This is a genomic window from Sediminibacillus terrae (genome assembly GCF_009602435.1).
Classification (GTDB): domain Bacteria; phylum Bacillota; class Bacilli; order Bacillales; family Amphibacillaceae; genus Sediminibacillus; species Sediminibacillus terrae.
Map to the genome: position 1 here is coordinate 230,686 of NZ_VZDQ01000024.1, position 230,686 is coordinate 461,371.

At 45.4% G+C, this 230,686-nt stretch carries 202 protein-coding genes, 6 pseudogenes, 3 riboswitches and 2 other annotated features (1 of these 213 cut by a window edge); of the genes and pseudogenes, 76 read left to right on the forward strand and 132 right to left on the reverse strand.

What is annotated here, in order from left to right; all coding sequences use genetic code 11:
• Both F6X55_RS12325 and F6X55_RS12330 read right to left on the reverse strand, forming a co-directional pair.
• Positions 1-190 carry the 5' end (the start) of a type 1 glutamine amidotransferase domain-containing protein gene (locus tag F6X55_RS12325; RefSeq protein WP_026570861.1) on the reverse strand. It extends 467 nt beyond the left edge of the window, so the window shows 190 of its 657 coding nt (coding positions 1-190); its start codon is at positions 188-190; the stop codon falls past the left edge of the window.
• Positions 191-501: 311 nt separating this feature from the next.
• Positions 502-1,320, reverse strand: coding sequence for a VOC family protein (locus F6X55_RS12330; RefSeq protein WP_051382151.1), 819 nt, complete (start codon positions 1,318-1,320; stop codon positions 502-504).
• Between the two features lie 291 nt (positions 1,321-1,611).
• On the opposite strand from F6X55_RS12330, the gene F6X55_RS12335 reads away from it, so the two are divergent.
• From F6X55_RS12335 to F6X55_RS12345, 3 genes are all read left to right on the forward strand, one after another.
• A complete protein-coding gene (locus F6X55_RS12335) occupies positions 1,612-1,938 on the forward strand; it encodes a winged helix-turn-helix transcriptional regulator (protein WP_272914945.1) in 327 nt (108 codons plus the stop codon).
• A 109-nt stretch (positions 1,939-2,047) separates the two neighbouring features.
• The gene (locus F6X55_RS12340; RefSeq protein ID WP_161993082.1) at positions 2,048-3,646 is read left to right on the forward strand and encodes an HsdM family class I SAM-dependent methyltransferase; all 1,599 of its coding nucleotides are present in this window, start codon (positions 2,048-2,050) and stop codon (positions 3,644-3,646) included.
• 219 nt (positions 3,647-3,865) lie between these two features.
• A complete protein-coding gene (locus F6X55_RS12345) occupies positions 3,866-4,894 on the forward strand; it encodes a serine hydrolase domain-containing protein (protein ID WP_153463645.1) in 1,029 nt (342 codons plus the stop codon).
• 167 nt (positions 4,895-5,061) lie between these two features.
• Here F6X55_RS12345 and F6X55_RS12350 read toward each other — a convergent pair whose 3' ends face one another.
• Positions 5,062-5,595 (reverse strand): acyl-CoA thioesterase, encoded by a 534-nt coding sequence (locus F6X55_RS12350; protein ID WP_153463648.1) that lies wholly within the window; start codon positions 5,593-5,595, stop codon positions 5,062-5,064.
• A gap of 26 nt (positions 5,596-5,621) precedes the next feature.
• Positions 5,622-7,064 (reverse strand): cardiolipin synthase, encoded by a 1,443-nt coding sequence (gene cls / locus F6X55_RS12355; RefSeq protein ID WP_153464049.1) that lies wholly within the window; start codon positions 7,062-7,064, stop codon positions 5,622-5,624.
• A gap of 301 nt (positions 7,065-7,365) precedes the next feature.
• Between cls and rarD the strand changes: the two genes are divergently transcribed.
• From rarD to F6X55_RS12400, 9 genes are all read left to right on the forward strand, one after another.
• Positions 7,366-8,283 (forward strand): EamA family transporter RarD, encoded by a 918-nt coding sequence (gene rarD / locus F6X55_RS12360; RefSeq protein WP_026570868.1) that lies wholly within the window; start codon positions 7,366-7,368, stop codon positions 8,281-8,283.
• 154 nt (positions 8,284-8,437) lie between these two features.
• Positions 8,438-8,944, forward strand: coding sequence for a DUF3231 family protein (locus F6X55_RS12365; protein WP_026570869.1), 507 nt, complete (start codon positions 8,438-8,440; stop codon positions 8,942-8,944).
• 409 nt (positions 8,945-9,353) lie between these two features.
• The gene (locus tag F6X55_RS12370) at positions 9,354-10,199 is read left to right on the forward strand and encodes a CAP domain-containing protein (protein ID WP_026570870.1); all 846 of its coding nucleotides are present in this window, start codon (positions 9,354-9,356) and stop codon (positions 10,197-10,199) included.
• A gap of 90 nt (positions 10,200-10,289) precedes the next feature.
• Positions 10,290-10,934 carry an RNA polymerase sigma factor gene (locus F6X55_RS12375; protein ID WP_161993083.1) on the forward strand — a complete coding sequence of 215 codons (645 nt, stop codon included), beginning with the start codon at positions 10,290-10,292 and terminating at the stop codon, positions 10,932-10,934.
• Positions 10,935-11,375 (forward strand): anti-sigma factor family protein, encoded by a 441-nt coding sequence (locus F6X55_RS12380; RefSeq protein ID WP_153463654.1) that lies wholly within the window; start codon positions 10,935-10,937, stop codon positions 11,373-11,375.
• Entirely contained in the window at positions 11,372-12,481 is a 1,110-nt protein-coding gene (locus tag F6X55_RS12385) for a hypothetical protein (protein ID WP_153463657.1), read from the forward strand. Before F6X55_RS12380 ends, F6X55_RS12385 begins: the two co-directional genes overlap by 4 nt.
• Positions 12,478-13,317: a hypothetical protein gene (locus tag F6X55_RS12390; protein ID WP_153463659.1), complete on the forward strand. Its 840-nt coding sequence runs from the start codon at positions 12,478-12,480 to the stop codon at positions 13,315-13,317. Before F6X55_RS12385 ends, F6X55_RS12390 begins: the two co-directional genes overlap by 4 nt.
• Positions 13,318-13,470: 153 nt before the next feature.
• Positions 13,471-13,581, forward strand: a riboswitch (SAM riboswitch).
• Between the two features lie 140 nt (positions 13,582-13,721).
• Positions 13,722-15,488, forward strand: coding sequence for a PLP-dependent aspartate aminotransferase family protein (locus tag F6X55_RS12395; RefSeq protein ID WP_153463662.1), 1,767 nt, complete (start codon positions 13,722-13,724; stop codon positions 15,486-15,488).
• A 141-nt stretch (positions 15,489-15,629) separates the two neighbouring features.
• Entirely contained in the window at positions 15,630-15,932 is a 303-nt protein-coding gene (locus F6X55_RS12400) for a hypothetical protein (RefSeq protein WP_153463665.1), read from the forward strand.
• Positions 15,933-15,948: 16 nt separating this feature from the next.
• Here the strand turns inward: F6X55_RS12400 and F6X55_RS12405 are convergent, their stop codons facing one another.
• From F6X55_RS12405 to F6X55_RS12445, 9 genes and pseudogenes are all read right to left on the reverse strand, one after another.
• Positions 15,949-16,113 carry a coiled-coil domain-containing protein gene (locus F6X55_RS12405; RefSeq protein ID WP_153463668.1) on the reverse strand — a complete coding sequence of 55 codons (165 nt, stop codon included), beginning with the start codon at positions 16,111-16,113 and terminating at the stop codon, positions 15,949-15,951.
• A 49-nt stretch (positions 16,114-16,162) separates the two neighbouring features.
• Positions 16,163-17,075: pseudogene (locus tag F6X55_RS12410) on the reverse strand (TIGR01777 family oxidoreductase).
• Positions 17,076-17,360: 285 nt separating this feature from the next.
• Positions 17,361-18,140 (reverse strand): annotated as a pseudogene (locus tag F6X55_RS12415) (class I SAM-dependent methyltransferase).
• 332 nt (positions 18,141-18,472) lie between these two features.
• Positions 18,473-18,670 carry a DUF2188 domain-containing protein gene (locus F6X55_RS12420; RefSeq protein WP_026570880.1) on the reverse strand — a complete coding sequence of 66 codons (198 nt, stop codon included), beginning with the start codon at positions 18,668-18,670 and terminating at the stop codon, positions 18,473-18,475.
• 97 nt (positions 18,671-18,767) lie between these two features.
• Positions 18,768-19,838: a Gfo/Idh/MocA family protein gene (locus F6X55_RS12425; protein WP_153463671.1), complete on the reverse strand. Its 1,071-nt coding sequence runs from the start codon at positions 19,836-19,838 to the stop codon at positions 18,768-18,770.
• A 10-nt stretch (positions 19,839-19,848) separates the two neighbouring features.
• Entirely contained in the window at positions 19,849-20,823 is a 975-nt protein-coding gene (locus tag F6X55_RS12430) for an ABC transporter permease (RefSeq protein WP_026570882.1), read from the reverse strand.
• Complete coding sequence (locus F6X55_RS12435) at positions 20,816-22,330, reverse strand: sugar ABC transporter ATP-binding protein (RefSeq protein ID WP_153463674.1); 1,515 nt, start codon at positions 22,328-22,330, stop codon at positions 20,816-20,818. Before F6X55_RS12435 ends, F6X55_RS12430 begins: the two co-directional genes overlap by 8 nt.
• Before the next feature lie 87 nt (positions 22,331-22,417).
• Positions 22,418-23,389 carry a substrate-binding domain-containing protein gene (locus tag F6X55_RS12440; RefSeq protein ID WP_026570884.1) on the reverse strand — a complete coding sequence of 324 codons (972 nt, stop codon included), beginning with the start codon at positions 23,387-23,389 and terminating at the stop codon, positions 22,418-22,420.
• A 115-nt stretch (positions 23,390-23,504) separates the two neighbouring features.
• Positions 23,505-24,494, reverse strand: a complete 990-nt coding sequence (locus F6X55_RS12445) for a LacI family DNA-binding transcriptional regulator (protein ID WP_026570885.1) — start codon at positions 24,492-24,494, stop codon at positions 23,505-23,507.
• Between the two features lie 176 nt (positions 24,495-24,670).
• Between F6X55_RS12445 and F6X55_RS12450 the strand changes: the two genes are divergently transcribed.
• From F6X55_RS12450 to F6X55_RS12460, 3 genes are all read left to right on the forward strand, one after another.
• Entirely contained in the window at positions 24,671-25,639 is a 969-nt protein-coding gene (locus F6X55_RS12450; protein ID WP_153463677.1) for a sugar phosphate isomerase/epimerase family protein, read from the forward strand.
• Between the two features lie 447 nt (positions 25,640-26,086).
• Positions 26,087-27,022 carry an SGNH/GDSL hydrolase family protein gene (locus tag F6X55_RS12455; RefSeq protein ID WP_153463679.1) on the forward strand — a complete coding sequence of 312 codons (936 nt, stop codon included), beginning with the start codon at positions 26,087-26,089 and terminating at the stop codon, positions 27,020-27,022.
• 25 nt (positions 27,023-27,047) lie between these two features.
• Positions 27,048-27,662 carry a YpmS family protein gene (locus F6X55_RS12460; RefSeq protein ID WP_026570888.1) on the forward strand — a complete coding sequence of 205 codons (615 nt, stop codon included), beginning with the start codon at positions 27,048-27,050 and terminating at the stop codon, positions 27,660-27,662.
• Between the two features lie 36 nt (positions 27,663-27,698).
• Here the strand turns inward: F6X55_RS12460 and F6X55_RS12465 are convergent, their stop codons facing one another.
• From F6X55_RS12465 to F6X55_RS12485, 6 genes are all read right to left on the reverse strand, one after another.
• Positions 27,699-28,334, reverse strand: coding sequence for a response regulator (locus F6X55_RS12465; protein ID WP_026570889.1), 636 nt, complete (start codon positions 28,332-28,334; stop codon positions 27,699-27,701).
• Positions 28,327-29,367, reverse strand: a complete 1,041-nt coding sequence (locus tag F6X55_RS12470; RefSeq protein ID WP_026771930.1) for a sensor histidine kinase — start codon at positions 29,365-29,367, stop codon at positions 28,327-28,329. The genes F6X55_RS12465 and F6X55_RS12470 overlap by 8 nt, the downstream gene beginning before the upstream one ends.
• Positions 29,364-30,089 (reverse strand): cell wall-active antibiotics response protein LiaF, encoded by a 726-nt coding sequence (liaF, locus tag F6X55_RS12475; RefSeq protein ID WP_153463681.1) that lies wholly within the window; start codon positions 30,087-30,089, stop codon positions 29,364-29,366. Before liaF ends, F6X55_RS12470 begins: the two co-directional genes overlap by 4 nt.
• A 22-nt stretch (positions 30,090-30,111) precedes the next feature.
• Positions 30,112-30,237 carry a hypothetical protein gene (locus F6X55_RS20325; protein ID WP_272914946.1) on the reverse strand — a complete coding sequence of 42 codons (126 nt, stop codon included), beginning with the start codon at positions 30,235-30,237 and terminating at the stop codon, positions 30,112-30,114.
• A 152-nt stretch (positions 30,238-30,389) separates the two neighbouring features.
• Entirely contained in the window at positions 30,390-31,013 is a 624-nt protein-coding gene (locus tag F6X55_RS12480; protein ID WP_153463684.1) for a PspA/IM30 family protein, read from the reverse strand.
• Positions 31,014-31,044: 31 nt separating this feature from the next.
• Positions 31,045-31,377, reverse strand: a complete 333-nt coding sequence (locus F6X55_RS12485) for a lmo0954 family membrane protein (protein ID WP_051382153.1) — start codon at positions 31,375-31,377, stop codon at positions 31,045-31,047.
• A gap of 224 nt (positions 31,378-31,601) precedes the next feature.
• On the opposite strand from F6X55_RS12485, the gene F6X55_RS12490 reads away from it, so the two are divergent.
• Positions 31,602-32,582, forward strand: a complete 981-nt coding sequence (locus tag F6X55_RS12490; RefSeq protein ID WP_026570893.1) for a cation diffusion facilitator family transporter — start codon at positions 31,602-31,604, stop codon at positions 32,580-32,582.
• Positions 32,583-33,035: 453 nt separating this feature from the next.
• Positions 33,036-33,707 (forward strand): DUF421 domain-containing protein, encoded by a 672-nt coding sequence (locus tag F6X55_RS12495; protein ID WP_153463687.1) that lies wholly within the window; start codon positions 33,036-33,038, stop codon positions 33,705-33,707.
• A gap of 105 nt (positions 33,708-33,812) precedes the next feature.
• Here F6X55_RS12495 and F6X55_RS12500 read toward each other — a convergent pair whose 3' ends face one another.
• The 7 genes from F6X55_RS12500 to F6X55_RS12530 form a co-directional block, all read right to left on the reverse strand.
• Positions 33,813-35,462: a DUF2339 domain-containing protein gene (locus F6X55_RS12500; RefSeq protein ID WP_153463690.1), complete on the reverse strand. Its 1,650-nt coding sequence runs from the start codon at positions 35,460-35,462 to the stop codon at positions 33,813-33,815.
• 400 nt (positions 35,463-35,862) lie between these two features.
• The gene (locus F6X55_RS12505) at positions 35,863-36,438 is read right to left on the reverse strand and encodes a hypothetical protein (protein ID WP_026771932.1); all 576 of its coding nucleotides are present in this window, start codon (positions 36,436-36,438) and stop codon (positions 35,863-35,865) included.
• 182 nt (positions 36,439-36,620) lie between these two features.
• Complete coding sequence (locus tag F6X55_RS12510; protein ID WP_153463693.1) at positions 36,621-38,798, reverse strand: DNA topoisomerase III; 2,178 nt, start codon at positions 38,796-38,798, stop codon at positions 36,621-36,623.
• Between the two features lie 303 nt (positions 38,799-39,101).
• Positions 39,102-39,521 carry an arsenate reductase (thioredoxin) gene (gene arsC / locus F6X55_RS12515; RefSeq protein WP_153463696.1) on the reverse strand — a complete coding sequence of 140 codons (420 nt, stop codon included), beginning with the start codon at positions 39,519-39,521 and terminating at the stop codon, positions 39,102-39,104.
• Positions 39,522-39,539: 18 nt separating this feature from the next.
• The gene (locus F6X55_RS12520) at positions 39,540-40,838 is read right to left on the reverse strand and encodes an arsenic transporter (RefSeq protein WP_026568687.1); all 1,299 of its coding nucleotides are present in this window, start codon (positions 40,836-40,838) and stop codon (positions 39,540-39,542) included.
• A 16-nt stretch (positions 40,839-40,854) separates the two neighbouring features.
• Positions 40,855-41,199 carry an ArsR/SmtB family transcription factor gene (locus tag F6X55_RS12525; RefSeq protein WP_026568688.1) on the reverse strand — a complete coding sequence of 115 codons (345 nt, stop codon included), beginning with the start codon at positions 41,197-41,199 and terminating at the stop codon, positions 40,855-40,857.
• Positions 41,200-41,883: 684 nt separating this feature from the next.
• Positions 41,884-43,446, reverse strand: a complete 1,563-nt coding sequence (locus F6X55_RS12530; RefSeq protein ID WP_153463699.1) for a bifunctional metallophosphatase/5'-nucleotidase — start codon at positions 43,444-43,446, stop codon at positions 41,884-41,886.
• Positions 43,447-43,629: 183 nt separating this feature from the next.
• Here F6X55_RS12530 and F6X55_RS12535 point away from each other — a divergent pair, with 183 nt between their 5' ends.
• From F6X55_RS12535 to F6X55_RS20080, 7 genes are all read left to right on the forward strand, one after another.
• On the forward strand, positions 43,630-44,571 hold the full coding sequence (locus F6X55_RS12535; RefSeq protein ID WP_152525558.1) for a phosphate/phosphite/phosphonate ABC transporter substrate-binding protein: 942 nt from the start codon (positions 43,630-43,632) through the stop codon (positions 44,569-44,571).
• A gap of 148 nt (positions 44,572-44,719) precedes the next feature.
• Entirely contained in the window at positions 44,720-45,517 is a 798-nt protein-coding gene (gene phnC / locus F6X55_RS12540) for a phosphonate ABC transporter ATP-binding protein (RefSeq protein ID WP_026568690.1), read from the forward strand.
• Entirely contained in the window at positions 45,501-46,292 is a 792-nt protein-coding gene (gene phnE / locus F6X55_RS12545) for a phosphonate ABC transporter, permease protein PhnE (protein WP_026568691.1), read from the forward strand. Before phnC ends, phnE (F6X55_RS12545) begins: the two co-directional genes overlap by 17 nt.
• Positions 46,289-47,089 carry a phosphonate ABC transporter, permease protein PhnE gene (gene phnE, locus F6X55_RS12550; RefSeq protein ID WP_026568692.1) on the forward strand — a complete coding sequence of 267 codons (801 nt, stop codon included), beginning with the start codon at positions 46,289-46,291 and terminating at the stop codon, positions 47,087-47,089. Before phnE (F6X55_RS12545) ends, phnE (F6X55_RS12550) begins: the two co-directional genes overlap by 4 nt.
• A 406-nt stretch (positions 47,090-47,495) precedes the next feature.
• Positions 47,496-49,118 (forward strand): ABC-F family ATP-binding cassette domain-containing protein, encoded by a 1,623-nt coding sequence (locus F6X55_RS12555; RefSeq protein ID WP_153463702.1) that lies wholly within the window; start codon positions 47,496-47,498, stop codon positions 49,116-49,118.
• Between the two features lie 361 nt (positions 49,119-49,479).
• Positions 49,480-50,865 carry an FAD-dependent oxidoreductase gene (locus F6X55_RS12560; protein ID WP_153463705.1) on the forward strand — a complete coding sequence of 462 codons (1,386 nt, stop codon included), beginning with the start codon at positions 49,480-49,482 and terminating at the stop codon, positions 50,863-50,865.
• A 196-nt stretch (positions 50,866-51,061) separates the two neighbouring features.
• Positions 51,062-51,268 (forward strand): hypothetical protein, encoded by a 207-nt coding sequence (locus F6X55_RS20080; RefSeq protein WP_153463708.1) that lies wholly within the window; start codon positions 51,062-51,064, stop codon positions 51,266-51,268.
• A 572-nt stretch (positions 51,269-51,840) separates the two neighbouring features.
• Here F6X55_RS20080 and trpA read toward each other — a convergent pair.
• From trpA to F6X55_RS12605, 9 genes are all read right to left on the reverse strand, one after another.
• Complete coding sequence (gene trpA, locus F6X55_RS12570) at positions 51,841-52,638, reverse strand: tryptophan synthase subunit alpha (protein ID WP_153463710.1); 798 nt, start codon at positions 52,636-52,638, stop codon at positions 51,841-51,843.
• Complete coding sequence (trpB, locus tag F6X55_RS12575) at positions 52,631-53,836, reverse strand: tryptophan synthase subunit beta (protein ID WP_153463713.1); 1,206 nt, start codon at positions 53,834-53,836, stop codon at positions 52,631-52,633. The genes trpA and trpB overlap by 8 nt, the downstream gene beginning before the upstream one ends.
• Before the next feature lies 1 nt (position 53,837).
• Positions 53,838-54,455, reverse strand: a complete 618-nt coding sequence (locus F6X55_RS20235; protein WP_237648660.1) for a phosphoribosylanthranilate isomerase — start codon at positions 54,453-54,455, stop codon at positions 53,838-53,840.
• A gap of 12 nt (positions 54,456-54,467) precedes the next feature.
• On the reverse strand, positions 54,468-55,244 hold the full coding sequence (gene trpC, locus F6X55_RS20240; RefSeq protein WP_237648661.1) for an indole-3-glycerol phosphate synthase TrpC: 777 nt from the start codon (positions 55,242-55,244) through the stop codon (positions 54,468-54,470).
• Positions 55,244-56,272, reverse strand: a complete 1,029-nt coding sequence (trpD, locus tag F6X55_RS12585) for an anthranilate phosphoribosyltransferase (RefSeq protein WP_153463715.1) — start codon at positions 56,270-56,272, stop codon at positions 55,244-55,246. The genes trpC and trpD overlap by 1 nt, the downstream gene beginning before the upstream one ends.
• On the reverse strand, positions 56,253-56,855 hold the full coding sequence (locus F6X55_RS12590; protein WP_153463718.1) for an anthranilate synthase component II: 603 nt from the start codon (positions 56,853-56,855) through the stop codon (positions 56,253-56,255). Before F6X55_RS12590 ends, trpD begins: the two co-directional genes overlap by 20 nt.
• Entirely contained in the window at positions 56,836-58,248 is a 1,413-nt protein-coding gene (trpE, locus tag F6X55_RS12595; protein WP_153463721.1) for an anthranilate synthase component I, read from the reverse strand. The genes F6X55_RS12590 and trpE overlap by 20 nt, the downstream gene beginning before the upstream one ends.
• A gap of 71 nt (positions 58,249-58,319) precedes the next feature.
• Positions 58,320-58,569, reverse strand: a binding site (T-box leader).
• 50 nt (positions 58,570-58,619) lie between these two features.
• Positions 58,620-58,864: a binding site (T-box leader), on the reverse strand.
• Between the two features lie 118 nt (positions 58,865-58,982).
• Positions 58,983-59,531, reverse strand: coding sequence for a hypothetical protein (locus F6X55_RS12600; protein ID WP_153463724.1), 549 nt, complete (start codon positions 59,529-59,531; stop codon positions 58,983-58,985).
• Between the two features lie 22 nt (positions 59,532-59,553).
• Entirely contained in the window at positions 59,554-60,663 is a 1,110-nt protein-coding gene (locus F6X55_RS12605) for a DEAD/DEAH box helicase (RefSeq protein ID WP_051382155.1), read from the reverse strand.
• A gap of 222 nt (positions 60,664-60,885) precedes the next feature.
• Here F6X55_RS12605 and F6X55_RS20330 point away from each other — a divergent pair, with 222 nt between their 5' ends.
• Complete coding sequence (locus F6X55_RS20330; protein ID WP_268744596.1) at positions 60,886-61,017, forward strand: hypothetical protein; 132 nt, start codon at positions 60,886-60,888, stop codon at positions 61,015-61,017.
• A gap of 252 nt (positions 61,018-61,269) precedes the next feature.
• On the opposite strand, the gene F6X55_RS12610 is transcribed toward F6X55_RS20330, so the two are convergent.
• Entirely contained in the window at positions 61,270-62,046 is a 777-nt protein-coding gene (locus tag F6X55_RS12610; protein WP_026568704.1) for a 3D domain-containing protein, read from the reverse strand.
• Between the two features lie 765 nt (positions 62,047-62,811).
• The gene (locus F6X55_RS12615) at positions 62,812-63,369 is read right to left on the reverse strand and encodes a nitroreductase family protein (protein WP_026568714.1); all 558 of its coding nucleotides are present in this window, start codon (positions 63,367-63,369) and stop codon (positions 62,812-62,814) included.
• A gap of 368 nt (positions 63,370-63,737) precedes the next feature.
• Between F6X55_RS12615 and F6X55_RS12620 the strand changes: the two genes are divergently transcribed.
• The 6 genes from F6X55_RS12620 to F6X55_RS12645 all read left to right on the forward strand — a co-directional run bounded on the left by F6X55_RS12620 (position 63,738) and on the right by F6X55_RS12645 (position 70,598).
• Positions 63,738-64,904 carry a galactokinase gene (locus F6X55_RS12620; protein ID WP_026568715.1) on the forward strand — a complete coding sequence of 389 codons (1,167 nt, stop codon included), beginning with the start codon at positions 63,738-63,740 and terminating at the stop codon, positions 64,902-64,904.
• A 28-nt stretch (positions 64,905-64,932) separates the two neighbouring features.
• Positions 64,933-65,934, forward strand: a complete 1,002-nt coding sequence (gene galE, locus F6X55_RS12625) for a UDP-glucose 4-epimerase GalE (RefSeq protein ID WP_026568716.1) — start codon at positions 64,933-64,935, stop codon at positions 65,932-65,934.
• A complete protein-coding gene (gene galT, locus F6X55_RS12630) occupies positions 65,934-67,427 on the forward strand; it encodes a UDP-glucose--hexose-1-phosphate uridylyltransferase (RefSeq protein WP_153463727.1) in 1,494 nt (497 codons plus the stop codon). Before galE ends, galT begins: the two co-directional genes overlap by 1 nt.
• Positions 67,428-67,442: 15 nt before the next feature.
• A complete protein-coding gene (locus F6X55_RS12635) occupies positions 67,443-68,486 on the forward strand; it encodes an aldose epimerase family protein (RefSeq protein WP_153463731.1) in 1,044 nt (347 codons plus the stop codon).
• 173 nt (positions 68,487-68,659) lie between these two features.
• A complete protein-coding gene (locus F6X55_RS12640; protein WP_153463734.1) occupies positions 68,660-69,202 on the forward strand; it encodes a sigma-70 family RNA polymerase sigma factor in 543 nt (180 codons plus the stop codon).
• The gene (locus F6X55_RS12645; RefSeq protein WP_153463736.1) at positions 69,180-70,598 is read left to right on the forward strand and encodes a DUF4179 domain-containing protein; all 1,419 of its coding nucleotides are present in this window, start codon (positions 69,180-69,182) and stop codon (positions 70,596-70,598) included. The genes F6X55_RS12640 and F6X55_RS12645 overlap by 23 nt, the downstream gene beginning before the upstream one ends.
• A gap of 284 nt (positions 70,599-70,882) precedes the next feature.
• Here the strand turns inward: F6X55_RS12645 and F6X55_RS12650 are convergent, their stop codons facing one another.
• The 4 genes from F6X55_RS12650 to F6X55_RS12665 form a co-directional block, all read right to left on the reverse strand.
• On the reverse strand, positions 70,883-71,692 hold the full coding sequence (locus F6X55_RS12650; RefSeq protein WP_153463740.1) for a pentapeptide repeat-containing protein: 810 nt from the start codon (positions 71,690-71,692) through the stop codon (positions 70,883-70,885).
• A 38-nt stretch (positions 71,693-71,730) separates the two neighbouring features.
• Positions 71,731-72,948, reverse strand: coding sequence for an ROK family transcriptional regulator (locus tag F6X55_RS12655; RefSeq protein ID WP_153463743.1), 1,218 nt, complete (start codon positions 72,946-72,948; stop codon positions 71,731-71,733).
• A 278-nt stretch (positions 72,949-73,226) separates the two neighbouring features.
• Positions 73,227-74,210, reverse strand: a complete 984-nt coding sequence (locus F6X55_RS12660; RefSeq protein ID WP_153463746.1) for an aldo/keto reductase — start codon at positions 74,208-74,210, stop codon at positions 73,227-73,229.
• A gap of 668 nt (positions 74,211-74,878) precedes the next feature.
• Positions 74,879-75,733, reverse strand: a complete 855-nt coding sequence (locus F6X55_RS12665) for an HAD family hydrolase (protein ID WP_153463749.1) — start codon at positions 75,731-75,733, stop codon at positions 74,879-74,881.
• Between the two features lie 257 nt (positions 75,734-75,990).
• On the opposite strand from F6X55_RS12665, the gene F6X55_RS12670 reads away from it, so the two are divergent.
• From F6X55_RS12670 to F6X55_RS12680, 3 genes are all read left to right on the forward strand, one after another.
• Complete coding sequence (locus F6X55_RS12670; protein WP_153463752.1) at positions 75,991-76,161, forward strand: hypothetical protein; 171 nt, start codon at positions 75,991-75,993, stop codon at positions 76,159-76,161.
• A gap of 174 nt (positions 76,162-76,335) precedes the next feature.
• The gene (locus F6X55_RS12675; protein ID WP_153463754.1) at positions 76,336-77,082 is read left to right on the forward strand and encodes an SDR family NAD(P)-dependent oxidoreductase; all 747 of its coding nucleotides are present in this window, start codon (positions 76,336-76,338) and stop codon (positions 77,080-77,082) included.
• Positions 77,083-77,427: 345 nt separating this feature from the next.
• The gene (locus F6X55_RS12680) at positions 77,428-78,351 is read left to right on the forward strand and encodes a glycine betaine ABC transporter substrate-binding protein (RefSeq protein ID WP_153463756.1); all 924 of its coding nucleotides are present in this window, start codon (positions 77,428-77,430) and stop codon (positions 78,349-78,351) included.
• Between the two features lie 229 nt (positions 78,352-78,580).
• On the opposite strand, the gene F6X55_RS12685 is transcribed toward F6X55_RS12680, so the two are convergent.
• Both F6X55_RS12685 and F6X55_RS12690 read right to left on the reverse strand, forming a co-directional pair.
• Positions 78,581-79,552, reverse strand: a complete 972-nt coding sequence (locus tag F6X55_RS12685; RefSeq protein WP_153463759.1) for a ring-cleaving dioxygenase — start codon at positions 79,550-79,552, stop codon at positions 78,581-78,583.
• 94 nt (positions 79,553-79,646) lie between these two features.
• A complete protein-coding gene (locus F6X55_RS12690; protein WP_026568727.1) occupies positions 79,647-80,438 on the reverse strand; it encodes an SDR family oxidoreductase in 792 nt (263 codons plus the stop codon).
• 168 nt (positions 80,439-80,606) lie between these two features.
• Between F6X55_RS12690 and F6X55_RS12695 the strand changes: the two genes are divergently transcribed.
• Positions 80,607-82,397, forward strand: a complete 1,791-nt coding sequence (locus F6X55_RS12695; RefSeq protein ID WP_153463762.1) for a solute:sodium symporter family transporter — start codon at positions 80,607-80,609, stop codon at positions 82,395-82,397.
• 602 nt (positions 82,398-82,999) lie between these two features.
• Here F6X55_RS12695 and F6X55_RS12700 read toward each other — a convergent pair.
• Positions 83,000-83,467, reverse strand: a complete 468-nt coding sequence (locus tag F6X55_RS12700) for an NUDIX hydrolase (RefSeq protein ID WP_026568728.1) — start codon at positions 83,465-83,467, stop codon at positions 83,000-83,002.
• Positions 83,468-83,536: 69 nt separating this feature from the next.
• Positions 83,537-83,776: an indolepyruvate ferredoxin oxidoreductase subunit alpha gene (locus F6X55_RS12705; protein WP_026568729.1), complete on the reverse strand. Its 240-nt coding sequence runs from the start codon at positions 83,774-83,776 to the stop codon at positions 83,537-83,539.
• Positions 83,777-84,025: 249 nt separating this feature from the next.
• Here F6X55_RS12705 and F6X55_RS12710 point away from each other — a divergent pair, with 249 nt between their 5' ends.
• On the forward strand, positions 84,026-84,235 hold the full coding sequence (locus F6X55_RS12710; protein ID WP_026568730.1) for a hypothetical protein: 210 nt from the start codon (positions 84,026-84,028) through the stop codon (positions 84,233-84,235).
• A 17-nt stretch (positions 84,236-84,252) separates the two neighbouring features.
• Here the strand turns inward: F6X55_RS12710 and hmpA are convergent, their stop codons facing one another.
• Positions 84,253-85,476 carry an NO-inducible flavohemoprotein gene (gene hmpA, locus F6X55_RS12715; protein ID WP_153463765.1) on the reverse strand — a complete coding sequence of 408 codons (1,224 nt, stop codon included), beginning with the start codon at positions 85,474-85,476 and terminating at the stop codon, positions 84,253-84,255.
• Between the two features lie 213 nt (positions 85,477-85,689).
• On the opposite strand from hmpA, the gene F6X55_RS12720 reads away from it, so the two are divergent.
• Positions 85,690-86,133 (forward strand): RrF2 family transcriptional regulator, encoded by a 444-nt coding sequence (locus F6X55_RS12720; RefSeq protein ID WP_026568732.1) that lies wholly within the window; start codon positions 85,690-85,692, stop codon positions 86,131-86,133.
• A 135-nt stretch (positions 86,134-86,268) separates the two neighbouring features.
• Here F6X55_RS12720 and F6X55_RS12725 read toward each other — a convergent pair whose 3' ends face one another.
• The 7 genes from F6X55_RS12725 to F6X55_RS12755 form a co-directional block, all read right to left on the reverse strand.
• The gene (locus tag F6X55_RS12725) at positions 86,269-87,864 is read right to left on the reverse strand and encodes a BCCT family transporter (RefSeq protein ID WP_272914947.1); all 1,596 of its coding nucleotides are present in this window, start codon (positions 87,862-87,864) and stop codon (positions 86,269-86,271) included.
• Positions 87,865-88,449: 585 nt separating this feature from the next.
• The gene (locus F6X55_RS12730; RefSeq protein ID WP_153463768.1) at positions 88,450-89,415 is read right to left on the reverse strand and encodes an ATP-grasp domain-containing protein; all 966 of its coding nucleotides are present in this window, start codon (positions 89,413-89,415) and stop codon (positions 88,450-88,452) included.
• Between the two features lie 33 nt (positions 89,416-89,448).
• On the reverse strand, positions 89,449-90,498 hold the full coding sequence (locus F6X55_RS12735; protein ID WP_153463771.1) for an LLM class flavin-dependent oxidoreductase: 1,050 nt from the start codon (positions 90,496-90,498) through the stop codon (positions 89,449-89,451).
• A gap of 119 nt (positions 90,499-90,617) precedes the next feature.
• Positions 90,618-90,725, reverse strand: a riboswitch (SAM riboswitch).
• A gap of 775 nt (positions 90,726-91,500) precedes the next feature.
• A complete protein-coding gene (helD, locus tag F6X55_RS12740; RefSeq protein WP_026771959.1) occupies positions 91,501-93,822 on the reverse strand; it encodes an RNA polymerase recycling motor HelD in 2,322 nt (773 codons plus the stop codon).
• 62 nt (positions 93,823-93,884) lie between these two features.
• A complete protein-coding gene (locus F6X55_RS12745) occupies positions 93,885-94,883 on the reverse strand; it encodes an LLM class flavin-dependent oxidoreductase (protein ID WP_026771960.1) in 999 nt (332 codons plus the stop codon).
• A gap of 142 nt (positions 94,884-95,025) precedes the next feature.
• Positions 95,026-96,855, reverse strand: a complete 1,830-nt coding sequence (locus tag F6X55_RS12750) for an ABC transporter ATP-binding protein (RefSeq protein ID WP_153463774.1) — start codon at positions 96,853-96,855, stop codon at positions 95,026-95,028.
• Positions 96,836-98,575 carry an ABC transporter ATP-binding protein gene (locus F6X55_RS12755; RefSeq protein WP_153463777.1) on the reverse strand — a complete coding sequence of 580 codons (1,740 nt, stop codon included), beginning with the start codon at positions 98,573-98,575 and terminating at the stop codon, positions 96,836-96,838. Before F6X55_RS12755 ends, F6X55_RS12750 begins: the two co-directional genes overlap by 20 nt.
• Before the next feature lie 249 nt (positions 98,576-98,824).
• Between F6X55_RS12755 and F6X55_RS12760 the strand changes: the two genes are divergently transcribed.
• Positions 98,825-100,012 carry an MFS transporter gene (locus F6X55_RS12760; protein WP_153463780.1) on the forward strand — a complete coding sequence of 396 codons (1,188 nt, stop codon included), beginning with the start codon at positions 98,825-98,827 and terminating at the stop codon, positions 100,010-100,012.
• Positions 100,013-100,281: 269 nt separating this feature from the next.
• Here F6X55_RS12760 and F6X55_RS12765 read toward each other — a convergent pair whose 3' ends face one another.
• From F6X55_RS12765 to F6X55_RS12780, 4 genes are all read right to left on the reverse strand, one after another.
• Positions 100,282-101,589, reverse strand: a complete 1,308-nt coding sequence (locus F6X55_RS12765) for a lysine N(6)-hydroxylase/L-ornithine N(5)-oxygenase family protein (RefSeq protein WP_153463782.1) — start codon at positions 101,587-101,589, stop codon at positions 100,282-100,284.
• 63 nt (positions 101,590-101,652) lie between these two features.
• Entirely contained in the window at positions 101,653-102,966 is a 1,314-nt protein-coding gene (locus tag F6X55_RS12770; protein ID WP_026568742.1) for a purine/pyrimidine permease, read from the reverse strand.
• 100 nt (positions 102,967-103,066) lie between these two features.
• The gene (locus F6X55_RS12775) at positions 103,067-103,984 is read right to left on the reverse strand and encodes a DUF1002 domain-containing protein (RefSeq protein ID WP_026771964.1); all 918 of its coding nucleotides are present in this window, start codon (positions 103,982-103,984) and stop codon (positions 103,067-103,069) included.
• A 637-nt stretch (positions 103,985-104,621) separates the two neighbouring features.
• Positions 104,622-105,002, reverse strand: a complete 381-nt coding sequence (locus tag F6X55_RS12780) for a RidA family protein (protein WP_026568744.1) — start codon at positions 105,000-105,002, stop codon at positions 104,622-104,624.
• Between the two features lie 131 nt (positions 105,003-105,133).
• On the opposite strand from F6X55_RS12780, the gene F6X55_RS12785 reads away from it, so the two are divergent.
• Positions 105,134-106,177 carry an oxidoreductase gene (locus tag F6X55_RS12785; RefSeq protein WP_026568745.1) on the forward strand — a complete coding sequence of 348 codons (1,044 nt, stop codon included), beginning with the start codon at positions 105,134-105,136 and terminating at the stop codon, positions 106,175-106,177.
• 356 nt (positions 106,178-106,533) lie between these two features.
• Positions 106,534-106,935, forward strand: a complete 402-nt coding sequence (locus tag F6X55_RS12790; protein WP_153463785.1) for a secondary thiamine-phosphate synthase enzyme YjbQ — start codon at positions 106,534-106,536, stop codon at positions 106,933-106,935.
• Between the two features lie 39 nt (positions 106,936-106,974).
• Here F6X55_RS12790 and F6X55_RS12795 read toward each other — a convergent pair whose 3' ends face one another.
• From F6X55_RS12795 to argC, 17 genes are all read right to left on the reverse strand, one after another.
• On the reverse strand, positions 106,975-107,712 hold the full coding sequence (locus F6X55_RS12795) for an NAD-dependent protein deacylase (protein ID WP_153463788.1): 738 nt from the start codon (positions 107,710-107,712) through the stop codon (positions 106,975-106,977).
• A gap of 81 nt (positions 107,713-107,793) precedes the next feature.
• Positions 107,794-108,957, reverse strand: coding sequence for a multiple monosaccharide ABC transporter permease (gene mmsB, locus F6X55_RS12800; RefSeq protein ID WP_153463791.1), 1,164 nt, complete (start codon positions 108,955-108,957; stop codon positions 107,794-107,796).
• Between the two features lie 2 nt (positions 108,958-108,959).
• Positions 108,960-110,489: a multiple monosaccharide ABC transporter ATP-binding protein gene (gene mmsA / locus F6X55_RS12805; RefSeq protein ID WP_035426381.1), complete on the reverse strand. Its 1,530-nt coding sequence runs from the start codon at positions 110,487-110,489 to the stop codon at positions 108,960-108,962.
• Between the two features lie 69 nt (positions 110,490-110,558).
• Positions 110,559-111,641 carry a multiple monosaccharide ABC transporter substrate-binding protein gene (chvE, locus tag F6X55_RS12810; protein ID WP_026568749.1) on the reverse strand — a complete coding sequence of 361 codons (1,083 nt, stop codon included), beginning with the start codon at positions 111,639-111,641 and terminating at the stop codon, positions 110,559-110,561.
• Positions 111,642-111,935: 294 nt separating this feature from the next.
• Complete coding sequence (locus F6X55_RS12815) at positions 111,936-113,054, reverse strand: GntR family transcriptional regulator (RefSeq protein WP_026568750.1); 1,119 nt, start codon at positions 113,052-113,054, stop codon at positions 111,936-111,938.
• A gap of 178 nt (positions 113,055-113,232) precedes the next feature.
• Positions 113,233-114,705, reverse strand: coding sequence for an L-arabinose isomerase (araA, locus tag F6X55_RS12820; protein WP_026568751.1), 1,473 nt, complete (start codon positions 114,703-114,705; stop codon positions 113,233-113,235).
• Between the two features lie 37 nt (positions 114,706-114,742).
• Positions 114,743-116,431, reverse strand: a complete 1,689-nt coding sequence (locus F6X55_RS12825; protein ID WP_153463795.1) for a ribulokinase — start codon at positions 116,429-116,431, stop codon at positions 114,743-114,745.
• A 19-nt stretch (positions 116,432-116,450) separates the two neighbouring features.
• Positions 116,451-117,140 carry an L-ribulose-5-phosphate 4-epimerase gene (gene araD, locus F6X55_RS12830; RefSeq protein WP_026568753.1) on the reverse strand — a complete coding sequence of 230 codons (690 nt, stop codon included), beginning with the start codon at positions 117,138-117,140 and terminating at the stop codon, positions 116,451-116,453.
• Positions 117,141-117,410: 270 nt separating this feature from the next.
• On the reverse strand, positions 117,411-117,749 hold the full coding sequence (locus F6X55_RS12835; RefSeq protein ID WP_153463798.1) for a YckD family protein: 339 nt from the start codon (positions 117,747-117,749) through the stop codon (positions 117,411-117,413).
• A 281-nt stretch (positions 117,750-118,030) separates the two neighbouring features.
• On the reverse strand, positions 118,031-119,029 hold the full coding sequence (locus F6X55_RS12840; protein WP_026568755.1) for an NADPH:quinone oxidoreductase family protein: 999 nt from the start codon (positions 119,027-119,029) through the stop codon (positions 118,031-118,033).
• Between the two features lie 145 nt (positions 119,030-119,174).
• Positions 119,175-119,936, reverse strand: coding sequence for a C40 family peptidase (locus tag F6X55_RS12845; RefSeq protein WP_153463801.1), 762 nt, complete (start codon positions 119,934-119,936; stop codon positions 119,175-119,177).
• A 49-nt stretch (positions 119,937-119,985) separates the two neighbouring features.
• Complete coding sequence (locus F6X55_RS12850) at positions 119,986-120,633, reverse strand: hypothetical protein (RefSeq protein WP_153463803.1); 648 nt, start codon at positions 120,631-120,633, stop codon at positions 119,986-119,988.
• Between the two features lie 311 nt (positions 120,634-120,944).
• On the reverse strand, positions 120,945-121,844 hold the full coding sequence (gene purU / locus F6X55_RS12855) for a formyltetrahydrofolate deformylase (RefSeq protein ID WP_026568758.1): 900 nt from the start codon (positions 121,842-121,844) through the stop codon (positions 120,945-120,947).
• Positions 121,845-122,068: 224 nt separating this feature from the next.
• Positions 122,069-123,256 carry an acetylornithine transaminase gene (locus F6X55_RS12860; RefSeq protein ID WP_153463806.1) on the reverse strand — a complete coding sequence of 396 codons (1,188 nt, stop codon included), beginning with the start codon at positions 123,254-123,256 and terminating at the stop codon, positions 122,069-122,071.
• On the reverse strand, positions 123,249-124,049 hold the full coding sequence (gene argB, locus F6X55_RS12865) for an acetylglutamate kinase (protein ID WP_202616140.1): 801 nt from the start codon (positions 124,047-124,049) through the stop codon (positions 123,249-123,251). The genes F6X55_RS12860 and argB overlap by 8 nt, the downstream gene beginning before the upstream one ends.
• Before the next feature lie 13 nt (positions 124,050-124,062).
• Complete coding sequence (gene argJ / locus F6X55_RS12870) at positions 124,063-125,295, reverse strand: bifunctional ornithine acetyltransferase/N-acetylglutamate synthase (protein WP_153463812.1); 1,233 nt, start codon at positions 125,293-125,295, stop codon at positions 124,063-124,065.
• A gap of 15 nt (positions 125,296-125,310) precedes the next feature.
• The gene (argC, locus tag F6X55_RS12875) at positions 125,311-126,348 is read right to left on the reverse strand and encodes an N-acetyl-gamma-glutamyl-phosphate reductase (RefSeq protein ID WP_153463815.1); all 1,038 of its coding nucleotides are present in this window, start codon (positions 126,346-126,348) and stop codon (positions 125,311-125,313) included.
• A gap of 215 nt (positions 126,349-126,563) precedes the next feature.
• Here argC and F6X55_RS12880 point away from each other — a divergent pair, with 215 nt between their 5' ends.
• A complete protein-coding gene (locus F6X55_RS12880) occupies positions 126,564-127,571 on the forward strand; it encodes an NADP-dependent oxidoreductase (protein ID WP_153463818.1) in 1,008 nt (335 codons plus the stop codon).
• A 563-nt stretch (positions 127,572-128,134) separates the two neighbouring features.
• The gene (locus F6X55_RS12885; RefSeq protein ID WP_081704625.1) at positions 128,135-128,881 is read left to right on the forward strand and encodes a C39 family peptidase; all 747 of its coding nucleotides are present in this window, start codon (positions 128,135-128,137) and stop codon (positions 128,879-128,881) included.
• Positions 128,882-129,168: 287 nt separating this feature from the next.
• On the opposite strand, the gene F6X55_RS12890 is transcribed toward F6X55_RS12885, so the two are convergent.
• From F6X55_RS12890 to F6X55_RS12920, 7 genes are all read right to left on the reverse strand, one after another.
• A complete protein-coding gene (locus F6X55_RS12890) occupies positions 129,169-130,095 on the reverse strand; it encodes a fumarylacetoacetate hydrolase family protein (protein ID WP_153463821.1) in 927 nt (308 codons plus the stop codon).
• A 335-nt stretch (positions 130,096-130,430) separates the two neighbouring features.
• A complete protein-coding gene (locus tag F6X55_RS12895) occupies positions 130,431-132,353 on the reverse strand; it encodes a BglG family transcription antiterminator (RefSeq protein WP_026771980.1) in 1,923 nt (640 codons plus the stop codon).
• A gap of 131 nt (positions 132,354-132,484) precedes the next feature.
• On the reverse strand, positions 132,485-133,804 hold the full coding sequence (locus F6X55_RS12900; RefSeq protein ID WP_153463824.1) for a 6-phospho-beta-glucosidase: 1,320 nt from the start codon (positions 133,802-133,804) through the stop codon (positions 132,485-132,487).
• Between the two features lie 135 nt (positions 133,805-133,939).
• Complete coding sequence (locus tag F6X55_RS12905) at positions 133,940-135,328, reverse strand: glycoside hydrolase family 1 protein (RefSeq protein ID WP_026568766.1); 1,389 nt, start codon at positions 135,326-135,328, stop codon at positions 133,940-133,942.
• Positions 135,329-135,343: 15 nt separating this feature from the next.
• Positions 135,344-135,649 carry a PTS sugar transporter subunit IIA gene (locus F6X55_RS12910; protein ID WP_026568767.1) on the reverse strand — a complete coding sequence of 102 codons (306 nt, stop codon included), beginning with the start codon at positions 135,647-135,649 and terminating at the stop codon, positions 135,344-135,346.
• Between the two features lie 30 nt (positions 135,650-135,679).
• Complete coding sequence (gene celB / locus F6X55_RS12915; protein ID WP_153463831.1) at positions 135,680-137,014, reverse strand: PTS cellobiose transporter subunit IIC; 1,335 nt, start codon at positions 137,012-137,014, stop codon at positions 135,680-135,682.
• A 92-nt stretch (positions 137,015-137,106) separates the two neighbouring features.
• Entirely contained in the window at positions 137,107-137,415 is a 309-nt protein-coding gene (locus F6X55_RS12920) for a PTS sugar transporter subunit IIB (protein ID WP_026568769.1), read from the reverse strand.
• 266 nt (positions 137,416-137,681) lie between these two features.
• On the opposite strand from F6X55_RS12920, the gene F6X55_RS20460 reads away from it, so the two are divergent.
• Together F6X55_RS20460 and ytxJ are read left to right on the forward strand one after the other, a co-directional pair.
• Positions 137,682-137,840, forward strand: a complete 159-nt coding sequence (locus F6X55_RS20460) for a glycine zipper domain-containing protein (protein WP_474103978.1) — start codon at positions 137,682-137,684, stop codon at positions 137,838-137,840.
• 35 nt (positions 137,841-137,875) lie between these two features.
• Entirely contained in the window at positions 137,876-138,217 is a 342-nt protein-coding gene (gene ytxJ, locus F6X55_RS12925) for a bacillithiol system redox-active protein YtxJ (protein WP_237648662.1), read from the forward strand.
• A gap of 146 nt (positions 138,218-138,363) precedes the next feature.
• On the opposite strand, the gene F6X55_RS12930 is transcribed toward ytxJ, so the two are convergent.
• The 5 genes from F6X55_RS12930 to F6X55_RS12950 form a co-directional block, all read right to left on the reverse strand.
• Entirely contained in the window at positions 138,364-139,260 is an 897-nt protein-coding gene (locus F6X55_RS12930) for an NAD(P)/FAD-dependent oxidoreductase (RefSeq protein ID WP_153463837.1), read from the reverse strand.
• 103 nt (positions 139,261-139,363) lie between these two features.
• Positions 139,364-140,266 (reverse strand): AEC family transporter, encoded by a 903-nt coding sequence (locus F6X55_RS12935; protein ID WP_153463840.1) that lies wholly within the window; start codon positions 140,264-140,266, stop codon positions 139,364-139,366.
• A 52-nt stretch (positions 140,267-140,318) separates the two neighbouring features.
• Positions 140,319-141,767: a glycoside hydrolase family 1 protein gene (locus F6X55_RS12940; protein WP_153463843.1), complete on the reverse strand. Its 1,449-nt coding sequence runs from the start codon at positions 141,765-141,767 to the stop codon at positions 140,319-140,321.
• A gap of 33 nt (positions 141,768-141,800) precedes the next feature.
• The gene (locus tag F6X55_RS12945) at positions 141,801-142,241 is read right to left on the reverse strand and encodes a threonine/serine exporter family protein (RefSeq protein WP_153463846.1); all 441 of its coding nucleotides are present in this window, start codon (positions 142,239-142,241) and stop codon (positions 141,801-141,803) included.
• A gap of 18 nt (positions 142,242-142,259) precedes the next feature.
• The gene (locus F6X55_RS12950) at positions 142,260-143,012 is read right to left on the reverse strand and encodes a threonine/serine exporter family protein (RefSeq protein WP_026568775.1); all 753 of its coding nucleotides are present in this window, start codon (positions 143,010-143,012) and stop codon (positions 142,260-142,262) included.
• A gap of 319 nt (positions 143,013-143,331) precedes the next feature.
• Here F6X55_RS12950 and F6X55_RS12955 point away from each other — a divergent pair, with 319 nt between their 5' ends.
• Entirely contained in the window at positions 143,332-143,583 is a 252-nt protein-coding gene (locus F6X55_RS12955; protein WP_026568776.1) for an AbrB/MazE/SpoVT family DNA-binding domain-containing protein, read from the forward strand.
• On the forward strand, positions 143,580-143,981 hold the full coding sequence (locus F6X55_RS12960) for a type II toxin-antitoxin system death-on-curing family toxin (protein ID WP_153463848.1): 402 nt from the start codon (positions 143,580-143,582) through the stop codon (positions 143,979-143,981). The genes F6X55_RS12955 and F6X55_RS12960 overlap by 4 nt, the downstream gene beginning before the upstream one ends.
• Before the next feature lie 143 nt (positions 143,982-144,124).
• Here the strand turns inward: F6X55_RS12960 and F6X55_RS12965 are convergent, their stop codons facing one another.
• Complete coding sequence (locus F6X55_RS12965; protein WP_026568778.1) at positions 144,125-144,577, reverse strand: NUDIX hydrolase; 453 nt, start codon at positions 144,575-144,577, stop codon at positions 144,125-144,127.
• Positions 144,578-144,744: 167 nt separating this feature from the next.
• On the opposite strand from F6X55_RS12965, the pseudogene F6X55_RS20085 reads away from it, so the two are divergent.
• Both F6X55_RS20085 and F6X55_RS12970 read left to right on the forward strand, forming a co-directional pair.
• Positions 144,745-144,855, forward strand: a pseudogene (locus F6X55_RS20085) (IS1595 family transposase); the annotation flags it as partial.
• Positions 144,856-145,100: 245 nt separating this feature from the next.
• Positions 145,101-145,844, forward strand: coding sequence for a MerR family transcriptional regulator (locus F6X55_RS12970; RefSeq protein ID WP_153463851.1), 744 nt, complete (start codon positions 145,101-145,103; stop codon positions 145,842-145,844).
• A 93-nt stretch (positions 145,845-145,937) separates the two neighbouring features.
• Here F6X55_RS12970 and F6X55_RS12975 read toward each other — a convergent pair whose 3' ends face one another.
• Positions 145,938-146,555, reverse strand: a complete 618-nt coding sequence (locus tag F6X55_RS12975) for a flavin reductase family protein (RefSeq protein ID WP_153463854.1) — start codon at positions 146,553-146,555, stop codon at positions 145,938-145,940.
• Positions 146,545-147,923, reverse strand: a pseudogene (locus tag F6X55_RS12980) (MATE family efflux transporter). Before F6X55_RS12980 ends, F6X55_RS12975 begins: the two are co-directional and overlap by 11 nt.
• 201 nt (positions 147,924-148,124) lie before the next feature.
• Here F6X55_RS12980 and F6X55_RS12985 point away from each other — a divergent pair.
• Both F6X55_RS12985 and F6X55_RS20090 read left to right on the forward strand, forming a co-directional pair.
• A complete protein-coding gene (locus F6X55_RS12985; RefSeq protein ID WP_035426385.1) occupies positions 148,125-148,340 on the forward strand; it encodes a Fur-regulated basic protein FbpA in 216 nt (71 codons plus the stop codon).
• Positions 148,333-148,470 (forward strand): hypothetical protein, encoded by a 138-nt coding sequence (locus F6X55_RS20090; RefSeq protein ID WP_162832893.1) that lies wholly within the window; start codon positions 148,333-148,335, stop codon positions 148,468-148,470. Before F6X55_RS12985 ends, F6X55_RS20090 begins: the two co-directional genes overlap by 8 nt.
• A 208-nt stretch (positions 148,471-148,678) precedes the next feature.
• Here the strand turns inward: F6X55_RS20090 and F6X55_RS12990 are convergent, their stop codons facing one another.
• The 7 genes from F6X55_RS12990 to F6X55_RS13020 form a co-directional block, all read right to left on the reverse strand.
• Positions 148,679-149,884, reverse strand: coding sequence for a M20 metallopeptidase family protein (locus F6X55_RS12990; protein WP_153463856.1), 1,206 nt, complete (start codon positions 149,882-149,884; stop codon positions 148,679-148,681).
• 17 nt (positions 149,885-149,901) lie between these two features.
• Complete coding sequence (locus F6X55_RS12995; RefSeq protein ID WP_153463859.1) at positions 149,902-151,101, reverse strand: cystathionine gamma-synthase family protein; 1,200 nt, start codon at positions 151,099-151,101, stop codon at positions 149,902-149,904.
• Between the two features lie 29 nt (positions 151,102-151,130).
• A complete protein-coding gene (locus tag F6X55_RS13000; RefSeq protein WP_051382175.1) occupies positions 151,131-152,300 on the reverse strand; it encodes a M24 family metallopeptidase in 1,170 nt (389 codons plus the stop codon).
• Between the two features lie 340 nt (positions 152,301-152,640).
• Entirely contained in the window at positions 152,641-154,308 is a 1,668-nt protein-coding gene (locus F6X55_RS13005) for a PucR family transcriptional regulator (protein WP_153463862.1), read from the reverse strand.
• A 101-nt stretch (positions 154,309-154,409) separates the two neighbouring features.
• On the reverse strand, positions 154,410-154,739 hold the full coding sequence (locus F6X55_RS13010; RefSeq protein WP_026568785.1) for a MerR family transcriptional regulator: 330 nt from the start codon (positions 154,737-154,739) through the stop codon (positions 154,410-154,412).
• A 623-nt stretch (positions 154,740-155,362) separates the two neighbouring features.
• On the reverse strand, positions 155,363-157,069 hold the full coding sequence (locus F6X55_RS13015) for an ABC transporter ATP-binding protein (RefSeq protein ID WP_026568786.1): 1,707 nt from the start codon (positions 157,067-157,069) through the stop codon (positions 155,363-155,365).
• Positions 157,070-157,205: 136 nt separating this feature from the next.
• A complete protein-coding gene (locus F6X55_RS13020; protein WP_153463865.1) occupies positions 157,206-157,739 on the reverse strand; it encodes a hypothetical protein in 534 nt (177 codons plus the stop codon).
• A 277-nt stretch (positions 157,740-158,016) separates the two neighbouring features.
• On the opposite strand from F6X55_RS13020, the gene F6X55_RS13025 reads away from it, so the two are divergent.
• Positions 158,017-160,374, forward strand: a complete 2,358-nt coding sequence (locus tag F6X55_RS13025) for an immune inhibitor A domain-containing protein (protein ID WP_153463868.1) — start codon at positions 158,017-158,019, stop codon at positions 160,372-160,374.
• Positions 160,375-160,493: 119 nt separating this feature from the next.
• Positions 160,494-160,808: a HesB/YadR/YfhF family protein gene (locus F6X55_RS13030; RefSeq protein WP_153463872.1), complete on the forward strand. Its 315-nt coding sequence runs from the start codon at positions 160,494-160,496 to the stop codon at positions 160,806-160,808.
• A gap of 327 nt (positions 160,809-161,135) precedes the next feature.
• Here F6X55_RS13030 and F6X55_RS13035 read toward each other — a convergent pair whose 3' ends face one another.
• On the reverse strand, positions 161,136-162,623 hold the full coding sequence (locus F6X55_RS13035; protein WP_153463875.1) for an amidase: 1,488 nt from the start codon (positions 162,621-162,623) through the stop codon (positions 161,136-161,138).
• A 149-nt stretch (positions 162,624-162,772) separates the two neighbouring features.
• Here F6X55_RS13035 and F6X55_RS13040 point away from each other — a divergent pair, with 149 nt between their 5' ends.
• Positions 162,773-163,498, forward strand: coding sequence for a DUF421 domain-containing protein (locus tag F6X55_RS13040; RefSeq protein WP_153463878.1), 726 nt, complete (start codon positions 162,773-162,775; stop codon positions 163,496-163,498).
• On the opposite strand, the gene F6X55_RS13045 is transcribed toward F6X55_RS13040, so the two are convergent.
• Positions 163,488-164,408, reverse strand: coding sequence for a DMT family transporter (locus F6X55_RS13045; protein ID WP_337189838.1), 921 nt, complete (start codon positions 164,406-164,408; stop codon positions 163,488-163,490). The two genes, F6X55_RS13040 and F6X55_RS13045, sit on opposite strands and share 11 nt — an antisense overlap.
• 167 nt (positions 164,409-164,575) lie before the next feature.
• On the opposite strand from F6X55_RS13045, the gene F6X55_RS13050 reads away from it, so the two are divergent.
• Positions 164,576-166,597 (forward strand): methyl-accepting chemotaxis protein, encoded by a 2,022-nt coding sequence (locus F6X55_RS13050; protein ID WP_153463881.1) that lies wholly within the window; start codon positions 164,576-164,578, stop codon positions 166,595-166,597.
• Between the two features lie 217 nt (positions 166,598-166,814).
• Positions 166,815-167,207, forward strand: a complete 393-nt coding sequence (locus F6X55_RS13055; RefSeq protein WP_153463884.1) for a VOC family protein — start codon at positions 166,815-166,817, stop codon at positions 167,205-167,207.
• A gap of 111 nt (positions 167,208-167,318) precedes the next feature.
• Here F6X55_RS13055 and F6X55_RS13060 read toward each other — a convergent pair whose 3' ends face one another.
• From F6X55_RS13060 to F6X55_RS13070, 3 genes are all read right to left on the reverse strand, one after another.
• Positions 167,319-169,304, reverse strand: a complete 1,986-nt coding sequence (locus F6X55_RS13060; RefSeq protein ID WP_153463887.1) for a PTS fructose transporter subunit IIABC — start codon at positions 169,302-169,304, stop codon at positions 167,319-167,321.
• A 347-nt stretch (positions 169,305-169,651) separates the two neighbouring features.
• Positions 169,652-171,610 carry a BglG family transcription antiterminator gene (locus tag F6X55_RS13065; protein WP_026568794.1) on the reverse strand — a complete coding sequence of 653 codons (1,959 nt, stop codon included), beginning with the start codon at positions 171,608-171,610 and terminating at the stop codon, positions 169,652-169,654.
• A 44-nt stretch (positions 171,611-171,654) separates the two neighbouring features.
• Positions 171,655-172,203 (reverse strand): 3-dehydroquinate synthase II, encoded by a 549-nt coding sequence (locus F6X55_RS13070; RefSeq protein WP_237648663.1) that lies wholly within the window; start codon positions 172,201-172,203, stop codon positions 171,655-171,657.
• A 215-nt stretch (positions 172,204-172,418) separates the two neighbouring features.
• Between F6X55_RS13070 and F6X55_RS13075 the strand changes: the two genes are divergently transcribed.
• Positions 172,419-173,372: a DMT family transporter gene (locus F6X55_RS13075; RefSeq protein WP_026568796.1), complete on the forward strand. Its 954-nt coding sequence runs from the start codon at positions 172,419-172,421 to the stop codon at positions 173,370-173,372.
• A gap of 44 nt (positions 173,373-173,416) precedes the next feature.
• On the opposite strand, the gene F6X55_RS13080 is transcribed toward F6X55_RS13075, so the two are convergent.
• Positions 173,417-175,450 carry a catalase gene (locus F6X55_RS13080; protein ID WP_153463890.1) on the reverse strand — a complete coding sequence of 678 codons (2,034 nt, stop codon included), beginning with the start codon at positions 175,448-175,450 and terminating at the stop codon, positions 173,417-173,419.
• A gap of 379 nt (positions 175,451-175,829) precedes the next feature.
• Between F6X55_RS13080 and F6X55_RS13085 the strand changes: the two genes are divergently transcribed.
• The 3 genes and pseudogenes from F6X55_RS13085 to F6X55_RS20245 form a co-directional block, all read left to right on the forward strand.
• Positions 175,830-175,997 carry a hypothetical protein gene (locus F6X55_RS13085; protein WP_153463893.1) on the forward strand — a complete coding sequence of 56 codons (168 nt, stop codon included), beginning with the start codon at positions 175,830-175,832 and terminating at the stop codon, positions 175,995-175,997.
• 38 nt (positions 175,998-176,035) lie between these two features.
• Positions 176,036-176,302 (forward strand): hypothetical protein, encoded by a 267-nt coding sequence (locus F6X55_RS13090; RefSeq protein WP_153463896.1) that lies wholly within the window; start codon positions 176,036-176,038, stop codon positions 176,300-176,302.
• Positions 176,303-176,410: 108 nt separating this feature from the next.
• Positions 176,411-176,569, forward strand: a pseudogene (locus F6X55_RS20245) (IS5/IS1182 family transposase); the annotation flags it as partial.
• Positions 176,570-176,694: 125 nt separating this feature from the next.
• Here F6X55_RS20245 and rlmN read toward each other — a convergent pair.
• From rlmN to F6X55_RS13115, 5 genes are all read right to left on the reverse strand, one after another.
• Positions 176,695-177,771, reverse strand: coding sequence for a dual-specificity RNA methyltransferase RlmN (rlmN, locus tag F6X55_RS13095; protein ID WP_026568798.1), 1,077 nt, complete (start codon positions 177,769-177,771; stop codon positions 176,695-176,697).
• Positions 177,772-177,968: 197 nt separating this feature from the next.
• On the reverse strand, positions 177,969-178,850 hold the full coding sequence (locus tag F6X55_RS13100) for a metal ABC transporter permease (protein ID WP_026568799.1): 882 nt from the start codon (positions 178,848-178,850) through the stop codon (positions 177,969-177,971).
• Positions 178,847-179,719 (reverse strand): metal ABC transporter permease, encoded by an 873-nt coding sequence (locus F6X55_RS13105; RefSeq protein ID WP_026568800.1) that lies wholly within the window; start codon positions 179,717-179,719, stop codon positions 178,847-178,849. The genes F6X55_RS13100 and F6X55_RS13105 overlap by 4 nt, the downstream gene beginning before the upstream one ends.
• On the reverse strand, positions 179,716-180,465 hold the full coding sequence (locus F6X55_RS13110; protein ID WP_026568801.1) for a metal ABC transporter ATP-binding protein: 750 nt from the start codon (positions 180,463-180,465) through the stop codon (positions 179,716-179,718). The genes F6X55_RS13105 and F6X55_RS13110 overlap by 4 nt, the downstream gene beginning before the upstream one ends.
• A gap of 10 nt (positions 180,466-180,475) precedes the next feature.
• On the reverse strand, positions 180,476-181,402 hold the full coding sequence (locus tag F6X55_RS13115) for a metal ABC transporter solute-binding protein, Zn/Mn family (RefSeq protein WP_237648664.1): 927 nt from the start codon (positions 181,400-181,402) through the stop codon (positions 180,476-180,478).
• A 281-nt stretch (positions 181,403-181,683) separates the two neighbouring features.
• Between F6X55_RS13115 and F6X55_RS13120 the strand changes: the two genes are divergently transcribed.
• Together F6X55_RS13120 and F6X55_RS13125 are read left to right on the forward strand one after the other, a co-directional pair.
• The gene (locus tag F6X55_RS13120; protein WP_026568803.1) at positions 181,684-182,919 is read left to right on the forward strand and encodes a dicarboxylate/amino acid:cation symporter; all 1,236 of its coding nucleotides are present in this window, start codon (positions 181,684-181,686) and stop codon (positions 182,917-182,919) included.
• Positions 182,920-183,117: 198 nt separating this feature from the next.
• The gene (locus F6X55_RS13125; protein ID WP_026568804.1) at positions 183,118-184,167 is read left to right on the forward strand and encodes an NAD(P)H-dependent flavin oxidoreductase; all 1,050 of its coding nucleotides are present in this window, start codon (positions 183,118-183,120) and stop codon (positions 184,165-184,167) included.
• 23 nt (positions 184,168-184,190) lie between these two features.
• On the opposite strand, the gene F6X55_RS13130 is transcribed toward F6X55_RS13125, so the two are convergent.
• Complete coding sequence (locus F6X55_RS13130) at positions 184,191-185,033, reverse strand: aldo/keto reductase (protein ID WP_153463903.1); 843 nt, start codon at positions 185,031-185,033, stop codon at positions 184,191-184,193.
• A gap of 41 nt (positions 185,034-185,074) precedes the next feature.
• Positions 185,075-186,286, reverse strand: a complete 1,212-nt coding sequence (locus F6X55_RS13135; RefSeq protein WP_153463905.1) for an MFS transporter — start codon at positions 186,284-186,286, stop codon at positions 185,075-185,077.
• Positions 186,287-186,449: 163 nt separating this feature from the next.
• On the opposite strand from F6X55_RS13135, the gene F6X55_RS13140 reads away from it, so the two are divergent.
• Together F6X55_RS13140 and F6X55_RS13145 are read left to right on the forward strand one after the other, a co-directional pair.
• Positions 186,450-186,812: a winged helix-turn-helix transcriptional regulator gene (locus F6X55_RS13140; RefSeq protein WP_026772011.1), complete on the forward strand. Its 363-nt coding sequence runs from the start codon at positions 186,450-186,452 to the stop codon at positions 186,810-186,812.
• 366 nt (positions 186,813-187,178) lie between these two features.
• The gene (locus F6X55_RS13145; protein WP_026568808.1) at positions 187,179-187,493 is read left to right on the forward strand and encodes a hypothetical protein; all 315 of its coding nucleotides are present in this window, start codon (positions 187,179-187,181) and stop codon (positions 187,491-187,493) included.
• A gap of 136 nt (positions 187,494-187,629) precedes the next feature.
• Here F6X55_RS13145 and F6X55_RS20420 read toward each other — a convergent pair whose 3' ends face one another.
• The 3 genes from F6X55_RS20420 to F6X55_RS13160 all read right to left on the reverse strand — a co-directional run bounded on the left by F6X55_RS20420 (position 187,630) and on the right by F6X55_RS13160 (position 190,344).
• Positions 187,630-187,818 (reverse strand): anti-repressor SinI family protein, encoded by a 189-nt coding sequence (locus F6X55_RS20420; RefSeq protein WP_037329282.1) that lies wholly within the window; start codon positions 187,816-187,818, stop codon positions 187,630-187,632.
• A 30-nt stretch (positions 187,819-187,848) separates the two neighbouring features.
• A riboswitch (cyclic di-GMP riboswitch) is annotated at positions 187,849-187,935 on the reverse strand.
• A gap of 213 nt (positions 187,936-188,148) precedes the next feature.
• Positions 188,149-189,699 (reverse strand): alpha/beta hydrolase, encoded by a 1,551-nt coding sequence (locus tag F6X55_RS13155; protein ID WP_161993084.1) that lies wholly within the window; start codon positions 189,697-189,699, stop codon positions 188,149-188,151.
• 297 nt (positions 189,700-189,996) lie between these two features.
• Positions 189,997-190,344, reverse strand: coding sequence for a MerR family transcriptional regulator (locus F6X55_RS13160; protein WP_026568810.1), 348 nt, complete (start codon positions 190,342-190,344; stop codon positions 189,997-189,999).
• A gap of 96 nt (positions 190,345-190,440) precedes the next feature.
• Here F6X55_RS13160 and F6X55_RS13165 point away from each other — a divergent pair, with 96 nt between their 5' ends.
• On the forward strand, positions 190,441-190,782 hold the full coding sequence (locus tag F6X55_RS13165) for a hypothetical protein (protein WP_153463910.1): 342 nt from the start codon (positions 190,441-190,443) through the stop codon (positions 190,780-190,782).
• A gap of 67 nt (positions 190,783-190,849) precedes the next feature.
• Here the strand turns inward: F6X55_RS13165 and F6X55_RS13170 are convergent, their stop codons facing one another.
• From F6X55_RS13170 to F6X55_RS13180, 3 genes are all read right to left on the reverse strand, one after another.
• Positions 190,850-192,286, reverse strand: coding sequence for a carbon starvation CstA family protein (locus F6X55_RS13170; RefSeq protein ID WP_026568812.1), 1,437 nt, complete (start codon positions 192,284-192,286; stop codon positions 190,850-190,852).
• A gap of 536 nt (positions 192,287-192,822) precedes the next feature.
• Complete coding sequence (locus tag F6X55_RS13175; RefSeq protein ID WP_237648665.1) at positions 192,823-193,458, reverse strand: TasA family protein; 636 nt, start codon at positions 193,456-193,458, stop codon at positions 192,823-192,825.
• 146 nt (positions 193,459-193,604) lie between these two features.
• Positions 193,605-194,078 carry a hypothetical protein gene (locus tag F6X55_RS13180; RefSeq protein WP_153463913.1) on the reverse strand — a complete coding sequence of 158 codons (474 nt, stop codon included), beginning with the start codon at positions 194,076-194,078 and terminating at the stop codon, positions 193,605-193,607.
• Positions 194,079-194,212: 134 nt separating this feature from the next.
• Between F6X55_RS13180 and F6X55_RS13185 the strand changes: the two genes are divergently transcribed.
• From F6X55_RS13185 to F6X55_RS13205, 5 genes are all read left to right on the forward strand, one after another.
• Positions 194,213-194,902 (forward strand): response regulator transcription factor, encoded by a 690-nt coding sequence (locus F6X55_RS13185; RefSeq protein ID WP_026568815.1) that lies wholly within the window; start codon positions 194,213-194,215, stop codon positions 194,900-194,902.
• Positions 194,899-195,906, forward strand: a complete 1,008-nt coding sequence (locus F6X55_RS13190; RefSeq protein WP_153463916.1) for a sensor histidine kinase — start codon at positions 194,899-194,901, stop codon at positions 195,904-195,906. Before F6X55_RS13185 ends, F6X55_RS13190 begins: the two co-directional genes overlap by 4 nt.
• A gap of 102 nt (positions 195,907-196,008) precedes the next feature.
• Positions 196,009-196,770 (forward strand): ABC transporter ATP-binding protein, encoded by a 762-nt coding sequence (locus F6X55_RS13195; RefSeq protein WP_026568817.1) that lies wholly within the window; start codon positions 196,009-196,011, stop codon positions 196,768-196,770.
• Complete coding sequence (locus tag F6X55_RS13200) at positions 196,760-198,706, forward strand: ABC transporter permease (RefSeq protein ID WP_153463919.1); 1,947 nt, start codon at positions 196,760-196,762, stop codon at positions 198,704-198,706. Before F6X55_RS13195 ends, F6X55_RS13200 begins: the two co-directional genes overlap by 11 nt.
• 839 nt (positions 198,707-199,545) lie before the next feature.
• Entirely contained in the window at positions 199,546-199,998 is a 453-nt protein-coding gene (locus F6X55_RS13205; protein ID WP_153463922.1) for a staygreen family protein, read from the forward strand.
• On the opposite strand, the gene F6X55_RS13210 is transcribed toward F6X55_RS13205, so the two are convergent.
• The 10 genes and pseudogenes from F6X55_RS13210 to F6X55_RS13255 form a co-directional block, all read right to left on the reverse strand.
• Positions 199,986-201,380 (reverse strand): amino acid permease, encoded by a 1,395-nt coding sequence (locus tag F6X55_RS13210; protein WP_153463926.1) that lies wholly within the window; start codon positions 201,378-201,380, stop codon positions 199,986-199,988. The genes F6X55_RS13205 and F6X55_RS13210 overlap by 13 nt on opposite strands.
• A gap of 263 nt (positions 201,381-201,643) precedes the next feature.
• Positions 201,644-203,218 carry an L-lactate permease gene (locus F6X55_RS13215; protein ID WP_153463929.1) on the reverse strand — a complete coding sequence of 525 codons (1,575 nt, stop codon included), beginning with the start codon at positions 203,216-203,218 and terminating at the stop codon, positions 201,644-201,646.
• 36 nt (positions 203,219-203,254) lie between these two features.
• Entirely contained in the window at positions 203,255-204,190 is a 936-nt protein-coding gene (locus F6X55_RS13220; RefSeq protein WP_153463932.1) for an L-lactate dehydrogenase, read from the reverse strand.
• Between the two features lie 425 nt (positions 204,191-204,615).
• Positions 204,616-205,605, reverse strand: a complete 990-nt coding sequence (locus F6X55_RS13225; RefSeq protein ID WP_153463935.1) for an oxidoreductase — start codon at positions 205,603-205,605, stop codon at positions 204,616-204,618.
• Positions 205,606-205,740: 135 nt separating this feature from the next.
• Positions 205,741-207,096: a hypothetical protein gene (locus tag F6X55_RS13230; RefSeq protein WP_153463938.1), complete on the reverse strand. Its 1,356-nt coding sequence runs from the start codon at positions 207,094-207,096 to the stop codon at positions 205,741-205,743.
• 90 nt (positions 207,097-207,186) lie between these two features.
• Positions 207,187-208,272: a hypothetical protein gene (locus F6X55_RS13235; RefSeq protein WP_153463941.1), complete on the reverse strand. Its 1,086-nt coding sequence runs from the start codon at positions 208,270-208,272 to the stop codon at positions 207,187-207,189.
• 214 nt (positions 208,273-208,486) lie between these two features.
• Positions 208,487-210,055: a histidine kinase N-terminal 7TM domain-containing diguanylate cyclase gene (locus tag F6X55_RS13240; RefSeq protein WP_153463944.1), complete on the reverse strand. Its 1,569-nt coding sequence runs from the start codon at positions 210,053-210,055 to the stop codon at positions 208,487-208,489.
• Between the two features lie 150 nt (positions 210,056-210,205).
• The gene (locus tag F6X55_RS13245; RefSeq protein ID WP_153463947.1) at positions 210,206-210,355 is read right to left on the reverse strand and encodes a hypothetical protein; all 150 of its coding nucleotides are present in this window, start codon (positions 210,353-210,355) and stop codon (positions 210,206-210,208) included.
• 76 nt (positions 210,356-210,431) lie between these two features.
• Positions 210,432-211,964 (reverse strand): annotated as a pseudogene (locus F6X55_RS13250) (malate:quinone oxidoreductase); the annotation flags it as partial.
• Positions 211,965-212,877: 913 nt separating this feature from the next.
• Positions 212,878-213,870 (reverse strand): aldo/keto reductase, encoded by a 993-nt coding sequence (locus F6X55_RS13255; RefSeq protein WP_153463953.1) that lies wholly within the window; start codon positions 213,868-213,870, stop codon positions 212,878-212,880.
• 285 nt (positions 213,871-214,155) lie between these two features.
• Between F6X55_RS13255 and F6X55_RS13260 the strand changes: the two genes are divergently transcribed.
• Positions 214,156-214,698 (forward strand): hypothetical protein, encoded by a 543-nt coding sequence (locus F6X55_RS13260; RefSeq protein ID WP_153463956.1) that lies wholly within the window; start codon positions 214,156-214,158, stop codon positions 214,696-214,698.
• Positions 214,699-214,819: 121 nt separating this feature from the next.
• Here the strand turns inward: F6X55_RS13260 and F6X55_RS13265 are convergent, their stop codons facing one another.
• Positions 214,820-216,751, reverse strand: coding sequence for a fructose-1,6-bisphosphatase (locus F6X55_RS13265; protein WP_153463959.1), 1,932 nt, complete (start codon positions 216,749-216,751; stop codon positions 214,820-214,822).
• 454 nt (positions 216,752-217,205) lie between these two features.
• Here F6X55_RS13265 and bla point away from each other — a divergent pair, with 454 nt between their 5' ends.
• The 4 genes from bla (at position 217,206) to F6X55_RS13285 (ending at position 222,179) form a co-directional block, all read left to right on the forward strand.
• Positions 217,206-218,135 carry a class A beta-lactamase gene (bla, locus tag F6X55_RS13270; protein WP_153463962.1) on the forward strand — a complete coding sequence of 310 codons (930 nt, stop codon included), beginning with the start codon at positions 217,206-217,208 and terminating at the stop codon, positions 218,133-218,135.
• Positions 218,136-218,336: 201 nt separating this feature from the next.
• Positions 218,337-220,109, forward strand: a complete 1,773-nt coding sequence (locus F6X55_RS13275) for a BlaR1 family beta-lactam sensor/signal transducer (protein WP_153463965.1) — start codon at positions 218,337-218,339, stop codon at positions 220,107-220,109.
• 22 nt (positions 220,110-220,131) lie between these two features.
• Entirely contained in the window at positions 220,132-220,515 is a 384-nt protein-coding gene (gene blaI, locus F6X55_RS13280; protein WP_153463968.1) for a penicillinase repressor BlaI, read from the forward strand.
• 200 nt (positions 220,516-220,715) lie between these two features.
• Complete coding sequence (locus F6X55_RS13285; RefSeq protein ID WP_161993085.1) at positions 220,716-222,179, forward strand: methyl-accepting chemotaxis protein; 1,464 nt, start codon at positions 220,716-220,718, stop codon at positions 222,177-222,179.
• A gap of 78 nt (positions 222,180-222,257) precedes the next feature.
• On the opposite strand, the gene F6X55_RS13290 is transcribed toward F6X55_RS13285, so the two are convergent.
• From F6X55_RS13290 to F6X55_RS13310, 5 genes are all read right to left on the reverse strand, one after another.
• Positions 222,258-222,710, reverse strand: a complete 453-nt coding sequence (locus F6X55_RS13290) for a helix-turn-helix domain-containing protein (protein ID WP_026568831.1) — start codon at positions 222,708-222,710, stop codon at positions 222,258-222,260.
• A 225-nt stretch (positions 222,711-222,935) separates the two neighbouring features.
• A complete protein-coding gene (locus F6X55_RS13295) occupies positions 222,936-223,376 on the reverse strand; it encodes a hypothetical protein (RefSeq protein ID WP_235162490.1) in 441 nt (146 codons plus the stop codon).
• Positions 223,377-223,406: 30 nt separating this feature from the next.
• Positions 223,407-225,116 carry a sodium:solute symporter family protein gene (locus F6X55_RS13300; protein WP_026568833.1) on the reverse strand — a complete coding sequence of 570 codons (1,710 nt, stop codon included), beginning with the start codon at positions 225,114-225,116 and terminating at the stop codon, positions 223,407-223,409.
• A gap of 30 nt (positions 225,117-225,146) precedes the next feature.
• Positions 225,147-225,431, reverse strand: a complete 285-nt coding sequence (locus tag F6X55_RS13305; RefSeq protein ID WP_026568834.1) for a DUF4212 domain-containing protein — start codon at positions 225,429-225,431, stop codon at positions 225,147-225,149.
• Between the two features lie 1,407 nt (positions 225,432-226,838).
• Entirely contained in the window at positions 226,839-227,510 is a 672-nt protein-coding gene (locus F6X55_RS13310) for a hypothetical protein (RefSeq protein ID WP_153463975.1), read from the reverse strand.
• 602 nt (positions 227,511-228,112) lie between these two features.
• Here F6X55_RS13310 and F6X55_RS13315 point away from each other — a divergent pair.
• Together F6X55_RS13315 and F6X55_RS13320 are read left to right on the forward strand one after the other, a co-directional pair.
• Entirely contained in the window at positions 228,113-228,778 is a 666-nt protein-coding gene (locus F6X55_RS13315; protein ID WP_026772028.1) for a hypothetical protein, read from the forward strand.
• 132 nt (positions 228,779-228,910) lie between these two features.
• Positions 228,911-229,276 (forward strand): hypothetical protein, encoded by a 366-nt coding sequence (locus tag F6X55_RS13320; protein WP_153463978.1) that lies wholly within the window; start codon positions 228,911-228,913, stop codon positions 229,274-229,276.
• A 607-nt stretch (positions 229,277-229,883) separates the two neighbouring features.
• Here the strand turns inward: F6X55_RS13320 and F6X55_RS13325 are convergent.
• A complete protein-coding gene (locus tag F6X55_RS13325; RefSeq protein WP_237648666.1) occupies positions 229,884-230,354 on the reverse strand; it encodes a LysM peptidoglycan-binding domain-containing protein in 471 nt (156 codons plus the stop codon).
• Between the last annotated feature and the right edge of the window lie 332 nt (positions 230,355-230,686).

Here is a 230,686-nt window from a genome sequence, read left to right on the forward strand (position 1 = left end):
CCGGTGCTTCCTCATCATAGCTGTTCGGATCGAGTGGAACATTGCCGCCACTTGGACTAGCAACCGTAATGTCGAATCCATTCTTTTCAAAAATGCTATATGGCTCTCCATACTCGGACAACCAAAGTCCTGTTTGGTGATCTCCCATCTGTTGGGAAGAGGTTACCACCATCAATACTTTTTTACCCATGTTTGACGCCTCCTTCGATAAGGCTTATTCACTTGTGCTATTCCATCTTCCACACAATGTTAAACATCGGGTACTCATGAAGAGCAAGAAGCCAAAAATGATTGTAAAAGAAAAAAAGGGGCAATCACCGTATTCAGATCGAGAGGTTTAGGGTTACGTTCTTTGCCAAGAGAAAGATCGACTTAACACCCCAAGGGCAGGCGGTGGAAGTGGACGAAGCTGTTCCTGCCGATAACGATACACGGCTATTTCATTTTATAGTTTCCCGGACAAAATAAGCTGTCGCTTTACGATTCGCGACAGCCAAAGGATTAAGTTCGGAAGCGATAAAGCACACCAAATGGATCAATAACGCTTCCGTCTGTCCCGATCGAACCCTGGCGGAGGAAGCGGTCAAAATCATTCTGTGCCACTTTTGCTCTTACTGAACGTAAGCCGATCATTCCATACTCTGGAAGAGCCGCCCCTTCTCCATGCCAAGTATTTAAGCCAATGTGATGATGATAACCTTCAGCAGCAATAAACAACACTTGTGTACCAAGCGAGATAGTTGGAGAAAACCCCAGCTGCCCCACATAAAACTGATGCGCTTTTGGTATAGAGGAGACATGGAAGTGCAAATGGCCGATTGTGGTCCCCTTCGGAAGCCCGTGCCATTTTTCTGCGGAATGGAGCAGGTTCTGGACTTTTAGCGGATCAGCTGCGACAGGAAGTTCGCCGCCCAGACCACGCCATTCACGCTTGTCCCGATCGGCATATACTTCAATACCGATTCCGTCAGGGTCCTCCAAATAGATTGCCTCGCTAAACCCGTGATCCGAGGCACCGACAAGTGGGTAGCGCTTCTCTACTATGTGCTGTAAAAAGGAGGCCAGGGAGCTGCGATCGGGGACAAGAATAGCAAAATGATATAGTCCGGCCATGTTCTTCGACGGCTTGGCCGCATTACTGTCTGCATGTAAACGCAGTAAAACCGTGCTATCCGGTGTTCCGAGAACAGCGGTGTTTCCGTTTGTTTCAAGAACGGCAAAACCTAGTGCGTGCTGATAGAATTCGAGAGAACGGACTAGACTGTTTACCGTCAATTCAACTTCTTCCCATTGAAAGGATTGCAAATTATCCTGGTTCATATTTACTATACCTTCTTTTTATGTTATTCTTAATACAGTTACTTTTAGTAAGTAAGTGTATATTAGTAATATGTTCCCGTCAATCTTTTTTTAAAGGATGAAACCCCGCAGAGCGGAGCTAAAGAAGGATTACCAGCCACCCGCGAAAAAGTGCAGGACTAAGCATCCCTTGGCACTTGTATGGGCAGGGGGCTCCATGAACGGTGATCCGTTTATTTTCAGACTTCTTATACTCCCTTTTCTACTGGTGAATAATAAGATATATTAGTAAGTAAGGCAGGGGTGATATCGATGCAAGAGTTATGTCCTCGTTTCGAAAAGGCCATGCAGCTGTTCGGCAAACGCTGGGTGGGACTCATCTTGTTTGAGCTTCTCGATGGGGAAAAACGCTTTTCCGAAATGGAAGCGGAACTGCCAATCAGTGGCAGACTGCTATCCGACCGTTTAAAAATGCTGGAACAGGAACAAATCGTGGAACGCAATGTGTACTCGGAATTTCCTGTCAGGATTGAATACAGGCTTACGGAAAAAGGAAAAGCCATGGAGCCGGTCATAAAGGAAATTAAAACCTGGTCCGAAAACTGGGTGGCTGCAGACGAAGTCAACGAAACATTATAATAGATGCCATTCAGCCGCTTCCTTAGGAGCGGCTTTTTTCTCCGTATATTTGTTCCGGCGCAATGCGCTTTTTCTTAATTTTATACACTCTAAAGATGGGGGAACAGACGTGAGCGATCACAGTCAAGAAATTACTAACCAATATTGTCGGCAGATAGATGCCGAGACCCGAAAAAAATTCGGTCAGTATTTTACGCCGAGCAGTATTGCCGATGTCATGAAGGCGTGGGTCCTCGGCAACCCCGACTGCAAACAAGTTGTAGATCCTGCGGTAGGTCTCGGAGAGCTGGTCACCGGTCTGCCCGAAAAGCTGGCTGTCACAGGATATGATATCGACCAGCAGGTTCTTACCTTTGCCCGCCAGCGTCTGCAGGCGGCTAAAGTGGATGCTGCTCTTTTGGAGCAGGACTTTTTAAAACGGGACTGGAATGAAACCTATCAAGGTATTATATGTAATCCGCCATATATCCGTTTTAAACACTATTCCGAAAAACAAGGCTATTTGCAATTATTCAAAGAAAAACTCGGCTTAAAGTTGTCCGGTTTCACCAATATATATGCATTGTTTTTGCTGAAAGCCATCCATCAATTAGCCCAAGATGGCCGTGCCGCCTTCATCATCCCATCTGATTTTTTAAATGCAGACTATGGCGCGCCGATCAAACAATACTTGCTTCAACAGCAAAACCTTCATGTTGTCGCTGTCACTAACTTTAAGCAGAACTGGTTCGACCAAGCGGCCACGACGTCCGCTCTCTTCTTTTTCGATAACAGAAGGCAGACTTCGACTCTCGAATTCATTCAACTCGACGACCAGGAAGGACTGGCGCAGCTGAATGAATACATAACCGCTTTTGGTGAACGGCCGCCCGTCGGCCGTATATGTAAATATAAAGAGTTGGATTCCCAAGTAAAATGGCGCACGTACTATCAGCCCTCTAGTAAAAGGCAGTACCGCCATGTGAAACCGATTGCTGAATTTGCCAGGGTGACCCGAGGTATTGCGACAGGTGATAACAAATTTTTTTGTGTATCAGAAACAACCCGCCGGGAATGGCAGCTGGAAAAAGAACACTTCCTTCCGTGCCTTTCCAAAGCCAACCAAGTGACAGGAAACTTCTTTTTTCCGGAAGACTATGAAGCACTTGTCGGTTCCGGTGCTCCGGTACTCTTGTTGAATATCCAGGAAAGCGAACCTTCAAGCAAGCAAGCCCGTGCCTATTTGGCACATGGTGAGGCTTCCGGAAGCAGCAAAAGATATCTAACAAAACGCCGGCGTCCATGGCACAAGAATGAAACAAGGCTGCCCCCGGATATTTTCATATCCACCTTCAGCCGGAATAAAGTGAAATTTATCCGCAACAAAACCGGTGTCAGGAGTTTGACCTGCTTCCATGGTTTATATATGCATCCGGACTATCGGGGAAAACTGGATTTGTTGATGGCTTATTTCATGACCGGAATTTCACAGGACATACTGGAGGAATGCCAGCGTCAGTATGGGAAGGGCCTGAAAAAGCTGGAACCGAATGATATCAATCAGGCCATGGCCGTTGACCTTGATGTAATTACGGAAGCTGAGGCCGCCGAAATCCAAGCGATTTACCAAAGGATACAGACGGAGCAGCTGCAAAATCCAGAAAGTATGCCTCAAAAGGAGATACAAGAGCTGGAAGAGATTTTCGAAAGGATTTTGCAAAAACCTTGAACATCCACAAGACTTCTTCCACTCTCTTCCATCCTTTTCCCGGCTGGAAAGTGGCCGAAAAAACATGGCCACCAAAGCAAAACGGAACGAATTCGAACTGCCAACCGAATTCGTTCCGTTTCTTACCTAATAGTCTTTTAAGGCAACGCTTAACCACATACAATGGAAAGGAAGCTTTACCAGTTAAAATCAGCAAAGCATTATGGAGGGAAAAGAAATATGAAAAGAGATACTGAATTAAACGACCTCATTGCCGAAACCTGTAATAAGATGGACTTTTCAGGGGTTGTGTATGTAAAACAAAACGAGCATATATTATCGGACTCGTCCTTCGGCTATGCCGACAGAGCCGAAAAACGCCGAAACACTTCGGACACCCGCTTTGGAACAGCATCTGGCTGCAAGCTATTTACTGCTATCGGAATTTGCCAACTAGTTGAAAAAGGTTTGTTGAGTTTCGACACTCGTTTAGTCGACTGCTTGAATATCGATTTCCCACATTTTGATAAAGAGATTACCATCCACCAGCTCTTAACCCACACTTCAGGCATTCCTGACTACTTTGATGAAGAGAAAATGAATGATTATGAAGAATTGTGGAAGAACTACCCTGTTTATCAAATCCAATCTCTTAAAGACTTTTTGCCTCTCTTTCAATCTGAAAAAATGAAGTTTGAACCTGGACACAGATTCCATTATAACAATGCAGGCTACATTCTTTTAGGCCTTATCATTGAAGAACAAACAGGAATGCCATTTACAGAATACATAGAATCAGAAGTTTTTCACAGGTCCAATATGATCGACTCCGGATATTTTGCATTGGACCAGCTCCCCGAAAATACTGCAGCAGGGTACATCGACAGTGACGAGGATAACACTTGGAGAACCAATATTTACTCTATTCCCAAAAAAGGAGGCTCGGATGGAGGCGCATTTGTTACAGCTCCCGATATGATTAAATTATGGGAGTCATTGTTGGACTCTACCCTCCTAAAAGAAGAAACTACAAAGGTATTGCTCAGTCCCCACATTAAAGTGAACGGGGAAATACATTATGGATACGGTATTTGGCTGAACCAAAAGAATGATCAAGTCTACAAATATCACGTAATGGGGTTCGATCCGGGAGTCCGTTTCAGATCCTCCGTATATCCAGATTCTGACTTGAAGGTCGCAATACCTTCCAATATAGAATCTGACCCTTTTGATATCACTAAAGCAATTGAAGATGCATTGGTGAAATAGTATCGATTTGGACAATGGTTTGAATTGGATTTCCGTCTATAGGGGGCTTATTCCGGGAATAAGCCTCTTTTTTATGATGGCAATGCTGTTCATGTCCGGTTTCCATGCAATGTAAAAAAAGCTGCCGCAAACCTGAGCAAAGGTTGGCAGCAGCTGTACATCAGCACTTATTTTTCATGTCTCGTATTTTCATTCCAAGGAAAACGAGTACCGAATGTACGGGCCATTTCTTTGGAATTGCTTCTCCTTTGTTTACGGAGCTCGGCCCGTTTCGGGGCCTCTTCATGTAAAAATTTCTCTTCTTTCGATTCCGGATAGACCGGCGGCACTGTAACCGGACGGTTATCCGGCCCAATTGCCACCATGGTGACAAATGCTGTTGTGCATACTTTCCGCTCGCCGGTATTCAAGTCCTCTGTTACTGCTTTGATAAATACTTCCATCGATGTTTTGTGCGTCCAGGTTACGAAGGCTTCCAAACAAATGGTGTCTCCTTCTTTTACCGGCGCCAGAAAGTCAACTGAGTCGGTGGACGCCGTGACAACCGGCTTGCGGGCATGCCTCCTGGCAGCAATTGCTGCCACGTCATCGATATGCGCCATCAGCCTGCCTCCGAACAATGTACCATGGCTGTTTGTATCTGGTGGTAAAACATGCGAATTTTTCACTGTCAATGAAGCGACACAAGGTTTTGCTTCCATCGTGATTCCTCACTTTTCTGTTTAATTTATAGGATTGGCGAAAGAAGTCGGGCAATCGCCTCTTTGATTCGAATCCAAATGGACCGCTGTAAATAAAGCTTATAGGACAACTGACTGGAATGCAAAATATCCTCTTTGAACTTTTCTGCTAACTCACCTGCAACTTGGCGGTCATAAAGGAACGCATTGACCTCAAAGTTTAATTTAAAGCTACGCACATCGATGTTGGCCGTCCCGATCGAGGCTATTTTTTCATCCACCACAATTGTTTTAGCATGAAGAAAGCCATTCTGATAAATGTAAACATCTGCACCTGCTTTTAACAAGTCACCGATGTTGGAATAAGTAGCCCAATAGACAAACGGATGGTCCGGTTTATTCGGTATCATGATCCGCACATCGACGCCCGAAAGCACCGCGATTTTCAAGGCGTCTGCCAGGCTGTCGTCAGGAATGAAATAGGGAGTTTGGATATAGATATATTCCTTGGCAGACATGATCATTTTGATATAGCCGTTTTTAATTTGTTCCCATTCCGAATCCGGACCACTGGAAACAATTTGAATTCCCACTTCTCCGGTCGGTTCGGCCGCATAGTACCGTTCTTCATACATAATATCGTGCCTGGATGCTTGATTCCAGTCCAGAATGAAACGGGTCTGCATGTTCCTGACCGCGTCACCGACGATTTTGAGATGGGTGTCACGCCAATAGCCGAATTTTTTGTTGTACCCCAAATACTCGTCGCCGATGTTGAACCCGCCAATATACCCGATTTTGCCGTCAATGATGGCGAGCTTCCGGTGGTTACGGTAGTTGATTTTTAAATTGACCTTGGGAATCAACGGTGGAAAAAAGGCCTCGACCTCTGCTCCTGCTGCCTGTATTTTGCGGATATATTTCCTGCTTAATTCCCTTGAGCCCATGTCATCATAAAGAATCCGCACCTGGACGCCTTGTTTGGCCTTTTTGATCAATGCATCGGCCAACAATTCTCCAAGCCGGTCTGCCCGGAGGATATAATACAACAGATGAATATGGTCCTCTGCTTCTTCGATGTCCTGAAGCAGGGAGTGGAATTTTTTCTGGCCGTCCGTAAAAATCTCGACACGGTTATCCTGAGTAAGGATGGCATCATCATTGCGTAAATGTAAGTAAAATAAGTCCTTATAAGGGATAAGACTCTCATCCTTAAATTGAAAGCTCCCCTCTTCCAACGCTCGCATTTGTGCCTGGACGGCCGTTTTGACACCAAGTCTGCTTTTGGTATCCCAAGTGAAGATTTTCTTATTGCTAAGCTTGCGGCCAAAGATTAAATAAAGAATGAAACCGGCAATCGGTATAAACAACAGCACCATCAGCCATGCCCAGGTAGAAGAAGCATCCCTTCGTTCTAAAAAGACAATAGCCAGTGCGAGCAGTATGTTGAAAACCAAAATCGATCCAATGATATAAGGAAACACGATCATGATATCGATCATCATGTTTCTCCCCCCCTCCGCCATTATGTAGAAAGCCCGGTGTGAAAGAACGATTCGCCAGTCGATAAGGGCATCAGCAGTGTAATTATACTCTTCTCTCCGTATTTTTCCAAAAACTATTTTTTAAAAAGCCAGGTCCCCACTGCACAGAACTTTGATCAATCTAAAATAATTGATTTTTTGACTCAAGGATTCTAAACTTACTCTATTCACTTTGCTTCTGATTCCCTATAGCTGAGTAAAACAAGAAAGGAATCAACAGAAATTTAAAGAAAAAGAGGTTGACGCAATGGAAAATAACGAATTCAAAGCAGGCGTCCTTTTTACGGCCGCTGCTTATATCTTATGGGGCTTCCTGCCGATATACTGGAAACTCGTGCAAAATGTCCCTGCCGGCGAAATTCTTGCCCACCGGATTGTTTGGTCCTTTGTCTTCATGGCCTTGTTATTATCCTTATTAAAAAAATGGAGACCGTTCATCCGGGAATGCAGACAAATAATCCGGGATAAGCAAAGGCTGATCGGAATTACGCTAGCCTCTATTGTCATCAGCATCAATTGGCTGGTGTTCATCTGGGCCGTCAACAGTGACCATGTTGTACAGGCAAGTCTCGGGTACTATATTAATCCGTTGATAAGCATTATTCTCGGGATGGTTGTGCTCAAAGAAAAACTGACGAAGTGGCAGCTGATTTCCTTTTTACTGGCAGCGGCGGGTGTCGTGAACTTGACGATCAGCTTTGGTGTTTTTCCGTGGGTTTCCATCCTGCTGGCTCTGTCCTTCGGATTGTATGGTTTGTTGAAAAAAACCGTCGCTATCAGTGCGATGTTCGGACTGGCGATCGAGACACTGATCGTCACACCGATCGCTCTGATTTATTTGCTCAGCCGACAAACTGATGGCGGAGCCGCCCCGGAAATTTTCACTTCCACCACTGGACTGCTTATATTAAGCGGCGTAGCGACAGCTGTGCCATTGTTGTTGTTCGCTAGTGGCGCGCAGCGGATTCCCCTTTCCATGGTTGGTTTCCTGCAATACTTCGCTCCGACGCTGATGCTGTTTATCGGTGTATTTCTATACGGGGAAACCTTTACCCATGCACACCTGGTCTCTTTCACATGTATCTGGGCAGCCCTTGCTATATATACTGTCTCCCGGACCAAATGGTTTCATCATTTGGAGTCCAGATTCTCGCGAAGTTATTAGGACTCCTTATCAGGCTTTCCCTAAACTGGTTCCTTTTACCCTTTTTTCTAGTAGGAGCGGATAGCCGGTCTGCCAAAAGTGGAATTGGCCAGTATAGTTTTCCTGCCATTCGCAAAATATATCCTTGCATGATTATATAGCAAGGAGTGAAAAGATGGGTATTCTAAGTGGAAATCCAAAAAACCAGCCGATGCATTATGGCGAAGTCTTTGGAATTTGGAGCAGTCTTGCCGGCAGCAAGGGCATGATTGCCGGTTATCAAACCATGGCGAACCATACCGGCGACCGCGACCTGAAAAAATTGATTGAAGACATGATCCGGACAATGAAACAAGAAAACGAAGAAATTGAAGAGCTTTTGAAAAACAATGGAATAGCTCTTCCTCCATCGCCACCGGAACGGGCGAAAGCTGCTTTGGAACAAATCCCTTCCGGAGCCAAATTCAACGATCCGGAAATAAGCGCCGCTATTTCCCGGGACATCGGGCAGGGACTTGTAGCTTGCAGTCAAATCATCGCTCAATGCATCAGGGAAGATATCGCCATGATGTATGGGCAAATCCATATGAGCAAGGCACAATTCGGCGCCAGGCTGCTGCGGTTGAATAAAGAAAAAGGCTGGCTCGTTCCGCCGCCGCTTCACAACCAAAACTTCGAATAAGCATTTCGGCGGGGGGGCAGCCCTTCCCATCGTTTGACGAGGGAAGGGACTGTCCCCCCTTTTTTATCTCGCTTCGTTTACAAGATAACAATACATTTACAAGCATGGCTTGATTTGTAATATAAGAGGGCGCTTTTGAAGGCTGTCAACACGGTTTTTTATGTAAAATTAACCAGTTTGACGCCTTTTTTGCATGCAACGCAATAAAGAGCATAGCATTCTCACTTCACCTAAGGGGCCGGAGGATCTAGTAATAGAACAGGGAAGGAGGATAATGGCGAGAATTACATAGCGAAAGAACAAGCACCCGTTCGATTGTAAATGGTAAATAGCACCTCAAATATTACAAAAAAGCCATGCTATGATGTAACAGTAAAACAAAACACAGCGAAGAGGAGAGTGTAAAGAAATGTTCAAGAAAGCAAGCATTGTAACAGGAATTTCAGCGGCACTGCTTTTCGGAGGAGCTTTTTCTTCTTCAGTAGATGCGCAGGCAAATAACGCAAACGACCAACAAGGAAAGTCATACCAAGTCTATTACTCTGTGAATAGCTACAAAGGTAACCTTTCACAAGAGGATATTCAAAGTGTTATAGATAAATACTTCAGCAATCACAAGTGGAACTGGAAGCAGCAGGCTCCAGCAGAACAAAAACAGGCTCAGGAGCAGCCACAAAAAGCAGAAGAGAACAAACAGCAAGAGCAGACAAATGAACAGCCTGCAGAACAAAAAGAACAGGAATCTGCAGAACAGAAGCAGCAAACAGAAGCTCCAAGTAACGAGCAAGCTGAACAGGCCCAAGCGCCTCAACAAAACAACAATGAAGCAACTGCAGAGGAGTCCAAGCAAGAACAGACTGAAAATGCAGGACAAGAGCTAAACGAATTTGAACAAGAAGTAGTGGAATTGACCAACCAGGAGAGAGCAAAGCAAGGTCTTGATCCTTTGGAAATCGATACAGAACTAAGCAAAGTCGCACGTGAAAAATCAGCGGATATGGCTCGTAACGGTTACTTCGACCATAACAGCCCGACTTACGGTTCTCCGTTCGATATGATGAAACAATTCGGCATCTCCTACAACACTGCAGGGGAAAACATTGCCAAAGGACAGCGTACTCCGGAAGAAGTAGTCAACGCCTGGATGAACAGTGAAGGCCACCGCAAAAACATTCTTAACGGCAACTTCACCCATATCGGTGTCGGCTATGTCGAAAATGGAAACGTATGGACACAACAATTCATCGGAAAATAATAGACAAGTAGATTTATGGACAGGGGCTGTCCCATTCGCCGGAAAACGGCTTATGGGACAGCCTTTTTGCGCGATTGGGGTCAGTCCCCGGTGACGATACCGGGGACTGACCCCAAAAAAATTTATTTTTTTGTAGGGTTTGGGGGTGGATGGTTCGTCTATAAAGTGAAATGGTCAGAGAGAGGGGGAGCGTCCATTCAAGATGAACTGCTAATCAAAAAAATAAAATCGGGCAACCAGCAAGCCCTTCGGCTGTTGATCGAGCGTCATAAGCAGCAGGTCTTCAAAGTGACGATGAGCGTCCTGCATGATGAAAAGGCAGCTGAAGATGCGGCTCAGGAGACGTTTATCAAAATGGTAGATGCTCTTCCCTCTTACCAGCATCAAGGGTTTAAAACCTGGCTTAGTAGAATCGCTTTCCATAAAGCAATCGACGCCCGCCGGAAACGGCAGCGAATGAGAGAAGATTTCAGCAGCGACGGACAGGAATATCACAAGGGCCAAGTTGACAGCGCGGAGGAGCAGGCGATGCTGCGGGAAAGAAGACAACGTATCCGTGAGCAAATCGATCAGCTTCCAGATAAACTGCAGTTTACAGTACGCTGCTATTACTTAGAAGGCATGTCCTATGCCGAAATCGCAGACCGGCTCGGTTTAGCCGAAAAGACCATTGAAGTACGGCTGTACCGAGCACGAAAATGGATGAAAGCACATTGGAAGGAGGATGATTTTTAAATGATACATATTGAAGAGGAGTTGTGGCCCTACATAGAGGAAACGGTGGATGACCAGAAACAGCAGCAAATCGAAGCCCATTTGGAGACCTGCGCGCAATGTTTCGACCGTTATCTTGCATTACTTGACCAATGGGAGGCACCTGGGCATCTCGCTGACTCCTTTACCGAAGCAACCATCGACAAACTTAACGTCCAACAAGTCTTGCCGCAAAAAGACGGACAGAAAACATCCTCCTCCATATCCAGGGAGGTCAAAACGATCAGCCACTATTTACTGGCTGCAGGACTAACCATTTTATTAATGGCAAGTGGTATCTTCCAGGGCGTCCTTCACGTAACCGATAAAACGAATATACACAGCCGGCCGTCCATGGCAGATAGCCTGATGCAAAAAACAGACAGCTGGCTGACGCAACTAATAAAGGGGGAAGATCAATGAATAAATCATCCATACTGGCTTTCTTTTTAGCGCTCATCCCCGGTTTTGGCCATATGTACCTTGGTCAAAAACGCAAAGGGGTGCTCTATCCGTTGCTTTTCTTTGGCACAATAAGCTTTGGAACGTTTGCTTACATCATCTCTGCACCTAGTGAGTTGATCCCCTTAACATTGCTTATGGCATTTCTGATTTGGGCGGTCAATGTAATCGACATGATTGTCACCTTGCTGATAGGCGGCAACAAGATACAACCCATCGAACAGTCTGCCGAAGCGAAACTTGCTGCCGGGGATGCGACCAATTCCCAACAGACCCATTACAATGAACGGTTCACGACAATCTTGTTATCATTCGTTCCGGGTGTCGGCCACTTCCAACTGGGTCTGAACCAGAGAGGATTGACGTTTTTGGCCGGTTTTTTCGGAGTGGCTTCCATGATTTTCTTTGTTGCTTTTGTCAGCAATCAAGGCGGCTTTCTTATTTTTCTGCTGGCCATGCCGATCATCTGGATTTACAGCTTTTTTGATGCGATTCAACTATTGAACAAGAAACAAAACGGAGAAACCCTTGAGGACCGGACAATCATCGAGGATTTGGATCGTTACCGGGAAGAGGGGAAAAAGAGCAAGATGCTTGCCACCATCTTGGCCATTTTTCCCGGTGCGGGGCATATGTATTTAGGGTTGCAGCGAAGAGGGCTGCAATTAATGGCTGCCTTTCTGCTAGCCATCTATGTGCTGGACGTTCTGCACCTTTCCATCTTCTTGTTTTTGATTCCGATCATCTGGTTTTTCAGCTTTTTCGACGCCTTGCAGCATTCCAGCAAGGCCGAACAGGGAGAAGTTCAGGACGTGCCGATTGTAAAGTATTTGGCAAACCATCAAAAATGGCTGGGCATCGCCCTTTTACTGCTTGGGATTTTCTATATTGCCGATTCCATTTTGCTTCCAGTCATAGCTGAACAAGTGCGTGCAGCGTTTCAAATCGATCTTTGGTATTATTACCGCCAGTATTTTCAAGTATCGCTTGTCTGTTTGCTTTTGATAGCTGGGGGAATTCGTTTGATCATCGGGGTGAAACCGGATAAAGGAGGAAACAATCAATGAAGAAATGGCGGGTAGGATCTGTCTCCATGGGGGCAGCCCTCATTTTACTAGGTACGGTCATCATGCTCTCTCAATTTTTCGATTGGGATGCAACAACGGTTTTATTGGCCTGGTTTCCATTGATCCTGATTGTTTTAGGAGTGGAAATCATCCTTTACGTCTACATGTCCCGGCAAGAACAACCTGTGGTGAAATATGACATTTTATCCATCGTATTCATCACTTTCTTAGGGGGGATTGCGCTCATCCTTTTTATCGGGGCCACTACTGGATTGCTGGATAAGATTAAAACCACTGTCCAAGCTGAGGAGGTGGAAGCAACCTTGCCGCCAATCGAAAAAAATATCGGTGACAAGGTGAAAAAGATTGTCTTGGAGTCCGCGGAGGGAACAAGGCTGGAGACAAACAACACAGGCGCTATTCATATATTCGGCACCTTCCACTCTAGTACGGCAAATAAAAAAGACATCAAGCCAGAGGAAGTCGCCTCTTTTCACCAGGTCGGTGACACCTTGTATGTGGAAATGCTTGAAGCACCCACGAGCCGATTCGAATATGAAGACAGCCGGTTTACTGCAACGGTGTCGATTCCGGGAAACATGGAAACCGAGGTCCGCTCCTGGCTGGATGAAGCGCGCCTGAACCTGGCAGCTATCAAAAGTAATTGGTCGTTGACCGAGGTGGATGAGGTGTATCTGACCAATCCGGATAAGGCCGATGTCCAACTACATACTGAAAACATTTGGCAAGAAGAATCCAGTGACCAAACAGATACATTCGGAAAAGGCACCCACCAACTCGAAATCGAAGCAGTCAATCAACTGCATACCAAGTAAATTCTTTATCCTGATAGAGCAATGGGGGACAGTCCCTCCGGCGGGGACTGTCCCCTTCTTTTTTCAAATTTTTTCTTTAAGGGTTGACTGGATTGACAGAGTGATTTATAATTCTTTCAAAGATTGAAATTTCAAACAAATTGAATAACAAGACTCTTATCCAGAGCGGCGGAGGGACTAGGCCCGATGATGCCCGGCAACCTTCAAGCGACAATGCTTGAAAAGGTGCCAATTCCTACAGGTCCATGATCTGAAAGATAAGAGGAGGACTCCGACTACACGCCCTCTTCTTAGGAAGAGGGCTTTTCTATTCCCCCTCTTCCAACACAACAATCTTGTTACCTGCTTTTCACGGCCTTAGGTACTATTTTTCCCTAGAATTATCCCGCTTAGGAGGAATTAACATGACAAACCCATTCCATTTGCAAGGCACCGAAACACAACTTCTTCACGGAGGACAGACACCAGATCCGGCGACAGGCTCCAGGGCAGTCCCGATTTATCAAACGACATCCTATGTATTCCGTGATACCGAGCACGCCCAGAATCTTTTTGCCCTGGCTGAACCTGGCAATATTTATTCGCGCATCATGAATCCGACTGTGGATGCTTTTGAACAACGGATCGCTCTGTTGGAAGACGGCGTAGCGGCAGTTGCCACCTCTTCCGGCATGGCTGCCATTACTCTGTCGATTCTGAACTTGGCAGGGAGCGGCGATGAAATCGTAGCCGACAGCAATCTTTACGGCGGCACTTATAACCTGTTTGTCAAAACACTGCCTCGCTACGGAATCAATGTCACCTTTGTGGATGCTTCGGATCCGGAAAACGTCCGTGCAGCTATCACCGACAAAACCAAAGCGGTCTTTGGCGAAATCATCACCAATCCAAGCCTGAATGTGTTTGACGTGGAAACAATCGCTGCGATTGCACATGAACACGATATCCCGTTGATTATCGATAATACATTTGCCACTCCGTATGTAACCAAACCGATTACCTGGGGAGCGGACATCGTTGTACACTCTGCTACCAAGTGGATCGGCGGACACGGTACGACAATCGGAGGGGTAGTCGTCGATGGCGGACGTTTTGATTGGAACAATGAAAAATTCCCTGAATTCATTCAGCCTGATGAAAGCTATCACGGCATCAGGTATGCCATCGACACTGCACCGGCAGCCTTTGCTACGAAGCTACGCGTACAGCTGTTGCGCGACATCGGCGCCTGCCTGAGCCCGCAGAACGCATTTTTGCTGTTGCAGGGTCTGGAAACATTGCATCTGCGTGTAGAAAAGCATAACCAAAACGCCCAGCAGGTCGCCGGTTACCTAAGCGACCATCCAGCAGTGGAATGGGTTGCATATCCAGGATTGGAAAACCATCCTTCACACCAACTTGCAGAAAAATACTTGAACGGAAAGGCAGGTTCCATTATTACTTTCGGTATCAAAGGCGGACGCGATGCAGGACGGCAGTTGATCGACAACATCACCCTTTGGTCGCATGTAGCCAATGTCGGGGATGCCAAATCACTGATTATCCATCCCGCTTCCACCACCCACCAGCAGCTTGATGCAGATGGATTGAAGGAAAGTGGTGTTACGGAAGAATTGATTCGTCTTTCGATCGGTATTGAAACCGCAGAGGACTTGATTCAGGATCTCGATCAGGCAATCGCACAAGCTACCGGTACAAAGCCCACCATTACTGCCACAAATGAAAAGGCAGTACAATGGGCGCTTCACTCACCATTCGACCGGACAAACGGGCTCCGGCAAAAAACGATAGCCGTTCTTGGATTAGAGCCGGATGAAAATTTGCCGGTGTATCGAACAGCTGCGAAGTTGCAAAATCTCGGATTTAAAGTCATTCCGGTCCACAATGGAAATGAGCCAATTCTAGGTGAGACGCCAGTGGCGAATGTGGCAGCAATAGAGGAAGAAATCGATGTCGTTTATACACAGGACACACTCGCTGCAGAGGCTTTACTGGCAAATGACGGCCAGGTTGAAACAAAAATACTGTGGCTCGATTCCCAGAGTACTAGCCTGGATGTCACCGATCAGGCGCGCGTGCAAGGGATTACCGTTGTCGAAAGTCTCTGCCCATACCAAGAAGCGGTGAGACTGAGAAGCGGAGATACAAGAAAGCAGCCGGTCCACGCCTAAGCAGGCAAGAATCGGTATGAAAATAGAATATTTCCCTCAACAAAAGCCGCTTGAAAATTCCCAAGCGGCTTTTGTATGTACAAAGACTTGCATAAATTCGTTAAATCCTTTCATACTATCTTTGAAAAGGAGGAGACATGGATGGATTTTCCGACGATACATACAAACTTTTGGGACGCTGTAATAGCAGTACCAGCCGTCATGATTGTCACTCAATTGATAAAAGTATTGTTCCGCGTTCCAAAAAAATTCGTGCCGACACTGGCACTTGTGATTGGGTTGGCAATATCTGTTTTCATTAGTCACCGCGGCAGTTTGATTGCCGGGATTTTTATGGGATGGTTTTATGGCTATGCCGCCATCGGTTCTTATGCATCATTAAAAACCACGATCATCACTTTTTTACATAAACGAAAGGCAAAGCGTCTGACATCTCTCGGCTGATCTGACCAATTTGCAATTATTTGTTTTTCAGCTCCCGCACCTCTTCCTCCAGCTGTTCCACCCTTTTCTGAAGTTCCCTTTTCGGCTCAGACACTCTTTTGTTGATCATGCCAAAGAAGCCGAACAGAGCTACGATTCCACCGGCGATTGCCATGACAAACAATAAACCTATTTCCGCCACCGTTATCCCTCCTGTGTCACTGGTAATTTTGCTAGTGTCTCCTGATTTTTTATCCAAATACGCCAGCACTCTTGTTCTGCTGAAGAATATCTTTAATTGTCTTATCAAGCGTATTGAACCTGAATTGGAAGCCCTCCTGTTCAAGCCGATCCGGAATCACCCAGCGGCTTTTTAGCACAAGTTCCGTCTCTGTCCGGATCAATATCGAACCCATTTCCAGCATCCATTTCGGTGCAGGCAGGCCAACAGGCATGTTTAGCTCTGTTCTTAAAATCTTCATCAATTCCCGGTTATGTACAGGGGTGGGTGCTGCACAATTAAAGACACCGCTCAAATCATCCCTCTCCTGTAAAAACAGCACGATTTGAAACAGGTCTTCAACATGAATCCAGCTGAACATTTGCTTTCCGGATCCCTGTGCCCCGCCGAGACCGAATTTCACCAAGTTTAAATAAGGGGTCATCACCCCTCCTCCCGGGCCTAAAACGATAGCGGTTCGCAGAGCAGCTTGTCTTGTTTCTGGTAAATCAAAAGAAAAGAATGCTTCTTCCCATTTTTCTGCCACGTCCACAGAAAATCCCGTTCCTATTTCTCCGTTTATTTCCGTCATCGGCCGATCTTCGGCATGTCGATAAATCGTGGCGGTGCTGGAGTTGAGCCAAATCGGCGGCGGGCTTATCACATGTCTTGATAACTTCGCCGAGAATAGTCGTCGTTTCGATTCTTGAATGCAGGATTTCCCGCTTGTTTTTGTCATGGTAACGGCAATTTACCGACTTGCCAGCAAGGTTGACGAGCAAATCCGCCCCTTCCAAAGCTTCCTTGATGCCATCCCTGTCGTCCCATGATAGGTAAGAGGGCTGTCTCGATATGATTCCTACATTATATCCCTTCTCTTCGAACCTCCGTTTGAAATAATTCCCGATAAATCCTGTTCCCCCTGCGAGGATAACCTTTTTCATCGTCAAAACCCCAATCTGAATTTTTATCTGAATTGGTTGCCTCTTGATGTTTTGGGTTCATTTTAACATATTAACGGAGTGCCCATGACAGGTTCCCCTTCGAAGGTATTTTTCTCTACGCATTTCCGGCTTACACCTCCATAGGGGTGTTTAAGCCGCTAATCGTGAATAATTATCAACTTTACGCCAAAACGTCACATTATCAGCAGCATTGGTTGGCAAAGAAGTGATTACGGCATGAAATAAGTCAGCTCATATAAGGATGAGCTGTCGCTTTTTATAGGGTCACAAAACCACTTTTACTGCCTTTGTCGCGATAAACGTTTTGATGTATTGATCTAAAATCCGGGTTCCTCCGAAATCATCTTCATAAAAGCCCGTTATTGCAAAACCAGCGTCGATTTGTCCCTGTATTTGGTCTTCCATGGTATGGGCATATTCAATGGTTTGGTTGGAGCGAATGTGATCCTCCACTTCTTCTTCAGGCAACTGATCCAAAGTTGAAGAGGGAATGGGATGCTTCACATCAAGAATCCCTTTTTGTTCCTGCTGGTCATCAAAAATAAACAACAGCGGGTTCGTAAATCCGGCTATCAATGTTCCTTTCTTTTTTAACACCCTTGCCGTTTCTTTCCACACCGGGCGGATGTTATCCACGAACAAATTGGAAACAGGGTGGATGATCATATCGAAAGTTTCGTCTTCAAAGACACTTAAATCACGCATATCCCCTTGCACAGTGTGCAACGACAGCCCGTCCCGTTCTGCAACCAACCTGTCTTTTTCCAACTGCTTTCGTGATATGTCGGTGACGGTTACCTGGGCACCGGCAGCTGCCAGAACAGGAGCCTGCTGCCCTCCACCTTACGCAAGGCAAAGGACCTTCAATCCTTCTAATTGGCGCGGGAACCAGCTGCGCGGTACCGGCTTTTCAGTAGTGACAGTGATATTCCATTCGCCTGCTTTACCTTTTTCAACCGTTTCGCTGCTGACCGATTTTGTATAACGAGAGCCTTCTTCCACTTTCTGATCCCAGGCATTACTATTTTGCTTTGTCGTATCCATCTCTGTCTCCTCCCTATTCCCAGTCTTTTTTATATGTTTTTACCAGCGTATCATAAATAGGCCAAGACGGGGGTCAAGACGGGGGTCAGTCCCTCCTTCCGAATTTTGCTCTTGGGGTCATGCTCTTGGGGTCAGTCCCCATCAAGCCGATTCTTTCATTGATTCAGGTTGATTTTTCGCAGGAATCCTTATCTGCCAAGGATTTCTGCAATTTTGGGGACTGACCCCTCCAAGGGGATTTTGCACCATCATGAGCCGGAGAGGGACTGACCCCTTACCTTAAAAAAGCCAGCTCGTGGTGAGCTGGCTTTTTGGTGTTATATGCTTTTGTCTTAGTATTTTTTCTCTTCGACGATTTCGTGGTTTTCGTCTAAAATCATCAAGCGACTTGGTGTATCGTTGGATGCCAACTTTTCAGCTTCTGCGATTGCATCGTCTTTTTTGCTGTATAAATCAGTCGGAGCTACGTCTTCGATTTTTACATACCAGCCTTCTGCATTTTTGTTTGGTGTTACGCTATATTCTTTCATGTCTATCGCTCCCTTTCAGAAATTGCTTTATTCTTTGTGTACAAAACAATTCCCGACTGCTCTGCGAACCAAACCTATACTATCTGAGCCGCTGCACCTATACGTTCTTGGTTTCTAATTTTGCAGTGCTTTGGTTGACCTGAACGACCGTAGCTGTTTCTGCCGCTTTCACGATACCCAGGAGGACTTTTAACGACACAAGCGCATCTTCCCCTGTCACGGCCGGCTTCTTATTATGAAGGACACTATCCACAAATGAATCGATTACACCGCTGTTCGTTTGGTCATCATTGGTCTGGATGGTTTCCAATTGATACTTGGCTATGGAACCATCCTTTTCTATGACAAGCAGAGGATAGTCCTTGTCATGATATATTTTTATGATTCCACCCGTCAGATAAATAATCGTGCTGTTATCCTCTTCACCATAATAAGTCCAGGAAAAGGAAGCCGTCCCAATGCGCCCGCCGGCTGTTTTCAAGGTGCATACAAGATTGTCGCACACTTCTATCGGTTCCCCGGTAATGCCGGTTTTATCTAAAGATCCTTGAAAGGCACTTACCTGGTTTATTCCATCATTCAACAGATAATGAAGCAAATCGATTTTGTGAATCCCTAAATCACCGGCGACTCCCAACCCGGATCGCTCCTTGGAGAAAAACCAGGTGGATTTCGTTTTATTTATCCCCCATCGTTCAGGACCTGCATGGCCGAAGCTTGTTTTAAAGGTGAGGACTTCTCCGAGTTCTTTATTCTCTATTAACTGTCTTGCTTTTTGATGGGCCCTAGTAAAACGCTGGTTATGATCGATCATCAGTTTCTTGCTTGAGGTTTTCTGGGCCTGGACAATTTGTTCTGCACCTTCGATGGTCAATGCGATCGGCTTTTCACAAAGTACATGCTTCCCGGCTAGTAACGCTTTTACAGAATTGATGGGATGAAATTCGTTCGAGGAGCAATCGCTGATGATATCAATCGTCGGATCTGTTATTAAATCGTCCAGAGATGCTGCAACCGATCCGGCAAATTGGTCGGCCAGTATTTCCGCTCTTTCCGGATTTCGGTCATAAAAAACGATTTCATCGATATACGGATTTGCTTTGTATTCGGGTGCATGGCGAAACTTGGCAATCGATCCACAGCCGATAATACCTGCCTTCAACTTCATAAACATCCTCCTATTCCCGCTTCTGGAAAACTACTGCCACGATGATGATCAAGCCCTTTACAAACCCTTGTAAATGGGGCGAAACATTCATCAAGTTCATCATGTTGTTCAAAATGCCGAGTATCAGAACGCCGAAAAACGTTCCGAGGACCTTTCCTCTCCCACCAGTCATCCTCGTCCCGCCAATGATGACCGCGGCGATTGCATCCAGCTCGTAGGCCTGGCCGGAGCTAGAGGAAGATATCGAGTTCAGTCTCGAGGTTTCAATGATTGCGGCAACACTTACCAAGAGGCCCGCCAGGCTGTAAACACCTATTTTGACACGGTCGACACGTATAGTGGATAACAAAGCCGCCTTCTCATTGCTTCCAATCGCGTAGACATACCTGCCGAATCGTGTTTTTTGCATCAATACATAAACAAGACTTGTCATTACTAAAAAAATGATAATGGGATAATCGATGATCCACAGTTCACTGTTTGCTATCGCTGTGAAGCTGGTTACCTCTCCAGAGATACTGCCTCCGTCAGCAATGTAGAGGGCAATCGACCTTGCTCCCGCCATCATTCCCAATGTGGCGATGAAGGACGCAATTCTCCCCTTTGCAACCATCAGTCCATTCAAAAGCCCGGCAAACGCTCCGACAGAAAATGCTGTCAATATCGCCAACAGGATACTTCCGGTCGCATTCAGGGACAAAATCGAGACAACACCGACAAGTGCCAGGACAGAGCCGACCGACAAATCGATTCCGCCTGAAAGCATGACGATGGTCATTCCCAGGGCGACAATACCGATGATCGAGACCTGCATCAAAATATTCAATTGATTATTGACGTCCAAAAATCGGGGATTTAACAAGGATGCCAAGACAAATATGACCACAAAAGCAATGATTACACTATATTCGGACCAGAGCCAGGACAGGTGCCTGTTTTTGTCCGGGGGTTGTGTACTTTCTTGTTTGATTGCTGGACTAGCCAATGTGTTCCACCTCCCTTTTTGAGCCAGTGGCATATTTCATGATTTCATCCTCGTTAGCTTGGTCCCGTTTCAATTTTGCCGTTATCTCCCCTTGATACATCACATGAATAGTGTGGCAGACTTTGAGAATTTCCGGCACTTCGGAAGAAAGAATGATGATCGCTTTACCCTGTTCGGCCAACTGGACGATCAATTGATAGATCTCCCTTTTGGCGCCGATATCGATCCCCTGGGTCGGGTTGTCAAAAACGAGAATGGGGGTATCGACCTCCAGCCATTTTGCCAGGACGACTTTTTGCTGATTGCCTCCGGAAAGCTTATCGATCGTCACCTTTGGATCGTGCACCTTTATATTCAAAGCTTCTTTAAAATGATGAAACCGGGATTTTTCTTGATTCGGTTGAAGAAAACCCATCCGTTCAAAGTGGGAAAGAGCAGAAATACTCATGTTGTGGTAGACACTTAAGTCTTTGATGATTGCATTCTCTTTTCGGTCTTTTGGGACAAAACCTATACCAGCCTGCAACGCCTGTTTAGGATGGTTGATTGGGACAGAACGCCCCTCTACCTCGATGCTGCCGGAAGACGTCTTGTTAAATCCAAATATGCTTTCAAACAATTCTGTACGACCATCACCGGCCAACCCGGTAAAACCGAGAATCTCTCCGGCATGCAGCGTAAAGTTTATGTCCCGGAAACGACCAGCGCTTGTCAATCCGGTTACATGGAGCATTTTCCTTCCAGCTGCATGGTTGTGAACAAAACGTTCTTCCGACACAGATTTTCCGACCATCATTTTTGTAATGGCCGTCACGTTTTGATCAGCCACCCGGCCTGAGCCGACTATTTTTCCATCCCGCAGGACGGTATAACGATCACAAATTTCCTGGATTTCTTTCAGCTTATGGGAAATATAAATAATCGAAACATTGGCCGCTTTTAAATTTTTCATCAAGGTAAACAACCGGTGCACTTCATGCTCTGTCAGAGCTGTAGTCGGTTCATCCATGATGATGATTTTGGAATCCTGAAGCAGTGCCTTGGCAATCTCGATCAATTGCTTGTAGGAGGCATCCAACTGGCGCACATAAGCTTTGGGGTCGATTTCCACTCCTAGTCCGGCAAGTACCTCGCTCGTCTTCCGGCACATTTCTTCTACTTTCAGCAGTCCTAACCGGTTTCTTCTTTCCCTCCCTAAAAACATGTTTTCATAAACCTTCAAATCTGCGACGACGTTTAATTCTTGGTGAATGAAACTGATGCCGAGCTGCTGAGAGGTGCGCGGGTCGATCATTTCCACTTGCTTACCATTCACCTTGATCGTTCCTTTGTCGGCAGGAAAAATGCCACCCAAAATATTCATCAATGTAGATTTCCCAGCTCCGTTTTCCCCCAGCAAAGCATGTATTTCTCCTTCTTCCAAACAGAGACTGGCCTGTTTGAGTACAGGAACGCGATTAAACGATTTATCGATATTTTCCATTTCCAATACATAATTACCGCTCACTTTACATCACTCCCTATCAGAAAAAGGGATACAATATTTATCGATTGTATGCCCTTTTTCCGCGCCTTTCCTTACCCTTCTGTCAGCTCAATATTTGGAGTCTTCATTATAGAATTGATCCACATTCTCTTTGGTTACCTGGGTTGCCTCCTTGACCACCATTTCTTCTTCCGGCTCTTCCCCTTTTGCAAGGTCTGCTGCAATGGACACAGCATCCCGGACCATGGTCGGCGAATAGAGGAAGGTCGCCTTTATCAATCCATCCTCCTGCATATTCTCGAATACGGTTTTATTGCCGCCGGCTCCTGTGATAAATTGGATATCGTCCCGGCCCGCTTCCTTGATCGCCTGGAGAACACCTAACGCCATTTCATCGTCCTGGGTAAATACAGCATCTATTTGTGAATGCGCTTGCAAAATATTCTGCATGACTTCCAATGACGCTTCTTTCGAAAAGTCTCCATTTTGCGAAGCGATCACCTCTATGCCGTCTTCCCCATCCATCGCTTCCTGGAATCCGCTGCCTCGTTGATTTGTGACAGAACTCGGAGGACCGGTAATTTCGACCACTTTTCCATTCCCGTCCAATTGTTCTATAAAGTATTTTCCTGCATTGACCCCTATTCCTTCATTGTCGCCTTTCACCACGACAGTCGCAGCATCATTTTCAAGCTCCCTGTCAACGATCACCAACGGAATGCCTGCATCCTTCACTTTTTGACCGACAGGTGATAGTGCTGCAGATTCAATCGGCAGCATGACAATGACGTCCACTTCCTGGGAAATCAAATCTTCTACATCATTCGCCTGTTTGTTGGGATCCGCTGCATTGGTCATTACGTAGTCGATTCCTTCTGCTTCCTTTATTTCCTGTGCTTGTTTTTCCGCGTTGTCGATCAATGCTCCCATCCAGCCGTGTGTTGCCGATGGCAAGGATATACCAATTGTAAGATCGCCATCTTCTCCCGAAGCTTCTCCACCGCTTTCCTCACCGCTTCCACATGCTGCAAGTCCGCCTAAAACCAACATAGACAAAAACAAAACAAGTAGTTTTCTCACTTCTCCACCCCTTTTTTGTTATTGGAAGCTCGCTTTAATGTAATCGTTTACATATAAGGCCAGCACTCTGCTATCAAAATGGATTTGATACCACAGTGCCGGTCTTAGTTGCTGATTAACCTAGCGTAGACTCCCGAATGACTAATTCATGATCCAAAATGAGACTTTCCACTTCTTTTCCCTGGATTTTCTTGACCAGCATGTCCGCAGCAGCTTTCCCCATTGCATACATCGGCTGCGAAATCGTTGTCAGGGCAGGATAGGTCATATTGGAAAAAGCGATCTTGTCAAACCCAATGATAGCGATGTCCTCGGGTACTTTCAGTCCTTGGTTGTGGATTTCCTTCAACGCACCGATTGCAAGTAAATCAGATACAGCAAAAATCGCTGTCGGACGTTCCTCCTGCGCAAGGATTTTTTTCATTGCCTGCTGGCCATAAGAAAAGTCCAACCCTTGTGTATGGACAATCAAACTGTCCTCTAGTTCCATCTTGTTTTCTTCTAATGCTTTCTGGTAACCAAGCTGACGCTGGCGGGCATAAAGGTATTTTTCGTCCGAATTTATCAAAGCGATGCGCTGATGTCCGATTCTTATCAAATGTTTCACCGCACGATAGGCTGCCTCAGCATTGTCTATGGTCACATATGGGATGCCACTGTCGACAGCATACTCGCTGCACTGGATGATCGCATGATTTTCGGCGAGCTGGATAAGAGTGTCGATGTTAACGGCAGGATCCATGGAGATGATGCCATCGGCCATTTTTTTTCGGACCAGGTCAAAATAGATGTTCTCCCGTTCCACATTTGTATCGGTTTCACACAAAAGGATATTATAACCTAACTCAATCGCCGTGTTTTCAATGCCGTTGATGATTTCCGAGTAAAAAGGATTCGAGATATTCGGGATCAGGACAAGCAGCAGCCTGCTTTCTGAATTTCTCAAATTCCGGCCGAGAAGGCTGGGTTCATAGTTTAATTTTTTGATTGCATCTTCTACTTTTATTCTCGTCTTTGCCGTGACAGAATTTTGTCCATTTAAAACTCTGGAAACAGTCGCGACCGAGACTCCCGCTTGTTTGGCCACTTGGTGGATTGTTGCCATCTTTCCGAGTCCTTCTTTCTGCATTGCGTAATTTTTTGTAATCGTTTACAATACAAATAGTACTGTACGATTTCATTGCTGTCAACCGTTTCTTGGTAAATATCCCTATGGTTTATGTTATGGATGTAATGGATTACAATCTGTATTTTCTAATAATGATAGAGGAGGGAAAGATGATGAAGTTAGGTGTTTTTACTGTTTTATGCGCTGACAAACCATTTGATGACATGCTTAACTATGTTTCTTCCAAGGGGCTGGAAGCAATTGAGCTAGGAACCGGAGGGTACCCCGGAAATGATCATTGTCCTATCGAGGAATTGATCGATCAGCACTCAGCCCAACAGGAAATGCTGAAAAAATTGACCGATAAAGGGATAATGATCAGTGCATTAAGCTGTCACTCCAACCCCCTGCATCCACAAGAAAAAGTTTCGGTGCCCGCTGACATATTACTGCGGAAAACCATTAAATTAGCCTCACAGTTAGGCGTGCAGGTTGTGAACACATTTTCCGGCTGTCCCGGAGATCACGAGGGTGCACTTTACCCTAATTGGCCGGTGGCAGCATGGCCGCACGACTATCAAGAAGTATTGGAATGGCAATGGCATGAAAAACTGATTCCTTACTGGAAAGAAATAAACGATTATGCAGCCGCCTATGGCGTGAAAATCGGATTGGAATTGCATGGCGGGTTCTCCGTACATACGCCCGCCACCATGTTGAGGCTGCGTGAAGCCTGCGGTCCAGCAATCGGAGCAAATTTAGATCCAAGTCATATGTGGTGGCAGGGGATAGATCCTGTGGAAGCCATCAAAATACTCGGAGATGCTGGGGCCCTGCATCACTTTCATGCGAAAGATACCATCATTGATCAGCAGAATACGAACATGCATGGTTTGACCGACATGACTCCTTATTCAGAATTGCGGAGCAGAGCCTGGTATTTTCGCACGGTCGGCTATGGGCATGGACGTAAAGTCTGGTCCGATATTGTCAGCACCCTGCGGCTCGTCGACTATGATTACGCGGTCAGTATCGAACATGAAGACGGACTGATGTCCATTGATGAAGGGTTCAGCAAAGCCATCGAGAACCTTCGGCCCATCATGCTGAAAGAACCTGTAGGGAACATGTGGTGGGCTTGAAACGCGCCTGCCAGACCGTTCACTTTTACATAAACCGGACACCAGCTTGTGGTCCGGTTTATGCTTCCCCCCTCCCTCGTTTTCCAATGATTCCCCATGAAAATAATTATCGCTGGTAACGCAAGACATGTTATCATATTGTATACTAATACTAACGATACATCGGCCTATGCCGTGGTTTTTCCGGTGACAGATGGAAGGCCGGAATCCCTCTGCCCAAGTTTTTGAAATCAAGCTAAAGGGAATATTCTTTTAGTGCGTGTTCACAATGGAAGGTGAGAAGGACCTAGAAGTTCAGGGCCGCGTGGACTTGTGCATCGGAACGTACACAATCGATACGTGCGAAGCGGAAAAGCAAGCCAACGAATAAATTTCAAGTATCCATTTCACCGGATATTAGACCCATTTCTTTTCATACGGATTTTCTATCAATTTCTATTAGGTGTGATGACGTTGCGTAATAAATACTCCAAGACTATCATCGGTGCCGTTTTATTGATTTTGCTACTGGCTATTGTCACCTTTCAGGCAATCCAGACATCTGAAAGCGACAATGCCGAAAAAAATTTCAGTCCTGAAACACAGGAAAAAGATCTGGAAGTGACTGAAGAAATACCAGATGATACAAAACTGCAAAAAGCCGAAGAGACAGAAGAAGAAGAACAGCCCTTGGCAGAAGATATCAAAGATAAGGTCAGCCAGGTGATCGAGAGCGCCCTCGGGTTATTTGTCAAAAAGGATCTGGACATTGTCGCAATCGGGGATTCGCTTACACAAGGGGTAGGTGATACTTCTCATAATGGCGGTTATGTTGGAATTCTGGGGAACACCTTGAACGATGACGGCCAACAAAAAGTGGACATCGTCAATTACGGTAAACGGGGAAACCGTTCCGACCAGCTGTTGAAACGGTTGGACCAGACTGAAATAAAGAATTCCATCGAAGAAGCCGATATCGTACTCGTCACCATCGGTGCGAATGATATCATGAAAGTAGTGAAAAACAACTTCACCAACCTGGAATACGAACCATTTGTGAAAGAACAGGCAAATTACATGGTGCGGCTTCGAAAAATATTTGATAAGATGTTGGAATTAAATCCTGATGCCACCATCTATTTAATCGGATTTTATAATCCATTCGAAAACTACTTCAGCGATGTCGAACAATTAGGGCAGATTATCGACGATTGGAACGGTACAGGAAGTACAGTGGCTCTGGAATATGAACAAGTCAACTATATTCCAACCAAGGATTTGTTTGCAAGTACAGATCAAGATTTGCTTTACGAAGATAATTTCCATCCAAATAACACCGGATATAAATTAATAGCTGAACGGGTTCTTGAATATATCAGGCCGGAAATAGAACGTTCAGAATAAGCTTTAACAAGAGGGGAATAGAACAATGAGTGAAGAAAAATCGCAGAAACAGAGGAACTGGAAACGTTGGTTTCTTGTACTTGCAGGAATAAATATAGCTGTTATCCTGCTCCTTCTGTTTCTGATATTCATCCCTTCCTGGTCAAACCCGTCACTTGATTGGGAAGAGCTGGAACAAACACCGGGAGCTGAATTCACAGTCACTTCCAGCAAGCAAAACTTAAGTGAGCTGGTCAACGCTTATGTTGATCAAATGTTCAACGATACTACCGGAAAATATGAGGTATCCATGGAAGATGATGTGGAGTTTACCGGATCACTCAAAGCCTTCAGTGCAGAAATCCCTTTTTCCATCCGGTTGGAGCCGATTGTCCAGGAAAACGGGGACCTCGTCCTCAAACAAAAAGACATTTCCCTGGGATTGCTGTATTTGCCCAAAAGAAAAGTGCTGGAATATCTGAATAAAAGCTACCCGACCCCTGATTGGGTGGTCGTCAATCCAGAAGAGGAAACGATTTACATTGCCATCACCCAAATGGAAATGAAGAGTAACTTCAAAGTCAAAGCGGAAAAATTTGATTTGGAGAATGATGATATTTCCTTCCGCATCAAGGTGCCTAATGAAACGCTGGGGCTTTGATGCCGCCTGCGGCAACCTTGTAAGGTTGGCCGCTTTTTATTCGGGAACAAGTCCCTGACGATAGGCATACACCGCAGCTTGGGTGCGATCCTGTACCTCCAGCTTGCTTAAAATGTTACTGACGTGCACTTTTGCTGTTTTCAGGGCGATGAACAATTCGTCAGCAATTTCCTGATTGGTCTTTCCTTGTGCGACCAGTAACAGCACCTCCATCTCCCGAGCCGTCAAGCTTTCATGCGGAAGAGTCGTCCTTCTGTTTCTCATTTTTGCCATCACCTTATTGGTGACTTCTGGCTCGAATACCGCTTCTCCTTGGTATGTGGAACGGATTGCCTGTGCTATTTCACTGGCTTTAGATGTTTTTAACAAGTAACTGGAAGCACCCGCTTCTAGAGCAGGATACACTTTTTCATCGTCAATGAAACTGGTCACGACAATGATTTTCGCTTCCGGCCAGGCTTGGACAATCTTTTCTGTCGCTTCGATTCCATCCATCCCCTCCATGACCAGATCCATCAGAATAATATCCGGACGCAGCTCCAGCGCCAATTCAATCGCTTTTTTTCCATTATCGGCTTCGGCGATCACTTCGATATCCGGCTGGGTAGTCAAATAAGCACTTACCCCGATCCGGACCATTTCATGATCGTCGACAAACAATACCTTAATCATGTCCATCACCCTCTGACTTTATTACCGGCACTCTTACTTCCAATCTCGTCCCTCTATCCGGCAAACTAATGATTTTGATGGCAGCCCCCACTTCGGCCGCCCGTTCTTTCATATTCTGCAGCCCATAAGATCCGGACTGGCTTTTTTCCACATGGAACCCCACCCCATCATCGATCACCCGTAAAATGACCTGGTCTCCGTTTTCAATGAGCAGAATATCCAGTGCGTGGGCTTTAGCATGGCGCAATGTATTGGACACTGACTCCTGCAAAATGCGAAAAAGATGATCTTCAATCCCTCTTTCAAGTTGTACGTCGTCCATTTTCCAGGAAATATCTATCGGGACCTTTTGTTTCAGCTCTCCCAGCAGCTGTTCGATTCCTTCCTGAAGAGATTTCCCTTTCAATGCAGCAGGCCGCAAGTGCAAGAGCAGCGCCCGCATTTCCAGCTGGGACTGCTGAACCATCGCTTCGATTTGTTCCAACTGCAAAGAGACTGCTTCATCGTTATTCAGTTCATTGAGCGCAGAAATCAACATCGAAGCAGCAAACAGCTCCTGACTGACGGAATCGTGCAGCTCTCTGGCCAATCGGTTTCTTTCCTCCGATATGACACGCTCGATTTCCTTCTCTTGGCTCTCCACCCGCTCGGTTGCCATTTTTTGAGCAAGTTTTGTCTGGTCGTAAATATAGGTTTGGAGTTTTGCAGCTTTCTCCTGTATGGCACGCACTTCAGCCAACGAAGCAGATTCCTCAAGAGTTCGCTTATAGTCCTGGTTTCTATCCAGCACCGTTTCCAATAAGCTTAATTGTTTTTTCCAAAAAAGTCCTTCCGCAATTCCGAAGCTGCCCCCTGCCGCCAATGTTATCACGATGATAAATACGGCAAACGGCAATTCCCATACTTTTCGTTGCCAAAGAGCCCCCCAGTCATCGAACGGAAAACCAATCCAGAATACGACCGAGAATACCACCAGCAAAACCAAAGCCGTCAACAAACCGACGACAAGCGAGCGTTGCACGACGTTTTTCATATGCGCTTCACCTCTATTTTGCCGGCCAGCATCGAAGTGACGATTTTCACCTTTTGTTTCGCCTGGTGGTAATTTTCGGTTTCGAGATGGATAACCTTGTTCCACATGTGATCTTCTGCGTAATCAAGAATCTCGGCGGTTCCCAACAAGGTGGAATGGCTGATGCTTATTTCTATTTCATAAGGGACAAGTATCTCGATGTTGCCGAAGAGATTGCGGATTAAAACGACCGACTCCCCTTTTGGCAGCACCGTATTATTCATATCGATAATCGAATCGCCGATACCTGTCTGAATATTGATATCCTGCCATTCGTATGCCCCTGTGCTGGTTTTTTGGCGGCCGAACCATTTATTGGTGAACATCGCCGGACGCTGGACAGTCTCTCCATTCGTGCCATTCTCCCCAAATTGCGGCTGATAGTACACCGGTTGTTTTTTGGAATGATACCATTTGAGCACAAAATAAGCGACGATGGTTAATAGTAAGAATTTGAAGGCGACCGTGTTGAGAATCATGATGATCAGTCCGACCAAGCCTGCCCAAAACACGAGTCTTCCCCAAGATTTGTCAATCCGCTTCCGACCATAGTAAATGGCCGCACTGTAAAGGAAAATAAAGAAGAGAAGCCAAGGTCCATCAAAAAGCAATTCAAACACAAAAATGACGACCGTAATTAGCAAGATCATATCGATGAGGTCTGTATTTTTACGATTAAACATAAGGCTGCTCCTCTTTTTCTAATTAGCTGTCCCAATAGACGGCGATCCCGTTACGGAGATGCTCCTCGCTCATTCGCTGACTGCTATCTCCAAAAGCTGCGCATACAACTTGTTTGCGCAGCTTTTGGAAATTCATTAAAAACGCCATGTATTCCCTTCATCAGCTAAACGATGGGGCACTTCGATCATACAGCCAATTCCCAAAACATGAAGGCGTACGACTAGTACGCCATCCAGTTTTTATCAGCTAGTACGTTCCCTTCTAGATTACCAGAACTCATATGCGAGGAGAAGCGCTAATTATTCCGCTCTTTTTTCTAATTCAGCGATGCGGGCGTCCAGTGTATAGCTTCGGTATTCAGCGTTCACCTGGTTTTCCAGACGCTCGATGTAATCTTCCATTTCAGCAAAGGTTGCATTGCTTTGATCGGCAAAACGATCAGTGTGGAGCACATTATTCATCCCTTTGTGAGCTTGCGCTGCGTTCTCCCGTCCCTTCAACTCCATCCTTTTTACATAGAGATCCTTCAGCTTATGCTTCATCTCTACATATTTGCTTTCCAGGGATTCCAGTTCCTTGATGGCGTTTCGTTTGATGGATTCCAGCTTATCCGCCCGTTCCTCAAAATACACCTGATCCTTATGGGCTTGTTCATGCAGTTCCTGTTCATTTGCCTTCAAGGCAATTTCAGCCTGTCGCTTACGCTTGTCCGCCATAGCGGCGGCCTGATGGAATTCTCTGGTGAACTCCTGCTTGAGGGCATATTGCTTTTCCATGTGGCCCCTGATTTTCTTCACTTCCTGTTCACAGCGGCGTACATATTGATTGATTTGTGCGATCGGATTTTTTCGCTCCTTTTGATCAAGCATCTCATTAAAATCGGCTGAAATCGTGTCCTTAATTCTCGTAAATAAATTACTCATTTTTCATCCAACTCCTCTTCTATGTTTTGTTCTACCAGGATCCTTTTGCGTTTTCGTTAAAGAGACCATCATCCAGAGAACTGGTTTCGTGTCTGTCTTTTTTCCACACTTTATAGGTATAGTACAAAACGACGAAAGCAGCTACTCCAATCAATGCAGGGAGGTTTGCCAAGGAAATCGAAAGACCGATCAGAATGGCGATTGCCCAAAGCGCCTTCTGGCCGATTGTATCCGCAAGAACGAACTTTTTCACTGCATAGTAAGAAACAACCAGACTGACAGCCAGTAAAATCATCGGTCCAAGATTGGCCAGGACGAGGATGACTGCTGTCACACCAAGTAATAGCAACAGGAATGTTTTCATGTCGATATCCTCCTTTCTTGTCTCTATCTTAAAGGGAATCATGAGTGAATATAACGACCTGGAGCTATAACTTTCACTAAGCCTGAAGGCTTATCCCAGGCAATTGATTTAAAAAATCGTGAACAAGGCGTTTCGTTTCCACCAAACAGAGGCAATATAAAAAAGCGTACTTATTTATCGATGCTATATAATTACCTGCAAGCTACGGGAAGGAAGGATAACAAATGAAAGAATTGTGGAGCCTGCTCAAACAAGGAACGAAATCTTCTTTGTGGGCGGCGACAATCAACATTGTCGTCGGAATTATCAAAACTATCGCCTACTTCATCACAGGGAACGTAGCCATGTTTGCGGAAATGATGCACAGTTATGCAGATGCGGCCAACCAATTGTTCGTATTCACCGGTTCGGCATTAAGTAAAAAATCGCCGACAGACCGGTTTCCGAATGGATTCGGTCGTCTGGTGAACCTAGTCCTTCTCGGAGCCGTTTTGATTGTCGGGATTCTCGCTTATGAGACGATAAAAGAGGGGATCCATCATATTTTTCAACCTGAAGGACATGAAGGCTGGTTTTGGCTCAACATAGGTGTACTGGGAGTATCATTTCTTCTGGAAGGATTTGTCCTGACGAAAGCAATGAAGGAAATAACCGAGCATGTTGCCGATGAGGAAAAGAAAGGGTTGAAGCTAGTTACGCAAAGCTTTAAACATGCCAAGGAGGCAAACCCAGCGACAAAACTTGTATTTTTAGAGGACCTGGTTGCGACACTGGGTGCACTGATTGCCATGATTGCCATCGCTCTTTCCAGCTATACGCCTTTTCACAGTGCCACTGGCTATGCTTCTGTCATTATCGGCCTGTTATTGTTTATCGTGGTCGGAAGGATTTTCCTCGATAACGCCGCAGGGGCGCTGGGAATCACTGTACCTGAAATGGAAAACGCGATTGGCAACCTGGCTATAAAGGAAGCGATGGTCAAAGACATCAAACGCCTTCATGTCATCAAAGAAGGCGACCAGCGCCACGTCGAGTTGAAAATTGAAGTAGACCCCAAAGTGACCATAGCCGAAGCTGATGACATGCGGGATCGTCTCGAAAAAAATATCATGTCCCAAAAAGGGGTCACAGACGTAATTATCGAATTTGATGAAGACGACCAGGTTCCGAGCTGGTCCAGAACATCTGAAAAAGAAAACGAATAATCCAGGATATGGCACAAAATCACTTTTAAATTCTTAGGAAAGACTTCCTTTTATGCTGTTGTCGAGTGCTTCGCATGCCACGGCAAGAAATTGCGCTTTTCACGGACATGGGATTCAACTTGCCCGGGAAAAGCGAAGCCCCTTGCCGCAGCGGTTGCAAACGCAGTCAAAATGAGAAGAAATGAAAGGTAGTCCATTTAAAAATAATTCCCCTTTTCTTTCATGGCTTATCCAACCGACCCTACAGTAGTTCCTTTCATACCAGCTAACCCGCTGTTTTCCGTTTGTTTTTTTCCGTTCCTCGTTTCCTGTAAAAGAAGGCTAACAAAGTTTGAAATAAAAGTATGAGGGAAAAAGGAAACAATTACGGTAATAATAACAAGAATTCTGTAAGCGTTTTCTAACCTAGGGACTGGCCAATGGATATCTAAAGAATAGAAAGGGGGGAGTCTAATGTTTTTATCAATTATTTTTAAACTGTTGATCGGTTTGATTGGCATTGTAGCAATCACCAGATTTTTAGGGAAAAAGGAATTGTCGCAAGTTACCCCACTAGATTTTGTATATGTTTTGATTTTAGGCGGAATCATCGAGGAAGCAATTTATGATCAAAACACTAAATTTTATCACGTGCTATTTGCTTTATTCCTTTGGGGATTCTTAATATGGGGAGTTGAAAAAATAACGCAAAAATTCGAAACCCTGCGTACGATCATGAAAGGAAAAAATGTTGTACTCATTGAAGATGGAAAAGTGAATGTAAAAACGATCAAAGAAAACAAATTAGAAATTGAAGAAATCCGCACCTTATTGCGTATGAAAGGTATCTTTTCTATTAATCAAGTTCAATTTGCCATTTTGGAAACCAGCGGCATGATTAGTGTAATAGAGCAAGCAAAAAATGAACCAGTTACAAAAAAAGAGTTACTCGAGGACTATACAGAAAACGCTCCTTCTTATTTGTTGATCGAGGAAAAAGAAATCAAGGAAGACAATCTAAAGAAAATGGGTAAAGAGAAAGATTGGATTTTGAGCGAACTCAAAAAGAAGGGGTATCAATTAAACGATATTTATTTTGCTGAATGGAATAAAAAAGAGGGGCTTTTCATCCAAGTGTACCAATAGGAGATGAATCAAAAGCATAATAACAGATAAAAGGTAACAAACACCTCTTTGGAACAGCATTTGCTACCTCTTGCCTGTTACTTAACTTTCTATGGAAAATCCCGTTCATTTGCGTTTTTCTTGATTATTGTAAAAAATCTTCGATATAAACAAACCAATGACACCGAGCGTGATGAACAAAACCGCCCGCCAAACGATATCGATCGTCGTTAGGTCATAGAGGATGATTTTCGCCAGGGTAACCAGCAGGAACGTTAACCCCAGATACTGCCAGTGCTTTTCCTTAAAAAAACTGTATGCGCCATACATCAGCGCAACGAATATCATCCAGGAAATCGACAGTGCAATATCAAAATCCAGCGCCTTGCGGAATGTCAGCAAATCGGCTATTTCACCAAAAAAGTAGAGAAGCAAACCAGCAATGACGTATGGCGCCGCTATGCCCACCAATGACGGCTTTAACACGACCGCTTTCTCCTTGAAGCAATAAATCACGAGGAAAAAGCCGATCAGCAGCAGCCAGCAAAGAACTTCGGTTGTCGACAGGTCCCTTCCCGGGTAAAAAGTCAATTGGCTGAGCACCGGAAATAAAAGGAATAAGCTTGCGAGAGTTCCCAATAAGCTATCCCTCTTTTGAGAAAGATAATAGACTATAGCTGCCTGGATGATATAAACAAGTATCTGCACATACACGGTTTCTCCCAAGGCTTTGTCGATGATCAAAAACAGATAGAACATCGAGAAGACGAAGAACGTATTTTTCAATACAGCGTGGGATTCACTTTTCATGACGCTCAATCCACCGTATAGGACCGCCGTAACGATATAAAAGCTGTATAGCTGATAGTCATGTTGTCCGAACACATCCCACCCTATCAAGTAAAGGATTAAAGCTCCTGCAGAAATCGCCGGAATATACATTTCCTTGCTTGCTGTGTGATGAATCCGGAAGGTCAGATAAATGATCAACAGTTGCTGGACAACCAGTGCAGAAAAAGTGACAATGGTTGTCGTCCCCATCCCGGCAAAAGCAAAAAACACCACGGCAAACAAAAATGCATAGTTGGCAATGTTCCAAGTTACCTTATATTGCTTATAAATCGATTCCAATACCAAGCCGGCAAAAATCACCGTCTCATACAAGTAAAACACCGTTTCTGTTCCCCTGTCGCCAGCAAATAAAAAGGGATAAAGGTAAGCACCCAGACCGATGATGGCAAGCAGACTTTGAGAAGCAAATTTCCTCGACATCCAAACCCCTGCCATCATTCCTGCTGTCAATAGAATCAAGGTGATTGCGTAAGGAATGAGCTGGTACAAAACATTCCCGGCAAACACCGAAGCAATGTACACAACGATACTGCCGCCAAGCAGGACGATACTGAGTGCGCTTGGGTTTTTGCGAAACTGCATGTGTCCCGATCCATACAGCAATCCAGAGACAACAAATCCAGCCAATACCCGGATCGGCGGGCTGAGAATTCCTCTGTCCATTGCAGCAATGAAAGCCCAGATGATGCCGAGAACGAATACCAAAATGAATACACGCGGCAGCCAATCACTGATGATTTGCTCCAAGGTTTTCGGCTCTTTTTCCGTGACTGACGGGTGCTTCTCTGCCATGGCGGGTTGCTTTTCGATTAGGCCTGTATCGACTTCTCCTTGTTTCAAACTCCTTAATTCTTTTTTCACTTCCACTAACTCCGCCTCGATACGACGGACTTTTTCTTCAAGTTGATAAGCACGGTCATTCATGTTATTTCTCCTTTTCCATCCAATAAATGGGTTCCACTCTTATAATTCAGGATATGCAGCGAAATTCCTTCCTATCTTTAAATAATGTGCTCTCCCTGCTGAACCTCTGCAGTTCGCCTGAATCATTTTAAGCTCCATCGGCCAGATAAAGGAGTGCTCCTCATCGTTACAGCAATATACTTCGCTTCTTTGCTGAATGGAAAGCGTGCTGTCTTTCCGGGGTGGTGTTTTTCTACCTTTTTATGAAAAGGGCAGAACGGTTTATCATCCGTCAATCCCGTTTACATGCAAAAAAACCGAGCAGGTTCGACTGCCTTGGCAACGAACCTTCGTCCGGTTTTCAGATGTGTCATGCTTTGAAGACGTTCTATGCTTCAAAAAATTAGTAGGGACAGTTTTTTTATGCAGTACTCTTTTTCGTCCCCATCTGTTTCTGCTTCGTTTCCTCGATATAGAAAGGGTAATCGGTTAATTTCCCTCTGAAGATTAACTGAAGTTCATGCCATGAGCGGATATCCTGCGGTTTGGTGAGACATGGCGGTTTTTCATGCAGATAGCATCCGCACTCGGAAAGCAGTGTTGCTACGAACTGTGAACAAAAGAAGGCATTTTTTCGCTGCAATTCCCGTTTCAACGGCACAAGGAACAAACCGATAAAATTGTATCGATAGTTTGCTTTGTCTTCTTCCATGGCTCTTATCCGTTCCTTCATTTGCTGATATTCGTCATTGCTGACAGATAAGCGGTAAACCGCTCCTTTGCTGTTGTGAAAAAAAGCAGTCCGGATATCTTCTTTGACAAAGCCGCCGATAAACGGGTTGCGCGGATTCTTTCTTCCAAAACTATAGAGCTCCCTCAAATCATAATCAAAGGCAATCGACACATGGTTCATGCTCGACTTCGTCCAAAGATTGATAACCCGGCCCAAAACGGTGCCGGTATCTGAAAAAACCAAAAAAACCTGCTTGGTTTGCATGTCCATTCCCCCATCGAAACTATCGCGCTTTCTCTTTTTTAAAAGGGCGTATTACTCTTTAATATAGGGGAAAGCAAATTTTTTAGCAATAGACCTGTCAGAAAATTTACATTGCTGGCAACCCCTTCGTTCATGCTATAGAAAAGACCTCCGGCAAAACAGCCGGAGGTCTACCTTATCGCTTATTTGTTTTTCAGTTTTGACAATGCTTCGGCAAGCGCCGGATTGGTGAACTCTTCATTTTGTTTCTTCATATACTTGTTCACATCTTTTTTCGACACTTTACTCTGCTTCTCTTTTTTCTTCCGTTCATTGAACGTCGACAGTTTTTCACGGTGACCGCAGCTGCAGGTGAACATCTGCCCTTCTCCTTCACCGCGCAATTCCAATCGTTTGTGACAATTCGGGCATCTCGCATTGGTCTTTTTGGCGATGTTCTTCTTGCTCCCGCAAGAACGATCCTGACAGACAAGCATCCTGCCTTTTTTCCCGTTGACTTCCAGCATCAGTTTACCGCATTCCGGACACTTGGTACCGGTCATATTATCATGCTTGAAGGTTGCATCGCTGTGTTTGATTTCCTGTACGACTTGCTTCGCATATCCCTTCATTTCTTGGATGAAGGCAGCCTTACTGCGCTTTCCATCCGCTATTTCTCCAAGCTTCTGTTCCCATTCCGCAGTCAAAGCGGGTGACCTAAGGTCTTCTGGTACAAGGTCAAGTAGTTGGCGGCCTTTGGAAGTAATGAAAATATGCTTGCCTTTCTTCTCCATATAAAAGCTGTTGAACAGCTTTTCGATAATATCCGCGCGGGTGGCGACGGTCCCTAATCCACCTGTCTGGTTGATGGTTTTGGCCAGGTGTTTGTCATCCTTGGCCATATAGCGGACTGGATTTTCCATCGCTTGCAGGAGGTTCCCCTCGGTAAACCGTTCCGGCGGCTTTGTTTTACCGTTCGTTAACGAGATTTTCAGTTCTGTGAATGTATCGCCGGCCTCGATATTCGGCAGCTTCTGGTCTTCATCCTGATCGTTTTCATCCTGATAGCGATGGTCATAAACTTCCTTCCAGCCTTGCTTACTGATTCTCTTGCCGCTTGCAGTAAAGATATGGCCGCCAATCTCTGCAGTAATCTTCGTCTGTTCGTATTCATGCGGCGGGTACAAAACAGCAAGGAACCGTTTGACGACGAGGTCATAAATTTTTCGTTCCTTGTCGTTTAATTCCGCCAATAGGACGGTTTGTTCGGTCGGGATTATGGCATGGTGGTCGGAAACTTTGTTGTTGTCCACGACAGATTTTCCGAGTTTGATGTCCCGTTGGCTGATTTTATTGGCCAGCTTGGCATATTCATCGACTCCGCATGCTTTCACCCTGTCCTTTATGGTTGGAACGATATCAGTGGACAAATAACGGGAATCGGTTCGTGGATACGTCAGAACTTTGTGTTGTTCATACAGTTTCTGCATGAGCGACAACGTCTGTTTTCCGGAAAAACCGAAAATCTGGTTCGCGTCCCGCTGCAGTTCAGTCAAGTCATACAGCTGCGGTGCAAAAGTTTTTTTCTGCTTTTTATCGGCTTTCGTCACTTTTGCCGGCTTCCCTTTGATACTGTTAAGGATTTGCTCAGCTTTCTGCTTGGAAAAAGTCCGATTGTTATGCTTCTCATCCTGCCAGGTCAACGTAAATCCTTTGTTTGTTTTTGCCTGGACTCCATAGTATTCCTGTGGCTTGAATTCCTTGATTTCTTTCTCCCTTGCGGCAATCATCGCAAGGGTCGGTGTTTGTACACGACCGCTCGACAACTGGGCATTGAATTTGGTCGTCAATGCTCTGGTGGCGTTCAAACCGACATACCAGTCCGCTTCCGAGCGTGCTACAGCCGCATCGTACAGGTGTTCATACTGCTTACCTGGTTTCAATTGCTTAAACCCGTCTTTGATCGCTTTGTCGGTGACGGAAGAAATCCAAAGCCGTTTGACCGGTTTTTTGACACGTGCTTTTTCAATGATCCAACGCGCTACCAGCTCTCCTTCACGTCCGGCATCGGTAGCGATGACGATTTGATTTACATCATTACGGTTCAATTGTGTTTTCACCGTGTTGAACTGCTTGCCCGTCTTCTTGATGACAACAAGCTTCAGGCGATCCGGCAGCATCGGCAGATCTTCCATCCGCCATGTTTTATATTTTTCATCATACAATTCCGGGTCCGCCAAAGTCACTAGATGACCGAGTGCCCATGTTACAATATATTGTGAACCTTCAAAGAAGCCGTTGCCTTGTTTATGACAATTAAGCACCCTGGCAATATCTCTTCCTACTGAAGGTTTTTCTGCTAATACTACAGTTTTACTCATCAAAACAAATCCTTTCTGGATAATGCTCTTCTTAACTTTAACACATTTTGACTTTTGGCAGAATAGATCTTCCTTGTGTTTGAAAGGAAATAAAAAGGATCAACTCCTTAGCTGGATTCCTTTTACCATGTGGAAATAAGTGCTTCGTATCGACTGTTCATTAGAAAAGCGCGGCAAGTACTAAACAAAAGGATAATAAGAAAACATACAAATAAAACCGAACGAATTTGATTGGCATTTAGAATTCGCTCGGTTTTTACTTTGGTGGCCATGCTATTGTCCCAGTTTCTTTTAAATCGGTTTTTATTCTCCCGTTTCGGCAAAGCGTCGAATGCGTTCACCGATTTGGTCACGTACACGTTGGAACACTTGCCATTTTTCTTCATCTGTACCTTTTGCTTTTGCCGGGTCATCGAAACCCCAGTGTTCCCTTTTCACCTGAGGGGGTGTCATCGGACATTTATCTGCTGCATCTCCGCATAGCGTAACTACCAAGTCCGCAGTGTTTAGAATGTCGGAATCGATAATATCTGAAGTTTGGTCTGAAATATCGATAGCAACCTCGTTCATTGCCTTCACCGCATTGGGATTCAGCCCGTGAGCCTCGATTCCGGCACTTTTGACATCCCATTCGTCTCCAAGATACTTTTTTCCCCAGCCCTCGGCCATTTGACTTCTGCAGGAATTACCCGTACATAAAAAGTAAAGTGTTTTCTTATCCATGTTATCCATCTCCTTGATTTACAGTAATAATAGCGTTAGAAATAATCCTATCAACGTAATGAACAGGATGGGAATCGTCAAAATGATCCCTGTCTTGAAGTAAGTGCCCCAGCTGATTTTTACGCCTTTTTGCGAAAGGACATGGAGCCATAGCAATGTCGCCAGGGAACCGATCGGTGTAATTTTCGGCCCTAAATCAGATCCAATGACATTGGCGTAAACGAGCGCCTCCCGCATGACTCCAGTAGTATCCGTTTCTGCAATCGCCAGCGCATCGATCATGACGGTCGGCATGTTATTCATAATCGAGGATAAAATAGCCGCAATAAAGCCCATTGCCACTGTCCCGACAAACAACCCTTGTTCGGCACTTGCTTCAATCGCCCGGGCCAGAACCTCTGTCAGTCCGGCATTCCGCAACCCATACACCACGACATACATGCCGATCGAGAAAAACACAATCTCCCAAGGCGCACCTTTTACGACAGCTGTCGTGTTCACGGCTTTGCTTCCACGTGCCAGTCCCAGGAAGCATATCGCAATCACACCGGCTACAATGGAAACCGGTAGGGCGATGAATTCACTGACAAAATAACCGATGAGCAGAATACCGAGCACATACCAGGAAATCCGGAACAGTTTCGGATCTCTTACGGCTTCCCCCGGTGTTTTCAACTGGGACAAATCGTATTGCCTGGGAATGTTTTTTCTGAAGTAAATAAATAGTACCAGTACGGTTGCAGCCAGTGAGAACAAGTTCGGGATGATCATCCGCGATGCATATTCCAGAAAACCAATGCCGAAGAAATCGGCCGATACAATGTTCACCAGGTTGCTGACAACCAGGGGCAGCGAGGTGGTATCGGCAATAAAACCGCTCGCCATGATGAATGGAAAGATCATTTTTTCTTGAAAGTTCAAATTGCGCACCATCGCCAACACGATCGGCGTTAATATCAAGGCTGCTCCGTCATTGGCAAACAGTGCCGCCACAATCGCTCCCAACAAGCTGACGTAAATAAACATTTTCACGCCATTGCCTCGTGCGGCTCTTGCCATATGTAAAGCAGCCCATTCAAAGAAACCAATTTCATCCAGAATAAGAGAAATAATAATAATGGCGACAAAGGCGAGCGTGGCATTCCAGACTATTTCGGTTACTTCCCAGACATCACTGAATCCGACCACTCCTGCCAACAATGCAAGAACAGCACCGCCGCAGGCAGACCATCCAATCGATAAACCTTTCGGCTGCCAAATGACGAGAACGAGAGTCGCCATAAAAATCAACAATGCTAAGATGACTGACAAAGACAACGTTTACTCCCTCCGATCAACAACATGTAATCCGTGTACCTTTTGCTTCCAGTTCTTTTAATTTTTCCTCCTGATCAGGCAATTGCGTGAGCACTTGCTGGACAAACGAAAAATATTCACTATTTTTATTGATCGAATAAAAAATCCATTGTCCTTTCCGTTCTTCTTTGACAATCCCGACATCACGCAGTTTGCGGAGATGCTGACTGATCGACGGCTGACTTGCCTGGAATATTTCGACGAATTCACAAACACAACAATCATGGTTTTCAAGCAGCTTCATCATCGTCAGTCGGGTTTTATCCCCCAACAATTTCAAGATCATGGCAGCTTTCTCCATTTCGAGTTCCCTTTTCAGCATATATGTCTCTCCCTTCAATCCGTATATTAATATATAATGATTTGCTTATATATGCAAATAAAAAAACTTTCATAAAAACATATCCGGCATCCCCCTCCACCCTCATGCAATCACCTTAATGGAAGAGGATCCCAGCAATGAACTGGAATATTATATTTTTTTCATTATCTTGCCTTGTCCATCACACTCAGGACATTTATTATCCAGGCGAAAGAACAGGAACTTTTTTTGGATACTTCCTTTCCCACGACAGCTGCGGCATATCGTATATAACTTCACATGTCCAATCCTTTCTGGTTTTTGATTGTACGCAAAATGTAAATTTTTAGTTAATTTCAATTATATCATATTGATTCCCTTGAAAGAGGGAAAACACTTAAGCGTATGCCGACATGGTATAGAAGAATCCCGTTTCCACGATTACCATTTTGATTTTTGATGAAAGAAAAGGGACGGGAACAAAAGCAGCGTGATCAATATAAAAACCGAACCATCTCGTTCGGTTTTTTGGTTAGAAAGGAGTACACTGTTCTACACTTTTAAAAAGAGCAACGCTCCACTCCGGCAAGGTACTTCGCTTCCGCGGACACGTAGTATCTTGCCGAAACGATTCGAAGCACATATCAAACAACAGGATAAAAAGAAGTCTATCTAGGGACAAATAACAACCGGCCTCTTCCCTTTTTATATAGTCACTTTCCAATTATGATCACAAGTAGCTTCAATTGTTTTTCTTTTTAAAATATAGTCTGCAATCAGCTCGGTCATGTCGACCGGAATATCTTTGACCAGCGGCTTGCCCTGGTACATATCGAAGTCGCCGGCACCACCAGCGCGGTAGTTGTTCATTACTACATCATACTGCTTATCAAGATCGATCGGTTTGCCGTGATAGTCCAGCTTGATTACGCGCTCCCCGACCGGATTGGAGATTTGCAGCTGATAATCGATCCCTTCCCACATATCATAGTTATAATGCTGCGGTTTTGGCTCGATAAAAGCTGGATTGACGGTGATTTCTCCATCCACGACCTGGAAGTATTTCGCGCTTTGCTCCAAGGCATCCTTGATATCCTGTCCTCTGATGCGGATGACGTTCAATGTGTTTGGATACACATAATTCGAAACAATGTCCCGCATGGTGACATTTTCTCCAAACCCTGGTGAATCATTATTGAATAGTGCGGTATTGGCAATATCCACACCTGCCGCATCCATTTGTACCTTATTGATGAATTCAATCAAAGGATTGTCCTGCAGCCGTGTTTGCATGGGATCATCTATCGTCATATCCCCTTGGATTTTCCCAATCGGACTATCCAGCCATTCCTGTGTGGCTTCCTCGAATTCAGCAATCAAATCCAACACTTCTTCGTCCGCCTGAATCTGTTCATCTATCTTTATTACTGCGGGCAGCGCCTGTTTCAGTTGCCATCCTTCACCGCCCTTCTCCAGTGACAATCTCACTTCTCCAAGCACTTGTCCATTGTTGCTTGGCTGGACGACAGCTATGTTATTGACCGTTTCGGCAATCGTGCGATGCTGATGACCAGTAATCAGCACATCGACTCCCTCAAGCTCCTCCACCATTTGATAACCTTCATTTTCACCGGTCAGCCTTTCGGTCGGTTCCCCGGTTTTCAAATCCCGTTCAAATCCGCCGTGATAGGAGACGATCATAACGTCCGGCCGCTCTGTTTCCCGGATAAATGCCACCCATTTTTTTGCCGTCTCCAAGGCATCCGGGAACTCCAGCCCCTCGATATTCCGCGCTTCTTCCCAATTCGGAATGAATTGAGTCGTTATACCGAGCACCGCAATTTTGACCCCGGCGATTTCCTTTATGATGTATGGGTCGCCAAATGCCGGTTTTCCCGCAGCTCCATCGACGACTGTCGCGGAAAGCCAGGGAAAATCCGCTTGTTCCACCACTTTTTTCAAATATTCCAGTCCATAATTGAATTCATGGTTTCCAAAAACCGAGGATTGATAGCCCATATGATTGGCCACTTTGATAATCGGGTTCGACTCCTCCTGTTTATACTTCGCATGGTAATAAGTCAGAGGACTCCCTTGGATCAAGTCTCCATTGTCGAGCAGCAGTACATTGCTTCCTGTCCGCTTTTGATTTACAAGGGTGGAAATTTTCGCGAGCCCGAGCCCTCGGTCTGTATGATCCCGGTAAGTAGTCGGATAGATGTATCCATGGATATCGCTGGTGACTAGTACGTGAATCTCTCTCTCCATGATTTCCCTCCTGTTAATGGTTATCTCCTGTTTCTCTAAAATATCATAACAATACCAAAATCTATTATAATCGAAATCGGGAAAATTTTTTAAAAATTTTACAAACTATTTACATCATATGACAAAAATTATGCTATAGTAACGGAGTAACACATTTTAAAAAATATTGGAGGTAGTTTTCCTATGTTGTTTAAGAAGCTTGCAACAGTTGGAGCGACTTTAGCTTTAACGGCTGGTATTATTAGTGGGTGCGGCGGTTCAGATGATGCAGAAGGCGCTAGCGGTGAAGGTTCAGAGGCTTATGTTCCAGAGAAACTGACGGTGCAATTCGTCCCTTCCCAGAATGCCGATACATTGGAAGCCAAAGCGAAGCCATTGGAAGAATTGCTTAGTGAACGTCTGGACATCCCGGTTGAAGTTAGTGTATCCACGAACTACAACACAATCATAGAAGCTATGGATTCAAAGAAAGTTGACGTAGGATTCTTACCCCCTACTGCTTATGTGTTAGCAAAAGAAAAAGGTGCAGCAGAAGTAATCCTGCAAGCACAGCGTTACGGTGTAGAAGATGAAACCGGACAGCCGACAGACGAGCTGGTGGACGGTTATAAATCCGAGTTTGTCGTTAAAGCAGACTCTGATATTGAAAGCATTGAAGACTTAAAAGGCAAAAAAATCGCCTTCCAGGACGTTACTTCTTCTGCAGGATATGTATGGCCGGCAGCAGCTTTGATGGATGCTGGAATCGATCCGCTTGAAGATGTACAAGGTGTCACTGTCAAAGGCCACGACCAAGGTGTCATCTCGGTTCTTAATGGCGATGTTGACGCGGCAGTTGTTTTCCAGGATGCACGTAACACGGTAGTGGGAGATTACCCGACCGTATTTGAAGATACGAAGATTGTTGAGTTTACTGAAATGATCCCTAACGATACCATCGCTGTCCGTTCCGACATGGATTCCGAATGGAGCGATAAAATCAAAGAAGCCTTCATCGACATCGGCCAAGATGAAGAAGGCCATGAAATCGTCAAAGAAATCTATACACATGAAGGATATGTTGAATCAGAAGACAGCAAGTTTGATATTGTAAGAGAATACTCCGACAAAGTAAAAACCGAATAGTTTCATCCGTTTTCGGGATTTAGCCTATCCAATAGTATGAACATACAGCCAGTCGATATTATCTCGTACTGGCTTTTCTTTTATGTAAACAATTAGGTATATCCAGCAGCTCAGATTGATTAAATTCTTGTAAAGGTTGGTATGAAGAGTGATAGAATTCAAGAACGTTTCGAAAGTTTATCCGAATGGTACTCAGGGATTGAAAAACATCAATATCAAGATAGAAAAAGGCGAATTCGTCGTTATTGTCGGGCTTTCCGGGGCTGGTAAATCTACTTTTCTCCGCTCGATCAACAGATTGCACGAAATTACATCCGGTGAAATCACCATCGACGGCAAATCGATCACGAAAGCAAAAGGGAAAGATTTACGCATCGCCCGCCGTAACATCGGGATGATTTTCCAGAACTTCAACCTGGTGAAAAGGTCGACGGTTATCCGGAATGTCCTGTCAGGCCGGGTTGGCTATCATTCCACCTTGCGGACAGTACTAGGCTTGTTCCCCAAAGAAGATGTCAATCTTGCCCTCAACGCATTGGACCGGGTGAACATAGTCGAGAAAGCTTACACCCGATCTGATCAGCTTTCCGGCGGGCAGCAACAAAGGGTATCGATTGCCCGTGCACTTGCCCAGGAAGCAAAAATCATCCTGGCAGACGAGCCTGTTGCCTCGCTTGACCCTTTGACGACGAAACAAGTAATGGATGACTTGCAAAAAATCAATCAGGATTTGGGGATCACAACCGTGGTAAACCTGCATTTCATCGACATCGCAAGGCAATATGCTACCAGAATCATCGGCCTGCAAGCTGGTGAAGTCGTATTCGACGGTCCAGTCGAAGAAGCAACCGATGAAAGGTTCTCAGAAATTTACGGCCGTCCTCTTGAAACACGAGAAGAGGACGAAGTAGAAGTAGGAGAGTCTGCCAATGAATCAAGTAAATGAACAAAAGATTCCGAAAGCACCCAGCAAACTGAAGCATTATTTTACGTTCATCCTGATTTTGCTGCTGCTTTGGGGCAGCGCCTACCAAACTGACAGCACGTTCAGCGAATTGATCGAAGGCTTTCCAAACATGTTTTCTGTGCTTGACCAAATGATTCCGCCCAATTGGGCCTACTTCGACAACATTATCGAAGCCATGCTCGACACCATCCGTATGGCCGTTTTAGGAACGACCATCGGGGCAATCATTGCCATTCCGTTTGCGATTTTCTCGGCTAGTAACATGATAAAGTCCACTTGGGTGTATTACCCTGTAAGGTTTCTTTTAAACCTGGTCCGTACCATTCCGGAATTGTTATTGGCGGCAATATTCGTTGCCATTTTCGGTTTAGGACCGCTCCCTGGTATCTTTGCCTTGGGTATTTTTTCGACCGGAATCATCGCCAAGTTGACATATGAAGCAATTGAAGGCATCGACAAAGGCCCTCTTGAATCGATGACAGCGGTCGGCGCCAATAAGATACAATGGATCATGTTCTCTGTGGTGCCGCAGGTTGCCGCTTATTATGTATCCTATGTACTTTATTCTTTTGAAATCAATGTCCGTGCTGCTGCAATATTGGGACTCGTCGGAGCTGGCGGTATCGGGGAATATTACGACCGGACCCTTGGCTTCCTGGAGTATGACAAGGTCAGCACGATTATTATATTCACATTGTTGGTTGTGTTAATAATTGATTATATCAGTACTAAATTACGGGAGAATTTACTATGAGCAGTGCAACTAGACCGATTAAACCAAAAAAGAATATCGTCAGACGCTGGGTTATCTTTATAGCGCTCGCTTTGTTGTATATCTGGGCTTTATCCGGTGTTCCGATTGAGGGATTCAAAGAGACTGCCGGACAAATCTCGAAAGCGATCGTCTCGGGTATCTTTTCACCGGATTGGGACTATGTTTATTTACCTGAAGGGGAAGACCTTCTGCGCGGCCTCCTGGATACTTTGGCCATCGCCATTCTGGGGACGTTCATTTCGGCCTTTCTCTGTATCCCGTTCGCTTTCTGGGCAGCAAACAATATGAGTAAATTCAAAGCCAATGCCGGTATCGGAAAGTTCTTCCTCAGCTTTGTCCGTACGTTTCCGGAATTGGTCATGGCCTTGTTGTTCATCAAAATGGTCGGACCGGGTTCTTTTGCCGGGGTTCTGGCATTGGGACTCCATTCCATCGGCATGCTCGGAAAATTATTCTCCGAGGAAGTGGAAAACATTGATTTCGGGCCTTCCGAAGCCTTGAAGGCGACCGGTGCCCGTCCGCTTCAAACATTGTGGTTTGCCGTGTTCCCACAGGTTTTGCCCGGTTTTATCTCTTATACCTTGTATCGTTTTGAAATCAACCTCCGTTCTGCCAGTGTGCTTGGTATCATCGGAGCCGGCGGTATCGGTACGCCGTTGATTTTCGCCATGCAATCCAGGGATTGGAGCCGAGTAGGTATCATCCTTCTCGGAATTATCGTCATGGTAACCATCGTCGATATCATTTCCGGATATCTTCGTAAAAAAATTGTTTAATAGTACCGACATTGTCACCCAATAGACAGACACCCGCAGAAAACTACAATTGCCGTGAAATCCAGATCGGTAGATTGTAGTTTTTCTGTTAAATCTTTTCCTTATTATAAGAACGTTGATTGATAGAAATGCTGTGTGGCATCTTGATTGATTGCTGTGATGCCCACATCATTCTCCTATTGCATTGATCTTTAGAACGTGCTTTTCTGAGGGTTCGGTGTTTGTAGCAGGCACAGCCGCCCACGGTAGCGTATTGTAGTTGCAGGCAAATTACACCTTCACTCTCCCGAAAAGTCAGATAGAATCCACAACTTGTCAGAAGCAGTCCTCGCAGTACATTGACTAAAAGCAGCAAAACCTTTATCCTTGATTGGATGGAATACTATTTGGAGGAATGTTATAACTTATGATAAATGTGAGCAATGTAAGTCTCCGTTATGGCGATAAAAAGTTGTTTGAAGACGTTAATATAAAATTCACTGCCGGTAATTGCTATGGCTTGATTGGTGCCAATGGCGCCGGAAAATCAACCTTCTTAAAGGTGCTTTCCGGAGAAGTCGAACCGCAAACCGGTCATGTGTCCCTTGGCCCCGATGAGCGGCTGGCTGTGTTGAAGCAGGACCACTTTGAGTATGAAGAATATGAAGTTCTGAAAACTGTCGTGATGGGCCATGAACGCCTGTACCAAATCATGCAGGAGAAAGACGTCATTTACATGAAGCCGGATTTTTCCGAGGAAGACGGCATGCGGGCTGCCGAGCTTGAAGGCGAATTCGCCGAATTGAACGGTTGGGAAGCTGAGTCCGATGCAGCCGTTCTATTGAAGGGGTTGGGAATCGGTGAAGATCTCCACACGAAGCAAATGGCCGACTTAACAGGTTCTGAAAAGGTAAAAGTGCTTCTTGCCCAAGCCTTGTTCGGCAATCCGGACATTCTACTGTTGGATGAACCGACCAACCATCTGGACATCCATGCAATTCAGTGGCTGGAAGAGTTCTTGATCAACTTCGAGAACACCGTCATCGTCGTTTCCCATGACCGTCACTTCCTGAATAAGGTGTGTACCCATATTGCTGACGTCGATTATGGAAAAATTGAAATCTATGTCGGCAACTATGACTTCTGGTACGAGTCGAGCCAGCTTGCTTTGAAAATGGCCCAGGAAGCGAACAAGAAAAAGGAAGAAAAAATCAAGGAACTGCAAAACTTCGTTGCCCGATTTAGCGCGAATGCTTCGAAGTCGAAACAGGCCACTTCCCGAAAAAAAATGCTCGATAATATTACCCTGGATGATATCAAGCCGTCCTCACGCCGTTATCCGTATGTGGCATTCACACCGGGCCGTGAAATCGGGAATGACCTGTTGCGCGTTGAAGGGATTTCCAAAACAATCGATGGTGAAAAGGTACTTGATAACGTCAGCTTTACCATGAATAAAGATGACAAGATTGCACTTGTCGGTAAAAATGAGATTGCCAAAACCACCTTGCTCCGGATATTGATGGGTGAAATCGAACCAGATGAAGGAACATACAAATGGGGAGTAACCACTTCACAATCGTATTTCCCGAAAGATAATACCGAGTATTTCAAAAATGGTGACTTAAACTTGGTCGACTGGCTGCGTCAATATTCACCTGAAGACCAAACGGAAACCTTCCTGCGCGGATTCCTGGGAAGAATGTTGTTCTCTGGTGAAGAAGCGTTGAAGAAATCCAATGTTCTTTCCGGGGGAGAAAAAGTGCGCTGCATGCTTTCCAAGATGATGCTCAGCAATGCCAATGTCTTATTGTTGGATGAACCTACCAACCATCTGGACTTGGAATCGATCACCTCATTAAATAACGGTTTGGTCAATTTCAAGGGATCTGTTCTATTCACTTCCCATGACCAGCAGTTTGTCGACAGTATTGCCAACCGCTTGATTGAAATTACGCCAAAAGGCTTGGTCGACAAAGAAATGAGCTACGATGAATATGTAGCAGACAAAAAATTGCAACAGCAAATAGAAGAAATGTACGCTGTTTGACTTGTGGAGGCAGAGACAACAGTGTATGTCTGTTCTACCCGCTAAAACCGAACGATTCCAAATCGTTCGGTTTTTTGATTACAAGATAGGAACCGTCTTCCCCCTTCTCTTTGGAAGCTTGCCTTCCCAATCCGGCAAGTTTCGCTTTCCGTGGGCACGGCTTCTAGTCACTGGCCATCAAAGAGTCCCTTCTATGTTTTTAGGTCTATATACCTATTTTGTGAAATATATCACAAAGTTGTTGATTTATCCTCCCGACGGGTCTATACTTGGTATGTAATCAATTGTGATTAATTTCACATGTATATGTGAATTGATTCACATGTATATATACTATCAATCCATTGGAGGATGATTTTCTATGAAAGTAGCAGTTATCGGATGTACCCACGCAGGGACTGCAGCAATAACAAATATTTTGAATATGTATCCTGATGCAGAAATTGATGTATTTGAAAAAAATGACAATGTTTCTTTTTTATCCTGTGGCATCGCCTTATATGTAGGCGGAGTCGTAAAAGATCCAGACGGCTTGTTCTATGCATCCGTTGAAGGCTTTGAAAAACAAGGAGTCCGAATGCATATGCAGCACATCGTGACGGAATGCGATACGAACAACAAAACCTTGGTAGCAAAAAACCTGAAAACAGACGAAACAAGAGAATATCAGTACGACAAACTGATTATCACCTCTGGATCTTGGCCAGTGACACCGCCTATTCCAGGAAGTGACCTGGAAAATGTGCAGCTTTGTAAAAACTTTCACCATGCCAACGAAATCATACAGCGTTCTGAACACGCCGAGAACATCGTGGTAGTCGGTGCCGGCTATATCGGTATTGAGCTAGTCGAAGCATTCGAGCAGGCTGGAAAGCAGGTAACGTTGATCGATAGTGAAAGCCGCATCCTTAACCGTTATCTGGATGAGGAATTCACCAGTCCGATTGAAAAAACACTTAGCGAAAAAGGAGTCACCTTGGCTCTCGACCAGACAGTCAGTTCCTTCCAGGGCGATGGTGGCAAGGTCACACAAGTAATCACCGGGCAATCGAGCTATGATGCAGATTTAGTCATTATGTGCATCGGCTTCCGTCCGAACACCGCATTGTTTACCGGGCAAGTAGACATGCTTGAAAATGGGGCCATCATCGTGAATGAGTATATGCAAACAAGCAAAAAAGACGTTTTCGCAGCAGGTGACTGTTGTGCCGTAGCTTACAATCCTACGGAAAAACCGGCTTATATTCCTTTAGCCACAAACGCTGTCCGGATGGGTACATTGGCTGCTTACAATCTATTGGTACCACGAATCCCCCATCAAGGGACACAGGGTACTTCTGGATTGAAGATCCATCAGCACAACCTATCGGCAACTGGTTTGACAGAAACCGCAGCCGCTACAGCCGGCATGCGAGTGGGAAGCGCGTTGCTGGAAGATACCTACAGACCAGAATTCATGCCGGAAAATACTATGCTCAGACTGAAGGTCGTGTACGAGATGGACAGCCACCGGATTGTCGGTGCCCAAGTCATCTCTGAAGGAGATTTCACTCAAGCAATGAACACATTGAGTGTCGCCATTCAAAACAAGATGACGATTGAACAAATGGCACTGACAGATTTCTTCTTCCAGCCACATTATAACAAGCCATGGAATTACCTCAATCAAGTATGTATCCAGGCAATGAAACAAATCGAGGAAAAGCAGATTAGACAACAAAAGGAGCCTGGGACAAAAGCATCGTGACCAAAATAAAACCGAACGATACTACCATTCGTTCGGTTTTTTGATGAGCAAAAAGCAAAACGTTCGGCTCTATAATGAATGTGGTGGTGCCCCCTGTCGTAGTGGCTGTTCCTGCAGTGTGCAAAAAAACACACGCATTCCCTCTCTCTTTGTTACCTTAAAGTTGCGACACCAAAGGAAAAAGAGAGGGATAGGAGTGCAATGTCATTTAATCATAGAATTATTGGGGATTAAAGATAAACAAGTGGATGTATGGGGTGTAGAGGAAGAAGACAGTGCTTTTAGGGTAGAACTCTACACAAGACAAAAACGACAAACGTGCCCGTTCTGTAAAGAGAAAACAAAACGGGTACATATATATCCATTTAATAATGGGGATATCGAGGGAATAAACAATACATAAAGGTTTTAAAACGAGATTCCTTAAGGATCAAATAGCATAAAATTTTATGGAAGGAAGTGGCTAAAGAGGCTCTATAAAGCGAAATAGCGTAGCAGAGGAAATAAGCGAGACTCCTGCGGAAAAACGGGCGGCCGAGACCCCGCAGCGGCCTTTGCGAGGAGGCTCGGGCGTTCGTCCGCGGAAAGCGAGTTTATTTCCTCTGCGGTCTGAGTAAAATAGCTATTTTTGGAATGAGTTTTCGATAAAGAGAGGGGGGAAGAAAAATCACACCCCCCATGTGACAGAGTACCAAACGTTCTCCCCCTTACAATAGTGCAAATTTCCACTCCGGCAAGGTACTTCACTTTCCGCGTATCTGGCCGTAGCGATTTGAAGCACACATCAAACAACAGGATAAAACGAGAATATATCAAGAAAAACCGAACGGATGTAGTATAAATTTACAATTCGTTCGGTTTTTTCTTTACTGGCCATGCTTTTATCCCGGCCTCTGTTTTACTTTCTAACTGCATTCAAATCCAAAGAAATCCTATTATGCATAGCTCGTTGTCTAGACAAGGATCCATTGCTAGTTATTCAGCAGTTGTCTGCTCCTTGCCGCTTGCTGCAGCTATCAATGTTTTGATTTCCTCACGGTTGTTTTGATGAAGGGCATCGACGATTTTGCTTCCCACGACCACCCCGTCACAGTTGGCGCTCAGTTCTTTGACATGTTCGGGAGTCGATACCCCGAATCCGGCAAGCACCGGTTCCTGGCAAATATTTTTCAAAGAAGCCAAATGTTCCTGCAATTCATCCTTGAAATCTGCCCTCGCTCCGGTTGTTCCGGTCACGGTGACCGCATACAAAAAACCTTCTGTGCGTCTTGCCAATTCCTTCAGACGCTCTGGAGGACTAGTCAAGGATGCTAAGCGGATCAAGGCAATATCGTTTGCCTGCAGCTCCTTTGCGACCAGGTTTTCTTCTTCGAGCGGCAGGTCGGGAATAATCAAGCCGCTGACTCCGGCAGTCCGGCAAGCTGAAGCAAATGCCTCTATCCCATATGCATAAATTGGATTCAGATAGGTCATAAGGACAATCGGAATCGAACGTTTTTCCTTGAATTGGCCGAGTTTTTCCAATATCGCACGAAGACTGACACCTTGTTCAAGAGCACGGATACCCGCCTCCTGTATTGTCGGGCCGTCTGCTACAGGATCGGAAAACGGAACGCCAAGCTCCAGAATGGTCGCACCGCTGTCCTGCAAAAATTGAACCCTTTCTTCTAAACTGTCCAAGCCGCCATCTCCGGCCATGATATAAGGAACAAACGCCTTATCGCCTTGATCAAGCACTTCCTGAAACGCCTGTTTTATTCGTTGTTTACTCATATGAACTCCCTCCAAACGCAGATCTCACCGTATCCACATCCTTATCCCCGCGACCAGATAAACAGACGACAATCGTTTCCGATGCCTCCATTTTTTTAGCCAGCTTCATGCTGTAAGCAACCGCATGAGCACTTTCCAACGCCGGCATGATTCCTTCCGTCTTGGTCAAAAGCTGCAATGCCTCCAATGCCTCCGCATCTGTGATGGAGTCATAGAGGACTCTTCCCGTTTCTTTCAAATGACTGTGCTCCGGCCCGATTCCAGGGTAATCAAGGCCGGCTGAAATCGAGTGCGCCTCCGTCACCTGGCCGTTCTCATCCTGCAGCAAGTAGCTGAGGGTGCCATGAAGAATACCGGCTTTTCCGTCCGTCAATGTAGCAGCATGCTTACCAGTGTCAATGCCCGACCCGCCTGCTTCCACACCATGAAGCGTTACCTGTTCATCTTCGACAAATGGAAAAAACATCCCCATCGAATTACTCCCGCCACCGATACAGGCTACGACTGCCTCCGGAAGTTTCCCTTCCTGCTTAACAATTTGCTTGCGTGTTTCAATCCCGATCACGCTTTGGAAATCCCGCACAATTTTCGGAAATGGGTGGGGTCCGACGACGGAGCCGATAATATAATGGGTATCTTCCACATTTGTCACCCAGTACCGCAGCGCTTCGTTCACAGCATCCTTAAGCGTTCCGCTCCCTTGGTCCACGCTCTCGACTCGTGCGCCAAGCAGTTCCATACGGAAAACATTCAGTTTTTGTCTTCGTATATCCTCTTTGCCCATGAAAATCACACAATCCAGCCCGAGCAATGCACAAACAGTGGCGGTTGCCACGCCATGCTGTCCCGCTCCGGTTTCTGCCACTACTTTTTTCTTGCCCATCCGTTGGGTGAGCAGGGCCTGCCCGATGGCATTGTTGATTTTATGAGCACCGGTATGGTTGAGATCCTCCCGCTTCAAATAAATTTTGGGACCACCAAGCTGGCGGGAAAAATTTTCGGCATAGTACAAAGGGGTTTCCCTGCCTACATATTGCTTGAAGTAATAATCCACTTGATCAATAAATGCCGGATCCTCCATTGCTTCTTCATATGCCTTTTCCAGCTCCAATACGGCCGGCATCAATGTTTCAGGGACGAATCTTCCGCCAAAACTGCCAAAATGGCCCTGGATATCGGGTTGTTGGTAGGTTTTCATGTTATCCTTCCTCTCCTGTGGTTTTTGCCGCTTGAATAAATGTGCGGATTTTTTTTTCATCCTTCATCCCTTCCGTTTCCACCCCACTTGATACGTCCACCGCATACGGGGTGACCTCTTGTATCGCCTCTCTGACATTATCGGCATGTAATCCGCCCGCCAGAATCAACTTTCCGTTCAATGATGGCAGCTCACTGGTCAGTGACCAGTCGAATACTTCTCCGTTCCCACCACGATATTTCCCGGCAGGGCTGTCGAGCAAAAAGTAATCACATTGATAGAAAGCCAGTTTTTTCAGGTCTGTTGTACTTGTGATTTGAAATGCTTTGATTACAGGGATTTTCAAGCTTTTTACCATTTCCGGCGATTCGTCTCCATGAAGCTGAGCATAATCCAGTCCGACGCGTGCGGCAATTTCCTCGACTGTTTCCGCCTGCTCATTGACAAATACACCGACTTTTTTCACTTCGGCAGGAAGTTTTTCTGCAATGGAGCGGGCCTGTTCCACACTAACCCGACGCTTACTTGGGGCAAAGACAAAGCCAATGAAGTCGGCTCCCCCGTTCACCGCTGCTTCTGCTGCCTCCCGTGTCGTTATCCCGCAAATTTTCACTTGCATGTCTACATCCTCCTAAAACTGCGGCACCCGCAAATCCTTAAATGTCTGTGCTAAATTTCCTGAACGCATCATGGTTTCTCCGACCAATATACCTTTGACACCGTGCTGCCGGACTCTTTCTACATCGTCTCTGTGCCGAAATCCACTTTCGCTGATGACCAATGTTTCCGGATCCTTGATGTGCGATGCAAGCCGTTCTGTAATACCGAGATCCACTTCAAATGTTTTTAAATCCCGGTTGTTGATTCCGATGATTTGCGCACCTATGCCTTTTGCCGTGTCCAATTCTTCCTCGTTATGCACCTCCAGCAAGACATCGAGGTCTTTTGCCTTCGCATACTGGTATAATGCGGTCAAACGCTCTTTAGGAAGAGCGGCAGCGATCAGCAAAATAACGTCTGCTCCATAATCCTTTGCCCGGTCGATTTGAATTTCATCAATCATAAAGTCTTTGTTCAAAATCGGTACTTCGACCTTCTGACGGACAGCTGCCAAATCGAGCATGGTACCTTGAAAAAATGGCTGATCGGTCAAAATCGAAATCGCTCCTGCCCCGTTGCCGGCATACTCCTGTGCCTGTTCAGGTGGATTTACGGCAGTGTTTATCACTCCCTTGGAAGGGGAAGCCCGCTTTATTTCTGCGATGATACCGATGGTTTCAGCATGGATAAACCGGTCATATAAGGAGCGTTTCGCTGTCACGGATGCACGGGATGCCGGCTGGTAGCTATGTTTCAGTTGAGCAACTTCTTTCGCTTTTTCTGCCAAAATTTTATCCAGGATAGTCATCAGCCGACCACCTCCTGTTTCACTTTGTTGCTGTAATCAATCAAATTCTCCAGCTTGGTCAATGCTGCTCCCGAATCTATGCTCTCCTTGGCCAGAGCCACGCCTTCATGGACGGTAGACGCTTTACCGTTAGCCAAAATCGCCAGTCCGGCATTGAAAACAACAGTATCCCTATAGGCGCCCGTTTCTCCTCTCAGTACTCGATTTAAAATATCCGCATTTGCTTTGGCATCTCCACCGCGAATGTCGGCATTTGGATAAACGGGAAGCCCGACCTCCTCCGGATGTAACGTAAACGGAATCAATTCGCCCTTTTCCATCAACACCAAATGATTTTTTCCAGCCAGCGAAGCTTCATCCATATAACCGGCGCCATTGACAACCAACGCGCGTTTTCGGCCCAGACGATGCAGCGCTGCAGCCATCATTTCCAGCATCTCCCGGCTGTATATGCCGAGCAACTGGGTTTCTAATGTTACCGGGTTTGTCAACGGGCCGATCAGGTTGAAAATGGTCGGGATCCGCAAGTTTTGCCGGACCTTCATGATTTTCTTCAGAGATGGATGCACATGTGGTGCAAACAAAAAGGCGATGCCGTTATCCCTCAGTACTTCCTGCATTTGCTGCTTCGTCAAATCGAGCGATACTCCGAGCTCTTCCAGTACATCAGCGCTTCCGGTTTTGCTTGAAACACTGCGATTTCCATGTTTGGCGACAGGGATTCCGGCTCCGGCTATCACAAATGCGGAAGTAGTACTGATGTTAAAGCTGTGAGAACCGTCTCCTCCCGTGCCACAGTTATCCATCACCCCATCGATTCCATCGGTAGCGGCAATCGATTTTTCCCGAATGACATTGACGAGTCCTGCGATTTCTCCTGCCTGTTCTCCTTTGATTTTCAACGCGGTCAAAAATGCACCAATTTCCGTCTCGGATGTTTTATCCTGGAACATTTCCTGTGCTGCCTGCTCCATTTCCTGCTGGCTCAATGTTTCCTGTTGCATCAATTTATCGAGATACCGTTTCATATACATCCTCCTTACGTGTTGTCGAAAAGAAATTGCGAAGTATCGCCTTTCCTGTTTCCGTACCGATCGATTCCGGATGGAACTGCAGTCCGTAAACTGGATATTCCTGGTGCTGGAGTGCCATGATTTCCCCGTCGTCTTCGGAAGACGCTGTTACTTCCAAACAAGTCGGAACAGAGGTCTTATCCACGACGAGGGAATGATATCGCATCACTTCCAGCCCATCGGGAAAGCCTGCAAAAAGCTGCGACCCTGTATGAGTAATCGTCGACGTTTTCCCGTGCATGACCCTTGAAGCATGGACAATCGAACCACCGAAAGCTTCCCCTATTGCCTGGTGTCCGAGACAAATGCCAAGTAACGGTATGTTTCCGGCAAACTGCTGTACCGTCTCGACACATATCCCGGCTTCACTGGGACTCCCGGGTCCTGGCGATAAAACGATTGCTTTCGGGGCCATTTTCTGAATATCCGTTATTTTTATTGCATCGTTGCGGACAACCTGCACGGTTTCGCCTAATTCGGAAATATATTGAAACAGGTTATACGTAAAGGAATCATAGTTATCGATTAATAAAATCATGTTGGTTTACCTCCAATAAAGATTTCGCCTTATTGAGTGTCTCCTGATATTCAGCTGCCGGATCGGAGTCAAAAACGATACCGGCTCCGGCCTGTACGTAAGCCTTGTCGTCCTTGATGACCATCGTCCGGATGGCAAGGGCCAGATCGACATCTCCGTTCATATTCAAATAACCGACTGCTCCGGCATACACTCCGCGCCTTTCTTTTTCCAGATCATTTATGATTTGCATCGCCCTTATTTTCGGTGCGCCGGACACAGTACCTGCCGGGAGTGTCGCCGCCAGTGCATCCAGTCCGCTATAGCCCGCCAGAAGGGTACCTTGTACTTCCGAAACAATATGCATCACATGCTGGTATCGTTCAATCGTCATATATTTCGGAATCGAGATCGATCCAACCTGGCAAACTCTTCCCAGATCATTTCTGCTTAAGTCCACCAGCATCTTATGTTCGGCAAGCTCTTTTTCGTCTGTAATCAATTCTCCTGCCAGTTTGTCATCCTCTGCTGTTGTCCTCCCCCGCCGCCGGGTTCCCGCAATAGGGTTGGTGATGACTTGGTCACCTTTCGTTTTAATCAAGCTTTCCGGGGAAGCACCGAGGACAATGTAATCGTCAAAATCCAGATAAAACATATACGGAGAAGGATTCGCCCGGCGCAGGTGCCTGTAAAAAGTAAAAGGATCGGCATCAAAGCTTGCTTTCATACGCTGGGAAAGGACGACCTGGAAGATGTCTCCATCGACGATATGTTGTTTCGCCTGCTCGACTCTTTTCATAAATTCCTGTTTCTCCAGTTCCGGCGTAAATTCGACCGGTTCCAAGAGAGAGGAATCATCCTCCTTCCCCATCGAAACCATACGATGCAAGTCGGATAGTCGCTGCTCCAGTTCCTGTTCTGCCCGTTCCCCCGTCATGTCGATAGCAACGAGGGAAACGGTATGGTGGAGGTGGTCGAAAACAATGACATCCTGATAAAACAGCAAGTGCATATCTGGCATCGCTATTTCATCGTTTGCCACATCTCCAATATCTTCGTATTGCCGAATTGCGTCATAACCGACGTAACCGACCGCACCTCCGTAAAACGGAAACGGAAGCGGCAGTTCCTCTTCCCTCAAATGCTGTTTCGCCACCTCAAGTGGCCTGCCGGTTTCTGTAAAAGCTTGATCGGATAGCGTATCTTTGATGAATGCTTGATTGCCATCCCCTACGATTTCCTTGTATGGATCTGCACCCAAAAAAGAGTACCGTCCTTTTTCCGATTCACTTCCCAAGCTTTCCAATAAAAATTTTCGTTCTCCCTTCAACCGTTTGAACACGGAGATTGGGGTCAATGTATCTCCATTCACTTGCATTTGTTTATATACCGGGATATTCTTCGTCACCGTCATTTTCACACGCTCCTTTTATAATGATGTAGCTGATAAATAAAAAACCCCTATAAACACAACTAACTGTGTTTATAGGGGACGGTTTCTGCCGCGGTGCCACCACTATTGAAGGATTATCCTTCCGCTTTTTCGAGTACGGGACCGATTAAAATGCTTCATCCGATACTCTATCCCTGTAACGTGGGAATGACGGTTCTTCCTACTCCACTTTCAGAAAAACTCTCGTAAGGCCATTCAGTTTTTTTATTCTGCCAGGATCCCACCATCCCCGGCTCTCTTGAAGAAATCAAAAAACTTACTCTTCTTACTCGACGATTTAATCACCTATCTAATTGTCTGGAACGTATAAAAAAAACGGGTTCCCTCTCCATATAAAGGACGAGGGAACCCGTGGTACCACCTTTTTAGCTATTTAAGAAAACAGCCGCTCTGACAGCACAAACCGAAGTCTGCACCTGCCCTTTTAACGTTGGGCCATCCGCCAAAGCCTACTGTTCCGTGAAGTTCGGTTTGGGGCTCGGAAGTCCATTCACACAGCCGACGTACTGGTTTCCAGCTGCCACCAGCTCTCTATAACGTCTTCGCATGTGCTACTCTTCTTCGTCTTTGCCAAAGCTCATTGAATTATTGTTTACAATCATAGTACGGTCTTTTTGTTTTGTCAACAAGATAACGGAAAATTATTTATTGTTTTCCGAAAATTCATACACATGGCTTAAACTTGCTTTCCGAATTCACCCTTTTTGCCGGCCCAATCTTACAACAGCCATTTGCTTTAAATTACCCGCCTGTTTAATCATCATGGGATAAATCCATGCCAGCTTTCCGTCGTGACGCTCTCTTCCGGTCATGTCACCATATCCTGCATACCAAAACGCTTGCCATATGAATTTGGAACAATAATTGGTAGCCAATGTATCCAACCGTGGATCGAAGACATACCGTTTTATCTCGCAGATATGGTCCCCCGCCCACCTGGCAGCGTCCTCTGCTCCCCTCATCGGCCGAAAAATCGTCAGATCGGTTCCGAATTTGTGCCGCGACAAATAGACCGCCAACCCTTCGTAAAAGCCGCCTTTGGGATGGGAATGATAGACAAGCCGGTCATGCCCCACCATTCCCACATGTCCAACCATGAAAGTGGACCTTCCTTTGGCAGAATAAAGCACGTCCCCAGGTTTCATGGCAATTTTCGTTCCTGGATAAAGCTGTTCACCAGACATATGAAGCTGTCCCAGGTCGGCATATGCGAAATCGATGGATCGTTTGGAAAATGGTAACACTTCCCTCTTCTCCTTTTTGCCTTTATATTTCCTTGCGTTTAATTTTTCCTTTCAACTCCCGCTCGATTGCCTGCAAATATTTCCGGTCTTTGGGCGCAACAAAGGTGATTGCCAAGCCTTCACTTCCTGCTCGGCCGGTCCGGCCGATGCGGTGGATATAGCTTTCGGTATCTTCCGGGATATCATAGTTAATCACATGGGTGACTCCTTCTACATCCAGTCCTCTCGCAGCAACATCCGTCGCTACTAAAAACTGTGTTTTCATTTCCCGGAACCGTTTCATCGCCTTCTCCCGTTTCGCCTGGGAAAGATCGCCGTGCAGTTCATCCGACAAATAACCATGGCTTTGCAAAGCGGCGTTGAGCTTGGCCGCCCTCCGTTTTGTGCGGCAAAAAATCACAGCCAGGAAGGGGCGGAACTGGTCCAGTACTGTACGCAGTTTATCCTGTTTTTCCCTATCCGTCGTTTCGATTACCATTTGCTTAATGCCTTCCAGGGTCGTATCGCTTCCCTTTACCTTGACGTTCCGGGGATTGGTCATATAATTTTTTGCCAGTGTTCTCACTTCTTCAGGCATCGTAGCGGAAAATAGCATTGTCTGCCGCTGTTCCGGCAGTTGTCCGATAATTTCTTTTATCTCGGGCATAAATCCGAATTGCAGCATCTGGTCCGCTTCATCCAAAACAAGCATGGAAACGCCGGAAAGGGTGATGGTACCGCGCCTGGTGTGGTCCAGCAGCCTGCCTGGAGTCGCCACCACAATATTCACCTGTTTTTTCAACTTGTTCAACTGACTTTGAATATCCTGTCCGCCATAAACAGCCAACGTATGTATTCCAGAAAAATGTTCCGCCACTTTATTCAGCTCACTCGTTATTTGCAGAGCCAGTTCTCTGGTCGGTGTTACAATCAATGCTTGGGGAGAATCGGCTTCCGGCTGTAAGTGTTCCAGTATCGGCAGTATAAAAGCCAATGTCTTGCCGGTTCCTGTCTGTGCCTGAGCAATCACATCCCACCCTTCATGCAGTAATGGAATCGCCTGTTCCTGTATGGGGGTCGGTTCATAAATACCATGGTCTTTTAAAATATCTGTCAGCTTGGCTGAAACGCCAAGCGAAGAAAATGTCGTCAACCTCTTCACCTCTTCAATCGGTTTCACTTGAAAGTGTTCCCTGCAGCGCAATCGATTAACCGCAGGGCAATCATTAATCCTATTTTAACCTGTCGGTGCTAAGATATAAACTTTCTTACAATATTGTAAGAATTTTATCGAAGATTGTTAGAATTTACTATGGAAAAGGGATAGGTCTTTGATTTACAATAAAAGTAAGAATTCAACAGGGGGAGAATGATAGTGAAGAAACTGTTAATCATCTTGTTTCTTATGTTGATTATTAGCTTCGGAGTAGTAGGTTATGTCCAAACGGTAAGTCCGGACGGGAAAGTAGAAATGGAAGCCGACAAAGGAACCCAACTACTCAATTAAAAGCTATTTTATAAAATAGAGAGATTTGCTTACAGCCGTGATATTTAATATGGCAAAAGCTTTTACGATAAAGAAAAGTGCAAGCGCCTGTTGGTCGCATTCGCCACATCCTGTGGCAACGTCAGCATGGCTCATACCGTGAGGGTCTCCGACAAGCTCTTAATCAAAGTCTCGGGGATAGGAGCTGGATCTTTGCTTAAAGAAAAGGCAGAAGCGCTGCAACGCTTCTGCCTTTTCTTTTACAGGGGGAATTTAATCAAGAATCGTGACTTCTACGGTTCTTCTGCCCCAGTCATATGCTTCTGATTTAGTTGGTACATGAAGGTCCACGCGGTTTCCTTGGATAGCTCCACCGGTATCAGCCGCAATCGCTTCGCCGTATCCTTCCACATAAACTCTGGAACCTAACGGAATCACTTTCGGATCAACTGCAATAACTTTCGCGTTTGGATTTTCATTTAAGTTGACTCCAGTCGCGGTGATTCCCGAGCATCCGGCACAATCGGAAGTATAGGCAGTAGATTCAACGGTTACCACTTTGCCATCTGCTTCTTTTTCAGAGTCGGGTGCCGGTTTCGATGCAACCTGTTCTGCGGCTTTATCCGCATCGGTTTCTTTTGCTGTTTCTTTGTCTACTGTTTCGTTTTCTACTTGCGGAATAACGTCAAGATTATTGGATTCTTCCACCAACAATTCTTGTGCCGGGAGAATCACAGAAGTTGATAGATTGTTCCAATCTTTCAACTCTGAAACACTCACGTCGTATTCGTCCGCGATGCCGAATAACGTGTCGCCTTCTTTTACCGTGTAAGTTTCTGCTTTATCTATTTCTAAATCTTGTCCTGGATGGATAATATCTGTGTCCAACCCGTTGAGATCTCTTAACGTCTCAACAGATACTTGATAGTCATTGGCGATTCCCCAAAGCGTATCGCCTGACTCTACTTGATAGTCTTCGGCGGATGCAGATGTTGCAGCAGTCCCTGCAATAATAAGCCCTGTAGTTAGAGATACTACGAATTTCTTCATCTGTGTTTCCCTCCTCAAAATTTCTGACAAGCCTTATAGTAACACACACAAAATGGTGTTGTGGTTACAGCCTATTTAAGAGTAAATTACAAAAGTAACCCTTTATCATAGACTTGTCATATTTGTAATTGTGGGGCAATAATCCTGGTTTTTATACATGAAAATGTAAAAAAAAACAGGTTTAATAGTGAGAAGGGACCTTTTTGCTAGATAAATTCTATGTTAATAGCATAGAAAAATAGGAAAACAACCCTTGATTTTCCTAAAAAAATTAAATTCTGATATCTCTGATAGGTTCTCATGAAAAATCCAATGCTTTTTCACGCGATGATCATCCACTGGGAGAGGAAATATCTTGCAACTTTACAATTTCTTTATGGCAAATTCATATTCTCTTAGTATGGGTTGGTTAAGATAATAGAGAATACCCCTTTGTGATGGAAGATACCAGCTACCTCCCGCAGCTGGGCTTCCATTTTTTTTGGGGGTTTCGGGTCCGTTTTTTCAAAGGCTTTCTCCTTTTGTAAGATTAGATTCCACCTTAACTTCGTGTTGATGTACTTTTCTTTGGTCCTTCTGCCTTTTTCTGAGCTTCATCGCCCCATGATGTACTTTTCTTTCGTTCATTAGCAAAACTTAAATTTTGCACACATCCAAAAAGTGACCAGGTCAAAAGCATGGCCACCAAAGCAAAAACCGAACGAATTAATTAATCATCGTTCGGCTTTCATGTTGGTCGCTATGCTTTTTCCCCAGGCTCTCCATTCAATCTAATTCTGTTATCAGTTGTTGAACGTCCGCTCTCGGTCTTGGTTTTGGAACTTTTGCCGGATAACCGATTTGCAGCATTCCTGCCACTCTTTCTCCAGGCTGTACACCGACAGCCTCCCGGAACGCGTCCTCCATGGTAATGGCACCTGTCTTCCAGATCATGCCGATTCCCTTTTCCCAAGCCAGCAGACTGAAGTTTTGGATCACACAGCTAGTGGCGGCATAATCTTCTTCACGGAACTTCGGATTATGGTTTTCTTTAATCGTGACAATCAACAAGGCAGGTACATTGGCAATCTTTTGATAAGCTTTTTCTCCATTTGCTTTGCGCTCTTCTGGATCGGCGCCTTTTTCGCCCAGCTTGCGATTGATTTCGGCTACCTTTTTAAGCGACTCGCCATGGACAAAGGTGAAACGCCATGGCTGGGTCATTTTATGGTTGGGTACCCAAACCGCCGATTCCAACATTTGTTTCAATTCATCCAATGGTACCGGACGGTCCTCATAAAGCTGAATGGAACGTCGGTCTTTCATTAATTCAGAAAGATTCATGATTTTCTCCCCTTTGCTTTATTATATAATTATATGAAGTTCGACCATTTATCAATAGTGATAATCATTATCACTTACTGTCAAATTTATCTTATCAGATTTACGGTATGTGTCAATTCTCCTTTCAAACTCCTCCTGATTGCCAGACACGATCCTTTTCTGCAAACAAAAAAATCACTTTCCATATTATATGCCCTTTCCTATTAATCTAGGTCGTGAATTTTCCGCAATGCGCGGAGGGTAGTAACCGTCCTTGAAACATACCTTAAAAAGAACTTGAAAAAGAATTGAAAGCATAGTAAGCTGAAAACAAGATAATTAATTAATTTAATTAAGTTGTTTTATTTTTCAGGAGAGAGGAGTATTAGATGGATACAAAACAACTCATTCATACGTTTCAGAAGATTTTTCAGTCTACAAAACAGCCCCATACGTTCTTTGCACCCGGACGAATCAACTTAATCGGGGAACACACGGATTATAATGGCGGCCACGTCTTCCCCGCATCCATTTCATTCGGCACTTATGCGGCCGCTGCCAAACGTGATGATCAGACCATCAGGCTTTATTCGGTCAACTTCCCTGAAACCGGTATCATTGAATGTGAAATGAATCAGCTGGACTATCAGGAAAAAGATCAATGGGCCAATTATCCAAAAGGCATGATAAACTATTTAATGAAGGATGGGCTCACCATTTCCTCGGGAGCAGATATTTTATTTTGGGGAGATATTCCCAATGGCGCAGGTTTATCATCGTCTGCATCGATCGAAATGGTGACCGGAGTTGTGGCCGAGTCACTCTATGAATTACCTATTGACCGCATCCGCATGATCCAGCTAGGCCAAAAAGTAGAAAACGAGTATATCGGTGTCAACAGTGGAATAATGGATCAGTTTGCCATCGGAATGGGCAAAAAAAATCATGCTATATTGCTCGATTGTCAGTCACTGGATTATTCCTATGCCCCTGTTCAGCTATGGGAGTATATCGTGATGATCATCAACACCAACAAGCGAAGAGAATTGGCAGGATCGAAATATAATGAACGACGGATGGAATGTGAGCGGGCACTTGCCGATTTACAGAAAGTAATCGGCATTAGTAGTTTGGGAGATTTAACAGAGGAGCAATTTGAAGCAAACAAACACGCTATTCAACATGCACTCGATCGCAAACGCGCCAAGCATGCCGTTTATGAAAACCGCAGGACGTTAAAGGCGCTTCAAAGCTTGAAGGATAATGACCTCAAGCAATTCGGAGAACTAATGAACCAGTCGCACATTTCGTTGCAGCAGGATTACGAGGTTACAGGCAAGGAACTCGATACGATTGTCGAAGCAGCCTGGAAACAGCCTGGTGTTCTGGGGGCAAGAATGACAGGAGCCGGTTTCGGCGGCTGCGCCATCGCCATCGTTCCGGAAAAAGATGTGAATAGCTTCCGAGAAAATGTAAACCAATTATACCGGCAACAAGTTGGATATGATGCCTCTTTTTACCCCGCGACAATAAGCGACGGAGCTAAACCATTATAAAAGAAAATCCTCAAAAGGAGTGGGAAAAATGAGTATTTTGGTATTAGGCGGAGCTGGATATATCGGTTCACATGCAGTCTATCAATTAATCGATCAAAATCATCGTGTGGTGGTGGTAGATAGTTTGGAAACCGGGCATCGCCAAGCTGTCCATCCCGATGCGGCTTACTATCAAGGAGATATCCGAGATAAACCGTTTTTAGATGATATATTTAGCAAGGAAGACATCGATGCAGTCTTGCATTTTTCTGCTAATTCGCTTGTCGGCGAATCTATGCAGGAGCCGCTGAAATATTTCAGCAACAATGTGCACGGTACCCAGGTACTGCTGGAAACCATGAAGGCACACAACGTCGACAAGATTGTTTTCTCTTCCACAGCAGCCACTTACGGAGAGCCGGAAGCTGTTCCGATTACCGAAGACATGCGGACAAATCCGGAAAGCGCCTACGGGGAAACAAAACTGGCAATGGAAAAAATGATGAAATGGTGTGCCCTTGCCTATGGTCTCAAATACGTATCCCTCCGTTACTTCAATGTAGCCGGAGCGAGAAGGACAGGAGAGATCGGCGAGGATCACCAGCCAGAGACGCACTTGATTCCAATTGTATTGCAGACCGCACTGGAGCAGCGTGAGGCCATCACTATTTTCGGAGAAGACTACGACACTGAAGATGGCACGTGCATCCGGGATTACATTCACGTGGAAGACTTGATTGATGCTCACCTGCTTGCGCTGTCTTACTTGGAAAATGGCGGAGAAAGCGAGATTTTCAACCTTGGAAGCAATCAAGGTTTTTCGGTAAAACAAATCATCGATACCGCCCGGAAAGTGACCGGCAAACCGATACCGGCTGTGCCCGGTGAGCGTCGACCCGGCGATCCAAGCGTCCTGATTGCATCGGCGGAAAAGGCCAAGCGCATTTTGGGCTGGCAGCCTTCACGCACCTCGATCGAAACGATCATCGAGGATGCATGGAAGTGGCATCGCAACCATCCTCACGGCTATGATGGAGGAGTCGGGGCATAATGTCTGTCTTTCAAACGATTGCCAGTTTAATAGATAAAGCCATTTCCACCGGATTGATTGAGCGGCAAGATGCTGTTTATGTACGCAACCAACTGCTTGGGCTGTTGAAAATGAACGATTATCAAGATGAAGGCCCAGCTGATACGCAGCAGACTTCCATTCCCGACTTCGTCGAGGAGCTTGTCGGTTACGCGGTTGAAAATCAAATCATCGAGGATGTGCTGGATGAAAAGGAAATATTTTCGGCCAATGTGATGAATATCTTCCTGCCGAAACCCTCTGCCGTCCAGCAGACATTTGAAGCCAAATATCGGGAAAGAGCAGAGCAGGCGACAGATTACTTTTATGCTTTAAGCAAAGACAGCAATTATATCCAAATGAAGCGTATCAGTAAAAACATCCACTTTAAAGCAGACACTGCTTACGGGAAAATGGATATTACCATCAACCTGTCCAAACCGGAAAAAGATCCAGAGCAAATCAGACGGGAAAAAGAAGAAAAACAAGCGATTGGTTACCCGCAATGTGTGTTATGCAGGGAAAACGAAGGGTATGTCGGCAGAATCGGCCATCCGGCCCGGTCCAACCACCGGATCGTGAAAATATCTTTGGAGGAAGAAAACTGGTACCTGCAATATTCCCCTTATGTTTACTACAACGAACACAGCATTGTACTGGCGGAAGAGCACCGGGAAATGAAAATCGACAGGCAAACCTTCTTGCGCCTGACCGCATTTGTAGAAAAGTTTCCGCATTATTTTCTCGGTTCCAATGCAGATTTGCCGATTGTAGGGGGGTCGATTCTCAGCCATGATCATTACCAAGGCGGCCGTTATCAGTTTGCCATGGAAGCTGCTGGTAAAACGGCAACATTTTCGTTAAAGGATTTCCCGGCTGTGCAAGCCGGAATAGTCGACTGGCCGCTTTCTGTTATACGTCTTTCTTCTCCTGACCGTATGGAGCTGGTGGAAGCTGCAACCCATATCTTGCAAACATGGCGCAATTACGAGGACGAGCATGTGGCAATCATAGCTTATAGCGGTGGTACGCCACATAACACGGTTACACCGATAGTCCGGATGCGGGACGGCCGCTTGGAAATGGACATTGTCCTGCGCAACAACCGTACATCCGAACAGCACCCCTTGGGGATATTCCATCCCCACGCCGATGTGCATCATATTAAACGGGAAAACATCGGGCTGATCGAAGTGATGGGATTAGCGGTACTGCCAGCCAGACTCAAATCCGAACTGGAGGAAGTCAAACGCTTTTTACTCGAAGAAACGGAAGCGGTTCCTAACCATCACCGCAACTGGGCAGAACAAATCAAACGGAATAATCAGATCCACAAAGAGAACGTGGGAGCAATTTTACAAGATGAAGTAGGAAGAAAATTCACCAAAGTATTGGAAGATGCAGGTGTCTTCAAACGGGATGAACAAGGCAGCCAGGCATTTCAGCGATTTATCATGGCATTGAATCAAGACTAGCAAGGAGTGTATCGAATGCAAATCAAACAGGAACAAATTGCTCTTTCCACCGGACAAAACTGGAAACGGTTCACTTTCTCCAATGACCGTGGCATGGAGTTGAGCTGCCTCGATTTCGGCGGCATTATCACGGAGATACTGGTGCCCGACAAGAACGGCCGCAAAGAAAATATCGTGGTTGGATATAAAAACTACGAAGATTATCTCGACAATCCAAATTTCTTTGGGGCTCTGATCGGCCGCGTAGCCGGAAGAATCGAAGGGTCCTCCTTTTCCCTTAACGGAAAAACCTACCGACTACCGCCAAATGAAGGGGAAAACCATCTACATGGCGGACCGGATGCTTTCCATAAAACGATATGGCAGACAGAAACCTTTGAAAAAGAAAATATGGTGGGCGTTGTCTTTACCCATCAAAGTGGGGATGGAGAAAACGGATATCCCGGCAATCTGGAAATGAAAATCACATACACCCTGGACAACACCAATCAGTTTTCCATCACCTACCAGGGTTCGGCAGACAAGGATACCGTGTTGACCACGACCAACCATTCCTACTTTAACTTAAGCGGTGATTTACAATCTGATATCCGGAATCACGAAGTTACCCTCGACAGCAGTCAGTTCGTCGAGCTCGATGAAGCGTTGATTCCAACCGGCAACAAACTGGATGTCAGAGGAACGGTGTTTGATTTCCGCCAGGGTAGAAAAATAGAGGATGGAATCCAATCCGATCACCAGCAGAATATCTATGCCGGGCACGGCTACGATCATTACTTTATTTTTGACAAGAAAAAGGAGTCTCAAGTCACTGCCGCCGATCAACATAGCGGAAGGAAAATGACGATTAAAACCGACCAGCCTGGAATGGTCATGTACACTTCCAATGGCTTGGGGGAAGGGTTACAGCTGAAGGAGCGGGAATCTGCGCAATACCTGGGTATTTGCTTTGAGACACAGGCTTCTCCTTCCTCGCTGCACCATAAAGGATTTCCTTCCTGCTTCCTGCCTGCCGGAGAAGACTATTATTCCCGGACAGTGTTTCAGTTTTTTTCTTAGAGAGAAATACAACAATTCCATATCTGCTTATTGACAAAGGGTGCTAATATGAGTTGGCACCCTTTCTTTATGGTTGGGGACTCCCTTTATATCGATTTGTTCTTTTAAATAATAACTTTTTTGAAACTTTTCTATTCACTAATTGCTCTAACAGGTGAAAGGAGGGCAAAAACTTGAAACACTCATCCCTAGTCAAAAAAGCAATAAAAGGAGACGAAGCTGCCTTTGAAACACTTGTAAAAAATGAAAGTGAGAAATTGTATAAAACAGCATTTCTTTACGTTAAAAATAAGGAAGACGCTCTCGATGTGCTTCAGGAAACAATCTATAAAGCTTTTGTCTCCATAAACCAAGTTAAAAAACCCGAATACTTTTACACATGGCTTACGAAAATTCTTATTCACACAGCTTATGAGTTATTAAGAAAACGGAAAAAGGTTGTTTATGATGAAAACCTTATTCACCATTTGCCTGAAACAGAAGGAAATCAGGATGTAGAAACGAAGATGGATTTGCTGAACGCTATTTCTTATTTAAGTGAACAATATCAGACAGTCATCATCTTATTTTATTACCATGACTTACCCATTCATCAAATCGCTGAAACCATGGAAAAGCCGGAAAACACCGTAAAAACCTATTTGCGCAGAGCAAAAAAGGAATTAAAACATTATTTGGAGGGAGTGCATCACTATGGACAAAGAGCGTTATCATAAACAAATCAGCGAAATCGATGTTCCCGAAAGCGAGATTTTCCATGCGATAGACAAAGGAATAACCAGAGGGCGAAGAGAAAAAAGGGCACGTAGAAAATCCAGGATCAAGCTTTCCGGCACGATTGCAGCAGGTGCAGCCACCTTTTTCCTGGCAGCCGGATTCGTATTCGCTCCCGTTTCCTATGCCTTGTCAACGGTTCCCTTGTTGGGCAGTGTCTATGAAAAAGCTGGCTTACAAATTGGTCATGAGTTAATGGAAAGTGATTTAGTGACCCAGCTAAACAAAAAGGCGACGAGTAACGGGGTCGATATAACCATAACAAGCGCTTATTATGACGGGAATATCATCGGAGTCACGTTCCAAGCAAAAGGGGAGAAAATCTCTCTGGAAAACATGGGGGGCGATCGCGGACCAGAAGCCGGATATGCCTTTCACCTTTTTGATGGAAAAGAACAAAATCAATGGTCTTCAACGATGAAAGAATTGACAGAAACCGAAGATGGTTATATCGCTTCAATGGAGTTTTATAACGCAGAAGCTGATTTACCCGCTAGCTATTCGTTGCCCTTAACCTTTACTTCGATTACCGGTGTAAAGGGAAAATGGAATTTCGATATTCCTGTTGAGCAAATTCCTCCAGAGACCATTTATTCAAATGCTGAGAGCAAATTGGAAGGTAAAGGTTACTCTCTTACAATGGAATCGGTCGTCAAAGGGGAAGCAACCACAACATTAAATTACAAGACCACTTTTCCATTAGTGGGGGAGAAAGATGAAATCAGAATCCATGTAGTCGATAATAAAGGTAATCGATTATCAAAATACCATCCAAATCTTTTGACAACCGAGTCAGATGGGTCTTCTGTTACAAAAGAATACCAAGAATTATTTAGCAGCAAAATCAGTGAGGATGCAAACTCTTTAACAATTCAACCTGAGATAATAAAAAATGATACGATGCAGATTGGAGCGATGGATCAACAAGCACCTTTCACAGTGGAAAGCAACAGGTTTGACTATGCTGTTAAGGTAACCAACATGGAACAAAACGGAGAACAAATAATAGTGGATTATACGATACAACATACCGATACAAGTAAAATCAGAAAAGATATCATTCAAAACTTTGCTGATTTTATCCAACTAATTAAATCAGACAATGTTCAAAGGAATGAAAAAGGAGAACTGGACAGACAAAAGATGCTTGAACACGAGATTCGGAGTGATCAGGCAACTTTACTCGATGAAAACAGTTTGCACTTTCAATCCATTTATACCATAGATAATCCGGCTGATTTCGATTTTAAGAACTACTCCCTCCTTGTTCCGTTCGCTACCTTAAGCGCAAATGAAAAACCGATTAAAATGGAACCTATAAAAGTGGACTTGAAATAAGTGACAACGGAAAAGGAGGCGGAAAGAACCCGGCTCCTTTTTCTTAGTATAAATTATAAATTTAATTGACTGTGGATAATTAATGGCTGAAACAGCCACGTCCAGCTCCAGTGCCTACCCCCCTCGAGGTCTTAAGCCCATTCTCTGTGTAGCAAAAAGCGCCACGCCGAGAGTGTTCTTAAGCTTGTCGGAGGCCCACACGATGTGGGTCATGCAGGCGTTGCCCCCAGGACGTGGCGGCTTTAGCCTGTACTCCTTTAAACAGGCGCTTGCGCTTTTGTCCTTTACTTCCAATGTTCCGGTATCTTTAGTGCAGGTGGAAGGATAGTAGCATCATCGCCATTTGCTGCGTTTACCTGCGCCTGGGTAAGAAAAATACTATCCGTGAAATCAGCTCCGCTTACATCTGCATCTCGTAAATCCGCTCCAATAAAATCGACAGCACGTAAGTCTGCCTTATACAAATCTGCAGCTATCAGCCACTTACCTCTGAGATCAGCACCCTTCAAATCCGTTCCGCGTAAATCAGCGCCTATAAGGTCATCCTTTTCCGTTAGCTGAAGATCTTTTCCGCTACGTATCCTTTTGCGCACCAATTCACTCGTTTTGACCAGCAACTTATTTACTTTTTTTCTATGAATTGAAACCTTCACTTGTAAGAGTTCAGCCGGAGGTAATTCAGTAAGCCGTATCGTCTCTTCCAAGACCTTTTTCAGTTCACCTGACAGTGACCCCGCTTCCGCGAGATGAACCGCTTCATGCAAATAACGAATGATTTCTTGCAGCTGTTGCATAACCGAAAAAACGCTGAACATTTCTTCTTTCAACTCGGAATGGTCCCGCCAGCTTCTGCCCCTATATGTAAGCTGGGAGACCTTTTGCCCGGCCCCGAAGCATTCATATACAGTACAGCCACGGTATCCTTCTTTTCGTAGCATTTCATGAATACGGCAGCGATAATCGTCTTGGAGGTAGGAACAAGGCGTTCCTCCTGCTTTGTTGGCAGCAAAGTCCGAGGACTTTGCATAAGGCAAGGCAACACAACAAAGTCCAAAGCAACGGGAGCAATCAGCTTGCAATTCATATTCCATCATCTAACTTTCTCTCCCATCATCCATGGTTTCCCCTTTCTTCAACCGGAAATACGGGGCAACGGATCAAACAACTCGGTCAGTACCAGGGCCACCGCCCCTAAAACTGTCGCATTTCCCCTTAACGGCGAAATGGTGATCTCTGTCTGTTTCGCTTCAGCTGTCAATGCCCTTGCTTTAATGGTCTCCTTAATAGGCTTTAAAATTATGTCCCCTGCGTTGGAAACGCCCCCGCCGATGACGATTTTACTCGGGTTGATGACATGGATCAGATTGGTGAGACCAATGCCGATATAGGTTCCGGTTTCCTCCAGTATTGCCTTGGAGTCCTTATCTCCCTGGACTGCCGCCTGATAAACAAGTTCGCCGGATACCTGGTCCTCCTTATCGTCCATCAAGGAAGCTAAGCCGGACATTCTTCCTTCGTCCAGCAGTCTTCTAGCACGTTTTTCGATAGCAGGCCCTGAAGCAACTGTTTGCAGACAACCATTGTTGCCGCATGTACATTTTTCACCGTGAAGATCGAGCGTCATATGACCTATTTCTCCCGCCAAGTCATATTCACCATGATAGAGCTTTCCATCAATCATCAATCCGGCACCGATACCGCTGCCGATATTCAATGCCAGCATGCTTTTTACTCCTTCACTATCCCCGAACCATGCCTCTCCCAGCGCCATCGCCCGTGCATCGTTTTCGACCTTCACTTCATAGTCGAAGGCCTTTTCTAGCTCCTCTTTTATCGCCACATCGCGCAAATCGAGATTCGGTGCAAATTCGGACACTCCATCTTCCACTTTCACTACGCCGTGCATAGCGACTCCTATCCCGACAATTTTGCCAACCAAGCCTTTCCGGGCCAATAGAAGGCTTTTTACACCGGTGATCAGGACCTCAATAAATTGTTGACTGGTTATCGTACTGTCTATTGGAGTAATCTTTTCTTCTTTCAAGTCGCCCGACAAATCCGCCAGAACAAATTTAACGGTTCGAGGTCCTGCATCGATTCCGATGATATAGAATTCTGTACGGTTGATGACCAGCATCGTCGGTTTGCGGCCACCCTGCGAGGTTCCCTGGGCACTCTCCCGGACGATCCCCTGCTCGATCAGCTCTTTGACAATACTGCTGACCGTAGGCGGCGTCAATTTAGTATCTTTGGCTATCTGGGCCCGCGATATGGGCCCGCTCGTCCTTATTTTATTCAGGATGATGGATTTGTTCAATGTCTTCATCCACTGAAAGCTTCCACGCTGCATCGCTTTTCCCACCTGTTGTTATTTTTGTACCTAGATTATACCACAGCTTAATTAAGTTAATTTATTATTTAAAAATCCTCTCATAGAAAAAAGAAAGTCAAAAAGTGGCCGGGGGAAAGCGAAGTACCTTGCCGGAGTGAAGCGTTGCTCTTTTTATAAATTTTATAAACCAAAAACCCAACGAACTAGAATCGTCAGGTTTTTGGTTTGTTCACGATACATTTGTCCCAACCTCTTTATCTGCCAACTGTTCTTTTACGATGTTTCGGATGGATTCTTTAGTAAGCGCCGCGAATGTGGTCATGGACATCGTGTTGGTAGAACTTTTGCAATTTATCCATTTCCTCGGCGCTGAAGCTTGGCACCTCTAATGACTTCAAGTTATCTTCCACCTGCTTGACTGTTTTGAAGCCCGGAATTGCACAGGTGATTTCCTCATGGTCCAAAATCCAGCGAAGCGCCGCTTTCGACATGCTGTCCCTGTCGTTGGCGATCCATTTAAGCTGTTCACTTAATTGGACACCCTTGTTGAATTCGAGACCTGCGAACGTTTCTCCCACATTGAATGCTTCCCCGTTTTGATTGAAATTGCGGTGATCATCTGCCTGGAAGCTGTGGTTCTCGCTAAACTTCCCTGTCAACAGACCACTTGCAAGAGGCACGCGTGCCAGGACCCCAACTCCTTTTTGGTAAGCCTGTGGAATCAATTCTTCCAAAGGCTTTTGCCGGAAAATATTGAAAATAATTTGCAAGGCCGAAACATCCGTGTTTTCCAAACAATACAATCCTTCTTCCACGGTTTCAACGCTGACTCCATAATGGCGGATTTTCCCTTCGGCTTTCAATTTATCCAGCACCTCGAAGACCCTGCCGTCTTTCAAAATGGCGAGTGGCGGGCAATGAATCTGGTACAAATCAATTGTATCCCTGTTCAACCGTTTCAAGCTGTTCTCACAGTACTCCCTTACTCGCCGTTCCGAGTACGTTTCAGGATCTTCGATATCGCCGGCCCGGCAAAATTTTGTCGCAATATGGATGTCATCTTCTTTTCCTTTTGTCGCCTTGGCCAGCAGCTCCTCACTGTGTCCATCGCCATAAACATCTGCTGTATCGAAAAAATTAACTCCGGCGTCCATGGCATGCTGGAGGGCCTTCAATGATTCTTCATCATTGGTATTTCCCCAGGAACCGCCGATTGCCCAAGTACCAAAGCTCAATTCGCTTACCTTTAGATCCGTATTGCCTAATTGACGGTAATTCATCTGACCTGCTCCCTCCAAAAGTCCTTAAAATTTTGAAATACAAATCAATTATGGCATGCCCGCATAACCACTACAAATGTAACGCTTTCATGAGAAGCGAAGCGCCTTGCCCCCAAGAATAGATAATTCCATCCAAGGACTAGATTGTTTAATTAATAGATAATAGTCTCAAAATCTTTCCCATCAACAAATGAACCGAAATATCCACCTGCAAATTCAACTTATTGTTCATCCTTCCCCCACTTATAGGGAGTCTTCGACCATTCATGAAACAGAATAAACAAATACATGATAAAACACACCATTATGTTATCCAGCCATTCAATCTCTTTATTGAAAATCAATTGCCAAACAGTTGATACAACAAAGTATGTTGAAGGAAAGCTCATGCTTTTCTTAAGCACTCTGTCACCTCATTTCATGCAATTCCCTTTCAAGTATTCAACGAATCTTCCAATCAAGCACATGTTGATCCTTGAAATATTTTAACAAACATTCAGATATCGACGAAAAAAGCAAGGCAGGGATGAAAGCAGGACCACCAAAGCAGAAATCGAGCGAATTCTAAATACTAATCAATTTCGTTCGGTTTTTATTTTGATCACGATGCTTTTGTCCCCGCTCGTTTTTCGAATGGTGAAGGGAAAGATTAGCCTGGTCCCTATTGCTCACTCTGCGAACTTTTCAAATAAAAACTTGTATAACCCGTCTTCTTTGTGGCTGTATGTCGTAATTTCGTCTACTTGCTGCTTTACTATATCCGCCGCGTTCTTCATCGCTACCGCATACCCGGCTATTTTCATCAATGGCAAATCATTCTCACTGTCGCCGATCATCATGATTTCGTCATTGGTCAAAGAATAATGCTCCAACAAATATTGAACACCTGTCGCTTTTGAAACGTTTTTCTCCATCACTTCTACATTGTGGTCAGAGGAAGCGAAAGCACTAAAGTCATGCTTTTGCTTTAGCTCGTCCAAAGTCTGTTTCCAGATAGTCATCCGCTTCTTGTCTCTGCTGAAGAAATAAATCTTGGCAGCATCGGCCACCGGCAGATTGTCTGTCCATTCAATGTCTTCCTTGATTGCCGCTTTTCGGGATAGCCATTCATCCTCTTTCACTGAAGCCGGCATCGGCTCTGCAATCTCTGCAGTAAAATAACCTTTATCCTTCATCAAAGCAGATCCGCTTCCCTCTATCGGATGCACTTCGTAATACATTTTTTCCTCCCGGGCCTTCGACACTAATTCCTTGACCAAATTGTCATCCAAGGAATGTTTTACGATTTGCTTTCCGTTTATGTAGACCACCATACCATTGGCACAAACAATTCCATCCACCTCCAAATCAGCGGGAAGGGGGTCCTTCACTTCCTTTAGAGTCCTGCCGGTGGCAATGAATACCAGTCTGCGATTTCGCCGGATTGTTTTGATGATATCTGCCAATGTGTCGCTCACTTGGTTTGTTTGATCGAGCATGGTTCCATCCATATCTAGAATTACCGCTTTCGCCTGAAATGTCATCTGTTTACCTCCGTTGTATAACTTAGTCCTTTTCCAGAATACCGTTTTTTGTTACATTAGCAAGTCAAATGGTGTAAAGTCCTAATCAAGAAGGGAATGATAGCCGAAATTTACACACTTATTTGTTTATGATTCACTATTAATAAGGATAAGGAAAGGTTGATTGAATGAAAAGGTACTCTTGGATAAGTTTCGTTTCCTTAGCTTTTGGCTTATTGGCATGTGTTTTCATTTATACATACAGAAGTCCAAAAATAATGCAATATGGCATCCTGATAAATGCTTCCATCGGGATCATATTTTCGTTCACCGCCTTTTTTAGTAAATCCGAGAAAAAAATCATTGCCATTTTCGCATTACTGCTCTGCCTGACTGCTATATTATTCTTTATAACCGTCATTACTGTCGCTGGTATGGGACAAACTTGAACGGAGGTAGTACTTTTTTATATCATGGAATGAATGAACATTGAGCCGTGAAAGAGCTGAACATACATACAGACTACAAATCCCTTTTTGAACCGGAGTTTATTTGCAGAAGGATATGCTGGCTTGTATTTTCACATAGGCGTTTCAAATGAATGAACTTATAGGAGTGAGTAAATGCCAGATTTAACAGATTACGTCGTTCTCATAACAGGGGCCAATCGGGGCCAGGGAAAAGCCATCGCCCATCACCTTGCCGGACTGGGAGCCAAGGTGGGGATTGGTGCCCGCAACTATGCAGAGGCAGAAAAAGTCGCTGATTCAATCGGAGAGGACCGTGCAATTCCAGTTCCATTAGATGTTACACAAGAGTCTGATTGGAAAGCGGCAGTCGATAAGGTAGTCAATAAATTCAACAGGATTGACGTGTTAGTAAATAATGCAGGCGTCCTGAAAAGGAAACCTTTTACAGAAACAACATTGGAGGATTACCAACAGCTGATTCATGTTAATCAACTTGGCGTGTTCATGGGAATGCAGGCAGTCATCCCACAGATGGAAAAACAGCAAAGCGGTTCAATTGTAAACAATGTATCGATATCTGCTTTTGCTCCGATTAGTAAATCTTCTGCATATGCCGCCACGAAAGCATCGGTGGTGGCAATGTCCAAGGCTGCCGCCATCGAACTGGGACCAAAGGGGATTCGGGTGAATATGATTCATCCCGGTGGAATTGAAACAGATATGGTCAAGCAAGGCGCGGATGTTCCTGCTTATTACGACTCGGTTCCTCTCGGACGAATTGGAAAGCCGGTTGAGATCGCCCAAGCGGTGGCGTTTCTCGCCTCTAGCGAAAGCTCTTACTGCACGGGTACAGAAATGGTGGTCGATGGGGGAATGACGCTAGGAACTGCGGATGATTGAATAAACCAGGGTTTCAAGACACACACAAATGCTTCGCCAGCGTTCGAATGCCCTTCCATACCGGAATGGCATCGATTTGCAGTCATTAATTCACTTTCAGGGTAAAATCAAATTAGAAATAATGGTGGAAACTGGAGAAAATGAAAGGATATGAATAGTAGACCGCTTTCAGGTTTTGTAAAGTTTAAACTGTACAAACAATTCAAATAAAATCATTAAATTTGGCGTTTGAGCATGCTCCCCCAAAAAAGATATAGTATGTACAGACGTTAAATGAGGAATAGTAATGCTACATAAAAAACGAAACAGGTAGCATTAGGCAAAATTAAAGGAGTGTTTGACAGTATGTTTCATTTTAAGTGGAAAAAAATAGGAGCTATCACCGGTCTATCCTTGGCTCTTATCGCCGCTGGATGCGGACAACAGGAAGATAATAGCGGCGGCGGAGACGATCAATCGGATAGTTCTGCAAATATCAGTGAAGAGGTAGACCATACCATCACTGGAATTGAGCCAGGTGCCGGCATTGCACAAGCAACGGATAACGCTGTAGAGGAGTATGAAAACCTCGCTGGCTGGGAACACGAAAAATCCTCCACAGCTGCCATGTTGACAGCATTAGGAGATGCAATAGACAAGGAAGAACCAATCGTCGTTACTGGATGGTCTCCTCACTATATGTTTGCCAAATGGGACCTGAAGTACCTAGAGGATCCTAACGGTGTTTATGGCGATGTAGAAAAGATCATCACTATAGCAAGACAAGGTTTAAAAGAAGATATGCCGGAAGCTTACACGATTTTGGACAACTTCCACTGGGAGCCGGAGGACATGGAATCGGTTATGCTTGATGCCCAGGAAATGGAATTTGAAGAAGCTGCCCAAAAGTGGGTAGATGACAACCAAGACGTGGTGGATGAATGGACGGAAGGAGTCGAGCCTGTCGATGGAAAGTCGATCGAATTGGTTCTTACCCCTTGGGATACCGAGCGCTCTTCAGCCAATGTGGCGAAAATTGTATTAGAACAACAAGGATATGATGTTACCCTTACACCGGTCGATCCGTCTGTTGTCTTTGAGGCAATCGCTGCAGGTGATGCAGATGCTTCCCTTGCCCCATGGATGCCGGCAACGCATGGCGCTTTCTATGAAAAGCATGAAGGTGAATTTGAAGATTTAGGAGAAAACTTGACAGGTGCCAAAATTGGCCTCGTTGTTCCATCGTATATGGACATCGATTCGATTGAAGACCTTGAACCTGCACAGTAAAATGGAACAAATGCTTCCCTTTCGTTAGGGAAGCATTTTTTCTCGATAAAACTCGGTATTACTAGAAGGATGTATTGCCCGATTTTCAATTACGAACCATACGCCGCTTTTTCTGGCGGAAGATTTACAGGTGTTTAAATTCTTCATTAGTTTCTGCAAAGTTAACCGACATAAAAAAAGTGAACGTTCGTTTCCATAAAGACAGCAGGAGGTAGCCCCCTGCTGTCTTTTAGCCATTCTGCTTCGTATCCAATGATTCCAGTCTTGCTTCGATCTCTGCCCGCCTGTCTTCCAAAAACGGGGGCAATGCGACCGTTTCACCAAGATGCTCAATATCCTCATCTGTGGCAAAACCAGGACCGTCGGTAGCCAATTCGAACAAAACCCCATTCGGCTCCCGGAAATAGAGCGACTTGAAGTAGTAACGATCAACCAGTCCGGAGTTAGGGAATCTTGCCTGTTTGATTTTTTCTGCCCATTGGGCAAGTTCTTGCTCATCCGCGACGCGAAAAGCTACATGATGGACACTGCCTCGCCCCGGGCGTTCTTTTGGCAGTCCTTCCTGTTCCTCGACGTGGATCTCCGCCCCTGTGCCGCCTTCTCCGGTAGCAAACACTTGAATATCACCGCCCCCTTGCGAGGTATAACTGCCCACCTTACGGAATCCAAGGATGTTTGTCAGCACTTGAACGGTACGTTCTGCCTGCGGAACTGTCAGCTTGGAAGGTCCAAGGCCGGTAATGCCCTGCTCCTGCGGTACCGGACTCTGCTCCCAGGGAGTTCCCCCGGCCACACCTTCATTGGTCTCATCCGATACCAACGCAAGCCGCTGATCTTCCGAATCACGAAAATATAATACTTTTCTTCCGAATTGCTCGATAATCCCCTCATGTTCAACCTCGTATTCGTTGAAGCGGTCTTCCCAATAAGCTAAAGCCTCGTCATCTTTCACTCGCAAAGAAGTAAGCGAAATACTGTTATTCCCGGGATACGTATGACCTGCCCGCGGAATTTCAAAAAAAGTAAGATCCGTGCCCGGATTGCCAGCTTCATCAGCATAGAACAGATGGTACATGCTGGTGTCATCCTGGTTGACCGACTTTTTGACCAGCCTCATTCCCAAAACCTTTGTATAAAAGTCATAATTGTTTTTCGCATTTGCGGTTATCGCCGAAACATGATGGAGTCCTTTCAGTTCCATATGCATCCCTCTTCTACTTTAATTTATATTATATCTCGAATTCAAGATAATTATAATGCAAGGAATGGCACCTGTCAATGAGCGGAGATTCCAACTATCGCAACAAGGATTCCGCTCCATCGATATACAACTCGGTCCCCGTGATATGGGAGGATTCATCAGAGGCAAGGAATCGGATCAAGTCAGCTACCTGCTCCGGTTTTCCCGCGCCATGCTCCAACGGCTGATTGCCTTCCGGGAATTCTACCGGAATTTTGACTTTTTCCAAGTTCTCTTGATCTGGATGGGTATTTTCCCCGATATTGGTTTCGATTGCTCCCGGACAAATGATATTGACCCGTATGCGATATTCCGCCAGCTCCAACGCCGCCATTTTTCCAAACGCCATTTGGCCCGCTTTGGAAGAACTGTAGGCAGACATTCCGATACCGGAAAATGTCCGGTTACCATTGATGGAACTGGTGATGACGATACTTCCGCCCTTATCTTTCATTGCCGGTATTGCATACTTGACGGTTAAAAAGGTGCTTTTTAGATTATTGGTCAACGTTTGGTCCCACTCGTCAACAGGCAAATCCTCAATCGGAGCCAAATGTCCATTGACGCCTGCGTTGGCAAAAACAAAATCCAAGTGTCCCCAAGTATCGAGTACCTTTTTGACACCTTGTTCTACCTGGATCGGTTGAGAAACATCTGCTTCGATAATGATTGCTTCTCCACCGGCATCGCCGATTGCCTGTTTCACCTCTGCAGCGTTTTCTTCCTTGATATCGACAAGCCCCACTTTGGCACCGGATTGAGCCAGCCGCAATGCAGAGGCACGGCCGATTCCCGAACCGGCACCTGTCACAATGGCTGTTTTCCCCTGCAAGCTTTTATTTTCCATTGAATAGCCTCCTTTTTTCGGTTGTAACCAATTACTTCCTATATATCCTTCCCCCTTCAACTTAAACACCACTCACCCGTCGTTTTGCTTAATTGTCTGGTTTGAAGGAAGTCAAAAAAGGGGAAGTTCACACCAAAACAAACTTACAAACAATGGGAGCGGGTTGCCATGAATCATACCAATCTGTGGTTTACACTATTATCGTGCATCTTTTTTATGGGGCTGGTAGCCTGGATTGCTTACCGGCAGACCAAAAATCAAGTCAACGACTCAGCCGGTTACTTCCTTGCGGGCCGCGGACTTTCCGGTGGATTTATAGCCGGCTCCTTGCTGCTGACCAATCTTTCCGCTGAACAGCTGGTCGGTTTGAACGGACAAGCCTATCGCGCCAACCTGTCCAATATGGCCTGGGAGGTCACCGCACCGATTGCAGTGGTCATTATGGCACTTTATTTACTGCCAAAATACTTAGGGGGATCTGTAACGACGCTCCCAGAATTTTTAAGCCGGCGTTTCGATAAGACGGTTCGACTATATATTGTTGTCTTATTTATGTTTGGATATGTATTCGTTACGATTCCTTCCATGTTGTATTCCGGTGCTTTAGCCGTACTCCGGTTGTTTAATATTCCGGATTTACTGGGAATTCCTTATGTACAGTCTGTCTGGCTGGTCGTATGGGTCGTCGGCCTGATCGGAGCAGCATATGCCATTTTCGGAGGGTTGAAAGCCGTTGCGGTTTCAGACACCTTAAATGGAATCGGCTTGTTGATAGTCGGAATCCTGGTTCCCGTCCTGGGCTTTTTCGCTTTGGGCGACGGGAACATGCTAAGTGGCATGAAGGAAATCACGGTGAACAATGCCGAAAAGTTGAACGCAATCGGCAGTCCGGACGACTCGGTTCCCTTTGGAAGCATTTTTACCGGGTTGATTATCGCAAACCTATTCTACTGGGCATCCAATCAGTATGTCATACAACGTACTTTGGGAGCCAAAAGCCTGAAAGAGGGACAAAAAGGGGTACTTTATTCAGGCTTCTACAAGCTGCTGGTGCCATTGTTCATGATGGTTCCAGGTATCATCGCGTTTCATCTGTACGGGGAAAATTTACGCAACGTCGACCTGGCCTATCCGACGCTTATTTCCAATGTACTGCCGACTTACTTATCAGGGTTTTTCCTGGCTGTCCTGTTAGGGGCTGTGCTTAGTTCTTATAATTCTTTGTTGAACAGTGCTGCGACCATGTTCGCATTTGATGTATACAAGCCACGGGCCAAAAAAGACGTCAGTGATGAAAAGTTGATCAAAATCAGTAAAATATTCGGAACAATCATTGCCTTTATTACATTTTTCATTTCCCCGCTACTCATGTATGCACCGAACGGGCTTTGGGATTTGATCCGGCAGTTTACAGGATTTTTCAATATTCCGATCGTGACCATTTTACTGGCAGCGGTTTTATCGAAATACACACCAGTGATTGCGCCAAAAGTGGTCATCATCTTTCATGTGGTTGCTTACTACCTGATGATTTGGGGAACCGATCACTTATTTGGTTTCTCATTGGACATTAACTATATCCATGTTTATGGTATCCTGTTCGTCATCGAAGTCGGCATCATCCTGGCTTTCCGGTTTACCAAGCCGCGGAAAGAAGCGTATGTTTTCAAAAAGGATCCAAAAGTCAGCCTCGTGCCATGGAAGCATGCCTTACCCGTCACCATTTTACTGCTTGCACTGATGTGTGCAGTATATGTGGTGTTTTCACCTATCGGCCTCGCTTATCCAGATGCAGTCGTATCGGGAAGCTTCTGGTACACAATCGGAGCTCTAGCAGTCGTGACGGCTGCACTTTACTTCCTTGCACTGAGGAATTGGACGAAAAAATATGCTGCCTATTTGGATAAGGAGGAGGAACAAAAGCAGCCCTTTTCCACATCCCGGCAGGTTAACCAATAAGTAGAATATAGTAATGGAACCGGAAAAACTTCAGGACCAAAAGAAAGTGGCCGGGACAAAAGCTTGGCCACCAAAGCAAAAACCGAGTGAATGTTGAACTATCAATCAAATTCGCTCGGTTTTTAATGTTTGTGTTCCTTAGATAGACTTACGTGTCTGGGATTGCTGCGGCAAGATACGTTTTCGGGGTCCCATTTTTAAATAAATAGAAGCATATTCTTCTGGCTGTTAAGGTTTCTAAACAGGGACGAAGACAAAATCAGCACGGAAGGTTTTTAATTTAGAAATTGGAGCTTGAGAACCAACACCACATAAAAAAAGAAGGACTCCTGTTTTCATACGGTTTAGCTTTCTTCATGTAACGGTATGAGAAAAAACAGAAATCAGCTAGGAGTGAGCATTGCTCGTTTGCGAATAATTCCACGAGATCGGAGGAAAGGTACGCAGACTACAGGAACAGAACGAGCTGAGAAAGTGGAAGCCGTGCCCCCATAGAACGAGTTTGCAGTAGCATAGGAAGCACGCAACAAACAAGGGAAAAGTGAGCATACAAAATGATGGTAGCGTACTTTTGTCCTTGCCTTGTTTTCCAAAGGGTAAATTCAGTCAACGATCGGCCGCTGCTTACCGCTGGTATAATCGTCAATAATCGGAACATGGCTTTCGAATAATTGGTCAGGAAGTTCATCAAGTGGAAAAAACCTGGCATCTAACGACTCTTCATTTTCCCGAATTAACTCGCCGCTGTATTCTCTGCAAGTGAACCAAATCTGCACCATTGCGACCTGGTCGCCGTTGCCGAGCGTCTTTTCTTTCGTTTGTCCCGAATAGATGCTGAACAATTCCAATTCACCAAGACACAGGCCTGTTTCTTCAAAAGCTTCTCTTCTTGCCGTATCGGAAACCGTTTCCCCCATCTCCATATAGCCGCCGGGCAGCCCCCACGTTTCATTGTCGGAGCGTAAATGCAGCAACAGACGGTCCTGTTCATCAAATACGAAAACCCCCGCCACCACCATGATCACTTTTTCATGACCGACCATCGAACGCAAATAAGTTATGTAGTCCATAAAACCTCTCCTTTACACGTGCAAAAAGGCAGGCTCCTTCTTGGAAAAACCTGCCTTCAGGCGTGTATGTTATCGATTGGCAAAAAACGCTTCCGCTCTCTCGAGATCGACTTCCTGTTCCGGTGTCAGATCATACTCTTCTTCGATTGCATTCACCGGGCATACCGCTTTACAGGCGCCACAATCGATGCAAATATCCGGGTCGATAAAAAATTGATCCGGGCCTTCTTCTATACAATCAACCGGGCAGACAGTAAGACATTCTGCCGCTTTTTCGTCTTTACAAGGACTTGTGATAACAAAAGCCACCGCGATTCCTCCTTATTAAGCAGAAAGTAGATTAGTACTTCAATTATTATTTAATAACACTTGACCCATGGTTTGCAAGGATATGGATTGCTTTTCCTGTCATTAAGAGTCTGTCATCGTTGGTTTTATTGCTTTGTAAAGCTGTTTAGAAACCTATCAGTCAATAGAAGGAAACGGTTATATACGGAAATCAGAACACGATAACATAGCGAAGGCAAGATACGGAGACTCCTACGGAAACATCACGAGTTGAAAATCCCGCAAGAAAACGGTTTGGTGCTTTCTGAGGAAGTGGAAGCCATACCCGAGGAAAACGTAGTACTTGCCGCAGCGATAAGAAGCACCCATCAAACAACGGGAGAAAAAGATCGAAGGGACTTACAAGCCCAAAAACCGGGCGAATCAATTAACATTCACCCGGTTTTGCTTGGCGGCCTTGCTTTTGTCCTGCCACCATGACTATGCATTTGCTTTCGTTACGAAACAGTTTCCAAATTCATTGACGGTCCGAAAAATTCGAAATGGATGCGATTTTCAGGGACTTGCCATTCCAGCAGAAATTGATTGATTGCTGACATAAATGGAACTGGACCGCAGAAATAAAAATCAGCCTGATTGGTGCCAAGGACTTCTTTCAGCCATGACAATGTAACATAACCTTCTTTGTCAAAGCTTCCGGCTGCTTTGTCTGCTTCCGTCGGATCGCTGTACACGACATAGCTGATGATATCTCCATTCGTTCTTGCCAGCTCCTTCACTTGTTCGTCCAGAGCATGTACCTTTCCATTTTGAGCGGCATGGATGAAGGTTACTTTACGTCCGGGCTGTTGATCCACAATTGTCCGTAGCATACTCATCATTGGCGTCAATCCAACCCCTCCGCTCAAGAGCACGACCGGTCTGTTACTATCCAGGTCGAGTGTGAAGTCGCCAGCGGGTGCACTAACCTCCAGGGTGTCCCCTTCTTTCACATGACCATGAAGGTGGTTGGAGATTTTTCCGTCGGGATTGTTTTGTCCTTCTTCCCGTTTCACGCTGATCCGGTAATACGGTTTTCCCGGCGCATCGGAAAGACTGTATTGGCGGATTTGCGTGTACGGTTCCCCTTCGATTTTCACTTTCACAGAAAGATACTGGCCTGGTAAGTAGTCAGCCAGTTTGCCTCCATCTGCAGGAACAAGGTAGAAAGACGTAATTACATCACTTTCTTTCACCTTTTTGTTCACGATAAACGGACGGAAGTCTTTCCAGCCGCCCTCTTTCTCGGCTGCTTCCTGATACATTTCTTTCTCTACTTGAATGAATACATCGGCAATGACACCGTATGCCTCCCCCCAAGCCTCGATGATTTCATCTGTAGCCTGGTCTCCCAGCACTTCTTTTATAGCCAGTAATAAATTCTCTCCTACAATAGGATAATGCTCCGGCTTGATACCGAGACTGCGGTGCTTGTGTGCTATTTGTTTCACCGCCGGCAAAATCGTCTCAAGCTGGTCGATATGAGCAGCAGCAGCATAAACAGCATTGGCGAGTGCCTGTTGTTGTCTGCCTTTCTTTTGATTGGCATGGTTGAAAATATTCAATAGTTCCGGGTGGTTTTCAAATAAACGTTCATAGAATCTGGTTGTGATGGTCGTGCCGTGTTTTTCTAAAACTGGCACTGTAGATTTTACAATATCAATCGTTTTTTGACTTAACATAGGATTACCTCCAGCTAAAGATGTATTACGTATACATCTTTTCACTATTCGATATTTAAAGCAATATTATAAATACATGTTTTTGATTTTTGCCACATTCCTTTCACAAAACGTTCAAAATACCGGTAAGAAGGCAAAGGAAAAACGGCATGTTCTCTCCATTCAAAAAAATATGATACACTTAACACATAATCAGAAAAGAGGAAGATTACTATGAAATTGACACGTTTTACTGATTATTCGTTGCGAGTACTCATGTTTTTGGCCACCCGTCCGGAAGGTCAGCTGGTCCAAATCAAAACGATTTCAGCTGTTTATAATATTTCGCACAACCATTTGATGAAGGTCATTTATGAACTTGGTAAATTAGGATATATAGAAACGGTCAGGGGACGTAATGGAGGTCTGCGTCTTGCAAAAGACCCGCATGCCATTTCAATAGGAGAAGTAGTGCGTCAAACAGAGGAAGATTTCTTTGTCGTCGAATGTTTTGATCCCTCTAAGAAGGATACTTGCCTTATCAGCGATGCCTGTCGTTTGCAGGGGGTCCTCGGAAAAGCGCTGCATGCATTCCTGGAAACACTTGACCAATACTCTCTCGGCGATTTGATCATCAACAAAGATCAACTGCAAGCTCTGATGGAAGAAGTTACGTAGAGAAAGCCCCGGAAAACGTGAACGCACGATTTCCGGGGCTTTTCCTATAGAATATTCACCTTCCTACATCTCAGTACCATGTGGTTTCACAAAAAAATAACCGCCTTTTATAAAGGCGGTCCATAAATAAACAGATTAATCTTCGACTAAATCCTTTTCAGCCGTCCCTTCTTTCCGGACAGGCTGACTAGCTTTCGAGGGAAAGATTTGCTGTTCTTTCCCTAAAATACGCGCCACTCTGATGGCATCCCACAATGTCGGCAGCATCAGCAGTGACACCGGCACGGCCGTCACGACAATTGAGTTCTGAATGGCAGTAATACTCCCCGGATCGATCGCTAATAAAATAATCGACAGTACCCCGAAAAGCAGCACCCAGAATACGCGAATCCATTTTTGCGGGTTATCGTTACCGGTCAATGTGACCGCAACAGTATAGGAAATCGAATCGACTGTCGTTGCCACAAACACGAGCGTGACAATCAAGAAGCCGATGGCCAACAGCAATCCCAGCGGCATCTGATCCATGATGGCCATCACTGCTGCAGGCATGCCACCCGCGTTCAATGGCTCGGAAATGACTCCCGGATTGGTTAACTCGGCATCGATTCCGCTGCCACCGACAACGGTGAACCAGAAATTACTGATCAACGGCGCTACAATAGCGACGGCGATGATCAATTCTCTAATGGTTCTACCCCGGGAAATTCTGCTGATAAAGATGGCCATCATCGGGCCGTATCCCAGAAACCAGCCCCAGAAAAACACTGTCCAGGCACCAAGCCAGGCTTGATCTCCCTGGTATGTCGACATTGTCAGCATGTTTTGCAAATGGAAACCTTCTGCCGAAATAAACTTGTTGATAATAAACATCGTGGGACCGACAACCAGCATGAAAGCTGCCAGTACAACAGTCAAACTGACATTCATCCGGCTGAGGAACTGAATACCGCGGTCCACACCCGTTGCAACAGAAATCGCTGCTATCACGACGAGAACGGCGATAACAATGATATTCGTCACCAAGTTATTCGGCACCCCGAACAAGGAATGCAGACCATAAGTCAATTGCATGCCGAGAAAACCGATTGGTCCCATGGTGCCGGCTGCAACTGCCACAATCGAAACAATGTCGGCTATCGTGCCGACTACACTCTTTTGAAAGATTTTTTCACCAAACAGCGGGTAAAGCATCGCCCTAGGTTTCAGCGGATAGCCTTTATGATAGTGAGCATACATGAGAACGATGGTTGCCAGTGTTCCCAAAATCGCCCAAGCCATAAAGCCCCAATGCATGAAACTTTGTGCTAACGCAGGGTCGACACCTGCCATGGTCGAGGAGTTGTCTTCAAACAACGGGGGATTCGTGATAAAGTGATACATCGGTTCAGAAGCCGCCCAAAACACACCGCCGCTGGCCATCAGGGTGCATAAAATCATGGCGATCCAGCGGAAATAACTGTTTTCCGGCTTCGCTTTATTACCTAACCTTACCTTTCCATACTTGGAAACAGCCAAGCCTAAGCCAATAAGCAAATTTGCCAACAGCAGCAGCTGCCAGTAAGAACCAAAATATTTGGCAGAAACGTTGAAGGATGCTGTGATCCAGCCTCCTACCATATCTAAATCCATTAGTGATAAAAGGACAAATAAAAGCAGCAGTCCTCCACTTACGATAAAAACAGGATTATCCGTCTTGTTATTCAAACTTGTTTTTTTATCTTGTCGCACTTTTTTCCTCCTGAAAGTTAAGGAGCAAGTGCCTACAATAACGCTTCCCTCTCTCTATCTGTCATCATTGCAGACCATTGGATGGGAAATTATTCTGCTATAGAATTTATGATCATACCATTTAAAAATCGAATAATTTTCAAGTCCGAAAACCATCGGCTTGCTCTCTGAATTTTTTACTGTGTCTGAAGTGTCATTTTCATTCGATTTTTACTGCTAAAGGAAAACGGTCCACGTCCTTTCTTATTTTGCCAAAGATAATAAATATTATAGGGTTTTTTTCAAACATTCGTCAAATATTATAAACAGAACAAATAAGAAAAGCGCAAGCGCTTGTCTAAAGGAAACCTGACTAAAGGCTGGTTCCTGCCATTATTGTTCCACTGGCATTTCGTTTATTCTTTCACAGACAATTAAAAAGGGCTATCCGACAAACTCGGTATAACCCCTTGGATTGCAGAGAACCCTCGATTTCTTTCCGGTCAGAACGGGGAACAGGCCGAAGAAAGACCGTCCGACTCTTTCCGCGAAACAGAAGATATGGTTTAGTAAATTGCAGATCCTTTTTGAGAATGCAATATGCCATTAAATAGATATAGTGTTTTCCTGTTTCACCGCTTCCAGTTCCCGCTTCAAAAACCTTGCCATTTCCAGCATGCCATACTGGCCGGCTTTTGCTTCCGCTTCAGTATTATAATTGGTGTTTGTATTGACGTCGTAAGTGAAAAGCTCCCCATCTTGGTTGAAAATGAACTCAATACCAGCTACGCGTATACCATTATTCGCCAGGAAATGTTCATACCTTTCGATAATCGGCTGGTTGAAATTTTCTACAATGCGAAACTTTGTCTGATCCTCCGGTTGTTCTCCTGCCGGGCAGAACAAGTCGTCGATTGTACAGGCATCTGCAGGACATAATTCGAAGCCTTCAGACGTATCGACCTGGACAGCGTATAGAAACTTGCCGTCGATGAATTCACAGCGGGTAATATAAGGCTCGGGGGCTTGTATATATTCCTGAACCAGGGTGATGCCGTCGACCGGCTCGTCAAAATCGGGACTATCCAAGTACTCCTTCAAACCATCGATGGTATGAAACAACTGCACTCCCAACCCCTTACCAGCCCTGTTGTGTTTCGTGATGAAGGAGTCTGCATGGAGTTTGAGTTTTTCTGCCGCTTCCACAATCTGCTCCTTGCCGACTGCTGCCAGCGTTTTCGGAGTACGAATTCCCGCTTCATTCAATGCCATATACTGATTGACCTTGCTCAATTCCAGCCGGAGGGCACTGCTGCCATTGATCACCGTGCGCCCGTGTCGCTCCAGCCACGCTAAAACCGCCTCCGTCAATTCAGGGGCATACCGATGATCTCTTGTATGGGAGGAGGCACTGATCCGGCTATAAAAGATTCCTTCTGGTGGTTCTTCTGTCAAATCGACCATCCCCTGGTCCAAAAACCATTCTTCATAAGGGACATCAAGCTCCTCCAATCGTTTCGTCAGGTGCTCGGTCCATTCACTATTTTCATGGATGACATATACTTTGCTCATTCTGCCGTCTCCTCTCCTTGGTATGGTTTCAAGTTATTTCAATAACTGACGTCGTTTTTCTTCCACAAGCGGCATGACTTGCTGCGAGAAACGCTCCATTTCTTCCAGCTGGGGCGAAAACTGCAGCAATAATAAGTCCAATCCCGCTTCTTCGTATGCCGCAATCCTTTCCGCAATTTGGTCCGGTGTCCCGATTAAATTTGGACGCGAGCCCCGGTTCGAGACCGAATAATCATTAAGTTCAACTTGTTGCTCCAACTGCGATTTGCTGACAAAGTCTTGATAGCCGGCGTATCCCGCGCTATCTTTCACGTCAGTTATTCGTTTCCATTCTTCCAATGCTTCTTCCTCGGTGTCCCGGCAAATCACGTAGGCCGCCATGCCAAACGATTGGAATTCTGGCTGACTGGCTTCTTCCCGCCTTACCTTCATTTCCGCTATCTTGCTGGCAATCTCATCGACTGTGCCTCCGTGCATGACATAGGCGTCACAGGAATCGACAATTGCCTGTTTGCCACGATCGCTTTCCCCTCCCGCATATAGGGTCGGGAAAGGCTTTTGTACCGGCTTAGGAGCAAGTTTGGCATTGTTCACTTCATAATAATTGCCATGGTAAGAAAACGTTTCTTCCTGCCACATCCCTTTCAACACTTCCAGGAACTCCTCTGTCCGGTCATACCGTTCATCGTGGGCGGTAAATGCCCCACCATATTGTTTTGCTTCTTCTTCCCACCATGCCGAGACGACATTCAGTGTAAACCTGCCGTTACTGATATGGTCAATGTTCGCAGCCATTTTTGCTGCTACAGCAGGATTGTGGAACCCGGGACGGACTGCTGTCATGATTTCGATTTTCTCTGTCACTGCTGCCAGTCCGGCCGCTGTCGACCATGCTTCCAGAGAATCTGCATCGATTCCTTTTATGTCATTCAAATATAACTCAGCAATCAACGTGGTATCATAGCCCCATTTCTCTGCTGACTGTATCACTTGTTTTGCATAATCAAAGGTTGGAGGCATCAGTTCATCCTCTACATTTCGTAACCATCCGCCGAAAATCGGCAGCCAAAATCCGTACTTCATGTTATCTCTCCCCTGCCTGAATGCTGACAAATTTTGTTTCCGAATAAGATCTTATTTGAAACCAGGCGTTATAAAAAAGCCTTCTCCCAGAGAGGAAGAAGGCTTATTCGTCATTCAGCTTCTTATCTCTCAGAGTACATTCACTCTGTAGGAATTGGCACCTTCCTGAAATTTCAGTGGGTTGCCGGGCTTCATCGGGCCTGTCCCTCCGCCTCTCTTCATAAGAATCGTTATTCGGTTGAAGTAATCTTATCAAATAACTCGGGTTAATTGCAACTGGTTGATTTCCACAATTCCATTGATTTTGTTTTTCATAAAACCTATAAACTGTGAATTAACTTGAGTGAGTCCCCCTGACATCCGGCCTTTATTTAGGTTGGAGAACAGCGCTGAGGAAATACCCTGCGCTTTCCGCTGGCGGCTGGTGAGCTTCCTCGAGCTAACGCTCTGCGGGATCTCTCCGAGGCCTTTGCTCCCGCAGGAGTCTCCGGGTATTTCCTCAGCTAAGAATAGCTTCCTGTTTTTAAGCGAGTATACTAGATATATTTTTCTTCATTCAATAGCATGAAACATCTTATCAAAAGACATTTCTAGGAAAACAAGCAGAAAGCCGAGAGAAGGGGAAAAGACGAAACCCAAACTGTTTTTTATGAAAAGACGCACATATCCTGACAAGCGTTTTATTAAGAGGCTTAATGTTTGTGATAATCAGCAAACTTCTTAGCGAAGGTAGCATACGAAGACTCCAGCGGGAACAGCGCGAGCTGAAGATCCACTTGGTAAAGCGGCTTTCTTTACCAAGTTAGCTGAAGCCGTGCCCGCGGAAAGCGAAGTATGCTACCGAAGCGTTAGTTACACGCTTTTTGCATAGGCAATGGAGCTCCCCATTAAAGTTACTGCATAGTTTCTAACTCTCGAGACGAAACAATAAAGTCTGCGAAAAAGATTCTTGTTTTGGCTGCATGCGCCCAATTCGGACGGAAATTGCTAGATGTCTCTTGCCTATGCCCTGTCATACAAATCTTCCGGCAGTTGTTGCAAAAAAGCGGACATTGGACCGATCGAGAACACAGCCAGTTCATGCATCGCCCTCGTACAGGCTGTGTAAAGCAAATTCCGCTCCAGTTCCCGAGAATATTGAGAAGCCGAAGCATTATAGATAATCGCCGCATCGAACTCGATTCCTTTTGCCAGATATGCCGGAAGCACAAGCAGCCCTTTTTGGAAGGTGTGCGTTTCTTCATCCATCAGCTTTGCTTCCGTTTCTTCGCGCAATAATTGATACGCCTCCCGGCTCTCCTCCATCGTTTTGCAAATAATGGCGATTGTTTGGTGATTTGCAGCGGTATAGCCCTTTATTGTCTGCAATATTTGCTGTTTTAGTTTATGTTGATCAGACACCTGGATAATCAATGGCTTTGAACCTTCCCGGTTGAAAGGCTCAATGACATCGCCGCCTGGCATAAAGGCTTTGGTAAACTCCACAATTTGCCTGGTTGAACGATAACTTCTCGTCAGGGTGATCCGTTCGTGCTTTGCTTCCAATCGAGAAGAAAGCAGGGTTTCTTCCGTGGAGGCATGCGCATAAATCGCCTGGTTGTAATCTCCTAGAAGCGTCATCCTGCTAAGAGGGAAAACCTCTTGGAAATAAGCAAACTGGAACGGGGAGTAATCCTGGGCTTCGTCGATGAATAAATGCCTGATAGACCGATTCACCTGAAAGCCGACCAGTCGATTGTAAAAGTATAAGTATGGAGCAGCTTCTTCCCAGGTCAATTTTCTTTTCTCCAGTAACTCCAGCGATTGCCGGCAAATTTCCGGCCAATTATCCGGAAGCTTTACGCCATCGACTCCTGTCTCAGCATCAAAAAGCTTTTGAAAAGTTTTTTCCGCATGAAAGAAGCGGCGACGCTTTATCTTTTGGCGCAACGGCTGGAAGTTATCGTCAATCACCTTTTGACGAAGCAATTCCTCTTCCCGTACAAAGTCATAATAAGGGTCATCGGAGGATGCATCCTCTTCCTGCAACTGCTGGTACACCGAAAGAAAGTCTTCTTTTTCCAAAAGCTGCCCTTCTTCCAACACCCAGTCCTCCTGCAGCTGCCCCTTTGCAAACTTGTCCACTTGTTTCAAAAGCCATTTGGCGGTCGCTTCCATCCTGTTCGGGAGACTCATCGCCGGATCAAGCCTGTAAAAGTAATCAGTTATGGAATATTTATCTACAATCACCGCGCCACGGAAGGTAACGTTCCTGAATTCGATTCCACCAGCATGCAATCCTTCAATAAACTGATCCACCAACCGTTTATACTGGGCTCCCGCTTTGAACGTCATCGCGGATATCCGGGTATGATAATCGGCTTCCTGATTTGCGGCCAGGTAATATTCCACTTGGGCAAATGGCGTTTCAATGTCAAAACGACTGCCAAGACGCTGTTCCAAATATTCATGAAAGGTCGTCTGCTGCATATTTTCTTCGCCCAGTTCAGGTAAAACCGTGGATACATAACTATTGAACAACGGATTTGGAGAGAACAACACCATATTATCCGATGTTAAAACTTCCCGATAGCGATAGAGTAAATACGCGACACGTTGTAAGGCAGCCGATGTTTTGCCGCTTCCGGCAACCCCTTGGACAATCAGCAAATCGTTTTTCTCATTGCGGATGATTCGGTTTTGTTCTTTTTGGATGGTGGCAACGATGCTCTTCATCTGTGTGCTGGCATTGTTGCCGAGCACAGATTGCAATAAATGATCACCGATGGTCAATCCAGTATCAAACATCCCCTTTAACTGACTGTTCCGGATAATATATTGTCTTTTCAGCTTCATTTCGCCATTGATCGTTTCTTCCGTCGTTTGGTATGCCGCAGGTCCGGGCGGATAGTCATAATAGAGACTCGAAATCGGGGCGCGCCAGTCATAGACAAGAAACTCGTCTTCCTGTTCATCCATCAATGAAGCAATGCCCAAGTAAATTTGGTCTGCGTCCTGTTCCCCGTCTTCCAGAAAATCGATCCTTCCAAAATAAGGGGATTCCTTTAATCTGGCGAGTGTTTTCAACTGCTCACTCAATTGACCATGGCTTCTTTCCCGCTCTGATAGCAGCTCGGCCTGCTGTTTCAGGCTCGCCTGCGTTTCGATTACGTCATCCGGCTCATCCAGGTTGACGGTAACGTCTTCCCAAAAGTTTTTGCGGAGGTCCAAAACCCGGTCTTTGATTCCGCCTTTTCTTTCCTGCAACTTTTCAGCAGTTGCATCAATGATATCCAATACTTCATTCAATCGTTCTCTTTCTTGCTTCCAGTCTTTTTCGTCCAAGCCGCCACCCTCCTATCGGCATTGATCATCATATTGTCATGTAATCGCTCCTGACTTGAAGCCTAGGAAAAGGCTTTGGCCAGTAGCTCATACCCTTTTTGTTTATCGGCAAAATAGTAGTTCATCGATGCCAGCATGAACTCCTCTGTTCCGTATTCCTCACTTAACTGCAACAGTTGGCTGCGAACCGTTTCCGGCGAGCCTACCAGCATCCGCCTTCGGTTCTCCCGGACTAGCTGTATCTCATAAGGTGCAAATTGGTAACCCGCTGCTTCTTCCGGAGGAAGGATGCCTTCGCCGGTCTCTCCTCTGGCCATTTTCAACATTTGCACGTCCATGCTTTTAGCCTGCCACTCTGCTTTTTCATCTGTTTCTGCACATACCAGGAAAAATGCGGCTAATGCTTGCGGCTCTCTCTGCAATATCGATGGCTTATATCGTCGTTGATAACTTTTTACAACCGAACCGCCATGCTGTCCACTGATAAATTGAGCGAAAGCATAGGAAATCCCCTGACCCGACGCCAAGCCCGCACTGCCCCCGCTCGAGCCAAGCAGCCATAATTGCGGCGCAGTATCGATATCCGGCATTGCTTTCAATCCTCGAAAGCGGTGGGTTTCATCAGATGATCCCGATAAATAATGGACAAGGTCTTCGATTTGCTGGGGATAGCTGTCTCCTCCCCCTGGCCCCTTACCTTCCTGCAAGGCTGCCGTGGCCAGAGGGATTCCCCCGGGTGCCCGTCCGACCCCGAGGTCGATTCTCCCAGGGTGCAATGCTTCAAGCAATCGAAAGTTTTCCGCAACTTTATATGCACTGTAATGGGGCAGCATCACACCGCCGGAACCGACACGGATGGAAGACGTGTGTGCTGCGATATGGGGAAGGAACACCTCTGGACTGGAATGGGCCAGCGTTTCCAAATGATGTTCCGATATCCAAAAGCGGTGGTAACCGAGCTCTTCGGCCAGCTGGGCAAGTTTCACCGTGTTCTGCAATGCTTCCCTGGCTGATCCGCCTCGTGGAATCGGTGATTGATCCAATACACTTAGACGTACCATGGTAACTCCTCCTAAATAGAGAGTGCCTCTGCAAGCACTTCCTGGCAGCGTCTCTATCTCGATTTATTTATAATGCTTGATTATTCACTATTTTAATATGGTACATCCATAAATATGTATTTGCCAATTTCTTGCACACACGTTATCCATTTTTCTGTGTTCTGCTGGACTGAACCAGCGATGCATAATGACCGTTCTGCTTGATCAGCTCTTGGTGCGTTCCCTGTTCGGTGATTTGACCAGACTGAATCACTGCGATGATGTCAGCATTTTTCACCGTGTTAAGCCGGTGGGCAATCACAAAACTCGTTTTTCCTTTCATCAGCTGCTGGAAAGCATCATTGATTTTCATTTCCGTAATTGTATCGACACTGCTCGTCGCTTCATCCAAAATCAACAACGCAGGATCGGCAAGCATCACTCTGGCGATGGACAGCAATTGGCGCTGGCCATGACTGATGCCGGAACCATCGGCTTTCAGGACGGTATCATACCCCTTCGGAAGCTTACGGATAAATCCATCAGCATTGGCAGCTTTTGCGGCTTGCACGACCTCTTCATCCGTTGCCTTCAATCTGCCATAACGGATGTTTTCTCTGATAGTGATTTCAAACAAAATAGAATCCTGCAGGACAATACCCATGTTACGGCGCAGACTTGCCCTCATTAACTTGGAAGCATCCCGTCCATCCAATAAAATCCTGCCACCATCCGGTTGATAGAACTGGGCGAGCAACGAAATCAAAGTCGTTTTGCCTGCTCCTGTTGGTCCCACTAGCGCTACCGTCTGCCCGGGGGCCACCCGAAGGTTGATATTCGAGAGAGTCCTCTCTCCTTCCTGATAAGCAAAATCCACGGATCGGAATTCAACCGCACCATGTAACCTGTCAACAGGTTTTGCTTGCGGACCGTCCTTTTCCGGTTCTTCATCCATGATTTCGAATACCCTTTCTGCCCCTGCCACTGCAGATAGGACCACATTGTACTGATTGGCCAGGTCATTTAGCGGACGAGTGAACTGTCTTGCATACGTAGTAAAGGTTACAATGATACCGATGGAAACCAAGCCATTCACAGCAAGAATGGCACCGAAACCGACAATGATGGTGAAACTGAGATTGTTCAGAGAGTTCATCAATTTGGGAATGAAACCCGAGTATGTCTGTGCCCAATATCCTGAATCCCGGAGTCGTTCATTCTTTTCATGGAACGCTGCTGTCACCCGTTCCTCTTGGGAGAACGCTTTGATGATATGATGTCCGGACAAGGTTTCTTCCACATAACCGTTTACATCCCCCAAATCTCTTTGCTGCGCTTTAAAGTATCGCCCTGTCCTGTTAGTAATCCACCTCATCCCCCAATACATCAACGGTACGATTGTAAGGGTCAACAACGTCAACAGCGGGCTCAACCAAAGCATGATCGTAACAGTTCCACCAAGCGTCAGCACGCTCGTTGCCAGCTGAATCACGGAGGAATTCAACGTCCTGCTTACATTTTCCATGTCATTTGTCAGACGGCTCATTACTTCTCCGCTCTGTCGCTTTTGGAAAAAAGGTAACGGCAAAAGCAGTATATGACTGAATAGGTCGTTTCGCATTGTCTGTACGGTTTCCTGGGCAATCGTGATCATCCAATAATTTTGCATCCAGACTGCACCGGACTGGGCAATAAAAATCACGCCGAGCAGGATGAGCATCACGGTCAGTTGGTTGGTTTGGAAATCGGCGACCATGTGATCCACCGTTACACCAAGCAGATAGGGACCGAGCAGTGAAAGGGCAGAACTGACAACTACCATGATGAGGACAAGATAAAACAGCTTTTTTTTAGCATACATATAACGCCATATCCGTTGGAGCGTCTGCCTCATGTTTTTTATGTTCGGCTTTTGCCTCGGAGCTCCATGGTTGTGTCTGGAGGGTATTCTGGCAGGCTGCTTTCCGGATACATTACGATTCGTTCCCTGCATGCTCGAACACCCCCGCTTCTGATTGAGATTGATAGATCATACGGTAATAAGCACTTTGTTCGATAAGCTGGCGATGTGGACCGCTTGCCTCCAGCTCTCCATGTTTCAACAGCAATATTTTCTCGGCATTCTTAACGGAACTGATTTTGGAAGCGATAATAAAAACCGTACAGGACCGCCGACGAAGTGCCTGCAAAACCCGGGCCTCCGTATTGGCGTCCAATGCGCTCGTACTGTCATCCAGAATCAGGATTTTCGGTTCGCGGATCAATGCCCGGGCAAGGGAAAGGCGTTGTTTCTGTCCGCCCGAAAGATTGATCCCCCGCTGGCCGATAACCGTATCATACCCTCGCGGCAGACTCATGATGTAGTCATGGATGCTGGCATCTACCGCCGCCTGGATGATCTCCTTCTCTGACGCCTCTTCGTTACCCCATAGAAGATTCTCTTTGATGGTTCCGGAAAACAAGTGGGCCTGTTGCGGAACCATGCCGATTTGCCGACGTAGTTGCTGCATTTCAAATGATTCGATCGGCTTCCCGTCTAAAAAAATACCTCCACGGGTCACCGGAAACAGGCTCGGAATCAGTTGTGCCAAGGTCGATTTTCCAGAGCCGGTTTCCCCGATGACCCCCACCATTTCGCCTGCATCGGCTAAAAAAGATACACCTTGTAGTGCCGGCTGCTTTGCTTCTGGATAACAGAAAGAGACATTCTCAAAGGCGATTTGACCCGACATTCGATGTTCCCCCTGGTCACTTTTATCCAATTGTTCTTCAGGGGGTTCCAGCAGCACTTCCGTTATGCGTGCAGCAGAAGCCTTCCCCCGGGAAAAATTCATCAGTAAAAAAGAAAAAACGCCGAATGAACCAAGGATTCGCGTTGCATAATTCAAGATAGCGACAACTTCGCCAGGTTGAGCATCCCCTGTTTCCAGTTGAATGGACCCTAACCATAGAATCGTTATGATTCCGGCATTCATCCCCAGCATGACGATCGGCATTACTGTCTCCATTAACTGCAGTGCCCGTTTATTGGTCTCCATCAGGGATTGATTTACCTTCCGGAATCTGTCCGTCTCGAATGAATTCCGCAAAAAAGCCTTTACAAGCCGGATACCGAGCAGGTTTTCCTGAATAATGGAATTCAGTCGATCAATCTTAGCCTGGACAGAACCAAACAGCTTGACCCCCTTTGTCATCAGAAAAAGCATGACGAGCAGTAAAAAAGGCACGAATGCTGCCAAAATAAGCGCCAATTGGACATTTACGGTAAAAGCCATGATAACCCCGCCTATGATGAACAAAGGGGCTCGCAGCATAATTCGCATTGCCATAAAAATCAACGACTGAATTTGTGTAACGTCAGTAGTCAATCTCGTAATCAAGGAGGACGCCGCAAACCGTTGAATTTGCGTAACGGAAAACCGCTGAATCCGTTCGTACACATCTTTTCGCAAATCATATGCAGTTCCCTGGCTGACTTTTGAAGCAAAAAAAGAATTCAAAATGCCGGAAGCAAAGGCCAGCACCGACGTACCGAGCAGAACCGCTCCCCAAAAGCCAATCCTTCCCATATCGCGCTGCACTACCCCTGTATCGATAATCGATGCCATTATAACCGGCTGAATCAATTCGACGACTAACTCGACTGCCATCAAAAGCAAAGCCAAGACAGCAGCTGCTTTATATTTGGCTACGTATGTAACGATTTCCTTCATCCCTATTTCCCCCGTAATGTGCCGTTAGCAAAGAATGCTACTAACTATTATACGTCATTGACAAGAAGGTATGGCAGTTGAGGATTCATTTTTCGAGGTTCCATTTCCGCCACTCGAGGAAAAGCACATTGCAAATCCCTTTTTATTTGAAAGAGTATCGGCTAAAATATTTAGTGTTACGAAATATTTTGAAAGAAGTGACCCATTATCACGACACAGGAGAAAATTGCAAAAAGAAACTTGTTCATCATGTGGTTTGCCAACTTTTTCATCGGCGGCAGTATGACCATGATCCTGCCGTTTATTTCGTTATACATTGAAACGCTTGGCAATTTTTCAGATACATTTGTGCAAAACTGGTCGGGATGGACGTTTGGAATAACCTTCGTTGCCGCCTTTACCTTTTCTCCCATTTGGGGAAAAATCGGAGACCAATGCGGTAGAAAACCTATCCTGGTCGTTTCTGCTGCAGGTCTTTGTGTATCTGTTTTCGCAATGGGCTTTGTCACGACGGTTTGGCAGCTATTTCTGCTGCGGCTGTTCATGGGGGTTTTCACTGGATTTATCTCGATGTCGCAAGCGCTCATTTCCACCCAGACTCCGAAACATATCGCCGGTAAAGTACTGGGCACGTTACAGACCGGCAGCATCACCGGCAGCTTGATGGGACCATTGATCGGCGGTACGGTCGCCGATGCGCTCGGATTCGCCACAACGTTCAAAAGCATATCGATCGCTTTGCTCCTGTCGGCCTTGCTCGTATTATTCGGCGTCAAGGAACAGCGAATCGAGGAGGAAGCCGGCAGACAAGCATCTTATACAAGTAAGGAAGTCATTCTGCATATCATACGACATCCTGTCTTGTTGATCGTGATGCTTGTCTCGATGTTCGTTCAAATCGCCCACTTCAGCATTCAGCCGATTTTATCTTTGTATGTGGCAGAATTGCACGGTACTGCGAATATTGCCCTCTTTTCCGGCATCGCGTTTTCGGCGGCGGGGCTTGGCAATTTGTTGATGGCAAGGAATTGGGGGAAAATCGGCGACCGGATCGGCTATATTAAAATTTTGGTGTTTCTATTATTCATGGCCGGCATTGTCTATTTTCCGGGAGCCTTTGTCACGAATATATGGCAGTTGGTTGTATTGCGGTTCTTTCTTGGAGTGGCGATTGGCGGCATCATTCCCGTCCGCATCGCTTATATCCGGCAGGAGGCCCCGATTTCCATGCAGGGAGAAGTGCTTGGCTACAATACCAGTATCCGCTTTTTCGGCAATATGATCGGACCCGCGCTGGGAGGAATGTTGTCCGGCTTTTTCGGTTTCGCCTCCGTGTTTTTTGTCACAAGCAGCTTGCTCGTTTTAAGCGGAATCGTTTTGCTAGGTACCATGTATCGCCATCCCGCCCTGTCGGGGCATCAGTCTCATTCCCATTGACAGGGAATGATAGAAATATATCAAGAAGGTTGGCTGGGACAAACACAAGTTTGTCAAAGCAAAAACCGAGCGAATTCGAACACTTAGCAATTCGAATATCGTTCGGTTTTTTGATTTTCTATTACCTGAAAATTAACTTGGCAAATAAGATACCTTTTTAACTTTCCAATGATCGCAAACACGCCACTCCGGCAAGTTACTTCGCTTGCCGTAGCGATGACAAGCACTCCATAAGTTAAGGTTTTGTTTCAATTTCAACTCTTTATTGATCATTCGTCCATGGTGAATTGTTGAAAAATCGTATCGCGCTGATTGGAGTAAACCTGCCTGCCGGCGATCCGATTGATGATGTGCACATTGCGCTGAACGGACAAGCCCAGGTTGGTCGCACCCGCTCCATGGGAATGCTCCAAATTGGTCAAGGTGAAAAACTGGTTCGGCCGGTTCCGCTTGAAGGCAAGTCGATAATCTCTCGTCACCTTGAACCGTTTGTCATCCTCCCACTCGATCTTATCCGCTAACCGATCATGGAACCAATCAGGAATAGCTGGCTTATATCCTGTGGCAAGCACCACTTTGTCCGTGTTAAAAGAGAATGTCTTGTCCTGCTGCCATTGATGGCATGTCAATTGATAGCCATCGTGATTTTTCGTAATATCCTTTATCTCCGTCAAAGGCTGGATGGTGACCGGAATTTCCCTTCCGCCATGAGATTTTTGATAAAGTGTGTTGTAAATCTCCGCCAAGGTGTCCGGATCGATTCCCTTCCGCAGCTTGTCCAGCATACCAAGGGTTTCGGCCCGCTCCTCAAAATCCAATGCATGGAAATAATCGACATAATCAGGGGAAAAGAACTCCTGTCCCAGCTTGGCCTGCTCCAGTTGAAACAAACCGGGAGAGCGGGTGAACAAAGCCAGATGGCAGCCTATTCTAGCCTGTTCCTTTAATAAATCGAGAAAGACTTCCGCTGCACTCTGTCCCGATCCAACAATCGTAATACATTCCGCACCGAGCAGATTGTCTTTTTCCGCCAAATAGCGGCTGGTATGGACAATATCGCCAGCCGGCATTCCTTCAAGCGGCTTTGGTACGGATGGTTTACTTCCGGTGCCCATTACGACATGGCGCGCATGGTGACTGGTGCGCGTTCCATTGCCAATATCCTCCACGATCAGTTCGTAATAAGGAACCTCTGCTTCCTGATGATCCAGGATGTCGACGACCCGTGACTGAAAATGAAGATTATCGAGCTTTTGTATCGCCCATTTTAAATAGTCATTGTACTCATTCCGTGGAACCTCGAACTTTTTAAAGAAATAAAATTGGTACAGCCGATTGCGTTCATGAAGGAAGTTCAAATAACTGAATCGGTTTGTCGGGTCCGCGAATGTCACCAAATCGGCTAAAAACGGGACTTGTAAATCCATTTCTTCGATCAACATGCCTGGATGCCAGGCAAATTCTGGCGATTCATCAAAAAAAGCGGCTTCCAATTCCGGCACATTATCGAGCAACGCCGCAAGTCCGAGGTTATAAGGACCAAGACCTATACCGATTACATCCTTTATATTCTTCATTGGTTTGCAAACACATCCTTGCAAAAATTTAATTAATATTAGCGTCCCCCATGGTCGGTTATTTTACGCTGCATGACTCTTCTCCGTTTCTCTCCAGGACTGCTCCAACACAATGACCAAAATGGTTCCGACCAGCAGTCCATTGCTCGCCAGGTTTTGAATCAGTACCGGGAGCTCAGCGAATACCTCCATCGGTAAAAACATACAGCCAATCCCGAATAGATAGGAGACACCGATGATGGTCAACCGTCTGGAATCAAGCGGCTCGCTGGCGACATTGCTGAGGCCGAGTCCCATCAGCTGTACGAATGTCGCCAGGATGGCTGCATTGGCTATCGGTGCAGGGATACCAGAAATCCAGGCCACGATAGGCGGGAAGAACGCAATGATGATCAATAAGCCGGAAGCGAGCAAAAACGGCCGTTTCCGCGTTTGTCCGGTCATTTTGATAAATCCAGCCGACGTCGCAAGCGGCACGTTTGCAATTGCCGAAAACATCCCCACCAATCCATGATTGACTCCGAGGACGGTGCTGCCTCTATTGATTTGACTGCTGGAATAAGATGCTTTTCCATATACCGACTGGCTCGTCGCCACCACGGAAGCCACCACGTTCGATAGCAAGATGACAGCTGTGATGAAAGCGATTGGCAAGACTCCCCAATCCATGTTCGGGGCTCCCCAGGCAAACCATTCCGGTACGGAAAATCCAGCCACATCCGGTGTCCGGGAAGAGTCATTCCCCACGAATATGCTGTAGGAAATCCAACCGATTACAATCCCGATCAGTACGGCGTAATTGCCAAGCCAGCCTTTGCCGAATATCGAAAGGCCCAACACGATAAAGAAAGTGAGAAATGCCAGCACTGCTTCTGTTCCGTGAATCGCTTCTACTTCTTGTTGAATCCCAAGCATTCCCTCCAGAAACGTACCGCTCAATTGGATTGTCAGGAGGAACAAAAACGAACCTGTTACAAGCGGTGTAAACAACGGCAGCAGCTTTTCGGCAAGGCGGAAGACACCAAAAAGGACCAGAAAGCCACCGGTGAACAGCATTGCTGTCTCTACTGATTGCAATGTCTCTCCCGTACTCATCCCTTGCTGGGCCCCGGTGACCGCCATCACGGAAAAAATACTGATCCACAGCCCCGCAGGACCTTCCATGATGGGCAATCGATGGCCGAGCAGGCCCTGCAATAGCGAGGCAGCTCCAACAATAAAAAAAGTGCGCTGCATTAAGCCGGCGACTTCGGTAAAGTTCATTTCATAAAGAGAGCCGATGACAATCGGCAAGGCAACCGAGCTTGCCAACAAGAAGATGAACCATTGCAATGTCTCAAGCCCGGTTTTGGAAATCGATGTATTGGAAGAATCCATGCAAATCTACGCTCCTGTAGCCAAAAATGGTTTTTATCTTATCTATCATAATAGGAAAAAGCCGCTATCGTCTATTATAGCGGCTTTGCCATATCACTTTTTAATTGAACAACCCTTTGATTCCTTCGATCAACCGGTTAAAGAAATCGGCCACTCCCTGCCAGAAACCTTCATCGCCGGCAACCTCATCAAGCTTTGAACGGATATCACTGGCGATGTCATCAAGCTGGCTGCGCACATTGTCAAAATCGATGTTGATATTGCGCATTTTCTCGAAGAGATTCGTGAGCATTTGCCTGTCCTCTTCACTCAACTCGATATTCATTTTATCCAGCTGCTCCTGGACGATTTGCTCTACCTCTTCCTTGGTTGCAGGGTTTTGCTCCGCGATTTGCTGCTTGATTTGGGTGAGCAAATCACTTACTTTTTCCTGGTCCATTCCTTCCTTGTCAGCAAGGTCGGTCGCAACATCCAATTCTTCATTGGCTACTTCCATGCGATCTTTATCGAGCGATTCGCCTTCCACGTTGAACGCTTTGTAAATACCAGTGAGCGCCGAATGGCCTGTAACTTTCACCGGGGAAGCGACATCTACTACCGCATTTTCCACTCCGGCAGTCAGCAAGGCATTTGCATACATCTCATTGGTGACCTGGGTGATATTTTCAGAATTGACGACATTGATCACTAATCCGCTTCCTTCTTCCGTACGGGTGATTTTCGCTGAGGAATACATCCGGGAATTCGGATCACCATCGATGTAATTGACCAGATCCTCAGCCGTCACAGTGTATTCGTCCACCGATTCAGGATCCTCCACATCGAGGAGATTTCGCACTTTATCTTTTTGGGCTTCTGTCAATGTTTCTCCATACACAACCCGGGGAACGCCCAATTTTTCATTGATGACATCCCCGCTTTCTTTATCATTGCCGTCACTGGCGAATACGGTGGTGGCTGTACTGACAAATCCTATGACTAACATCAAAATGAACGATATTTTTAACCATTTTTTCATTGTGTTAACGTCTCCTTTTTTCAAAGCGAGTGATAATGGTTGTCCCATTATTATTATTATGCTGGTTTTCTCATAATATGGGAAGTTATTTTTGAGAAGTTATTGGAACAAACACACCCCAACTTTATCAGTCTCTCTGCAGAAAGGAATCGGCCTAAAGGCGTATTTTTCTCGGAGTCTGCTCCCTAAAGCAAGGGGGAGTATAAATGCCAGCCAGTCTTGATGGAAGGTCAAAGAATATAAAGGATCCTGGGACAGAAGCATCGTGACCAAAATGAAAACCGAACGATTCGTTCGGTTTTTTGATGAGCAAAAAGCTAATCGTTTTTCCTTATGTCACCTTGTCTTTATCATGCGGAAATCAGATGGAGCGGAGGCAAGATACGGAGAATCCTACCGGAACAGCACGAGCTGAAAATCCCGCAGGAAAGGAGGCCACTGAAAAAGTCCTTTCTAAACCAAAAGAGCTGTTAAAGGTTGTTGTTGATGCTCACGCGGGCTCTGCCCGAGGAGGCTTGCCACTCCCCCTCGGAAAGCGGAGGGTATTCGGGCTACGGGCTAATGACAAACTCTATAAGGCGGCATTTTGCTCGGTTTTTACTTTAGTGGCCATGGTTTTGTCCTGGTCCCCTCCATTTTATTCCCTTACCGCCAATACATCCATCTCGATGCGGACATCTTTCGGAAGCCTGCTTACCTCCACGGTGGCTCTCGCTGGATATGGTTTGCTTAAATAGCCGGCATATTCTTCATTCACTGTTGCAAAATCATCCATCGAAGCAAGATAAATCGTAAACTTGGCGACGTTGGCAAACGTCAGGTCTGCCTCTTCCAGCACTGCCTGGAGATTTTTCATCACCTGGTTGGTTTGCTGCTCGATCCCTTCAACCACTTCACCTGTAGCTGGATCGATCGGAATCTGGCCGGATACAAACACAAACCCTCCCGCTTCGATAGCCTGAGAATAAGGACCAATTGCCTGTGGAGCGGCTTTTGTTTGGATTTCTTTTCTGTTCATCAGCTTTCTCCTCCCATGTTTCTGATTCTTTTTCTATTTCCAGTCTATCATATACGAGTCCTCTCAATAAGCTTTATAGAACCTGCATGTTACAATAGGGAAAACAAATGGAGCAGCGAGGAGGATATGTTATGGATAAAATCAATGTCGGCCTTGTCGGTTATGGATTTTCAGGAGCAGTGTTTCACGCTCCGCTGCTAAAGGTATCTGAACAGTTCGCTATCACCAAAGTAATGACTTCCCGTCTTGAGGAAGTGGCAAAAGACCTGGGAGAAGTAGAAGTTGTCGATGATTTAGAGGACATTCTCCATGATAGGACGATAGATTTGGTTGTCATCACCACCCCCAATCAATTTCATTTCGACATGGCCAAGCGAAGTTTGACAGCAGGTAAACATGTGGTACTGGAAAAACCGATGGTGCTCACCAGCAAAGAAGCAGAAGCACTTATCGAGTTGGCAAACCAGAAAGACCTTGTGCTCAGTGTTTACCAAAACAGGCGCTGGGACAGCGACTTTTTGACCCTCCAAGAATTAGTCCAGAACGAGAATCTGGGATCCATCAACACGTACGTCGCTCATTTCGACCGATTCAATCCGCAACCGAACCAACAATGGCGGGAACACCGGCAAAAAGGTTCCGGTATGCTCTATGATTTAGGCTCGCATCTGATCGATCAAGCCTTGTATTTATTTGGCGAACCGCAGGAAGTGTTTTGTGACCTTTGGAACCAGCGGGAAGCTTCGCTGGTAGATGACTATTTTCATATCATCCTGGGTTACCAGCGCATGCGCGTGATTCTGCATTGCGGATCGATCGTCAAGCAGCAGGGACCGAAATTCATGGTCCACGGCAGCAAAGGGAGCTTTATCAAGTATGGGATCGATGGACAGGAAGCTGCCCTGAGTGAAGGACAATTACCAGATCAAGGAGATTGGGGTGCCGATGAACCGGAATTCTACGGAAAGCTGTATGTAAACGAAGTTGGACAAGAGATGGAAAAAACGATTAAATCCGTTCCAGGCAATTATCCTGCTTATTATCAGGGGATTTATGATTGCATCCGGCATGGCGCTGAAAATCCGGTTCCGGCAGAAGATGGATTGCGAACCATCAAGATCATCGAAACCGCAGTAAAAAGCAGCAAAGAGAAGGCAGTAATACGGCTTTACTAAAACACTTCTCATTGAGACGTGTCACAGTTTAAATCTCCAAGTTTTCAGGAACTGGCTGGATGGAAGATGGAATAAGTTGAAAATGCTTATATCTCTACTCCGATTGCCAGAATCGTTAAGGAATAAGCTTTATCCGATATCCGTCTGATACAGAAAGCACACGATTAGAGCGGGAGGAAAGATATTGGCGAGACCCCGCAGAGGATAGTTCGGGGAAAATCATCAACAGTCCGCGGAAAGCGTAGTGTGTTTCTGCAGCGAAACGCCAAATATGCTCTGTCCGGGTTATCCCGACAGGATGCTATTGCTTAATGTATCTTTTTCTAATATACCAAAAAGAGAAAAGGAGATTCGTCATGAAGAAGACTTTTCAAGTGAAAACAAGCAACCACTCACAGATGATCGATATCACCGATGAATTGGAAGCCTGGATTAGACAGGAAAATGTCGATGAGGGGATACTCATTGTTTCCTCTTTGCATACCACTGCAGGAGTCACCGTGAACGAAAATGCTGATCCTGATGTGAAAACAGACTTTTTAATGCGTCTCGACGAGGTATTTCCTTGGGAACACCCGAAAGACAGGCATGCAGAAGGCAACACGGCCTCTCACTTGAAAACGAGCACGGTCGGCCATGCCCAAACCCTGATTATATCCAACGGCAAACTTGAGTTGGGCACATGGCAGGGTGTTTACTTCTGTGAATTCGACGGCCCGCGCAGCCGGAAATACTTGGGTAAAATCATTGAGGGATAAACGGGAAAGGAGCTGCATATGATTTGGCAGCTCCTTTTCTTACCCCCTTTTTTTCAACTCTTCGATTGTCTTACTTAAATCGGCATGGATGACAAACTCAAACTGATCATCCATCGCTGTCGGTTCCCGATTGATCAATCCGGATGGTTTCCGTCCATCCCATGCGTATATCGGCAACAGGTTGAATGGAGATACGAGCAGGGAAGTGCCCATTACCAGTAACAGATCTGCCTGTCGTACAGCTGCTTCCGCTTCCTCATGCTTGGTGATCGGATCACCAAATAAAACGATATCCGGTTTCAATATATCGCCACATCCAGCCTGTGTGCAGCCTGGAACTTGTTCGGTCATTATATGCTCCAATGGGTACTGCGTTCCGCAAGCAGGACAAGTTGCTGTATTTAGATTGCCGTGGTATTCAATCACATGGTGATTCCCTGCAGTGGAATGCAAGCCGTCAACATTTTGGGTGACTACTGAAACTTGCTTGCCCTTCTGTTCCATTTCCCGCAAATACAGATGAACATGGTTTGGGGCGTAATTCTTCAGGAGCTTCAGTCGGAAGATTTCCTTGTACTTGTTCCAGAAATCTTCGGGATTATGTTGAAAGTACTCACGCGACATATAGTATTCCCGTGATTGGTCTTCCCGCCATATTCCGTTGGCAGACCGGAAATCAGGAATTCCGCTCGCCGTGGACACACCTGCACCAGTCAAGACTGCAATCGCATTGGCGTTATCTATTTCGGCTGCCAGTTTTTTCACTTGTGGATCCAAGAGAATGACCCCTTTTCTTCGATGTTATGGCATTATCTTATAACTAATACCGGTTTTATGTAAATAAAAGGGCCTCTTTGTTTATTTGGATTTATTTTTGCTGATCATATCCAACGCTACTGCAGCTAAAAGCACCAATCCTTTTATCGCCTGCTGCCAGTCAATTCCGATTCCCAAAATCGACATGCCATTATTCAAAACACCCATAATCAGCGCTCCGATGACTGCCCCTATAACGGTCCCTACACCTCCTGCGAGGGATGCACCGCCAATGACCGCAGCAGCAATGGCATCGAGTTCAAATAAATTGCCGGCCTGAGGAGTTGCTGCGTTCAATCGACCCGCAAAAATCAATCCGGCCAACGCGGAAAGAACCCCCATGTTGACAAATACCCAAAAGGTCACTTTTTTCGTCTTGATACCCGATAACTGGGCAGCGTGCGTATTGCCGCCTACAGCATAGATATGACGACCTGTCGTTGTATTGTTCATATAATAGCTATAGCCGATAATCAGCAATAGAAGAATTAACAATACATTGGGCATCCCGGCATACAAAGCCAGAACATAAGAAAAAATTAGAATTATTATAGAAATAGCTATCAATTTACCAAGAAACAAAGGGAAACTGATAATGTTGTAGTTATACTTAATATAGTCTCTCCTCAACTTCACTTCGTTGAACAGATAGACAACCACTGCCAATCCACCCAATAGCAAAGTCAAAATGTGTAAATTCCCTCCACCGAACAGATCCGGGAGAAAGTCTGAGCTTATTGTACTGAACCCTTCTGGAAAAGGGGACAACGTCCTTCCGCCCAATACAATCAAAGTTAATCCTCTGAAAATCAACATTCCTGCCAATGTCACAATAAAAGCCGGCACATTGACGAATGCGACCCAGAAACCTTGCCAGGCCCCGATGAGAGCTCCCACCACAAGCGAAAGAATGACTGCAACAGTTACAGACATATCGAGATTGATCATAAAATAAGCAGAAATCGCACCGATAAATGCAGCTACCGAACCAACAGATAAATCAATTTCTCCGGTGATGATGATTAACGTCATCCCGATGGCCAGTACGATGATATAACTGTTCTGCATGACGATATTAGTTATGTTCAAAGGAGTAAGCAATATACCGTCTGTAAGTATTTGGAATAAAATCGCAATGCCAATTAATGCAATCACCATTCCGAATCTTCTTATATTCTGTGAAAATACCTCTTTTACCTCTCCCATTGTCAAGACCTCCTGCTACGAGTCATATAAGTCATTAATTTTTCCTGGTCTGCGTCTTTTCTATTGACCTCCCCGCTGATTGCCCCTTCTGCCAACGTATAAATCCTGTCACACATACCCAATAATTCAGGGAGTTCAGAGGAGATCATTAAAATACCTTTTCCTTCTGAAGCTAGATCGTTGATTTTTTTGTATATCTCATTTTTGGCCCCTACATCTATCCCTCTAGTAGGCTCATCTAGGATCAGCACATCTGGATCGGTAAAAATCCACTTCCCAAGCACAACCTTTTGTTGGTTGCCACCGCTTAGATTCACTGTCTTCTGTTCAATGGTAGGCGTTTTAATATTCATCGACGCTTTTAAACTCTCAGCTTGCTCGACCTCTTCATGTTTATGAAGAATCCAGTGGTTGGAAATCTTGTTTAAATTGGCCAGCGTCAGGTTTTCTCTTACACTATCATTCAGTATCAAACCATACTTTTTGCGGTCTTCCGATACATAAGCCATGCCCTGCTCAATCGCCTGGTTCACATTGTCTATTTTAATCTCCTGACCATTTTTAAAAATTCGGCCGCTTATATTCCGTCCGTAAGACTTCCCAAATATGCTCATCGCCAACTCCGTTCTGCCTGCCCCCATTAAACCAGCTATTCCGACAATCTCCCCTTTTTTAATAGAAAAACTGGCATTATGGATAATTTGGTGCTGAGGGTTTTCCGGACTGTAGACATTCCATTCCTGAATCTCCAGTACGGTATCCCCAATCGGGGAGATGCGTTCAGGATAAAGATCATCCATATCGCGTCCTACCATCCCTTTGATGATACGTTGTTCCGTCACTCCGTCCTTTTCCATTGAAAGGGTTTCGATTGTCTTCCCGTCCCGAAGAATGGTGATGCTGTCTACAACAGCCATCAATTCATTCAGTTTATGGGAAATCAGTATCGAAGTAATACCTTGATTTTTGAATTCAACCAAAAGGTTCAGGAGATTCTCACTGTCTTCCTCATTCAAGGCTGCTGTTGGCTCATCGAGAATAAGCAGTTTTACTTCTTTTGAGAGTGCCTTGGCTATTTCCACAAGCTGTTGTTTTCCTACACCTATATGTTTGATCAACGTTTGGGGGTTGATAGCTAAACCTACTTTGTCAAGCAACGCTCTGGTCTTCTCAATTGTTTCCGGCCAATTGATGACACCTTTGGTCGATTGCTCGTTCCCTAAGAACACATTTTCAGCTATCGACAGTTCCGGAATTAAAGCCAGCTCCTGGTGTATGATTACGATTCCCAATTCCTCACTCTCGTTGATGTTCTTGAACTCGCATTTCTGGCCTTGAAAAAAAATATCGCCAGAATAACTATTGGAAGGATGAACACCGCTGAGTACCTTCATCAGCGTAGACTTTCCTGCACCATTCTCTCCTACCAATGCATGGATTTCCCCTTGCTCCACTTCCAGGTTTACATTATCGAGCGCTTTTACGCCCGGGAATGTTTTTGTAATATTTTTCATCGATAATATTGTCGCCATCTGATTGATCACTCCTGCAAAAAGGATATAGATGACTCGGTTAACAACCGAATCATCTATGTATCAGATCTACTTTAAATCTTCCTCTGAGTAGTATCCTGTTTCGATAAGTTCTTCTTCGTAGTTCGAAGCATCTACAGAAACCGGTTCAACAAGATAAGAAGGGACGACTTTCTTTCCGTTATCATAGGTTTCCGTATCATTCACCTCGGGCTCTTCCCCTTTTAATACGGCGTCGGCCATTGCAACCGCTTGTTCGGCCAAAGTACGTGTATCTTTAAAAATTGTTTGCGTCTGTTCTCCTGCAATGATCGACTTTATTGAGGCACTTTCAGCATCTTGTCCAGTTATCACCGGAAGCGGCTTGTCGTCGGAACCATATCCGACTGCTTTCAAAGAAGAGATAACCCCAATACTTATTCCATCATAAGGAGAATAAACAGCATCCAGTTTTTTATTTGAATAATGAGCGCTGAGGATGTTGTCCATACGTTCCTGTGCCTCTGAACCACTCCACCTTAAAGTTGCCGCTTGATTAAAATCGGTTTGACCACTTGGAACTTCCAGCTTCCCTTCATCCATGTAGGGTTGAAGCACCGACATCGCCCCATCCCAGAAGAAATAAGCGTTGTTATCGTCCGGAGACCCTGCGAATAACTCTATATTGAATGGTCCCTTTTCACCGTCAGCAAGGCCTAATTTATCCTCTAGATACTCTCCTTGCAGCACACCCACTTGAAAGTTGTCAAAGGTCGCATAGTAGCTTACATGTTCGCTATTCATGATTAATCGATCATACGCGATAACCGGAATATCAGAACGTTGAGCCTGATCCAGGACATCCGTCAGGGCCTCTCCATCAATAGAAGCGATAACTAACAGGTCTACTCCTTTCGTAATCATATTTTCAATTTGGGACACCTGATTTTCCACTACATCTTCTGCATATTGCAAATCCGTTTCATACCCTAACTCTTCAAACTGCTCCACCATATTATCGCCATCGCGCACCCATCTCTCCGATGACTTTGTCGGCATGGCAATTCCTACGGTTTTATCGCCTTCCCCCTGTCCGCCTGCCTGACCACTGTTTCCGCAAGCACTCAAGATAAGCGTAAACACAATGACTACTAGTGCACAGCATTTTTTCATGCTTCTCCCCCTCGCCTTTCTCAACGAATTTTTTAGATAGCGCTTTCAACAACGAGTCCACTTGTTTATCAAGCGTCACCTAAGTTGTACGTACGATTATTATAAAATAAGCGCTTTCATTATGCAATGACTTTTTGCAAGTTTCTAAAAACTTGTACGTTTTTTATAGTAAACCGGCTATTTAAAGGGGGTTTTACGTAAGAAATGCCAATAAAAAAGAGGATCTGGTTGTACGTACTTTTAACCAAATCCTCTTATATATATCATTTCTTTCGACAAACACCCTGCGTTCCGTTATCCCTTCACTATCTGGAGATTTTTCGTAGAGTTTCTTTCAATCAATTCGGGTTCATATACGACAGAGGAGATAGAATCTTGGTTCCTGTTATCTCTTTCATTCTTGGCATCTATCAATTCAACAACCACTTGTGCCGCCTTTTCCCCCATTTTGCTCTTCGGGTGGGCGATAGTAGTCAGTTTCACTTCAGATAATTGAGCGAGGATAGAATCATCATATCCCACTATCGAGATATCATCGGGTATTGATAACATCCTTCCTCTCAAAACATCTAAAATATTCAACGCAAGTTCATCATTATAGCAGACCAGTGCAGTTGGTATTTCGGAGGAGGACAGAAGCGATTCTAACTCTCTTGAGGGCTTCAGGAATTTCTCTTCTGTACTGTATGTGACGATATTTTGCGGATCAATCTGCAAACGGTTGGCCCGATGGGCTTTGATAAACCCCTTCATCCGTTTTACTCCTTGCAAATCATCCGTTTTAAAAAAACCGACGATATTTTTATGCCCTTGTTTTATAAGATGCTCCGTCTGGGTAAACCCCCCTTTTTCATCATCCATCACAATATAAAGGGGTTCCAGTTCCTCGTAAAAGGCATTGATCATTAAATAGGGGATATTCAGCCTTTCTAAATTTAAGTACAAGTTGATGTTCGGGTTGCTGAATGCGCTTTGCGTAGGCTCGACAATCACACCATCATACTGCTGCGTCAACAGCCTCTCCAATATTTCCTTTTCGTTTTGATGATTATTATTCGTACTGAACAACGTCACATTGTAACCCTTATCGCTTAGGTATGATTCTGCACCGCGAATAATAGAAGGAAAAATATAATCAGAAATATACGTCGTGATAATGGCAATGCTTTTTTGACCGTTCCTGCCTTTTTCCTCTAAATGGGAACGATCGGCACAAAATGTGCCAGAACCTTGTTCCCGATATAGCCACCCTTGATTCACCAGGTCACCAATAGCTAAACGGACTGTATGCCGGCTGACATTAAATTGTTTCATTAGTTCACTTTCAGAGCTTATTTTTTGATTAGGCCGAAAGGTGCCATCGAGTATTTTTGATTTTATCGCTTGTTTTACCATACTATGCTTCGTTTGCATGTAAACACCTCAGTTTATTATCCATTCCGTAAGTTATTCGTATAAGTTACCCTTGTCAGTATAACACCTCCTTCTATGAAAGGCTATGGTTCCAAAACATTATCCGTTCTTGCCCGTATCTCCCTTAGACATAAAAAGGACAGAGATTTTGTTTATCATCTCTGCCCCACACTCATTGTTATTTCCAGACAGCTTCATTCCATTTCAGCTCGTTTTTTAATTGACGCACGTTGGTATCCTTGTCGATAACAATACATTCCATCCGTGTCATTTCCGCAAAATCCAAGAGCTGATCAGTCGTTACATTAAAGGATAAAACCGTATGATGGGCGCCCCCTGCATAAATCCAAGCTTCTGTAGCCACGCTCAATGATGGTTGAGGTTTCCAGAGGACCTTGGCTACTGGCAGATTCGGTGTTGCGAACGGCGGTCGCTCCGCAGTCACTTCATTGACTACTAATCGGTACCTGCCGCCCATCTCGATGAGAGACGCATTAACAGCATGACCACCGCGTCCGTCAAATACCAGTCTGGCCGGATCTGCTTTTCCTCCCATGGTCAGAGGATTGACAACGATCTCTGGTTTCGTGTCAGAAACCGTAGGACAAATCTCCAGCATATGGGATCCCAAAATCATCTCGTTCCCCGGCTCCAAGTGGTACGTATAATCCTCCATAAAAGAGGTGCTTTGATTGTTGGCAATGATTTTCATCATTCGCAGCAATGCAGCGGTACGCCAATCCCCTTCACCAGCAAAACCATACCCCTCGGCCATCAGACGTTGTGCGGCCAATCCCGGCAATTGCTTCATGCCGTGTAAATCCTCGAAATTCGTCGTAAATGCCGAATAACCTCCCCGTTCCAAGAATTGTTTAAGGCCTATTTCTATTCTTGCCTGTTCCTTTATGGAGTCTCTGTTTTCAGCCTCATCACGGATGTTGTAGAGACGTTGGAATTCTTCATACAAGGCATCGACCCGATCCTCTTCCACCCGGTTGATTTCCTCCACCAAATCACCAATCCCGTAATAGTCAACGGACCAGCCAAACTTTATTTGGGCTTCGATTTTGTCCCCGTCGGTAACTGCCACATTACGCATGTTGTCGCCGAAACGGGCCACCTTGATATTCCTACCTTCCACAACGGCCACCGCTGTCTGCACCCAGCTCGAGATTTTATTCAAGACTTCCGGACTACGCCAATGACCGACCACCACTTTGCGGGCAATGTCCATCCTCGTCCCGATAAACCCATACTCCCGATCTCCGTGGGCTGACTGGTTCAAATTCATGAAATCCATGTCTATATCCCGCCATGGTATGTCCCGGTTGTACTGAGTATGCAGATGGAGCAGCGGCTTTTGAATACTGCCGAGTCCTGCAATCCACATCTTCGCCGGTGAAAATGTATGCATCCAGGTTATGATTCCCGCACAATTTTCATCCGCATTTGCCTGCTGACTTAGATGATAAATTTCTTCTGCTGTCGTAAGCACAGATTTAAATATTATTTGAAAAGGGAATGCTCCTTTTTCATTCAGCCCTTTCACTAGTTGGACCGAATGCTCTTCCACTTCTTTCAATGCATCGTCTCCATAAAGGTGCTGACTTCCCGTGATAAACCAAAACTCGTAAGGTTTCATCTTCAACATCAATGTTCCTCCTCTGCCCAGTTAAACGATCATTATTTCAGGTAGTTTTCACTGCTTCTTTTCTCACATCTGCTTTTACATGCTTCAACCGTTTCATCACATCGTTTTCGCCACGCCCGAAGTAGTCATGCAGCCTGTTGTATTCTTGATAGAGCCGTTCATAAACGGTTACATGCTCCGGTATTGGCCGGACAATCTCTTCTTTTACTCGACCCATTTTTTCTGCAGCTTCTACGATGGAATCGAAACCACCCTGCCTTTTTCCAGCAGCAACAGCGCTAAACATAGCTGCTCCAAGGGCCGGAGTCTGCCTGGAATCGGCAATCCGGATTGGCCGGTTGGTGACATCGGCATAAATCTGCATTAATAATTTATTTTTTTGCGGAAGTCCACCGCATGCATACAATTCGTTAACTGGCACGCCATTAAAATGGAATGCGTCGACTATTTTTCTTGTACCGAAGGCAGTAGATTCGAGAAGCGCGCGATAAATTTCTTCCGGTTTTGTTTGGAGTGTAGCTCCGATCAACAGACCACTCAATTCAGTATCTACAAGCACCGAGCGGTTGCCGTTCCACCAATCAAGGGCCAATAGTCCAGATTCTCCCGGTTTATATGCGTTCGCCCGGGTTTCCAGCCATTCATGGACGCTGACGCCCTTTGCTTCAGCTGCCTGGAATATTTCTTCTGGACAAGCCTTATCAACAAACCAGGCAAATATATCACCCACTGCCGACTGTCCTGCTTCATAGCCATAATAGCCCGGAATTATCCCATCTTCTACGACGCCACACATACCTTCCACTTCTCGCTCTTCTGTTCCGAGCAGCATATGGCAAATCGATGTTCCCATGGCCATCACCATTTTCCCCGGCGAAACCACCCCCATCGCCGGAACGGCAGCATGGGCATCAACATTTCCGACAGCTACTGCAGTACCAGGTTTCAACCCTGTTATACGCGCCATTTCTTCAGTCAATCCCCCGGCTCTTGTCCCCAACGATACCACTTCGCCCCGAAGCTTTGTGTCTGTCAGGTTTTCGAGCTTAGGATCCAATGCTTTGAAAAAGTCTTTGTCCGGATAACTTTCCCGCTTATGCCATATTGCTTTGTACCCCGCAGTACAGCTATTACGCAAAAGCTGATTGGTCATCCTGGAAACGACCCAGTCCGTTGCCTCTACGAATTGATCGGTTTGTTCATAGATGTCAGGAGCTTCATTGAGGATTTGCCATATTTTCGCTATCATCCATTCAGAAGAAATTTTCCCTCCATAACGAGGCAAAAACGATTCTCCACGGGTTGCGGCCGTTTCATTCAACTTGGTCGCTTCCGGTTGTGCTGCGTGGTGTTTCCACAGTTTCACCCAGCTATGTGGATTATGTGTCAAGGAAGGATCGAAACATAGCGGATTGCCTGTATTATCGATTGGGAGCATGGTACAAGCAGTAAAGTCGATTCCGATACCGATGATGTCCCCCGGATTGACGGCGGATATTTTCAATACGACAGGTATGGAATGACGAAGCACTTCCAAATAATCATCCGGATGCTGCAAAGCCCACTCCAAATCTAATTTTTCCCCCGTAGGGAGCTGATCGGTCATCACACCGTGTGGATAAGCCGTTACATGATCCGCGATTTCTCTTCCATCGTTCAAGGAAACAAGTACAGCCCTGCCTGATTCTGAACCAAAGTCTACTCCGATTGCATATTTTTCTGTCATTGCCTATCTCCCTCCTTACTTATTTCTGTCCATAGTAAGCACCAGTTCCATGTTTTCTCAGGTAATGCTTATCCAATAATGCGTGATCCATGTGGTCCACCTCTGGATTCAACTGAAAGGTATGCAAGGCCATTTTCGCCACTTCTTCGAGCACAACTGCATTATGGACAGCTTCCCGGGCATCCTTTCCCCAGTTGAATGGCGCATGGCTATGTACCAGTACACTTGGCACCCGTTGGTAGTCAAGATTTTCAAAGGCTTCTACGATGACTTTTCCTGTTTCCAACTCATAATCTTGTTGAATTTCCATTTCAGTCATCCGACGCGTGCATGGAATGCTTCCATAAAAATAATCGCCATGGGTAGTACCGAGTGCTGGTATCGCTTTCCCTGCCTGAGCCCAACTCGTAGCCCAGGGAGAGTGAGTATGGACAATGCCTCCGATATCTTTAAATTGCCGATATAGAACAAGATGTGTAGGCGTATCCGAGGACGGCTTTAAAGTACCTTCCACGACATTGCCCTGCAAATCGACGACCACCATGTCTTCTGCAGTAAGATTCTCATATGCCACTCCGCTTGGTTTAATGACAACGAGTTGGCTCTCTCTTTCGTAACCGCTTACATTTCCCCAAGTAAAGGTCACCAATCCATGTTTGGGTAAAGCAAGATTTGCCTCCAACACTTCCTGTTTTAGCTGTTCGAGCATGCTGCTACCCCTTTCGTTAATGAGTTATCATTATTTGTACGTATAAGTTAATGATAACTACATAATAATTCAAATTGTACGTACAATCAATACTTTCAAAGGAATATAAAGAAAAAATGTTGGGAAGGAGAAAGAGGAAGACTGGGAGAGCAAAAGCTTCGTAGTGTAGACAGATGTCAGAAAGGGGGCTGAGTTGAAGAGCTCCTGACAGAAACTACATCCATTCTACTATTACAAAAAAAGCCCAACCAAACCTGGTTGAGCCTTTCACTAGTGGGGAATTTTATCATCATGCTTCCCTTTATGATGTTTATGTTCGATAACAAAACCGTTCTCTTCAAGCATTCGGTAGTGTTCATCAAGATGCTCGATGATTTTGTCGGCTTTTTCCTTCTCGATCACACCGAACTCCACATATTTGCTGATAATCCCTTTGCGCTTATCAAACATATCCTGATACATGATTGCCAGCTCTTTTTGTTGGTTTTCCGTTAGTTCTGGCATGGTTTCTGTTGGCTTCTGGTCCTCCGCCTGAATGCCGCCTGCACCTGTAAACAAAACGGCTGCCAGTAGCGCAATGGCCCAACAACTTCGATAAAAACGCCGCATCGCTATCCCTCCAATCTATGACTCGTTATCGTCATTTTTTGCATCTTTTGCAAAACTATACAAAAAAGAAGTGGGGACATGGCATTCAGCCGTTTCAAAAACGATCAAGGATTGCACAGATATGGGAGATTAGCGATGAGAAAGGGAATTCAGCACAAAAGGGCAAGTTTGTATGTACGTATTTTTTATAAAAGAAAACGAACGGGTTCGAATGCTGTGGAATTCGAATCACCGCTCGGTTTCTGTTTTATCCGTATGCTTCAACCCCTGGGCCTTTCCGGTTATTGTTGAAGATTGACGACCATGCGCCCTTGAGCTTTTCCTTCCAAGATGGTATTCAAGGCTTCCGGTAAATCTTCCAGACGGATTTCTTTTTCAATGTATTCCGTCAATCCAGCAGGCTTCAAATCATCTGCCAGTCGTTCCCAAACTTTTTTACGAATATCCATCGGACAATTAACAGAGTCAACCCCCAACAGTTGGATACTGCGGCTGATGAACGGAAATACTGCTGTAGGAACGGAAGTGCCACCCGTCAAGCCACTGACAGCTGCCGCTCCTCCGTATTTCAGCTTCGCAAGCAACGCAGCGAGCTGTTCACCACCGACAGGATCGACTGCCCCGGCCCACTCCTGTTTGTCCAGCGGACGGATTTTCCCATCATAGACTGCTTCACGGGAAACAATCTCGTCAGCACCAATATTGCGTAAATACCCATGGGCACTCTCTTTTCCTGTGCTGGCTACTACATGGTAGCCCCGTTTGGCCAGCATCGCAATCGCAGTACTGCCCACGCCGCCCGTTGCACCTGTAACCAGGACCTTTCCTTTATCCGGATTCAATCCTGCTGCTTCCAATTGCTGAATGGACAGGGCGGCGGTGAAGCCTGCTGTTCCGAAAATCATTGACTCTTTCAAAGACAATCCATCCGGAAGCGGCACAATCCACTCTGAGGGAATTCTGGCATATTCACTGTAGCCGCCATAATGACCGGTTCCGATTTGATAACTGGTCGCGATCACTTTATCTCCGGGTTTAAACTGGTCATCTTCCGACTCAACCACTTCACCAGAAAGATCAATCCCTGGAACCATCGGGTAGGTCTCCACTATTTTGTTATCGGGTGTGTTGGCCATTGCATCCTTGAAATTGACGCTGGAATAATGGACTTTGATCAACACTTCTCCCTTTGGCAGCTCTTCCGGTTGAAGGGTCCTTATACCGGCCGAAAAGCCAGATTCTGTCTGATTCACTTTGTATGCTTTAAATGATTGCTTCATATACATACTCCTTTCCCGTCTATCCTTCTCCTATGTATTTCCACCTATGCTGGCAGAATAATCTTTCTTGCTGCCCATCTTTCATTCTCCCTTGTAAATTGCTTTACAGAACGGGCTTAACAAAAAAACGCAACCGGATAAACGGCTACGTGTTGAGAATGAATTTCACATCCGGGTGCTGGTAAACTGTTTGAAAGTCGCCGTTCTCCTTTAAATTATTATACAGGTCTTCCGGCGAAAACCAAAGAAAGTCGTTTTCCAGCTTATAATCAGCTCCATAGTAATAGCTGAGCCAAATCAGTTTCGAGCAGTATATATATTCCCAAGGATCATCCAGTGAGGATGACAGGTTGAATGAAAAAACAGGTGCCTGCTGCCCTTTTTCCTTGAATTCATTTAGATATCCTTCTGCATATTCCGCTGCAGCCTTACCGTCCTCCGAAGCTTTTGGCCGAAAGTGACCGTGGACAGGGTGCTTCGTCAAAAACTGGTGTATGGGAGCTTTGCGAATGGCCGGATGCAAGCCCGGCGATTCAATGACATTCTCTTGATCCACAACAAGCGCCGAATGCCCGACATATCCAGTTTTTATCTCATCGAGATTATCACTCGCGACCAGAATATCACCAGGTTGGAAATCCCTTTCTCTGAAGTCTTGCTGACCTATGCGAAAGTTCCAGCCGGTAAAAGCTACAGGTCTTCCTGTCGGCAGTTCAAAAGAGATAATTTGTAACTGATGGAATCCTTCCCGAAGCATGGTCGTATCGATGGAAAAACGACCGCCTTGCACTTGCACCATATACAACAACTGATCGATATAAACACTGTGCCCGACATCTTCCCTGAGGAAGCCTGATTGGATCGTAATACGTTCCGGTTCCTGATTTAATTGGAAATGACTAGTCAATTTCATCACCGCCCATAGCTAACCTATTCAGTGGCAGTGAAAAATGTGCTTAACTTGCCTGTTTTTGCTTCCTTTTCTGCATGACTTTTTTGACGAACGGTGCATGATACATGTAATCAAAAGCAGTGCTTATTACCAGTCCGTGCAATATAACCCCCACTATTGTCAGCAGTACCACCGTCACCTGGCCAATTGCTGTGGCCGGTGCGAAGTCCGCCTGCCCAAAAAAAGTGAGACTCATCAAACTGCCGAGCAATGCTTCCCAGTAACTCGTCAATCCTGGCTCGTAATAATACAACGGAATGATAGATACAAATACCAAAAACATGGTGACGGAAAAAGTCGTCCCTATATGTTGACGTCGTAAAAGCTTGAGGAAAGGCTTCGTATAGTATTTGGTGATTGTTTTCAATCGCAGTAAATGCAGAATCCTGGCTAAGCGCGCAAATTGGAAGACTGCATCTAAGGGAATTACAGCAATGAGGAGAAAAGGATTACTTTTGATGAATTGCCATTTGTGCTTGCTGCGCAGAAAGCGGTAAACAAAGTCGACGAAAAATATAGCCCAAGTGACCCAGACGATATAACCGTCATACTGGGTGCTTTGCCAAATCGTTGCAATCGAGCATGCAGCCAGAAAAATCATGAATATTTCATAAACAAACTGTTTTTTTGATTTAGTCTGCAAAATCGGCATCCGGGCACCTCCGTTCTCCGTTTCGATAATCCATCGTTTTCAGTATAACGGAAAACAAGGAAGGCTTAAAAGGATAGAAAATCACCACTCCACCCATATTATTAAGTCCTCCATTTCCTTATAATCCGAACATGCATAGGGTGTTGTGAACGTTACTTTCTTTTAATCGTAACCACGCCTCTTTGGCTTGGTACTTCGCTCATTTGAAAGTTATACGAAAAAATCAAAAAACCGAACGAATTCGAGTGCTTACCATTTCGAATATCGCTCGGCTTTTAGTTGTTCACCATGCATTTTGAAGCTACTTTTATTTAAAACACAATCGTTTTGTTTTGATGGACGATGATCCGGTCTTCCAGCTGCCACTTGACCGCCCGTGCAAGGACGCTCCGTTCGATCGATTGTCCGATTTTCTTCATGGCCTCACTGTTGTCGCGATGGTCTACGCGGCTGATATCCTGTTCAATGATCGGCCCTTCGTCCAGTTCATCGGTAACAAAATGAGAGGTTGCCCCGATTAATTTCACACCGCGCTGATAGGCACGCTCATATGGATTTGCACCGACAAAAGCCGGCAGGAAAGAATGATGAATATTGATGATCTTGTTCCTGTTGGCTGCCACGAAGTCTGGTGTGAGGATTTGCATATAACGTGCCAGAACGATCAAATCGATGTCATATTCCTTTAACAGTTCCAGCTGTTTCGCTTCTACCTGTTGACGAATATCCTTGTTTGCCGGAATATGATAAAACGGAATACCCAGTGATTCAACAATCTCCTTTGCATCTTCATGATTACTGATGACGAGTGGAATATCTGCCATTAAATCGCCGCTCTGCCACTCCCATAACAATTCACGGAGACAGTGCAGTTCTTTACTGACGAAAATGGCGACCCGTTTTAGTTGATACACGTAACTGAACCGCCAATCCATTTGGAAGGATCGGGCGATTGCTTGGAACTTCTGCTCCAGTTCTTCTTTAATAGATGGAAGCTGTTCTGCTTCGAATACCACCCGCATAAAAAATTCCCCGCCGGCAGGGTCGGTCGTATATTGATTAGACTCGATGATATTTGCGCCCTGTTGGTATAAAAATTCAGAAACAGCCGAGACGATCCCCGGCTGATCCGGACAATGAATCAGTAACCTCGCTTTGTTTTTATTTTGTTCCTGGAAAGCACTCCATTTGGTTTGCAATGTATCTGTCATGAAAATCCCTCTTTTGCTAAGTATCTGCTTTTATATTGTACTCGATATGCACAATATATTTAAGGAAAGTGCAAGCATCTTGTCGTCTCCCGCAAGTTACCACGCCAGATACCAGTCCTGTTTATCCCGATTTGGTCTTCGAAACACCTTTTCTATACCAGCCACTGGATTGGTCTCTTATCCCTGAGCACCATACTTCCTGAAAAATGCAAAGCGGCAGACCTTTATGAAGCAAATACCTTTTCCATCACAGAAATGAATTGATCAATTTCCGTTTTATTGGTTGTCAATGGGGGCAGTATGCGGATTACGCTCGGCCCGGCTACCAAGACCAACAAATGGTGTTGTTCCCTCGCTTTTATCACATAATCCATTGCATTGCCTTCGACGACGATTCCCTGCAGCAGACCCTTTCCCCTGATTTCTTTGATGAAGGAAAACTGCTGTTTTAGACATTGTAGTTGCTCTTCTAAATAGGCACTCAATTCTGCAGCTTGATCAATCAGCCCATTGTCCATGATGTGCGTAATCGTCGCGAGTCCGGCTGTCGAAGAAAACGGGTTACCACCGAACGTACTGCCGTGCGAACCCGGTGAAAACGCGCTGGCCGCTTTTCGACCGGCGATGATCGCGCCGATTGGAATGCCGCTCCCCAGTCCTTTAGCAAGGCTGACGACATCCGGTTCGATTCCGTACTGTTCATAAGCGAACAAGGTTCCTGTTCTGCCAATACCAGTTTGTATCTCATCGATCATCAAAAGGATGTCGTTCTGCTTGCAAAGAGCCGCCAGCTGTTTCACCCAATCTTCGTCTGCCGGAATGACTCCCCCCTCTCCCTGAACAAGCTCGAGTAAAACAGCACAGGTTCTGTCGGTGACCAACTGTTCCAGCGCTCTCTTGTCATTATAGGGCAAATAGCGGAACCCTTCGGCCAGAGGGGCAAAGCCTTGTTGAATTTTATCCTGTCCCGTAGCTGCCAAGGTAGCTAGTGTCCGCCCATGGAACGATTGACTAAAGGTGACGACCTCGTATGCATCGGTCCCCTTGATTTCCTGCGCATATCTTCTCGCCAGTTTGATAGCTGCTTCATTTGCTTCAGCTCCGCTGTTGCAGAAAAACACCTGGTCGCCAAAGCTATGCTCCACCAGTTTTTCCGCCAATTGCTCCTGAGCCGGTATATGGTATAAATTCGAACAGTGCCAAATTTTATCCAGCTGATTTTTCAATTGTTGCTTGACACTGTCAGGTGCGTGCCCTAAATTGCATGTGGCGATGCCTGACGTATAGTCGAGATATTTACCGCCTTTGTCATCCCATACCCAGCTTCCCTTTCCTTCGACCAAGGTAAGAGGAAAGCGATTATAAGTGGGCATGAGCATAGGGGCTGCCGCTGGTATTGTTTGTTTAGACATATCCAACCTCCGAAGTTAAACTGATTTTTGTTCCGACTGCTGCTCCCTGATAAAAAGACAGCAGGCTGTCCGCCACCAAACCATTCAAGATGACGGTTTCCGGCACTTGGTTCTTCAATGCCTGCAAGGCTGAACGGACCTTCGGAATCATCCCGCCGGTGATCGTGCCATCGGCGATAAGCTGTTCGATTTGGCTGCTGGTTGTTTCATGCAAAACCTTTGTTTCACCATTGTTCTCGACTAAAATGCCGGGGATGTCACTGATGTAACATAACCTTGCCTGCAATGCCTGTGCAACGGCAGCAGCCGCCATATCGGCATTGACATTCAACTTGTTTCCTTCTTCATCCATGCAAATCGGGGAGATGACTGGGATGAATCCTTGGTCGACGAGATGGTGGAGAATCGAAACGTGCACCTTTTCCACCGTACCGACAAAACCAAGTGCAGCATTGTCAGACTGGGTTGCCTGCAGCAGTCGGCCATCCACTCCGCTTAGACCGAATCCTTTCCCGCCTTGTTGCTGCAGTTTTTGGACAAGCTGTTTGTTCATGGTTCCGCTCAAAACCATTTCCGCAACTTCCAATACTTCTTTTGTGGTCACCCTCAATCCGTCGACAAATTGAGTTTCCACCTGCAGGCGGGACAGGGTCCGGGAAATCAGCGGACCTCCACCGTGAACAAGCACCGGCTGGACCTCTCCCTTATTATGCAGTTCTGCGACATTCTGATAAAAAGCAGGAGGCAGCTGGAAAAAAATACTGCCACCGCATTTGATCACTACATATTCCAATCCGATCCCTCCCTCAAGTACGGTACGATGCATTTATCCGTACATAATCATAAGACAAGTCACAGCCCCACGCAGTAGCCGTTCCGGTTCCGCTGCCTAAATCGGTGTGGATCGAGACATGCTCCTGTAACAAATAGTCCTTTGCTGCACTTTCATCGAACACAACAGGCATTCCGTTGTCAACTACCAGTACCGGTCCGAGCGAGATGCTGACTTTGCCGGGATCAACAGGCTGGCCGCTGTAACCGATCGCTGTAATGACCCGCCCCCAATTGGCGTCGGCTCCATGAATAGCGGTCTTTACCAGGTTGGAGGATATGATTGCCTTGCTGACGGCACGAGCCGCCTGGTCTGACTCCGCTCCTTCCACCTGAACCTCGACTAATTTAGTGGCTCCTTCTCCATCGCGGGCGATTTCTTTGGCCAGTGTTTCACAAACTGCCGCAAGCCCTTGTTTGAAGAGAAACCAGTCCGGGTGTCCTTCATGCAGCTGGCGGTTTCCCGCTTTTCCATTCGCAAGCACGAGCACCATGTCATTTGTACTTGTATCTCCATCCACCGTGATCATGTTGAATGAGGTATCGGTGATTTCCCTCAAGGCCTGTGACAAGGCATCTGCTTCAACTGCAGCATCGGTCGTTATAAAACTCAGCATCGTCGCCATGTTCGGGTGGATCATTCCCGATCCTTTGGCCGCTCCGCCGATCGATACTTTCTGCCCATCGATTTCGAGTTCAACTGCCACCGCTTTTTCCCGGGTGTCTGTTGTTAAAATGGCCTGCCCGAATCTATTTGAATGATTGTTGTCCTGCAGCTGGGTTTGGTCAATTCCGTATTTGATTTTCTCCATCGGGAGGGGCTCACCGATCAAACCGGTAGATGCAATGGCCGTCAACTCCTCGGGGACACGGAAGGCGTCCGCTCCCCACTTCCGCATTTGATAGGCATCGGCCATCCCTCGTTCGCCCGTACACGCATTGGCGATGCCGGAATTGACTAGCAGTGCCTGGATTTTCTGCCCGCTGTCAATGCTTTCCTGGGTGACCTTAAGCGGAGCAGCCTGAAAAGTATTGGTCGTATAGACACCGGCTGCTGTGGCGGGAACCTCCGAATAAACCCAACCAAAATCCAGTTTCGTTTTTCGAATGCCGCAGTGGACTCCCCCGGCCGTAAACCCCCTGGGAGTGGTTATGCTTCCTTTTGGCAACAGGGTCAATTCGACCGCTTGTTTTACTTGCTCTGTCATTTTGTCGCACCCTCCTTATGGATAAATAGGTAAGTAGTTTAATCCTGTCGTGACGTCCCAGCCTTTCAATAGATTCATATTTTGAATGGCCTGGCCTGAGGCACCCTTCACTAAGTTGTCGATGACCGAAATGATCGTCAATTTTCCCGTCCTTTTATCTGCATGAATGCCGATGTCACAGTAGTTGCTTCCATAAACCTCTCTCGTTGCCGGAAGCTCGCCGTTCATCCGGATGCGGACAAACGGCTGTTCCCGATAAAACGCTTTGAACACTTCGATTATTTCATTAGTAGAAACTTGCCGGGTAAGGTCAGCATAGATCGTACTCATAATCCCCCTCGTCATCGGGATTAGATGAGTGGAAAACGTCACTTGCACAGGGTGTCCTGCTGTTCTTGTCAGAATCTGTTCGATTTCTGGTATGTGCTTATGTTGTCCTAGTTTGTAAGCTTTCAAATTTTCATTCATTTCCGGATAGTGAGTGCTTGGCGAGGTACCGCGTCCGGCTCCAGAAACACCCGACTTGGCATCGACGATGATCGAACGATCTTCGATCAAGCCGGCGTGAACGGCCGGCAGCAGTCCGAGCAATGTGGCGGTCGGATAGCAGCCCGGATTGGCTATGAGTTTAGCACCTGCAACCTCTTGGGCATAAATTTCACTTAATCCATATACCGCTGTTTTCAAATAGCTTTCATCAGCTGCAGGGGAACCGTACCATTCTTGATAGTCCGTCGGTGACGTCAGGCGAAAGTCACCAGAGAGGTCGATGCATTTTACGTCACGCTCCACAAACTGCGGCGCGAGATCTTTGCTGACAGCTGGCGGCGTGGCGAAGAAAACCACCTCGACTCGCTCAGCCAGCTCCTCTACCACAAGCTCTTCCAAAGGCTTTTCCAGCAAGCCGTCTGTGTGGGGATAAACTGCACCCAGCACCCGGCCGCTTTGTGAATGGGAAATAACCGCTTCAATTTCTGCATATGGATGATTATATAAAAACCGTATCAGTTCGATGGCCCCGTAGCCGGTCCCACCGATTATCGCTACCTTCACCGTGAATTCTCACTCCTGACCTTTCAATTGATTGGTAAATAATTATACTTTATTATGCATTTTTATACAACCGCATTTTTTCTTTTTTTTCGAATTTTCGCCTTCATGCTTTTCTTCGACCGGATAACCTATAATCAAATCAGATGCCAGCTAAAATGGAGAGTGTTACCATTAAAATAAAACGACTTTTATTATGGAAAGAAAGGGAGAGAAGCATGACTCAAAATCAAGAAATCCAATTAGTGAAAAGACCAGAGGCAATGCCGACTGAAGAACATATTCGCATGATGGATACGGAAATGCCCGAGCCCGGAAAAGACGAGGTACTGCTAAAGACGGTGTACGTGTCGGTCGATCCGTATATGAGGGGCCGGATGAGCAGCGCCAAGTCTTACGTAGAACCATTTGCTCTCAACAAAGCCATCAGCGGCGGCGTGATTGCCCAGGTGGTAGAATCTAATGCAGAAAATCTTCAGCCAGGGGATGTTGTCACCGGAACGTTGCCATGGGCAAAATATTCCACGGCGCCCGCAGAGACGCTTAGAAAAGTAAATCCGGAACTCGGACCAGTCACGACCTCTTTAGGTGTGTTAGGCATGCCTGGATTGACTGCATATTTCGGCCTTACCGATATCGGAAAGCCGAAAGAAGGAGAGACAGTCGTCGTTTCAGCTGCAGCTGGTGCAGTTGGATCGATTGTCGTACAAATTGCGAAAATCTATGGTGCCCATGTAGTGGGAATCGCCGGCAGCGAAGAAAAAACCCGCTATTTGACCGAAGAACTGGGCGCCGACAAAGCCGTTAATTATAAAACCGACAACCTTCCGGAAGCATTGGCCGCAGCTTGCCCTGACGGTGTCGACGTCTATTTTGACAATGTCGGCGGAGAAGTGTCGGATGCAGTATATCCCCTGCTGAACGACCATGCCAGAATTCCCCAATGCGGCTCCATAGCTACTTATAATGATCCGGATGCTCAAGGGCCGCGATTGCAAATGCATATCGTCAAATCCCGGGCGTTGATCAAAGGGTTCATTGTCGGAGATTACCAGCCCCGGTTCAAAGAAGGTTTCAGCAAGCTTGCAGAATGGGTGGGAAATGGCAAGCTGACGTATGAGGAAACAATCAAAACCGGATTCGACCAGATTCCGGAAGCTTTTTTCGGTTTGTTCACAGGAGAGAACATAGGTAAACAGCTAGTCAAAACAGCCGAATTAGAATAAACAGAAACAATCAAGCCGATTTGTCGACAGAACACGGACAAATCGGCTTTTCACTTAACTATGGACGGAATGTCCTTCTTTCCACGACACCCCTCGACAGTCTTGTGCAATTTGGGGCAGAAATGAGCAATCTTGGTGATTTTCTTTCTATGAAACTTGTACTATAATAAACACTAATTTAGTTTGTCAGGAAGAAGTTGATCCGATTGAAAAAACTGCTTATTCTATTACCTTTTATATGCTTGGCGTCCATCTTTTATTTATTCTATAAAACCACCTCTTTGCCCGCCAAAGTGGAAGAAAAAACTCCGGCAGCAAATCCATCCGTAAAACAGATCGCCGAACCGGTCGTCCAGTCTAACGCTGAGCTGCAGATTGGAGAAAAACAAACCAGCAACCCGGTACTCCGTAAAGGGGATAACTATTACTTGCCGGCCGCCCCGATTTTGGCTTATCATCCATCTACCGAACTGGCTTACGATCCGATTCTACAGGTAGCTACCGCAACGGTAGACAAAGAGACGCTGCATTTTCCCCAGTCCAGGGAAAGTGGTTACCAGAACATGCTGGAAGCTTTAAAGACGGATTCAATCGAACAGGAACAAGTGATTCCCTATGAAAATAAGCTTTATGCCACGGCAGACTTCCTTAAGCAGTTCGATATCCCGATTGCTAAACAAGAACAAGATGACGAGCTTTTATTTATACTCGATATTCCCGAAGAAAAAGCGGATTTGCCTTTGGACGTGCCACTTATCGAGCAAATGGCGGCCCCCCGTCTTTATAACGGCTGCGAGGTAACAAGCATGGCCATGATTCTGAATTATCACGGGGTGAACGTGACGAAAAACGAACTGGCGGAAAATGTGAGTGTCGTCCCGCTCACCTACGAGAGCGGCTTGAAGGGAAATCCTAACGACGGGTTTGTCGGGAATATGGCAGACGGCCCAGGCCTCGGAGTCTACCATGGACCAATGCTCGATTTGGCGAAACAATATGTCGGTGACAGGGCAGTCGATTTAACCGGCAGCAGCCCCGATGCGATTTATCAATCGTTGGATGAAGGGCTTCCTGTATGGGTCATTACCACTTCCTCCTTTGCTCCTGTCGGCGGCTTTGAAACTTGGCAGACCCCGAGCGGCGAAGTGGAGGTGACATTCAGCCTGCACAGCGTGGCTGTAACCGGTTATGATGACGAATCCGTGTACATCAATGACCCATATGGAGGTAAAAACAAACCGGTGGGTCGGGACAATTTTGAAAAGGCCTGGGAGCAAATGGGCAGCCAGGCAATCGTTATCAAAGAATAAACAAGTGGCTTAGAGAGACTTAGAGATGACGTAGCAGCGATGGAATAATCGAATTCTATCATTCAATTGATCACCGCAAAGGAAAAACAACGAAGGAAAATGGTTTTGCCTGGATGGATTTCCTTTCATTCTTCCGTTTCTGACCGCTGTGTCAAGATACCAGACTTCAGCGGGATGAGTGCGAGTCGGCGCCTCCCCGCTGATAGTGAAGTATCTTGACGGAGTGGAGAGTTACACTGAATAATCGTTCGTTTTTTCTTTCTTCCCTATTCCCTTGCTCACGATGTTTATGCATCCTGATCGATAACAGCGTTTTCCAACGTCCCAATATTTTCGATTTCCATCGTAACCCGGTCTCCAGCTTTCAAAAACTGCGGCGGGTCCATCGCAAAACCGACTCCGTGCGGGGTGCCTGTCAAAATAATATCGCCCGGTTCCAGTGTCATTAGTTCCGAGAGGAAGGAGACGAGGTAAGGAACATCGAAAATCAGCTCGCTTGTACTGGAAGATTGTCGCAGCTCGCCATTGACGTAAGATTTCACTGCCAGTTTTCCCGGGTCCTCGATTTCATCCGCTGTTACAATCCAGGGACCAATCGGTGTACTTCTATCGAGTGTCTTTCCCTGAAGCCACTGCGGCGTCCGTTTCTGTAAATCACGAGCTGAGATGTCATTGCCGATTGTATATCCCGCAATGTATTGATTCGCATCTTCTCTGGAAACCCCTTTTGCACGCTTCCCGATCACCAGAGCAAGTTCGACCTCATAATCAAGTTTTTCTGTGGCCGGAGACTTTTCGATACTGTCTTCCGGACCGATCAGGGAGTTGGCAAATTTGGCAAACAGCACCGGGTGTTGCGGGATAGTACTATTCATTTCTTTTACGTGGTCTGCATAATTGGTGCCGATGCAAATGATTTTTCCCGGATTAGGCACTGGAAGCTCGAGCTTCACGACAGCTCGCTCCACTTCCGCAGTTGTCACTTGCTGCTCCACTGCATATGCATAAGCCTTCTGCGCCTGACGGATGCCTTTCCGGCCCAAGTGATAGAAATCAGTCGGATTGGATGGCAGCAACAGTGCATCCGCTTCTTCACTTTTTGACAGAAGGAACTGCCTATGGGATTCCTGGAGATCAATAATACGATCACCATGGACTGCGCCCATGCGTGGCTCTCCAAGCTTGTTTTTATAGGTATAACTGACCAGCTTCATCTTTTTTCCCCGCTTTCAAAAAATTTCGGTAATGATATTTTTATTATAAAGGATTCATGGAACAAAAGCGCAATCGTCTGTTTAAAGGAGCACAGGCTAAAGCCGCCACGTCCTGTGGCAACGCCTGCATGACCTATATCCTGTGGGCCTCCGACAAGCTTAAGAACAGCCTCGCCGTGGCGCTTTTTGCCACACAGAGGGTGGGCTTAAGACCTCGAGGGGGTAGGCGCTGGAGCTGGACGTAGCTGTTTCAGCCAATAATTATCCAGTCCATTACATTTTCATTTCCTATACAACAAAGAAAAAGCATTCAAGCTTTCTGAATGCTTTTCCAATTATTTAGGGAGAACATCAATAAATGCTTTATAATCCCGGGCTTTCACCAGTTTTTGCACGATTGCCGGGTCATCGATTACTCTGCCGAGCAAGTCATACATGGACTGCAAGTCGGCTGTGCTGTCCTTTTCCACACTGAGCAGGCAGACAAATTGCACGCGTTTCCCGCTCCAGTCAATCGCCCGATTCAAAGTACAAAACGCCAAGAATGTTTGATTCGACTGCGGGGTAATGGGATGAGGAACGGCCACCAAATTTCCGAATGCTGTAGGAGCCACAGCTTCCCTCTCTTCCACTGCCGCAAGGAAGGTCCCGTCCACCAGTTTTTTTTCTGTCAAAGTGTCGGCGAAAAACTCCAGGACCTCCTGTTTCGAAGCGAAATCCTTTTGTAAAAACACCAAGTCCTGCTTAAAGTAATCGGCGATACTATGTTTCGGATCGGCTACAAATGTCTCGATCTTCTTCAAATCGGCGTCTCCGAGAATGGTGTTCACTTCGATGACCGGCACCGGAAGTTGCTCAGAAATCGGAATCGAGCTTACGATAAAATCAATGTCTTGAAAAGATGCCTGATTCAACCTGTAGTACTCAGTCGTCCCGACAACGTCCAGCTTTTCTCCGAATTGTGATTTGAGCTTATAAAACAGTAACTGTGCACTGCCCATCCCGGAGGCACAAACAACCAGGCACCGCTTCGGTCCTGTTTTCAGTTTTTGCCTCTCGATGGCCGCCCCAATATGCAACGCCAAGTAACCGATTTCATTCTCGTCGATTTTGGCATCGGTGTATTCTTCGAGCACAAGACCAGCAATAAGACCGGCTTCAAAGGCCAACGGGTAATTGCTCTTGATGTCCTCCAACATTGGGTTCCGAATATTCATTCCGTATTTATAGCGATTGATGGCCGGCTTCAAATGAAGGCCCAGGCTGATGATCAGCTCTTGGTCTTGCTTGATGCCAAGCGCCAGTTTTTCTTCGATTCGGTCGAGGATGCTCATCACCACTTGATAGATATCATCCTCCATCACCTGATCGATTTCCATACCGGTCTGATACAGCATTTTTGTCCCTAGTAAATGAATGGCTATATAGGCAACCTCTGGCTGCGGAAAAGCGACTTGAAAGCTTTCCTCGACCCGCCCGACGATTTTCTTGGCGACCTGGTATTCCTTTTTGTCGAGAATGTCATCTAAATCTTTATTGTACAACGAGACATGGTATCCATTTTTTATCCGTTGATAAGCGATTGCCAAATGGATAAATAAATTGTTGATGGCAATATCGGACAGGGTCAGTCCGTTTTCCTTGATTTGATTCATGATGATTTTCCAAATAACCGTCAAGTCTTCCTTCGCCAGGGAAGTCAGCTGGTCATTCAACAGATTTTGCCCGGCCTCTTCGCTACGGTCAAAAATATACTCCGCCATACAAAAGCGCAGTTTTAACTCACTGCCGGTGGCTTTCAAGCCATAATTCGGACGGCTTTCCAAATGGATATCATAGTTAGCCAATATTTTTTTTGCATTCTTTAAATCATTTTGAATCGTAGACTTGCTGATGTGCATTTCATCTGCCAAGTCATCCAGCTTCAAGTAATGATCTGTTAGCAGCAGCCTTCTGATCAGGTAAGCGATCCGTTCCTCCGGAAGATCAGGAAGGAGCGTGCCTTCACCTGTTTCCTCTTCCAAAACCTCCTGAAGAAACTTGCGAAATCGTTGGTCATCCTTGATGTAGAGCTTATATCCAGTTCCGCGAATCGATTCGATTTCTGCTCCGTTATGGAAGAGTGTGGCGTCGAGCTGTTTGACATCCTCCCTTGTCGTCCTGGATGTCACTTGATTGATGCTGGCCAAGTAGTCACTTGTCAATGGCGAACGGGCTGCCATTAATTCACGCAGTATAGTGATGGTCCGGGAGTTCATCTAAACGCCTCCTTTCATCGAGGGCTGACTCGTTCCTTCACGCGGAAAAAAGGTTCTGATGGCATCAGAACCTTTTCCAACTGAAAGGATTTTTCCCAATCCACGATTGGTTGCGAGGTACTGTTCTTTTATTATACTACTGTTTCAAAAAATTGTGGCAAGTGTGCTTTATGCGCTTCCAGCATTTCATCGAGAATCTGTTTGGCAACCGTGTCGGATGGGACAAGCGGGTTGATCGTCATGGCAAGCAGTGCTGTACGATAATCACCAGTCACAGCTGCTTCAGCCGCTGTCCGCTCAAACGATTTGATTTGCTGGACAAGTCCCTGTACAGGGACAGGTAATTCTCCTACCTGAATCGGTTTCGGTCCATCCTTGGTGATCACACAATTGACTTCGACAGCCGATTCTGCAGGGATGCCGGAAATTGCTCCGTTGTTTCTCGTATTGACCGGCTGGATATCCCCCCTGTTGTTGTAAATCGAGTCGATCAGGCTACAGGCAGCATCACTGTAATAAGCTCCTCCCCGCTCTTCAAGCTGAGGAGGTTTGATCGCCAATTCTGGGTCGCTGTACAGTTCAAACAATTCCTTTTCCAACTGCTGGACAACCTCTGCGCGCGAGCCCGCTTCGTTTGCTTCTTTTTTCTCCTGGTTCAGCATTTTATCTGTTTGATAATAATAACGATGATACGGACATGGAAGGACTTTCAATGCCCGGATGAATTCCGGCTCCCAGCCGAGATCGACGATGTTTTTCATCGTCATGCTCTCCCCGCTTGTCAGTTTATCCAATACCTGGCTGGTAACTTCTTCACCGTCCAAGTAAACGCGGAGTCCGAAAACCATATGGTTCAAACCGGCAAAATCAATGTGTACTCTATCGGGTTCGACTTCCAGCATCTCCGCCACGCTCATCCGCATTCCGATCGGCACATTGCAAAGCCCGACCGTTTTTTTGATGTCGGTATAACGCAAGACAGCTTCTGTCACCATCCCGGCTGGATTGGAAAAGTTAATTAGCCAGGCATCAGGGCATAACGCCTCTATATCCTTGCATATGTCCAGTATCACAGGGATTGTTCGCAAACCTTTAAACAAACCACCAGGACCATTGGTCTCCTGTCCGATGACATCATATTTCAGAGGGATTTTTTCGTCTTTGGCACGTGCCTCCAACAATCCCACCCGAATTTGCGTCGTAACAAAATCTGCTCCAGGCAGCGCTTCCTTGCGGTCATAGGAAAGCTTGATTTCCATCGGGACACCCGCTTTTTTCACCATTCGTTTGGCAAGTGCTCCTACGGTTTCCAGCTTATCTTGACCTTCCGGAATATCGACGAGCCACAGTTCCCTTATCGGAAGCTCGTTATACCGTTTGATAAACCCTTCTACCAACTCAGGTGTGTAGCTTGATCCCCCACCGATAGTCACCACTTTGATACCAGTCATTATTTTCACGCCTCTCCACTGTTATCGTCATTGCTCTTAGTCAAATCCGCAAAAAAAGGATGGAAAAAAAGACGCAGCGGAATGATTACAATCAATCGGTTCCCGCTGCGCCTCCCCTAATCAGTCGCAGCAAGGTTAAAAGCCATTATTTTCTGCAACTTGTTTGATCCAATCAGCACTTTTCTTCGGTGTTCTTTCTTTTGTTTCTATATCTACGGAAAAGAATCCATATCTATTCTTATAAGCATTCATCCAGGACCAATTATCCATGAATGACCATAAATGATACCCTTTTGTATTGGCCCCTTCTTCGATTGCTTTATGAAGCCATTCTAGATGACCTTTAATAAATTCGATTCGATAATCATCCTGGATTTGGCCGTTTTCGATAAAGCGATCCTCGTCCTGGACACCCATTCCGTTTTCAGATATGAAGGATTCGATGTTGCCATAGTTTTCTTTCAGATTCATCATGATATCGTAAATACCTTTTTCGTAAATCTCCCAGCCGCGATATTTGTTCATTTTCCGGCCCGGCATCTCGTAATGATCAAAGAACCATTCCGGCATGAACGGACTGTAAGGGTTAGGCAGGGTTTCTTTCGCTTTGACACGGCGAGGCTGATAATAGTTAACACCAAGCAGATCCACTGTGTTGTTTTTGATCAATTGTTTATCGCCTTGTTCTGTCACAGGCAGCTGGCCATGTTCCTCTAGGATATCGATCAATTCTTGTGGATATTCCCCTAAAACAGACGGATCTAAGAAACTGCGGTTGAAGAACAAATCAGCAATACGTGATGCCCTTAAGTCAGCCGGGTTCTGGCTTCTCGGGTAAGAAGGAGTCAGATTCAAGATGATACCTATTTTTCCCTCTTTGATATCAAATGTGCGGAACGCCTCGACTGCCTTGGCGTGCGCCACCATCGTATGGTACCCAACCTGAGCAGCCCGCTTGGCATCTACTACGTTCGGGTAGTGGAAATCATACAGATATCCGCCCTCAACCGGAACGATTGGCTCGTTGAACGTAAACCACTTGCTTACTCTGTCGCCAAACAATCGGAAAGCATGCTTGGCATATTCGGCATAAGCCTCCACGACGCCCCTGCTTTCCCAACCGCCCTCGTTTTGCAGTTCAAGGGGCATGTCGAAGTGATACAAATTGACAAACGGCTCAATGTCGTTGGCAATCAATTCATCGATTACATTATTATAAAAGGTGACTGCCTCTTGATTCACTTCCCCGCGACCTCCGGGGATAAGACGGGACCAGGAAATCGATAGACGAAACGTATTATGGCCGATTTGCTTCATCAGCTGGACATCTTCTTTATAGCGATGATAGAAATCAGAAGTGGTCTGTGGTCCTACTCCTTCAAAAAAACGGTTCGGCTCTTGATCATACCATTCGTCCCAAATGTTTCGGCCTTTCCCGCCTTCCTTGGCAGCTCCTTCGATTTGCGTGGCAGAGGTAGCGCTTCCCCACCAGAACCCTTCCGGAAATTTGTATTGAACAGACATAGCTATTACCTCCAGTTACTTGTGTCGATATATTTCGATGATTTCCACGGCTAAATCTCTGACGGTCATCGAGGTCATCAGGTGGTCCTGTGAATGCACGAGAATCACATTCACAGAAGCCCCCTCCCCGCTTGCTTCTTCTTGAAGCAATTTTGTTTGATAACCGTGCGCTTTGCCAAGCTCCTCGCCTGCTTCTTCGATGAGACGGTCGGCTTCAGCAAAATTTCCTTCTTTTGCCTCCTGGATTGCTTCCATGGCACTCGACTTGCCATTCCCAGCGTACAAGATGATTTGAAAAGCAATTTCTGTTAAGTTATCCATCGGTTATTCCACCTTCGAGTCTCAAGTTAGTTACATATTTACCGTTTCATTCCGCTGCTCTTCCGCAGAATTTTCATTTTCATAATATTGTTTATCCATGATTTTCAGGAACGGCCACCAGATGACAAACACCACAGCGATGTTGACCAATTGCAAGGCCCCGCCCTGCCAGCTGTTGCCTGTCGCCAAGAATCCACTCAGCACGGTTGGCGTTGTCCATGGCACGATGACACCATTCGGATAAGGAACCATACCAGAAGCCATCGCAAAATAAGTGATGAACGTAACGATAACAGGCGCGATCAACCAAGGAATGATGACCAACGGATTCATGATGATCGGAAGACCGAATATCACCGGTTCGTTTACGTTAAATATTCCTGCCGGTGCTCCCAATTTACCCAATTCTTTCAATTGACGACTTCGCCCGATCAGGAAGATACCGATGATAACCGCCAAAGTCATACCCGATCCGCCGATTCCGACGATGAAGGTATCAATGAACTGCTTGGTGACAATGTTCGGAAGTTCCTGCCCGGCATTGAAAGCTTCCAGGTTTTGGTTGTTCAAAGCGTACCAGATTGGATCAAATACAGAGTTGACGATAATCTGACCGTGAAGCCCGAAGAACCAGAACAATTGAATCAGCAATACTGCGATCAATGTAGCCGGCAGTCCGCTTCCAAGTGCTGTAAGTGGTTCTTGAATCAAGGTATAGATGAAGTTTTGTACGGTATCGAATGGTGTGTAGCTGAAAATGATTCTGACAACCAGGAATATAGACAATGTCAACGTAATTGGAATAAGGGCACTGAAGGAACGGGATACAGCATCCGGTACACCTGCAGGCATTTTGATTGTCCAATCTTTCTTTACAAAGAATCGGTACAATTCAGCCGCAAAGAAAGCGGTGAAAATACCAAGGAACATCCCTTCCGCTCCCAAGCTTGCAGTCGGGATGACCCCGCCGACTTGCTCGACAGTTTTATTTGCCGTTTCGAAATCGATGACTTGCGGTGTAAGAATCAAGAATGAAGCCAGGGCAACCGCACCGCCATAAATCGATTCGCCTCCATAATGCTCTGTCAGCTTATAGCCAATGCCGATAATGACGAACAACCCCATAATGCTCAAGGTGGAAGCAGATGCAGGGCCTAAAGCCGCCTGGTATGCTTCGTATGCACTTTCACTGATCCACTGATCAAGGAAAGGAAAATTGGCGATTACGACAAAAATGGAACCGAAGATGATGAATGGCAAAGCAACCATAAAGCCGTTACGCAATGCGGTCAAATAGCGGTTGTTGTTTAATTTGTCCGCTATCGGCATCAGAATGTTTTCTAAAACCTCCATGAATTTGTTCACGTTTATTCTCCCCTTTTTTCCAAAACGGCCCGCCGTATCCAACGTACTTTGCCACGCTGGCTTGAACGGGCCTGTTTTATTCTGTTAAACTATCATTCACCCATTAGTTCTAAAGCTTTATTCAAAACAGCCGCGCCATCGACTCTGCCATAAGATACCGGGTCGATGACATCAAGCGGAATGCCAACTTCCTCTGCTGTTTTGGAAAATTTCTTTTTCATAAAACGCATTTGCGGTCCGATCAAAAGTACATCGGCACGCTCCATTTCTTTCGGTGCTTTATCTTGTGCGACAGCCCAAATTTCAGCTTCGATGCCTTTTGCCTCTGCCGCCTCTTTCATTTTCGAAACCAATAAGCTGGTGGACATTCCTGCTGAACATGCGAGTAATATATGTTTCATCTATAATTCCTCCTCAGATGCTGTTATTTTGTATCTGCTTTCATTGTAGGTTACAACCGCTTTCATGAACACACATTGTTTTTCCGTTGCACAACGGAAATGATTATGCGCTTACATTTTGTTCCGTTGGCTTAGGGAGGTGTAAACCGATAGGTAAAGCTGAAAAGTAGTAAATACTTGAAACTTTCAGCATTAAATAATCGTATAGGAATAGATTAAAAATTTTTCAGGTTGCCTCATTCAAACAAATGGAGAGGAATAATAATATGGGAAAACCAAAGTTTCGTGGACTAGGAATTATCCTTGGCGTTGGGATTGGTACTAGCGTCGGAGTGGCCATTGATCAAGTAGCGATAAGTATAGCAATCGGCATTGTGTTAGGATTAACAATTGGTTCTATGGTAGACAAACGGAATCAACACTAAAGGTAGGATTTGATATATTTTCGGGGAGGGTGCAGATGGGGACTGTCAATGCACTGACAACACCGGAAGAATGGAAAGATACATGGGAAAGTTCGATGAATTCACCAATATTAGTCTTTAAACATAGTACTTCTTGTATGATTAGTGCAAGAGCCTTCAAGCATGTAAAGGCTTTTTTTCAAACATCTGGTGAAGATAAAATAGATTGCTATATGGTAAAGGTTATCGAAAGCAGAAGATTATCACATCAGATTGCAAATGATACAAACATTCCTCATAAATCACCTCAAATTCTTCTGATAAATAAACAACAAATTGTATGGAACGCCTCACATTGGAAAATAACAGAAGACCGTATAAGGAAAGCGGTTATATAAAAACGTTGAAAGCTTGCTTCATCGGAAACAAGGAGTTATCGATGCGATTTCTCTTATTACTTAAGGATATACCAACACTACACTTTAATAGATCCTATAAAGCAGGCTGCCCCATTACGTTTTTTACTTGCGGGACAGCCTACTTTTCAATGCTGTTGCTTTATTTTCTTATGAATCCAAATGGCTGCTTGCATGCCGTCACCCATGGCGATGGTTACTTGTTCCGAGTGGGCGACGATATCTCCGGCAGCAAAGACGTTTTCGACATTCGTCATCTTGGTTCTGGGGTCTACAAGAATGTGCTTGTTTTTGTATAATTCGACGCCCAACTGCTCGGCGAGCTGGGATCGTACTTCATTACCGCCCATTGCTACAAAGGCATGATTCGTTTCCAGATTGCTGCCGTCCTCGAGCTTCACGCCTCTGATTTGATATCCATCGGCCTTCAATTCAACAATCGATTGGTCAATCGGTTTAATACCTCGGGAATCAAGTTTGCTTTGCATCTCCTCTTCAATCGGCTGTCGTCCATGATTGATCAACTGGATTTGGCTGGTCCAATTGGTCAATGCGAGCGCCATTCCTGCCGCCGCATTGCCGGAGCCAATGACAACCACCTTTTTATCCAGCACTTCATACCCGTCGCAATCAGGGCAAATATAAACGCTAATACCGAGACAAGGCAGCAATTGTTCAAGTTCCGGCAAATGGTCCTTGATCCCCGTTGCAATCAAAATCGTCTTTGTTTCGTGATTACTGTTACTAGTAGCAACAGAAAATAACTGGTCCTGCTTGTTGACCTGCTCTACGGTTTCTTCAATAAAGTTTACTCCGAGCTCTTCGGCCTGTAGCCGACCGGTACGGCGCAAGGTGGCACCGCTTATCCCTTCTGGCCAGCCAAGAATATTATGATAACAGCGGCAAAGACTGGACCGGCCGTCTGCGGCATCGAAAACCAGAACATTGTCACGGTAACGGCCCAACTGAATAGCCGCCTGCAGCCCGGCGATTCCGCCACCGATAATGATACAATCGTAAGCCACTATTCCGCCTCCATTCATCACGAGTTGTTGTCATTAGTGTAAACAGAAGCTGTAGTTTCACGGCTGTTAGTTTTTAACAAAGAGAAACGTTCCTGTTGTGCAGTTAAAGAACAAGAAACATTAACAATGGAATCGTGATGATGCTCAGCAATGTACTGAGCAGCGTAGCACTTGATACGAATCCAGGTTTTGTTTGGAATTGCAGGGCATAAATCGTGGTGTTCGCTGCCGTCGGAGTAGCTGCCGTCAATATCATGATCGCTTTGACCATATTGTCGACCGGTAAAAAGAATGCAATCGCGAACGCTATGACCGGGGCAAGAAGCAGTTTGATCGACAGTGAAGCACCCAACTTTCGATAATCCAATTGTTTCAAGGAAATACTGGCAAGCTGCATCCCCAAAACAATCATTACAGTCGGAATTGTTGCATCGGCCACCATGCTGACTGCCGACATCACTTGGTCTCCGATTCCGATTTGCAATCCATTCGACAGCAGCCCCAATATCGCGCCATAGACAATCGGTACTTTGACCACTTCCTTCAAAGGGGAAAATGACTGTCCGCCCTGATCACTGCCCTTGGCAGCATAGTAAATGCCTGCCGTACACATGATCAACTGCTGCAAAACCATCAAAATTACCGCGTAATGAAAACCTTCCTCCCCGAAAAGAAGCAATATCAACGGCGCTCCGTAATTCCCGTTATTCATAAACGCAGAGGCAAGGATAAAGCCACTGGTCGTATTTTTATCCCAACGATTGAGCCAAGCAAGAAGATAGCAAATCACAATGGATACCGCACATAACACGACTAAATAAATGCTCAAATAAACATAATCCAGCGTAATTTCATTCTGATAAAACGTCCGAAAAGCCAAAAAAGGTGACATTAGATAAATGGCAATGGTCGAAACAGGCTTTAACTCGAACTTCCATACTTTCTGCCCGATGAAACCAAGAGCGAACACTCCAAAAATCGGGATAAGGACTCCAAAGAATTCCACCATTCTCCCCCCTACATAAGAAAAGGGACCTTTTTCAGATCCCTTTACAGTTTTATTCCTTATTGATTGTGCCACCATTTTCAGAAATCACTTGCTGGTACCAGAAAAAGCTGTTTTTCCTGATCCGTCGTAAATCTTTTTCCCCTTCTTCGTCGCGATTGACATAAACGAAGCCGTACCGTTTCTGATAGCCGTTCAGCCAGCTCAGCAAATCGGTGAACGACCAGACACAGTATCCGAGCAAATCCACCCCGTCCGTTATCGCCTGCTGACACTGCTGCAAATGACTTTTTATATAGTCTATCCGATAATCATCCTTGATGACGTCATTATCCTCTAATTGATCGAACTCACCCAGTCCGTTTTCGCTTATCAAAATCGGAAGTCCGTACCGGCTTGTAATCCGGCGCATACCGATCCGCAGGCCGACAGGATCGATCTCCCAATCCCAATTGGTCGCTTCCAGGTTCGGATTTTTCTTGGTTTTGTACAATCCAGGAATACCTGTTTCCGGTGTCGTGCCCTTTTTTCCTGACGTGTTCATTCCACCGGAACCTACTCCCCCTTCCAGAGGATTGTGTTCATATGTAGTCGTCCGGTAATAATTGACCCCCATGAAGTCGGGCTTTCCTTGTGCCAGCAGTTCCAAATCGCCGTCTTCCATTTCAGGGGCCAATCCGTTCCGCTCCAAATAGTCCCATGCTGCCTTAGGGTATTTCCCCCAAGCGTACACATCCATCCACCAGTGGCTTAAGAACTCCTCGGCATTCTCAGCTGCCAACACATCCTCCGGTTTGGAAGAATAAGCATAGGCAGGGCTGTACGCGAAACTCGGTCCTATCTTGCCGTTCGGCACATATTTATGGAAGTCGGAAATCACCTTGGCATTGGCAAGACTGGCATGATGGTTTGCCTGATACATCCGCTTCCGATCCTGGACGCCGGGGGGATGCAAGGCGAGCTGATAACCCAAACTGATGAAAACATTTTGCTCATTGAGACTGACCCAATACTTTACCCGATCACCAAGCCGCTTGAACAACGTGACACTGTATCGGTAGAAGTCATCAATCACCTGTCGTGATTCCCATCCGCCGTATTGATCCTGGAGCGCCTGCGGCAAATCCCAGTGATACAACGTGACGATCGGTTCAATGTCGTGTTTGAGCAGTTCATCGACCAGCTGATCATAAAAATCGAGACCCTGCTCGTTTACTTCCCCGTGTCCGTCCTTTATGACCCGTGGCCAGGAAACGGAGAAACGATAAGATTTCAAGCCCATCTCCGCCATTAATCGGACATCTTCCCGCCAGCGATGATAATGGTCTACTGCCACATCACCATTGGTACCCTTATATGTTTTGCCAGGTATCCGGACGAACTCGTCCCATATCGATGGAGATTTACCTTCTTCGTTCCATGCCCCTTCGATTTGATAGGCTGCCGAAGCAGCTCCCCATAAAAACCCATCTGGAAATGCTTGCAACTGCTTATGTAACATTTCATTTCCTCCTCTTTCGGATCATATTTCCTTCTACTTCGCCTTCCGTTTCCTGCCTGCTTTTTTTATCACCTGGTTGATTACTTCAGAAAACACAAGCCCAATGGCAATCGCTCCTGAAATCAATCCCGCTTTTGCAGCCAGTTGGACCCCTGCATTATAGTCATTCTCCACGAGATTGCGCATGGCGTCATAAGCCAGTCCACCTGGTACCAGCGGAATGATGCCAGAAACGTTGAAAATGATTACAGGTGTTTTATAATATTTTGCACATACTTTGCTTAACCCGCCGACCAAAAATGCACCTGCTAGTGTTGCCGGGACTGCATCGGTCCCCTCGGATGCCAATCCATAATACAGTACCCAGCCAAGCATCCCGACCAATCCGCATTGTATCAATGCTTTGCGGGGTGCGTTGAAAAGCACGCCGAAGCCGGCGGCTGCTATAAAGCTGGTGATCAGCTGTTCTCCCATACCATCCAAACCTTTCTATCAAACAAATGAAATTCCGACAGCGATCCCAGCACCGATGGCACATGCTGTCAGCAGCGCCTCTGCACCTTTGGATAAGCCGGCAACGAGATGCCCGGCCATCAAATCGCGGACAGCGTTGGTGATCAATAAACCTGGTACCAGCGGCATGACAGCCCCAATGATTATTTTATCCATTTCAGCGCCAAGCTGGAGGTGAATAAACAGAAGGGACAACAGACCGATAATCACAGATGCCAGAAACTCAGCAAAAAAGCGGATTTCCACCCAATCATGAAATCTTTCCATTGCCAAATAGCCGGCAGCACCGGCCAACATCGCCGGTACAAAATCAAGCCAGCTCCCATCAAACATGATTGCAAAGCAGCCGCTTACCAGTGCCGCTGCAATCACTTGGAAGAAGAGCGAAAAGCTATAACTGTCCAAATCGGTTTGTTTCAGCTGATCATTTGCTTCCGCCATGGAAAGCTCGCCGTTTGTAACCTGCCGCGATATACTGTTGACAATGGCTATTTTATGCAAGTCCGTCGAGCGTTCGGAAATCCGCATGAAATTGGTCGGGTCCGTTCCGTCTATGGAAAAGATAATGCCTGTGGGAGTTACATAGCTTTGAGAGGCAGTCTTTCCGAATGAAGCAGCAATCCGCTGCATGGTATCCTCGACGCGGTGTGTTTCTGCCCCGCTTTGCAGCATGATTTTCCCTGCCAGCAGGCAGACACTCGTAATACTTGGCGGTGTTGATTTTACATCCATATCCATCTTCTCCGTAATCAGCTTATATTGGTATTATAAGAGCAAATACTGACGAAAAACAATGACAACGGACTGCTTTTCCATAGCCGGGAATAAAGAATGTCATTTTCGGCATCCTGGTACCTGATCAGAGAGACTCAAAGCTTCATATGATTACTGGATAAGATATCAAAGCAATTAAATAACGAAGTTTTTTTATATCCATATAATCCCCTTTTTATAATCATCGCCAACTACCAATTCACATATTATCATATTTTTTCTAACACGCTTTTATGTGTTATAATAGTTATAACAATTATAACAAGGATGTGATCTTTTGGAACAATTCGATAGAAAAGTTACTAAGATTGGAAATAGTCTTGGCATTACCCTCCCCACTGAATTACTTAAACAAGTTGGTTTAGCCCAGGGAGATGATATCCAAGTTGAAGTTAAAGATGGAAAAATTGTGTTGAGAAAAAAAGAACAGATAACACTTCCTGAAGGCGTTGATGCTGAATTCATGGATGTTTTAAATGACGTCATAAAAGAGCATGACAAGGCATTTAAAGGGTTAGTAGATAGATGATGTGTGAAGTCATTTATTTAACGACAAATCAAGTTATCGCTATTAATACCGTTCAAATTCGACTATATTCCCCTGCTGAGCCAACTGGAGTTAAAGATCCAAAATTACTTGACTCAGCTTTAAATCGTCCTAAACAATCAGTGTTTGGTAGTGACGCTTATCCTACAATTTATGAAAAAGCAGCTGCACTTTTCGAATCAATTGCAAAAAACCACGCTTTTCATAATGCGAATAAACGAACGGCTTTAGCTTCATTAATTGTTTTCCTGAAAATAAACCATCATCTTTGGACGATGGGAATTGAAGAAGAACAAGATTTCATAGTTGATGTTGTTAATCATAAATTCACGTTTGAAGAAATAGTTTCAACGATTAAAAATCATACAGAAAGACTTTAAATCGATTCCCGATTTAATTTGAGAATGGACTTTTAAAGTTTTTACAGGAAGTCTGTATTCCAGAAACACCTCCATTAGCACAGTAGAAAAAACCTTATTCTTGCCTAGTTTTCCTGAATCCATAAAAGGTACGTGATGAACGATTAGCAAGTCTTATGTTTATATGCATTTATTATTGGTAAATCAGGCGGACTAATATTAGAAGGAAGTTCAGTCAAATTAAAAAACTTTAATTCTTGAACTTCATTTTCTTCTCTTCTTAATCCTCCCTCATAGTCCCTGCATATGTAAGCTGTCACCACATTATATACTTCATCTCCATGAGGATATTTATAGTAAAAATCTTGTCCTGAAAAGACATTGAATAAAATTAATTGATTTGCTGTCAAACCAGTCTCTTCAAATAATTCCCTTTTAGCTACTTCTTCTAACGTTTCTCCAATCTCTAACGAGCCTCCAGCTAATCCCCAACAATGATTGTCCTTACGAAGTTGTAATAATAACTCACCATTTTCATTTACAAGAATTACACAGGCACCAGTCATAATTAAAGGGCGACTACCCACTATTTTCCTTAAATCCATAATATATCCCATAACTTCCTCCGATTTTGTGCTTACCTTTACTTCCACATAAAAAGCCACTAATCCTGCTTGGATCAGTAGCTGGTTTTCTTTAATATTGCATCGTTACTTTTAGTGAAGACAATCACAAAGACGCCAAAAAGAAAAAGACAGCAGTGAAATTTTGATTCCTTACTGGTTGGCTTGAAATAGGAAAGAATTTAGCATTTGATAAACGAGTAGAACAAATGCCTATTTCAGCGTGTCAAATGTCTAACTACACAACGGTTGAGATGTTGCGGAGTGCATAAAAAGAGACCTCGTAATAGAGGTCAATAAATTGCTTTTGTACTGTAATATACCCATCGTCTTTAAGTCTTGTAATTTCAGTGGATTTCTTTACTCCGCAGGTGGATATTTTTGGAACCCCACTTTCTAAAAATCTTCTTTTACCTTAACAAGCCCTTTATGGCTTTTTGATTAAAAAAATAAAAAACCGGTTGACTCTCACGTTACGTGATAGCTTATCGTTACAAAGGAAGGGAGGTTTTAAGCCATGGGAATGACAGTAAAACAAGTCGCCGATCTAGTCGGAATCAGTGTGCGCACACTCCATCATTATGATGAAATCGGATTGCTGCCTCCATCTGACATATCTTCCGGAGGGTACAGAATCTATTCCGACAAGGATTTAGAGCAGCTCCAACAAATTCTCTTTTATAAGGAACTCGGATTTTCTTTAAAGCGGATCAGTGAAATAGTAAACGCCCCTTCCTTCAACCGCCAAGAAGCCCTGGAGACCCAGCATAGCATGCTGCTGGAAAAAAGGCGCCGGCTCGATAACATGATTGCATTGGTCGCACAGACAATTCAATCAGCAAAAGGAGAGATTGAAATGACGAATGAAGAAAAGTTTGCCGGGTTTGATTTCAGCCAAAACCCTTATGAGCAAGAAGCACGGGATCGATGGGGAAATAAGGCCGTCGATGACTCGAAGCAAAAAATCGGAAACATGACGAAAGAAGAGCAGCAGGCTCTGGGTGAAGAAATGAATAAGATTTACCGGTGCCTTGCCGGCTTACGCCACCAAGACCCTGCATCAGATGAAGCACAGACTGCTATTGGAGACTGGTTCCATTTGTTGAACAGGATGGGCAGCTATTCGCCCGATGCCTTCAAGGGGCTGGGCCAAATGTATGTCGACGATGAGCGGTTCACGAAAAACATCGACCGGTTCGGACCGGGCCTTGCCATATTCATGCGGGATGCCATGGCGGTTTTTGCCGACAACCGCAAATGATCAGTAATGAAAACCCAGGTGCCATGAAGGGACCTGGGTTTCTTTTTTCTGTTTGCATATTACGTTTTTTTCTTCACATTGTGAACGGCATCTTCATGTTGTTTCATGTGAATCACGAGAAGCGCCCTTCCGTCCGGGAAGCACAAAGAAATCATCGATATGCGTATAATCACCCGCCATACGCCCAATCACCTTTAATGCTTCCGGATCCACTTTATCTTTTTCCATATATACTTCATCCTGGATATGGAAACAAACCAGCCTGCCCAGCACGAGACTGTTGCTTCCGATATCGATGATACGATCGAGCTCACATTCCATTTGAACAGGAGCAACTACAACGCGCGGAGGACTTACCTTCTCACCCGGAACGGCTGCAAGGCCGGTTATCGAGAATTCGTCCGTTTCAGGAGGATGTGCTTTGCTTGTTTCATGCATTTGATTGGCAAGCTGTTCATTGACAATGTTGACGACAAATGCTTTTGTAGTCCGGACATTTTCCAGCGTGTCCTTTACTCTTCCTGATCCACCGACAGAAAAACAAAGGGTGATCGGGTCCATGGAAGCCACGGTGAAAAAGCTGAAAGGTGCCAAATTGGGGATGCCTTCTTCATTGTTTGTCGACACCCAGGCAATCGGACGTGGAACTACCGCTCCCTTGACCAGCTTGCTCATGTCTCGTTCTGTAAATTGCGATTGCTCAATTTTCATCCCTATTCTCCCTCGTCTTTTGACTGTCTTCCTTATTCTGGAACAGTTTTTTCTCCCGCCATTTTCCATAGCGGTAATAAAGGAAAGCAAACAAGCTGCTGATAACGAAACTTATACCCATTCCAAAGGCGATACCGGTTTCCCCTAGTAGTTCCGAACATAAGTAGGTCAGCGGATAACGCAACACCCAGAAAGAGATAATATTCAGGATAAGCACCTGATACATGGCCCCTGCTGCACGTACCGTTCCATTCAGGATAAAATTGATTCCCAAAAAAGGATAAAAGAAAGCAACGATGCGTAAATAGTGACTGCCGAATTGCACCGGTCCTGGCTCCTGAATAAACAATTTGATAGCGACTTCAGCCATTATCACCAGCAACAGGGCCAACAGAAGCATGATTCCCAAGTTATACAACAGCCCGTATGTTGTAATTTTGCTAACCCGGTCCCATTTGCGTACGCCGATGTTTTGTCCGGCCATGCTGTTGACAGCCGTTCCAACGCTTGGGCAGGAAGCATGATGACACTGTCCAGGCGCTGAGCAGCGCTGAAGCCTGCGACCACCGCTTCTCCATGAGATGTCACCACACTCATGATCGCCGCCACTCCAGCAGATATGACCGACATCTGCAATCCCGAAGGTACGCCAAGATTCAATATCAACAGTACTTCTTCCCGTTTTGGCAGTTTAGGGACAGTGAATGGCACGAGTTGATGCTTACGTACATAATAAATGCCATATAAAAAAGCGCTTCCCTGGGACAGAATGGTTGCATAAGCAGCCCCATCCACTCCTAATCCAAACCCGCTGATCAACAGTGGATCCAAAAAAATATTCAAGACTACTGCAATCGTGACGAATCGAAGCGGAGTCCGGCTGTCTCCAACCGCTCGCAGTACGGTGCCAATGAAGTTATACCCCAATAAGAAAAGGATACCGAGCGCATTGATCCGCAAGTATGTGACTGCTTCTCCCATCATGGCCTCCGGAGTGCCGAGCAAACCCAATATTGTCTCGGCGAAAAGGAAACCTACGATTCCCAGGAAAATGGCCATGGCCGTCAGCACTACAACAAAAGCATTGAGATAACGCTTCAATCCCTCTTCATTGTCTTTTCCTTTTTGCTGGGACAGAATCGTCAGAGTGGCATTATTTATTCCGATAATAAAAGATAAGATAGTAAAGATGACCGTACTGGAAACGGCGACCGCGCCTAACGCATTTCCACCGAGCAAGTTTCCCACCCACAAACTGTCCGTAAACTGATACGAAACCTGCAGCAGGTTGGTGAAAATGATCGGAGCCGAAAACGCCAGCATCTGTTTCACTATGTTACCTTCCGTAAAATCTTGTTGTCTGCTCAATAGTAAGACTCCCTTAGCTCGTCTTTCTCCTCATCTTATCACGGTGATAACAGAAAATCATGAAGCATGGCTTGGCAGTGGGAAAGAATACACAAAACCTATCGAGGATCAGAAACCATGTAAGGTTTTCTCACCGAACTGCTGTCAGTTCGAACAGCATCTTTTAAAATAAGGATATATTAACGACGAAGGAGCGCTGAAATGGCTTTTTTGAGAGAAGCGGTCGACAAACAAAAGCGGGCAATGATCCAACAGTTGGTAGTTGAAGGACTAATCAGTATCGATGACCGGGACATCTATCAAAAAACGATCAGTGAACTGGCGGATGAGTATGCGGATGTTGCAGCTGTTTCCCAATTGACCAGAAAAGCTGCAGAGAAAAATACCAGGCGAAAAGGAGTATCGATCCATGATTGATCAGGAGGCAGTGGACTTAGCAAAAAAGATCGTCGAGCTTGATTTGAAAAGGGATGAAACATGGGAGAACTTGGCTGCCCTTGCCGGAGATAAAGCGCATGAGTTACTGCGCAGAGTCCAGAACAGCTAAACATTAAAAACGACTAAGACAAAGGCGCACACCCAAAACAGAAAAACCGGACAATCATTCGAAAACCCCCAGCATTCGAACTTGTTCGGTTTTTCTGTTGTAATTATTCGTATAACGAAAAATGAACTGAAATAGCAGGCGGAGTACTACCGCTATCTGATAAATGTTTTTTCCAAGTGAATGTATGTTATGTCCCGACCCTCACTTTTCATAGCTGCCTTTGTAAAAATTTGTGAGTCGCTCCGGTTAATAATGCAACACCAAGCGGCAGCACCTCTTCATTCAAGGTGAAGTTGGGACTGTGAAGAGGAAAGTTTTCCTTGTCCTTCCATCCGCATCCCAAGAACGCCATGGCACTGGGCAACTCACTCGCAATGTGACTGAAATCTTCCCCTCCCATGCCATAAGGGGCTTCATAAATTTCTTGATCAGGGAAAAGAGTCTGAGCAGTTTCCTTCCATAACTCCACCAGTTTTCCATCATTGGACAGAGCCGGCTCACCGTTTTCAATATGCAACTGATAAGAGCCACCAAAAAGCCGTGCAGAAGCGGCAACGGCCTCCAACTCCTCGACAAGCTGTCGCCTTATCCTTTCTGTATAGGCCCGCACCGTCCCCTTGATCGTCACCTGATCGGGAATGACATTAAAAGCAGTCCCGCCACTTATACTTCCTACACTAACGGCGGCAACTCCGAGCGGATCGATTCTTCGGCTGATCAATCCATATAGTCCTTGCAGCACACTAGTCGCAATCCACACCGGGTCGATTGTCTGGTGCGGGTAGCCGGCATGCCCGCCATTTCCTTGGATTGTCAGGAAAAAGTTATCAACACTGGCCATGCTCGGTCCAGCATTCACTTGCAGGTCCCCTGTATTTCGCCAAGGACACATATGAAGAGCAAGGGCGCCCTCTACATCTTCGAGCACTCCCGCCTCCAGAAAGTAAGGTGCACCGGTCAAGCCATGGTCATCGGTATCTTCCTCTGCAGGTTGAAACAGGAATTTGATCGTTCCATTGGGAAGCAATCCAGCATGAAAATCTTCCGTAAGCAGTCGCGCAGCGCCGAGCAAAATTGCCGTATGTGCGTCATGACCGCATGCATGCATCACGCCATCAATAGCCGAAGCGAAAGGAAGTCCGGTTGTTTCCTGAATCGGCAATGCATCCATGTCAGCACGTAAAGCGAGGACGGGACCGGCTCCATTTTTCAATACGGCCACAATCCCGTAACCGGCAATTCCTTTTTGTATTTCGATTCCTTGCAGTTCTTCCAAACGGGCAGCCACAAACGCACTCGTCCTCTCTTCCTGAAAACTAAGTTCCGGAAATTGATGCAAATAACGCCGCCATTCGATTAGTTCCTGCTTTATCCCTGCCGCCCGTTCTTTAAGTTTCTCCTCATAATCAGGCATTCCTGCCCACCTCTCCCTCAACTGTTCACCAATACCTCTTCGGGTATAGAACGGAAAGCCTGCTCCAGGTCTTCCAGTAAATCTTCTATATCCTCAATGCCGGCAGAGTAGCGGATCAATCCTTCCGGAATCCCCATGGCCGCCCGCTCTTCTGGGGTGCACTCGACATGACTAGTCGTTCTGGAAGGGCCTACGATCGTTTCCACTGAACCAAGGTTGGCCGCCCGATTGGCGTATTTCAATTTTGGCAGCAAGTGTCGTACGGTATCCACACCGCCTTTAACGGCGAAGCTGAGCATTCCCCCGTATCGTTCCATTTGCCGTGAAGCAATTTCATGTCCCGGATGGTCTTCTAGACCAGGGTAGTAAACAGACTCTACAATATCTTTTGTTTTCAGATACTTGGCGACAGCCATGGCATTTTCACATTGCCTATCGATGCGCAGCTTCAACGTTTTCATCCCGCGAAGCAGCAGGTATGCTGCCATCGGATCGAGCGTAGCCCCGTTGATTTCCCGATAGTGGTACACTTGGCCGACAAGTTTTTTGCTGCCGCAAAGTGCACCACCGAGTGCATCGGCGTGGCCTCCCAGGAACTTCGTCGCACTATGGATGACCAAATCCGCTCCAAGCTCCAGCGGCTGCTGGTTGATCGGCGTGGCGAACGTATTGTCAACAATGACCAGCGCCCCTGCTTGCTTACCCGCCGTCGCCATTCTTTCAATATCGGTTATTTTCACTGTCGGATTGGTCGGCGTTTCCAAGTACAATACCTTGCAGCCTTTCGCCACCTCCTTTTCGATGGCTTCATGGTCGCCCGTTTCACAAAGGATCACCTCGACTTGCTGACGGGGAAGGAATTCCGTGAAAATTTTATTGGTGCCGCCATACGTATCCTTGATGGACACAACTCTGTCTCCCGGACTGAGAAAAGTTCCCAACGTATTGCTGATGGCAGCCATGCCGGTCGAGAAGCTGGTAGCGGCTTCTGCATTTTCCAGACAGCGGATTTTTTCCTCGAATGCTTGGACGGTCGGATTCGTGTTCCTGCCGTATATATGTCCCGGCTTGTTGCCAACCGCCACCTCGTACCATTCATCCATATCATCGTAACCAAACGATACACTATGAACGACAGGAACTTGCGTTGCACCAAAAGCCAGCGATTCCTTTTCCCCTGCCCATATCGCCTGTGTCCCTTTCCTGATATCTGTCATCACGACTCCTCCTTTTTTTGATTTAAAGTTTAACTGATTTTACCGTCTGAAGGATTGAGAAACACGGAATCCCGTATGATCACTTCCCTTGGATAGTTGGTAAACGTCTCACAGCCGGTTTCGGTGATCCGGATGGTTTCGCTTATTTCTATCCCGAAATGTTCCAACCACAGTGCAGGTATCAGATGAAACGTCATATTAGGCTGTAAAATCGTCTTGTCGCCACTGCGAAGACTCGCCGTATGCTCTCCCCAGTCCGGCGGATAGTTCAATCCGACCGAATAACCGAGCCTTGCTTCTTTCACGATGCCATGCCGCTGTATCGATTGCTTCCATATCCCGTTTACTTCTTCGCACGTCATGCCTGGAGCTATTCTTTGCAGAACTTCACTCAGGCCTTCTGTCACATAGGATGCGGTTGTAAGGATTTTTTCGTTTGGCTTACCAATGGCAACCGTCCTCGCCAACGGTACGTGGTATCGTTTATAGCAGCCAGCTATTTCTATGCTGACCGTCTCTCCCTCCTGAAAGCGATCATCCGACCAGGTCAGATGAGGGACGGCCGTATTTTCACCTGTCGGAAGAAATGGCACGATAGCCGGATAATCACCGCCATACTGCTCGGTACCTGCTACCATATGGTAATAAAGTTCGGCAGCAGTGTCGCACTGCCTGCCACCAGGTTTAACCGTTGTAATCCCTTTGGTCATCGCCTGTTCCACAATTTTTCCCGCACGGCGCATATATTCGATTTCCTGATCCGACTTAATCAGCCGGATATGATTGACCAGCAAGTCTGCGTCTTGGAAAACTGCATCCGGTAAATGCCTCACCAGCTGGGAAAACGCCTTGGCAGTAAAATAATAGTTATCCATTTCCACCCCGATGCGGCGGTTGCCCTGCCCGATTTGTTTCAGTATATCCGCAATGAAGGCCATGGGATGATGTGTGGTGGAATGAACGTAATAATCCGGGTAGTCAATGACATTTTCATCATAAAGCCATGTTCCTGATTTGGCTCCGGCTGCATCCATATGCCTTCCGATCCATAACGGCTGGGGCTGGTCCAGTATAATCACAACCATTTGGTGAACGTAAAATGACCAGGCATCGTAACCGGATAAGTAATTCATATTGGCCGGATCGGTAATGAGCAGCACCTCGATACCCTGTGCTTCCATTTGCTGCTTCGTCTCCATCAGTCGTTTCTGGTACTCCAAAATATCAAAGGGAAGCAATCCCACCCCTCCTTCAGTTATTAATTTTCTCACTATTATGATAATTCATTGGAGAGGCCGACTGCGATATGCAGGATGTATGATGTTGGGGAACAGGACGTTATACAACTTTTTGGAAGAGCGGCAGACCTTCCGATCAAATAAGTTTTTTCCTTTTCATTTTGAGTTTTTATCGCCTCGATGAAGGGATTTTTTCCCGTTTCTCTTCCTTCACTGTGGATTCCTTTGACCCGAGACAGAGATGATATTTCAAAATGCCCTTTTAACCCATGAAAAAACCTTCCATCCTGGAAGGCATTGTTCACTCTATTTTTTGCATCATCCAAAGCCGTACACTCAGCTCCAGCAGGAACAAATCATCCGGATCAACAAGCGAAAGTTGTGTCAGGGATTCGATATTGCGCAGGCGGTGCAGCAAGGACTGCCTGTGTAGGTTCAAAGAACGGGCGGTCTGACTGACATTGCCCTTATGCTGATTGTAAGCGAGAAAAGTCCGGATTAAATCGGTCTTTCGTTTTTTATCGTATTCGATTAATGGGGAAACGGTTTGGCTGACTATTTCCACGATCGCTTCATCGCCTGCAAAATTCATTAACAAACGGTTGATTTTCGTATCTTCAAAAAAAGTCCTGCCACCAGGTCCATGTTGTTTTCTCCCGATTTCCAGCGCCGTTTTTGCCTCCTGATAGCTCTCTTTAAAACAAGCAATCCCGTTGTCATGTTTACCTGCTCCCCAGGAAATGGCAAGAATCGGCAAGAAAGCATACAATCGTCTTTCCACAATGTCGAGAAATTGATTGGCCGCTTTATAATACAGGTTTTCACTGTCCTCCAGGTAAATGATCACTTCCCCGTCCTCAAAGGTCGCCATCGTCCTTCTGTTCAATACGGCACCCGCATTGGTGATCTCTTTTTGCAGATTGAAATTGAGGCTTTGGAGCGAAGAGTTGTCCGGATTGTCATTCCGGAAATCGACTTGGTTTTTGTAGGATATTTTTCCGACGAGACAAGTGTATGGAAGGGATAAGTCGTAACCAAGCAGACCCGCTTTTGCAGACTGGGACCCTGTTGGCTGCTCGCTTTTGACCAAATCGAGCACATAGGTATCCTTTAAACGGATCTCTGCCATTTCCACCGCATTTTCTTTGGCGAAATGCAGGGCAAAAGCAGTAAGAGCATGTTCGAGCACATTCATCAGGAACCAGGTTAAAGGTTGGCCTGTTTCGGGCTGGAACAAAAGATACCCTTGAATTTTATGATTGTTCTGGATGGAAAGGCGGTAGCAAGGGCGGCCCTGAAGAAAACCCGGCTCCATATAGTGATAAAGTGGATGGTCATCAACGATACCGTTCGAGGCAGGAAAACGGCTTTGCTGATTGGAAACACCGATTTCAAACAACGCAGCTTCCGCCTCATCGAAACAAGAGTGACAGCGGATATCACCAGCCTCGTTTTGGACGGCAACCGGCATTTGGATATGCCGATACACAAGATCCGTTATATCAGTCAGCCCTTTGTCGTGCAGGACACTGCTGATAAGCTGCTTACGAACTTCTTCCGCCTGGTTTCTTTGTCCTTGTTTATCCTTGTTGATTTCCTGCAATACACTTTGCAGGATATCTCCGAAGCGGACTTCCCATGGCATTTCCACGATGATAAACTGGTGTTCCGCAGCAAGAGAAATAATCCTGTCTGGTATATTGAATACATAGCGCCCCGTGGCAATTCCCAATAGAGAAGCGCCGGATTTGATAACGTCGAGTACAAATTGCTCGAGCCTTTCCGGGTGTTCCTCACACCCAATGCCGGTGCTTAAGACAAATTCATTTTTACGGACAAAATTCTCCACCGGGCCTTCAATCACCGAGACCCATTCGACTTGCTTCCCATCAAGCAATTCTTTCCCCGTTTTTACTGCCGAGGTTTCCATCACCGGCAAGTGGACAATGTCATTCGCTGTCAAACCCATCGAATCACCCCGCCTTAAAGAATCAATCAAAAAATGAACCTGTTATTAAAATATTCTGTTAATAATGATTCTATTATGACGGTTTGATTCTGGCAATTCCCTCAGCCATCTTTTTGCACGCCGAAGCGGGCATTGATTTGACCGCGCATCAGTTCTTTGCGGATTTTTTTGTCCTCCTCCTTCCGTTTTTCTTTTAACATCTCCTGCCTGATTTCAAAAGTTTGGACGCCCTCTTCCCGCTTGTTTGCAATATCGATCAACTGCTCCACATCCGTAAAGGAATACTTTCTATTCCCGCGATGGGTGCGTTCAGGAAATATCAGTTTCCGTTCTTCATAGTAGCGAATCTGCCTTTCAGACAAACCGGTCAGTTCGCTGACAACGCCTATGGTGATTACTTTTCTTTCCTTATAAGATGTGTCCTGTTCCATTTACTCACCACCGCTAGTTAGATTCGTCAACATCTTATTCCTGATTATACATGGCTGTCAAAAGCATTCCTATGTTTATGTAAGATAATCTGACAATAGAAAACGGATATGTGAATAAACTTGACATGAAGGCCGGCATTTTTTCTTATCTATTAGGATGTCGGAGTATAATTTCATGTTACTTGCAAGACTGTACTTCCAGATTTCATGCAAAAAACTCGGACCTTTGCGATTAGAGGACCGAGTTTCAATAGTTAATTATATAATATTCTATTTCATTAAAAACCATATAATGAAAAGTATAACAGCTACGACCAGCCAAATAATGGTTTGCTTCATAATATACCCCCTCTCTCTACATCTTTAGATTTATAAACCATTATAAAGAGTGGATGCATAGCTGGTTTGCGAGTAATTCTACATGAACGAAGGCAAGGTACGCAGACTCCTGCGGGATGAGCGCGAGCTGAAGCCGCGCCCGCGGAAAGCGGAAGTACCTTGCCGGAGTGGGCGTTGCTCTTTTTAAAAGGGAAGGTTAGAACGGTTTACTTTTTATAACTCAAAAACCGGGCGAATTAGTTTTGACCACGATCCATTTGTCCCTGCCTCTTCCATTCTACTATTCAACCATGCTTGTTCAGACCGGCAAACACGCCGCCTTTGTCCATCAACTCCTGATGGGTTCCTTCTTCTTCGATTCCATTTTCCGTGACGACGACAATCCGGTCGGCATTGCGGATCGTTGCCAGGCGGTGCGCAATGATCAACGTCGTTCTATCTTCAGCAAGTTCATTCAACGCCTGCTGGATGATCAGCTCTGTTTCCGTATCCAAAGCAGAAGTTGCCTCATCCAATATTAAAATCGGAGGATTTTTCAAAAACATTCTGGCGATTGCTATCCGCTGTTTCTGTCCTCCGGATAGCTTTAAGCCTCTCTCCCCAACAGGTGTTTCATAACCCAACGGCAAGGATTCGATAAAAGTCTGCAAATGGGCTTTTCGTGCCGCCTCTTCGATTTCCTCGTCACTGGCATCAAGCTTGCCATAAGCGATGTTTTCTTTTAAGGTGCCGGTAAACAAAAACACATCCTGTTGAACGATGCCGATCTGGTCACGCAGCGATTGTTTGCGCAGTTCCCGGATATCCATGTCATCCACGGTGATTCTTCCCTCATCCACATCGTAAAATCTTGGAATCAATGAACATATCGTTGTTTTACCCGCTCCGGAAGGACCGACAAAAGCCACTGTTTGCCCCGCCGGAATTGCTAAATCGATATGAGTCAAAACTTGCTTGGAATGCTCATAGCTGAAAGAAACATCCTCAAATCGGATATTCCCTTTCAATCCACTGATTCTTTTCGCATCCGGCTTGTCTTGCACCTCAGGTATGGTATCGATTAAATCGATAAACCGTTTGAAGCCCGCCATTCCCTTCGGATAGAGCTCCATCAGCGCGCTCACTTTATCAATCGGCTTGAACAATACATTGACGTACAGGACGAATCCCACCAGCTGACCATAGGATAGTTCCCCGGTAAAACTGAGCCAAGCGCCGACGACCAGAACAATCAGCGTGATAAATCTGGTCATCATGTAAATTCCGGACGTTCCGTAGGACATCACTTTATAGGAACGCAGCTTCGCCTTCCGGAAGTTTTGATTATCCTTTTGAAACCGGCTGATTTCATAATCCTCATTGGTAAAGGATTGGACGACCCGCACACCGGAAACACTGTCCTCAACCCTGGCATTGACCTCCGCGATTTCCTTGTACATCTTTCTCCAGGCATCGTTCATTTTAAAATTGCAGTAGGAAATCAGCCAGACCAAGAACGGAACAATGATCAAAATGATGACAGCCAGCTTCATATTGACCGTAAACATGATGATAAAGGCGCCCGTGAATGTCATGATCGAAATAAACAGATCTTCGGGACCGTGATGGGCAAGCTCCCCGATATCGAATAAGTCATTGGTGACACGGCTCATGATATGGCCTGTTTTGGTATTGTCGAAAAAACGGAACGATTGCTTTTGCACATGCTGAAACAGCTGGCGCCGCATATCGGTTTCGATATTGATGCCCAGCTTGTGTCCCCAGTAATTGACAATATATTGCAAAAAGGTACTTAACACATATAACGCAAACAACCCGAAGCTGACCCAGGCAATGGCATTCCAATTATGGGTCGGGAGCAATTTATCGACGAACCTTTGGACTGCCAGCGGAAATGCCAGCTCCAACAAGGCCACAATAATGGCACAGGTGAAATCTATGATAAATAACCTTCGGTGTGGTAGATAATAAGAGAAAAAACGAGAAATCACGTATAGCACTTCCTTTAATTCGACAAGTCTATACGGATTATATGCTTTTACAGGGCTTTAGGCAAGGAAGATATAGTAACAAAAGAAGCAAAATCTTTTTCAGGAAAAGGCCGGGATCCATCCCTTGCCTTCACCATTATGGTAAAACTGTTTGGTTATGATTGTCCCACGCATTATGTTTTCTATCTAACTTATAGAAAATAGCATCAAGCTCTTGGAGGACCTCTTCTTTTTCTGATGCCTCATCGCTTTCTTCGTATCTATCGAGAAGCTCCAATGCTCCGGTCATATCATCTTCCGCGTACCCAAATCCTCTGATGGTGTGTATTTCCTTACGGACGATAGATGTTACAAACTCTCCCTCGGCCTTTTCATCTGCCAACCCTTTCACACCAATATCCCCGTTCCGCAGATTGTCAATGGATTGGTGAGCGCTGTGTATCGCCATTCCTGGTTCGTTATTGATGGATACAACGTTGTTTTCTATGTCAACCTTTTTGTCAGCTGTGCTTCGTCCGAAATGGTTTTCTTTGGTAAGTTGTTCCTTATCCACTTGCACTGGCAGCGGAATATCTTCCCCCGTTTCCGTCATTGCTGCCGACTCTGCCTTTGGTTTCCCGCGGTTTGATTGATTCTCCATATCCGAGGCATGAAAGACCCTTTCTAACATACTCTATAAAAATAGCTTATCGAAATAGTTTTTCTACTACAACCATATCACGGAATTTTTATCCTTCACATCGAGAGAACCTCCTATATCTCCTATTTTTTCAAAACTGCTGCCTTTCTATGAAAGAACACACTACCATTTACCCATTCCCGTCCCGGCATTCCGGGTAGATACTACCATTTTCTTGAAATCATACGGTTATATATAGCAATCTATTAGAATTATATGGTATTTTATACTATGTAAATATTCAGAAAATTCAGGGGAGGGAAGTTTTTTGAACAAACAAAAAATAGTTTCAACTGCTATGGCGGTGGCTCTGGGTTTAGGCACCTTGACCGCAGGGGCTTTGTCACCGGTCCAAAAAGCACAAGCAGAAACATTGAGTACCAAGATTCCCACGGCTCAAGTCGGCTCGCCGACAGATCTGGGAATAGCCAACGATGAAAAGCTGATCGAGATGTTGAAAGAAGAGGGGAAAATTGCTGCGGATGCAACAGCTGAAGAGGCCCAGGAAGTTCTTAACCGTTACTTGAAGGCTAAAGCAAAAGGTGCTCCTAAAGAGGAAACTCCTGATCAGGAAGTAAACAAGAAGGATATCTTGAATGAAAATAAAAGCAATAACGCATTGACGAATGGAAAAGGAAACAAACTCGGCATAGCCAAGAAGAATAAAGTCGGCAGTGTCGACGAAGAATCGTATGACGGCTCTGTCCGGGAAGACAAAGTATTGGTTCTGGCCATCGATTTTCCGGATTATGAAAAAAGTTCGATCACGGAAGATGAAACAGATATGTTCTATGAAAATTATACCCATGATCACTTCCAAGACATGATTTTTGGAGAAAATGGCTATGAAGGACCAAACGGAGAAAACCTCGTGTCCATGAAGCAATATTATGAACAGCAGTCCGGCGGAAGTTATACCGTGGACGGAACGGTCGCCGGCTGGTACACAGCCGATCATGAAGCAGCTTACTATGGCGGAAACTACCCGACTCCAGATGGCAGTGATGCACGTCCACGTGAATTGGTGTACGAAGCATTGAGCAAGGCTGCGGAAGATCCTAACGTTGATTTGTCAGAGTACGATCAATGGGATCGCGATGACTATGACGGAGACGGCGTCTACGATGAACCAGACGGAATTATCGACCATTTGATGGTCATCCATGCCGGTGTCGGTGAAGAGGCTGGCGGAGGCAACCTGGGAGCCGATGCTATCTGGTCGCATCGCTGGAATCTTGGCAACCTGGTCGCCGTACCTGGCGCAAGCTCGGACAGCCCTCGTTTTGGCGGACAACTGGCAGCCTATGATTATACCATCGAACCAGAAGATGGAGCTGCAGGCGTATTCGCACACGAATACGGCCATGATCTTGGTTTGCCGGATGAATATGATACCCAATATACCGGAGCAGGAGAACCTGTTTCTTACTGGTCGATCATGTCGAGCGGCAGCTGGGCAGGTGACGTGCCAGGTACGGAACCTAGTGGTTTCAGTCCTTATGCAAAAGAATACTTACAAGCAGAACATGGCGGGAACTGGCTGAGCGGAACGACCTTGAATGCGGATGATATCACCAGCAATGGGACAAGCATCCTGCTCGATGAAGGAGTTACAAAAGGGACGAACAACGATGCCGTAAGAATCAATCTTCCCGATAAGGAAACCGAAGTGAACCAGCCTTTCAGCGGCCAATATGAGTATTTCAGCGGCAGCGGCAACAATTTGAATAATTCCATGTCTCTGACTGTCGACTTAACAGGGGCATCCAGTGCGGAACTGAACTTCAAAGCATGGTATAACATTGAAACTGATTGGGATTACGCTTCTGTAAAAGTGAACGGTGAATCGATTGAAGGAAATCTTACCACCACCGAAGATCCAAACGGACAAAACCCTGGACACGGTATTACCGGAAATTCCGATGGATGGGTGGACGCCAGCTTTGATTTGTCCAGCTATGCCGGACAGGAAGTGGAACTGGAATTGAACTACTGGACAGACGTTGCAGTGGCACAGCCTGGTCTCTACGTGGATGACATAACGGTTACTGCAGATGGAACTGCTGTCGTTGAAGACGATGCGGAAAGTGACTCTCCTTTTGCATTCGATGGATTCGTGAAGGATGAAGGAAAGTTCTATTCAGAAAATTATTATCTGCTCGAGTGGAGATCCCACAACGGAGTGGATGAAGGATTGGCCCATATCCGCCGAGGTGCAAGCTTGATGAGCTTCGATGAAGGACTGATGGTATGGTATGTCGATAATTCCTATAGCGAAAACTGGACCGGCATACATCCCGGCGAAGGATTCCTTGGTGTAGTCGACGCCGACCAGCACACGAATTATTGGAGTGACGGCACAGTGGCCGATACACGCTATCAATTGAACGACGCCGCATTCAGCCTGCACAAATCAAGCAAAATGTTCCTTGATTATACCGAAACACTCGGCGTCACGTTGACAGACAACCATACGAAACGCCGACCATTGTTCGATGACAGTGTGGATTACAGCAATCCAGAATTGCCTGATGCAGGACGCATTGTACCTACAGAAGGCCTGAAATTCCGCATTATAGGAGAAAGTGATGACGGAACAGTAGGAAACGTGTTGATCTACAAGTAATGAATAGAAAAGCCGGCTGCCGAGCCGGCTTTTTTGTGTCTATTTTTTGTCGTACCATTGCGAATATAGTGAAGACAGGGGTTTTTTTGATATAGTAAAGGGGACAAGGAGGCACAAACATGATTTCCATAACTAAACCTGCAGCAAAATGGTACATAAATGAACTGGATCTATCAGAAGGAGATGCGGTCCGATTTTATGCAAGATACGGCGGGCACGGCGGCTTGCACAGAGGTTTTTCTCTTGGACTTGCAATCGAGCGGCCGAAGAATCCGTTTTTTCACACAGAAGCGTCAGGCATTAGTTTCTTTGTGGAGGAATCGGATGCCTGGTATTTTGAAGGATACGATTTCCATATTAAATATAAACGTAAGTACGATGAAATCGAGTTTTCGTTCGAACCAAAAGAAAACGCCAATTCGAACGATTCGTGAGCAGTTAATAATTGCCTCAGCGGCAAGTGAAAAGCTATTTTCAATAAGGAGTTTTTTCCGTGACCGTTTCCTATTCCGTTTCTCGTGAAACAGCTGCAGAAAAACCTCACCAGACAAAAAAGCACCGCCTGATGACGGTGCTTTTCTTCATTATCTCCCACTAATATCGACCCGCATTGCGGCGGCTGTTTCTGAACTTCCGGATGAGAGGATACACCATCGGCCCCCACTTAATCAATCTCTTAATCCATTTTCCCATATTCGGATCCTCCTTTGTTGAAGGTAAATTCCCTTTTTTCTAAGGATCCTAAACGAGAAAATATATTATCAACGATTGATTGCAGCCGCTTTCGTATCCAGCCAAAAATCCGATTTTTCCAGTTGACCGGCCAGTTGCAGTAAATTAACTTCCCATCCTTTCTGAGCGATGAACTGGACCCCCATCGGCAGTCCGCTGTCAGACAGATGCACAGGTACTGTCATCGCCGGCTGTCCGGTCAAATTGGCCAACTGTGTATGGGGTGTGTACGTCAAGCTTGGTTCGAACATTTCGTACACCATCTCCTGCTGTCTGCGTTTGCTGACGCTATCCACCTTCAACAATTGCTCTATTTCTTCTGCAGCATGGGTAAGTTCCCCGTTTTCCGGTGCGGGATGTGCATTGGCCGGTGTGATATAAAAATCGTATGTTTTGTGAAAATCAGCCATAGCAGCAGCTGCTGCATCCCACTCGGCAAGACTGCGGGAATATTCAGCCGCCGTCACGTTCTGACCGGCCCGGTACAACACCCAGGAGACGATCTCCATATCATCGAAAGTCATCGGCCTGTCCAACGCTCTCTCCATACCTGCCATCATGGCAGAAATTTCTCCGCTGTTCATGATATAGTAATTTTCCATCAGCCTTATCCCGTCGATGGGAGCTTCCGCTTCTTCGACTTCATGACCTTGTTCCTCCAGCCAGCTCACCACCTTATGTACAGCAGTCTCTGCTTCTTTACTCACGGGGGTTCCCACCGGCGACGCTGTGGTATAAGCTATTCGGTACTTTTTCTTTAAAGGCTTTTGCATGTCGCTCAGATAATTGCCATCATACAGTGGTATATGAAATGCCGCTTCCTGCTGAAAGGTCTGCAGCAAATCCAACAATGCCGCACTGTCCCGGACAGATCTGGTCAACGCAAAATCAATCGATGCTCCTTGCCACTGCCGTCCGTTCCCCGGACCGACCGGAGTCCTCCCTCTTGTCGGTTTTAAACCGAATAAACCGGTAAAAGAAGCGGGAATTCTGATAGAACCGCCACCGTCACTCGCACCGGCTGCAGGCACAACACCGGATGCGACAGCCGCTGCCGACCCGCCGCTCGATCCACCCGATGAATGGTTCAAATTCCACGGATTCTTTGTCGCTCCATATATCTCTGGCTCGGATATATTTTTCAGTCCAAATTCAGGTGTGTTGGTTTGTCCGATAAATAAAAAACCGGCTTTGCGCAGGCGCGCCACTAAATTGGAATCTCTTTTTGCCATATTGTTGCGCAATAAACGAGAGCCGGCCGTCAAAGGTTCTCCCTCCATTGCCTGGGAAATATCCTTCAATGCGATGGGAACTCCGGCAAAGGGCTGGGAGTCTATATCAAGCTGTTCCGCTTCTTTGAAAACCTTGTCTTCACGAGAGCGAATCACGGCATTGAGTGCGGGATTCACAGCCTCCAACCGTCGAAAAGCAGCCTCCAGAAGTTCCTGCGGCTTCGCTTGTTTTTGTTTTACCAGTTCAGCCAACCCGACTGCATCGTATTGATTATATGTATCCATGCTTTTCCCTCCTGCTTTCGGTTATCCTTCTATTTTGCATTACCTGGCTTGATAGATAAAGCCAAACCATTCTACTTTCCTGTATAAAGAAAAGATAAGCAAGCCATTTTAAATACGAACTAATCTTACCGAAAAGGTGTGAACGATTCATGGCCGATTTTTTAAAGGATGTCTTGCTCGTCCTGTTCCGAATAGCCACTATCCTGCCGTTATTATTGATCATCACCTTGTTCATGGGAAAACGGGCCATCGGGGAGCTGCCCGTATTTGACTTTTTAATCGTGTTGACCATCGGAGCAGTGGTCGGCGCAGATATCGCCGATCCCGGTATCGAGCATTTGCCCACTGTTGTAGCAATTCTCGGAATTGCAGTACTTCAACGTCTGGTAGCCAGTTGGAAATTGTCGAGTCGCAAATTCGGCAAACTGGTGACTTTTGAACCGACCATCGTCATCCAGAACGGAAAGCTGTTAAGAGGAAACTTGAAGAAAATCCACTATTCCATCGATAACGTCCTGCAGATGCTCCGGGAAAAAAATGTGTTTGATATATCGGAAGTAGAGACAGGTGTGATAGAGGCAAACGGTTCCCTGAGTGTATTGAAAAAAACGAGTAAAAACACTGTCACGCGGGAAGACATGGGTCTCCCACAGCAAACAGCCACTATTGCTTATCCCGTCATCATGGAGGGAAAGATTTATCATTCCGTTTTGAAAAAATTCGACGTCGATCAAGACTGGCTGCTAAGGCAACTAACCGCACAAAACATTTCCGGATCGGAGTCGGTTTTTCTGGCCACCATCAACCAGCAATTGCAGCTGCACATATCATTGAAAGATGAGACAACAATCGATTTGCCGCCAATCATTCACTAGTTTTCACAAATGTTTTTGCATTACCCTCCCTGTTTTCAGGCTGCTTTTTCCCACTTGTCAAAACAACCATGCCACTCAAAAGAACGAGCATGCCAAACCAGGAAAAAGCAGTCAGGGTTTCTCCGACCAAAAACACACCAAGCACAGCAGCCGTAAGCGGTTCTGTCAGGGACAACGTGACAGCTGTGGACGAGTGCACTCTCCGGAGCCCAAGGGAAAACAAAAGATAAGCTGCACTGGTTGCAGCCACACCGAGGTGCAAACTGACGGCTATCCCCTGCCACTGCCCGAGCCAAGACGTATCATACCAAAAAAGCAACGGAGCCAACAAGAGTGCACTACCAGTAAAAACAAGCGCCGTTACAGACAACGCAGATCGGTTTTCCATCAGCTGCTTGCTCGTCAAAGAGTAGACAGCAAAGGACAAGCCCGCACCAAGTGCAAACAGTACTCCCAGCGGCCGGACAGTCACCGTTCCGGAGTTAACAAACAGCATGATACATCCCGCAACTGCCAACAGCGTAGCAATTCCCCATCGGACCGTCTGTTTTTTTCGGTAAAAAACCACTTCCAAAATCCCGGCCAATATAGGGGCACTGCCTATTGCCGTCACTGTTCCCACGGCTACGCCGGTCATCGTCACCGCAGAAAAGAACAGCGGCTGATAACAAGCCATACTGATCACGGCAGGCAGCGCCTGCTTCCACGAAAATCCCCGAAGGGAGCTGGCCTTCCAATCAAATAACAACAATAACAGGAGAAGTGTTGTACCTCCTACAGCAAGCCGGATCGTTCCCACAGCCACTGGGTGTGCCGTTTCCGGGGCGAAGGTCTGCGCTGTCCCGGTCGTCCCCCACAGTACTGCCCCGCATATGACAAGCAGGAATGGCATCCTCTCTCTCATGATCATCAAGCACCCCTTCTATGCATGAATCTATAATTTTCTTTCTAATTAGTATAAATAATTATGAATATTATGACGATAAAAAAGGTAGAACCGCTGCTTTGTACCTATAAGAAAGTAGCTGTTTGAATGAAAAGAGCGGACCAGATACTAACAACAACGGGGGTATTTCAATGACAACCAAAACAAAAAAAGAAAAAGGAAAGGGTCGCTTTTTCTCTAAATCATTGCAGCGGCAGATCCTGATTCCGCTGATCACCTTGATATTGGCTGCCGGGGGTGCAATCGGCTATATCAGCTATACTTTCAGCGCATCCTTGACGACGGATGAATTGACCAACAGTATCGAAAGCCAGACAAATGTGTTGAACGAATCCTTTGAAACGTTTTTTCAGGGCCAAGAACAAGTCATCAACCATTATGTCGAACAAAATGAATTGACGCATTTCGACGAACAGCGAAGTGACTTGATGGAAACCTTGACGAATATTTCTTCTTCCGATGAAGCGATACAGACTGCTTACCTTGGCACCGAAAAAGAAGGGGAAATGCTTACTGCTCCAGCATTGGACCTGCCGGATGATTATGATCCCAGGACACGTCCCTGGTACCAGGAAGCAACCGAAAACATCGGCGAGGTTATTTGGACAGAGCCATATATTGATGCCGAAACCGGCGAATTGATTGTCAGTGCGGCAAAAGCAGTGGAAGCTGGTACGGGGGCCGTCGGCGTACTATCAATCGATATCAATATGCAATCCGTCCTTGATATGATAAGCACCGTGGAAATCGGAGACTCCGGCTATGCAGCGATCATGGACAAATCCGGAAAGTTCGTCGTACATCCGGATGAAGCGTATATCGGTGAAGATATGTCTGGGGAATCCTTTTATCAACAGATCATCGAGCAAAACAAACGTTCCGGCGCAGTTGATTTCACATGGGACGGCGGGGATAAAACAGCAGGATACACCTTGAATGACCGTTTGAACTGGATCATTCTCGGGACAGTGGACAAGGCTGAACTGGCGAAGAAATCCCAGCCTATCCTCATACCGATCGCCATCAGCATCTTTGTAGTCTTATTGCTTTCCACGCTCCTTACGTGGATCATCGCCGGTCGAATTACCCGTCCAATAAAAACCTTACGGGAAAAAATGAAGACCGTCGAGGAGGGTGACTTATCCGTAGAACTTACTCATGATAGCACCAATGAAATCGGACAGCTTTCCCAATCAATCAATGAGATGAAAGAGAGCCTCCGTTCGATTATCCGCAACGTGACAGAAGCCACCACGGCGGTTTCCGGTCAAAGCTCCCAGTTGAACCGATCAGCAGAAGAAGTGAAAGAAGGAAGCCAGCAAATCGCTTCGACCATGCAGGAATTAACCTCGGGTGCTGAAACACAGGCCAACAGTTCTACCGAATTATCGGAAATGATGACGGATTTCATGGCCAAAATCAACCAAGCTCATGAAAATGGCGAGCAAATCGCCGGTACATCTGATGATGTCTTGCAGATGACGCAAAACGGAAGCTCTATGATGGAAAAATCGGTAAGCCAGATGAAAAACATCGAAGGCATCGTCAAAGATGCAGTATCAAAAGTACAAGGACTGGACGCTCAGTCACAGCAAATATCCAAGCTGATCAATGTAATCAACGATATTGCAGAACAAACCAACCTGTTGTCACTGAACGCAGCAATCGAGGCCGCGCGTGCCGGGGAACACGGCAAAGGATTTGCTGTCGTGGCCAACGAAGTGCGCAAGCTGGCAGAACAAGTCTCCAACTCTGTAGGCGACATTACGGATATAGTCGGAAATATCCAGCATGAATCCAGCAGCGTAGCAGCCTCGTTGGAATCGGGATATAAAGAAGTCGAAGAAGGTTCCCGTCAAATCGGTGCTACTGGAGAAACATTTGGCGACATCGACCAATCTGTCAGAAATATGGTGGAAAGAATCCAGGATATTTCCGCAAACCTTCGCGATATCGCCGAAAACAGCAACAACATGAATGAATCGATCCAGGAAATCGCAGCAGTGTCAGAAGAATCGGCAGCAGGCATCGAGCAAGTTTCCGCTTCTGCCCAGCAATCCACCAGCGCGATGGAGGAGGTTTCCGGAAACGCCGGGGAACTTTCCCGCCTTGCAGAGGAATTGAAGGAGCAGACAGCGAAATATAAGGCGTGAAAATGGGGAAAACGTGAAGATTTTTATACCTTCACGTTTTTTTCTTTACCTGACCCTTTATGGAAGGATAAGTATTGTCTCGTATAAAAATAAAACCTAAAGCGGAATGGTACTGTGTTAATCTATAGAAGAAGGTACTACTTTTAAGATTAGCAGAACAAATCGTTTAAGCTAAACTGTTGGTAGAAAATATTCAGATTCGTTGGGGGAGTATCACATGGAATTTAAAGAATTTGGATTGATACTGTTTGTGGAAGAATACGAAAAATGCATCCACTTTTATAGGAATGTTATAAAATTACCAATACGAAAGATAAAAGAAACACTGGTGACCTTTGATTTACCAAATGGTTACTTAATGGTAGAGCAAGGTGGGATTGGCTCCCTTCAAGAAAAGCAAAGAAAACAAAATCCCACTGTTCTCCGTTTTGATGTAGAGTCATTAACTACTGCAGTAAAAAAGTTAGAGAACCGTGGCGCTGTATTCTTGAATAGGACTTTACAATTTGATTGGGGTACTATTGCCGTTTTACTGGACCCTGATGGAAATAGGATTGAATTAGGCGAAATAAATCATTCAAGTGGTTCATTTAAACCTAATAGTGATTAAAAGGACATAAAGCCCTTATTGAAAAAACACGCTTGGATTTATTTCCAAGCGTGTTTTCGGTTGATTGCATGGTTACTTACGATATTGAATTTTGCAGGCATGCCTACTATCTTATTGCACCTGTTGAAGCAGCTTGTATGCTTCTTCTTTTGTCTGGACTTGCAACAGCTGCTCACGATAGTTTTCATCCATCAGTTTGCGGGACAGCATCTGCAAAATTTTCAAATGGGCATTGCCTTCTGCTTGCTCCGGTACAGCAATCAGGAAAATCAGCTTGGCAGCCGTGCCATCCATGCTGTTCCAATCTACACCGTCTGGTTTCATCCCGAATACGACACTTGGACGTTTCACTGCTTTTGATTTTCCGTGCGGGATGGCGATGTTCATGCCGATTCCCGTTGTGCTTTCTTGTTCCCGTTCGACGATTTTCTGCTTGAGTTCTTGCGCTGACGTCAATAAGCCGTTGGCGTCCAATTTACCGATCAGCTCATCCATTACTTCATCCTGCGTGTTTCCCTGTAAATCGATATCGATCAACTCGGGACTCGTAATATCGGTCAGTTTGTTGATTTCATCCAATGATTCGGTCTCAGGCTCTTCCGTGTCAGCCGTTTCAGCAGGCGTTTGATTGTCCATCGCTAATTGCTCAGCTGCATCTTCTGCATGAACATCCTCTTCACTTCCGACAGGCGCCGGCTGGTCTGTTACATCTTTTTTAATCAACTTGATCATAAGGGCTGTCACAATAGCACCGACAATGATTGCCACGAAAAACATGATAACATTGTCCACTGCACCGAGGACGCCGACGATCGGCCCACCATGGGCAACCCTGTCCCCTACATTCCCTAGCATTGCGATGACGGAACCTGCCATGGAACCGACCATGATGCTCGGGATGACACGCAACGGATCTTGTGCGGCAAACGGTATTGCACCTTCCGTAATGCCGAACAATCCCATCGTGAATGAAGCCTTACCTGTTTCTATTTCGGTTTTTTGAAATTTCTGCTTGAACAAGAATGTAGCCAGACCAAGCCCGATCGGCGGGATGGCGATTGCTGCTGCAATCGGCCCCATGATTTCATAATTTCCTTCCCCGATCATGGCTGAACCGAATAAGAATGCCACCTTATTTACCGGTCCGCCCATATCGAACGAAATCATTGCCCCCAAAATCAGTGCCAACAGGATGGAACTGGTTCCCTGCATGCCTGCCAGCCAAGAGGTCAGTGATTCAAATACTTGTGCAACCGGTCCGCCAATAAAGAATACAAAAGCCAAGCCTACAATGAGTGCTGAAAAAACCGGTATGATGATAATCGGCATGATTGGCTGGACTGCTTTCGGCACTTTCAGCTTTTTAATCCATAACGCAACATATCCTGCCAGGAACCCGGCGATGATTCCGCCTAGAAAACCAGCCCCTGCTTCACTATTGTAAAAACTTCCGTTAGCTGCAATATAACCACCGATGATACCAGGTGCCAGACCGGGACGATCGGCAATACTGAACGCAATGAAGCCGGCCAAGATCGGTACCATGAAGGTAAAGGAGGCGCTTCCGATGCTTTCAATCGTTTTCCAGAACGATCCTTCCGGTATCTGGATGCCCTCCGGCGTCTGTTGCCCTCCCAAAGATAACGAGATTGCAATCAACAGACCGCCGACGACGATGAACGGAATCATATAGGAAACGCCGTTCATCAAATGACGGTAGATCGGGTTTTCTTTATCCTTCTTTTTCTGCGTGTTTGTCTGACTTTGTCTATCACTATGTCCCTTATACACCGGGACGTCTCCGCTGATGACTTTGTTGATCAACTGCTTGGGCTGGCGTATCCCTTCTTGTACACCTACCACCAACAGTTTTTTTCCGGAGAAGCGGTCTTTTTCCACTGTTTTGTCGGCGGCGATGATGATACCATCCGCCTCCGCTATGTCCTGTTCACTAAATTCATTTTCCACTCCAATGGAACCTTGGGTTTCCACTTTGATGTCTACACCCAATTCATCGGCAGCTTTTTGCAGGTTTTCTGCTGCCATGTACGTATGGGCAATACCATTGGGGCACGAAGTAATCGCTAACAATTTCATCCTGATTCCTCCTGACTTCGTAATCGCTTACATATACTATACCCCTTCTGACCCAGGCCAAAAGTTTTGATTTTTACCACCGCTCCGGAAAAACGGATGTTTTTCGCCCGTCACCATGCCAATAATTCCCACGGCCTTTTCCTTCATGGAACTGCGGAGGGCGACGAGCAGCTGTACTGCCAGAATCGGCACGAACATGCGACATCAGACTCAGATAACCGGCACAGAGAGCGAGTAAAGAAGCAGGACCAGCCGCCGCAGAAGCCACAGGGGGTGAGAGCCGAACTATCCCGTGCCTTCTCAAACGGAGGACACAAATTGGATAACAGTATATAAAAAAGCCATAGCTATATAAAGCTAATAAACTGTTGCACATCGGTTTGTCCTAACAACCGTTCCACTCTGCCAGGCTGTTCCGTAAGATCAGACAACTCTTTGAATACCTCGCGGACGGCTGGATGATCATTAGGCACTGCCAGCATGAACACGAGTGAAGCTCTGCTTTCGCCCCACTCCAGCGGCTCTTTTAACGTGGCAGCAGCAATTGCCGGGGTTTTGATCAAATCGGGACTGCCATGCGGAATGGCAATGCCCGCCCCTATATTTGTATCGGAAAGCTGTTCGCGGTTGATCGCCCTGTGGGCATACTTCTTATCGACATAACCCTGCTCGGACAACCGATTGGCCAGCATCTCGATGACTTCATAGCGGTGTTCCCTTTCTACTTGGAGAAACACAAGAGACGGATCCATCAATTCCGCCAGATGAGAACCCGGTACAGTCACAGCCTGCTTGTTTCCTGATCCAGACTGCAATTTACCGATAAAGGAAGCAAGCTTGTCTATTTCATGTCCCTCCATCAACGGAGAAATTTGGATCGCCGGGATACCGGTTTTCTCGACTGGTACAGTGGATACGATAAAGTCGACTGGATGATCGGCAAGGTATTGTTTTACGTTGTATTTCGCGACACTATCGACAACTTCGATTTCCGGAAACTTTCCTTCCAGCTTCGTCCGCAACAACTGGGATACTCCCACTCCCATATGGCAGACTACGATTGCCTGCAGTTTTTCCACACGCTGATTACGCAGCCGTTCGATCGATGTTTGAAAGTGAATCGTCAAATAGGCGGCTTCTTCTTCCGGCAAAGTAAAATCGAAGTGATCATGGATATCCTCCACGATATAAATCACCATATCGAACATATATGGATACATCTGTTTAATTTCCTGAAGCATCGGATTTTTGACCGGCAATCCGTACGTAATCCGGTTGACAGTAGAAGAAAGATGCAGAATGAGATCTTCTTTCAGTTGGTCATCCTCGGCAAAATCGATCATCGTCACTTCGGACATCCGTGCTGTCAGCTTGTCGACCAGCTCGTTCACCATCGGCACCTGGCTTGTCCATGTAGCATCTGCCTGACCTCCGGGTACTGTTTGATAACGGAGCTTGGCCCCGAGAATATGAAAAGCGAGATAATACATTTCGTCTTCCGGAAACCGGACGGCAAAAGCACTTGCCATCTTTTCAAGAAATTCAGCTGCCCATTCAAGCTCTTCCTTATCATGCAGCATCTGTTTCTCTTTCGAAGAAACGGAAATCGGCTGTCTGGTTTTCACCCGTTTTATCATCACTAGCACGTGAATGGTCAGGCGATCGAACGTCTCGTCTGTAAAGGAAAGCTTATGTCTTACTTGCAAGGCATCGAGTTCTTTTTTTACCAGCCGGATATCGGCACCGGCAAACATCGTTTCCATAAATGCCGAAATCGGCATCGCCTCTTGGCTGCCGAGCCTCGACAGTTCTGAAAGGGCGAGCCGGATGTTTTTCTCCTCGCCTTGGACGGTATGCCCCACTTTTTGCTTGGAGATGACGGAAACATTCATTTTTTTCAACCATTCACGAATGGCATCCAAGTCTTTGCGAATGGTACCTTTATTCAAAAAGTATTTATCGGCAAGCTCTCCTGTGGTCAGCGGCTTTGCTTTTATCAATAACTCGTAAGCAATTTCCATCCTGCGGTCTCTATCCGTTTTCCGCTCCACTATGGGCTGCATTGATTGCAACCGGTCGAACAGACGTGATTTATCGGACTCCTCAATCTTCACGAACACCCCTAAGCCGGGCTTTTTTTCTAAACGCCCCCGGGAATGTTCGAACAAAAATTGTTCCAATTGTTTTAAATCATTGCGGATCGTTTTCTCGGAGCAATCGAAATGCTGCGCCAATGTATCTACTTGGATATAATTGTCTTCCCGGGTGAGAAGAAACCTCAACAGCCCGGTTTGTCGATCGTTCATTTTGTTCACCCTATCACATATAATAGCGTTTTTTCTTGCCAGTTTTATCTTTCCTCAATGAATTCATCTATTTTTTTCCCGAGATGCCTGCCTGGCTCATCCATCATCCCGGCGATCCTGTCTCCTTTTTTCAAATCGAGAACAGAAACGGCACCTTTTTCCGCCTCCTCTACATATACGCTCGTAGAAGACTGCAAAGTAGCCGAAATGCTCCCTTCCTCCCCATGACAAATAACGCGTATCAACGGACGTCTTTCTATTTTCACGCGTCCGATTGAAATCGAACGGCTTCCCTGCGGACTGCTTACCACAAGGGATTCTCCTGCCTTTATTTCCTGCAAGTATCGACTTTCCTTTTCCTGATAAAAATATTGGTGGAATCCTCCACAGTTGATCCGGAACGGCCGTGGAGGGTAACCCTCCGATTGCCTGTTTTCCGACAAAACTTTAAGATATCCATGGCCGGTATTGCCGATATAAAGTCCCTCTTCCTCTTGCAGACGATCGATAAAATCCAGACAGACCCGCATACCTTCCCCTACTTGTTTGAGTTCCACTACTTCTAAATACCTTGTTTTTGCGCTTTCCTCCACTATACCACCCTTTCGCTTACTTCTTCTGTTTTCAGTGTACATAATTGGCTGCACAAAAGAAAACCCGCTGATTTGCGAAGGAAAAAGACGACGATTGATCCTGCAAAAATCTTATCTGATTTTCCTTTTGAAAGAAAGTCACAGGAACTTCCCCATTTTGCTGGAAGTTGTAGTAAAATGGTTCGCATATCCGAAAGTTTACTGGAGGTTAGCAGATGCGAGTGTTTGTGGTTGGACTATTAGCGGCATTGTTTTTCTCTGTCACCTTTATCCTGAACCGATCAATGGAGCTGGAGGGCGGCAGTTGGGTATGGAGTGCTTCTTTACGATTCTTCTTCATGCTCCCGATGTTAATCGCAATCGTCGGTTTCCAAGGAAAAATCAGGCCAGTGTTGGTACATCTGAAAAAACAGCCGACAGCCTGGATTGTCTGGAGCTCCGTCGGCTTCGGTTTCTTTTATGCGCCTATCGCTTTTGCCACTGTGTACGGTCCGGGCTGGCTGGTCGCAGCAACCTTTCAACTGACCATCATTGCCGGCTCCCTGCTCGTCCCTTTTCTTGAAAAACAAACCGGGATAAAGCAATCGATTCCGGTAAAAAGCGTCCTCATTTCTGTCCTTATACTCGGCGGTGTCATTCTGATGCAGCTCGAACACGCTTCTGCAGTACCTTTGGCAAGTGTCTGGTTGTGTACACTCCCGTTGCTCCTATCCGCTTTCAGTTATCCATTAGGAAACCGGAAAATGATGCAAGTCGTCGGCAACGAGCTCAATACGTTTCAACGCATCCTCGGAATGACCATCGCCAGCATGCCGTTTTGGCTGATTCTTTCCGTCTACGGTGCAATAGCGCACGGCGCCCCTTCTTCCAGCCAGCTTGTGCAGACATTCATCGTCGCTGTTTCATCCGGCATCATCGCTACTGGTTTATTTTTCTACGCTACCAATCTAGTTAAACATGACAACCAAAAATTGGCCGGCGTCGAGGCCACACAATCTGGGGAAGTAGTGTTTGCCTTGATGGGGGAAATCATCTTTCTTCATGCAGCAATGCCAAGCGCGCTTTCTTTCGCCGGAGTTTTTCTCGTCATTGGCGGAATGGTGTTGCACAGCCTTAACAGCGGGATGCGGGAGAAAGAAGCATTTCAAGAGGTTTCCAAAGCAAAATGATAACCCAGAGGGAGTGAGGCCCTCTGGGTTATGTCCTTTTCATTCTATAAAACTTCTCTATCCCAATGTCGATGCTCGGCAATCGCCTTACTGAACTGCTCGGCGAATCTTGTTGTGTCTTCACTTGAAACAACGCCGGGACTGTCTTCCATGCCGTCTGCCTCCAATAGCTTTCTGCCTTCATGTGTCGCGCCGATCGGTTTATAGTGCGAGAATGCTTCCATCACGAAATAGGCGGCCTGTTTATAAAATTCTTTGTTTTCCTCTCCTCCTGCTGCGTATACCGCATCAAACAATACGGAATCAGCCGTCAGGAAGGTATGATCGACGTCCAGCTCGGTACCATCTTCTCCGGTCACCTTACCCTGGCTATCACTGATCACTTCTATTTGCAGTCCTTTTCCCTTCAGTTCATCGATAACCGGCTTTACTTCCTTGCCATTGAAGTTTTGGCCGAGGATCAAAGCAATCTTTCGGGTATCGGCCTTGAATTTCGTGTTTTCCTGGCTCAAGGCTGGAGAAGCTTTCGTTACGCCTGTATCTTTTCCTTGCGGCGGATTGGCCCCGATCGCTTTCGCAAATTCTGTCGCCAGTTCCATACTTACATTGCCGAACATATCGACAACCTGTTGACGTACGGATTCACTTTCCACTTTCCCCAGCTCAAAGCTGAATGCCTGGATCATATGTTGTTTTTCCGCTTCGCTCATGCTGTTCCAAAACAACGTAGCTTGAGAGAAATGGTCTTTGAAGCTGTCGCTTCGAGCCTGGACTTTATATCCATCCACTTTTTCCTGATAATGCTTGAACCCGCCTTCCTCTTCACTCGCCGGTTCCGGCGTATTGGCAGCAAGGGAGTTATTATGGTAGCTGACACGCCCCTTGTTGATCGTTTGCCGTCCATAACCGTCCCGCTGGTTATTGTGAAACGGGCAGACCGGACGATTGATCGGCAGCTCATGGAAGTTAGGGCCGCCCAGCCGGATCAGCTGCGTGTCCGTGTAAGAAAACAGCCGTCCCTGTAACAAGGGATCATTCGTGAAATCAATGCCCGGCACGACATGGCCCGGATGGAAAGCAACCTGTTCTGTTTCCGCAAAATAATTATCCGTGTTGCGGGTCAGCGTCATTTTTCCGATCAGCTTCACCGGAACGTCTTCCTCCGGCCATATCTTGGTGGGGTCCAATATATCAAAATCGAAACGGAATTCCTCTTCCTCCGGTATCATTTGCACGCCGAGTTCATATTCCGGATAGTCGCCATTTTCGATTGCTTCCCATAAATCGCGACGATGAAAATCAGGGTCCTTCCCGTTTATTTTCTGTGCCTCGTCCCATACCACTGAGTGGGTTCCCAAAACTGGCTTCCAATGGAACTTGACGAAGTGAGCCTTTCCTTCTGCATTGATGAAACGGAAAGTATGGACGCCGAAGCCCTCCATCATCCGGAAACTACGTGGAATGGCTCTGTCGGACATCGCCCACATAATCATATGAGCCGACTCCTGGTTATTGGCGACGAAATCCCAGAATGTGTCATGGGCAGTCGCTGCCTGCGGAATTTCATTGTGCGGCTCCGGTTTAACTGCATGAATCAAGTCCGGAAACTTCATGGCATCCTGAATGAAAAATACCGGTATATTGTTTCCTACTAAATCGTAGTTCCCTTCATCCGTGTAAAATTTCGTGGCAAATCCGCGGGCATCCCTGGCCAGTTCACCGGAACCACGTGATCCGGCAACCGTGGAGAATCGAACGAATACGGGTGTTTTTTTCGAAGGATCCTGTAAAAAATCTGCTTTGGTGAATTCCTTCATCGATTCATAGACTTGGAACTCTCCGTGAGCGGCAAAACCACGGGCATGTACAATCCGTTCTGGAATGCGTTCATGGTCAAAATGCGTCATCTTCTCACGAAAATGGAAATCTTCCATCAAAGTCGGACCTCGTTTGCCCGCCTTCAGAGAAAATTCATCCTCTGATACTTTGACACCCTGATTGGTCGTCAGTTTTTCTCCTTTGTCATCCGTCTTGAACTGTTCCAATTGTTCCTGTTTGCGGTTTTTGTTTTCACTCATTGAATAAACTCCTCCCTTTATGTAAAGATTGGACAGTTGTCTTCTTCCCGGGTAAACGTGTATACAAACAGGCAATTTAAAGTTTCTATCATTTTTTAATCATTATAATTAAATAGTCGCACTAAATTATGCTTAGTTGACCAGGAAAAAAATCCCTAAGAGGACAAGAAAAATCTGTTACTATATAGGTAAGAAAATTTGTTCCGATTCTGAGGTGGATTATAACATGAAATACTTTTTCATCCTTGCGTCCATAAGCAGTATAGTATTTACTGCGCTTGGGCAGGGAGCTTCCGGGATAGTGGCAGGATTATCGTTACTGCTTCTGGGAGCATACTTTAGTAAACCACGATACATAAGAGGCTGGAGGGATTGAACATTGAGGAGAAAAAATAAGCGGAGAAAAAGAGAAAATCGTCAGGAGAAATGGGATGCCCTTGAGTTATTAACATGGATTCCGGAAATCTTCATGCTTCCTGTCCGTTTGGTTGTTTGGCTGATAAGAGGGATAGGCAGATTGATCGGCAGCATTTTTGACGGCATTTAACCTACTCAAGCCTTTCAGATACGGGATGAAGGATTTTTTTGGATGGCGCGCTGCCTTCATTTGAGCTTAATCGACTGGATGAAGTGCTTTTTTGCCGGGTTCGGCCACAATTCAAGCTTATCAATCGGATGAAGCCGTTCCGCTCCCCCTCTTTACATTTGGAAAAGGAAAAACCCGCCGGTATCAAGGCCACTGAAAAAGTCCTTTCTAATCTAGAAGAAATTTTAAAGTTTGTTGTTGATTCTCACGAATCGCTTATCGTGGAATCAACAGTGGGTAAACGAAAAAGAAGTGATCTTCTTTGATTTCTAAAAGAAAGTCACTCTTTTTTCTTGTACAATGAAAGGAATACATAATAGGGAGAGATTCGATGTTAGACCGTCAATTATCCATGAATTTAAGCCAGGGCGATGGAACAATATAAGACTGAAGCGAAGAATAGCGAATTGAAACACAGACACGGATAGGAGGTCGCCTCATCTTCGGGTCTCGAAGGCATGCGCATGCAAAGTGCGATCGCGATTTTCAAAGCTAATGCGAAACGAATCGTTAAACTCATGAAGGAATATTAGATAAAAAGCGGTCTGTATGGAAATTAAATTCCATACAGACCGCTTTTTTAAAATTCTACTTTTCAAAGACCTTCCGTTTTTCAGTGGCCTCCCGGAATCCGACGGGTTTTTCCTTTCCGTTCTAGTTAAACGGTCGCTTTCGCTTTTTCTTTCTTGATTTGTTTGCTTCGCAATTGTCCGCAGGCGGCATCGATATCGGAACCTTGTTCAACGCGGACACCGCAATTGATCCCCTGGTCCATCAACGTTTCATAAAAATCGAGAATGGCCTGTTTGGTACTGCGCTGATATTGGTTGTGTTCATCAACCGGATTGTACGGAATCAGATTGACATAGGACAAATGGCGTTTGTCCTTCAACAGTCTGGCGAGCTCCAGTGCCTCTTCCTTATGGTCGTTGACATCCCTTAACAGAATATACTCGAACGTGATTCTGCGGTTCGTTTTTTCGAGATAATAATCGACGGCAGGCATCAGCTTTTCGAGCGGGAACGCCTTGTTGATTTTCATGATTTTCGTGCGCAGCTCGTTATTCGGCGCATGAAGAGAAACCGCTAAATTGATTTGAATGTCTTCATCCGCAAAGTCATAAATCCGGTGGGCAAGCCCGCTTGTAGAAACCGTGATATGTCTCGCACCGATGGAAAGGCCCTTCTGGTCATTGACTACACGGAAGAAGTCCATCATGTTCGTATAGTTATCGAATGGTTCGCCGATACCCATCACGACAATGTGGCTGACTCTCTCATCCTTGCCTGCCCCATCTAAATGATGCTGGACATTCATGATTTGCTCGACAATTTCACCACTGGAAAGGTCGCGATTCTTTCGAAGCAAGCCGCTGGCACAGAACGTACAACCGATGTTACAGCCAACCTGCGTGGTCACACAGACAGAAAGTCCATAATTGAACCGCATCAATACTGTTTCAATCAGGTTTCCATCCTGAAGCTCGAACAGGAACTTGATCGTCCCGTCTTTTGATTCCTGCTTGATCGCCTGTTTCAATGTCTGCACGACAAAATGTTCCTCCAGCAATTCAATGCAGTCCTTATTCACGTTTTTCATATCTTTAAAAGCGGTAACCCGTTTTTTATATAACCAATCCCAAACCTGCTTGGCACGGAACTTTTTCTGGCCATGCTCGGTTAGCCAAGACGTCAGTTGTTCGAAAGTTAATCCATAAATGGATTGTTTGTTCATTTGTTACCCTCATTTCAGTAGGTTTCCTTAATTTTTTCCTATACCCATACTACTGAATGTATCGCCATGTAGCAAGTCCCGGTTGCGTGTTTCCTTCGTTTCTCGGCACCTGGAGGTTGTTAGTCTATGCCATTCCGGTTGAAAAATTGGATGATATTGCCGAAGAGGGACGGGTATGAAACCCCTCTCACGACTTCCTAAGAACCTGCAGCCAAACGCCTTTGCTTAACCTTTTTCATCAACCAACCGTGCTTCGGACTGAAAAGAAATGCCACCATAAACAAGAGGCCTGTTGCACTTGCCATCGCGCCGGCTATCGAAACATTCCAATAAACGGCCGCTCCGTAACCGATGATGGCCGAAAAAATTCCGACTATGCCGCTCAGCAACAGCAACGTCAGAAACCGATCCGTCAACAGATAGGCAGTCGCCCCCGGAACGATCAACATGGCAACAACCAAAATAGCGCCGACACTGTCAAACGAAGCAACAGTCGACAGAGAGACCATCCCCATCAGCAAGTAATGGACAAGCACGACTGGTACTCCGATTAACTTGGCATATTGCGGGTCAAAGGTGGAAATTTTCATTTCTTTATAAAAGGCAGCGATCAGTGTCAGATTCAGAATCAAGACGATTCCCAACATCCATACAGCAACGGGTCCGTAGCTCTCTCCATTGATTTGCAACGTATCCCAAGGGACAAATGCAATTTCTCCCATCAAGGCATGTTTCGTATCCAGGTGCACTTGGTCACCGATAAAAGAGATTAACACAACACCCAACGCAAAAAATGATGTAAACACAACTCCGATGGCCGCATCAGATTGGATTCCCGATCGGTGCAACGATTCCACGAAAAATGCGGTTGCCAACCCTACCACCGCCGCACCGATCAGCATGGGAAGTCCGTTCAACGACTGACTGACAAAGAAAGCCCCGACAATACCCAGGAGTACGGTGTGGCTGATGGCATCTGCAATCATCGACATCTTCTTAAGCAGCAAAAGCACGCCGCTCATCCCACACGTGATTCCGACCAAACAACCGGTAAGAATGATCCATAATGTATAACTCACAGCTGCTTCACCATCCTTGTAAACATTCCTTTTTTACTGCCGAACAGAAAGGAAAGGAAAAAAATCGACGATGCGCTTAATACCATCATCGGACCTGTCGGCAAATGGTCGATGGTCGTACTCAAAACAGCCCCGGAAATACCGGAAACCGCGCCAAAGCTTCCCCCTAAAAACGCCATGACCCCAAGCTGTTCCGTCCAATAGCGTGCTGCAAGCGGCGGTGTGATCAACAGTGCAGCAATCAAAACCACTCCCACCATTTGAATTCCGATCACTACGACAAGGAGGACCAGGCTGAACAGCAGCCCATCGAGCAACCGGACGGGAAGGCCGATTCCTTTTGCGAATGACGGGTCGAACACCACTGTTTTGAATTCTTTAAAAAACAATGCCGCAATCAACGTTAAGATCAGCGAACCAATCGTGATCACTTGGACATCACTTTTGACCAGGGAAGCTGCCTGACCGAAGATAAATGTATCCAAGCCTGCCTTGCTTCCCCCAAAGTGCTGTTGGATGTAAGTCAACAATACAATCCCGAAACCAAAAAAGACGGATATGGTGATCCCGATCGCAGCATCTGTTTTGATCCTCGACCGGTTAATGATCAGTTGAATCGCCTGTGTGGCCAACAATCCCGTCAAAGCGGCGCCAATCAAAAACAACGGAATCGACTTCACTTGGAAAAGAATGTACACCAGACAAACTCCGGGTAAAGTAGCATGTGCCATAGCATCACTGATCAAGCTTTGTTTTTTCAATAAAACAAAACTGCCGATGGTCCCACTGGCGAAACCGAGCAGCAAACTGCCTGTCAGCACCCATTCCGTATTGGCGTCGAACCCGAACACCGAGAAGAAATCCATCATTGCCTCCCTCCCGCTGCTGTCGTTTTTTGCAGGAAGGCGATGCTGCCGCCATATGCTTTTTCCAAATTGTCTATCGTGAAAACGGATTGTGTGGGACCGCAGTCGATCGGCCGCTTGTTCAATAGCAAGACATGGTCGAAGTAATCCTCCACGGTCGACAAGTCATGGTGAACGACCAGCACGGTTTTTCCCTGCTGCTTCCAGTCTTTCATCAGTTGAATGATTGCCTTCTCCGTGGCGGCATCCACTCCGGCAAATGGTTCATCCATAAAATAAATGCTGGCATCCTGTGCAAGAGCTCGAGCGAGAAATACCCGCTGTTGCTGTCCGCCTGACAACTGGCTGATTTGCCGTTTCGCGAATTCCTCCATTCCGACTTTCTCAAGACAAGCTCTCGCCCACTCAATGTCTTTGTTAGTTGCCCTCTTGAACCAGCCAATCTGACGGTATCGCCCCATCAAGACGATATCGAGCGCATTTGTAGGAAAGTCCCAGTCCACTTCACTCCGCTGTGGTACATAGCCAATCAACTGTTTTTGCGTTTTATATGGCTGACCAAACACCTCCACGCTTCCACTTCGCGCCGGGATCAACTGAAGGGCTGCTTTGATCAGCGTAGATTTCCCTGCTCCGTTCGGTCCGATAATCCCGGTCAAAGAGCCCTCCGGCACCGAAAATGAAACATGTTCCAAAGCGGGCTGCTTATCATATACTACTGTCATCTTGTTGACGGTTAGGGCATTCATTGTTTCCACCTCATTTCAACGATTCCACAATGGTATCGATATTGTGCCGGTACATCCCTAGGTAGGTACCTTCGACTGTTCCTTCTTCACCCATGGCATCCGAATAAAGTTCCCCGCCGATTCTGACTTGATGTCCCGCTTCTTCGGCACCTTCGACCACTGCATTGATCGATCTCCCGGAAACGCTGCTCTCCACGAAGACCGCTTTGATATTGCGTTCCACCAGTACATCGATAATCCGTTGAATATCGGTCAAGCCATAGTCCGATTCTGTGCTGAGTCCCTGTAGACCGATCACTTCGAATCCAAAAGCGTTGCCGAAATAGTTAAAGGCATCATGCGCTGTTACCAAGACTCTGCTCTCTTCGGGTATTTCCTTTATGCGTTCCCGGGCATAGTCCTCTAATTCTGTTAAATCTTTTACATATTCCACCGTATTCTGCTTATATACGTTCTCATTATCTGGATCAATTTCCATCAATTCGTCCCTGATCTTCTCCGCAGCCTGTTTCCAAATAGAAATATCAAACCAGACATGGGGATCGATGATGCTTGGATTCTGTGGATCGGCCAGGAACTGATCTTCCGGTATCCCCTCCGCAACAGCAACGGTTGGTTTTTTTTGCCGCATTTCTTCAAAAATTTCTCCCATCTGTCCTTCTAAATGCAGTCCATTGTAGAAAATGATATCCGCCTGATCCAATTTCTTGATATCCCCCTGGACAGCGTTGTACAAGTGCGGATCATCACCCGGACCCATCAAGCTTTCCACCTCGATGTGGTCGCCGCCGATCTCGGCTGCCATATCACCGATTTGGGCGATCGTGGTCACTACCTTGACCTTTTCTTCTCCGCTTCCGACGGCCTCCTTTCCAGCCGAACAACCGGACAACGCTGCCGCCAATACACCTAAAAACACTACCGAAACCCACTTCACATTTCCCACCTCCATTAATTTTTCCTTAGGGCAAAACTTTCTTTAAAAAAATTTGCCCTTGCCGTATTTCTACAATAACAAATTGTTTCCCTAAACCAAATTATATGCATTAAGGAAATAATGTCAACTGGTTTAATCATTGTTTCTTTCGCTCAAAACCGACACGGGAGGACAGAAACAGTGCTTTTGACTCCACTCTATATGTCTTGTATGTTATTAACGTAAATCCCTAGTAATCACGTAGGATTATTAATAGAATCCAAACACAAAGGAGTCATTCGATGAAAAAAGTATGGAGGGGCTATCTTGATACGCCCCTGATCGTTAAAATAACCGCCGCCCTTATGCTCGGCGTCATAACCGGCCTTCTTTTCGGCAGTCAGGCGTCCCTGCTGGAACCTTTCGGAGATTTATTGATCCGACTGCTTAAATTTCTGATTATTCCTTTGGTATTGTTTACGCTGATGGTAGGTGTGAACCAAACCGAAGTCGGAAATCTCGGAAGGATGGGCGGGAAAGTCTTCCTTTACTACATTGTTTCCTCTGCCTTTGCGATTATCATCGGTGTTACCATCGCCGGCGTTTTCCAGCCGGGAACCGGGATGACCCTGGGAGACAGTGAAGCGGTCGATGTTCCGGACAACCCTGGAGTATCCAGTGTCCTTTTGAATATTGTGCCGGACAACATCGTAACAGCTTTTACCAATATGAATTTGCTCGGAATCATTTTTACTGCTTTTGTTTTCGGGATTGCCCTTTCTTCTCTCCGCTCTTCGGAAAACCATGCGGAATTGGGCGAAAGCGTATATAACGTCATCAAAGGATTGAATGAGGCAACACTGACAATCATGAAAGTCATCCTGCAATACGTGCCGATCGGTATTTTCGCCATTGTCGCAAACACGGTCGGCAGCCAGGGACTCGATACGTTACTTGAACTGGGCAATATGGTTGCCGTGCTTTATATCGCCTTGATTGCCCAAGTACTACTATACGTCGTTTTCCTTCTTCTGGCCAAGCTTAGCCCGGGGCGCTTTTTCTCCCAGGCCAGGACTCCGATGCTGACCGCATTCGCCACCCAAAGCAGTTCGGGGACATTGCCGTTGACCTTGAACGCTGCCGACAATTTAGGACTGTCACGCAGTCTCTACGGGTTCAGCCTGCCGCTCGGAGCCACGATCAACATGGACGGAGCCGCCATCCGAATCGCAGTTTCTGCGGTTTTTGCGGCCAATATAATCGGCGACCCGCTCAGCTTCACGGATATGCTGCAGGTTGTGTTAATCGGGACACTCGCCTCGATCGGCACGGCGGGAGTCCCTGGGGCCGGAATCATTATGATTGCCACCGTTTTCGCCCAGTTGAATCTGCCGATGGAAGCAGTCGGTCTACTGACAGCCATCGATGCCCTTGTCGGGATGGGATGTACCGCCCTCAATGTCACCGGCGACTTGGTCGGCACCTCGATCATTGATAAATCCGAAGCAAAAAAACCGAAAACAGTTACAAATGGATAAGTATTGTTATCCCAGCCTGGGAAAAAAGCTTCGTGATCAAAATGAAACCGAACGATTCGATAATTCGTTCGGTTTTTTGGTCAGAAAAAAGCAAACCGTTCTATCCTGCTCTAATATAAAACTCTCTTTATGGAAGGAATTATCCTTCATTTAGAGAAATAGTTTAAAATAACCAGTTTTCGAAACAGGAGGACTAAGATGACACTATCATCTTTTTACACGCATCCAATTATTCAAGCACCGATGGCCGGTGGAACAGCAAATCCCGCACTGGCAGCGGCAGTTAGCAATGCCGGGGGACTCGGGTTCCTTGCTGCAGGCTATAAGACTGCCCGGGACGTTCGGGAAGAAATCAAGCAAACTCGAAAACGAACGAGCGGTCCATTTGGAGTCAATTTATTTGTTCCAAGTGAGGATACGGCAGAGTCTGCAACACTCGATGACTATGCAAACCGGCTGGAACACACAGCAAAGCGGTTGGCTGTGTCCACAGGGGAAGCCAGAAACGATGACGACGACTGGGAAAATAAGCTTGAAGTAATAATCGACGAGCACATTCCGGTGGTCAGTTTTACCTTTGGCTGCCCTCCTTCCACCGTCGTGGACAGACTGAAGCAAAACGGCAGCTATGTCATCGTAACTGTCACCTCGCCTCAAGAAGCGATAGAATCTGTCCAAGCAGGAGCAGATGCCTTGTGTTTACAAGGAATAGAAGCCGGTGGCCACCGCAGCACGTTTCAAAACAACGCCGAAACAGAAGACTTTTCGCTCCTCCCTTTACTTCGTCTCGTCCGCCAGCAGGTAGATCTTCCCTTGATCGCCGCAGGAGGCGTCATGCATGGACAAGACATCGCTGCTTTGTTGACAGCGGGAGCGGAAGCGGTCCAGTTGGGTACTGCCTTTTTGCGTTGTCCGGAGAGCGGTGCAAAATCCCTGCATAAACAGGCACTTGCAGACAACCGTTTCTCGGGAACAACTGTCACCCGAGCGTTTACCGGCAGGCGGGCCCGGGGACTGAAAAATGCCTTTATCCAACAATATGACGACGCTGCACCTGCAGCCTACCCTTTTGTCCACTATATGACCAAACCGATTCGAAAAGCAGCTGCAGAAGCGAGTGACCTGGAAGCGATGGCTTTATGGGCAGGACAAGGTTATCGGATGGCCATGGATATACCGGCAGCGGAAATCGTCACGAGGCTGATGGAACAGAAACAGGAAGCAATTCAAGCGCAAAAAAGGCTATAGACAAATGTCTATAGCCTTTGGGCTTAAAAGTCGAAGGTGTCCGGGTCTGGCCCTACCCGGTGGTCCTCGTTCAGATTATCGATTTGTTCGATATCTTCTTTTGTCAGTTCAAAATCAAAAAGATTAGCATTTTCTTTAATCCGGTGCGCTTTCGTCGACTTAGGGATGATGACAATTTTCTGCTGCAAGTCCCAACGCAGGATAACCTGGGCAGGGGACTTATCATATTTCGCTGCGATTTCTCTTAGTACTGGATTGTCCAGAATCTGTCCCTGCATAAGCGGCGACCAGGCCTCCAACTGGATGTCATGCTGCTGGCAATAAGTTAATAGATCGCTCTGTGTCAACTTCGGATGCCGTTCAACCTGATTGATTGCCGGTTTGATCGCTGCGTCTTTCATTAACTCCTCGAGATGGTGGACTTGAAAATTGCTGACACCTATTGCACGAACGCGGCCCTTTTTATAAAGTTCCTCGAGCGCATTCCATGCCTGTTTATACTTTCCTTTTCCCGGCCAGTGAATTAAATAAAGATCCAAGTAGTCCAGCCCCAGCTTTTCCAGACTCGTCTCAAACGCTTGAACCGTTCCATCATAATCCAGACCATCGTTCCATACCTTCGACGTGACAAACAAATCTTCACGACGGATACCGGCAGCTTGTATTCCTTCCCTGATCCCTTCACCGACTCCTGTTTCATTTCCATATATGGCGGCCGTGTCAATACTGCGATAGCCTTCTGTGATGGCGGTTTTCACAGCCTCTACCAGTTCTGGTCCTTCTTCTACTTTAAATACACCAAGACCGAGCCATGGCATTTTTGTCCCATTGTTTAATGTTGTCACTGCTTGTAAATGATTTGTCATCTTTCATTCCTCCTGTTTTATCAATAATTGATCAATAATACTCAACAAGCTTCTTCCTGTACGACTTGCTCCATACGATCTTTTTTCTCCAAGTACCTGCTCCATACAGTAAGCTGAACGGCAGCTGTTACCATCAATCCGCCAAGCCAGCCAGTATGAATCAGTCCGATGGAATCGGTTATGATTCCTCCCAGATAGGAGCCAATCGCAATTCCGGCATTGAAGGCGGCAATATTTATGGCGGATGCCACATCGACTGCACTTGGCACAAAACGTTCCGCCAACATGACGACGTACACCTGCAGCCCGGGAACATTCATAAACGCAAACAAGCCCATTAATATGATCGTCGCCAGTCCGGCCACTTTGAACGGAGCGGTAAATGTCAACGCGAATAACACGAGCGCCTGAATGATGAACATAAACAGCAAAGCCGTAATCGGGTTTTTGTTGGATAGTTTCCCGCCGATCATGTTTCCAATAGCTATCGCCAGCCCGTACACAAGCAGCAATACAGCTACTGTCCCTTGTTTAAATCCGGTTATATTCTGGAGCAATGGAGATAAATAAGTGAATACGACAAATGTGCCGCCATAGCCCAAAGCTGTAATCACAAAGACAAGCAGCAATCTGCCGTTCGTCACAAGCTTCACCTGATCAGCAAAAGATGTCCTGGCACTCGTCTTCAGATTTGCCGGAACTAAAATACTGTTGGCGATGAAGGCAATTACCCCTATCAGGACAATCGCCATAAAGGAGAGCCTCCAACCAAACTGCTGACCTAAAAATGTACCGAACGGAACACCAGTCACCGTAGCCACGGTAAGCCCGGTAAACATGATGGAAATAGCGCTGGCCCTGCGGTTTTCCGGTACCAGGTTGGCGGCAATAGTCGAACCTATCGACATGAACACGCCATGGGAAAATGCCGAAAGCACTCGGGCAGCAAGCAATACCCCGACGCTTGTAGCACTTGCCGCAATGCTGTTCCCTATAATGAAAATAACCATGATCCAGAGCAACAAGTATTTACGAGACATAGCTGCAGTCAAGGATGTCAAAACCGGGGCCCCGAATGTCACCCCCAAAGCATATAAAGATACGGTCAATCCTGCGGTCGTGACAGAAACGTGTAAATCCTCTGAAATGAGCGGCAGAAGACCGACACTGATAAATTCCGTCGTCCCGATGGCAAAGGCACTTACTGCCAAAGCCAATAAAGCCAGGACACTACGCTTTTTTTCTATCGTCATGTATCATTTTCCTCCTCTTGAATTTGAATAATGATGGCTATCGCTGCCGGCAAATGTTATTATGATACACAGATACACATATAGGAAGTACGTACTTCAAAGTGATATAGGAACCAAAAAGTGATGTAGGTACTATTTAGTTCCTATAGGAGGAGAAAATGCAATGAAAAAGAAGAAGTATAATATATCAGTCGAAGCAACATTGGAAGTAATCGGAGGCAAATGGAAATGCGTGATTCTCTGCCATCTCACCCATGGGAAGAAACGGACAAGCGAGCTAAAGCGTTTGATGCCCAATATCACGCAAAAAATGCTGACACAACAGCTCCGCGAATTAGAAGAGGACGGTGTGATCAACCGGATTATTTACAACCAGGTGCCGCCGAAAGTGGAATATGAGTTGAGTGACTATGGCAAAAGTCTGGAAGGGATTCTGGACGCACTGTGTGCTTGGGGTGATCAGCATATCACCAAGGTGTATGGAGACAAATCAGAGGTTTTGGAAGAAAGCGTATTGAATAGGTAAAACAAAGACAGGCTTGATGTTTATCAGGCCTGTCCTTTTTTTATGTCCTTCCTTTGTTATTTAAATGAATAAATCATTATTAAATTGGCTGAGCATTAAGCTGCAAGCGAGTGGGCTTTGACAATTCGTGCAAACCTGGGTACTTGTTCACGAAACTTTGAAAACATTTATACTGCCGAGACATTCTCCATTGGCATTTTGGTGAAAAAAACAGCTTTCTGTCGAAAATAATTGTTAACAGAATAGGTATTTTGTAGTATTATTAGAAAAAATAGAGTATGATTTGTCGGAATTATAGTTCTTTTTTCATATTTGGTTTTTCTCATTCTTACTCTATTTTTCAAAAAATCAAAAGGAGGAGTTGGAATGAAAGTAACACTGCAAAATGAAGCGGGTTTAACAAAAGTAGTAAAAGTTGGGTTTAGCTGGACTACTTTCTTTTTTGGATTTTTCCCGGCCTTATTCCGCGGGGATTTAAAATGGGCGGCGATTATGTTCATAATTGAAGCCATTCTTGGTTCTTTCACATTAGGTATTGGGGCTTGGATAAGCGGGGTAGTTTTTTCCTTTGTCTATAACAAAATCTACATAAAAGAGCTTATCGAGAAAGGCTACAAGCCTGCCGATGAGGCAGCCAAAGCACAATTAGAGCAAAAACAAATCCTTTCTCCAACAGCTTAATAATTTCGATTGGCTTCGGTTGAGAAAGCAAGATAAAACGCTTGGATACATTCTTATATCCAAGCGTTTATTTGTTATCTAGCGTGATAGCCGGATTTTACGTTCCTTTTGAACGGACGTATTCAGCACTAAGTTATCAGGACTCTCCGGTTTGTTTCACCTTGCTTTGCTCCTGTTTGGAAATCAACGCATAGTACGTGACACTCCGCTTAAACTGACCATGGTTCTGTAAAAACTCCTGCAACTCCTCTATCCCGATTCCCAGATCCTTCGCTTCCACCATCAAATCCACCCATTCCTGATCAAGCTTTTCATAAACGTCCACAATAATTCCCTCCTAAAATACAGATGTATTTCAGGCGGCCCAGCCGTCATTATTGTTTCCAATAGAAGACCTGTGGCTTTGCGTCCCTATTTTTCAATAGGTTTGCCCTTATCTGAGTTTTTCCGGCAAGAAGCACGAATGAGAACCCTGACTATCGATTTTTTCTTCCCCCCATTTTACTTGATGGCTCATTACACCTTCATTACATAACCCTTTAAAAAAGCTGCTTGATTTGAAAAAAGACAAAGAATTTTTAATGATAACGGAAATATCCTCCCACCAGGGACAAAAAACTACCTTCAGCGGCAGTTTTTATGGATCACCCTCATTTTAGTTTCTTTTATAAGAATTCCGATGTTCCTTCAAATACAGCAGCCGGTCATTCAGTTCCTCGTCCTCGCCATAGGCTGTACAGTATAATTCCAGATAGATAGCGGCTGATTTATAATCCTTTGCTTCCTCAAACCAATCCGCCAAAAACAGAGCCATCTCCGCCCACTGCTTCTCGATCCATCTGCGCATTTCAATAAACCAGTCTTCGTATAATCCGGGCATCATGTTTTCACTCTGTTCAGACAGCAGCTGTTTAAACCTCGCTGCTTTCTCTTCATTGCCTTTCAAACGATTGGCCAGGCGAATTGCATCGAGGAGACTCTGAAGATCTGATTTTACTTTTGCCTGGAGAAAAACATGTTCCCTGTCCGTGATCAATATTGGATTCTCATTGGCAAAACCGTTTTTCTCCAACAACTGTTTCAAATGATGCAATGCCACACGCAGCCGGTTCCTGGCATTGACCAAATCCGCTTCAGGCCAGAATATATCACAAAGCTCCTCTCTGGTTGCTGATTGTTGAATGCTTAAATAGATTAAGAGCTGTTTCGCCTTTCGTTTCCCCCAGCCTTCAAATAATCGGTTTCCATTCAAATAAACGGAAAAGCCATGGATAACATTTACCAGCAGGATGTTATCCTGTCCGGATGAATCCAATTCCTGCTGCATCAACCCTCTTATTTCGGAATACAATTCCGACGTCAGGTGCTTTTGGTAGTCATAATCCAGCAAACTTATGGAAGCAGCGGGATTCCGGTGTTTCTTTATGAAACCGTCGATCCAGTCGGCAACCAGTTTCGGCTGATCCATTTGAATCATGAATGCCGCCTCGGGAACGGTATAACACCTTGCGTTCGGGTTAAAATTCAGGATGGCACTGGATAGTTCGGGAGGAAATATGATATCCTCTGAACCGGACAAAATCAGAATAGGAACCCTTATCCTGCGTAGATTTTCAACACCCTCCGGTCCAAAACCCGTATGGAACAATTCAAAATAGACCGTCGGGGATACCTTTTTGTACGCATTCAGCAGTGTGGAAGTTTTTGCCTCTGTGGGTATATAACAAGCTTTGTCGACAATTTCTTTTGCCATCGCCAGCATATTGTCCTTCCCGTCAACCATATGCTTCCTCTGGGTGACCACCTTGTCCCCCATCTGTTTCGGATAATGGATGGGTACACTGAACAATACCACTGTCTTCAATTGTCCGGGCCGCTGCCCCGCTATTTTAATGCCGATAAATCCACCCAGCCCCTGTCCGATCAAATGATAAGCCTCTATTGCTAGTTCCTTCATCAAGAAGATAAGATCCTCAGTCAGTAAATCAATGGTTCTCTTCTCACTGCCTGTACCACTTTCCCCGTGCCCACGCAGATCATAACGCAGAATATGGTAATGCTTGCGAAAATAAGGAATGATAAAATCCCATGAGTACATATCCAATCCGATTCCATGAATAAGAACCAGCGTTTCATTGGCGAACGGGTCTTCCGATTCCATCAACTGGTAATGAATGGTTAAGCCGTCCCGATTCATCCAGGACATTCGGCCACCTCCTGTTTTACTGACTATGTAAAATACCCTAAATATTCTTACTACTATCATTCGGCAAAAGTCTGGAAAATCCTTTATACTCTGGCTGTGACATGCGAGGGACTGCCAATTTATGGTATGATGAAAAAGATACCCTTAGAACCAGAAAAAAGCAGGTGAAAATATGGAGCAAAACGCATTGCAATGTTCATTCGAGCGATTCAATTCCACGGCGAGAGAGGAACGGAATCATTTGCACCAGCCTTTAGCCGGAAGTTGATGGCTTCGCAAAGATAAAACAACTCGCTTTTATCCTAAAGCTTCCAGCAATTCTTTTACCATCCGCTTTTTATTCCTTATGGCCTGCTCTTCCTTTTCCAGTTTTTCCTGCAGTATCATCAAACTTTCCGAAACACCCTTTATTAAATGTCCGGAACCACAGCCCTTCATCCGCCTCAACCTTACGATAGTCTGAATATCCTTTAATGAAAGTCCGAGTGACTTCATTTCCCGAATTGCCTCAAAATCGCGTTTTTGCTGCAATCCATATATCCGCTGGCCATTATTCCATGCGGGTTCAAGCAACTCGAGATTTTCATAATGACGAACAGTATCCTTGGTCGACTCCATCTCTTTGACAAATTCTCCAATTCTCATCGAGAAGTCTCCTTTCTTTTCCACCAAAACTATTGACGTGGGGTCGACCCCACCGTTTAATCTACCTTTACATCAATAGGAAAAGGAGGAATTTAGTTGATCAGCAGTACTTTGATTACTTTATTCTCATTAATCAGTCTGTCGGGTGTCGTTGTATTCTTAAGAACAGGAAATGACCGTCCGTATCCCCAGCTGCGGCCAATCCAAATCATCGCTTTGACCTTCTTTACATGTACTCATTTGGGCTTTCTCTTGTTGGGGATATTCTCGTTCATCATGCATGCACCAATTCAATGGGTGATATCCGGAATGGCAGCAGTAATCCTTTCGAGAGTGGGCAATGGCCACTTCCTTTTCGGAAAGAACAACTGGCAGCATTACCTCGTTACGGGAGGATGGATGGCATGCATTCTCGTACTGCAGATTTCGGGCCTGTAAGGTCTGTAAGCATTCCATTCGACTTAAAAAAGCGTCTTCCAGGTAAGTCTCCGGAAGACGCTTTTCCTTATGCGATGTTGTATTGGGCGCTTTTCTGCTTGATACTGTGATATTTGATGATCTGGCTGGCATACCACAGGATGACGACAAAGGTGAGCGAAAATCCGATAATGGCGGACAGCTGGTAATCAAGGTTCAAGCCTTCTGGTGCATAGAAGATGTAGGTGCAGACAACGCCGGTCATGAACACTGCCGGCACACCGCAAATCCAATGCAGCTTGAAATTCTTCAATAAATACAAGGTACCAGTCCAAAGCATCACCGTGGCCACGACCTGATTGGTCCAGCCTACGTACCTCCATAAAAAGGTGTAGTCGATTGTCGCCAGGAAAAATGCCGGAATCGAAATCGGAATCGTGACAAGCAACACCTTCCACTTGTTATCCATTCGATAGAATTTTGACAAAATGTCCGTCGCAATCATCCTGGATGAACGAAGGGCCGTATCCCCGGTTGTAATCGGCAGAATGATGACACCGAAAATCGCAAGAATCCCACCGATTGTACCTAGTAAGGAGGTTGAGATTTCGTTTACCACTCCAGACGGCCCGCCTGCAGCAAGGGCTTCCGAAAGACCGGCTGTTCCGTTGAAGAAAGTCATGCCGGCGGCTGCCCAAATCAACGCGATCACTCCTTCGATGATCATCGCTCCGTAAAAGATTTTACGTCCATCCGATTCCTTTTTCATCGTACAAGCAATGATCGGACTTTGGGTGCAATGGAACCCGGAAATCGCCCCACAGGATATCGTCACCATCAACAATGGCCATACCGGCAGGTCTCCTGGATGGAGATTCGCCATCGTCAGGTTCGGCATCGGTTTGCCGGATACAATGGTACCAATTGCAACAGCCACTGCCATGATAAGCAAAATCGCTCCAAGCAAAGGGTAAATCCTCCCGATAATCCGGTTGACCGGAAGAACAGTCGCCAAGAAAAAGTAACCAAAGATGATGGCGAGCGCAACCATAAAGCTGAGCGGCGTGATTTGTGAAATCAACTGTGCAGGTCCAGCTGTGAAAGCCGCCGCAACAAGCAGCATCAATACCAGTGAAAGGCCGTTAATAAACACTTTCGCAGGTTTTCCCAAGTAACGGCCTACCAATGTTGGAAACTGCGCGCCGTTATGGCGAAGCGACATCATACCAGAAAAATAATCATGAACCGCTCCAGCGAATACACTCCCGACTACAATCCAAATAAATGCCACAGGCCCATAGAGAGCACCGGCAACCGCCCCATAAATCGGACCGAGTCCGGCAATGTTCAATAGTTGGATAAGGTTCCCTTTCCACCAACTCATCGGGACAAAATCCAGATTGTCCCGCTTGGTGTACGCAGGGGTAGCGGTTCTATCATCGATTCCAAAAATCCGTTCTACAAACTTACCATAGAAAACATAGCCGAGTATAAGTAAGATCAATGCTGCAAAAAAGGTTACCATTGCCAATCCTCCTGTTGAAAAATCTAGTAGAGTATCAACAATCTTAACATGTTTATCGAGAAAGTAAATACAATATTCAGAAAAAAACTACTATTTTGTTTAGTAAAGGGCTTTCATAAATATCCCGTCCAGTGAACCTTAAAATTCCGAAGCACAGGAAATAAATTGATTTTATTTAACCCGTTTCCGCTCTTCTTTCAGGCGGAGTCGATCCTCTTGGACCGAAAGTTGATCTTCTTCCGGGGAGTCGATCTTCTTTCTTCCGCTTTCGCTCTTCTTTCGGACGGAGTCGATCCTCTTGGACCGTAAGTTGATCTTCTTCCGGGGAGTTGATCCTCTTTCTTCCGTTTTCGCTCTTCTTTCGGACGGAGTTGATCCTCTTGGACCGAAAGTTGATCTTCTCGATGACCTGATTCTCTTTGCTCGATAAAACAGCAAAAGGCACCCATGATTGGGCACCTTTTGCTGTTAAACCGTCAATCCGCAAGCAAGCCCCAGCCTGAGGGGCTTGTCTTTCTTTCGTTCATATAAACTTTTTATCGCTCCTCTCCATCTTCTTGCATCGCTTCGAATGTCCATTCCAAGTCCAATTGCAGTCCCTGCAGTTCATTTTGTGGTTCGCCACTATCTTTGAACCTGAATTTCACGTAAAGACTATCCTCTGCATTTTCCCCATTACCCGCTTCGATACCGTCTATTAAACCCATGAAATTACCATCTAATAATTCATGTTCCGTTGCCGCATTTTCCAATACCATATCTTTTAATTCAAATAATGATGTGCTGCTGACGATGACCGGATAAGCAAAAACGTTCCCATCACCGGTATTTTTAAGAAAATCCACTCTAAGTGCTTGTGCATACTGAGTGGCGAGTTCCTCGCTTACAGGGTTTCCGTCTTTATCCGTTACCGTATAATCGGTATGGAGCAGTACTTTTTTGATATCCAGCGTTCCTTCATTGGTAAGGAAAAAGCTTTTTTCTGTCCAATCCCCCGGTTTTAAATTATCCAATTCTACTATAGTGGATGGGTTGGCGCTAAGTTCCAGGGTGCCTGAAGAAAAAGTGCTTGCCGTAGTGGTCGTGTCACTGAAATAAGCAAAGGTCCCTCCTCCTACTAAAGCGATCCCCAATACCGCTGACATGATTGCTGTGCTGATTTTTTTATACACAATGATTCCTCCTCTGATTTTGTTATATTTCAACCCATTAAAAAATGGGAGTGCTCGTCTCTTATCAGCGAACAATTTTGTTCTTTTTTAAGAACGATGAATTCATTCTAACTGGTGAACTCTAAAATTCAAAACGTCAAATTTCTTCATTTATTCGTTATAAAGAACAAATCGCTGATATTTGCTCCCATTTCCTCTTTCTTCCTTTTATTTTCTTCTCTTTTTCCACGTAAAAAAACAGATTGCGGTTCCCTTTGAAACAAGCAATCTGTTTTCGCTGATAAAGGATAGTAGGCATAAACCGCTCTTTCAGGCGTGACGATTGGCTGGGAGTGGCAGGTCAATAGCTGCTTGTCGATTACCTCGTCAATCCACTCCGACTCCCACACTTGATCGAGCACAGAAAGCGGCCGCCACTCCTGATTTCTCAAGCGAAACCAAACGGAGGAAGCATCCATATGGTCCTGACAAAAATCTTGAAAATCCTTCATAGCCGGCTCTTCGATGATTAAACGGCCCTGTTTCTCTCTTACCGGAAACCCCTGCCTTTTCAGATGGTGTAACACCGAAGGCATAATGGATCGATTTGTTTCTCTCTCTAACGCAACCTCAAAATTCAATTCTCCTATCATACAGAGGAAATGGACTGAATCCTATTAATTGGTTCGGGCTAAAATTGTCTGGAAGGTAGAGAATAAAATGTCTATATTTGCTATACTTTTGCTAGAAGAATAAAAAAAGCGTGGTGAGCGTGTTGTTTAAAATCCTGTTGATTGAAGATGATGAAGCCTTGTACCAGGAAATCAAAGACCGGCTCGGGCAATGGTCGTATGACGTATATGGAATCGATGATTATGAACGGGTGATGGAAACATTCACAGCTATTCAGCCTGACTTGGTGATTATCGATATCCAGCTCCCTAAATTCGACGGATTCCACTGGTGCCGGATGATCCGGGAGCACTCCAATGTGCCGATCATCTTCCTTTCTTCCCGTGACCACCCGACAGATATGGTAATGTCGATGAATCTCGGGGCAGATGACTTTGTCCAAAAACCTTTTCATTTTGATGTGTTGATTGCCAAAATCCAGGCGATCCTCCGCAGGGTATATAATTACAGTAATGATGGGAACGAACTGAAAACCTGGGCGGGAGCGACCATCGATTTGGAGCGTAACCGGGTCAGCAACGAGACGGGAACAATCGAATTGACCAAAAATGAAATGTATATTTTAAAACTGTTGATCGAGCGAAAAGGCAAAATTGTCAACCGCGAGGAGTTGATCAACCGGTTGTGGGACGATCAGCGATTTGTCAGCGACAATACGTTAACGGTTAACGTGAACAGGTTGAGGAAACGGCTGGGCGAGCTTGGACTTGGCGACTTGATCGAAACAAAATTCGGCCAAGGATATGTAGCGAAGGAGCTGGAAAGTCGATGATCGGAACCTTTTTACGAGAACGGTTAAGCTGGATTCTCCTATACTTGCTGATACAGCTGCTGGCTCTGCTGATCGGTTATCTGGATGAAGCCATCCGCTTTTCTTCAATCATTTATTATGTATTTCTTTCTCTTGTCGCCTTTGTGATTTTTCTAATCGTCCGGTATCAACGGGAAACGACGTTTTTCCAGGAGCTGGCCGACCGTGATTATGACCTCGATGTAACCAGCCTGCCTGAACCAAAATCGCCATTCCAGCGACTGATCATCGACAGTATCGTGATTCCAATCGAACAATTGAAAAAAGATGCTTCGACCAATCAACAACTGTTGGAACAGGAAAAAGACGATTTGCTATCGTGGATTCACGAGGTAAAAACCCCGATGACGACGATGCATTTGATCATCGACCGGATAGAGGAGCAACAATTGAAGTCGCAATTGAAAAACGAATGGCTGCGCATCCATTTACTGCTGGATCAACAACTGCATCAAAAACGGATTCCTTTTATCGAGAACGACCTTTATATGGAAACAATCGAACTGGAACCGCTTTTGTTCAATGAAATCAATTCCCTGCGATCCTGGTGCATGCAAAAACGGATCGGCATCGATGTCGACCTCTCTGTTTCCACTGTCCTGAGCGATGCAAAATGGCTTTCCTTTATCATCCGCCAACTCCTGACCAATGCGATTAAATACAGTGAAGTCTCGTCCGAAATCGTGGTCAAAAGCAACCAGAAAGACGGACAAAGTCAACTGCAAATCACCGATAATGGCAGAGGAATCGAAGCCAAAGATCTTCCCCGCATTTTTGATAAAGGCTTCACATCTACGACGGATCACCGGGACAATGCAGCAACCGGAATGGGATTATACCTTTCCAAAGTGGCAGCGGATATCTTGAAAATAGACATCCGCGTACAGTCCGATCCTGGTACAGGAGCCACTTTCACGTTGACTTTCCCTGATCCGGATGAATTCGTGAAAATCCGAGGCATGTGACAAAAGTGTCACATGCCTTTGCTATTTTGTTAGAAGAATGAAAGGACTCCTGGAATCAGACATTATAAAATGAAGCTAACAACGCACTTTGGAGGGTTACAAATGAATGTATTGGAAGCATCAAAAATCCATAAAAGCTATGGAAACAAATTCACCAAACAAGAAGTCTTGACAGGTATCGACATAAGTATCAAAACCGGAGAGTTCGTCACCATCATGGGAGCGTCTGGTTCCGGAAAAACCACGCTGCTCAATGTCCTTTCATCCATCGACCGTGTCAGTCATGGCACAATCAAGGTCAATGGGGAGGAAATCACCGGCAGGAAAGACAAGCAACTGGCAGAGTTCAGGAAGCATCACTTAGGTTTTATTTTTCAGGAATACAATTTACTCGACACCTTGACGGTGAAGGAAAATATCCTTTTACCGTTGTCCATATCGAAAGTGTCCAAGCAGGAAGCCAACAAACGATTCCAACGTATAGCTGATGAATTAGGAATTGCCGACATCCAGCACAAGTATCCAAACGAGATATCCGGAGGACAAAAACAGCGTACATCGGCAGCTCGAGCCTTCATTCATGAACCAAGCATCATTTTTGCCGATGAACCGACCGGCGCACTCGATTCCAAGTCGGCATCCGACTTACTTTCGAAAATGAGCGACTTGAACGAAAAACGGAAAGCCACCATCGTCATGGTTACCCACGATCCGGTGGCGGCAAGCTACAGCAGCCGGGTCATTTTCATCAAAGACGGCAGCATTTACACGCAATTGAACAAAGGGGATCAGACAAGGCAAACCTTCCTGAAAGATATCATGAAAACCCAAGGGGTACTGGGCGGGGTTCAATATGAACATTAATCAACTGATCTTCCGCAATTTGAAAAAGAACTTAAAAAACTACTACTTATATGTCTTTGCCTTGATTTTCAGCGTGGCTCTCTATTTTGCTTTTGTCACCATGCAGTACGATCCGGCAATGGATGAGGCGAAATCAGGAATTAAAGGGGCGGCAGGAGTACGTGCAGCATCTGTCCTGCTAGTGGCAATCGTCTCCGTGTTTCTGTTGTACGCCAACAACTTATTTATCAAAAGGCGCAGCAAGGAAATCGGGCTGTTCCAGTTAATCGGGATGACAAAAAACCGGATTTTCCGGATTCTCAGTGCAGAAAACCTGATCATTTATTTCGGGTCGCTGGCAATCGGCATCGCGGTAGGGTTTTCAGTCTCCAAGCTGATTACCATGGCTTTCTTCAAAGTAACCGGTATCGAAGCCGTAGCAAATCTTTATTTTTCACCGCAAGCACTTGTTCAAACCCTTATCGTGTTCAGTGCGATCTATTTGTTAATCATGCTGATGAATTATCTGTTTATCAGGCGGCAGAGCATACTTTCTTTATTCCACGTCACTTCTCGTACTGAAGAAAAAGTGAAGAAAATATCAATCTGGGAGATTTTGATGGGTATTTTAGGCCTTGGATTGATTGTGACAGGTTATTATGTTTCTTCCAAATTGTTTGATGGAGACTTCAATTCTATTACCCGTTTGTATATGGCCATGCTTTTCATTCTCGGTTCTGTGATTGTCGGGACTTATTTCTTTTACAAAGGATCCGTCCGTTTTGTAGCAAATTTGATCCGAAAAAACAAAGGCGGCTATTTGAATATCAACGAAGTACTCTCCTTATCGTCGATCATGTTCCGGATGAAATCGAATGCCATGCTGTTGACGATTATTACCACCGTATCGGCATTGGCGATCGCTTTGTTGTCCTTGACGTACATTTCCTATTATTCGGCGGAAAAAACAGCAGAAACGATGTCGCCTGATGACTTTTCGTTGATTGACCAGGAGGCTGCCGAAAGCTTCGGAGAAAATTTAGCCGAACATAGTATTGCCTATCAAAAAACCGAGATAGAAGTATTGACGGCTGACATCGATATTTCAGAAATTACGGATGCAAACTTGGAAGAGTTCAATACAGATGGCGGAAATATGACTGTACCAGTTATAAGCGATACAGATGTGGAAGGGATGAATCTTACAGAAAACGAAACCTTGTTTACCGGGTATAATGACGCTCTTCAAAAAATGATTAACTTAGATGGAGAGGGCAATGTCACGATTCACGGAAAAAACGAAGAAATACTCCAGCGCTATGCCGGCCTATCCAAGGAAAAAGTAATCTCCAACTACTTTACCGTAGGTGGTCTACCCACTGCAGTCGTCGATCGTACAACATATGAACAGTTGAAGCAGGATCTAAATCCAGAGGTACAGCAGGAAGCATCGACCTATATCGGCATCACTTTGAAGGACGAAAACAAAGTTGAGGAAGCAAATGATATTTTCCAAAGCATGAAGATAAGTGAAGAATTCGGGAACTATTCGCTATACCAATCTACGCTGAACCAAAAACAAAACATGGGATTGATCATGTTCATTGTCGGTTTCTTGGGGCTTACATTCCTGGTCACTTCGGGCTGCATTCTATACTTCAAGCAAATGGGAGAAAGCGAAGAAGAAAAACCGAGCTATACCATTCTGCGCAAGTTAGGCTTTACCCGGAAAGACTTGGAAAAGGGGATCCGCGGAAAACAAGTATTCAACTTCGGAATTCCGCTAATTGTCGGGCTGCTTCACAGCTATTTTGCTGTTCAATCCGGCTGGTTCTTTTTCGGCAATGAACTTTGGACACCGATGTTGATCGTGATGGGCCTGTACACGGCGCTTTATTCGATATTCGGGTTCCTTTCTTTCCTTTATTACAAAAAAATCATTCATGAGTCCTTGTGAATACAAGCCCTGATCCCGTTGGCATCAGGGCTTTTTTCTTTAAGCCCTTTTCGCAGGCTTTGTGCTTTTAACATTTCCCTTTTGATACAAACTGTACAATACCTGTAATGGAAGGTTTTCAATGCTATCCAAATAAAGTGTTGACCACCGCTTGGATAGCATACTTCGCTTTCCGCGGGCACGGCTTCAGCTAACTTGGTAAAGAAAACCGCTTTACCAAGTGGATCTTCAGCTCGCGCTTTTCCCGCAGGAGTCTGCGTATGCTACCTGCGCTAAGAAGCAAGAAGCATACTGTTTATCACAAGCGGAGAAGCTTATACCGTTGAAATCCAACCAGACTTCTTAATAACGCTTTTCAGGAAACGTGTTTTTTCTCTTCACAAAAATGTGGAGTTCCGTATGTTCTCCTTCTCTTGGACTATCTGCTTGTATTCCTAGTAACGCCTTTTGATAGACAAGACGTTTCACGCAGTATCAAGTGATGCAAGAGAAAATGTTTCACACATGCATTCCTAAACAGGAGTCCGGCTCCAGCGGAGGAAAGGCCTCGGTGAGATCCCACAGAGCGTCAGCTCGAGGAAGCTCATCAGCCGCCCGCGGAAAGCGCAGGGTATTTCCGCAGCGGCGAACACCTACTCAACGAATATAGGAGGGGAGGAAGGAGCATTCAAACTATGTCACATTTATATCTTACCTGAAAACCAAAGTCTAAAAACAGTCTTTCCTTACCTTGTTCCACTCATTTGTTGTGGTGCTCCTGTTCGGCAATTCAATATTCCGAACCAAGGTTTCCAGCCCTGCATAAGGTAAAGCAATGAAATTCAAGGATGTGAAAAACTGTGAACCAATTAAACCCCGAAAAGGTATCCGTAGAGTTCAGAGGTAGCGTCACACCTACCGCACCCTTCATTTCCCGGCATTATACACTGACCCACTCGGATATTACTGCAGATCTTTTTGTCACCATCGGGAGGAGTTTTGCCTGGGATAAAGTCAACCCATTGTTGCGAGATGAAGTGATCGGAAAATGGTCAACGTGCAATGACTCCTTAGCCTTCCAAGCGTTCGTTCAGGTCGACGGGCCCGACGGACAGTCATCGGCAGCTATGCGGGACGAGATATTCCGGAGGGAACTTCCGCTCGCCTTAGAAGCGATCCGTTATGCAGACCATACATTTTTTTCCATACACCCTGTCCTGGATCATTCACCTATTATCATAGACTTTCTTTCCACGGATCCCCGCTTCCAAAATCGAGAATGTTGGGGCACATTTTCGGCCTATGCCCCATGATCTTGCGGCGATTTCCGGAAAACCTTATAGCAAACAAAAATGACGACAATCAGCCCCACACTAATGAACAAGCCTATCCGTTCACCGGCATGGAATAGCGCACCAGCAAGTACGATCAGGATGAGAACCAAGCCCAAATAAGAGGTATATGGATAGCCAAAAGCTTTGAATGTTCCTTGATTTTCTTGATAGGTTGGATGCAACTTCAAATGAGAAGCCAAAATCATGCCCCAATTCAGGATTAAAATCACTCCGGCAGAAGTGGTCACGTATTCATACATCGAACCCGGCAGTAAATAGGAAAATAAAATGGATACAGCAAGCCCGATTGCAGTTATCAACAAAGCGTAAACCGCTACACCCCGGCTGTTTTTCTGTTTGACTTTCGATGGTGCATCTCCGTCCTTGGCAAGGGAAACCATGACGCGGCTTATCGAAAACAACGCGCCCACCATAGTCGAAAAGGCTGCACTGATAATAATGATGTTGAATATGGAATCTAGGTAGGGGATGCGGAAGGCAGACAAAGCGGTGACAAACGGACTTTCCGATTCGTTGATCTCAGACCAGTCCACCATCCATAAAACAAAGAAAAGGGAAAGGACATACAGGGTTACCAACGTGATGATCAATCCGATTCCGGATTTGGAAATATCCCGTTTATGGTCTAATTCAGATGCCGTGACCCCGACAACGGCAATCCCGCCAAAGGAAAAAAAAATAAAAATCATCGCTGCCCAAAGCCCTCCAAGACCATGGGGAAAAAATCCTCCTATGCCAGTCTGAACGGCTGTATCCATCTCCCCCGGGGAAATGGCCCCAAGCAGAAATAAAGCGCCAAAGCCAATGAACGAAACCAGTGTGGCTATTTTGACGGTTGCAAACATTGACTCGATTTTCCCGAAATTTTGCACTCCCAACAAGTTGATACCAAAGCCGAGCGCTGCGTAAATGATAGAAAAAATCCATAACGGAATATGCGAAAACCAAAACTGCGTGAAAGTCGACAGTGCCACAATCTCGCTGGACATAATCAACACGCCGGACAACCAGTACATCCAGCCGGAAGTGAATCCTGCAGCATGGCCAAACGCTTTCGTGGCATATGCGCGGAAAGAGCCTGGCGACGGATCATTTATCGTCATTTCTGCCAGGGCGCTGAACACAAAAAATGTCGTCAGACCGGCAATTAAATAACCAAACAAAATGGACGGGCCCGCCGTTTTGATGGAAAGACCGGTACCAAGAAAGAATCCCGCTCCGATGATGGAACCGATCCCGATCAAGGACAGCTGCCACCAATGAAGATTGCCCTTGCCTTTTTCTATCTGCTTCTGTTGACGATGCTTAACAGCTTGTTTTACCAAGTGATGATGCTTCAAACCGATTTCCTCCTGCAACCCGACTTTGCCCTTATTATGTGCCGGTTGCTACAAAACCATAACCGATTCTCTTTACAAAGGGGGCTCTTTATCAGCGATCCATAGTCTACTTAAAGGGAAATGGCTGCTTTTTCCCAATCAAAAGGGAACGGAAAGATAAATTTGATAAGACTGCCCTATGGTCTTGTTTACGAAAGTACCCACACTGCGCGAAGGAAATCAGTTTGTATTCCAGGTCTACCAGTCACTCCTTAACAATCCTTTTAAAAAAATAAAGATATCACCAAGGTCCAAATGCAAACAAACAATAACAGGCCAAAACTATATTTCAATGTCATGTTTGTTAAGGTTGCTTCGCTGCCTGTTTTACCTACCGCAGCGGTTGCGATGGCAATCGATTGCGGAGAGACAAGCTTAGCTATCACGCCGCCAGCTGTATTGGCGGCAACCAACAAGGAAGAATTGGTCCCGATGATATTGCCTGCAGTAGCCTGAATAGGTGCGAACAGTGTATTGTTGTTCACCACCGACCCTGTCATGAAGACGCCGATCCAACCGAGAACAGGTGACAGTAACGGAAAGACCTTTCCTGTTGTCGCAACTGCCTCCCCTAAAGCAGTTGTCAATCCACCGTAGGTCATCAGCTTGGCAATGCCGATAATGGCACAGATCATGACAATTGGTTTCCAAAATTCTCGAACGGTCTTACCAAGAAGCTGTAGACTCTGGCTAAAACGAATCGCCCTTGTGGAAGCAACTGTCGTCAATCCTGCCAACAATATCGCTGTCCCGGTCGCCCCCATGAAATCAATCGAAACAGGTATGGAAGAACCAGGAATGATGAAGCCCCATACCGCCCAATCAAACACTGCCCCCTCTGCAAACAACCCTTTAAAAACCGGCAAACTCCACACCAGCACGAATGCCGTTAATAGGTAAAACGGAGACCAGGCCTTGATGACTTCGCCGGCAGAATACTTCTCCGTCTGACACTCCTTTCCGTTCAGTAAAAAAATGTTCTTCGGTTGCCACTTTTTTAAAAATAACGCCAACAAACCCATGGCAAGTAGAGAAGGAATGATATCTGCCAGCTCCGGTCCAAGCACAACTGTAATAAGCGCCTGGGTTACCGTGTATGTTGTTGAAGTAACCAGGATGGCGGGTAGTATTTCTTTCACTCCCTTTATCCCATCAACAAGCAGAATAAGCAAAAACGGAATCGTAAAATTAATGAGTGGCAATGTCAGAGCCGTCATGATCGATACGTCCATCGAATTCACTCCGCCTTCCAATCCAAACGTGTCGATAATTCCCACCGGGATTCCAATTGCACCAAAAGCTCCGGATGCCCCATTGGCAATCAAACAGAGCATAGCGGCCTGCAACGGCTTGAAGCCAAGCGAAACCAACAGTACCGCACAGATAGCAATTGGAACGCCAAATCCGGCAGCCCCTTCCAAAAAGGCATTAAAACAAAAGCCAATCAGTAATAAATGGATACGCTGGTCCTTCGATATCCCTACAATACTCCCGCGGAGTGTTTCAAATTTCCCTGACTTGACCGCAACTTTATATAACCATACAGCCATGACGATTATATAACCGATCGGCCATACTCCTTGAATCAATCCTTGCATGACGCTGCCCAGGGATTCCCCCAAAGGAAGCCGGAAAAGGAACAATGCAATGAAGAACGTCACCAGCAAATTTAACAGGGCGGCATAAATCCCCTTCATTTTCAATACGGTCAGACATAATAAGAACAAGAGAATCGGTATTGCAGCGACCAGTGCTGATACAACCAGGTTATCAAATGGATTGAAGCTCTCTGCCAACATGTTAACTGCTCCCTTTTATAAGTTAGATCCCGACCGTTACTTCTTCCACAATGCTGTTTGGATATCTTTTAATGTTTTAACAGATTGGGCAAACTGGCCTTGTTCCTTTTCATCAAGCGATAACTCGACGATCTTTTTCACCCCTGTCCGGTTGATCACGGCCGGAACACCGATATAGACATCCTCATGTCCGAATTCACCATCCAACATGGCGCCAACCGGGAGGACGACATTTTCGTTTTTCAGGATGGCCCTCGTGATTTTCGCCAATCCCATGGCGATTCCGTAAAAAGTCGCTCCTTTTGATTCAATGATTTTGTAAGCAGCGTCCCGCACCTGGATGGAAATCTCCTGCTTTCTTTCTTCCGTCAGTTTGGGAGCTATCGGTGTGCCGGAAATATTCGCCGAACTCCAAACCGGAAGCTGTGAATCTCCGTGTTCCCCGATAATATAACCATGGACGCTCGTCGGAGCTGTCTCAAATTCTTCCCCGAGTAAATAACGGAACCTTGCCGAATCCAAAATCGTACCCGATCCAATCACCCGTTCTTTTGGCAGTCCGGAGAACTTCCTGGTGGCATAAGCGAGAATATCAACAGGATTGGTGGCCACCAGGAAAATACCGTTGAAGCCGGAATCCATTACACTGGTGACAATCGAATCGAAGATTTTCACATTTTTCGTTACTAAATCGAGTCTAGTTTCTCCCGGTTTTTGTGCTGCTCCGGCACATATCACGACAAGTGCCGCATCGTGACAGTCCTGATAATTGCCGAACCTTATTTGAACCGAGCTCGGAGCATAGACAATCCCATGGTCCAAATCCATGACATCGCCTCTCGCTTTTTCTTGATTCAAGTCAACCAGCACCAGTTCATCACAAATCCCCTGATTCATCAGCGCATAGGCATAACTGGACCCAACCGCTCCTGTACCGATTAAGACGACTTTGCTGCCAAGTGTTACATTCATCATTCATACCTCCCTATCCATATGTGAATTAATTCACATATGGATGTAAAAATTTTTACCTTGGATTTTTCACCAGATCGACTACATATTGTGAAACATTTCACAATTAAATTATAATACACCTTTTTGAGATTTGCAATGCTTTTAAGGATAAGAATAAAGCATTTCTGAAATAGAAAGATTTTCGTAAAACCTCTCCAAAGTGTACACCGTTTCCTAAGTACCTTACCCACTTTCACAGGAAATCACACAATCCTGGAACAACAGGAAAACCGCTAGACGTGCAATCAAACAGATAAAGCTCTGGAACCCGTCGATTATAGGATTAGTCGCTAGGACCAGATGTAGAAGGAACAGGCTTCACGTTAAAGCCATCAAGCAGGGAGACAACTCGTGTACCTGCTTGATGGCTGCTTTTTCCTTCTTTACGAAACGGGGAAAGGAACACCGATATTTTCCTCGCTTAATTTCCAAAGGCGTTTCGCCGCTTCGGGATCAACCGCCCATGGACGGACACCCGTGGCTTTCTCACTATCCTCTGGAACGACTTCTGCGATATCGACGTTTTCGCAATAAACTCCGCCAAGTCCATCAAGCTGCGGGCTCACAGCACACCAGACAACGGTGGCGGCCCCCTGCTCGATGGTATGGAATTGCGGCGTCTCCTCCTTGGATCCGGAACCGTTTTTGCTGTTTTTCATTTGCTTCGGTCCAAACTCCTCTTTAGTTAAATCTCTGCCCAAATCGGTGGTAGGAATCAATCCGGGATGAACAGAAAAGGCACGGACATGGTGCGACTTTCCGCGTTCATCCAATTCCAGTGCGAATAAACTGTTTGCCGTTTTCGACTGTGCATATGCTTTCCACTTATCATACGCATGATGCTCAAAGTGAGGGTCCTCAAAGTCAATGTTTCCCAACCGGTGGCCACGCGATGATACCGCCACAACTCTGGCACCATCCGCTTGTTTTAAAGCCGGCCACAGGCGGGCAGTCAGTTGAAAATGCCCGAGATGGTTGGTGGCGAATTGCGATTCATAGCCCCTTTGATCCCGTCTTAATGGCGGCGCCATGATCCCCGCACTGTTGATGAGTATATCCAATGGACGTTTGGAGGAAAGGAAATTCTCCGCAAATGTATCGATAGAGGCTGGATCAAGTAAATCCATGGTATCTATTTCCACATTGGGAAGACCTTTCAGCGCTTCCTCCCCTTTTTCCAGACTCCGGACAGGTACTACCACGGTTGCCCCTGCTTTTGCCAGCACTTTTGTTGTTTCCAACCCAATGCCTGAATATCCACCCGTTACGATGGCGGTTTTTCCTGCCAAGTCCATATCTCCTATCACTTCTGAAGCAGTTGCATAAGGATCGAAACCGGCCCCAACCGGTTTTTGAGCAATATTTATATTCATAGATGCAACACTCCTTCCTATCGTTTAGTAGTGAATGTTTAAGAGCAAAGCGGTCTTCCCGCCTGCTACCAGCACTTCACTATATAACCTACTATAAACGCGGGAGTGTACTTCAAGGCAAGCATGATGCTCTACCTATATGGAAAGATCCACAGTCGAAAAGGATAAATGATTGGACACCTTGATATCGTCCCGTCCATTTCCACCCGACAGACGCTCCACAAACCGGTTCCAATCACCGATATAATTGGCGGTGTTCCATGTATTATGGTAAGGGTGATAACGGGATAGGCTGTCGGTTTGTTCATCCTGGGTTTTACCGGCATAGGACTGCATAGCGGTGTTCACAACTTGCTTGAATGCAGCGTTGAAGTCGTTTTCTCCCAAGCTTCCCGCCATGCTGCTGACGATCTCGGAAACCAGGCGATTATCCCATCCAACTGCATACGATTCCTTATCCCTTGTGAACGGATCATTTCTCCTGTTGATTATATACTCCTCGGCTTTTTGGTTTTGCTTGTCAATAAAGGTATCGAATGCCGTTCCGAGCTTTGTCTTTACGCTGTCACTGATATCGTAGGTATCGGTAAGCAATGAAAACTTCATGGCGGTCAAACCCAGTTCGACGCCGAACTCTTCTTCCGATTTATGCTTGTTGTATCCAAGCTGCCGGGAGTTATACCCAACGTTCCGTGTCTCCTTGGCCAATATGCCGACCGCGGCTAAGTCCTCCATGCCATACCCTTTGTTTTCCTTATCTTGTCCCTCGACGTTTTCCTTTGCATATGCATGCCGCAATTGTTCCGCCATAAATTGGTTATCGGCCAGCAGCCACTCATCCGCGGTTCCCCTGATCCCTGCAAAATTCTCATTCTGCTCCACAAACGTTTGATACTGCTCTTTTCTTTGCTGGAATTGTGATAAAACACTGGCTTTTAACGCAGTTTGTTCACCACTGACTCCATTATTTTCGAGGAAGCCCCCAATGATAGTTGAAAATGATTCTGCATATTCTTCGATTTGCGTACCGATGATTGTTTCAAGCTTTTGAAACTGGTCTGCCTGCTCCTCACCCGGGTAGCTCTGTTTTATCCGTTGGGAAAACTGCACATACTGTGAAGCTAGATAGTCGAGATCATTGGCAATGTTATCGGTGGACGATGCACTTGCATTCCGATTGGTGAGCCGCAATTCCAAAGACGCCCAGTTTATATCCATGCCTTCCAAATCACTTTCGCGCATAGCCAAGACTTCCTCCTGGCTATAACTCCGTTTGTCGAAAGAAATCGTGCCGTCCTCCTTTTTGGAAAGGTTAACCAGAATAGGAGACATCATCCGGCGGAGTGCTTCTTCCTTATGGACGTTTACGGAAGCAGACACCTCTGCTTTTTGTGGTGATTTCAAATTACTATTGTTTAGAAAATTCGTGTTGAAGGGTTGGGACAAGCTTCGATCACCAGCATGTCCTCTGATATTTTGTCCAACTTTCATGATATGGCACTCCTTTAGCCTGTTTTTTTACAACCTTTTTCTTGGTGGGCAAGAAATCTCGTATTTCCCCATCCTAAGAATTCATAAAGGTTAGTTCAAGAAAGTTATGGTGGGAATAGACTCTGCTCCACTTGCATAATAGTAGTTCAACACACTAAAGAAATCGATTGACTCACCTGTATTTAAGTCAAATACCAAAATATGATCTCCCCAATTTGTTAGGTCGTCCGTGTCCAGTCTTCGTGGGGTAGTTTTCCCAATAGTATCAACAAAAGAGCTATCATATTGTGTAGGAGGTCCTGAACGGAAAGAAGAAACGTGGTGAGTAAATAATGAACCCTCGTCCAAGTAGAGCAATATTGCATTATTTGAGCTTGCATAACTTGCAGTATAACTCACAGGTGCAGAAATAGATTTAATGTTAACATCAGAAATACTATGCTGACGTTGGTTATAATTTCCATCCCACGCAAAATAAAACTCTCTCTCCCAATCTAGTTGGGTGTTTTCTCTTCCTATAGCAGCAACAAATACACCATTTGAATAAATGTCACCATTTGGATAGCCAAGCACAGCATATAACAGAGAATCTGATGTAGAGTACACACTTTCTGCTCCGTTAGGATTGGTTGCATTCATTTTAATCGTATAGGTATCTTCTAATGTATTGGAAGAATATACTCTGAGTGCCCAGTCTCCCGAAGTTATTTGATTGTTTGCAACTAATTGATTAGCATATCCGCCGATTGATGTAGGATATGCAGTCCCTGTTTCCCAATCGATTTGATAAAGTTCTACAATGTAATCCGGGTTCTCAGTTTCTATTTCGAAAAGGATACTCCTATCACTAGGAATGCTAAAAAACCAAAAGTCATCAGGGTCAGAACTTGTCAATGAATCATTAAAATTCATCCTATCTCCAGAGACATCAAAGTTCGAACTTACCGAAAAATCTGGTTTCTCTATAGAAATCCCACTATCCTTGTTTACTTTGGGAATCTCGGATTTAAAATCAACTTCGTTGTTATACAAGGGAGCTTGAACTTTGAACTTTTCTAAATTTTGTTGTTCATTTAGGGATGCGCTTTCAACTGTGGTAGAAATGGTGGAAATACTTAGAAGTAAGATAAGAAAAAAGATAGGAATAGAAGCATACTTTCTTTTAAGATTTTTCATTCATTCTCTCCTCCAAAAATTTTTATCAATCAATGTTTATATCGACATTATATAATGGAGTTTAATAGTTTGCTTGGTTTATTTTTATATTTTTGTAAATTACCAGGAAATAACGCAACATAAATGAATCCCTTGCTTTTCTCAGAGTACAAATTCTAGATACTTATAAGAATTCATATTACTTAACTCCTCCATAAATAAATTAATTTTAATTCTAAAACTCTCGTAAATTCTTTTCCTTACCACTAAAAATCACCACCTGATTCCGCCCTTCTCCTTTTGCCGCATATAGTGCTTTATCCGCTTTATTCAATACCAGATTCAGCGTCTCTTCAGGCACTTTCTCCGCCTCTGCAACGCCGCAGCTTAACGTGACGGAAACCAAACCATCGGTCGTTCTGAGTGGATGTTCCTCGACACTTTTCCGCAATCGTTCCGCGATTTCCCATCCCTCCCACGCTGTTTTCCCCTCCAGTCCAAGTACAAATTCTTCTCCGCCGTACCGGGCAAAAAGGAGGTTTTCCTGTAATTGGTTCTGGCAGATTCTTGCAACGTGAATAAGTAACTGATCCCCGGCAAAGTGACCAAATGTATCGTTCACATTCTTGAAAAAATCCACATCCATCAAAATAACCGTAAAAGGAAAGGCATTATTTTTCGCGTTATTGAACGCTTTCTCACACTTTTCGAAAAATGCCCGACGGTTGTATAGGCGGGTAAGTTCATCATAATAAGCCAAGTTTTCCAACTGAAGCTGAAGGCTTTTCACCTCGGTGATATCGGTAAAAATAATCAACAGACCTTTCGCTTGCTGGAGAGGGGCGGTTCGGACCTGATAGGTGCGCTTTACATCATCTACCGTTAATTCGATTTCGCTTTGGGATTTTACCGATTCCAAATTAGAAGGAAGCGGCGCTCCAGAAAGAATCGGCCACACTTCCCTAAAATCCATCCCGAACAAATTTTTCCTTAAGCGCGGCAGCATTTGTTGACTGGCATGATTGAACTCTATCAAATGGTTGGAAGCATCCAACACCAGCACGCCATCATTGATACTATGAAATATTTCATCCTTTGCAATCGGCATCACCCTGAACAACCGAGAAGAATTAATGGACCATAAATATAAAAGGGAAGAAAGCCACAAAACCATCGGTACAGGATCAATACCAGGAGGCGTAATTCCGATCAGGTAAACAAAAGCAGTGACCATCGGGACCAGCGTACTGCACATCAGAGCGATCAACTGGGGTTGGTAAATTTTCGCCGTTTCTTTCCACCGGGAAAGCACCAGCAGAAACCCTACAAACATACAGGCGAACGTATAGATGCCATGAACCGCATACCACATGCCGATTTCCTGGTAAATATAAGGGATGCCCAAGACAGAATCCGCTTCAAAAACTTTATAATGAAGATGGTGAAAATCATTCGTGGCAACCATCAAAAAACTGACAAACGGAAGCAGCAAAAGCAGGAACAGGGTTTTCCTCTTCAATTGGATGCCTAAGTATCTCATGATGAACAACAAACCGAAGGGCGCGGCGAATGGCAGACCGATATATTGGATGGTTGTCCAAAATTTCATCTCTTCCAAGGTGGTTGCCATCAAGCCAAAAGCAGCAGCAAAACAATAGATGGTTATCGAGGCAGTGTATAGAATGAAGTAGTTGGCAATATCACGGTAATTGTGGCGTTTTCTACATACATATAAACATAAATACAGATTAAGCACACCAGAGGTGCAAATTAAGGTTATAAAAGCGGTTAAAGGAGCATGCACGATTTACCGGACCTCTTTTTAGTAGGTATTTTTCTATAATGTAGCACAGATTTCGTGCTTTTTGTGGTTTTCACAGAAAAATTTTCCAGCGTGCGAAGAAAGAGGTTCCCGGCATGGGAGTTATTGGTACAATCACAACAGGGCTGGCATCTACCGTCGGTTAAATTGTCCTGTCAGTTCTAAGGAGACAAATATGGCAACAAGCAGCATGACTGTTCCGTTGAAGTAACTATGATGAGAGAGATTCAACCATACCACCAGCATGGTCAGCACAAGGGAAATGAAAAGTGAAACTTTCACCAAAACCACCATCCTCTTCTTCCTAACATAAAAGGAAGCATAAATGAGTATATACAGCCATTTATGCTTCCTCCTATTACTTGCTATGGGCAAACGCTGCGTCTGCCAATCCAAGCGTCCTGCCTGTAGAGACTTGCAGCTCGCGGATCAACTCAGGTTTTTCCAAAAGGGGTTCGCCGTAAGACGGAATCATTTCTTTGATTTTCGGTTCCCACTCTTTCAATTGCTGCGGGAAGCACCTTTCGATGACTTCGAGCATGACGGATACAGCAGTGGAAGCACCTGGGGAAGCACCAAGCAGCGCGGCGATCGATCCATCAGCGGCACTTACCACCTCCGTGCCGAATTGCAGTGTCCCTTTGCCGCCATTCTCGGTGTCCTTGATGACCTGCACACGCTGGCCTGCTACGACCAAATCCCAGTCCTTGCTGTCCGCATTCGGGATAAACTCCCGAAGTTCTTCCATCCGCTTTTCTTTGGATAATATCACTTGCTCGATTAAATACTTAGTCAGCGATGCATTTTTCACACCTGCCGCGACCATCGTAGCAAGGTTATCCTGCTTCACGGATGTTACCAGATCAAGCAGCGACCCGGTTTTCAAAAACTTCGGCGAGAAGCCGGCAAACGGTCCGAACAACAAGGACTTCTTGTTATCGATAAACCGAGTATCCAAATGCGGTACGGACATCGGCGGAGCACCCACCTTCGCTTTTCCGTAAACCTTGGCATGATGCTGATCGATCACTTCCTGATTGTTGCACACCATGAAGAGACCACTGACCGGGAACCCTCCGATGTGTTTCGATTCCGGGATACCGGTTTTTTGCAGAAGATGCAGACTTCCGCCTCCACCGCCGATGAAGACAAAGTTTGCCGTATGGTACTCTATCTTTTCATTTTCGATATCCTGTACTTTTACTTCCCAAGTGCCTTCGCTCGTTTGTTTGATATCTTCTACACTGTGTTTATAATTTATTTCCAGTCCGTTGCTTTCCAAATGGTTGAACATTTTCCGAGTCAACGTGCCAAAATTGACATCTGTTCCCGTATCGATTTTCGTGGCAGCAATCGGCTCCTCCATCGAACGCTGTTGCATGATAAGCGGAATCCATTGTTTCAGTTGTTCCGGATCATCTGAAAATTCCATTCCTTCAAACAAAGGATTGTCTGCCATCGTTTTAAAACGCTTTCTTAGAAATTCCACGTTCCGCGCCCCTTGCACAAGACTCATGTGGGGCAATGGCATGATGAATTCCTGTGGATTGTCGATGTGTTGGTTATCGACAAGATAAGACCAAAACTGTTTTGATACCTGGAACTGTTCATTCACTTTGATGGCTTTCGAAATATCGATCGAGCCATCAGGTTTCTCATGTGTATAGTTCAGCTCGCACAACGCAGAGTGTCCTGTTCCGGCATTGTTCCACACATTCGAGCTTTCCTCTCCTGCACTGTCAAGCTTTTCAAATACACGGATGTTCCATTCCGGCACTAACTCCTTCAGCAACGTTCCGAGCGTTGCACTCATGATTCCTGCGCCAATTAAGATAACGTCTGCTTTCGTATATGATTTGCTCATTTTACCTTCAAACTCCCTAACGTTTGCTAAAGATGTAGTTACTTCTGCGAAGGCGTTTACAACAGCAAGGTTAGTTTCAACAAAGTTCTACATCTTTTCCAAATATTTTTATCTCCTCTCTAGTTTATCACTATTATCAAAAGATTAAAATATTTATTGCTAATATAAGGGATTTTGAGTCGGGAAGACTAAATGATTAAAAGAGATTCATAAAAAAGCCGCCGTACAAAAGCTTGGCCATCAAAGCAAATTCGTTCGGTTGTTAGATGCGTGCTTCGTATCGCTATCGCTACAGCAAGAAACTACACTTTCCACGGGCACGGCTTCCACTTCCTCAGAAAGCAAAAGACGCTTTCTTGCGGGATTTTCAGCTCGTGCTGATCCCGTTGGAGTCTCCGTATCTTGCCTCCGCTACATTTTCGGATGCTGATTTTTATATGATCAAGATAAAGTAAGTAGAACCGTATTTCTTCTATTGACGGTTAGGTTTTCTAAACAATGATGAACACGAAACCCAGCATGGAAGGTTTTTATTTTAGAAATTGAAATTTGCGAACCAACACCAGAAAAACAAAAAAGAAGGACTCCTCTTTCCATTCGGTTTAGCTTTCTTCCTATAAGAAAAAACAGAAATCAGCCAGGAGTGGCGCATCGTTCGGTTGCGGATAATTCCATATGAACGTAGGCAAGGTACGCAGACTCCTGCGGGATGAGCGCGAGCTGAAGATCGACTTGGCAAAGCGGTTTTCTTTGCCAAGTTAGCTGAAGCCGTGCCCGCGGAAAGCGAAGTACCTTGCCGGAGTGAAGCGTTACTCTTTTTAAAAGGAAAAGTTAGCACGGTTTACTTTTTTGTAACCAAAAAACCGAACGAATTGGAATCGTTCGGTTTTTGTTTTGATCACGATACTTTTGTCCCAGCCTCTTCTTTTATCCTGTACCTCTAGCGTGATGTCGGCAGTGGAGCATTCGCTGAAACAAAGCCTTTATCCACCAGCTCGTTCCAGAAATCCCCGGGGATATCCCGTTGGATCATCTCGATGTCCTCTTTGATTCTTCCTGGGTGGGTTGAACCAGGAATCACTGCTTTGACTGCTGGATGAGCAGTCGAGAATTGCAGTGCTGCCGCTTTCAATGGGACATCGTATTTCTTGCCGATTTCATTTAACCGGTTCACCCGGTCCAAAATTTCAGGGCCGGCTTTTTCGTAGTTATAATGGTCGCCGCCCAGCAATACCCCGGAATTGTACGGGCTGCCGACCACAATATCGATGCCTTTCTTTTCAGCTGTCGGCATCATCCGCTGCAAGGCATGCTCGTGTTGGAGAAGGGTATATTGCGTAGCTGACAAACAGACATCCGGCTGGGTTTCCTCCAGCATCATCGCCAATTCGATCGGTTCTGTGGTATTCACCCCAAGACCCCAGGAACGAATGACACCTTCTTCCCGCAGCTGTGTCAGTACCCGGAAGGCACCTTTTCTGGCTTCTTCGAACTTCGCCGTCCATTCTTCCCCGTGAAAGTCAGGGGATACATCGTGAACGAATACCATATCGAGCCGATCGGTCTTCAACCGTTCCAGGCTTTGTTCAATCGATCGCTTCGTCGCATCCTCGGAATAATCGGTAATGACTTTATTGTCGCGGGCATACTCGAACAGCCCTTCCTTGTCCTCTTTCTCATCGAGGACGTAGCGCCCGACCTTGGTGCTTATCACATAATCATCCCGATCATATTTGGATAACACCTCGCCGACGCGCATTTCTGCCAGGCCGGCACCATAGAAAGGCGCTGTATCAAAGTATCGTACTCCTTGATCCCAGGCGGTTTGAATCGTGGTTTGCGCTTCCTCTTCCGGAACCTCCCGGAACATATTTCCCAAAGGGGCGGTGCCCAGTCCTACTTTATGATTTAGTGCTTCTTCTAGTGATTTCATCGATTCTGTTCCTCCCTTTTTCAAATCATTTTATATCATTGTATAACCTTCAACAGGAAGATTAAAACAATTGATATACACCGTGTTCTTCCTAAATGTAATGCTTGGAAATAAGACATCATTTCCTTTTTGAGATTGCTTTACTCCAAAAAAAGGGGATCGCTAGCAGTTTCTTGAATAAGTAATATTAAGGCAGGTTAACCATCGAACAAATCAAGGATAAAATCAAAATCGATTCGCAGAAATAGTTCATATGGAACATGGTTTATAAAGGGGGACTCTCTTTTGAAAAATGCCGTTATTTTATCACTTTTGCTGCTAATTACTCTATTGTTTACTGCTTGTATGGACGATGACAGCCAAGCGATGAATGATGAAGGTTCAAACCAGGACAATGAAAACCCGGAAAAAACGGAGAAAACCAAAACCGAAATCCCAGAGACAGACAATTGGAGGCTATCCTCAAAGTTTGACCATACCGTCGAACCGAAAAACAGCGATCAACATACTTATAAGATTGTAGGAAAGAAAGATACCTTTGGGTTTACTGGTCCTTTTCCAATCGTCTCCAAACAGCCACAAAAATATATGTGGTTCTATTTTGGAAAAGAAAATGTATATGATATTCCGGTAGAATTAAAAGCAGTCAAAAAAGGAACCGATAAGATCATAAATTTAGACTCCGGGACTTTCTTTAAGAGCGCGGCGGTAAGCCCTGATAGTGTCAATATGCCTTCAATACTAAGATTTCCATCAGCTGGCGTTTGGAAAATACTTGTTTATATAAACGAAAAGCATGTTGAAAGTATCGTCGTAAATGTCGAATAAGTTTTTACCATGCAACAAGGGATTGTGGAGAAGAATCACCAATAAACACGAAAGCCAAGCCCGCCAGGCTTGGCTTCTTATGCTATTCACTCTTAACCCTCTCAAAAAGGGGAATCAAATTTTATTTCAAATACCGATACTCCAATAAATCGTTCAAGATAGACACTTGCTGCAATAATTCCTCGCCGACATTTGTTTCCCGTACTTTTTTCCTTTCCAGCTCTTTGTCGACCAATCGCTTCACGGACAACACGTCCATCCCGTTCTGCAGGATTTCTTCCTTGGAGTTAAAATGTTTGTGGGCGACGAGCTGCATCCCATATGAATTGTATAACAACGTATATCCTGCAATTCCCGTTGTGGGCTGATAAGCCTTGGAGAAGCCACCATCAATCACGATCATCTTTCCGTTGGCTTTGATGGGGTTTTCCCCTTCAATCTCTTTTACCGGTGTATGACCATTGATGATATGGCCCTGGTCCGGGTCCATGTCGAACTCTTCGAGGATTTTCCGACAGATGTCTTCCTGTTCGCGTAAGTAGTAATAAGGATTTTTCTCCTCTTTGTGCGTTTTTTTGTCCTTGATGAAGTACCTTTCAAAGGTGGTCATCGCTCTTTTGCCAAATAAAGAGGAAGATTCCCCGGTCCATAAATACCAGACCATATCGGTCGCCAAATCGTCTGTCTCTTCCGGATGGGCAAAGGCATGACGCAAATGGCGCTCGAAAACATCAAACAACTCCCGCCCTTTGTAGCTTTTTCCTTCAACCTCCATGCTCTCCATGTTTCCATCTTCATCCAAAGGAATACAGCCATGAATCAACAGGTTGCTGTTATACTTCAAATAAAGGCTGCCTTTTTTCATGAGGAACTTCATGTGTCTGGCCAGTTTTTCCGAATGCTGAACAGAAAACAGCAGCCGGTCGATCACTTCTGCTTCTTCCTCCAACAGTTCTTCCGGATGCTCTGGATTGACCGTAGCAAAGCATGGGTTTTCAAGCGGGTATGTTTCCCCGTGAATCGTCACTTCGTTTGTTTCGTAGTTAACTTTGTCGAGCAGCAGCCGATCAGTCATATTAAAGTATGGACGCCTCTTGATGATCGGACTTTCGAGCTTGAATTGAATCATCGTGATTGCCTGATGAATTTTCGTAATCTGCCATTCTTCATAATCGGACAGTTTATCATCCGGCTGTTTTTTGGGACGAAAAGCCGGATTATCTTCATAGTATTTCTCAGCAAGGTTGAGAAGCGGCCGGAGATTGATGCCGTAAGCATCTTCGATGATACCCAGGTTGTTATAACGGGCGCATATCCGGATAATGTTGGCAAGACAAACCTTGGATCCGGCAAAAGCACCCAGCCACAGCACGTCATGGTTGCCCCACTGAATATCGACAGAATGGTAATTGATCAGCGTCTCCATGATTTTATCCGGTTCCGGCCCCCGGTCGTAAATGTCGCCTACGACATGAAGGTGATCGACGACCAGCCTTTGGGTTGTATAGGAAAGACCGATAATCAACTTGTCTGCCTGTCCGAGCGAAATGATTTCCTGGACGATTTTGGTATAATATTCTTTCTTGTTGGTGAATTCATCTGTTTTGTACAGCAGTTCTTCAATAATATATACGAATTGCTCCGGCAATGCTTTCCTTAGCTTGGAACGGGTATATTTGGAGGAAGCATAGGAAATGAGCTTGATCATCCGCTCGATCATTTCCGTGTACCATTGATTCAGTTCCCGGGTACTGTTGAAATTGCTTTTAATCAATTGGAGTTTCTCTTCCGGGTAATATACCAATGTCGCAAATTCGGTGATTTCTTCCTCTGATAGCTCCTTGGCGAACAGGTCGCTTATTTTCTCTTTCACTTTGCCTGAGCCATTTCTTAAAACATGCTGAAAGGCTTTATATTCGCCGTGAAGATCACTGACAAAATGCTCGGTACCTTTGGGCAGATTGAGAATAGCCTCCAGGTTGATAATCTCCGTTACCACTTTTTCTTCACTGTTGTATTTCTGGGCTAGCAAATCTAAGTATTTGGTGTTCAAAACGAATAAATCCCCTTTCGATGCTCCGCCTTACTTTTGATAATGTATAAGCAGCTACAACACAGTCTATGTGTAGTTTTGCAATAAAGTCATATCTTCCCTTTTCTCCATTTGCGACCGAATTTCCTGCACGGAGCTGGTATGAAAAATATACCAGGGACCGCCGTATTCTGGATTAACACATGCCAGTCACTTTCTGTTAATCGTCCTTTGTAAATACCCCATGTGCTTGATTATTAATCGAGCGTTTCATCCATCTTTTTCTTTCAGCGGCCAAGTCCTTTCGTGTTGATGCCTGTTCCCCCTTTCCCTTGCAACCAAATCACTTCGGGGTTGACTTTCATGTGATTACATATGTAATATAGTCTTACACGTGTAATCAAAGTGTTGTAGGAGGGGTAAATGCGAAATGTAACAGAAGAGTACTTTACTTTGACAGAAAGAAGGGATTATGATGAGGAAAACAAGCCCAGCCAAGTCCAGGCTGATAAAATTCACACTATACATAGCGTTGCTGTGTCTGACTATGCTGACTGCTTGCTCAAATACAGAAAATAACACAGATGCATCATCCAATGAAAAAAGTGAAGCAGCGAAAACCATCGATTTAGATGAAGCATTCACCGAAATCGAGGAAGCGTTTGACGCACGACTGGGTGTTTATGCCATTGATACGGGCACGAATCAAAGCGTCGAGTACAATCCGGATGAGCGTTTCGCTTATTCTTCCACGTACAAATTACTAGCCGCTGCATTCGTGTTGAAGCAAAACGACCTCCAGGATCTTGAGGAAGTCGTGACCTATAGCAAGGATGATCTGGTTACCTATTCTCCTGTAACGGAGAAACAGGTCGATACCGGCATGACCCTTTCAGAAATCAGCGAGGCGGCCATCCGAGAAAGCGATAATACTGCCGGCAATCTGTTACTGGATGCCCTCGGAGGTCCTGACAACTATAAGCAAGCCTTGCGTGACATCGGCGATGACGTGACCCAGCCCGAGCGATACGAAACCGAATTGAATGCATTTTCACCAGAGAATAAACGTGATACCAGCACTCCAAGAGCTATGGCCAACAACCTGAGAAAGGTGGCGCTTGGTGATTTTCTTCCAAAGGAAAAACAAGAATTACTTATCGACTGGATGAAAGGAAATGCAACAGGAGATGCATTGATACGTGCAGGAAAACCGGAAGGATGGACAGTCGGGGACAAAAGCGGAGCCGGAAGTTACGGCACAAGGAATGATATTGCCATTGTATGGCCCCCAGGTAGAGAGCCGATCGTCATGGCAATAATGTCCCGGCACAAGACAGAGGGTGCAGAGTATGACGATGAGCTGGTTGCAAAAGCAGCCGAAGCCACACTTAACGCTTTTAAGTAAAAGGAGTACACATGTCGGAAGACCTGGCATGTGTCCCTTTTTTGTTCCAGCTTCATTTCTGACTTATTCTCTCATTTCATCATCGTCTATAGTAGTATACTATTTATACCAAATGCAGTGATTGCCTGCCTTGACTATCATTTTGACGACAACATGGACAAATGGGCTTACAATCGGTTCCCGAACAAGGAGATGAATAGAATGCCAGACTTCCACCTGGCCGTATGCATGTTTGTATCTTCTGTCGTGGTCATCGCCATCGTGCTGATCCGGAAGATTTTTCAGAACCAGCTATCATCCAAATGGCAATACAATTTATGGTTTCTTTTGCTGACTGCGCTAACACTTCCCTTTCTCCCTGCACATATAGTGCACGTTGGAGCTTCATTCGTGTGGTATCAGAACCAAACGAACAATCCATCGCCGCCCCATTCTTCCCCGGAGAATCCCCTAATGGAAAACGGAAGAACTTGGGCGCATGATTTTTCCATTTCCGTCAATCGGTTCGACGTGACATGGCTAAGTCAAATCCTGACCATTGTCTGGGTTGCTGGCATCCTTGTGATGGTTGGCTTGAACCTGCATGCATGGCTGAAGCTGCGCCAAGTAAAAAAATCTGCCAGGGTCATGACGAATCAGCAAATACTCGCTGTATTCGAGACATGCAAGAAACGTTTGCGTGTCTCGCAAAAACCTGTGCTTGCGGATTCACCGTTTGTTAAGTCGCCGATGACGTTCGGCATTTTCAAAACCTATGTCATCCTGCCGCGTGGGGCAGAAGCATGGCTTTCCGAGGAAGAACTGACATACATTTTCCTTCATGAATTACATCACGTGAAGTATAAAGACATTGTCACGAATTACCTGATCGTCCTGTTTCAAATGTTGTACTGGTATAATCCGCTGATTTGGATGGCATTCCGGAAAATGCGGTTAGACCGGGAAATTGCCTGTGACCATGCCGTCTTGAAAACACTCGCTCCAGACGACTATGCAGCCTACGGAAACACGGTCATCAAGTTTGCGCGGAAATCCTTTTCTGCAAGCCGGTTCGCCATGGTCAACCAACTAGCCAGTTCCAAGCAACACTTGAAAAAAAGGATTGAGCGGATTGCTGCCTTTTCAACAGAATCCAGACGATTAACATTAAAAAGCATGGCGATATTCAGCTTGGTTGCGGCCCTGGTCGTTTGTCAGATACCGGTTGTTTCGGCCATGTCTTATGGAGAGGATCGTTTCCATTTCGAAAACAACCAGACAACTTATGAGGATTTAAAGGTTTTTTTCAACGGGTATGAGGGCAGCTTCGTCCTGTACGATTTGCAGAAAGCACAATACCATATCTATAATAAAGAGAAAAGTGTGTTAAGGGTTTCGCCGAACTCCACCTATAAAATTTACGATGCCTTATTTGCATTAGACGCTGGTGTCATTACTCCCGGGCAGACTTCTTTGAAGTGGGATGGAACAACTTATCCATATAAAGCCTGGAACCAAAATCAAAATCTACATACTGCGATGGAAAATTCCGTGTCCTGGTATTTTCAGGAGCTGGACAAAAAGATTCAAAGGCGTCCTATTCAAGCCTACCTGCAAAAGATACAATACGGAAATCAAAATTTGTCTGGTGGAATGGAATCATACTGGCTGGAATCTTCGTTAAAGATTTCACCAGTTGAACAAGTGCAAACGCTCAAGAACTTTTATACAAATCAATTGATGTTTAAGGAAAAGCATGTTCAACTCGTCAAGGAATCCATTAAGCTGGAGACAAAAGACCATGCAGCACTATATGGAAAAACCGGCACAGGCACGGTAAACGGAAAAGATGTGAACGGCTGGTTCATCGGATATGTAGAAACGAAGAACAACACCTATTTCTTTGCAACCAATATCGAAAGCAAAAAGCATGCAAATGGCAGTACGGCTGCCGGGATTACAAAATCCATCTTAAAAGACAAAAATCTTTATTAAAAAGGCAAAGGCAGGGATTCACATGAGAAATGAGATACCCAGCATTTCAGAGTCGGAGTGGGAAGTGTTGAAAGTACTTTGGCATAAAGCGCCGCAAACAGCAAATGACATCATATCCTCTTTGCCGGCCCAAACGACCTGGAAGCCGAAAACAGTGCGCACCCTGTTAGACCGACTAACCAAAAAACAAGTCATCGGCGTTAACAAGGACCAGCGAGTCTATACGTTTTATCCACTTTATTCGCAAAACGAATGCCAACGCGCCAAAACGGCGTCCTTTGTGAAACGATTTTATGATGGGACGTTCAAATCGATGCTCGTTCAGTTTATGGAGGACGAGGAATTGTCCGATGAAGATATTAAAGAACTGCAATCTATTTTGGAGAGTAAACAGGATAGACAATAACGCTGCACTGCTCGAAGTGAAGGTTCATACCTTCGCTTTTTTTATGGACTTTCTTCCTATTTCAAGAGCTATTACGATCATCAATTTACAGCCACCTCCCATCCTCCATCTGATAAAACAGTTCCAAATACCTAAAAATGACGTGCGTTTTTTTATTTTTCTGCTACTATTATAGTATAAAAGGACGAAGGAGAATGGGAATGTCAATCGAAGAACTAAACCTCAAAACCTTGAGAAAAAAAAATAACGTCATCTTGATGATGCTGATCCTGTCGGTGATCTTGGGTACCGTCGTGGAGATGAGTTTAGGAAAACCACTGGAGCTTATTTTGACCATTGCTATCGGCGGTGGAGTACTTTGTATCGTTGTCGCTTTCTTGAATATAACCAAGCGTCTGACTAAACAATTGGCCTATTTATCGATAATCGGGTTGGGGATGCTTTTGGGAGCGATTATCATTGTCAGCCCCTCGGAAAACAACCTTTCTTTGATTTACTTTTTGTTGATTTGTTCCGCCCTTTATATGAACCTGATCCTCTATGCCATCGGTACGGTTTTCGGAGTCGGTTTGCTCATTTTCGCTTTTACTTTAAACGGAGATGTCTATTCATCCGATATCGGCACCTATTTGCTATTGTTTTCTTTAGCTGTCATTGTTCTATTCTTTCAACAAAAAATCATGGGCAGCCTGGAAAAGAACCTCAGCTCCACCCAGATTGCCATGGCAGAAAAACTGGAAAAGGAAGAAGCACAGCGTGTCACGTTAGCAGATAACTCGGAAGTCATTGCAGCGAATATGCGTAAGATAGAAGGACAATCGGAAGAAGAGAAAGCGGTGACCCGTGAGCTCAACATGGCGCTTCAAGAGATGGCGTCTGGAACCCAGTCACAGGAAAATGCCATCACCGATATCACAAATGCGATTGAAAGCACCGCAAATCAAGTGAACGTGATGAATGGCCGAGTAGACCAAATTATCGACTCGACCACTCACATGACATCACAAATCGATGAAGGGCGTTCGCAGTCGCAACTACTGAGTGACCAAATGGACGAATTCAAGCAGTTTATCCAATTAACGCAAAAGAATATGCAGCAGCTCAGCGGAAATATCGAGTCCTCCCTTGGATCCATCCAGGCAATTCAGGAGATTACTTCCCAAACGAATCTCCTTGCACTGAATGCATCCATCGAGGCGGCAAGGGCTGGAGAAGCCGGAAAAGGATTCTCCGTAGTAGCCGAGGAAATCCGGAAACTTGCTGAAACAACCGATTCAACCGCTGTCCAGATCTCTACTACACTGAATGAAATTCATTCGAACAATCTGGATACACAAGACCAAATGAGTAATGTCGCGAGTAAAATGGATGAAAATATCGAAGGCACAATCAAAAACAAAGCGATCTTTGAATCGATAGAAAAGTCGATCGCCAATTTGAAACAGGAAATCCATTCATTTAGCACCGTCGCGAAAAAAATTGATCAAGAAACCGGGTCCATCGAAGGAGCGGTCAGCGAATTTGCTTCCATCTTACAACAAGCCTCCGCTTCTCTGGAAGAAATTTCGGCAACCGTCCAATCCCAAACGGAAAATAAAGAACAGCTTGCCCAATTGATCCAAGACACTAATAAAGCCACGCAAAACCTTGCCGATCTTTTTTAAAACGGGAATTCTTTCACAGGAGAAACGGCCTTGCCCCTGCTACCAACAGGGACAAGGCCGTCGTTTTATTTACCTGTTCTAATCTTGTTTGTACTTCTCTTTCACCATACCGGCACCGATTCCTCCCCCGACCATGAGAATCAGTGGTCCGAAATTCCATAAAAAGGACCCGCCATACAAAGACAAATCCCATCCCGCTACCTTATTCAAAAGGATGACTACCAACTTAATCACCAAAAGAACGGCCCCGATTAAAAATACGATGTCAAAAAACTCCTTCAGTTTCGGATAAGCCAATTGCCTGCTATCGTTTATCACTTTTTCCTTCAGATCCTCATCACTTCTCAATAATTCATCAATCGTGATTCCGAATAGGTCGCTCAATTTCATGATGATTTCAATGCTGGGAAAATTCTGGCCATTTTCCCACTTTGAAATAGACTGCCGGCTTACAAAAAGTTTTTCGGCCAAATCTTCCTGGGACCAGCCCTTATCTTTTCTTTCCTTTTTTAGCTTATCTGCAAAGTTCATGTCACCATTCACCTTTCTGTTGTCTATGTGTCCATTATGGTTATAGCGGAAGCAAAAAGTAAAGATAGCTCTGGTTGCAACTCGGAGCACGCTAAGGTTGCTGGTTGAAAAACCTTGGTTCAACGGGTTGGGAGCACCCAACCAAATTTAGGTTGTAGGTATATTTTTTTCATTAAAAAACGCAAAAAAGCATCGGCACATGGTTGCCGATGCTTTTCCCGTAATCTATTCAGCCAGATACTCCTCAGTCGCTGCTCTTCTAATAAAATGACCGGATCCAAGCCATGCCGATAATGCAAAAATCAGATAAATAGCTTGTGTGGCCTGAGCACCCTGCAAGAGCACTTGTAATCCCATTCCAAGTCCCAGTGCGGGGATCACCACCAGAAAGGTGCGAAAGATGCGTTCAAACCCTTTGTGAGAAGGCAATGGCCAGATACGCGAAAATGCGATTCCGAGCAGGACACCCCATACCGTCACCACAAAAAGCTGGATGAGCACCAGTGGTGTTGGAAATGGCCAGTCTAACGCGTAAGAGCCTATTAGGTAAAACAGCTCCAAAAACAGCGTGATGCCGATTGCTTTGCGAAAAGTTTGCAGTCCCATCCAAGGATGAAACCATACGAGTACTGTGGCCGAAATGGCGATGATATTTATTAGATCCAACGTATCCACCCCCTTCTCATCAATGGCTAATCAGTTATCTTCTGTCGTTGCAGCGATTTCCAGCTCGCTGTCGACTTCAGGTGCCCGGACATTTTCTATCAGCTGCTGGATTTCCACTGGAGGTGCAGGCGTATTCCGGGAGACAATGAAACTCACGATAAAGTTTAATGCCATTCCGATAACACCCACTCCTTGGGCATTGATGCCAAAGAAGCTGTCCAAAATAGCTCCATCGGTTCCAAAAATCGATTCCGAGAGAATCAGCCCGATCATCAGAAGCGTGAAAATCAAGCCTGTCAGAATACCGGCGATGGCCCCTTCTTTATTCATCCGCTTATCGAAAATTCCGAGCAGGATAACCGGGAACAGACTCGCCGCACCTAACCCGAATGCCAAAGCAACGACCTCTCCGGCAAACCCTGGCGGATTGATGCCGACATAGGCGGCAATCAACAGAGCGACCAATAAGGTAATCCGACCGACCCGCAGTCTTTGTTTTTCAGAAGCATCTTTATTAAATATCCGATAATAAATATCGTGCGAGACTGCACTCGACATGGTGATCAACAACCCGGACGCAGTAGACAGGGCTGCCGCCAAACCACCTGTTGCCACGAGTGCGATAATAAACGGTGCTAAGTTGGCAACTTCAGGCGTGGAAAGCACAATGATGTCTCCATCGATGACGACTTCATTGTCTGCTTCTCCTTCTGAAAAATTGACGATTCCATCGCCGTTGAGATCATTGAATTGGAGTAACCCGGTTGTTTCCCATTTGTTCACCCAGTCGATGTTTTGCACTTCCTCCAATGGTTGATCTGCGATAGTATTGATCAGGTTGTACTTCGCAAACGCGCCGACGGCCGGAGCTGTTAAATAAAGCAGGGCAATGAAAATGATCGCCCATACCGCTGACCAACGGGCGGCCCGGACATTTTTGACGGTATAGAAACGGACGATGACGTGTGGAAGCCCAGCGGTTCCGGCCATTAATGCCAACGTGATCATGAACACATTGAGCATGGATAAATCGGTGAAAGGTGCCATGTACTCTGTCATACCAAGGTCGATCTGGATGGAAGTCAGCCGATCCACGATATCACTGCCGGTAAGTGCCAGCTGTGGAACTGGATTACCTGTCAATTGTAGCGAAATGGCGATGGCGGGGATTAAAAAGGCGATGATGATGACGAAATATTGGGTTGCTTGTGTCCAGGTGATTCCCTTCATCCCTCCAAGAAGGGCAAAGAAACCGACAATGGCCATTCCAATTAATACACCAATGATGATGTCCACTTGTAAATAGCGGCTAAAGACAATACCGACACCGCGCATTTGTCCTGAAATATAAGTGAGTGAAATAAAGATTGTCGCTATCGCTGCGACCGTACGGGCAGAGCTGGAATAAAACCGGTCCCCGATAAAATCGGGCACGGTGAATTTTCCGAACTTCCTTAAGTATGGTGCCAATAATAAGGCCAACAAAACATATCCGCCAGTCCAGCCCATCAAGTAGATGGTTCCATCATATCCTAAAAACGCAACAAGTCCCGCCATGGAAATAAACGATGCAGCGGACATCCAATCCGCAGCAATCGCGGCTCCGTTCGCCACTGTCGGAACATTTTGTCCTGCCACATAAAAGCTGGACGTATCCTTCACCCTCGACCACCAGCCGATCCCTGTATAGAGACCGAACGTAATCAACACCATGATGATGGTAATTGCTTCTACACTCAATGCCATACCTCCCTGCAAATTTATTTCTTTTTACTGATCCTTCTTTTCATAATACTCCCGGTCCAATTTGTCCATTCTGATGGCATAGCTTAAAATTAACAGGATAAATACCAGGATAGCGCCCTGCTGTGCAATCCAGAATGACAACGTCACTCCGAAAAAGGGAACTTCGTTTAAAGGAGCGGCAAAAAGCACACCTCCACCTAAGCCAACAAGAAACCAAATCACTAGTAAAAACGAAATGAACTTGATGTTTTTCTTCCAATACCAATTCTGCTTGTCATCAAGTGTTTGTACTTTTTCCGGTTCTCCCATTGTCCAGCCTCCTTTGATTTTCATTCATCATCAAGCCAATGACTTACCGTCCAATAGATTTTGTTACCAGATAATTTAAAGCGCTTACAAAATTCCGGAAATAAATCACCCCCTTGAAGGCCATGAATCTTTGAAGTTTCTTTTTATTTATATGAAATAATCACGTTTTTATTTTTAGATAATTCCAAAATCTCAAGAACCAAGTATGGTAGTAAAGACTGTCAGTGAAGGTGGAAATCAACATGGTGCACAAAAAGTTTTGATGTCGCTATCCTGCTTTTCCGGCACTATAGCTTAATCAAGATGGATGGGAACCCGGATTTAAGTTCATTGATTTTGCCCCGTCAATGACGGAACGGGGGAAGCAATGGACTTAATAGGGATTGTTTCCAAGTGTAAGATGTTCTGAGGTATAAATGTGTGGTGTCTACTATTCAATGAAGCTAACTAGACCTTGATCTTGCGAGAGCGGTGGAACCGGCATTCCAGATTGGGATTTCGGCTGGAATATTTAACATAGTGAGAACTAGGTTAATATTTCGACAGCCAAGCTAATTCTCCTCCCTTTCCTTTAAATTACCGCTTATATTTTTGCAATCTGTTCAGCAAGGTGATCGCTTCTTCATTCTTCTGAATGGATACAACGAATTAACCTGGGCGCAACTAAATATTTGAACAGTTACCTTTGGTTTTAAAGGAATTTAATACAGTATATGGAAACATATGATACACTATGGTTACTCAGATACACAACATAAACATTCCTTTTATCAGCTGATGAGCAAAAGACTTATAGAATAATTGACAGGGAGGGGTCCGATGGAAGTCTTGATTTTTGTACTTCCGATTATTTCAATTTTGATTGGACTGTACTTTATAACATTAGGACTATGGGAATTAAGAGAGGGCACAAATAGAAAACAATACGTAAAGTATATGTTCACCGGCTTATTTTTGCTGGTTATTTTAACTCCGATGATCTGGGTTTTTGGAAATAGTTTTTTATTTACCCTAATGAGTTAAGTATGAGGAAAATGGACTCAAAGTATTAAATCACCTTTTATCCAGTTGTTTGATGCGTGCTTCGTATCGCTACGGCAAGATACTACGCGTTCCACGGGCATGGCTTCATCTTCCTCAGAAAGCACCAACCGCTTTCTTGCGGAAATTTCAGCTCATGCTGTTCCCGTAGGAGTCTCCGTATCTTGCCTTCGCTAGGTTTTCGTGGTCTGATTTCTACATGATCTAGACAAATTCTTCTATCTGTGTTTGATTTCTAAACAGTGACGAAGAAGAAAAAATCAACAGGAATTCTTCAGAAATTGGAGGGTGCAGTTCAACAGCATAGTAAGGAAAATGCCCTTAGTTCCCATGCAGATCAGCTTTCTATCAAACAATTGACTAAGTTTAATGGATTTTCATCAATTGAATGAGCCGTTTAACTTCTTCTTCCTCGCCTGGTTCAACGTAGACTTTCTCCGTGTCTTCGATAATACCTTCTGTGTACTCCTTCATGAAGTTTTCATCTACATTAGGATCGCCGCTTTCCCAGCGCAATGGCACGTTATATACATTGATTGTTCCGTCACCGTTGCTGCTATATGTAACAGAACCATCCACTAACCGGGAACCTGCTAACTGGATGACATCCTCCGGATAGACAGCACTCGTCTCATCGTCGGGATTGATCAGCTCGCCAGCTGATATACGATGAACATTCAGTTCATCGATTTCCTGATTCGGCCCTAGCTGCAGCCAAACCCTTGCGTATTCGATTTCCTCTGAAGAATATTCTCCCAACGGATCGCTTTCTTCACTTCCAGCGTTCTCAGATGAACTTTTGTTGCTTGTTGTTTCCGAACTTGAAGAAGTATCCTCCGATTCAGTCTCTTCTGAATCCGTCGAGGAATCTAAAACATCTTCCTCTTCAGCTGGTTCGTCTGACTTTTCTTCCGATTCGACAGCGGCATCCTTTTCCGCGGTTTCTGATTCTTCTTTGGAACTGCCACACCCCGTAAGCAACAGGACAAACCCCAATAAGGCAAGACTGCAGCATATAAGTTTTAAGCGTTTTTCCATTCCGTCACCCCTTTCCTGTACTCATAACTTAGCATACCGAGTTCTGATGTCAACGAACTAAAGAAATGAGTTCTCACACAAAAACTTTCTGGTTATTAAGTATTATGATCCACCTAGACTCTTACATTATATACCACCATTTTTTCAATCAAAGTACATTAGAATGGTTAATAGTTATCGAATTGGATATTCCCTTAAAAAGTGGATAATGAGGTAATTCGTCTCTATGAATATTCATATGATAGTTAAAACATCCCCACCCAGCCATATGGTTGTATAGAAGGGTGAATCTAATAATGGAAAGCAAGCACTCAATTAATAACCTTATAGCAAATCCCTGATGGTGTAGGGTAAGAATTTATTCGTTAAATTTCAATAATTTCGAATATAATATTTCCTCAATGAAAACTTTTTATAAGACATTAGATTATTTTATACCAATTCAATTAGTATTTTTTATCTACAATAAAATGTCAAAATAAGTCGATAGACTCCCACTATTAGCCTATCGAAAAAAATTGGAAAAGATTGTTACCCTAATAACAGAGATACCTTTTGCTTATTTTAAGGTGTCTAACAATATTTTAATAGGGGGAATTCTCATGAGTTATCTCAAGAAATCGTTGGTTGGCAAGGCTTTCGTGGTGTTAACAATTTTCTCAATGATTTTTACCTTAGTAGGGCCTTCCGTAAGTGCTACAACTACTACACAGGAGAAATCAAATGAAGCAATGAAAAAAGTAAATCTCAGTGATATCGAATTAAGCCAAAGTGAACAAGAATTTTTAGATAAAGTTATTTCAGTTGGGGAGTTTTTCGTGCCCAACAAAAAAGATAATACGCTAGACATTAGCCTAACAAAGAAAGAATTAATCAACGACTACAATTTTTCTGAAGAAGACTATAAAAAATTAAATGACAATGTTCTAAATTATAAATTACCTCAAGCCTCAAAACGTACTGTAACACCTCAATTCCATGTAGAAAATGGAGCTTTATATATAAGTCACACTGATTTAGTAGGAGGGGCGTTTGGTTTAGTTGCGGCAGCTCAGGCGGGTCCTTATGCATTGCAGGCAGCTTTAATTGCTCTTGGATCTGCCACATCAGGCCCTGTAGGAACAGTTGTGACTACAATTCTCGGAATTCTTTCTGTACCCTCTTTGACCACCTTATCCGGCATGATTATTTGGGCGCTAGGAAGTGGACAAGGTGTATATATTAAACCAGTATTTAGTTACCCTCCTTTAGAACTTGGATACTGGTAGAAATGGAAGAATTATCACCTATAAATAAGAGAGATCCTTAAAGGGTCTCTTTTATTTAGTAAGTGTTTATTTTCAATGGGTTAGCCTATGTTAGTATATAAGTACTTAGAGTTGATGGAGGTTGGTTCCTTTATGGGAAAGTATGTACTTAAAAAAAACAAAAGATCATTACACCTTAATTCTTGGTTTGGCTATGTGTTGATTGCAGCAAGCATAGCGGGTTATTTTGGATACTACCTTCCAAATGATGATGCATTTATATGGCAATGGGTAATATTATCATTAGCAGGTGTTTTATTCTTAAGCTATAAAAATATCAAACTTAAAAAAAATAAACTGAGGACCGTGATTTTAGACATTTTGTACATGATAGTTTTAACATTAATAGCAAGCATACCTTGGCCAAGGGGTTTATCAATACTTTTGATGATTTTTGTGGCTGGTCTCTTAGTTCCTCTATTAATGCATCTTGCATTTCAACCTTGGTCAAAAAAATAATAGTTATTTGGTTGTTTCGGATTGAGTAATCTAACAATGAACCCAGGGCCTACAGCAAGAAAAGTACACCATTGCACTAAAGTTAAAGTCTACTAAGAACCTACTACCAAAGATTTTTTGCATTGTTTGTTTTATATTTTTTTCATATGTTTATACTGAAAGTCTCAAGAATAGGTAAGATCCCATCTAGATGGATCTTAATCTTGCCAATTATTATGTTGATTTCCCTATTATTAGTCCTGAAGTATTTAGGAAAAAGAACAACCCATTTAAGCAGGGTTGTTTTTGTATCTTACCGTAAAGGATAAATGCTATTTTAGAAACTACTATGAAATATCCCTTTAAGAATCAATTAACCATTCCAGACATGAACAAAGCATTGTAAAATTAAACATCGGGGGAGACAATAGATGTACTTTATGAATACTACAATATAGTTGAAATGACATCTGCACATCTCCTTAGCAAAAATTAAATACGATGGAGAGTCTTATCGATGAGTATTTGACGCTTATGAAAAGATACCTGTGCGGTCATTCATAAGAATCTAAAAACCAGCCCCCTCCTTCTCGAGAAAGGGACTGGCTTCAATGTTTTCAAAACTATTCTAATACAAAACTTTCAATTCCTTGACGCCAAACTCCAACGCATCTTCTACGTCCTCCATATAAACATCCATCCGCCCTTTGGTGATGGCACTTCCCCTGTCTTCACAAGTGAATGTTTTATCAAAGTATGGAATGTAGACTTCTGTCCCAAAGGAGAAGGATGGCGGACAGGCGATCGTTTCCCCTTCTTGAACTTCGGTCCCCGATGCTGTAATGCCATACCCCGGGTCTCCTGGGTGTTTTCCGGTTGATTCATAGCCTGCTGTATAAGCAGATACTCTAAAGGTTTCCCCTTTTGCGTCCGGTATGGTGATCGTTTGTCCGGCAAAAATGACATCCGGATTGGTGATGGAGGAGTTATACTCCAGCAAGGAATCGACACTCACGTTATGTTTCATTGATATTTCCGATAGCACGTCGCCTGATTCGACCGTGTACTTGCTGCTTGCAGATACTTCGCCTGCAAACACGATTAATCCTAAAATTAGTAATGTGACTAGTGTTAAGTATTTGATAGTGATTACCTCCTATGTTTTTTCTGCTATAGATATCGCATAGGAGGCAGTCTCTTTTGGTGGTTTTAATAGAATTGCAATATAGATGTAAAGGTAACCGTTTTAAAGATTGAATATGTCATAGAAGTAAAACGAGTAACATCCCATGGTATTTGTGAATCGGCTGCCGGGACAGGATTTGGGCAAGTACTGTTAAAACCGGACAATGTCTTGCCTTTTGCAAAGTTAATACCAAGAAATATCCCCCATGAAAGCAAAGATAGTTTCATGGGGGATTTTCGTCCGTT

What these genes read in the sequence shown, in the direction of transcription:
- F6X55_RS12905 (WP_026568766.1), bottom strand. Translation starts at nt 135,328, where the DNA reads ATGTCTGTTCAATACAAATTTCCGGAAGGGTTCTGGTGGGGAAGCGCT.
- F6X55_RS13160 (WP_026568810.1), bottom strand. Translation starts at nt 190,344, where the DNA reads ATGAGAATTGGAGAATTTGTCAAAGAGATGGAGTCGACCAAGGATACT.
- rlmN (WP_026568798.1), bottom strand. Translation starts at nt 177,771, where the DNA reads ATGAACAAACAATCCATTTATGGATTAACTTTCGAACAACTGACGTCT.
- F6X55_RS12690 (WP_026568727.1), bottom strand. Translation starts at nt 80,438, where the DNA reads ATGGAAAATAAAAGCTTGCAGGGGAAAACAGCCATTGTGACAGGTGCC.
- F6X55_RS12620 (WP_026568715.1), top strand. Translation starts at nt 63,738, where the DNA reads ATGGATACAAAACAACTCATTCATACGTTTCAGAAGATTTTTCAGTCT.
- F6X55_RS12700 (WP_026568728.1), bottom strand. Translation starts at nt 83,467, where the DNA reads ATGGACTACATAACTTATTTGCGTTCGATGGTCGGTCATGAAAAAGTG.
- F6X55_RS12765 (WP_153463782.1), bottom strand. Translation starts at nt 101,589, where the DNA reads ATGAAGAATATAAAGGATGTAATCGGTATAGGTCTTGGTCCTTATAAC.
- F6X55_RS13000 (WP_051382175.1), bottom strand. Translation starts at nt 152,300, where the DNA reads ATGGAGACGAAGCAGCAAATGGAAGCACAGGGTATCGAGGTGCTGCTC.
- F6X55_RS12760 (WP_153463780.1), top strand. Translation starts at nt 98,825, where the DNA reads ATGTGGTTTGCCAACTTTTTCATCGGCGGCAGTATGACCATGATCCTG.
- F6X55_RS12790 (WP_153463785.1), top strand. Translation starts at nt 106,534, where the DNA reads ATGAAGAAGACTTTTCAAGTGAAAACAAGCAACCACTCACAGATGATC.
- F6X55_RS13140 (WP_026772011.1), top strand. Translation starts at nt 186,450, where the DNA reads ATGAAAAAGAAGAAGTATAATATATCAGTCGAAGCAACATTGGAAGTA.
- F6X55_RS12350 (WP_153463648.1), bottom strand. Translation starts at nt 5,595, where the DNA reads ATGGAAGCAAAACCTTGTGTCGCTTCATTGACAGTGAAAAATTCGCAT.
- F6X55_RS13235 (WP_153463941.1), bottom strand. Translation starts at nt 208,272, where the DNA reads ATGAAAAATCTTAAAAGAAAGTATGCTTCTATTCCTATCTTTTTTCTT.
- F6X55_RS13145 (WP_026568808.1), top strand. Translation starts at nt 187,179, where the DNA reads ATGAAAGTAACACTGCAAAATGAAGCGGGTTTAACAAAAGTAGTAAAA.
- F6X55_RS13190 (WP_153463916.1), top strand. Translation starts at nt 194,899, where the DNA reads ATGATCGGAACCTTTTTACGAGAACGGTTAAGCTGGATTCTCCTATAC.
- F6X55_RS13215 (WP_153463929.1), bottom strand. Translation starts at nt 203,218, where the DNA reads ATGTTGGCAGAGAGCTTCAATCCATTTGATAACCTGGTTGTATCAGCA.
- F6X55_RS13155 (WP_161993084.1), bottom strand. Translation starts at nt 189,699, where the DNA reads ATGTCCTGGATGAATCGGGACGGCTTAACCATTCATTACCAGTTGATG.
- F6X55_RS12335 (WP_272914945.1), top strand. Translation starts at nt 1,612, where the DNA reads ATGCAAGAGTTATGTCCTCGTTTCGAAAAGGCCATGCAGCTGTTCGGC.
- F6X55_RS12675 (WP_153463754.1), top strand. Translation starts at nt 76,336, where the DNA reads ATGCCAGATTTAACAGATTACGTCGTTCTCATAACAGGGGCCAATCGG.
- F6X55_RS12685 (WP_153463759.1), bottom strand. Translation starts at nt 79,552, where the DNA reads ATGGAACTGAAAGGACTCCATCATGTTTCGGCGATAACCGCAAATGCG.
- F6X55_RS12615 (WP_026568714.1), bottom strand. Translation starts at nt 63,369, where the DNA reads ATGAATCTTTCTGAATTAATGAAAGACCGACGTTCCATTCAGCTTTAT.
- phnE (WP_026568692.1), top strand. Translation starts at nt 46,289, where the DNA reads ATGAGCAGTGCAACTAGACCGATTAAACCAAAAAAGAATATCGTCAGA.
- hmpA (WP_153463765.1), bottom strand. Translation starts at nt 85,476, where the DNA reads ATGTTAAGTCAAAAAACGATTGATATTGTAAAATCTACAGTGCCAGTT.
- liaF (WP_153463681.1), bottom strand. Translation starts at nt 30,089, where the DNA reads ATGTTTAATCGTAAAAATACAGACCTCATCGATATGATCTTGCTAATT.
- F6X55_RS12850 (WP_153463803.1), bottom strand. Translation starts at nt 120,633, where the DNA reads ATGCCGATTTTGCAGACTAAATCAAAAAAACAGTTTGTTTATGAAATA.
- F6X55_RS13050 (WP_153463881.1), top strand. Translation starts at nt 164,576, where the DNA reads ATGACAACCAAAACAAAAAAAGAAAAAGGAAAGGGTCGCTTTTTCTCT.
- F6X55_RS12940 (WP_153463843.1), bottom strand. Translation starts at nt 141,767, where the DNA reads ATGTTACATAAGCAGTTGCAAGCATTTCCAGATGGGTTTTTATGGGGA.
- F6X55_RS13120 (WP_026568803.1), top strand. Translation starts at nt 181,684, where the DNA reads ATGAAAAAAGTATGGAGGGGCTATCTTGATACGCCCCTGATCGTTAAA.
- F6X55_RS12400 (WP_153463665.1), top strand. Translation starts at nt 15,630, where the DNA reads ATGGATTTTCCGACGATACATACAAACTTTTGGGACGCTGTAATAGCA.
- F6X55_RS12495 (WP_153463687.1), top strand. Translation starts at nt 33,036, where the DNA reads ATGTTTTTATCAATTATTTTTAAACTGTTGATCGGTTTGATTGGCATT.
- blaI (WP_153463968.1), top strand. Translation starts at nt 220,132, where the DNA reads ATGAGAAATGAGATACCCAGCATTTCAGAGTCGGAGTGGGAAGTGTTG.
- F6X55_RS20460 (WP_474103978.1), top strand. Translation starts at nt 137,682, where the DNA reads ATGGGAAAACCAAAGTTTCGTGGACTAGGAATTATCCTTGGCGTTGGG.
- mmsB (WP_153463791.1), bottom strand. Translation starts at nt 108,957, where the DNA reads ATGGGAGAGGTAAAAGAGGTATTTTCACAGAATATAAGAAGATTCGGA.
- F6X55_RS13125 (WP_026568804.1), top strand. Translation starts at nt 183,118, where the DNA reads ATGACACTATCATCTTTTTACACGCATCCAATTATTCAAGCACCGATG.
- F6X55_RS20090 (WP_162832893.1), top strand. Translation starts at nt 148,333, where the DNA reads ATGATTGATCAGGAGGCAGTGGACTTAGCAAAAAAGATCGTCGAGCTT.
- F6X55_RS12455 (WP_153463679.1), top strand. Translation starts at nt 26,087, where the DNA reads ATGACGTTGCGTAATAAATACTCCAAGACTATCATCGGTGCCGTTTTA.
- F6X55_RS12555 (WP_153463702.1), top strand. Translation starts at nt 47,496, where the DNA reads ATGATAAATGTGAGCAATGTAAGTCTCCGTTATGGCGATAAAAAGTTG.
- F6X55_RS12590 (WP_153463718.1), bottom strand. Translation starts at nt 56,855, where the DNA reads ATGATTTTATTAATCGATAACTATGATTCCTTTACGTATAACCTGTTT.
- F6X55_RS20235 (WP_237648660.1), bottom strand. Translation starts at nt 54,455, where the DNA reads ATGCAAGTGAAAATTTGCGGGATAACGACACGGGAGGCAGCAGAAGCA.
- rarD (WP_026570868.1), top strand. Translation starts at nt 7,366, where the DNA reads ATGGAAAATAACGAATTCAAAGCAGGCGTCCTTTTTACGGCCGCTGCT.
- galT (WP_153463727.1), top strand. Translation starts at nt 65,934, where the DNA reads ATGTCTGTCTTTCAAACGATTGCCAGTTTAATAGATAAAGCCATTTCC.
- F6X55_RS13320 (WP_153463978.1), top strand. Translation starts at nt 228,911, where the DNA reads ATGGGAAAGTATGTACTTAAAAAAAACAAAAGATCATTACACCTTAAT.
- F6X55_RS12945 (WP_153463846.1), bottom strand. Translation starts at nt 142,241, where the DNA reads ATGGGAGAACAGCTGATCACCAGCTTTATAGCAGCCGCCGGCTTCGGC.
- F6X55_RS12510 (WP_153463693.1), bottom strand. Translation starts at nt 38,798, where the DNA reads ATGAGTAAAACTGTAGTATTAGCAGAAAAACCTTCAGTAGGAAGAGAT.
- F6X55_RS12860 (WP_153463806.1), bottom strand. Translation starts at nt 123,256, where the DNA reads ATGTCTAAACAAACAATACCAGCGGCAGCCCCTATGCTCATGCCCACT.
- F6X55_RS12910 (WP_026568767.1), bottom strand. Translation starts at nt 135,649, where the DNA reads ATGGATAACTTAACAGAAATTGCTTTTCAAATCATCTTGTACGCTGGG.
- araD (WP_026568753.1), bottom strand. Translation starts at nt 117,140, where the DNA reads ATGCTCGAACAGCTAAAACAGGAAGTGTTGGAGGCAAATCTTGCTTTA.
- F6X55_RS12530 (WP_153463699.1), bottom strand. Translation starts at nt 43,446, where the DNA reads ATGGAGAGAGAGATTCACGTACTAGTCACCAGCGATATCCATGGATAC.
- F6X55_RS12750 (WP_153463774.1), bottom strand. Translation starts at nt 96,855, where the DNA reads ATGCAGGGAACGAATCGTAATGTATCCGGAAAGCAGCCTGCCAGAATA.
- F6X55_RS12670 (WP_153463752.1), top strand. Translation starts at nt 75,991, where the DNA reads ATGCAATATGGCATCCTGATAAATGCTTCCATCGGGATCATATTTTCG.
- F6X55_RS12730 (WP_153463768.1), bottom strand. Translation starts at nt 89,415, where the DNA reads ATGAGCAAAGTATATGTCATCCATGAAAATAGTGAATGGACCGAGCAC.
- F6X55_RS12780 (WP_026568744.1), bottom strand. Translation starts at nt 105,002, where the DNA reads ATGAACAGAAAAGAAATCCAAACAAAAGCCGCTCCACAGGCAATTGGT.
- F6X55_RS12330 (WP_051382151.1), bottom strand. Translation starts at nt 1,320, where the DNA reads ATGAACCAGGATAATTTGCAATCCTTTCAATGGGAAGAAGTTGAATTG.
- F6X55_RS13255 (WP_153463953.1), bottom strand. Translation starts at nt 213,870, where the DNA reads ATGAAATCACTAGAAGAAGCACTAAATCATAAAGTAGGACTGGGCACC.
- F6X55_RS12445 (WP_026570885.1), bottom strand. Translation starts at nt 24,494, where the DNA reads ATGGCAACAATCCACCAAGTGGCCAAACAAGCGGGAGTCTCGGTCGCG.
- bla (WP_153463962.1), top strand. Translation starts at nt 217,206, where the DNA reads ATGAGGAAAACAAGCCCAGCCAAGTCCAGGCTGATAAAATTCACACTA.
- trpC (WP_237648661.1), bottom strand. Translation starts at nt 55,244, where the DNA reads ATGACTATCCTGGATAAAATTTTGGCAGAAAAAGCGAAAGAAGTTGCT.
- F6X55_RS13040 (WP_153463878.1), top strand. Translation starts at nt 162,773, where the DNA reads ATGGCCGATTTTTTAAAGGATGTCTTGCTCGTCCTGTTCCGAATAGCC.
- F6X55_RS12720 (WP_026568732.1), top strand. Translation starts at nt 85,690, where the DNA reads ATGAAATTGACACGTTTTACTGATTATTCGTTGCGAGTACTCATGTTT.
- F6X55_RS12365 (WP_026570869.1), top strand. Translation starts at nt 8,438, where the DNA reads ATGGGTATTCTAAGTGGAAATCCAAAAAACCAGCCGATGCATTATGGC.
- F6X55_RS12480 (WP_153463684.1), bottom strand. Translation starts at nt 31,013, where the DNA reads ATGAGTAATTTATTTACGAGAATTAAGGACACGATTTCAGCCGATTTT.
- F6X55_RS13220 (WP_153463932.1), bottom strand. Translation starts at nt 204,190, where the DNA reads ATGAATGTAACACTTGGCAGCAAAGTCGTCTTAATCGGTACAGGAGCG.
- F6X55_RS13285 (WP_161993085.1), top strand. Translation starts at nt 220,716, where the DNA reads ATGTCAATCGAAGAACTAAACCTCAAAACCTTGAGAAAAAAAAATAAC.
- F6X55_RS13010 (WP_026568785.1), bottom strand. Translation starts at nt 154,739, where the DNA reads ATGGAACAGGACACATCTTATAAGGAAAGAAAAGTAATCACCATAGGC.
- F6X55_RS13105 (WP_026568800.1), bottom strand. Translation starts at nt 179,719, where the DNA reads ATGATGGATTTCTTCTCGGTGTTCGGGTTCGACGCCAATACGGAATGG.
- F6X55_RS13080 (WP_153463890.1), bottom strand. Translation starts at nt 175,450, where the DNA reads ATGAGTGAAAACAAAAACCGCAAACAGGAACAATTGGAACAGTTCAAG.
- F6X55_RS12735 (WP_153463771.1), bottom strand. Translation starts at nt 90,498, where the DNA reads ATGAAGTACGGATTTTGGCTGCCGATTTTCGGCGGATGGTTACGAAAT.
- F6X55_RS12695 (WP_153463762.1), top strand. Translation starts at nt 80,607, where the DNA reads ATGAATCATACCAATCTGTGGTTTACACTATTATCGTGCATCTTTTTT.
- F6X55_RS13110 (WP_026568801.1), bottom strand. Translation starts at nt 180,465, where the DNA reads ATGAATGCCCTAACCGTCAACAAGATGACAGTAGTATATGATAAGCAG.
- F6X55_RS12890 (WP_153463821.1), bottom strand. Translation starts at nt 130,095, where the DNA reads ATGAAGCTGGTCAGTTATACCTATAAAAACAAGCTTGGAGAGCCACGC.
- F6X55_RS12370 (WP_026570870.1), top strand. Translation starts at nt 9,354, where the DNA reads ATGTTCAAGAAAGCAAGCATTGTAACAGGAATTTCAGCGGCACTGCTT.
- F6X55_RS13200 (WP_153463919.1), top strand. Translation starts at nt 196,760, where the DNA reads ATGAACATTAATCAACTGATCTTCCGCAATTTGAAAAAGAACTTAAAA.
- F6X55_RS12985 (WP_035426385.1), top strand. Translation starts at nt 148,125, where the DNA reads ATGGCTTTTTTGAGAGAAGCGGTCGACAAACAAAAGCGGGCAATGATC.
- trpB (WP_153463713.1), bottom strand. Translation starts at nt 53,836, where the DNA reads ATGAAAACCTACCAACAACCCGATATCCAGGGCCATTTTGGCAGTTTT.
- F6X55_RS12745 (WP_026771960.1), bottom strand. Translation starts at nt 94,883, where the DNA reads ATGGTACGTCTAAGTGTATTGGATCAATCACCGATTCCACGAGGCGGA.
- F6X55_RS12385 (WP_153463657.1), top strand. Translation starts at nt 11,372, where the DNA reads ATGAATAAATCATCCATACTGGCTTTCTTTTTAGCGCTCATCCCCGGT.
- F6X55_RS12835 (WP_153463798.1), bottom strand. Translation starts at nt 117,749, where the DNA reads ATGCGGCGTTTTTATCGAAGTTGTTGGGCCATTGCGCTACTGGCAGCC.
- F6X55_RS12560 (WP_153463705.1), top strand. Translation starts at nt 49,480, where the DNA reads ATGAAAGTAGCAGTTATCGGATGTACCCACGCAGGGACTGCAGCAATA.
- F6X55_RS12950 (WP_026568775.1), bottom strand. Translation starts at nt 143,012, where the DNA reads ATGGATGTAAAATCAACACCGCCAAGTATTACGAGTGTCTGCCTGCTG.
- F6X55_RS12465 (WP_026570889.1), bottom strand. Translation starts at nt 28,334, where the DNA reads ATGATTAAGGTATTGTTTGTCGACGATCATGAAATGGTCCGGATCGGG.
- F6X55_RS13055 (WP_153463884.1), top strand. Translation starts at nt 166,815, where the DNA reads ATGGAATTTAAAGAATTTGGATTGATACTGTTTGTGGAAGAATACGAA.
- F6X55_RS12535 (WP_152525558.1), top strand. Translation starts at nt 43,630, where the DNA reads ATGTTGTTTAAGAAGCTTGCAACAGTTGGAGCGACTTTAGCTTTAACG.
- F6X55_RS12975 (WP_153463854.1), bottom strand. Translation starts at nt 146,555, where the DNA reads ATGAAAATTGAGCAATCGCAATTTACAGAACGAGACATGAGCAAGCTG.
- F6X55_RS13045 (WP_337189838.1), bottom strand. Translation starts at nt 164,408, where the DNA reads ATGATCATGAGAGAGAGGATGCCATTCCTGCTTGTCATATGCGGGGCA.
- F6X55_RS12645 (WP_153463736.1), top strand. Translation starts at nt 69,180, where the DNA reads ATGGACAAAGAGCGTTATCATAAACAAATCAGCGAAATCGATGTTCCC.
- F6X55_RS12420 (WP_026570880.1), bottom strand. Translation starts at nt 18,670, where the DNA reads ATGAAAGAATATAGCGTAACACCAAACAAAAATGCAGAAGGCTGGTAT.
- argJ (WP_153463812.1), bottom strand. Translation starts at nt 125,295, where the DNA reads ATGACAGAGCAAGTAAAACAAGCGGTCGAATTGACCCTGTTGCCAAAA.
- F6X55_RS13130 (WP_153463903.1), bottom strand. Translation starts at nt 185,033, where the DNA reads ATGACAAATCATTTACAAGCAGTGACAACATTAAACAATGGGACAAAA.
- F6X55_RS12665 (WP_153463749.1), bottom strand. Translation starts at nt 75,733, where the DNA reads ATGACATTTCAGGCGAAAGCGGTAATTCTAGATATGGATGGAACCATG.
- ytxJ (WP_237648662.1), top strand. Translation starts at nt 137,876, where the DNA reads ATGGGGACTGTCAATGCACTGACAACACCGGAAGAATGGAAAGATACA.
- F6X55_RS12785 (WP_026568745.1), top strand. Translation starts at nt 105,134, where the DNA reads ATGGATAAAATCAATGTCGGCCTTGTCGGTTATGGATTTTCAGGAGCA.
- F6X55_RS13290 (WP_026568831.1), bottom strand. Translation starts at nt 222,710, where the DNA reads ATGAACTTTGCAGATAAGCTAAAAAAGGAAAGAAAAGATAAGGGCTGG.
- F6X55_RS12500 (WP_153463690.1), bottom strand. Translation starts at nt 35,462, where the DNA reads ATGAATGACCGTGCTTATCAACTTGAAGAAAAAGTCCGTCGTATCGAG.
- F6X55_RS12450 (WP_153463677.1), top strand. Translation starts at nt 24,671, where the DNA reads ATGAAGTTAGGTGTTTTTACTGTTTTATGCGCTGACAAACCATTTGAT.
- F6X55_RS12990 (WP_153463856.1), bottom strand. Translation starts at nt 149,884, where the DNA reads ATGCCTGATTATGAGGAGAAACTTAAAGAACGGGCGGCAGGGATAAAG.
- trpD (WP_153463715.1), bottom strand. Translation starts at nt 56,272, where the DNA reads ATGAAACGGTATCTCGATAAATTGATGCAACAGGAAACATTGAGCCAG.
- F6X55_RS12505 (WP_026771932.1), bottom strand. Translation starts at nt 36,438, where the DNA reads ATGCAAACCAAGCAGGTTTTTTTGGTTTTTTCAGATACCGGCACCGTT.
- F6X55_RS12485 (WP_051382153.1), bottom strand. Translation starts at nt 31,377, where the DNA reads ATGAAAACATTCCTGTTGCTATTACTTGGTGTGACAGCAGTCATCCTC.
- phnE (WP_026568691.1), top strand. Translation starts at nt 45,501, where the DNA reads ATGAATCAAGTAAATGAACAAAAGATTCCGAAAGCACCCAGCAAACTG.
- F6X55_RS12960 (WP_153463848.1), top strand. Translation starts at nt 143,580, where the DNA reads ATGATGTGTGAAGTCATTTATTTAACGACAAATCAAGTTATCGCTATT.
- F6X55_RS20325 (WP_272914946.1), bottom strand. Translation starts at nt 30,237, where the DNA reads ATGGCGTTTTTAATGAATTTCCAAAAGCTGCGCAAACAAGTTGTATGC.
- F6X55_RS12755 (WP_153463777.1), bottom strand. Translation starts at nt 98,575, where the DNA reads ATGAAGGAAATCGTTACATACGTAGCCAAATATAAAGCAGCTGCTGTC.
- F6X55_RS13005 (WP_153463862.1), bottom strand. Translation starts at nt 154,308, where the DNA reads ATGGGTTTGACAGCGAATGACATTGTCCACTTGCCGGTGATGGAAACC.
- F6X55_RS13315 (WP_026772028.1), top strand. Translation starts at nt 228,113, where the DNA reads ATGAGTTATCTCAAGAAATCGTTGGTTGGCAAGGCTTTCGTGGTGTTA.
- F6X55_RS13275 (WP_153463965.1), top strand. Translation starts at nt 218,337, where the DNA reads ATGCCAGACTTCCACCTGGCCGTATGCATGTTTGTATCTTCTGTCGTG.
- F6X55_RS13225 (WP_153463935.1), bottom strand. Translation starts at nt 205,605, where the DNA reads ATGAATATAAATATTGCTCAAAAACCGGTTGGGGCCGGTTTCGATCCT.
- F6X55_RS13065 (WP_026568794.1), bottom strand. Translation starts at nt 171,610, where the DNA reads ATGAACGATCGACAAACCGGGCTGTTGAGGTTTCTTCTCACCCGGGAA.
- F6X55_RS13170 (WP_026568812.1), bottom strand. Translation starts at nt 192,286, where the DNA reads ATGGTAACCTTTTTTGCAGCATTGATCTTACTTATACTCGGCTATGTT.
- F6X55_RS13135 (WP_153463905.1), bottom strand. Translation starts at nt 186,286, where the DNA reads ATGACGATAGAAAAAAAGCGTAGTGTCCTGGCTTTATTGGCTTTGGCA.
- araA (WP_026568751.1), bottom strand. Translation starts at nt 114,705, where the DNA reads ATGTTGAAGATGAAACCTTACGAGTTTTGGTTTATCACGGGAAGTCAG.
- F6X55_RS13030 (WP_153463872.1), top strand. Translation starts at nt 160,494, where the DNA reads ATGATTTCCATAACTAAACCTGCAGCAAAATGGTACATAAATGAACTG.
- F6X55_RS12895 (WP_026771980.1), bottom strand. Translation starts at nt 132,353, where the DNA reads ATGAACTCCCGGACCATCACTATACTGCGTGAATTAATGGCAGCCCGT.
- F6X55_RS12995 (WP_153463859.1), bottom strand. Translation starts at nt 151,101, where the DNA reads ATGACAGATATCAGGAAAGGGACACAGGCGATATGGGCAGGGGAAAAG.
- mmsA (WP_035426381.1), bottom strand. Translation starts at nt 110,489, where the DNA reads ATGGCGACAATATTATCGATGAAAAATATTACAAAAACATTCCCGGGC.
- F6X55_RS12840 (WP_026568755.1), bottom strand. Translation starts at nt 119,029, where the DNA reads ATGAAGCAATCATTTAAAGCATACAAAGTGAATCAGACAGAATCTGGC.
- F6X55_RS12380 (WP_153463654.1), top strand. Translation starts at nt 10,935, where the DNA reads ATGATACATATTGAAGAGGAGTTGTGGCCCTACATAGAGGAAACGGTG.
- galE (WP_026568716.1), top strand. Translation starts at nt 64,933, where the DNA reads ATGAGTATTTTGGTATTAGGCGGAGCTGGATATATCGGTTCACATGCA.
- F6X55_RS13075 (WP_026568796.1), top strand. Translation starts at nt 172,419, where the DNA reads ATGCGAGTGTTTGTGGTTGGACTATTAGCGGCATTGTTTTTCTCTGTC.
- trpA (WP_153463710.1), bottom strand. Translation starts at nt 52,638, where the DNA reads ATGAGTAAACAACGAATAAAACAGGCGTTTCAGGAAGTGCTTGATCAA.
- chvE (WP_026568749.1), bottom strand. Translation starts at nt 111,641, where the DNA reads ATGAAAAAATGCTGTGCACTAGTAGTCATTGTGTTTACGCTTATCTTG.
- F6X55_RS12650 (WP_153463740.1), bottom strand. Translation starts at nt 71,692, where the DNA reads ATGATGGAATATGAATTGCAAGCTGATTGCTCCCGTTGCTTTGGACTT.
- F6X55_RS12490 (WP_026570893.1), top strand. Translation starts at nt 31,602, where the DNA reads ATGAAAGAATTGTGGAGCCTGCTCAAACAAGGAACGAAATCTTCTTTG.
- F6X55_RS12525 (WP_026568688.1), bottom strand. Translation starts at nt 41,199, where the DNA reads ATGCTGAAAAGGGAACTCGAAATGGAGAAAGCTGCCATGATCTTGAAA.
- F6X55_RS12680 (WP_153463756.1), top strand. Translation starts at nt 77,428, where the DNA reads ATGTTTCATTTTAAGTGGAAAAAAATAGGAGCTATCACCGGTCTATCC.
- cls (WP_153464049.1), bottom strand. Translation starts at nt 7,064, where the DNA reads ATGATCGTGTTTCCTTATATCATTGGATCGATTTTGGTTTTCAACATA.
- F6X55_RS12635 (WP_153463731.1), top strand. Translation starts at nt 67,443, where the DNA reads ATGCAAATCAAACAGGAACAAATTGCTCTTTCCACCGGACAAAACTGG.
- F6X55_RS12775 (WP_026771964.1), bottom strand. Translation starts at nt 103,984, where the DNA reads ATGAAAAAATGGTTAAAAATATCGTTCATTTTGATGTTAGTCATAGGA.
- F6X55_RS12345 (WP_153463645.1), top strand. Translation starts at nt 3,866, where the DNA reads ATGAAAAGAGATACTGAATTAAACGACCTCATTGCCGAAACCTGTAAT.
- F6X55_RS12390 (WP_153463659.1), top strand. Translation starts at nt 12,478, where the DNA reads ATGAAGAAATGGCGGGTAGGATCTGTCTCCATGGGGGCAGCCCTCATT.
- trpE (WP_153463721.1), bottom strand. Translation starts at nt 58,248, where the DNA reads ATGACGGTGACGAAGAATATCCCGGTATATAAACAAATGCAAGTGAAT.
- F6X55_RS12610 (WP_026568704.1), bottom strand. Translation starts at nt 62,046, where the DNA reads ATGAAGAAATTCGTAGTATCTCTAACTACAGGGCTTATTATTGCAGGG.
- F6X55_RS13305 (WP_026568834.1), bottom strand. Translation starts at nt 225,431, where the DNA reads ATGGGAGAACCGGAAAAAGTACAAACACTTGATGACAAGCAGAATTGG.
- F6X55_RS12815 (WP_026568750.1), bottom strand. Translation starts at nt 113,054, where the DNA reads ATGCAAACGAAGCATAGTATGGTAAAACAAGCGATAAAATCAAAAATA.
- F6X55_RS12825 (WP_153463795.1), bottom strand. Translation starts at nt 116,431, where the DNA reads ATGACAGAAAAATATGCAATCGGAGTAGACTTTGGTTCAGAATCAGGC.
- purU (WP_026568758.1), bottom strand. Translation starts at nt 121,844, where the DNA reads ATGACAGATACATTGCAAACCAAATGGAGTGCTTTCCAGGAACAAAAT.
- arsC (WP_153463696.1), bottom strand. Translation starts at nt 39,521, where the DNA reads ATGGATAAGAAAACACTTTACTTTTTATGTACGGGTAATTCCTGCAGA.
- F6X55_RS13230 (WP_153463938.1), bottom strand. Translation starts at nt 207,096, where the DNA reads ATGAAAGTTGGACAAAATATCAGAGGACATGCTGGTGATCGAAGCTTG.
- F6X55_RS12965 (WP_026568778.1), bottom strand. Translation starts at nt 144,577, where the DNA reads ATGGGATATATTATGGATTTAAGGAAAATAGTGGGTAGTCGCCCTTTA.
- F6X55_RS12660 (WP_153463746.1), bottom strand. Translation starts at nt 74,210, where the DNA reads ATGAATTACCGTCAATTAGGCAATACGGATCTAAAGGTAAGCGAATTG.
- F6X55_RS12425 (WP_153463671.1), bottom strand. Translation starts at nt 19,838, where the DNA reads ATGAAGTTGAAGGCAGGTATTATCGGCTGTGGATCGATTGCCAAGTTT.
- F6X55_RS12880 (WP_153463818.1), top strand. Translation starts at nt 126,564, where the DNA reads ATGACTCAAAATCAAGAAATCCAATTAGTGAAAAGACCAGAGGCAATG.
- F6X55_RS13020 (WP_153463865.1), bottom strand. Translation starts at nt 157,739, where the DNA reads ATGTTAGAAAGGGTCTTTCATGCCTCGGATATGGAGAATCAATCAAAC.
- F6X55_RS12970 (WP_153463851.1), top strand. Translation starts at nt 145,101, where the DNA reads ATGGGAATGACAGTAAAACAAGTCGCCGATCTAGTCGGAATCAGTGTG.
- F6X55_RS12395 (WP_153463662.1), top strand. Translation starts at nt 13,722, where the DNA reads ATGACAAACCCATTCCATTTGCAAGGCACCGAAACACAACTTCTTCAC.
- F6X55_RS13060 (WP_153463887.1), bottom strand. Translation starts at nt 169,304, where the DNA reads ATGAAATTGTTAGCGATTACTTCGTGCCCCAATGGTATTGCCCATACG.
- F6X55_RS13035 (WP_153463875.1), bottom strand. Translation starts at nt 162,623, where the DNA reads ATGGATACATATAATCAATACGATGCAGTCGGGTTGGCTGAACTGGTA.
- F6X55_RS12470 (WP_026771930.1), bottom strand. Translation starts at nt 29,367, where the DNA reads ATGAAAAACGTCGTGCAACGCTCGCTTGTCGTCGGTTTGTTGACGGCT.
- F6X55_RS12460 (WP_026570888.1), top strand. Translation starts at nt 27,048, where the DNA reads ATGAGTGAAGAAAAATCGCAGAAACAGAGGAACTGGAAACGTTGGTTT.
- F6X55_RS12770 (WP_026568742.1), bottom strand. Translation starts at nt 102,966, where the DNA reads ATGGATTCTTCCAATACATCGATTTCCAAAACCGGGCTTGAGACATTG.
- F6X55_RS13310 (WP_153463975.1), bottom strand. Translation starts at nt 227,510, where the DNA reads ATGGAAAAACGCTTAAAACTTATATGCTGCAGTCTTGCCTTATTGGGG.
- F6X55_RS13195 (WP_026568817.1), top strand. Translation starts at nt 196,009, where the DNA reads ATGAATGTATTGGAAGCATCAAAAATCCATAAAAGCTATGGAAACAAA.
- F6X55_RS12920 (WP_026568769.1), bottom strand. Translation starts at nt 137,415, where the DNA reads ATGAAACATATATTACTCGCATGTTCAGCAGGAATGTCCACCAGCTTA.
- F6X55_RS12655 (WP_153463743.1), bottom strand. Translation starts at nt 72,948, where the DNA reads ATGCAGCGTGGAAGCTTTCAGTGGATGAAGACATTGAACAAATCCATC.
- F6X55_RS12900 (WP_153463824.1), bottom strand. Translation starts at nt 133,804, where the DNA reads ATGACTGGTATCAAAGTGGTGACTATCGGTGGGGGATCAAGCTACACA.
- F6X55_RS12885 (WP_081704625.1), top strand. Translation starts at nt 128,135, where the DNA reads ATGCTGGAAGCTTTAAAGACGGATTCAATCGAACAGGAACAAGTGATT.